This is a genomic window from Paraburkholderia sp. J69-1 (assembly GCF_905220255.1).
In the GTDB taxonomy this organism is placed as follows: domain Bacteria; phylum Pseudomonadota; class Gammaproteobacteria; order Burkholderiales; family Burkholderiaceae; genus Paraburkholderia.
The window spans coordinates 229,281-400,341 of record NZ_CAJMZG010000007.1 but is presented as its reverse complement, the minus strand read 5'-3'; the positions used below and the strand labels follow the sequence as shown (position 1 = coordinate 400,341).

At 64.0% G+C, this 171,061-nt stretch carries 156 protein-coding genes (1 of these 156 running past the window's edge); 78 read left to right on the top strand and 78 right to left on the bottom strand.

The genetic code is table 11. From position 1 onward, the window contains the following. Positions 1-24: 24 nt before the first annotated feature. From U5A67_RS15815 to U5A67_RS15805, 3 genes are all read right to left on the bottom strand, one after another. Positions 25-480 (bottom strand): hypothetical protein, encoded by a 456-nt coding sequence (locus tag U5A67_RS15815; protein WP_321815206.1) that lies wholly within the window; start codon positions 478-480, stop codon positions 25-27. 345 nt (positions 481-825) lie between these two features. Further along, the gene (locus tag U5A67_RS15810) at positions 826-1,317 is read right to left on the bottom strand and encodes a nuclear transport factor 2 family protein (RefSeq protein ID WP_321814980.1); all 492 of its coding nucleotides are present in this window, start codon (positions 1,315-1,317) and stop codon (positions 826-828) included. A gap of 107 nt (positions 1,318-1,424) precedes the next feature. After that, entirely contained in the window at positions 1,425-2,057 is a 633-nt protein-coding gene (locus U5A67_RS15805; protein ID WP_205984463.1) for a TetR/AcrR family transcriptional regulator, read from the bottom strand. 215 nt (positions 2,058-2,272) lie between these two features. Here U5A67_RS15805 and U5A67_RS15800 point away from each other — a divergent pair, with 215 nt between their 5' ends. Next, complete coding sequence (locus U5A67_RS15800) at positions 2,273-2,938, top strand: YceI family protein (RefSeq protein ID WP_321814981.1); 666 nt, start codon at positions 2,273-2,275, stop codon at positions 2,936-2,938. Between the two features lie 13 nt (positions 2,939-2,951). Here the strand turns inward: U5A67_RS15800 and tdh are convergent, their stop codons facing one another. Together tdh and U5A67_RS15790 are read right to left on the bottom strand one after the other, a co-directional pair. Further along, the gene (tdh, locus tag U5A67_RS15795) at positions 2,952-3,983 is read right to left on the bottom strand and encodes an L-threonine 3-dehydrogenase (RefSeq protein ID WP_205984461.1); all 1,032 of its coding nucleotides are present in this window, start codon (positions 3,981-3,983) and stop codon (positions 2,952-2,954) included. 30 nt (positions 3,984-4,013) lie between these two features. Continuing rightward, complete coding sequence (locus tag U5A67_RS15790) at positions 4,014-5,213, bottom strand: glycine C-acetyltransferase (RefSeq protein WP_321814982.1); 1,200 nt, start codon at positions 5,211-5,213, stop codon at positions 4,014-4,016. Positions 5,214-5,337: 124 nt separating this feature from the next. Here U5A67_RS15790 and U5A67_RS15785 point away from each other — a divergent pair, with 124 nt between their 5' ends. The 3 genes from U5A67_RS15785 to U5A67_RS15775 all read left to right on the top strand — a co-directional run bounded on the left by U5A67_RS15785 (position 5,338) and on the right by U5A67_RS15775 (position 7,690). Beyond that, positions 5,338-6,096 (top strand): helix-turn-helix domain-containing protein, encoded by a 759-nt coding sequence (locus U5A67_RS15785; RefSeq protein ID WP_415767842.1) that lies wholly within the window; start codon positions 5,338-5,340, stop codon positions 6,094-6,096. Positions 6,097-6,192: 96 nt separating this feature from the next. Continuing rightward, complete coding sequence (locus U5A67_RS15780) at positions 6,193-6,597, top strand: DUF2471 family protein (RefSeq protein ID WP_205984459.1); 405 nt, start codon at positions 6,193-6,195, stop codon at positions 6,595-6,597. An 82-nt stretch (positions 6,598-6,679) separates the two neighbouring features. Next, positions 6,680-7,690, top strand: a complete 1,011-nt coding sequence (locus U5A67_RS15775; RefSeq protein ID WP_321814983.1) for a tyrosine-type recombinase/integrase — start codon at positions 6,680-6,682, stop codon at positions 7,688-7,690. 88 nt (positions 7,691-7,778) lie between these two features. Here the strand turns inward: U5A67_RS15775 and U5A67_RS15770 are convergent, their stop codons facing one another. After that, entirely contained in the window at positions 7,779-8,984 is a 1,206-nt protein-coding gene (locus U5A67_RS15770) for a DNA-binding protein (RefSeq protein WP_321814984.1), read from the bottom strand. Between the two features lie 1,133 nt (positions 8,985-10,117). Then, positions 10,118-10,522, bottom strand: coding sequence for a hypothetical protein (locus U5A67_RS15765; RefSeq protein WP_321814985.1), 405 nt, complete (start codon positions 10,520-10,522; stop codon positions 10,118-10,120). Between the two features lie 290 nt (positions 10,523-10,812). On the opposite strand from U5A67_RS15765, the gene U5A67_RS15760 reads away from it, so the two are divergent. Then, the gene (locus U5A67_RS15760; protein ID WP_205984455.1) at positions 10,813-12,168 is read left to right on the top strand and encodes a replication initiation protein; all 1,356 of its coding nucleotides are present in this window, start codon (positions 10,813-10,815) and stop codon (positions 12,166-12,168) included. Between the two features lie 110 nt (positions 12,169-12,278). Here U5A67_RS15760 and U5A67_RS15755 read toward each other — a convergent pair whose 3' ends face one another. Further along, complete coding sequence (locus U5A67_RS15755) at positions 12,279-13,340, bottom strand: ParB/RepB/Spo0J family partition protein (protein WP_205984454.1); 1,062 nt, start codon at positions 13,338-13,340, stop codon at positions 12,279-12,281. A gap of 24 nt (positions 13,341-13,364) precedes the next feature. After that, positions 13,365-14,027: a ParA family partition ATPase gene (parA, locus tag U5A67_RS15750; RefSeq protein WP_183728142.1), complete on the bottom strand. Its 663-nt coding sequence runs from the start codon at positions 14,025-14,027 to the stop codon at positions 13,365-13,367. A 732-nt stretch (positions 14,028-14,759) separates the two neighbouring features. Here parA and arsC point away from each other — a divergent pair. From arsC to U5A67_RS15735, 3 genes are all read left to right on the top strand, one after another. After that, entirely contained in the window at positions 14,760-15,116 is a 357-nt protein-coding gene (arsC, locus tag U5A67_RS15745) for an arsenate reductase (glutaredoxin) (protein WP_321814986.1), read from the top strand. Positions 15,117-15,217: 101 nt separating this feature from the next. Beyond that, positions 15,218-16,594: a gluconate:H+ symporter gene (locus U5A67_RS15740; protein ID WP_321814987.1), complete on the top strand. Its 1,377-nt coding sequence runs from the start codon at positions 15,218-15,220 to the stop codon at positions 16,592-16,594. 315 nt (positions 16,595-16,909) lie between these two features. Beyond that, the gene (locus U5A67_RS15735; RefSeq protein ID WP_205984451.1) at positions 16,910-17,464 is read left to right on the top strand and encodes an NADPH-dependent FMN reductase; all 555 of its coding nucleotides are present in this window, start codon (positions 16,910-16,912) and stop codon (positions 17,462-17,464) included. A 68-nt stretch (positions 17,465-17,532) separates the two neighbouring features. Here U5A67_RS15735 and U5A67_RS15730 read toward each other — a convergent pair whose 3' ends face one another. Both U5A67_RS15730 and U5A67_RS15725 read right to left on the bottom strand, forming a co-directional pair. After that, complete coding sequence (locus tag U5A67_RS15730) at positions 17,533-18,333, bottom strand: hypothetical protein (protein ID WP_321814988.1); 801 nt, start codon at positions 18,331-18,333, stop codon at positions 17,533-17,535. Between the two features lie 215 nt (positions 18,334-18,548). After that, positions 18,549-20,900 (bottom strand): hybrid sensor histidine kinase/response regulator, encoded by a 2,352-nt coding sequence (locus U5A67_RS15725; protein ID WP_321814989.1) that lies wholly within the window; start codon positions 20,898-20,900, stop codon positions 18,549-18,551. 768 nt (positions 20,901-21,668) lie between these two features. On the opposite strand from U5A67_RS15725, the gene U5A67_RS15720 reads away from it, so the two are divergent. From U5A67_RS15720 to U5A67_RS15685, 8 genes are all read left to right on the top strand, one after another. Then, positions 21,669-22,037, top strand: coding sequence for a response regulator (locus tag U5A67_RS15720; RefSeq protein WP_205984448.1), 369 nt, complete (start codon positions 21,669-21,671; stop codon positions 22,035-22,037). Then, positions 22,030-22,653 carry a chemotaxis protein CheC gene (locus U5A67_RS15715; protein WP_027820393.1) on the top strand — a complete coding sequence of 208 codons (624 nt, stop codon included), beginning with the start codon at positions 22,030-22,032 and terminating at the stop codon, positions 22,651-22,653. The genes U5A67_RS15720 and U5A67_RS15715 overlap by 8 nt, the downstream gene beginning before the upstream one ends. After that, complete coding sequence (locus U5A67_RS15710) at positions 22,650-23,606, top strand: sensor domain-containing diguanylate cyclase (protein ID WP_205984447.1); 957 nt, start codon at positions 22,650-22,652, stop codon at positions 23,604-23,606. Before U5A67_RS15715 ends, U5A67_RS15710 begins: the two co-directional genes overlap by 4 nt. 368 nt (positions 23,607-23,974) lie before the next feature. Then, positions 23,975-24,826: a presqualene diphosphate synthase HpnD gene (gene hpnD, locus U5A67_RS15705; protein ID WP_205984445.1), complete on the top strand. Its 852-nt coding sequence runs from the start codon at positions 23,975-23,977 to the stop codon at positions 24,824-24,826. After that, a complete protein-coding gene (gene hpnE / locus U5A67_RS15700; RefSeq protein ID WP_321814990.1) occupies positions 24,826-26,076 on the top strand; it encodes a hydroxysqualene dehydroxylase HpnE in 1,251 nt (416 codons plus the stop codon). Before hpnD ends, hpnE begins: the two co-directional genes overlap by 1 nt. 15 nt (positions 26,077-26,091) lie before the next feature. Continuing rightward, complete coding sequence (gene shc / locus U5A67_RS15695) at positions 26,092-28,170, top strand: squalene--hopene cyclase (RefSeq protein WP_321814991.1); 2,079 nt, start codon at positions 26,092-26,094, stop codon at positions 28,168-28,170. Beyond that, positions 28,170-28,895 carry a phosphorylase gene (locus U5A67_RS15690; protein WP_321814992.1) on the top strand — a complete coding sequence of 242 codons (726 nt, stop codon included), beginning with the start codon at positions 28,170-28,172 and terminating at the stop codon, positions 28,893-28,895. The genes shc and U5A67_RS15690 overlap by 1 nt, the downstream gene beginning before the upstream one ends. A 129-nt stretch (positions 28,896-29,024) precedes the next feature. Next, complete coding sequence (locus tag U5A67_RS15685; RefSeq protein WP_321814993.1) at positions 29,025-29,510, top strand: acyl-CoA thioesterase; 486 nt, start codon at positions 29,025-29,027, stop codon at positions 29,508-29,510. 116 nt (positions 29,511-29,626) lie between these two features. On the opposite strand, the gene U5A67_RS15680 is transcribed toward U5A67_RS15685, so the two are convergent. Then, positions 29,627-30,649 carry a VacJ family lipoprotein gene (locus U5A67_RS15680; protein ID WP_321814994.1) on the bottom strand — a complete coding sequence of 341 codons (1,023 nt, stop codon included), beginning with the start codon at positions 30,647-30,649 and terminating at the stop codon, positions 29,627-29,629. After that, positions 30,646-33,276, bottom strand: a complete 2,631-nt coding sequence (locus tag U5A67_RS15675; protein WP_205984440.1) for an MMPL family transporter — start codon at positions 33,274-33,276, stop codon at positions 30,646-30,648. Before U5A67_RS15675 ends, U5A67_RS15680 begins: the two co-directional genes overlap by 4 nt. A gap of 204 nt (positions 33,277-33,480) precedes the next feature. On the opposite strand from U5A67_RS15675, the gene U5A67_RS15670 reads away from it, so the two are divergent. Continuing rightward, entirely contained in the window at positions 33,481-34,089 is a 609-nt protein-coding gene (locus tag U5A67_RS15670) for a phospholipid-binding protein MlaC (protein WP_103707661.1), read from the top strand. A gap of 159 nt (positions 34,090-34,248) precedes the next feature. Here the strand turns inward: U5A67_RS15670 and U5A67_RS15665 are convergent, their stop codons facing one another. Together U5A67_RS15665 and U5A67_RS15660 are read right to left on the bottom strand one after the other, a co-directional pair. After that, complete coding sequence (locus U5A67_RS15665; RefSeq protein WP_205984439.1) at positions 34,249-34,887, bottom strand: response regulator; 639 nt, start codon at positions 34,885-34,887, stop codon at positions 34,249-34,251. Then, positions 34,884-36,392: a cache domain-containing protein gene (locus U5A67_RS15660; protein WP_321814995.1), complete on the bottom strand. Its 1,509-nt coding sequence runs from the start codon at positions 36,390-36,392 to the stop codon at positions 34,884-34,886. The genes U5A67_RS15665 and U5A67_RS15660 overlap by 4 nt, the downstream gene beginning before the upstream one ends. Positions 36,393-36,511: 119 nt before the next feature. Here U5A67_RS15660 and U5A67_RS15655 point away from each other — a divergent pair, with 119 nt between their 5' ends. From U5A67_RS15655 to U5A67_RS15645, 3 genes are all read left to right on the top strand, one after another. Continuing rightward, positions 36,512-37,474 carry a glycerophosphodiester phosphodiesterase family protein gene (locus U5A67_RS15655; protein ID WP_321814996.1) on the top strand — a complete coding sequence of 321 codons (963 nt, stop codon included), beginning with the start codon at positions 36,512-36,514 and terminating at the stop codon, positions 37,472-37,474. A gap of 193 nt (positions 37,475-37,667) precedes the next feature. Beyond that, the gene (locus U5A67_RS15650) at positions 37,668-39,755 is read left to right on the top strand and encodes a carbon starvation CstA family protein (RefSeq protein WP_205984436.1); all 2,088 of its coding nucleotides are present in this window, start codon (positions 37,668-37,670) and stop codon (positions 39,753-39,755) included. Positions 39,756-39,779: 24 nt separating this feature from the next. After that, entirely contained in the window at positions 39,780-39,986 is a 207-nt protein-coding gene (locus tag U5A67_RS15645; protein ID WP_027820406.1) for a YbdD/YjiX family protein, read from the top strand. 237 nt (positions 39,987-40,223) lie between these two features. On the opposite strand, the gene hpnH is transcribed toward U5A67_RS15645, so the two are convergent. Next, positions 40,224-41,375, bottom strand: a complete 1,152-nt coding sequence (gene hpnH, locus U5A67_RS15640; RefSeq protein WP_205984435.1) for an adenosyl-hopene transferase HpnH — start codon at positions 41,373-41,375, stop codon at positions 40,224-40,226. Positions 41,376-41,387: 12 nt separating this feature from the next. Next, positions 41,388-42,332, bottom strand: a complete 945-nt coding sequence (ispH, locus tag U5A67_RS15635) for a 4-hydroxy-3-methylbut-2-enyl diphosphate reductase (protein WP_027820408.1) — start codon at positions 42,330-42,332, stop codon at positions 41,388-41,390. A gap of 504 nt (positions 42,333-42,836) precedes the next feature. Here ispH and hpnC point away from each other — a divergent pair. Both hpnC and U5A67_RS15625 read left to right on the top strand, forming a co-directional pair. Then, entirely contained in the window at positions 42,837-43,706 is an 870-nt protein-coding gene (gene hpnC, locus U5A67_RS15630; RefSeq protein ID WP_205984434.1) for a squalene synthase HpnC, read from the top strand. Further along, the gene (locus tag U5A67_RS15625) at positions 43,703-44,881 is read left to right on the top strand and encodes a glycosyltransferase (RefSeq protein ID WP_321814997.1); all 1,179 of its coding nucleotides are present in this window, start codon (positions 43,703-43,705) and stop codon (positions 44,879-44,881) included. Before hpnC ends, U5A67_RS15625 begins: the two co-directional genes overlap by 4 nt. A 103-nt stretch (positions 44,882-44,984) precedes the next feature. Here the strand turns inward: U5A67_RS15625 and U5A67_RS15620 are convergent, their stop codons facing one another. Further along, positions 44,985-45,590, bottom strand: a complete 606-nt coding sequence (locus tag U5A67_RS15620) for a hypothetical protein (RefSeq protein ID WP_321814998.1) — start codon at positions 45,588-45,590, stop codon at positions 44,985-44,987. Between the two features lie 130 nt (positions 45,591-45,720). Further along, on the bottom strand, positions 45,721-46,743 hold the full coding sequence (gene hpnA, locus U5A67_RS15615; protein WP_205984429.1) for a hopanoid-associated sugar epimerase: 1,023 nt from the start codon (positions 46,741-46,743) through the stop codon (positions 45,721-45,723). Positions 46,744-46,942: 199 nt separating this feature from the next. On the opposite strand from hpnA, the gene U5A67_RS15610 reads away from it, so the two are divergent. Then, the gene (locus U5A67_RS15610; RefSeq protein WP_205984428.1) at positions 46,943-47,239 is read left to right on the top strand and encodes an acylphosphatase; all 297 of its coding nucleotides are present in this window, start codon (positions 46,943-46,945) and stop codon (positions 47,237-47,239) included. A gap of 90 nt (positions 47,240-47,329) precedes the next feature. Here U5A67_RS15610 and egtD read toward each other — a convergent pair whose 3' ends face one another. Continuing rightward, positions 47,330-48,310, bottom strand: a complete 981-nt coding sequence (gene egtD, locus U5A67_RS15605; RefSeq protein ID WP_205984427.1) for an L-histidine N(alpha)-methyltransferase — start codon at positions 48,308-48,310, stop codon at positions 47,330-47,332. Positions 48,311-48,644: 334 nt separating this feature from the next. Here egtD and rarD point away from each other — a divergent pair, with 334 nt between their 5' ends. Continuing rightward, a complete protein-coding gene (rarD, locus tag U5A67_RS15600) occupies positions 48,645-49,538 on the top strand; it encodes an EamA family transporter RarD (RefSeq protein WP_321814999.1) in 894 nt (297 codons plus the stop codon). A gap of 15 nt (positions 49,539-49,553) precedes the next feature. On the opposite strand, the gene U5A67_RS15595 is transcribed toward rarD, so the two are convergent. After that, positions 49,554-50,102: a DUF962 domain-containing protein gene (locus U5A67_RS15595; RefSeq protein ID WP_321815000.1), complete on the bottom strand. Its 549-nt coding sequence runs from the start codon at positions 50,100-50,102 to the stop codon at positions 49,554-49,556. A gap of 81 nt (positions 50,103-50,183) precedes the next feature. Between U5A67_RS15595 and U5A67_RS15590 the strand changes: the two genes are divergently transcribed. The 3 genes from U5A67_RS15590 (at position 50,184) to U5A67_RS15580 (ending at position 53,048) form a co-directional block, all read left to right on the top strand. Then, entirely contained in the window at positions 50,184-50,963 is a 780-nt protein-coding gene (locus tag U5A67_RS15590; RefSeq protein ID WP_321815001.1) for a Crp/Fnr family transcriptional regulator, read from the top strand. 129 nt (positions 50,964-51,092) lie between these two features. After that, positions 51,093-51,737, top strand: coding sequence for an HAD family hydrolase (locus U5A67_RS15585; RefSeq protein ID WP_321815002.1), 645 nt, complete (start codon positions 51,093-51,095; stop codon positions 51,735-51,737). A 72-nt stretch (positions 51,738-51,809) separates the two neighbouring features. After that, entirely contained in the window at positions 51,810-53,048 is a 1,239-nt protein-coding gene (locus U5A67_RS15580) for a dienelactone hydrolase family protein (RefSeq protein WP_321815003.1), read from the top strand. Positions 53,049-53,078: 30 nt separating this feature from the next. On the opposite strand, the gene U5A67_RS15575 is transcribed toward U5A67_RS15580, so the two are convergent. Then, a complete protein-coding gene (locus U5A67_RS15575; protein WP_205984421.1) occupies positions 53,079-53,339 on the bottom strand; it encodes a hypothetical protein in 261 nt (86 codons plus the stop codon). A gap of 426 nt (positions 53,340-53,765) precedes the next feature. On the opposite strand from U5A67_RS15575, the gene U5A67_RS15570 reads away from it, so the two are divergent. Beyond that, positions 53,766-54,500, top strand: a complete 735-nt coding sequence (locus tag U5A67_RS15570) for a peptidoglycan DD-metalloendopeptidase family protein (protein WP_321815004.1) — start codon at positions 53,766-53,768, stop codon at positions 54,498-54,500. A 148-nt stretch (positions 54,501-54,648) separates the two neighbouring features. Next, positions 54,649-55,242, top strand: a complete 594-nt coding sequence (locus U5A67_RS15565; RefSeq protein ID WP_321815207.1) for a YSC84-related protein — start codon at positions 54,649-54,651, stop codon at positions 55,240-55,242. A 71-nt stretch (positions 55,243-55,313) separates the two neighbouring features. On the opposite strand, the gene U5A67_RS15560 is transcribed toward U5A67_RS15565, so the two are convergent. Further along, positions 55,314-56,090 carry a DNA/RNA non-specific endonuclease gene (locus U5A67_RS15560; RefSeq protein WP_321815005.1) on the bottom strand — a complete coding sequence of 259 codons (777 nt, stop codon included), beginning with the start codon at positions 56,088-56,090 and terminating at the stop codon, positions 55,314-55,316. A 314-nt stretch (positions 56,091-56,404) separates the two neighbouring features. Beyond that, on the bottom strand, positions 56,405-56,764 hold the full coding sequence (locus U5A67_RS15555; RefSeq protein ID WP_205984419.1) for a DUF3564 domain-containing protein: 360 nt from the start codon (positions 56,762-56,764) through the stop codon (positions 56,405-56,407). A 350-nt stretch (positions 56,765-57,114) separates the two neighbouring features. Between U5A67_RS15555 and U5A67_RS15550 the strand changes: the two genes are divergently transcribed. The 3 genes from U5A67_RS15550 to U5A67_RS15540 all read left to right on the top strand — a co-directional run bounded on the left by U5A67_RS15550 (position 57,115) and on the right by U5A67_RS15540 (position 59,631). After that, entirely contained in the window at positions 57,115-57,537 is a 423-nt protein-coding gene (locus U5A67_RS15550) for a rubrerythrin family protein (RefSeq protein ID WP_205984418.1), read from the top strand. Between the two features lie 119 nt (positions 57,538-57,656). Continuing rightward, positions 57,657-59,009, top strand: a complete 1,353-nt coding sequence (locus U5A67_RS15545; protein WP_321815006.1) for a heterodisulfide reductase-related iron-sulfur binding cluster — start codon at positions 57,657-57,659, stop codon at positions 59,007-59,009. 40 nt (positions 59,010-59,049) lie between these two features. After that, positions 59,050-59,631, top strand: a complete 582-nt coding sequence (locus U5A67_RS15540; RefSeq protein WP_205984416.1) for a DUF3501 family protein — start codon at positions 59,050-59,052, stop codon at positions 59,629-59,631. A 7-nt stretch (positions 59,632-59,638) separates the two neighbouring features. On the opposite strand, the gene U5A67_RS15535 is transcribed toward U5A67_RS15540, so the two are convergent. Beyond that, positions 59,639-60,100: a GNAT family N-acetyltransferase gene (locus U5A67_RS15535; protein ID WP_321815208.1), complete on the bottom strand. Its 462-nt coding sequence runs from the start codon at positions 60,098-60,100 to the stop codon at positions 59,639-59,641. A gap of 125 nt (positions 60,101-60,225) precedes the next feature. Between U5A67_RS15535 and U5A67_RS15530 the strand changes: the two genes are divergently transcribed. Both U5A67_RS15530 and U5A67_RS15525 read left to right on the top strand, forming a co-directional pair. After that, a complete protein-coding gene (locus U5A67_RS15530) occupies positions 60,226-61,743 on the top strand; it encodes a PLP-dependent aminotransferase family protein (RefSeq protein WP_321815007.1) in 1,518 nt (505 codons plus the stop codon). Positions 61,744-61,986: 243 nt separating this feature from the next. Continuing rightward, a complete protein-coding gene (locus U5A67_RS15525; protein WP_321815008.1) occupies positions 61,987-62,565 on the top strand; it encodes a GNAT family N-acetyltransferase in 579 nt (192 codons plus the stop codon). On the opposite strand, the gene U5A67_RS15520 is transcribed toward U5A67_RS15525, so the two are convergent. From U5A67_RS15520 to U5A67_RS15470, 11 genes are all read right to left on the bottom strand, one after another. Then, a complete protein-coding gene (locus U5A67_RS15520; RefSeq protein WP_321815009.1) occupies positions 62,541-63,845 on the bottom strand; it encodes an FAD-dependent oxidoreductase in 1,305 nt (434 codons plus the stop codon). The genes U5A67_RS15525 and U5A67_RS15520 overlap by 25 nt on opposite strands. A gap of 27 nt (positions 63,846-63,872) precedes the next feature. Next, positions 63,873-65,165 (bottom strand): FAD-binding oxidoreductase, encoded by a 1,293-nt coding sequence (locus tag U5A67_RS15515; protein WP_321815010.1) that lies wholly within the window; start codon positions 65,163-65,165, stop codon positions 63,873-63,875. 71 nt (positions 65,166-65,236) lie between these two features. After that, positions 65,237-66,844, bottom strand: coding sequence for a DUF3138 family protein (locus tag U5A67_RS15510; protein ID WP_205984410.1), 1,608 nt, complete (start codon positions 66,842-66,844; stop codon positions 65,237-65,239). Positions 66,845-66,997: 153 nt separating this feature from the next. Then, the gene (locus tag U5A67_RS15505) at positions 66,998-67,909 is read right to left on the bottom strand and encodes an ABC transporter permease subunit (RefSeq protein ID WP_321815011.1); all 912 of its coding nucleotides are present in this window, start codon (positions 67,907-67,909) and stop codon (positions 66,998-67,000) included. Beyond that, positions 67,906-68,874 carry an ABC transporter permease subunit gene (locus U5A67_RS15500; protein WP_205984408.1) on the bottom strand — a complete coding sequence of 323 codons (969 nt, stop codon included), beginning with the start codon at positions 68,872-68,874 and terminating at the stop codon, positions 67,906-67,908. Before U5A67_RS15500 ends, U5A67_RS15505 begins: the two co-directional genes overlap by 4 nt. Before the next feature lie 16 nt (positions 68,875-68,890). Further along, on the bottom strand, positions 68,891-70,042 hold the full coding sequence (locus U5A67_RS15495) for an ABC transporter ATP-binding protein (RefSeq protein ID WP_205984407.1): 1,152 nt from the start codon (positions 70,040-70,042) through the stop codon (positions 68,891-68,893). Positions 70,043-70,350: 308 nt separating this feature from the next. Beyond that, positions 70,351-71,466, bottom strand: a complete 1,116-nt coding sequence (locus tag U5A67_RS15490) for a polyamine ABC transporter substrate-binding protein (RefSeq protein WP_205984406.1) — start codon at positions 71,464-71,466, stop codon at positions 70,351-70,353. 79 nt (positions 71,467-71,545) lie between these two features. Next, positions 71,546-72,988, bottom strand: a complete 1,443-nt coding sequence (locus tag U5A67_RS15485) for an aspartate aminotransferase family protein (RefSeq protein ID WP_321815012.1) — start codon at positions 72,986-72,988, stop codon at positions 71,546-71,548. Positions 72,989-73,006: 18 nt separating this feature from the next. Continuing rightward, complete coding sequence (locus U5A67_RS15480) at positions 73,007-74,341, bottom strand: glutamine synthetase family protein (protein WP_205984404.1); 1,335 nt, start codon at positions 74,339-74,341, stop codon at positions 73,007-73,009. 31 nt (positions 74,342-74,372) lie between these two features. Next, a complete protein-coding gene (locus U5A67_RS15475) occupies positions 74,373-75,179 on the bottom strand; it encodes a gamma-glutamyl-gamma-aminobutyrate hydrolase family protein (RefSeq protein ID WP_321815013.1) in 807 nt (268 codons plus the stop codon). Positions 75,180-75,474: 295 nt separating this feature from the next. Further along, positions 75,475-75,699, bottom strand: a complete 225-nt coding sequence (locus U5A67_RS15470; protein ID WP_224013171.1) for a hypothetical protein — start codon at positions 75,697-75,699, stop codon at positions 75,475-75,477. A 427-nt stretch (positions 75,700-76,126) separates the two neighbouring features. Here U5A67_RS15470 and U5A67_RS15465 point away from each other — a divergent pair, with 427 nt between their 5' ends. From U5A67_RS15465 to speB, 3 genes are all read left to right on the top strand, one after another. Next, on the top strand, positions 76,127-76,696 hold the full coding sequence (locus tag U5A67_RS15465) for a cupin domain-containing protein (RefSeq protein ID WP_321815014.1): 570 nt from the start codon (positions 76,127-76,129) through the stop codon (positions 76,694-76,696). A gap of 127 nt (positions 76,697-76,823) precedes the next feature. Then, the gene (locus tag U5A67_RS15460; RefSeq protein WP_321815015.1) at positions 76,824-78,314 is read left to right on the top strand and encodes an aldehyde dehydrogenase; all 1,491 of its coding nucleotides are present in this window, start codon (positions 76,824-76,826) and stop codon (positions 78,312-78,314) included. A gap of 107 nt (positions 78,315-78,421) precedes the next feature. Next, entirely contained in the window at positions 78,422-79,384 is a 963-nt protein-coding gene (speB, locus tag U5A67_RS15455) for an agmatinase (protein WP_321815016.1), read from the top strand. A 39-nt stretch (positions 79,385-79,423) separates the two neighbouring features. Here speB and U5A67_RS15450 read toward each other — a convergent pair whose 3' ends face one another. Further along, a complete protein-coding gene (locus U5A67_RS15450; protein ID WP_205984399.1) occupies positions 79,424-79,867 on the bottom strand; it encodes a MarR family winged helix-turn-helix transcriptional regulator in 444 nt (147 codons plus the stop codon). Positions 79,868-80,046: 179 nt separating this feature from the next. On the opposite strand from U5A67_RS15450, the gene U5A67_RS15445 reads away from it, so the two are divergent. The 3 genes from U5A67_RS15445 (at position 80,047) to U5A67_RS15435 (ending at position 82,892) form a co-directional block, all read left to right on the top strand. Next, the gene (locus U5A67_RS15445; protein WP_241023636.1) at positions 80,047-81,594 is read left to right on the top strand and encodes a DHA2 family efflux MFS transporter permease subunit; all 1,548 of its coding nucleotides are present in this window, start codon (positions 80,047-80,049) and stop codon (positions 81,592-81,594) included. A 71-nt stretch (positions 81,595-81,665) separates the two neighbouring features. After that, positions 81,666-82,607, top strand: a complete 942-nt coding sequence (locus tag U5A67_RS15440; RefSeq protein WP_321815017.1) for an AEC family transporter — start codon at positions 81,666-81,668, stop codon at positions 82,605-82,607. 81 nt (positions 82,608-82,688) lie between these two features. Beyond that, the gene (locus U5A67_RS15435; RefSeq protein ID WP_205984397.1) at positions 82,689-82,892 is read left to right on the top strand and encodes a glycine zipper 2TM domain-containing protein; all 204 of its coding nucleotides are present in this window, start codon (positions 82,689-82,691) and stop codon (positions 82,890-82,892) included. Positions 82,893-82,970: 78 nt separating this feature from the next. On the opposite strand, the gene U5A67_RS15430 is transcribed toward U5A67_RS15435, so the two are convergent. The 3 genes from U5A67_RS15430 to U5A67_RS15420 all read right to left on the bottom strand — a co-directional run bounded on the left by U5A67_RS15430 (position 82,971) and on the right by U5A67_RS15420 (position 86,142). Next, on the bottom strand, positions 82,971-83,816 hold the full coding sequence (locus U5A67_RS15430) for a carbohydrate ABC transporter permease (protein ID WP_205984396.1): 846 nt from the start codon (positions 83,814-83,816) through the stop codon (positions 82,971-82,973). Then, complete coding sequence (locus U5A67_RS15425) at positions 83,813-84,736, bottom strand: sugar ABC transporter permease (RefSeq protein ID WP_321815209.1); 924 nt, start codon at positions 84,734-84,736, stop codon at positions 83,813-83,815. The genes U5A67_RS15430 and U5A67_RS15425 overlap by 4 nt, the downstream gene beginning before the upstream one ends. 173 nt (positions 84,737-84,909) lie before the next feature. Next, positions 84,910-86,142, bottom strand: coding sequence for an ABC transporter substrate-binding protein (locus U5A67_RS15420; protein ID WP_205984395.1), 1,233 nt, complete (start codon positions 86,140-86,142; stop codon positions 84,910-84,912). A gap of 287 nt (positions 86,143-86,429) precedes the next feature. Here U5A67_RS15420 and U5A67_RS15415 point away from each other — a divergent pair, with 287 nt between their 5' ends. The 4 genes from U5A67_RS15415 (at position 86,430) to U5A67_RS15400 (ending at position 91,628) form a co-directional block, all read left to right on the top strand. Next, the gene (locus tag U5A67_RS15415) at positions 86,430-87,203 is read left to right on the top strand and encodes an SDR family oxidoreductase (RefSeq protein WP_321815018.1); all 774 of its coding nucleotides are present in this window, start codon (positions 86,430-86,432) and stop codon (positions 87,201-87,203) included. A 62-nt stretch (positions 87,204-87,265) separates the two neighbouring features. Beyond that, entirely contained in the window at positions 87,266-88,330 is a 1,065-nt protein-coding gene (locus U5A67_RS15410; protein WP_321815019.1) for a sn-glycerol-3-phosphate ABC transporter ATP-binding protein UgpC, read from the top strand. 87 nt (positions 88,331-88,417) lie between these two features. Next, positions 88,418-89,290 carry a MurR/RpiR family transcriptional regulator gene (locus U5A67_RS15405; protein WP_321815210.1) on the top strand — a complete coding sequence of 291 codons (873 nt, stop codon included), beginning with the start codon at positions 88,418-88,420 and terminating at the stop codon, positions 89,288-89,290. A 136-nt stretch (positions 89,291-89,426) separates the two neighbouring features. Next, positions 89,427-91,628, top strand: a complete 2,202-nt coding sequence (locus tag U5A67_RS15400) for a tetratricopeptide repeat protein (protein ID WP_321815020.1) — start codon at positions 89,427-89,429, stop codon at positions 91,626-91,628. A gap of 7 nt (positions 91,629-91,635) precedes the next feature. Here U5A67_RS15400 and U5A67_RS15395 read toward each other — a convergent pair whose 3' ends face one another. The 3 genes from U5A67_RS15395 to U5A67_RS15385 all read right to left on the bottom strand — a co-directional run bounded on the left by U5A67_RS15395 (position 91,636) and on the right by U5A67_RS15385 (position 94,878). Further along, positions 91,636-93,102, bottom strand: coding sequence for a cytochrome P450 (locus U5A67_RS15395; protein ID WP_321815021.1), 1,467 nt, complete (start codon positions 93,100-93,102; stop codon positions 91,636-91,638). 109 nt (positions 93,103-93,211) lie between these two features. Next, on the bottom strand, positions 93,212-94,051 hold the full coding sequence (locus U5A67_RS15390) for an IclR family transcriptional regulator (protein ID WP_321815022.1): 840 nt from the start codon (positions 94,049-94,051) through the stop codon (positions 93,212-93,214). A gap of 2 nt (positions 94,052-94,053) precedes the next feature. Further along, positions 94,054-94,878, bottom strand: coding sequence for an IclR family transcriptional regulator (locus U5A67_RS15385; protein WP_321815211.1), 825 nt, complete (start codon positions 94,876-94,878; stop codon positions 94,054-94,056). A 328-nt stretch (positions 94,879-95,206) separates the two neighbouring features. On the opposite strand from U5A67_RS15385, the gene U5A67_RS15380 reads away from it, so the two are divergent. The 6 genes from U5A67_RS15380 to U5A67_RS15355 all read left to right on the top strand — a co-directional run bounded on the left by U5A67_RS15380 (position 95,207) and on the right by U5A67_RS15355 (position 101,371). Continuing rightward, a complete protein-coding gene (locus tag U5A67_RS15380; protein WP_205984389.1) occupies positions 95,207-96,166 on the top strand; it encodes an MBL fold metallo-hydrolase in 960 nt (319 codons plus the stop codon). 28 nt (positions 96,167-96,194) lie between these two features. After that, complete coding sequence (locus tag U5A67_RS15375; protein ID WP_321815023.1) at positions 96,195-97,907, top strand: FAD-dependent oxidoreductase; 1,713 nt, start codon at positions 96,195-96,197, stop codon at positions 97,905-97,907. 108 nt (positions 97,908-98,015) lie between these two features. Continuing rightward, positions 98,016-98,255 (top strand): DUF2783 domain-containing protein, encoded by a 240-nt coding sequence (locus U5A67_RS15370; protein ID WP_205984387.1) that lies wholly within the window; start codon positions 98,016-98,018, stop codon positions 98,253-98,255. A gap of 298 nt (positions 98,256-98,553) precedes the next feature. Further along, entirely contained in the window at positions 98,554-99,768 is a 1,215-nt protein-coding gene (locus U5A67_RS15365) for a cyclic nucleotide-binding domain-containing protein (RefSeq protein ID WP_321815024.1), read from the top strand. Positions 99,769-99,857: 89 nt separating this feature from the next. Then, positions 99,858-100,658 (top strand): flagellar motor protein, encoded by an 801-nt coding sequence (locus U5A67_RS15360; protein WP_321815025.1) that lies wholly within the window; start codon positions 99,858-99,860, stop codon positions 100,656-100,658. A gap of 20 nt (positions 100,659-100,678) precedes the next feature. Next, on the top strand, positions 100,679-101,371 hold the full coding sequence (locus U5A67_RS15355; RefSeq protein ID WP_321815026.1) for a flagellar motor protein MotB: 693 nt from the start codon (positions 100,679-100,681) through the stop codon (positions 101,369-101,371). A 9-nt stretch (positions 101,372-101,380) separates the two neighbouring features. Here the strand turns inward: U5A67_RS15355 and hydA are convergent, their stop codons facing one another. The 5 genes from hydA to U5A67_RS15330 form a co-directional block, all read right to left on the bottom strand. Further along, positions 101,381-102,838, bottom strand: a complete 1,458-nt coding sequence (hydA, locus tag U5A67_RS15350; RefSeq protein ID WP_321815027.1) for a dihydropyrimidinase — start codon at positions 102,836-102,838, stop codon at positions 101,381-101,383. A 50-nt stretch (positions 102,839-102,888) separates the two neighbouring features. Next, entirely contained in the window at positions 102,889-104,394 is a 1,506-nt protein-coding gene (locus U5A67_RS15345) for an NCS1 family nucleobase:cation symporter-1 (RefSeq protein WP_321815028.1), read from the bottom strand. 54 nt (positions 104,395-104,448) lie between these two features. Continuing rightward, positions 104,449-105,726 (bottom strand): NAD-dependent dihydropyrimidine dehydrogenase subunit PreA, encoded by a 1,278-nt coding sequence (gene preA / locus U5A67_RS15340; RefSeq protein ID WP_205984380.1) that lies wholly within the window; start codon positions 105,724-105,726, stop codon positions 104,449-104,451. Positions 105,727-105,790: 64 nt separating this feature from the next. Then, on the bottom strand, positions 105,791-107,185 hold the full coding sequence (locus U5A67_RS15335) for an NAD(P)-dependent oxidoreductase (RefSeq protein WP_321815029.1): 1,395 nt from the start codon (positions 107,183-107,185) through the stop codon (positions 105,791-105,793). A 109-nt stretch (positions 107,186-107,294) separates the two neighbouring features. After that, positions 107,295-108,560: a Zn-dependent hydrolase gene (locus tag U5A67_RS15330; protein ID WP_321815030.1), complete on the bottom strand. Its 1,266-nt coding sequence runs from the start codon at positions 108,558-108,560 to the stop codon at positions 107,295-107,297. Positions 108,561-109,005: 445 nt separating this feature from the next. Here U5A67_RS15330 and U5A67_RS15325 point away from each other — a divergent pair, with 445 nt between their 5' ends. Next, entirely contained in the window at positions 109,006-109,725 is a 720-nt protein-coding gene (locus tag U5A67_RS15325) for a TetR/AcrR family transcriptional regulator (RefSeq protein WP_321815031.1), read from the top strand. A gap of 18 nt (positions 109,726-109,743) precedes the next feature. Here U5A67_RS15325 and U5A67_RS15320 read toward each other — a convergent pair whose 3' ends face one another. Beyond that, positions 109,744-110,226 carry an Lrp/AsnC family transcriptional regulator gene (locus U5A67_RS15320; RefSeq protein WP_205984376.1) on the bottom strand — a complete coding sequence of 161 codons (483 nt, stop codon included), beginning with the start codon at positions 110,224-110,226 and terminating at the stop codon, positions 109,744-109,746. A 394-nt stretch (positions 110,227-110,620) separates the two neighbouring features. Here U5A67_RS15320 and U5A67_RS15315 point away from each other — a divergent pair, with 394 nt between their 5' ends. Beyond that, positions 110,621-111,253 (top strand): LysE family translocator, encoded by a 633-nt coding sequence (locus tag U5A67_RS15315; protein ID WP_205984375.1) that lies wholly within the window; start codon positions 110,621-110,623, stop codon positions 111,251-111,253. Positions 111,254-111,275: 22 nt separating this feature from the next. Here U5A67_RS15315 and U5A67_RS15310 read toward each other — a convergent pair whose 3' ends face one another. Together U5A67_RS15310 and U5A67_RS15305 are read right to left on the bottom strand one after the other, a co-directional pair. Beyond that, positions 111,276-112,430, bottom strand: coding sequence for a DUF2242 domain-containing protein (locus U5A67_RS15310; RefSeq protein WP_321815032.1), 1,155 nt, complete (start codon positions 112,428-112,430; stop codon positions 111,276-111,278). Between the two features lie 399 nt (positions 112,431-112,829). Next, a complete protein-coding gene (locus tag U5A67_RS15305) occupies positions 112,830-113,984 on the bottom strand; it encodes a branched-chain amino acid ABC transporter substrate-binding protein (RefSeq protein ID WP_205984468.1) in 1,155 nt (384 codons plus the stop codon). Positions 113,985-114,400: 416 nt separating this feature from the next. Here U5A67_RS15305 and U5A67_RS15300 point away from each other — a divergent pair, with 416 nt between their 5' ends. Further along, complete coding sequence (locus U5A67_RS15300) at positions 114,401-115,072, top strand: GntR family transcriptional regulator (protein ID WP_205984373.1); 672 nt, start codon at positions 114,401-114,403, stop codon at positions 115,070-115,072. A 116-nt stretch (positions 115,073-115,188) separates the two neighbouring features. On the opposite strand, the gene U5A67_RS15295 is transcribed toward U5A67_RS15300, so the two are convergent. After that, positions 115,189-116,544 carry an APC family permease gene (locus tag U5A67_RS15295; protein WP_205984372.1) on the bottom strand — a complete coding sequence of 452 codons (1,356 nt, stop codon included), beginning with the start codon at positions 116,542-116,544 and terminating at the stop codon, positions 115,189-115,191. 310 nt (positions 116,545-116,854) lie between these two features. Further along, positions 116,855-117,685 (bottom strand): carbon-nitrogen hydrolase family protein, encoded by an 831-nt coding sequence (locus tag U5A67_RS15290; RefSeq protein ID WP_205984371.1) that lies wholly within the window; start codon positions 117,683-117,685, stop codon positions 116,855-116,857. 208 nt (positions 117,686-117,893) lie between these two features. Between U5A67_RS15290 and U5A67_RS15285 the strand changes: the two genes are divergently transcribed. Continuing rightward, the gene (locus tag U5A67_RS15285) at positions 117,894-118,745 is read left to right on the top strand and encodes a helix-turn-helix transcriptional regulator (protein ID WP_321815033.1); all 852 of its coding nucleotides are present in this window, start codon (positions 117,894-117,896) and stop codon (positions 118,743-118,745) included. 34 nt (positions 118,746-118,779) lie between these two features. Here U5A67_RS15285 and U5A67_RS15280 read toward each other — a convergent pair whose 3' ends face one another. The 6 genes from U5A67_RS15280 to U5A67_RS15255 form a co-directional block, all read right to left on the bottom strand. Then, positions 118,780-119,202: a rubredoxin gene (locus tag U5A67_RS15280; protein ID WP_321815034.1), complete on the bottom strand. Its 423-nt coding sequence runs from the start codon at positions 119,200-119,202 to the stop codon at positions 118,780-118,782. A 57-nt stretch (positions 119,203-119,259) separates the two neighbouring features. After that, a complete protein-coding gene (locus U5A67_RS15275) occupies positions 119,260-119,391 on the bottom strand; it encodes a hypothetical protein (RefSeq protein ID WP_277397925.1) in 132 nt (43 codons plus the stop codon). Between the two features lie 277 nt (positions 119,392-119,668). Then, on the bottom strand, positions 119,669-120,226 hold the full coding sequence (locus U5A67_RS15270; protein WP_321815035.1) for an FUSC family protein: 558 nt from the start codon (positions 120,224-120,226) through the stop codon (positions 119,669-119,671). 102 nt (positions 120,227-120,328) lie between these two features. Next, on the bottom strand, positions 120,329-121,690 hold the full coding sequence (locus U5A67_RS15265) for an aspartate aminotransferase family protein (protein ID WP_321815036.1): 1,362 nt from the start codon (positions 121,688-121,690) through the stop codon (positions 120,329-120,331). A gap of 201 nt (positions 121,691-121,891) precedes the next feature. Continuing rightward, positions 121,892-122,305 carry a DoxX family protein gene (locus U5A67_RS15260; protein ID WP_205984362.1) on the bottom strand — a complete coding sequence of 138 codons (414 nt, stop codon included), beginning with the start codon at positions 122,303-122,305 and terminating at the stop codon, positions 121,892-121,894. Between the two features lie 166 nt (positions 122,306-122,471). After that, positions 122,472-123,197: a pirin family protein gene (locus U5A67_RS15255; RefSeq protein WP_205984361.1), complete on the bottom strand. Its 726-nt coding sequence runs from the start codon at positions 123,195-123,197 to the stop codon at positions 122,472-122,474. A 126-nt stretch (positions 123,198-123,323) separates the two neighbouring features. Between U5A67_RS15255 and U5A67_RS15250 the strand changes: the two genes are divergently transcribed. From U5A67_RS15250 to U5A67_RS15235, 4 genes are all read left to right on the top strand, one after another. Beyond that, on the top strand, positions 123,324-124,232 hold the full coding sequence (locus tag U5A67_RS15250; protein ID WP_321815037.1) for a LysR family transcriptional regulator: 909 nt from the start codon (positions 123,324-123,326) through the stop codon (positions 124,230-124,232). 444 nt (positions 124,233-124,676) lie between these two features. Then, positions 124,677-125,240, top strand: coding sequence for an alkyl hydroperoxide reductase subunit C (gene ahpC, locus U5A67_RS15245; RefSeq protein WP_205984359.1), 564 nt, complete (start codon positions 124,677-124,679; stop codon positions 125,238-125,240). Positions 125,241-125,426: 186 nt separating this feature from the next. Beyond that, positions 125,427-127,028, top strand: a complete 1,602-nt coding sequence (gene ahpF / locus U5A67_RS15240) for an alkyl hydroperoxide reductase subunit F (RefSeq protein WP_321815038.1) — start codon at positions 125,427-125,429, stop codon at positions 127,026-127,028. Positions 127,029-127,162: 134 nt separating this feature from the next. After that, complete coding sequence (locus tag U5A67_RS15235) at positions 127,163-127,429, top strand: cupin domain-containing protein (protein WP_205984357.1); 267 nt, start codon at positions 127,163-127,165, stop codon at positions 127,427-127,429. A gap of 13 nt (positions 127,430-127,442) precedes the next feature. Here U5A67_RS15235 and U5A67_RS15230 read toward each other — a convergent pair whose 3' ends face one another. The 4 genes from U5A67_RS15230 to mprF all read right to left on the bottom strand — a co-directional run bounded on the left by U5A67_RS15230 (position 127,443) and on the right by mprF (position 132,105). Beyond that, complete coding sequence (locus tag U5A67_RS15230; RefSeq protein WP_321815039.1) at positions 127,443-127,727, bottom strand: HigA family addiction module antitoxin; 285 nt, start codon at positions 127,725-127,727, stop codon at positions 127,443-127,445. Between the two features lie 10 nt (positions 127,728-127,737). Further along, positions 127,738-128,022 carry a type II toxin-antitoxin system RelE/ParE family toxin gene (locus tag U5A67_RS15225; protein WP_321815040.1) on the bottom strand — a complete coding sequence of 95 codons (285 nt, stop codon included), beginning with the start codon at positions 128,020-128,022 and terminating at the stop codon, positions 127,738-127,740. A gap of 91 nt (positions 128,023-128,113) precedes the next feature. Then, positions 128,114-129,496: a virulence factor family protein gene (locus U5A67_RS15220; RefSeq protein WP_321815041.1), complete on the bottom strand. Its 1,383-nt coding sequence runs from the start codon at positions 129,494-129,496 to the stop codon at positions 128,114-128,116. Next, a complete protein-coding gene (gene mprF / locus U5A67_RS15215) occupies positions 129,493-132,105 on the bottom strand; it encodes a bifunctional lysylphosphatidylglycerol flippase/synthetase MprF (RefSeq protein ID WP_321815042.1) in 2,613 nt (870 codons plus the stop codon). Before mprF ends, U5A67_RS15220 begins: the two co-directional genes overlap by 4 nt. A 646-nt stretch (positions 132,106-132,751) precedes the next feature. Between mprF and U5A67_RS15210 the strand changes: the two genes are divergently transcribed. Then, on the top strand, positions 132,752-133,915 hold the full coding sequence (locus U5A67_RS15210; protein ID WP_321815043.1) for a porin: 1,164 nt from the start codon (positions 132,752-132,754) through the stop codon (positions 133,913-133,915). Between the two features lie 81 nt (positions 133,916-133,996). Here the strand turns inward: U5A67_RS15210 and U5A67_RS15205 are convergent, their stop codons facing one another. Further along, positions 133,997-134,416, bottom strand: a complete 420-nt coding sequence (locus tag U5A67_RS15205) for a DUF2917 domain-containing protein (RefSeq protein WP_321815044.1) — start codon at positions 134,414-134,416, stop codon at positions 133,997-133,999. 542 nt (positions 134,417-134,958) lie between these two features. On the opposite strand from U5A67_RS15205, the gene U5A67_RS15200 reads away from it, so the two are divergent. The 5 genes from U5A67_RS15200 to U5A67_RS15180 all read left to right on the top strand — a co-directional run bounded on the left by U5A67_RS15200 (position 134,959) and on the right by U5A67_RS15180 (position 139,511). Next, positions 134,959-135,189: a hypothetical protein gene (locus U5A67_RS15200; RefSeq protein WP_321815045.1), complete on the top strand. Its 231-nt coding sequence runs from the start codon at positions 134,959-134,961 to the stop codon at positions 135,187-135,189. Further along, complete coding sequence (locus U5A67_RS15195; RefSeq protein WP_205984351.1) at positions 135,190-135,918, top strand: GntR family transcriptional regulator; 729 nt, start codon at positions 135,190-135,192, stop codon at positions 135,916-135,918. 442 nt (positions 135,919-136,360) lie between these two features. After that, entirely contained in the window at positions 136,361-137,608 is a 1,248-nt protein-coding gene (frc, locus tag U5A67_RS15190) for a formyl-CoA transferase (RefSeq protein WP_321815046.1), read from the top strand. A 48-nt stretch (positions 137,609-137,656) separates the two neighbouring features. Then, positions 137,657-138,469 carry a fumarylacetoacetate hydrolase family protein gene (locus U5A67_RS15185; protein WP_321815047.1) on the top strand — a complete coding sequence of 271 codons (813 nt, stop codon included), beginning with the start codon at positions 137,657-137,659 and terminating at the stop codon, positions 138,467-138,469. 46 nt (positions 138,470-138,515) lie between these two features. Then, a complete protein-coding gene (locus U5A67_RS15180; protein WP_321815048.1) occupies positions 138,516-139,511 on the top strand; it encodes a hypothetical protein in 996 nt (331 codons plus the stop codon). Between the two features lie 25 nt (positions 139,512-139,536). On the opposite strand, the gene U5A67_RS15175 is transcribed toward U5A67_RS15180, so the two are convergent. Further along, positions 139,537-140,481, bottom strand: a complete 945-nt coding sequence (locus tag U5A67_RS15175) for a LysR family transcriptional regulator (protein ID WP_205984347.1) — start codon at positions 140,479-140,481, stop codon at positions 139,537-139,539. Positions 140,482-140,864: 383 nt separating this feature from the next. Here U5A67_RS15175 and oxlT point away from each other — a divergent pair, with 383 nt between their 5' ends. Together oxlT and U5A67_RS15165 are read left to right on the top strand one after the other, a co-directional pair. Next, positions 140,865-142,190 carry an oxalate/formate MFS antiporter gene (gene oxlT / locus U5A67_RS15170; protein WP_321815049.1) on the top strand — a complete coding sequence of 442 codons (1,326 nt, stop codon included), beginning with the start codon at positions 140,865-140,867 and terminating at the stop codon, positions 142,188-142,190. Positions 142,191-142,199: 9 nt separating this feature from the next. Then, entirely contained in the window at positions 142,200-143,186 is a 987-nt protein-coding gene (locus U5A67_RS15165) for a LysR family transcriptional regulator (protein ID WP_321815050.1), read from the top strand. 65 nt (positions 143,187-143,251) lie between these two features. Here U5A67_RS15165 and U5A67_RS15160 read toward each other — a convergent pair whose 3' ends face one another. Both U5A67_RS15160 and gltS read right to left on the bottom strand, forming a co-directional pair. After that, a complete protein-coding gene (locus U5A67_RS15160) occupies positions 143,252-144,229 on the bottom strand; it encodes a 2-dehydropantoate 2-reductase (protein WP_321815051.1) in 978 nt (325 codons plus the stop codon). 158 nt (positions 144,230-144,387) lie between these two features. Beyond that, positions 144,388-145,590, bottom strand: coding sequence for a sodium/glutamate symporter (gltS, locus tag U5A67_RS15155; RefSeq protein ID WP_321815052.1), 1,203 nt, complete (start codon positions 145,588-145,590; stop codon positions 144,388-144,390). Between the two features lie 276 nt (positions 145,591-145,866). Between gltS and U5A67_RS15150 the strand changes: the two genes are divergently transcribed. From U5A67_RS15150 to U5A67_RS15110, 9 genes are all read left to right on the top strand, one after another. Beyond that, positions 145,867-147,276, top strand: a complete 1,410-nt coding sequence (locus U5A67_RS15150; protein WP_205984342.1) for a DUF2252 domain-containing protein — start codon at positions 145,867-145,869, stop codon at positions 147,274-147,276. 115 nt (positions 147,277-147,391) lie between these two features. Beyond that, on the top strand, positions 147,392-148,273 hold the full coding sequence (locus U5A67_RS15145; protein ID WP_321815053.1) for a LysR family transcriptional regulator: 882 nt from the start codon (positions 147,392-147,394) through the stop codon (positions 148,271-148,273). A gap of 19 nt (positions 148,274-148,292) precedes the next feature. Next, positions 148,293-149,084, top strand: a complete 792-nt coding sequence (locus U5A67_RS15140; protein WP_321815054.1) for an SDR family oxidoreductase — start codon at positions 148,293-148,295, stop codon at positions 149,082-149,084. Between the two features lie 87 nt (positions 149,085-149,171). Beyond that, positions 149,172-149,378 (top strand): oxidoreductase-like domain-containing protein, encoded by a 207-nt coding sequence (locus U5A67_RS15135; RefSeq protein WP_205984339.1) that lies wholly within the window; start codon positions 149,172-149,174, stop codon positions 149,376-149,378. A gap of 64 nt (positions 149,379-149,442) precedes the next feature. Next, on the top strand, positions 149,443-150,303 hold the full coding sequence (locus U5A67_RS15130; RefSeq protein WP_321815212.1) for an NAD-dependent protein deacetylase: 861 nt from the start codon (positions 149,443-149,445) through the stop codon (positions 150,301-150,303). Positions 150,304-150,376: 73 nt separating this feature from the next. Next, positions 150,377-150,994, top strand: coding sequence for a pyridoxamine 5'-phosphate oxidase family protein (locus U5A67_RS15125; RefSeq protein WP_205984337.1), 618 nt, complete (start codon positions 150,377-150,379; stop codon positions 150,992-150,994). A 13-nt stretch (positions 150,995-151,007) separates the two neighbouring features. Beyond that, positions 151,008-151,628 (top strand): DUF938 domain-containing protein, encoded by a 621-nt coding sequence (locus tag U5A67_RS15120; protein WP_205984336.1) that lies wholly within the window; start codon positions 151,008-151,010, stop codon positions 151,626-151,628. Positions 151,629-151,920: 292 nt separating this feature from the next. Then, positions 151,921-153,333: an NADP-dependent phosphogluconate dehydrogenase gene (gene gndA, locus U5A67_RS15115; RefSeq protein WP_205984335.1), complete on the top strand. Its 1,413-nt coding sequence runs from the start codon at positions 151,921-151,923 to the stop codon at positions 153,331-153,333. 256 nt (positions 153,334-153,589) lie between these two features. After that, a complete protein-coding gene (locus U5A67_RS15110) occupies positions 153,590-153,919 on the top strand; it encodes a DUF4148 domain-containing protein (protein WP_205984334.1) in 330 nt (109 codons plus the stop codon). A gap of 685 nt (positions 153,920-154,604) precedes the next feature. Here U5A67_RS15110 and U5A67_RS15105 read toward each other — a convergent pair. Both U5A67_RS15105 and U5A67_RS15100 read right to left on the bottom strand, forming a co-directional pair. Further along, positions 154,605-155,423 (bottom strand): DUF2968 domain-containing protein, encoded by an 819-nt coding sequence (locus U5A67_RS15105; RefSeq protein ID WP_321815055.1) that lies wholly within the window; start codon positions 155,421-155,423, stop codon positions 154,605-154,607. A gap of 156 nt (positions 155,424-155,579) precedes the next feature. Continuing rightward, entirely contained in the window at positions 155,580-155,900 is a 321-nt protein-coding gene (locus U5A67_RS15100; RefSeq protein WP_205984330.1) for a hypothetical protein, read from the bottom strand. 339 nt (positions 155,901-156,239) lie between these two features. Here U5A67_RS15100 and U5A67_RS15095 point away from each other — a divergent pair, with 339 nt between their 5' ends. Both U5A67_RS15095 and ltaE read left to right on the top strand, forming a co-directional pair. Next, positions 156,240-156,983: a peptidoglycan DD-metalloendopeptidase family protein gene (locus U5A67_RS15095; RefSeq protein ID WP_205984329.1), complete on the top strand. Its 744-nt coding sequence runs from the start codon at positions 156,240-156,242 to the stop codon at positions 156,981-156,983. A gap of 181 nt (positions 156,984-157,164) precedes the next feature. After that, positions 157,165-158,169 (top strand): low-specificity L-threonine aldolase, encoded by a 1,005-nt coding sequence (gene ltaE / locus U5A67_RS15090; RefSeq protein WP_205984328.1) that lies wholly within the window; start codon positions 157,165-157,167, stop codon positions 158,167-158,169. A 45-nt stretch (positions 158,170-158,214) separates the two neighbouring features. Here ltaE and U5A67_RS15085 read toward each other — a convergent pair whose 3' ends face one another. Further along, the gene (locus U5A67_RS15085) at positions 158,215-159,564 is read right to left on the bottom strand and encodes an MFS transporter (RefSeq protein WP_205984467.1); all 1,350 of its coding nucleotides are present in this window, start codon (positions 159,562-159,564) and stop codon (positions 158,215-158,217) included. Between the two features lie 578 nt (positions 159,565-160,142). On the opposite strand from U5A67_RS15085, the gene U5A67_RS15080 reads away from it, so the two are divergent. After that, on the top strand, positions 160,143-162,599 hold the full coding sequence (locus U5A67_RS15080) for a glycogen/starch/alpha-glucan phosphorylase (RefSeq protein WP_205984326.1): 2,457 nt from the start codon (positions 160,143-160,145) through the stop codon (positions 162,597-162,599). A gap of 10 nt (positions 162,600-162,609) precedes the next feature. Here U5A67_RS15080 and U5A67_RS15075 read toward each other — a convergent pair whose 3' ends face one another. From U5A67_RS15075 to U5A67_RS15040, 8 genes are all read right to left on the bottom strand, one after another. Beyond that, positions 162,610-163,017, bottom strand: a complete 408-nt coding sequence (locus U5A67_RS15075) for a DUF6232 family protein (protein ID WP_205984325.1) — start codon at positions 163,015-163,017, stop codon at positions 162,610-162,612. Between the two features lie 224 nt (positions 163,018-163,241). Further along, positions 163,242-164,405 (bottom strand): porin, encoded by a 1,164-nt coding sequence (locus tag U5A67_RS15070; RefSeq protein ID WP_205984324.1) that lies wholly within the window; start codon positions 164,403-164,405, stop codon positions 163,242-163,244. 485 nt (positions 164,406-164,890) lie between these two features. Next, entirely contained in the window at positions 164,891-166,006 is a 1,116-nt protein-coding gene (locus U5A67_RS15065; RefSeq protein WP_321815056.1) for a succinylglutamate desuccinylase/aspartoacylase family protein, read from the bottom strand. A gap of 213 nt (positions 166,007-166,219) precedes the next feature. Beyond that, a complete protein-coding gene (locus U5A67_RS15060) occupies positions 166,220-166,987 on the bottom strand; it encodes an ABC transporter substrate-binding protein (RefSeq protein WP_321815057.1) in 768 nt (255 codons plus the stop codon). Between the two features lie 463 nt (positions 166,988-167,450). Next, positions 167,451-168,584, bottom strand: coding sequence for an alpha-D-ribose 1-methylphosphonate 5-triphosphate diphosphatase (locus U5A67_RS15055; protein ID WP_205984321.1), 1,134 nt, complete (start codon positions 168,582-168,584; stop codon positions 167,451-167,453). Between the two features lie 73 nt (positions 168,585-168,657). After that, positions 168,658-169,431, bottom strand: a complete 774-nt coding sequence (phnL, locus tag U5A67_RS15050) for a phosphonate C-P lyase system protein PhnL (protein WP_321815058.1) — start codon at positions 169,429-169,431, stop codon at positions 168,658-168,660. 10 nt (positions 169,432-169,441) lie between these two features. Further along, positions 169,442-170,212: a phosphonate C-P lyase system protein PhnK gene (phnK, locus tag U5A67_RS15045; RefSeq protein ID WP_205984466.1), complete on the bottom strand. Its 771-nt coding sequence runs from the start codon at positions 170,210-170,212 to the stop codon at positions 169,442-169,444. An 8-nt stretch (positions 170,213-170,220) separates the two neighbouring features. Continuing rightward, positions 170,221-171,061: the 3' portion of an alpha-D-ribose 1-methylphosphonate 5-phosphate C-P-lyase PhnJ gene (locus U5A67_RS15040; protein WP_321815059.1), read on the bottom strand. 71 nt of this gene lie beyond the right edge of the window; the window shows 841 of its 912 coding nt (coding positions 72-912); its start codon lies off the right edge, out of view — the gene reads right to left on this strand; it ends in the stop codon at positions 170,221-170,223.

Sequence of the window (171,061 nt, the reverse complement as noted above, 5' to 3'; positions counted from 1 at the left end):
CGCCCCGTTTTTTTCTAAAAACGCTCAAAACTTCACGCGCAATTGAAAGCCAACCGTGAATGGCAAATCGTCAGAAGGAATCGGCGGGATGACGATGAAGTTCACGCCCACGCGCTTATACGCGACCATCACAATCGGCGCGGCCACCGGTCCTATCGTGTGATTGCGACCAAGGCCCCAGTTGCCGTAGTTGTAGCCGGAGATGATGCCGCCCATGGCGGCGAGGCGCACGTAGCCCCAATGGAGGAATTCCGGCGCCCACACGCCGCCGCCGTAATAGGAGGGCCGGCGCAGCGAGTTGCGGAAGCCGCCTACCGTGACGCCCCATTGGTCGCTTGGCCAGCATTCGATGCCGAGGCCGGGATTGAATTGCTCGAAGTCCTTGTCGGGATGAATGTGATACGAGCCGACCATCGCGTCGACCCACAGGCCCGCGCCGCACCAGTTGGCCGCACGCGCGCCGCTTGCCGCGCCGAGCATCAGCAGCAGGAGCGCTGCCCTCGTGATCGTCTTTCTCCCTGTCCTGCCACCGCGCACTTGCCAAAACCGCATGGGCTCTCCGTCCTCGCGCTCGCCGAATCGTTTCGGGGCGTCTGCTGGGTCTGATTATGGTTTGCTGTTGTTCGGCCTTCCGGTGACTGCAGACTGTACAGCAAGCGCGAGCGCGCGCGTACCGAGGCTTTGCTCGGATATCGGCGGGCGCGCCTGCTGTCGTCGATTAAATAGCCACCGTCACTTCAGGCGCGAACCATCATGCCAGCACAGTGCGTCGCGGCGATGAATGCCGCGGCGATAGGGAGATGCAGGGGACGATGAACGCGACGATTACAGCCCGAGCGCACTCAGGCCCGGATGATCGTCGGGACGGCGGCCGAGCGGCCAGTGATAAAGACGATCGGCCTCGCGGATCGGCAGATCGTTGATGCAGGCGTGGCGATGCGCCATCAGTCCGTTCTCGTCGAACTCCCAGTTCTCGTTACCGTACGAGCGGAACCAGTTGCCTGAATCGTCGTGCCACTCATAGGCGAAGCGCACCGCGATGCGATTGTCCGTATAGGCCCACAGCTCCTTGATGAGCCGGTAATCGAGTTCGCGCGCCCACTTGCGCGTGAGAAAGCCGACGATGGCTTCGCGGCCCGTCACGAACTCCGCGCGGTTGCGCCAGACGCTTTGCGGCGTGTAGGCGAGCGATACGCGCTGCGGATCACGGGAATTCCAGCCATCCTCGGCGCCGCGCACTTTCTGGATCGCGGTTTCGCGCGTAAACGGCGGTAGCGGCGGACGGACTTCGGCGGTAGTCGGATTCGAATCGGTCATGGTCGGGCTCCTTTCTCTAGCGGCAGCCAGGCCCGCCAGCACGGCGCGCCTGAGTTGGACAAAGCAAAACGGGACGATGCAGATAGCAACGGTTTGCGCGCGATGCGTCAGCGCGCGTCAGGCTTCAGCGCATCGAGCAACAATTGAGCGGCCGCGCGCGCGTCCAGCGCCGCGTCGGCGTCGCCGCTCACGAGCGCCACGCCGATAGCGCCATCGATCAGAATCAGCCATTGGCGCGCGAGCCGTGTCGCCACCCGACGCTCCACGCCGCTGACGTTGGCCCACGCATCGCATTGCTCCGTGACGAAGGCCAACAGACGCGCCTTATGCATGCGCGCGACTTCGCGCACCGGGTCATCCGGCGAAGCGGTTTCACCCGCAGCGTTGAGAAACGCGCAGCCGTGAAAGCGCTCCGAGGCGAACCATTCGCGCAACACATCGAACATCGCCAGCAGCCGCGTGCGCGGCGTGCGCCCGCGTTTGAGCGTGCCGTCGATAAACCAGCGCATCCAGCGCTCGTCGCGCCGCGTGAGCGCCGCGGCCACCAGCGCATCCTTCGATTCGAAATACGTATAGAAGCTTTTGCGCGCCGCCCCTGCCGCGCGGACGATGGCATCGACGCCCGTCGCATGAATGCCGCCCGCGTAGATCAACGCCTCGGCGGCTTCGAGCAGGCGCTCGCGCGCGTCGGGCACAGCGGTTTCATCGGACAGGTCTGCGGAATGGGGGGGCTTGCTCATGACTTCATCGACTCTAAAGGTGGAACGATCGTTCTCCATGAGTCGCAATGTAGAACGATCATTCTCCCGCGTCAAGTCGGAATTTCCGCACGCGTTCCTCAAACGCGGCGCACGTTTTTTGCTGCAATGATGCGGATACAGCAGAAAATGGAAGAAAGGCGCAGCCTGGATCGTTCTGGATTTGTGCAGACTTGCGCCTTCACCAGGGAGACACCATGAATCGACGCCGCGCCTTCATTGCCTTGCTTTGCGCAGGCTTCACGGGACTATCCGGTTGCACTCCGCTGCGCGTGGTGACGCACAGCGTCAACCCCACCGAAGCGGCCGTGCCCGCCGGCCACTACACGCTCGATCCCCATCACTGGAGCGTCGTGTTCGATGTCGATCATCTGCATTACATGCGTTTCGTGATGCGCTTCGACCGCGCGACTGCGCAACTCGACTGGCGCACGCACGCGCTCGAAGACGCAACCGTGCAGGTCGATATCGATGCCGCCAGCCTCAACACCAACGTGAGCGCGCTGGACAGCATGGTAAAAGGCCCGAAGATGCTCGATACGGAGCGTAACGCGCAGATTCGCTTCGTCAGCACGCGCTTCGAACGCACGGGCGAAGTGAACGGCAAGCTGACGGGGAAATTGACGGGCAATCTGACGATACGCGGCGCGACGCAGCCGGTCACGCTGGACGTGACCTTCAACGGCTATGCGCCGAATCCGCTCACGAAGCAGCCGACGCTGGGCTTTTCGGCGCATGGCACGTTCAACCGTTCGGCGTTCGGCTTGACGACGTGGTATCCGGCCGTGGGCGATGCGATCGATGTGCGCATCGAGGCGGAATTCGAGCAGCAGCCGCCAGCAGGTGCGGCGGCGGCCGAATAAAACGCAGCCGGCCTCAGGCGCCGGTCCAGTCGAGAATCACCTTGCCGCTCTCGCCCGAAAGCATCGCAGCGAAGCCTTTTTCGTAATCGTCGACGCTAAAACGGTGAGTGATGATCGGCGAGAGATCGAGCCCGCTTTGCAGCATCGCGACCATCTTGTACCAGGTCTCGAACATCTCGCGGCCGTAAATGCCCTTGATTTCAAGGCCTTTGAAGATCACCTGATTCCAGTCGATGGCGGTCTGCGCCGGCGGAATGCCCAGCAGCGCGACCTTGCCGCCATGATTCATCGCTTCGAGCATGGCCGTGAACGCACTCGGCACGCCCGACATTTCAAGGCCCACGTCGAAGCCTTCGGTCATGTGCAACTCGCTCATGACGTCACGCAGCGACTCGCGGGCGACATTCACGGCACGCGTCGCGCCCATCTTGCGCGCGAGTTCGAGCCGGTAATCGTTGACGTCGGTGATGACCACGTTGCGCGCGCCCACATGCTTCGCGATCGCCACGGCCATGATGCCGATCGGCCCCGCGCCCGTAATCAGCACGTCTTCGCCAACGAGGTTGAACGACAGCGCCGTATGCGTGGCGTTGCCGAACGGATCGAAGATCGCCGCGAGATCGTCGGAGATTTCAGGCGGAATCTTGAACGCGTTAAAGGCCGGAATCACGAGGTATTCGGCAAACGCGCCTTCGCGGTTCACGCCCACACCCGTGGTGTTGCGGCACAGATGACGGCGCCCCGCACGACAATTACGACAGAAGCCGCAGGTGATATGGCCTTCGCCCGACACCCGGTCGCCAATCGCAAAGCCACGGACTTCCTGGCCCATTTCGACGATTTCGCCCACGTATTCATGGCCCACGTGCATCGGCACGGGAATGGTCTTCTGGGCCCAGTCGTCCCATTTCCAGATGTGGATGTCCGTGCCGCAGATGGCCGTGCGGTGGATCTTGATCATCACATCGTTATGACCGACTTCGGGCTTCGGCACGTCGGTCAATGTGAGGCCGGGACCGCGTTCGAGTTTGGCGAGTGCTTTCATATTAGTTCGCTATCCTGTCTAAATCGCCACTCAGATCACGCCGAGCTGCTTGCCGACGCGTGCGAATGCCGCCACCGCGCGATCGATCTGCGCGGGCGTGTGCGCCGCGCTCATCTGCGTGCGGATACGCGCGCGGCCCTTCGGCACCACGGGATACGAGAAGCCGATCACATAGACGCCTTCGTGCAGCAGCGCATCGGCCATCTTCGAGGCGACCTGCGCGTCGCCGAGCATCACCGGAATGATCGGGTGTTCGCCCGGCACGAGCGTAAAGCCGAGCGCACTCATTTCGCGGCGGAAATGCGCGCCGTTGGCCTGCACGCGTTCGCGCAGGCTCGCACCTTCGCTGCTTGCGATCAGTTCCAGCACCGCCAGCGACGCGGCCGCGATGCTGGGCGCGAGCGTGTTCGAGAACAGGTACGGGCGCGAGCGCTGGCGCAGCAATTCGATCACTTCCTTCTTCGCCGCGACATAGCCGCCCGACGCGCCGCCCAGCGCCTTGCCGAGCGTGCCGGTGATGATGTCCACGCGCTGCGCGACGCCGCAATGCTCGGGCGTGCCGCGCCCATTCGCGCCGATAAAGCCCACCGCGTGCGAGTCGTCCACCATCACGAGCGCGTTGTAGCGATCGGCCAGATCGCAGATGCCCTTGAGGTCCGCGATGATGCCGTCCATCGAGAACACGCCGTCGGTGGCGATCAGCTTGAAGCGCGCACCGCCCGCATCGGCCTCGCTCAGTTTCGCCTCGAGATCGGCGAGATCGTTGTTCTTGTAGCGATAGCGCCGCGCCTTCGAAAGACGCACGCCGTCGATGATGCTCGCGTGATTGAGTTCGTCGCTGATGATCGCGTCTTCGTCGCCGAGCAGCGTTTCGAACAGGCCGCCGTTGGCGTCGAAGCAGCTCGAATAGAGGATGCTGTCTTCGGTGCCGAGGAACGCGGCGAGCGCGCTTTCGAGTTGCTTGTGCACCGTCTGCGTGCCGCAGATGAAGCGCACCGACGCCATGCCGAAGCCATCGCGCTCGAGCCCGTCCTTCGCGGCGGCCACGAGGCGCGCGTCGTTCGCGAGACCCAGATAGTTGTTGGCGCAGAAGTTCAGCACGTCGCTGCCGTCGGCAAGACCGATGGCCGAGGACTGCGGCGTGGCGATCACGCGCTCGCTTTTATAGAAGCCATCGGCGCGAATCTGGTCGAGCGTGGCGCGCAGGTGGTCGAGGTAGGAAAGGCTCATGACGTCGTGCTCCTGACAGGGCAAGCCGCGGCTGTTATAGTCGCCGTCAGCTTTGAGCGAATTTATTCGTTTTTTCGAACTCAAGTTCGGTATATCGAACAAACTCTAATCGATGAGGCACGCAATGGCAAGCACCGGCTCAGGCACGCGCGCGCCTGCACAGGCAAAAAAGACGGCGGACGATCAGGCTGACGCCCCGGCCACGCCCATCACGTCCATCACGCCTGCCGCGGCGAAGCCTGCTGCCGCGCGCAAATCCCGCGCCGCCGCAGCCAGACCTGCGACCAGTCCGAAGGCCGATCCGCCCGATCTCCCGGCCAAGCCTACACCTGCTGCGCCGCCGCGCGTAGGCGAGCAGATCCAGCGCCTGCGCAGCGAACGCAGGATGACGCTCGACGAGCTGTCGCGTGCGGCCGGCGTATCGAAATCGATGCTCTCGGAAATCGAGCGCGACAAGGCCAATCCGACCATCGCCGTGGCCTGGCGGCTCACCAACGCGCTGGGCGTGAAGCTCGATTCACTGTTCGCCGCGCCCAAGGCGCCCGATGCGATCGCCGTGGCCGGACCGCACGACATTCCCACCTTGCTCGGCCATGACGCTGGTTATCAGTTGCGCGTGTGGGGGCCGATCGAGCTGGCCGGCCATTTCGAGTGGTACGAACTGACGCTCAAGCCCGGCGGCGCGCTGGTGTCGAATGCACACGAACCCGGCACGCGCGAGCACCTCACCGTGCTGCAAGGCGCCATCGAAGTGGAAGCCGCCGGTAGTGTCGAACGCCTGAAAGCCGCCGACACCGCGCGTTATATCGCCGACCAGCCGCACGCCATCCGCAATCTGGGCAAAGGCGAAGCGCGCGCCCTGCTGGTGGTGATCCACGGCTGATTTCGCCTGGCCGAAAGGCCAGCTTCCGCATCGAGGCTGCACAATCGCTCTGACTACTGTATATTCATACAGTAAAAAGAACGAACGGAGCCGCCCATGCACACTTCGCGCATCCCGAACGAGCAGGATCTGGCCGCCTTGCGCTTCCAGGCGGCCGCGCGCGATCTCGAGCAGATCGTGCGCAACATCGCACATCGCTATATCGCCCAGCAGGTTCCGCTGACCTGGCGTCTGCTGCACGCAATCGAGGCGGAAGCGCTCGCCGACCTCGGTTTCGCCAGCCGGCACGACGCGCTCATGCTCGGCCTGTTCCAGCGTCCGGGCGATCTCGCCTATCCTGAAACCGACGAAACCGTCGATTTCGGCCAGTCCAATGCACTGCCCGCCGTCTTCGCCTTCGCCGTGAGCGCATACGAACTCGCCGCGCGCAGCGCCGAAGAGGCGCAACGTCAGGCCCGTAGACTTGCGGCCGCCAAACGCTCGCGCGCGTGGGGCGGTTGATGTTCGCGGCCATTCTGATTCACGATGCCCAGTGCCCTTCGCTAAAATCCCTGTCTGCAACGCAACTAACGGAAGGACAGTGATGACCGCCTCCGATTTGTCCCACTCGTCCCAAGCTTCCCGCGATCTCTTTGACCAGCAACGCAAGGACTGGCAACAAGATCCATCCGCTGCCTTTGACGCCTGGCTGGCCGCGCAGGATCTGCGCCGTTCGTCGGCGGATATCTATCGCGTGCAGTGGGGGCGCTTTCTCGAATGGCTCGCGCTCAAGCGCAAGACCATTGTTTCCGTGGATACGGGCACGATCTCCGAATTCGTCGCCGGGCTCGATGTGAAAAAGCCGCAGCGGCTGCGTTATCTGCGCCTGATCGAACGTGTGCTCGATCACGTGCGGCAGATCGAGCTTGCGTCCACGAATCCTGCGCGCTTTATCGCCCAGGACGGCGAGGCCGCGTGGCGCAATGCGCGTGAAAACGAACCCACCGGCTTTCTTACGGCCACGGAACGCGCGGCCGTCATCGCGCAACTGTTTGCGCCGCTCACCGAGCAATCGGCGGCCAAACGCTGGCGCGAGCGGCGCGATCGCGCGCTCGTCGCGGTATTCCTGGGCGGCGGGCTAAAAACGGGGGATGCCATCGCGTTGCAGCTCGACGCCACCGCGATCGCTTCGGAATGGATCACGATCGAAGCCGATAACCCGGCCTTCACGCACAGCACGAAGCTCGCGCCGTTCGCCGTCGACGTCATGGGCGCCTGGCTCGAAGCGCGGCGTCTGGCGGGCCTGCCCGGGCAACTCGTGTTTCCGGGCTCGCCCAACGGCCGGCCGATGCACAAGGCCACCGTGCTGCGTGCAATCGATGGATTGATGGAAGCCGCTGGCGTTGCGCAGACACGCGCAGAGCGCGCGAGTCCGCAAACGCTGCGCAACAGTTTCGCGGCAGATCTGTTCGAGCGGGGCGTGGACGCCGATCAGGTCGGCCAATGGCTCGGCTTTCTGCAGCCGATTTCGGCAGGCCGGCTGCACCGCTCCTGGCGCGTGTGGGCTGATCGCGAAGCCTTGCTTCGTGTCGCCGATACCGAAGACACGCCGTAAGCGTCGAAGCCCAGTGGGCATCCGACACCTATCCGCTCCCGCAAAGCCTCACGTCGATGAGGCTTTTTTATTCCCGTAAACACTCACCTCAACGCACGGCGGACGTCTTTCTGCCTGCGGCAAATCGCGCGACGGCCTCCAATCGCGACGTCCCCGTTCCCGACGTGTACTCGCACTCGGGACACGACAGCTCGAAGCGTCCATCGACCTGCGACAGTTCCGGCTCGCCTTCCTCGCAATTCGGGCATTGCTGAGGCAAGCCCACATGACCATCGACCAGCGTGCCCAGTTGCGCCAGTTCCGGCTCCGTGAGCCGGCCTGATTGCGCGAGCGTACACAGCACGCCGGCCACCGAACCGTCGATTCCCTGCTGCGAACGCAGCGCCGTTACCTGACTCGTCAGGCTGTCCACTTCGTCGGAACGCTCGCGCAACACCGCGTCGAGCCGATCGGCACGCGCCTTGGCGCTCGCCAGTTGCTGGATGAAATCGAATTCCTTCCGGCTCGCGTCGCGCTGCGCGGCCTGCCACGTCGACGACATCGTGCGCAGCGAATCGAGCTCCACCAGCATCGGCTTCACGCGCCGCTCGGCTTCGGCCAGCGCATCCTTGATCTGCTGGGCGTAGTGCTCGGTGCTGCGGCGCATGTCTTCATGCAGACCATCGATACGATCGCGCAAGCCCGCGTTGGTGGTCTGTTCGGTGTCGATGCGTTTTTGCAGCGCTTCGTTTTCGGCTTCCAGTCGCCGCACGGTGGCCAGAAGACTGTCCTGATGCGATGCGCCACGCGCCGACGACGCGGCCAGCTGATTCTCGAGTTCACGCACGCGCGCCCAGGCGGTTTCCGTGCGGGTCTCGCTGCGCTGGAGCATTTCATCGGCGGCGAGCCGTCGTGCTTCAGCGTCGCGCATCGCCTGTTCGGCACCCTGGCGGTCGGTTTCGATGGCTTCCCGCTCGGATTCGAGCGTTTGCCGCGCCAGCACGCGGGCTTCCTCGAACAGTGCGCCCAGCAGTTCGCCGGCGCGTTCTTCCAGCGCAGGCGGAATTGCGCCACTACCGACGCGCACTTTCGAGGCGGCGCGAATGCGCTGCCAGAACAGGTCGATGTCTTTAGGAATGTCGCTGGCGCTGCCGGTCTGGGTCAGATCCCGGACCGTCGCCATTGAGGGTCGAATGCCGAAGTCGAAGAACAACCGTTTGCAGGCATGAAGCGATAGCTCCTGCCGTCGTGCGCCGTCTTTGCGCAAGGTTTCGAGTTCTTCGCGAAGGGCCAGACGTTCTTCGTCTCGGATCATGGTCATCTCGGCAAGAGGGTGTGGATCGAATAATAACAAATTACGTATTGTTCGATACGATTTCCCGAGCGAGTGTCGTGACGTCTTCGATTCCAGTGTGTTTACCGCTGTGAATCACGTCTTTTGTCACGTCTGATGCCGATTTTTCGTGAAACAAAGTGAGGTTTGTTTCATAAGCCATTGTAAACGTATGGCTTTCTACTGGCGATCACTTTATAGACAATGTTCCACGGAAGTATTGGCGTTGTCACGAGCGGTTCCAAGGGGAGAGGATGTGGATATCTCAGGAGGCTCGCGGGGTAGAAAGGCTAGAGAGTAATAAAAGTAAACACCATTGATACCCGTTAAAAACGTTAACGCCACGGCAAAGCCTTACCTGGTGGCGTTTACAGCGGGATTGGGTGAAGCTTTACGGGATACTTGGTGAGGCGATGCAGGATGCTCGGGTGATTGGCTTCGGGGAAGCCGGTGAGAGCCTGCGGGAAGGAAAGTGAGCGGGTTCGGGGACAGCCCTATTCTTGACTGTAATGCAAGGGTGAGCGATTACGGGAGGCCGAACGGCTTGAACCCCGTATACGCCGATAGCCAGTGCGCTGTTACGCGAAATGCAACGGTGAGCGGATTCAGGGCCCCTGATCCGCACGCTTTTTGACGCCAATCGGGACGCTAAAAACGCTTCGGTGAGAGAGATCGGGAAAAAACGCCGTTCGAAGGTGATGCTTTTCGGGAGCCAGGGGTCGATTTTGACCGAATTCAGCGGTTTGGGGGCGTCAAGTGAGCTTTTACGGGAGCGCAAGAGTGGCAGCTCAAGCTGGTGTGCGATGACTTTGCCGACGCCCGGTTTTGCGATTCGGGCCTTGAGGTGAGGCATTACGGGAGATCGGGCCAGCAGGACTGAATTGATCGTTTACGGGTGAAGAAAAGCGCAAAGTGAGGCTTTTCGGGAGCCGATCACCGCCGTTTTTTGCCCAAAGGTGAGGCTTTTCAGGGGCTAGTTGGTGTTCACTAACGGCAAAAGCTTGAAAAATAACGGCTGTCGTTTTTTCTCTCCTGCCGACCAGATCGCAAATGGTGAGTATTTTCGGGACCCAATTCGGTGGCTTTTTTGGGCGCGTTTACGCGGATAGGAGGCTTCAAGGTGAGCTTTCACGGGAGATCGTGAGCTGCAGATGCGCTGACTGGGCTTGTGGATAACCCTCAGAATTCATTAGCTTTTTCCTGGCTGCGTCCAAAAGGTGAGCATTTTCAGGAGCAGAAGCAGGACTTTCGAATACGTGCCGCAAATGCTGAAAGGTGAGCTTTTCCGGGGACCATTTTCTCTCCATTAATCCACCTGACGGGACCTGGAAGCCCGTGCCGATGAGATCGGGAGAACCTAAAAGGTGAGCATTTTCGGGAGTGCTGGGAGGCGAAACGCGGCTCAACGTGCTCCCATTGCGCCCCAGGCGGGCCGATCGAGCCAATTCGCGCGCTTCTCGACGCGCCAGGACGCCCAGGATGAGGTTAATTCCGCCATCAGGCGCCTCGTCGTTGACCATGCGCACCATGCTCGACCGTTGCATCGACGCCAGGAAAATTTAAGGTGAGCTTTATCGGGAGGCGAAGGACACCATCTGGAATCAAGCCACTTCAACGTCATGTGCCGCAACCCAATACTGGCCGGAAGGCCCGCTGCCAGGCGGATTTCGCAAAGGTGAGCCTTTCCGGGATGGCTTCGTGGTGAGTCGTCGTGCGCGGAGCCGCATCACCGGCAATGGTGAGACTCACCCTATAGACGCGTTTCACCACAGACGGTATCCTTTCGCGAAATCTCACCTTGACCCGACGCATGGCCACGAAGCGCGTAAAAAAAACCGATGTGGTGAGCCCCAGCTCGGCTGAACTGCGTAAGGCCGTTGAGGCGATCGCCATTCAGCCGAAAAGCGGCAAGATCACGCTGCTCACCCGCAAGCTCTTCAACGTCCTGCTCGCCGTCGCGCAGCAGGCCGACGAGGCTGGCGACACCTATCGTGCGCTGCTCTCCGACATCGTGGCGAACTCCGCCTTCGATTCGAACGACACCGCGCTCGTGAAGGAGCATCTGCGCCGCATGGTGTCGGTGCAGGTCGAGTGGAGCCAGGGCACCTCGAGCCAGAAGCCGGGCCGCAAGTGGGGTATCTCCACGCTGATCGCGGATGCCGAAATTCTCGAAGACCCCACCACGCGCCGCGTCTGGGTCGAATTTTCGTTTGCGCCCAAGATCAAAAAGAAGCTGCTGGACCCGGTCCAGTATGCCCGTCTGAGCCTGCAGTTCCAGAGCCAGCTGCGCAGCAGCGCTGGCCTCGCGCTCTACGAAATCTGTGTCCGCTATCTCACGAACCCGAGTCATCTGACGATGCGCGAGACGTGGGAATGGTGGCGGCCGATTCTCTCCGGCACGCCGGACACCGAAGCCGGCGACGAAGCCAAGCGCGAATACAAGTATTTCAAGCGCGACTATCTGCGCCCGGCCATCGCTGAAGTGAACGCGGTCACCAACATTTTCGTCGAGCTCATCGAGCATCGCGAAGGTCGCCGCGTGGCCGAGATCCAGTTTCGCGTCACCGAGCGCAAACAGCCGATGCTGGCGCTCGACGAACACCCGAACGTGTTCGACAGCACGCTGGTCGACCGGATGGTGAAGATCGGCATTCCGCTCAAGGAAGCGCAGTCGCTCTACGCCGATAGCGAGGAGAATCGCATCCGCGCTGCGCTGCAGCTCACCGAGCAGCGTATGCGCAGCACCAGCCTGCCACCGGTGCGCAGCGCCGCGGCGCTGTTCAAGGACGCCTTGAAGAAGGGCTACGCGCCGCCGGTCGAAGATGCGGCGGGTGTGGCCGCGGCGGGCCGTGCGATCGCCGGCGCCGTGACCGCGGACGATCCCAAGGCGCGTCTGATGGACGAGTACGCCGCGTACCGTCGCAAGGAAGCGCGTTCGCTCTACGACGAACAGGGCGATCTCGAGCGCGAGATCGCGCGCACGTCGTTCGAGAACGACGAACTGCCGGGCCTCGGTTCGCATCTGCGTGACGACTGGCGCCGTCGCGGTCTCGACTCGAAACTCGGCGAGACGGCTTTCTTCGACTGGCTGGCCCGCAAAACCTGGGGCGAACCGACCGACGGCGATCTGCTCGCTTTCACGCTGAGCCAGTCGCGCGCAGCCTGACGGTGTGGCCGTCGCGGCCTGCCCAGCCGCCGCGCATTCGCTCTTCGACTCAATAAAAAAGCGGTCTTCACGCATCCACGTGAAGACCGCTTTTTCTTTGCCGACCCGGTTTACTTCGTCTTGAGCATCTCTTCGATCTGGTGAAGGATGGCATCGCGCCGGTCCTTCGTCAGACCCTTCAGACGCAGTTCCAGCCGGTCATCGCCATACGACTTCAGATCGCCCACGGCCACGCCGTCGAGCTTGATCTCCATACGCTGCGCGTAACGCTGGCGACCGGCAGGCTTGGGGCTCTCCTGAGGCGTCGCACGACCCTTGACGATATCGGCGACCTGACGCGTGCTGAGGTCGTCGGCGAGAATCCGGTTGATCAGCCGCAGCGTGGCGTCCGTGCCGCGCGCGCCGTGATAGCGGCCAACCTGGTACGCCATGTTCGAACCGAAGCGGTCTGGGCGCGCGACCATTTCGTGCATCACCGCTTCAGGCAGTTTGCCGATCGACAGCGCAACCGCCACGGTCGATTCGTCGAGGCCGAGATGATCAGCCAGTTCGCGCTGGCTCTGGAAATGCTTGTCGTCGATAAAACGCTTCCAGACGACGGCGTTGTCGAACACCGTCTGCGAATCGCGCTGCACGTTGAGGTCGTAGCCGAGCTTGTAGCTCTCCAGCCCGATCGGCAGATCGACGACGATCGCCTTGACGACTTCCTTGTTGGCTTCCTTGAGCGCACGCACGCGTCGCCCGCCGTCGCTCACGAAGTAGCTGCCCGGAGCGGCGTAATCGGGGATCACGTGGATCGCCTGCTGCTGCCCCTGCTTCGCAAGATTGACCGCCAGTTCGGCAATCGACGTCTTCAGATAGAAGTGGCGCGGATTGAACGGGCTCGGCTTGATTGCCTTCAGCGGCAGTTCGATGATCTGGCCGGGGCGGTAACCCTGGTCGACGCGCCACGCACGGTATTCGGCCGACTCGTGCTCGCCGGTGGCGAGCACTTCTTCCTGGGCTTCCACGGCCGGTTCCGGCTGGCTGGCACGACCGACGACTTCGCGCGTCTTGGGCTTGTCCTGGACGAGGCCATCGATGGCGTTGAGCCGGTCAAGCGCGGTGCGCTTCTCGCTGCTCGTCGTATCAGGCCGGGCCTGGAAACCCTTGGCAAATTGTGAGGACTTCATTCAGGTTCCTTTATGCGCATAAAGTCAGGAGAGCATCTCCGCGATCTCGTCCGCGCAGGCGCGAACTTCGACCGCGGCGAGCCGCGCACCGCGATCGTTCATCTGCAGGACCGTCTGGCCGAGGGCCATGGCCTGCTTGTACGCTTCGCGGGTGGGGATCTGCGTCTTGAGCAAAGGAAAACCGAGTTCTTCCAGCGCACGCTTGAGTTCACGCGTGAGCATGCGTTTCTCTTCGGTCTTGTTCAGCAGGAACACGGCCTTGAGATCTTCGTTCATGACCTGCGCTTGCTGCACCAGCTTCACGAGGCCGACGCTCGACCAGTAATCAGCTGGCGATGACGATGTGGGGATGACGGCAATCGATGCCGCGAGCAGCACCACGCCCGACACTTTCTCGGTGATCGACGGCGGGCAATCGACAACGATGATGTCGTAGTCGCCAATGAACTTCTTGATCTCGCGGTGGATCTGGCCACCGGCTTCGGAGAGATTGACCACCGGGAAAGGAATGCCGACGTCGCCGTCAGCGGAAGCGCTTGCCCAGTGAACCAACGTGTTCTGGCCGTCGGCATCGACCACGAGTACACGCTTTCCCCGTTCATGAAATGCTGCGCCGAGATGCATCGCGATCGTGCTCTTGCCGACCCCGCCCTTCTGCTGCGTGACTGCGATTATCTCTGCTGCCAATTGATTTTCTCCTTTTGCTAATTGTTTTGGATTTTACCTGGATTAAGTTGTGATTCAACGGCAGGAACTTGTTTTTCGTCGTATGAAGCTGCAACGTTGGCCGTTCGGCTGAGGTTTATGCGCATAAAGGTCGAAGGCCGCGGCGAGTGCGCGTCGATGTGCGGTGCGAGCGTCGTCGTACGTCGCGAATGGAGCGACTGCGCCTCACGGCGGATTGCGTCACGCAGTCAGGCTTTATGCGCATAAAGCCGATGGCGGTGGCGATGCTCTTGGAGGCTGTCGAGCGTAGTCACGTTTTTCATGACCGATGTCGACCGCCGCCGATGCTTTCCGCTCGCGTGGTTCCGAAGGTTTATGCGCATAAAGTCCGCGCGCTATTTGCCCGGATTCCGGCGTGCCTTTGATGGCATCAACCGCGCATGCACTCTGAGGCGATAGACCAGCACGGCTTTATGCGCATAAAGCCGTGCGGCGATGTGATGCGTTCGACGAATCGCCCGCACTTCCACTCCCCTCTTGCCGATGTCGCCAGTGCGATTCTTTATGCGCATAAAGCGCCCTACCCGTATGGTCTTCGCGGCATGGCGTGCTCTCATCTCGACCCGCCGGTAAAATCAGTGCCGACTCAAACGACCACACATGGAGACAGGCCGTGAGCCAAAGTCAAACGCGGGCCAGTCCGCAATACGTGTCGCCCCACCTCACCCTCCTGCGCTTTCCTGCTACCCAACCATGATCACGATCTACCACAACCCCCGTTGCTCGAAATCGCGTGCGACCTGCGAACTGGTCGCCGGCACCCACGCCGCTGGCGAGCCCGTCGAAATCATCGAGTACCTGAAGACGCCGCTCACGGTCGATCAACTGAAGGCGCTCCACGCGCTCCTCGGTGGCGATCTGCGCGACATGATGCGCACGAACGAAACGGCATATGAAGAACTCGGCCTGGGCGCGGACAGCGTCACCGACGACCAGCGCTACGCAGCCATCGCCCAGCACCCGATCCTGCTGCAACGTCCGATCGTCGTGCGTAATGGCCGTGCCGCGATTGGCCGTCCGCCGGAAAACGTCGCCGCCTTGTTTGCCTGACCTGGGCGCGCAGTCGCCAAGCCTCACGAACACCCCGAAGGCCGCTTCACACCCGACACGGCCTCTTCCCAACCGCAGTGACACCGATCATCGAGAATCCCGTGGAGTCCCTTGCTAACTTACCCGCGTGGTCGTTCCACGACACACGCCTGATCCTCTCCTGTGCGCTCGGCCTTGTGCTGATCGTCATCCTGATTAGCGCGCTCAAGCTCGCGCCGTTCCTCTCGATCCTCGTCGGCACGTTCGCGGCGGGCTTCGCCGCTGGCGTGCCGCTCGAAGGCGTCGCGAGTGCATTCAGCAAAGGCGCGGGTGCGCTGCTCGGCGATGTCGGCATCATCATCGCGCTCGGCGCCATGCTGGGTGCGCTGATGGCGGAATCGGGCGCGGCCGACCGCCTCGTGTCCACCTTGCTCGATCATTCGACGCCTCGCACGCTGCCGTGGATGATGTCGCTCGTCGCGGTCATCATCGGCTTGCCGCTCTTTTTCGAAGTCGGCCTCGTGATGATGGTGCCGATCATTTTCGTCATGGCGCGCCGTTCCCAGCAGCCGATCCTGCGCATCGCCATTCCGGCGCTCGCGGGCATGACCACGCTGCATGCGCTGCTGCCGCCGCACCCGGGCCCGCTGATTGCCGTCAGCGCCTTGCATGCGGATCTGGGCATTACGCTTGGCTTCGGCATCATCGTGGCGATTCCAGCGGTGATCCTCGCGGGCCCGCTCTATGGATCGTGGCTTTCGCGTCGCATGCAGGTGGCGGAACCCGAAGATCTCGGCAAATTGTTTACGAGTCATGATCCGCAACTGGCGGCGCCGAGCTTCGGCGTTGCGCTGCTGACCATTCTTCTGCCCGCCGTACTGATGCTTTGCCGCACGGTCGCGAAACTCGCGCTGCAGCCCGATACGCTCAGCTTCACCGTGCTCAACTTCTTAGGTGAGCCTTTGATCGCGCTCGGGCTCACCGTTCTGTTTGCGATCGTTGCGCTTGGCTGGTCGCGCGGCATGGCGCGTGAACGTGTCGGCAATATCCTGCGCAAGAGCCTGCCGCCGATCGCGGGTCTGCTGCTGACCATCGGCGCGGGCGGCGGTCTCAAGCAGACGCTGGTGCTCGCCGGCATCAGCACGACGATCAGCAAGATCGCCGTCGGTGCGCATCTGCCGCTGCTGCTGCTTGCGTGGCTGATTGCCGTCGCGCTGCGTCAGGCGACGGGTTCCGCCACGGTCGCCACCACCGCCACCGCTGGCATCGTCGCGCCGGTCGTCACCGGCCTGAGCGCCACGCACAATTCGCTGATGGCGCTCGCCATCGGCGCGGGCTCGGTGTTCTTCTGCCACGTCAACGATGCGGGCTTCTGGATGGTGCGCGAGTACTTTGGCCTGAAGCTGAAACAGACGGTCTTCGTCTGGTCGATTTTGCAGACCATCGTTTCGGTCGTCGGTCTGGTGCTCACGCTGCTGCTCTGGAGCCTGCTCAGCTAGCGCCCCGCCCTACCGCGTCTGTCGCAGCGCATTCCGGCGCGCTGCGACAGATGTGCTCAAAACTCAGGCGCCCTACTCCGCCGACCGGAACCCGACACATTGCCGATGGCACCGGCCTTTGCGCAAAGTTGTGCACAAGGTTATCGACAAAATCTGTGGATAAATCCGCCGCCTTCGCACTTGTCCACATCCCCTCTTCTCCGCATTCCAGCGCCGGACACCCTGACATACCCGCCACGCCGCACGCGCCTATGATGTGGGTTCTCTGCAATGCGCTTCGCGCGCGCTCTCGAGAACTCCGAGGAGGACACTGAGATGGCCTATCAAATCGCGGTCGTGGTCGGCAGTCTGCGCAAGGAATCATTCAACCGTCAGCTCGCGCATGCCGTGACGACGCTGGCACCCGCCGACTTTTCATTCGAGTTTCTCGACATCGGTGGATTGCCGCTTTACAGCCAGGATTACGACGCCGATTTCCCCGAAGTCGCGCGTCAGTTCAAGCAGAAAATCGAAGCCGCCGATGCGCTGCTCTTCGTGACGCCCGAATACAACCGCTCGATTCCGGGCGTGTTGAAGAACGCGATCGACTGGGGATCGCGGCCGTGGGGCAAAAATTCGTGGAGCGGCAAACCGGGTGCGGTGCTCGGCACCTCGCCGGGCGCGATCGGCACTGCCCTCTCGCAGGCGCACCTGCGCAACGTGCTGGCGTATCTCGATGTCGCGACGCTCGGTCAGCCCGAGATGTTCGTCAAGCACGACGTCAGCCGCATCAACGAGAAAGGCGAGATCGTGAACGACGATACGCGCAAGTTTCTGCAGACCTTCGTCGATCGCTACGTGGAGTGGGTGAAGCGTCAGCTTGGACGCTGAGCGTTTTTTCCAGAGTCGAAGAACGCGATGGCGCACGAGCCTGCGCCATCGCCGTCTCAATCCCCTGCTTAATGCAGCGTAGGACCGATACCCTTCACCGGCTGATCGGGCGCATCTGACGCGCGGTGATCGTGCGAATCCTCTTCGTATTCGATGAATTCGTCGGGGATACGCGGCGCGGCGGCGGCCGATGTCTGGGTGGCCTGCGGCGCGCCAGGCACATCGACGCGCGCGCGCGTTTCATGCGGATTGTGCGCGGCCGCCGACGTGCCCATCACCGCGCCCGCACCGGGTGCGCTTGCTGCGGTGAGAACCGTGGCTTCGGCATCGTTCACCGTGCGCGCGTCTGCGGCCATGTGCTCGGGGCTCGCTGCGGTGGGCGGAATCGGCTCGGTGGCTTCAGCGGGCGTTGCGCGTCGACGCATGGCGTCGGCGATACCGGCGAGCCCGAGTTCATCGAGCGCCGAATGCTCGCGCATGACCGGATCGGCATCCGCCGATGCCCACGTCCAGTTTCCGCCGCGAATCGCCACTTCGAGCGCCTGTTCGTCGCGCAGCGTTTCGCGTGCGAGATCGGCGTGCGCTTCGTCGCTCACGCGCACGCCGAGCAGCACGTTGCCGTCCGGCGTGGCCGTTGCCGCCGGCGCTGGCGCGTGCGGCGCGGGTTCGGGCACGGCGCCGGCGTTGGCGCGCACGTCGCCGGTTGTGGAGAAGAAGCTCGACACCAGCCGCTCGATGCCAGCCAGCACGCCGGCCTCGTGCACGGGCAACTCGATATCGCTTGCCGGAAATCCGCGCTGGAGCAGCGCTTCCTGCGCATGCTGCGCGGCATCGTAGGTCTTGAACAGACCGGTCACGGTTTGTCTCATGGCTCACTCCTCGTCGTCACTGGGCGATGGTGGCAAGTCCGGCTCGCGCACGCGTTGCGTGCAGCACGTGCAGGCAGGCGCGCCGGCGGGATCGTTTGCACATCCGGGCGATGTCGCAAGCCGCATGCCACGGATGATCCGCAATTCAGACTATAGAAGCCAGCCGCACGATCCGCGCGCTATTTCGATTCAGAGCGTCGATTCAGCGTGTCGATTCAGAGCGTCGCATCCCGCTCCCGCCGCGCGCGCGTCTGGCGCTCGCGCTGGATCGCTTCGAGCATCTTCTCGAGCAATGCGATATCGAATGGCTTGGACAGCACGCGCACATCCACATGACGCGCGCGTTCGAGTTCTTCCGCGTAGCCGGTCACGAGAATCACGGGCAGCGTCGGCTCGCGCGACTGCAAGGCTTCGGCGAGATCGATGCCGTTCATTTCGCCCGGCATGTGAATATCCGATAACACCAGATCGAAACGCGGCGCGTCGTTTTCTTCGAGATTGTCCGCATGGGACGCGCGGGCAGCGCGCGCCGCATCGACGAGCGTGAGCGCGCTGGCCGCGTCGACCGCGCAGGTGACGTGATGGCCCATCATCTGCAAAAGCGCCTCGGTGCCTGCTGCGACTTCGTCGTTGTCTTCGACGAGCAGCACGCGCAGGCCTTGTGGCGGATTCGCGCTGTCCTCGCGCACTTCGGGCTCGCGCTTGACCGCGGGCGCGGCTGCGGCGCGCGGCAGATACAAGTGAACCGAAGTGCCCGCGCCAATCGCGCTGTCGATGGCGGCAAGGCCGCCCGAACGCTCGCAGAACGCGAACACCTGCGGCAGACCGAGACCCGTGCCCATGCCCTTTGGCTTGGTCGTATAGAGCGGTTCGAAGGCGCGCGCAAGCACATCGTGCGACATGCCCACGCCGGTATCTTCGAGCGACACATGCACGAAGTCGCCGTCGAGCGGAAAGCCCTCGCCCGGCCGGAACGCCATATTGCGCGCGTGCACGGTGAAGCGCCCGCCGTTGGGCATCGCGTCGCGCGCGTTGACGGCGAGATTGATCAGCGCGAGTTCGAATTCGGCGACGTCGACCAGCACCGGCCACACGTCCTCATCGACATCGACGACGAGCGAAACCTTCGCGCCCAGCGACGCGCGCAGCAATTCGCGGCTGGCGGGCAGCCAGCGGCCCACGTGAATCGTCTCGTTGCGCAGCGGCTGCTTGCGCGCGACGCCCAGCAACTGGCGCGTCAGTGATTGCCCACTTTTGAGCGCGCGCTCGACCGCCGACAATTCGCGCTCCAGACCCGCCGCGCCGCGCCGGCGCGCGATCTGCACATTGGCCGACACGATCATCAGCAGATTGTTGAAATCGTGCGCGACGCTGCCGACCAGGTTGCCGAGCGCTTCCATCTTGCGCGACTGCCGGTAAGCCGATTCGATCGAGCGACGCATCGACGCTTCGGCCTGCCAGCGCTCCCAGGCTTCCTCTTCGGCGGCGAGGCGGCGCAGCGACAGCCAGATCACGCACCACAGCGCAATCGACGGCGTGAACATCGAAATCAGCAACACGCTCAGATGCCGATACCACCCGGCCCAGACCGCCGCCGAGCGATACGCGCAGGTCACATAAACGGGATACGCGCCCACGCGCCGGAACGCCACGATGGCATTGCCGCCGAGCAGTTGCGAATGCATGCGCACGACGCCCGAGTCCTTGCCGAGCGCGAGCGCGGCGGCGAACGGCGTGCCGGGCGTGACCGTATCGGGAATCGTCGGGCGCGCGCCGGATGCTGCTACAGGCGCGGAAGCCGCTGTCGGCGAGTTCAGCGTCGCGCGCGGCGGCGGCTCGAACGCGAGGATCGCGCCATCGCTGCGCACGAGCCCGAGCGCCATCGGCGAATCGTCGCCGAGCAGTTCGCTGTAGAACTTGTTGAAGTAGCGCGGACGCAGCGCCACCGACACGAGGCCGGCGAATTGCCCCGCCGCGTCGCGTCGCGCGATGCCGGTGTTGAATACGGTCTCGCCGCTCACCTGCCCCACCATCACGCGCGAAACGTGATCGACCACGCGTCCGGCGCGAATGCCGACGAAATCGTCGCGCGTGGCGATCGAGACGGGCGGCGGCGGCGAGTAACGGCTGCTCGCGAGCAGATTGCCGTTGCGCCCAAAGATCGACACGGCGGCCACTTGCGGATAACCGCCGCCGATCGCGTCGAGTTTTTCGTGGATCTGCGCTTCGTTCGCGCGAATGCCCTCGTCGTCCAGTTCCTCCACGCCATCGACGATGCGCGCGTCGAGCGCGTCGTTCATGTCGAAGACTTTCAGCGCGTGCTCCTCGGCCACGCGCACGGTGCGCAGCGTGGTGTCGGTGGCGTCGGCTTCGCGGGTGCGCAGGTCGCTGTAGGCCATCGCGGCCACGTAGACGCAGGGCAGCACGATCGCGGCGAGCAGGAGCGCGATCAAGGTGCGGCGGCGGACCGTGAAGTCGTGGCTGGGCGCCGCCGGAAACGGCGCTTCGTCGGTGCGCGACGGCAGCAGCGAACGGTCGTCTGGCCCGGGTGGCCGGTCGGAAATCATCGTACGGAAAGGGCTGGAAGCGGCGGCGGAGCTTTTTGAGATCGCAGATGACATGATAAACGACCCGGCTCGCGCCGCCGCGTTCGGGGCCTCATCGATAAATGCCCGCTGGAAGAAAAATTCACCCGATTCATGCGTAATTTGAGCAATGAGCGATGCGAATCGAATCGCGTTGCGCCCAGGTTGCACCTTGCTCGCAAAGTAAGGCGATTTTTCTGTCAGAACAGGCGATTGCGCGAAAATCCATCGAGCGCAAACGTACACAAAAGGATAATCATCGGACTTTATTTAAGGGATCGATCAATTATTTTCCCTAAATCGCGAAAAATAAGTCATTTTCATTCGTCGATCATTTATCGGCGAGTTGCATTTGTTTCCGTTTGCTTCGAGAATCGCGGACACGATGAATAAGACACCCGAAAATGGGTGAATTGTTTACCGCGCCGTTTTGGTGTTTTCGATGCGTAAGCCGAAAGGACGCGGTGAGAAACGGGGTTGCTACTGTCAGGCTGGCGAGGTTCGCCGCTGCTGCCATCCGTGCCGCGTTACACCGATACGCGCACGCAGGCCTCTGCTGCTTCTTCGACTTGTCCCGACGCCCGGCCGAATCGCCCAGAACGCTGCCGCATGGCGGCTGAAAGTAAGTTGGCGTAAGCCGGCAATTCCATGCTTTACGCATAAAATGCGCGCACCGCTAAAGTTTTTGCGCGCGCCGCCGTCAATACGTCTTAACGCATTCCGTCCAACGCACTCTCAGCCTGCCTATCCATGTCCTTGCCCATCGTGATCGCCGACGATTCGCTGCTAGCCCGCAAGGTGCTCACGAAGGCGCTTCCCGAGGACTGGGACGTCGAGATTTCCTACGCGTCGAACGGACGAGAAGCGCTGGCGCATTATCGCGCCGGGCGTGCACCGGTCATGTTTCTCGACCTCACGATGCCCGATATGACGGGCTTCCAGGTTCTCGAAGCGCTCCAGCATGAGGACCTGAATACCTTCGTGATCGTCGTTTCCGCCGATGTCCAGCCGCGCGCCCAGGAGCGCGCACTGGCGCTCGGTGCGATGGCGTTCGTGCCGAAGCCGGTCACCCAGGAAGCGCTGCTACCCATCCTGAAGGAGTACGGGTTGTATGCCTGATCGAGTGTTCACGGAACTGCAGCGCGACGCCCTGCAGGAAATCGCCAATCTCGGCATGGGTCAGGCGGCTACGCGCCTGTCGGGCCTGCTCAATGCGTTCATCGAACTGTCGGTGCCGCGCGTGCGCGTGGTGGCGGTGCGCGAGGCGGCGCAGGCGCTGCGCGAAATGACCGGCATCGATGGCCCGGTCACCGCGGTGCGACAGGGCTTTCGCTCCGAGATCAAGGGCGAGGCGCTGGTGATCTGCCGCAGCGGCGAGATCGGCGAACTGGGTGCGCTGGTCGGCGGCCCGTTCGCGGAATCGGCGTGGGATGCGCTCACTGAACAGGAACTGATTTTCGACGTGGCGAACGTGCTGACCGGCGCGTGCGTATCGTCGATGCTCGACCAGCTCGGGCGCTTGCCGGTGTTCTCGCAGCCTGGCCTGCTGGGCGAGGCCGTCACGCTCGACGAGGTGTTCCAGCCCGGCCTGCTGGCCTGGGATCTGGCGCTGCTCGTCGAAGTCAATTTCGCGCTGGAAGACCAGCGCTTCCGCGCGCATCTCGTCATGCTGATGGCCGAGGAGTCGATTTATCATGTGAGCCGCGCCATCGACGCCATGCTCCATAGCCTATGACTACCCCTGTTTCATCGCCCTCGCTCTCCGACCTCGTCGCGGAGCGTGTTGGTTTCGGCATCTTCGTCCTCGACCGCGAGATGAACGTGCTGATGTGGAATCGCTTCATGCAGGACCACAGCGGCGTGGCCGCCGAAGACGTGATCGGCCGTCCGGTCTTCGAACGTTTTCCCGAACTGCCGCGCGCCTGGCTCGCGCGCAAGGTCGAAAGCGTGTTCCAGCTGGGCAGCTTCGCGTTCAGCTCGTGGGAACAACGCCCTTACCTGTTCCGCTTCGATCACGACCGGCCCATCACGGGCGGCGTCGACTACATGCAGCAGGACTGCACCTTCATGCCGCTGATGCGCGATCGCGAAGTGATCGCCGTATGCGTGACGATCACCGATGTCACGCACGTGAGTGTGATGCAGCGCGAGCGTGAGGAAGCGGTCACCAAACTGCGCGAATACGCCGATCGCGACGGCCTCACGGGCATCGGCAACCGGCGCTATTTCGAAACGCGTCTGGCCGAGGAGTTCTCGCGCTGGCAGCGTTATGGCGGCGAGATGTCCGTGCTGCTGTTCGATCTGGACCACTTCAAGAAGATCAACGACGAATTCGGCCACGTCGCCGGCGACACGGTGCTGCGCACGATGGCGCAGCGCGTGGCCGGCGTGGTGCGCAAGGAAGACATTTTCGGGCGCTTCGGCGGCGAGGAATTCGCGCTGCTGCTGCCGTGCACGCCGCTCGACGACGCAATGCACGTGGCCGAAAAGATCCGTCATACGATCGGCGATACGCCTGTGGATGTGCAGGGCGACGTCGTGGCCGTGACGGCCAGCGTGGGCGCGGCGTCGGCGCGACCGGGCTCGAACGACTACGAGGTCATGATCAACGAGGCGGACGCCGCGCTTTACAGCGCCAAGCGCCAGGGCCGCAACCGCTCGGTGGTGCTGCTGCACGAGCTCAATTAGCTCCTCGAGCAGGACGAAGAGTTCCGGCGCGCGTTCCCCGAGTATCAGCGGCGTCGGCGAAATTATCGGGGAAATTGAGCGAAGTTCGGTTAAAAATCGCGTGCAATGCGCGATTAAGCCGCTGGGCAAATCCTCCGAAGGCGGCGCGAATCCACCGCGCCCCGATTCCCTTTGCTTGCCCCAACCGCCCCCTGACTGCGGCAGCAGGCAAAGGTTGATATACTTTTGGCCGTTTCCGGCCTCGCACCCTGAACGGTGTTCCGACAAGGCCGGTGCCTCGCGCGTGTCCGCGCGCGCGGGCGACCCGCGACTCGCGGGCCCGAATATCTGAAACGCCCCGTCGAGGGCGCCCCCCAGCGGAGTTCGTCTTGGCCGTTTCCAACCTCGTCGTGGACGATACACAGCAGACCGATGCTGCCGCCGCTTCGTCGGGCAGTTCGTTTTATCTCGCGATGCGCATTTTGCCGCCGGCGCAGCGCGACGCCATGTATCAGGTCTACGCTTTTTGCCGCGCTGTCGACGACATCGCGGATAGCGACCTGCCGCGCGCCGAGCGTGCGGCGGGGCTCGACCAATGGCGCGCCGATATCGACGCGTGCTATGCCGGCACGCCGCGCGCGTCGCTGGCGGCGCTCACGCGCCACATCCATACCTTCGGTCTGCAGCGCGAGGATTTCCACGCGATGATCGACGGCATGGCCATGGACGCCGCCGAAGACATCTGCGCACCCGATGAAGACACGCTCGACCTCTACTGCGACCGCGTCGCGAGTGCGGCGGGCCGTTTGTCGGTGAGAATTTTCGGGATGGCAGACGAACCTGGCCGCCTGCTCTCGCATCACCTCGGGCGCGCGCTGCAGCTCACCAACATCCTGCGCGATATCGACGAAGACGCCGATATCCGCCGCTGCTATCTGCCGCGCGAACTGCTCGCGCGCGAAGGCATCGCGGCCACGAGCCCGCACCAGATTGCCGCCGATCCGTCGCTGCCGCGCGTGTGCGCGACGCTGGTGGAGCGCGCGCTCAAGCATTTCGCCGAAGCCGACGCGATCATGGACCGCACGCCGCGCGTGCAGGTCAAGGCGCCGCGCATCATGTCGGGCGTCTATCGCGTGTTGCTCGAACGCACCGTCGATCGCGGCTTCGACCTGCCGCGTCCGAAGCTCGCCAAGCCGCGCGCACGGCTGATGTGGATCGTGGCGCGCTACGCGCTCTTCTGATGCCCCGGCTCGTCCACGTGATCGGCGCGGGGCTGGCAGGCCTCGCGGCGGCGGTCCGGTTGCAGCGGCGTGGTGTGCAGATCGCGCTGCACGAAGCGGCGGGCCAGGCAGGTGGACGATGCCGTTCGTACTATGACCGCGCGCTCGCGGCCACGCTCGACAGCGGCAATCACGTGGTGCTGGCGGGTCACGCCGAAACGCTCGACTACGTGCGCGAAATCGGCGCAGTCGATGCGCTGGCGGGCCCGGACGAACCCGGTTTCGCCTTCATGGATCTGGCGGCGCGCTCGCGCTGGAACGTGCGTTTCTCGCGTTCGCGCCTGCCGCTGTGGATCGCCGACGCCAACGCGCGCGTGCCCGACACGCGCACAATCGATTACCTCGCGGTGCTGCCGCTGCTGTTCGCCAAACCCGGACGCAGTGTCGCGCAGACCATGCAGTGCGCCGGACCGTTGTGGGAGCGGCTGCTGCGCCCGCTCTATCTCGCCGTGCTCAATATCGAGCCGCGCGAAGCCAGCGCGGAACTGGCGGGCGCGATGCTGAGCGAGGCGCTGTCGATCGGCGGCGAGGCGTTCCGGCCGCTGACCGCGCGCCACGGCCTGTCGAGCGCTTTCATCGATCCGGCGTTGCGCATGTTGCAGCACGGCGGCGCGGCCATCCGGCTCGATTCGCCGCTTCAGGAGATCGTGTACGACGACGCGTCGCAGCGCGTCGCCGCACTCGATTTCGACAGTGGCCGCGTGCTGCTGGGCGCCGATGAAGCCGTGCTGCTGGCGGTGCCGTCCGCCGCGGCCGCCGCGCTCGTGCCGGGCTTGCCGACGCCGCAACGCCATACCGCCATCGTCACGCTGCATTTCGCGATCGAGCCGCCAACTGGCCTTGCCACGCCGATGGTGCTGGTCAACGGCACGGCGGGCTGGCTCAACGCCTCGACGGGGCGCCTTGCCGCCACGATCCACGACGCGGGCGAACTGCTGCTGCTCGCGCCCGAAGAACTCGCGCGGCGCGTCTGGACCGACGTGGCGGCTGCCGCCTCGCTGCCTGCCGATCCCGTGCCCGCGTGGCAGATCGCCAGCGATGCCCAGGCCGTGTTCGCCGCCACGCCGCAGGAAGAATTGCGCCGCCCGTCGGCGCGCACCCGCTGGAACAATTTGACGCTCGCAGGCGACTGGACCGCAACCGGTCTGCCCGCGACGATCGAAGGCGCAATCCGCTCGGGCCGCAAGGCTGCGGATCTGCTCCTGTCTTGACACCAGGATGTACCGATGAACGATCTCTCCCAGGCCCCGGCCGACGACTTCGCACCCGCGCCCGACGCCACCGGCGCCCCGATTGGCGCCAGTGCTGGCGCCGGTGTTGGCACCACCGCCGGCTCGCCCGTGCCCGCCGCCGTGCTGGCTCACGACGAAGGCCTCGCGGCCGGCCTCGACGCCGCCGTGGCGCGCGCGACCGACGCGATCCTCGCCGACCAGCGCGCCGACGGCCACTGGGTCTACGAACTCGAAGCCGACGCCACGATTCCCGCCGAATACGTGCTGCTGGTCCACTACCTCGGCGAAGAAGCGAACCTCGAGCTCGAAGGCAAGATCGCGCGCTACCTGCGCCGCATCCAGCTGCCGGGCGGCGGCTGGCCGCTCTTCACCGACGGCGACATGGACGTGAGCGCCAGCATCAAGGCGTACTTCGCGCTGAAGATGATCGGCGACGCCGAAGACGCGGAGCACATGGTGCGCGCGCGCGAAGCGATCCTGGCGGCGGGCGGCGCGGAGAAGGCCAACGTCTTCACGCGCATCCTGCTGGCGCTGTTCGGCGTGGTTACCTGGTACGCAGTGCCGATGATGCCGGTCGAGATCATGCTGCTGCCGAAGTGGTTCCCGTTCCATCTGTCGAAGGTCTCGTACTGGGCGCGCACGGTGATCGTGCCGCTGCTGGTGCTGGGCGCGAAGCGTCCGGTCGCGAAGAACCCGCGCGGCGTGCGGATCGACGAACTGTTCCACAGCGCGCCTGTCAGCACCGGTCTGAACGAGCGCGCGCCGCATCAAAGCCCGGGCTGGTTCGGCTTTTTCCGCGCCGTGGACGGCGTGCTGCGCGTGACCGATCCGCTGTTCCCCAACTACCTGCGCCAGCGCGCCATCGACGCCGCCGTGTCCTTCGTCGACGAACGCCTGAACGGCGAAGACGGCCTGGGCGCGATTTTCCCGGCCATGGCGAACGCCGTGATGATGTACGACGTGCTTGGCTATCCGGCCGATCATCCGCATCGCGCGATCGCGCGCCAGTCGGTCGAAAAGCTCGTCACGATTCACGCCGACGAAGCCTACGTGCAACCGTGTCTCTCGCCGATCTGGGACACCTCGCTGGCCGCCCATGCGCTGATCGAAACCGGCGACGCGCGTGCGCACGAAGCCGCGCGGCGCGGCCTCGAATGGCTGCTGCCGCTGCAGATTCTCGACGTGCGCGGCGACTGGATCTCGCGCCGCCCGGATGTGCGTCCCGGCGGCTGGGCGTTCCAGTACGCCAACCCACACTACCCCGACGTCGACGATACGGCCGTGGTGGTGGCCGCGATGGAGCGCGTCGACAAACTCGACAAGACCCGCAATTTCGACGAACCGATCGCGCGGGCGCGCGAATGGGTGGTCGGCATGCAGAGCAGCAACGGCGGCTGGGGCGCGTTCGAGCCGGAAAACACCCACGAATACCTGAACAACATCCCGTTCTCGGATCACGGCGCCCTGCTCGATCCGCCGACCGCCGATGTCTCGGGCCGTTGCTTGTCGATGCTCGCGCAGCTCGGCGAAACGCTGACCACCAGTGATCCAGCGCGGCGCGCGTTCAACTACATCCTCGCCGAGCAGGAGTCCGACGGCAGCTGGTACGGCCGCTGGGGCATGAACTACATCTACGGCACGTGGACGGCGCTGTGCGCGCTGAACGCGGCGGGCCTCGAGCATCACGACGCGCGCATGAAACGCGCGGCGCAGTGGCTGATCGCGATCCAGAACGACGACGGCGGCTGGGGCGAAGACGGCACCAGCTACAAGCTCGAATATCGCGGCTACGAGCGCGCGGACAGCACGGCGTCGCAGACGGCGTGGGCGCTGCTCGGCCTGATGGCGGCGGGCGAAGTGAATCACCCGGCGGTGGCGCGCGGCATCGAATGGCTGCAGGCGACGCAGCGCGAGCACGGCCTGTGGGACGAAACGCGCTTCACGGCGACGGGCTTCCCGCGCGTGTTCTATCTGCGTTATCACGGTTATCGCAAATTCTTCCCGCTGTGGGCGCTCGCGCGATATCGCAACCTCAAGCGCGAAGGCGCGACGCTCGTGAAGGTCGGTCTGTGATGGCGGCGGTGGCAAGTTTGAAGACGGGCGGCGCGCTGCCCGTGATCGCCGTGACTGGCATGGCTTTCGAAGCGGGTATCGCGGCGGGCAAAGGCCAGGACGGCATCGAGGCGGTCTATGCCGCGCGCGCCGATCTGCTCGAACGCGCGCTGACGGCGGCGCTCGATCGCGGCGCGGCGGGCGTGATCAGCTTCGGCACGGCGGGCGGCCTCGGGCCGGATCTGGAGCCGGGCACGCTGGTGATCGCGGATGCGATCGAAGGCCCGTTTGGCCGCGTCGATTGCGACAAGGCGTGGAGCGAGCGCATGGCGGCGGCCTTGCTGGCCTCGCCGCTGGCGGCGCAGACGCGTCGCGGCGTGGAAGCGTCCGTGGCCGCCGCGCTTACGGGCGCGGCCGACAAGGCTGCGCTGCATCAGGCGAACGGCGCGCTGGCCGTCGATATGGAATCGCATCTGGCGGCGGCTGCGGCGGCCGCTCGCGGTCTGCCGTTCGTGGTGTGCCGTGCCGTGGTGGACCCGGCCTGGCGCAGCCTGCCGAAGGCCGCGATGGCGGGCCTGCGCGACGACGGCACGACCGCCGTGCTGCCGGTTCTGCGCGAACTGGCGCGTGATCCGCTGCAATTGGGCGGCTTGCTGCGCATTGCCGCCGATGCCGGCGCGGCGCGCAAGGCGCTGACGGCTGCCCGGCGTGTGTTGATTGAATCTGGCGCGTTTTTTCCGCGCTGATCGGCGAAACCATGCAGCGGGAATATTGAAATCCTAGGGAAAACCCCTATCTCTGGTAATATCTTAGTGTTAACCCTAGGTCCGAACCTTCGAGGTCTGGGGACGGATCAAGCATGGGAGTACCAGAGAATGAATTTTCATACCCGCAAGTGGGTCAAGCCTGAAGACCTGAATCCTAACGGCACCTTGTTCGGCGGCAGCCTGCTGCGCTGGATCGACGAAGAAGCGGCCATTTACGCGATCTGCCAGCTGGACAACCAGCGCGTGGTGACCAAGCTCATCTCCGAAGTCAATTTCGTGAGTTCGGCGCGTCAGGGCGACATCATCGAACTGGGCATCACTGCGACCGACTTTGGCCGCACCTCGATCACGATGCGTTGCGAAGTGCGCAACAAGGTCACGCGCAAGAGCATTCTGACGATCGAAAAGATGGTGTTCGTGAACATGGGCGCTGACGGCAAGCCCGCGCCGCACGGCCGCGATCGCATTCGTTACGCCGAAGAGGCGTACGAGCGTTATCGCCAGACCGTGCATACGTCGGCGGACGCCACGATGCTGGCAGCAGCTAAAGAGGCTGAGAGCATGGAGCAGCACGAAGACGAAGCGGTGCATTGAGCGGCTTCGTTTTACTGGCTTCGCGTTGAATAAAAAAACCCGGCAAGGTCGATGACCTTGCCGGGTTTTTCACATCTGCACGACCCGCCATTCAGGCGGGCCGCATCACATCAAATTCAAGGCGCCGATGCCGGTTGCGCGGGCGTTGCCGCGGCAGGCGCCGAAGCCGCCTTGGCCGGCACTGCGCCGGACGCCGCCTTGGGCGCGGAAGCCGCAAGCGGAGCCGACGCGGCAGCATTCGCACCCGCAGCCGGTGCAGCCGCACTGCCCTCGCCCGGATCATCGTAGTTCGGCAGGCCGTTCTTGTTCGACGCTCCCGAGCCTGCAGCATCGCCCTTCGATTCGCCCGGATCGTCGTAATTCGGCAGACCGTTATTCGACTTGCCCGCGCCGCCGCCGTTATCGTCGGTGGCGCCCGGATCGCCGTAATCCGGCAACGGCGCGTTGGCGCTTTGCGAACCGTTGATCATCGACTGGCGTTGCTGGCGGTACGCGTCGCGCACGAACGAATACTTGTCGAGCGCCGCCTGCTGCAGCAGGTCGGTTGCGCCCAGCAGGTCCGCGCGCGTGCTGACGAATTGCGCGATATACATCGGGTTGCGCACGGCAGGCTCGATGTAGTTGAGCAGGTTGAACTTCACGTCCACACCCATGCCGATGCCGTCGCGAATCGAGCTCGGCCCGAACACCGGCAGCACCAGATACGGACCGGCCGGCACGCCGTAGTGGCCCATCGTCAGACCGAAGTCCTGATGGTGCTTCGGCAGGCCCGCAGGCGTGGCGAAGTCGATCAGGCCGCCCAGACCGAAGGTCGAGTTCATCGCGAGACGCATGAGGTCTTCGGTGGCGTCGGTGATCTTCAGTTGCAGCAGGTCGTTGGCGAAGTTGCTGATATCCCCGAGATTCGAGAAGAAGTTCGAGATCGCCTGGCGCATCGGTTGCGGCGTGACTTTCTGGTAACCCTTCGCGATCGGCTGCGCGATATGGGTGTCGAGCGCGTCGTTAAACGTAAAGATCGCCCGGTTCGCGGGTTCGAACGGGTCACCCGGCTTGCGCTCAGGACCGGTTGCGCAGCCCGACGTCACGAGGAGCGTCAGGCTCGCTGCCGCCATGGTGAGCGCGGCTTTTTTCTTCATCATTGATCGATCCCCTGCATTTGCGATCGTGCGCGCTTGACGCGCGGCTTGCCCATCAGCACCGGTTGGAACACCACGGCGCCGATCAGCGTACATAACAAGGACAGCGCGAGCAGTTTGCCCATGCTCGACGTGCCCGGATGGTGCGAAAGCCACAGGCTGCCGAACGCCGTGGCCGTGGTTGCGGCCGAGAACAGCACCGCATGTGTGAGGCTCGAGTGCAGGAGGCCGGTTTGCCCCGCGCGCCATGCCATCACGAAATAGATTTTGAACGCGACGCCGACACCCAGCATCAGGGGAAGCGCGATGATGTTGGCGAAATTGAGTTGGATACCGAACACAACGCACAACTCGAGTGTCACCAGCGCCGATACCAGCAGAGGAATCAGCGTGCGCAGCACGTCGCCGAAATGGCGCAGCGTGATCCACAGCAGCGCCGTGATCAGCAGTACCGACCAGCCGGCCGCCTGCAGGAACGCAAGAATGATGACGTTGGCCGAATGCAGGATCGAGATCGGCCCGCCGATGGCGTTCGGCTCGGCGGCCTTCACGGCGTGCGAGAAGCGCGCGAGCATGACGTCGTCGTTCGGATCGACGCCTGCGGGCACGCGCGGCGCGACATCGACGATCGCCTGGCCCGTCACCGACGATACCCAGTCGTGAACCATCTCGGGCGGCAGGTTTTCGCGCGTGATTTCGGACGGCTGCAGCAGGCGTTCGAGCTGCGCGAAGGCGAGCTTGAGCGGCTGGCTGAAGGCGGTTTCGGCCTTGTCGCGCACGGCGGGGCTGGCGGCCGCGAGTTTCATCAGACCATCCGACAGATGTTGGGCTTGCGCCGCGCCCGGACCCGGATGATCGCCGGCCGCAAGCGCAAGCTGATTCGCCGCGCGCTTGAGCGTATCGACGCGCACGGCGTCGGTCACCGGCGACGACGGCTGCTGCGTGAGCGCCGGCATCAGCTGCTGCGAGGCGCTGGCGATCAGCATGAGCTTTTGCTGCTGATCGGCGGGGATCAGCGAGCTGAGCGTGGTCGCGCGGCCGACTTCCGGCAGCTTGCCGAGCTTCGCGGCGATCTTGTCGGCATCGGCCAGCGTAGGCGCGAGCACGCTGACATCGTTGATCGAAATCACCGGCGAATTCTTCAGTGCGATGAGCGTCGCCATCGACTCCGTGTGCGGGTCCTTCAGATGCAGCGGATTGAAGTCGAAGCGCAGGAAATACAGCAGCGGCGACGCGCCCAGCACGACGATCAGCGTGCCGATCAGCACCGGCTTGCGATGCTCGGCGAGCCATTTATCCACGGGCGCGAGAAACGCGAAGCCCGGCGAAGCCCGCTCGCCCTTCGGCTTGAACACGCTGATGAGCGCAGGCAGCAGCGTCATGTTGGCGATATACGCGACGAACATGCCCACACCGGCGATCTGGCCGAGTTCCGACAGACCCTTGTACGCGGTCGGCAGGAACGAAAAGAAACTTTCCGCCACGGCGATCGCCGCGAGCGTGAGCGGCACGCCGATCAGGCGCGCGGTCTTGAGCAGCGCAACATCGAGGCGATCGTCCTGATAACGCTCCTCGCGATACTTCACGCCGAACTGCACGCCGAAGTCCACGCCCAGCCCCACGAACAGCACCATGAAGGCGACCGACAGCATGTTGAGCGAGCCGATCATCAGCAGACCCAGCGCCGCCGTGACGGCGAGGCCCACGACCAGCGTGATCAGCACCGCGCCGATCAGACGGCCCGAGCGCAGCGCGAGCCAAAGAATCAGCAGCACGACGATGGCGGTGATTGCGCCGTTGAGCGCGGCGCCGTCCTGCACCGAGGCGAATTCGTCGTCGGCGAGCGGCTGTTCGCCGGTCAGGCGCACGCGTGCGCCGTATTCGGTGTCCAGATGCAGCGAGGCGGCAGTGTCGCGAATCGCCTGCGTTGCGTTCGCGCCCGCCTTGAGCGCGCCGAAGTTCAGCACTGGCTGCACGGTGACGAAGGAGAACGCGGGCTTCGTCGCCGCGTCCTTGTCCACCAGCGCGCGCCACGAGAACGCGGCGGGTTTGCCCGCGAGCACCTGATCGACGGTATCGGCGGCGCTGCCGAGCAAGGCGGCCATCTGCGGCAGCTTCACCTGGCCGATGGTCAGCGGCAGTTGCAGCGTGGTCGTGAGCGTGCCGGCGAGGCCTGCGAGACTCGGGTCTTTCGCCAGTTGATTGATCAGCGGGCGCGCCTGCACGAGCTGACCCGTGGTGGACAGCACGGTGGGCGTCGACGGGAACAGCAGGCCGTTGTGTTCGAAGAACGGGCCGCCCGCAGGCTGCGAAACGGCGCTGAATTCGCGCGTGTCCTGTCCCAGGGCGCCGGCGAGCTTGTCGGCGGCGGCATCCGCGAGTTCGGGCGCCTGCGCCTCGACCACCACGAGCAGCGAGCCGCTGCGCTGCGGGAACGCGCGATCCTTGGCGTCGCCGAGCGCGGCCCATTCGGCGTTGTTTTCGACGAGGCCGCTGATGTCCGTGTTGATCTTGAAATGCTTCGCGACGTACGCGCCGCTGAGCACGGCAAGTACGAGCGCGAGTGTGATGACCCACGCCGCGCGGCGCACAGACCAGGCGACGAGGTGGATGATGAATGGCTTCAGCATAAAGGCGAGGGGGCCTTGTCGTTTAACTGTTCTTGAATGAAGCGCTCAAGTATACCGGCCCCGCCCAGTGAGGCGCGCCTCGCGCACACGAGCGCAACCGGCAAAGCCGTTATACTGGTTCGGCCGGGGCGGGATCGTCTCGCTCGTTGCGCCGCAACCTGCCCTTCCCGCCGGCACCCGATATTCACTGTTCCAAAAACGCGTATGAAACGTTATCTGACCGCATTTCTCGCCGCCGCCTTCCTGTCGGGCGTTTCGGGCGCCGCCTTCGCCCAGTCGTCGCCGGACGCTGTCGTGAAGGCCGCCGTCGAAGGCACCGTCAAGGCGATGCAGGCCGACCCGCAAGCCCGCGGCGGCGACATGGCCCAGATCACGAAAGTGGTCGAGACCCATTTCGTGCCCGCCACCGATTTCCAGCGCACCACGCGTATCGCGATCGGCAAGGCCTGGACCACGGCTACGCCCGAGCAACAGCAAAAGTTGTATGAGCAATTTCAACTCCTGCTTGTGAAGACCTACGCATCGTCGCTCGCGCAACTGCGTGACACCCAGGTCAACTTCAAGTTCGCACCGTCGAACACGGGGGCTGCCGCGAAGGACACCGTCGTGCAGTCGCACGTGCTCAGCAACGGCGGCGACGACGCAATCGACTACCGTCTCGAGCGTTCGGGCAACGGCTGGAAGATCTATGACATCAACATGATGGGCGCGTGGCTGATCCAGGTGTATCAGACCCAGTTCGCCGACCAGATCGCCAAGGGCGGCATCGACGGTCTCATCAAGTTCCTCGTCGATCACAACGCGCGCAGTTAATTCAGCGTAGCTAAACCAGCTTAGACGTTCAGGAAGTTTTCGCACGGCGCGTGCTCGAAAGAGACGCGCCGTGTGTGTTTTGGCGCGCGTTACTGCGCCTCCTGTTGTTTCGTTTTCTCGTTGCCTTTGCCGTTGCTCCAGCAACTTTTTTTGAGGCGCTTACTTCCTGCGATTCTCCACCGCGAACTTGATCAGTTCCGCCTGCCCGTCGATATCGAGTTTGCGCTTGAGATTGAGCCGGTGCGTTTCCACCGTGCGCACCGAGAGCCCCGCGCGCTGCGCAATCTGCTTGCTCGACAGCCCTTCGGCGAGCGCATCGAGAATGTCGCGCTCGCGCGGCGTGAGGCGCTCGATGGGCGTTTCCTTGAGCGACGCCTGAATCATGCGCGCGCCCAGTCCCGCGCTGAAAAACGTCTGCCCCGCCAGCACGGCCCCGATCGCGCGCACGATCTCCGCGCCCGGCGAATCCTTCAGCACATAGCCGCTCGCGCCCGCGCGCAGCGCCTGCGTCACGTACTCGACGTTATCGTGCATCGACAACATCAGCACGCGGATCGCCGGAAAGCGTTCGTGAAAAATGCCGGCGAGCGCGATGCCGTTCATGCCGGCCATGCCCACGTCCATCAGCGCGAGATCGGGCTCGAGCGCGGCGGCGAGTGTGATGGCTTCGTCGGCGTTACCGGCTTCGCCCGCGACTTCGAGGCCCGGCACGGCTTCGAGCCGCGCGCGCAGACCGTCGCGCACGAGCGGGTGATCGTCGACGAGAATAAGGCGCGCGGCCTTCGCTGCTTCGTTCATGGTGTCTCTGTGTGTTTCGGTGCTGCGCTGATGTGTTTCGCCGGAATCGGCACCCACGCGGTCAGGATCGTGTGTCCCGGTTTCGAGCTGATGTCGAGTTCGCCGCCCAGCGGTTCCAGCCGTTCGCGCATGTTACGCAATCCCATGCCGGCGCGCGGGTCGGCTTGCGCGAGCGCTACGTCGAACCCGCGGCCGTTATCGGCGATGGCGAGCGTGACGCCGTCCTGCGCGATATCGAGCGTGAGCATCGCGCGGCGCGCGTGAGCGTGTTTGACGATGTTGGTGAGCGCTTCCTGGGCGATGCGGAACAGCGCGGTGTTGACGGCATCGGGCAACGGCGCGCTGCGCGGGTTGCCGTACGCGCCGCCCTCGCCCGTCTGCGTAAAGCCGATTTCGATGCTGGCTTCGCTGGTTGGATCGGCTTCGTCGGCTTCGTGCGCTTCATCGGCCAGTTCGCGCGTCAGTTGTTCGAGCGCGGCGGCCAGGCCCAGATCGTCGAGCATTGCCGGGCGCAGCGCGTGCGAAATGCGGCGCACTTCGCGCAGCGTGTCGGACAGCCGCGTGAGTCCGGTCGAAAGCGAGGTTTCCGCGGCGACCACCCGCGTTTCGCCGCGCTCGAAACGCGCGAGCGCCGATTCGAGCAGCAGTTTCGCCGATACGAGCATCTGGCTGATGCCGTCGTGCAATTCCCGCGAGAGCCGCGCGCGTTCCTGTTCCTGCGATTCCACGACCTGCTGCGCGAGCCGCTTGAGCTTGGCGTCGGTGCTGCGATATTCGCTCACGTTGAGCACCAGCGCGCCGAGCGCGAACACGCCCACGCCCGCGAGCGCAATCACGCCGAGCCATTGCAGCGTGCGTTCGATATTGGCCGATGCCCGTTCGTCGATATGCGCGAGCGCGGTATCGACATCGTCGAGATAAATGCCGGTGCCGACCATCCAGCCCCAGCGCGGCAACGCGACCACATAGCCGAGCTTGGGCGCGAGCTTGCCCGTCGACGGCCGATGCCACATGTAGCGCACGTAACCGCCGCCGTGCTGCGCTGCGGCCACGAGTTGCTGGATCGTCAGCGAGCCTTGCGGATCGCGCAGATTCCACAGATCCTGGCCGACCAGTCCCGGCTCGCGCGGATGCATCAGCGAGCGGCCGTGCATGTCGTAGACGAAGAAGTAGCCGTCGGGGCCGAAGTCCATCTTTTGCAGCACGGCGAGCGCGGCGCGCTGGCGCGCGGTATCGTCGGCGGGTGTGGCGGTATTGGCCGCGCTGGCGTCGGGCGCGTAGAGCGGCTCGATCGCACTGGTGGCGAGCTCGACGTAATGACGCAGCTCGATTTCCTTGCTCGACAGATACGCGGCCTGCATGGTGGCGTGTTGCGTGCGCGCAAGCGACGTCGCCTGCTGCCTCACGCCGATGCCGATGCTGGCGATCGCCGCGAGAAACGGCACGACTGCGAGCAGGAAGATCTTGGTCTTCAGGCGGTCGTTGAAGAAAAATGGGGCGGGCATGGCGGCGTTCGGGAGCAGAGTGTGCAAGCATACCCGGGCGCGCGTTCGCGGGTTGGCGAATGCCGCGCGCGCCGCACGATGATTGCGCGCGCAACTTTTTTCTTTCGAGAGCCGATCCGATGATTCAAGCGATGACTGTGCGCGCGTTGGCGGTCATATCGACTGCGCTGTTGCTTGGCGCGTGCGCTGGCGGACCGGCATCGCCTGGCACGGTGCAGATGGTGCAGATGGCGCAGAACGTGCCGCTCGTCATCGCGCATCGCGGCGGCACGGCCGACGCGCCCGAGAACACGCTCGCGGCGATCCGCACGGCGCTCGCCAATCACGCCGACGCGATCTGGCTCACGGTGCAACTGAGCCGCGACGGCGTGCCGGTGCTCTATCGCCCCGCCGATCTCGCCGCGCTCACCGACGCGCGCGGCCCTATCGCTTCGAAAACGGCAGCAGAACTCGCGAAGGTCAACGCGGGCTGGCAGTTCAAGGCGCAGGATGCCTGGCCTTATCGGCGATCGCCTGTCGGCATTCCTACGCTGGCGCAGGCGCTGTCCGTCATTCCCGTCGATACCCTCGTCGTTCTCGACATGAAAGCGCTGCCCGCTGCGCCGCAGGCCGCCGCCGTGGCGCAGGTCCTGGACGACGCCGATGCGTGGCATCGCGTGCTGCTCTATTCCACCGAAGCCGCGTATCAGCAGGCCTTTGCGGCGTGGCCGCGCGCACGCGTATTCGAATCGCGCGATGCCACGCGCGGGCGTCTGGCGACGGTTGCGCTTGCACATGCGTGTGAAGCGCCGCCTGCCGCCGGCGCGTGGACGGCATTCGAATGGCGTCGCAAGGTCGATCTGACGGAGCGCTTCACGCTCGGCGAAGCGCATTCGACGGTCAACGACGCGCAATTGTGGACGCGGCAAGCGGTGCAATGTTTTCGAACGCAGCCGCGCGTGCATATCGTTGCGATTGCCGTGAACAGTGCGGCGGACTACAAGGCGGCCGCCTGTGCAGGCGTGGATGCCGTGCTGGCGGATTCTCCACGGGAGATGACCGCGGTGCGCGACGCCTTGAAGAAGGGCTATCGCTGCCCGTGATCCGCTGACACCCTACGTGATACTACGTAGCAACCTTACGTAGTTGTCCGGTTGTGGGCCGCGCATTGAAAGCGAATACTAGGCGCCCATAGCGTGCGCCACGGTGCGCCACGCTCCATGCGTTCTTTGTCTAGTATGAAGAACGCGTGCAAAAGACCACCCATCAGACTAAAAACATAAAACAGGAGACGTCATGAGTCGGACATCCAGTTTTGTCGTCTGGACGCTTGTCGCGCTGCTTGGCGCGTTCGCGTTCGGCACCATCGCGCTCGCGCACGGCGAACGCATTTCCGCACTGTGGATCGTGATTTGCGCGGTCTGCGTTTATCTCATCGCTTACCGCTTCTACTCGCGCTTCATTGCGTCGACGGTGCTGCAACTCGACGGTCTGCGCATGACGCCGGCCGTGCGTCACAACGACGGGCTCGACTACGTGCCCACCAACAAGTACGTGCTGTTCGGCCATCACTTCGCGGCGATTGCGGGCGCGGGTCCGCTGGTCGGCCCGGTGCTGGCCGCGCAGATGGGCTATATGCCCGGCATGCTGTGGATTCTCGCGGGCGTGGTGTTCGCGGGCGCGGTGCAGGACTTCGTGGTTCTGTTCCTCTCCACGCGTCGTGACGGCCGCTCGCTGGGCGACCTCGTGAAGATGGAACTCGGGCCGATCCCGGGCGTGATCGCCCTGTTCGGCACCTTCCTCATCATGATCATCATTCTCGCGGTGCTCGCGCTGATCGTGGTGAAGGCGCTGACGAACTCGCCGTGGGGCACGTTCACCGTGGCCGCGACGATTCCTATCGCGATCTTCATGGGCCTTTACGTGCGCTACATCCGCCCGGGCAAGATCGGCGAGATTTCGATCATCGGCTTCATCCTGCTGATGGCGTCGATTGCGTTCGGCCAGCACGTGCACGATTCGCCCACGCTCGCCGCCTGGTTCACGTTCACGGGCACGCAGCTCACGTGGATTCTGATCGGCTATGGCTTCGTGGCATCGGTGCTGCCGGTGTGGCTGCTGCTCGCGCCGCGCGATTACCTCTCGACCTTCCTGAAGATCGGCACGATTCTCGCGCTCGCGATCGGCATTCTGATCGTCGCGCCGGAACTGAAAATGCCCGCGTTTACGAAATTCATCGACGGCACCGGTCCGGTGTGGTCGGGCAACCTGTTCCCGTTCCTCTTCATCACGATCGCGTGCGGTTCGGTGTCGGGCTTCCACGCGCTGATCTCGTCGGGTACGACGCCCAAGCTGCTCGATAACGAAACCAACGCGCGCTTCATCGGTTACGGCGCGATGCTGATGGAATCGTTCGTGGCGATCATGGCGCTGGTGGCCGCATCGGTGATCGAGCCGGGCGTGTACTTCGCGATGAATGCGCCGCTCGCGGTGCTCGGCACCTCGCCGGATGCGGTCGCGCAGACCGTTGGCCATTGGGGCTTCGTGCTCACGCCGGACATGCTCACGCAAACCGCGCATGCCGTGGGCGAAACCACCATCGTCGCGCGCGCTGGCGGCGCACCGACGCTCGCCGTGGGCATGGCGCAGATCCTGCATCAGGTAATCGGCGGCGAAGCGATGATGGCCTTCTGGTATCACTTCGCGATCCTGTTCGAAGCGCTGTTCATCCTGACGGCTGTGGATGCGGGCACGCGTGCTGGCCGCTTCATGCTGCAAGACCTGCTCGGCACCTTCCACCCGGCGCTCAAGCGCACGGAATCGCTGCCGGCGAACCTGATCGCCACGGCGCTGTGCGTGGCCGCTTGGGGCTACTTCCTGTATCAGGGCGTGGTCGATCCGCTCGGCGGCATCAACACGCTTTGGCCGCTGTTCGGCATCTCGAACCAGATGCTCGCCGGTATCGCGCTGATGCTCGCCACCGTCGTGCTCTTCAAGATGAAGCGCGAGAAGTTCGCCTGGGTTACGGCGCTGCCGACGCTCTGGCTGCTGATCTGCACGCTCACGGCTGGCCTGCAGAAGATCTTCGATAGCAACCCGAAGGTGAGCTTCGTGGCGCACGCGCAGAAGCTGTCGGCGGCGCTCGATGCGGGCAAGATTCTCGCGCCGGCGAAGTCGGCCGAGCAGATGCAGCGCATGATCTTCAACGACTACGTGGATGCGGCGCTCTCGGGCCTGTTCATCTTCGTGGTGGTGAGCATCGTGGTGTACGGCCTGATCGCGATTGCGCGCGCGCGTCGCGTGGATCGTCCGACCGTGCAGGAAACGCCGTACGAAGCGCTGCCTGCGGGCGCGACGGTTGCGGCACGCCACGGCGCGCATTGAACGCACGCTTTAACGGAGCGCACCATGTTCTCGGAACTACGCGACAACGTGCAGACGGCCGGGCGCTATCTCGGCCAGGCCATGCGGCTGATGGTTGGTCTGCCCGACTATGACGGCTACGTTGCGCACATGCGCGCGACGCACCCGGATCGTCCGGTGATGACTTACGAAGAGTTCTTCCGCGAGCGGCAGAACGCGCGGTATGGATCGGGCGCGGGGAAGTGTTGCTGAGTCCGAACTAATTTCGGCGCGTGTTTCTGGCGCTCCAAAACAAAAAAGCGCGATGGCGAAAGCCCTCGCGCTTTTTTTCGATGTGCGGATGAGCGGATGAGCGCGAGCGGAGAAAAGCTCCCGCAAACCCTCACCTTCGGCATCGACGGATATCGCCTTGATACAAACAAAAAGGGCGCAACGGCTCACACCGTTGCGCCCTTTTCCGTTCCTCGCGCTACCTGAGCGCGAAAAACCTTAGCTTGCTGCGACCGTCACCGGCTTCTTCGTCTTGGCCGAGTTCTTGATCTCGTCGAGCTTGATCTCAACGTGACGCGAGAACACGTATTCAGCCGGACGTTGCGTATCCAGCGGGATGTCCTTGACGAATGCGCCTTCGGTCTTCGGGCCGCTCAACGCAACCTTCAGTGCCTTCAGCGGATGCGCGACCGTGTCCATCACGGCGGTCGCCTCGAAGCCGCAGTGGACCATGCAGTCCGCGCACTTCTCATACTTGCCCGTACCGTACTTGTCCCACTCGGTCGTTTCCATCAGTTCCTTGAAGGTCTTCACATAACCTTCGCCGACCAGATAGCACGGCTTTTGCCAGCCGAACACCGTGCGCGCCGGGTTGCCCCAGGGCGTGCATTCGTAGGTCTGGTTGCCGGCCAGGAAGTCGAGGAACAGGCTCGACTGGCTGAACGACCACTTCTTGCCGTTGTTGCCGCGCTTGAAGATCTCGCGGAACAGGTTCTTGGTCTTGTCGCGGTTCAGGAAGTGCTGCTGGTCCGGAGCGCGTTCATACGCATAGCCCGGCGACACCGTGATGCCGTCCACGCCGATGGCGTGCGCCGTGTCGAAGAACTTCGCCACGCGTTCCGGCTGCGCGTCGTTGAACAGCGTGCAGTTGATGTTCACGCGGAAGCCGCGGCGCTTGGCTTCCTTGATGGCCGAGACGCACTTGTCGTACACGCCTTCCTGCGACACCGAGTGATCGTGCGCTTCGCGGTCGCCGTCCAGGTGGACCGACCAGACGAAGTACGGGCTCGGCTCGTAGTCGTCCATCTTCTTTTCCATGAGCAGCGCGTTCGTGCAGAGATACACGAACTTCTTGCGCGCCATGATGCCCTTGACGATCTGGGGCATTTCCTTGTGCAGCAGCGGCTCGCCACCGGCGATCGAGACGACCGGCGCACCGCATTCGTCCACCGCACCGAGACATTCCTCGAGCGACAGACGCTGGTTCAGGATGGGATCCGGATAGTCGATCTTGCCGCAACCGTTACATGCGAGGTTGCAACGGAACAACGGCTCGAGCATGAGCGCGAGCGGATAACGCTTATTGCCGCTGAAATGCTGGCGGAAGATGTACGTGCCAACGCGGACTTTCTGGAGCAGCGGAATAGACAAGAGGTGTCCTCCTTAAACTTCGCGCGCGACGAGCGGTTGCAACAGCTTCGACGGCAGCTTGAATTCGACTTTTTCTTCACGGCCCGCCATCGTCGACACCTCGACAGGCCCCAACGCGCGCAGCGCGTCGATCACGTTTTCTACCATTTCCTCGGGAGCCGAGGCGCCGGCCGTAATACCGACCGTCTGTGCGCCTGCGAACCACTCGGCCTTGACTTCCGAGCCGTCGGCGACGAGGTAGCTCGGCAGGCCCGATTCGCTGCCGATTTCCCGCAGACGATTCGAGTTCGAGCTATTCGTTGCACCGACCACCAGCAGCACATCCACTTGCGACGACAGATCGCGCACGGCGGCCTGACGGTTTTGCGTGGCGTAGCAGATGTCGCGCGTATCCGGGCCGACGATGTCGGAGAAACGCTTGACGAGCGCGTCGATGATGCCGCGCGTATCGTCGACCGACAACGTGGTCTGCGTCACGTACGCGAGCGGCGCGTCGAGCGGCAGGTCCAGCTTTTGCACATCGGCTTCGCTTTGCACCAGCAGCACGGTGCCGGGAATCTGGCCGATCGTGCCTTCGACTTCGGGGTGACCGGCGTGGCCGATCAGGATCAGCGTACGGCCAGCCGCCACGTATTGACGGCCTTGAACGTGAACCTTGGTGACGAGCGGGCAGGTGGCGTCCAGCACGTCGAGCTCACGCTCTTCGGCTGCGCGCTCGACCGTCTTCGCCACGCCATGCGCGCTGAAAATCGCGACGGCGCCTTCGGGCACTTCGTCGAGCTCTTCAACGAAACGGGCGCCCTTGTTACGCAGGTTCTCGACCACGTGACGGTTGTGGACGATTTCATGGCGCACGTAGACCGGCGCGCCGTGCTTCTGCAATGCGCGATCGACGATTTCGATAGCGCGGACAACCCCCGCACAAAAGCCGCGGGGTTGGGCAAGGATCACTCGCATAGGGTGGCGAACTCCGACTGCCGCGGTTACGAGGAAGCCGTGTCAGACTCGCTCGCCGCGGCGATCATATTAATAAGGTGCTAATAAATGCATGCATCCGCCTGGGGGGGGCGGAAAAACCAGACGCGCATTTTAACCCCATCGCCGCACCTTTGCTGCGTAGCGCGCGAGAAGGTGCGGCGCGCACGCGACGATAATCGGCATCGACGGGATTTTGACCCCGATTTTCACGCGTTCCAGCGGTCATGCCGACGTTGTATCGGCCCCACGCTCAGGCCCGTGTGGCGGGACGGCGGCGTGAAAACCGCGCCATTATGCGTTCTGCATCGAAAGATTGCTGAAAGTAATGGGCGGGCAACATCGGGCAATATTCCGAAACCCTGCCCGGCCATCCGGGACGCAGGGCCTGGCGCGGTGCAACATGACGCGGGAACCCTTAAACTAGCGTCCCCGCTGTCGGCGCGCCTGGCGCGAGGCGGGCCCGACCCCAATCCGGATACCTCGATGGAACCCGACCACTACGACGAATTTCCGGTAGCGAGCATTCTGCTGCCGAAGGCGCTGCGAGCGCCTGTCGGCGTGATCTACCACGTCGCGCGCACGCTCGACGACATCGCCGACGAAGGAGACTGGAGCCGCGAGGAGCGCCACACGCGCCTGGCGGATTTCCGCGACGGGCTCGACGCCGTGGCCGAAGGGCGCCCGGCGCCCGTGCATCCCACGCTGTTCGCCAGGCTCGCGGACGTGGTGCGCCGCTGCCGCCTGCCGCTGCAGCCGTTCTACGACCTGGTGTCGGCGTTCGATCAGGACATCGACACCACGCGCTACGCCGACCGTCACGATCTGCTGGACTTCTGCCGCCGCTCGGCGAACCCGGTCGGGCACCTGATGCTGCATCTCATCGATGAAGCCACGCCCGACAATCTGGCCGATTCCGACGCCATCTGCACCGCCTTGCAACTGATTACGTTTCTCCAGGACGTGCCGGCCGACTGGCGGCGGGGGCGCGTCTATCTGCCGCAGGCCGACCGCACGCGTCTGAACGTGACCGAAGCGCAGATCGCGGCGGGCGTGGTGGACGATGCCTGGCGCGCGCTGATGCGGCACGAAATTGCCCAGGTGCGCGCGCTGATGCTCAGCGGCGCGCCGCTGGCGCTGCGCGTGCCGGGACGCTTCGGGCTTGAACTGTGCAGCGTCGTGCACGGCGGGCTGCGCATGCTCGACGTCATCGAGCGTGCCGACTACGACGTATTTCGCGCGCGGCCCGCGCTGCGCGCATCCGACTGGGCCGTGGTGCTGATGCGCACGGCGGCCATGTGGCTGTCGCGCCGTGTCGGCGTGCGCGCGCCTTCGATCAAGAGTAATAACGCATGATGACCACGATTCTCTTTGCCGTGTCCTGTCTTTCGCTGCTGATCTGGCTGGTGCTGCTGCTCGGCCGCGGTGGCTTCTGGCGCTCGCGTCCCGCCGATCCGCTGTCGGTGATCGAGCCCGCGGCGGGCTGGCCGTCGGCCTGCGCCGTGGTGCCGGCGCGCAACGAAGCCGATGCGATCGGCGAAGCCGTCACCTCGCTGCTGCGTCAGGAATACGGCGGCGATTTCCACGTGATCGTGATCGACGACCACAGCACCGACGGCACCGCCGAAGTCGCACGCGCCGCCGCGCTCGCGCTGCAGTGCCCGGAAAAGCTCACCGTCATCACCGCGAAGCCGCTGCCGGCGGGCTGGTCGGGCAAGGTCTGGGCGCAGTCGCAGGGCATCGAAGCCGTGCGCACGCTGGGTCTGGACGCCGATTACCTGTTGCTCACCGACGCCGACATCGGCCATCCCGCCGATGCGCTCGCGCAACTCGTGGTGCGCGCGCAAGCCGAAAAGCGCGACCTGGTTTCGCTGATGGTGCGTCTGCGCTGCGACTCGGTCTGGGAAAAGGCGCTGATCCCGGCCTTCGTGTTCTTCTTCGCCAAGCTGTACCCGTTCGCGTGGGTCAACGACGCGCGCAACAAGACGGCGGCAGCGGCGGGCGGCTGCATGCTGGTGCGCCGCAAGGCGCTGGAGGAAGCGGGCGGTATCGAGTCGATCCGCGCGGAACTCATCGACGATTGCAGCCTGGCCGCGCGTATCAAGCATCGCGGCGAAGGCCATCATCCGATCCGCCTCGATGTCGCGGCGAAGAGCGTGTCGCTGCGCCCGTACGATTCGTGGAAGGACATCTGGAACATGATCGCGCGCACCGCGTTCACGCAGTTGCATTACTCGGCGTGGCAGCTGGCGGGCACGATTCTCGGCATGACGGTGATCTATCTGGCGCCGCCCGTCGTGGCGCTGGTGCTGGGCGCGAAGGGCTGGCCCGCATGGCTCGCGTGGGCAATCATGTGCTGCTCGTATTCGCCGATGCTCGCTTACTATCGCCGCTCGCCGCTGTGGGCGCCGTTCCTGCCGCTCGTCGCGCTGTTCTACGTGGGCGCGACGTTCGCCTCGGCCTGGCGTTTCTGGCGCGGCAAGGGCGGCCAGTGGAAGTCGCGCGTGCAAGCGCCTGCGCAGGGGAGTTGATTGGTGTGCGCTGTCGTTTCTACGGCAGCGCCTGTCAGAGTGAAAAAAGCCGCGTGCAACACGCGGCTTTTTTTTGGGGGGAGAAATGATATCGACGGCGCGCTCAGCGCTGCGTCAACATCATGTACATCTGCACGACCATGTCGGGCGAGAACGTGAACGGCACCCAGCCGTGGCCGGTGTGGCGCATGACCAGCAGACGGTCGCCGTTCGATTGCTTCTGCACGGCCATCATCGGGTTCTTCGTCGACGCGAAGCGCCAGCCCGGCGGAATCTCGGGCGGCGGTTCGGGCTGCATCGAAGCGCGCACGTTCGCGAGTTCCTCGATCAGCTGGCTCACCTGCATCGGATGCAGCGACACCGTCTGCCCGCCGATCGTCATCGTGATCTCGTTCTGCGCGGGACGGCCGACTTCCAGCGTGGGGCGCGTCGCGCTCGACGCGGGCAGCGCCGGCGCTTCGGGCAATTCGGGCAGCTCGAACAATTCCGGCAATTCCGGCGGCGGCACGAGCTCCGCAGCGACGGGCGCTTCGGCAGGCACCTCGGCGCGCGCCTCGGGTTCGGCCGGCGCGATAGCGGCGGCAGCGGTCGATGCGGTCGTTTCCGGGGTCGCTGCAACGGCCGCGGCGGGCGCGTGGGCCGCGCTGGCGGCCTGAATGAGTTGATCGACGCCTGCGTCGATCGCGCCGATCTGGTCTTGAAGATTCATGCGAGCTTCTCTGGTAAGACCCGCGATTTTACCCACAGAGCGCGCGAACGGGTCGGCGGTCGTTGTAAGCAGGACGCAACAACGTTGTAACAATTGGTCGTGCGGCCTGCTTCAAGGCACCCAAAACGCCTTATTTCCCGCTCAGATAGCCGGCCTCGCGGAACCACGCGAGCGCGTCCTTGAGCCCTTCGCGGTAAGGCCGCGCGCGATATCCGAGCTCGCGTTCCGCCTTCGCCGAGGTGAAGTACATCTTGTTCTTCGACATCTTGAGCGCATCGACGGTCACGAACGGCTCGCGCTTCGTGATGCGCGCCACGGCTTCCGCGCCCATCGCCAGCGGATACAGCGGCCAGCGCGGCAGCGCGATGGTCGGCGGCTTGCGCCCGACCATGCCGGCGATATCGGCGAGCATCTGTTGCAGCGGCAGATTCTCGCCGCCCAGGATGTAACGCTCGCCGATGCGCCCGTGCTCCAGCGCGAGGAAATGGCCATTGGCCACGTCGTCCACGTGCACGAGGTTCAGGCCCGTATCGACGAAAGCGGGCATCTTGCCGGTCGCGGCTTCGACGATGATGCGGCCCGTGGGCGTGGGCTTGACGTCGCGCGGGCCGATCGGCGTGGACGGATTGACGATCACGGCGGGCAGGCCGTCCTGCTCGATCATGCGCTCGACAGCGCGCTCGGCGATCACCTTGCTGCGCTTGTAGACGCCAATCGCCTGATCGGCCTTGAGCGGCGAGGTTTCGTCGGCGGAATTGCCGGAGTTCGTGACCTTCAGCGTCGCCACGCTGCTGGTGTAGACGATGCGCTCCACGCCCGCCGCGAGCGCGGCGCGCATGGTGGCTTCCGCGCCTTCGAGGTTGGCGCGCTCGATTTCGAGCGGATCGGGCGCCCACAGGCGATAGTCGGCGGCCACGTGGAACAGGTAGCGCACGCCGTCGAGCGCCTTGCGCATCGAGGCTTCGTCACGCATATCGCCGGTGACGATCTCGACGTCGAGCGATTCGAGGTTCTTGCGCGGGCTCGTCGCGCGCACCAGCAGGCGCACGGCAAAGCCTTTTTCCAGCGCGATGCGGGCGACGGCCGAGCCGACGAAGCCGGACGCGCCGGTGATCAGCACGAGGTCCTTGTTAGCGCGGGAAGTGTCGGTCATTCTGGTTTCGCATTCGGGTTCGATGATGGGCGCCGGGCTGCGGAAAGTCGCGGCCGGCAGCCGCAGTGGCACGGATTGTACGTGGCGCGCGCGTGCTGCGCTGCGGCGACCGGCAGGCGCAAAGGCCTGGAAATCGCGTCTACAATGCCGACCGTGTGTTGCACGCAGGTCGCATGCAAGGGAAACAGGAGATCGAACGATGAGCGAACCGGATCTGGACGCACGCCTGGAAACGTACTACGTGCGCGTGCACGGAACGGTGCAGGGCGTGGGTTTTCGTCACGCGACGGTGCGCCAGGCGCACGCGCTGCGCATCCGCGGCTATGTCGCCAATATGGAAGACGGCACGGTCGAAGCCGTGATCCAGGGCACGGCGAACCAGGTGGATCGCATGCTTTCGTGGCTGCGCCACGGCCCGCCCGCCGCGCGCGTGAGTTCGGTGGAGAGCGAGGAGCGCTCCTCTGAAAAGCGTTACGAGCGTTTCGAGCAGCACTGAAACGCTACTAAACGGCTAAAAAAGCGGTGCGCCTTCATCGGCGCACCGCTTTTGCGTTTTTTGCAGCGCCTTTACGGCATTTTCATCGCATCAGGCGACGGCCAGCAGGCTTTCCGCGAAGCCCCAATCCTTCTCGATCCACTGCCGCGCGCAGCTGAAGCCCGCATCGGCGGCAATCGCGGGGATTTCATCGGCGTGATACTTGTGGCTGCTTTCGGTCCAGATGGTCTCGCCGGCTTCCATATCGATGTCGATCCGCGCCGCGCCTACATGCGCGTGCACGTGACGCTTCGCGCGCAGATGCATCTCGACGCTGCGCGCGTCGGGATTGAAGCGCGCGACGTGCTCGAAGTCGTGCAGGTCGAAATCGGCGTCCAGCTCGCGGTTGATGCGCGAGAGCAGATTGAGGTTGAACGCGGCGGTCGCGCCGATGCTGTCGTCGTAAGCGGCGATCAGCGTATCGACGGGCTTTACGAGATCGGTGCCCAGCAGCAGCGTGTCGCCGGGGCGCAGCATCGCGCGGATCTCGCGCAGAAAACGCGTGGCCGCAAGCCGCGCGAAGTTGCCGATCGTGCTGCCGAGAAACAGCACCAGCAGGCGCTCGCCGTTCTTGCGCTGGCGGCTGACTTCGGCGAGACCGGCCAGATAGTCGCGCTCGTAACCGACGATGGAAATGCGCTCGATATCGGCCAGTTCGCGGCGGCACAACTGCAAGGCGGTGCGCGAAATCTCGATCGGACAATACGACGTCGGGCGTTTGCGGCACAGCGCTTCCAGAATGCGGCGCGTCTTGCGCCCGCTGCCGCTGCCGAGTTCGGCGACCGTCACATCGGCGGGCAGGGCTTCGACGATTTCATTGGCGTAGCGCGTGAGCAGGCGTTCTTCCGAGCGCGTGACGCCGTATTCGGGCAACACCGTGATGACTTCGAACAGCGCCGAGCCGACTTCGTCATACAGATACATCGACGGCAATTCCTTCTGCGGCGCGTGCATGAGGCCGCTGCGGACATCGGCGGCGAAGCTGGCAAGCGCGGGAGATTGGGGATCGGGGCGGGAGGCGGGCAGGGTCATGCGGGCTCCTGGATCGTGGGACAGCAGGCGTGCGGTGCGCGCAACCGTCGTCCGCACGATGGGAGCGACGACGGTTCGCGCCCCGAACGAAGGGCGGTTCTCCAGCGAAGACTTCCGTTCTAGTCCATCGCGCCGGGCAATACACGGACTAAATTGCGATTTTCGCTGCGGCAGCGGAGGGCGCATCGGCCGTGCCCGCGTTCCGGCGCGGCCTGCAGCGCATTAGAATGCCGGCTGGCGCGCAGTGACAGACAGCGCTCCCAATTCAATAACCGATTCAAATGACAACGTCTTTTCCGGCGCCGCCTGTTTTTTGCATGGCCGCAATCCGCCGATGAACACCAATGACACCGGGCGCGGCATCGCGCTTTCCGTGACCGCATCGGCGCTGTTTGCGCTGATGTCGGCGTACACCTTGTTGCTCGCGCCGCTTGGCGGCCTCGACATCTTCGCCTGGCGCGTGATCTGGACCGTGCCCGGCGCGCTCGCACTGCTGGTGGTGCGCAAGCGCCTGCCGCAGTTGCTCGAACTGGTCATGCGCGCGATACGCCAGCCGCGCATCGCGCTGATGCTGGCCACCAGCGCCGCGCTGCTCGGCCTGCAGATCTGGGTGTTCCTGTGGGCGCCGCTGCACGGGCGCATGCTCGAAGTGTCGCTCGGCTATTTCATGCTGCCGCTGGTGATGGTGCTGGTCGGGCGCTATTACTATCACGAGCGCCTGGAGCCGCTGCAATGGATCGCGGTGGCCTGCGCGGCCGTGGGCGTCGCGCACGAACTGTGGGCCACGCACGCGTTTTCATGGCCGACGCTGCTGACGGCGCTCGGCTATCCGCCGTACTTCGTGCTGCGCCGCAAGATTCACGCGGATTCGCTCGTGACCTTCGCCATCGAAATGATCCTGCTGCTGCCCGTGGCCTTCATCGAAGTCCATACGGGCGGCTCGCTGGCGCTGGTGAGCAGCCACGCGTGGCTGGCCTGGGTGCTGCTGCCGGGGCTCGGTCTGATCAGCACGATCGCGCTCGCGACCTATCTGAAGTCCAGCCGGCTGCTGCCGATGGCGCTGTTCGGCATCCTCGGTTATGTCGAGCCGGTGCTGCTCGTGGTCATCTCCGTCACGCTGCTGGGCGAGCATCTCGGGCTGCGCCAGCTCGCGACCTATGTGCCGATCTGGATCGCCGTGGCCTTGACGGCGCTGCACGGCGCGCGCCTCGTGCGCCATTCGCGCTGAGCGCGTAGACGGCTTTTATCGCGCCGCGTGCCCGCGCGGCGGATTGATGCGCGTAGGGCCGGCCTTGGCTTCGATGGCCTCGCGCAGCGCGGGGCGCCAGCCCAGACCGAACAGCGCCTCGGCGAGCACGAAAAGCGGCCCGATGATCAGGCCCGCCAGATCGTCGACGAAAGCCGGCTTGCGATGTTCGTAGGCCACGTGGCCGATGAACTGGAACGCCCAGCCCACCACGAAAAGCCCGATGCCGCCCGCGAGCCACATCGCCGTGCCCTGCTGCGCGAACCACGCGCCGATGCTCAGGCACACCGCCGCGACCACGGCCATCATCAGGCCGAGCGGTACGTCGAGCACGAGGTAATAGAGCATCGTCGCGCCGAACAGCAGCCACGCGGGCGAGAGCGGCACGGCCGCGAGCGGCCACGCAACGCCTGCGAACACCGGCCGCGAAAGCAGCACCGCGAGCGCCAGCACGATCATCGGAATGCCGACGAAATGCGTGGCGATATTGCGCGAGTCGCGATGATATTCGGCGTATTGCGTGAGCTGATCGGTCAGGTTTCTCATGGATGTCCCCTTGTCTCTAAAGTCATTATGATCGTCGGGCGCACCGCCGCAGACCTTCGGCTAGCCGACAATCTCGACTCGATGACTTCACGCTCCGACGATTCCGCCATCACGAACGCCGCTCCACCTGGACTGCCGCTCGACTCTGTCTCGCCGTGCCTCGCGGCGGCGCTGGCGCGCAGCACGTGGTTCGCCGGTCTGCCCGAGCCGTTGCGCGCCGGTTTGATCGCCGGTGGCCGCGTGCGCACGTTGCGCGCGGGCGAGCGGCTGTTTCTGCGAGGCGACGCCGCCGACGGCGTCTATTGCGTGCTCGACGGCGCGGTGCGCATCGGCGCGGCGAGCGCGTGCGGACGCGAGGCGCTGCTCGCGTTGATGGGCCCGGTGAGCTGGCTTGGCGAGATCGCGCTATTCGATTCCGGCGTGCGCACGCACGATGCCTATGCCGAGCGCGACACCACGCTCTTTCACGTGCCGCGCGCGGCGCTGGCGGCGCTGCTCGACGAAACGCCCGCGTATTGGCATGAATTCGGCTTGCTGCTGGCGCAGAAGCTGCGCCTCGCCTTCGAGGCCATCGAGGAAAGCGCGCTCCTGCCCGCCGCGCCGCGTGTGGCGCGCCGTCTGCTGCTGCTGGCGGCCGGTTACGGCGAAGCGGGTCTCGACGCGGCCAGCGACGCGCCCGACACCGATGCGGCCCGCCACGTGATCCACGTCCCGCAGGAAGACCTCGCGCTGATGCTCGCGCTGTCGCGCCAGACCGTGAACCAGATCCTGCGCCAGTTCGAGCGCGACGGCCTGCTGGTGCTGCGCTACGGCGAAATCGAGATCGTCGATGCCGCGCGTCTGGAGCAGCAGGCGCGCTGACGCGGCGATCGGCATTGCAGCCGCGCGCCTTTTGCCCCGACAATGACGCGGCTTACAGCGCGCCTGCCCGCGCTGCCGAACCCGTCTTTCAACCGGCCGCCTGCGCGCGGCGCTTTCCGATACCGCTTCATGACCGACCGCGTCATTGCCGCCTTCGATTTCGACGGCACCATCACCACGTCCGACAGTTTCCGCGCCTTCATGCTCGATACGGCAGGCAGCACGCGTTTCGTGCTCGCCGCGCTGCGCTGCCTGCCGTGGCTCGCGGGCATCGCGCCCGGCTGGTCGGATCGCGGCCGCACCAAGGCGCGCTTCCTGAAAGCCGCGCTCGGCCCGGTGCGCCGCGAGGCGCTGGACGCCGCCGCACAGCGTTTTGCCGCTAACGGCCTGCGCGAGCTGCTGCGCCCCGAGATGCTCGAGCGCATTCGCGAACATCAGGCGCTGGGCCACGAAGTGGTGCTGGTGAGCGCGTCGCCGTCGATCTATCTGCGCAAATGGGCGCCGACGGTGGGCATCGACACCGTGCTGGCGAGCGAGCTGGAATGGCGCGATGGCGTCTACACTGGGCGGCTCGCGGGCCGCAACTGCTGGGGGCCGGAGAAGGTTGCGCGGCTGCGCGCCTGGTGGGGCGATAACGCGCCCGCCACGCTCTACGCCTATGGCGACAGTCGCGGCGACCTGGAAATGTCGCAACTCGCCAACCACGCATGGATACGCGGCGAAGCGCCGTTCCCGTCGCTCGCGCCGGCTGGCGACTTCGGCGCGCCGGCGTGAGCCGGTAACCCTGTGAGCGACTGACAGGCGAGCGGACACGAGACATCGAAAACAACTGAAGGAGACGACCCCATGAACGGACAATGGACCACGGTGAAGTCGCGCGACGGCGGCGAATTCCGCGCCTACACGGCGCTGCCGCCCGAAGGTAGCGGCCCCGGTCTCGTGCTGCTGCAGGAGATCTTCGGCGTGAACGCGAACATGCGTGCGACCGCCGAGCGCTACGCCGAAGAAGGTTACGTGGTCATGGTGCCCGACCTGTTCTGGCGTCTGGAGCCGGATGTCGATCTGGGCTACGAAGGCGCGGACATGGCGCGCGCGCTCGCGCTGCACGATCGTTTCGATGTCGATCTCGCGCTCGACGATATCGCGCAGACGCTCGGCGCGTTGCGCGCGCATCCTTCGCAGCGCGGCAAGGTGGGCGCGCTGGGCTTTTGCCTGGGCGGCAAGCTCGCGTATCTGGCAGCGGCGCGCACCGACATCGACTGCGCGATCGGCTATTACGCCGTGGGTCTCGAGGCGTATCTGAACGAAGCCGAAACGATCCGCTGCCCGCTGATGCTGCACTTCGGCGGCGAGGACAAATGGTGCGACGCGGCTTCGCGCGCGCGCATCGAAGCCGCGCTGGCGGACACGGCGGGCGTCGAGCTCTACACGTATCCGGGCTGCGATCACGCCTTCGCCTCGCCCGCGCGCCCGCAATTCGACAAGGCCGCGGCGATGATGGCGTACTCGCGCTCGCTCGCAATGTTGCGCCGCGTGATGGGCCCGATCTACGACTTCAACGCGCTGTGGGAAGAGCACTGCTACCACGAATTCGTCGCGCGCAACCCCAACGACGTGATGCCGACGATGGTCGCGCAGCCCTACGTCAACCACATCCCGACGATGACGGGCGGCGTCGGCCACGACGAACTCAAGCGCTTCTACACGCACCATTTCGTGCACTCGAATCCCGAGGACACGCGCCTGATTCCGATCTCGCGCACCATCGGCTCCGATCGCGTGGTCGACGAATTCATTTTCTGCTGCACGCATGACCGCGAGATCGACTGGCTGCTGCCGGGACTCGCGCCCACCGGCAAGTATTTCGAAGTGCCGATGCTGGCCGTGATCTGCTTTCGCGGCAGCAAGCTCTACAACGAGCACATCTATTGGGATCAGGCTTCGGTGCTGGCGCAGATCGGCGCGATCGATCCCACCGGCCTGCCGATTGCCGGCATCGAAAGCGCGAAGAAACTGCTCGACGAAACCCTGCCGTCGAACACGCTCATGCCGGCGTGGAAAAGCAGCGAAGGCAAGCCGTTCTAAGCCGGCCTTCCACGCGATGGATCGCGCTGCTTACTGAAACGGATTGTCGATCACGCCGGGCTTCGCGTCCGGCTCCTCCTTCACCTGCGCGGGCAGATGCGGGTCGGCCTGCAGCTTCGCCACCACGTTATCGAGCGCCGCCTTCAGCGCGAGCGCGGCGGCCAGCCCGCGCCGGTCGCGCGTGATGTCGAGCGTGCCGGCCAGCGTCACGCGCGTGCTGCCGTTGGTGAGCGTGAGCGCGTCGCCCTGCACGTTCAGGACATCGTCGTCGTTTGCGTATGCGTCGAACACCTTGTATTCCTCCTTGAGCGCGATGCACGTTGGGCTCGCATTATAAAAAACGCAGCGCACGGCCAGCAAACTGTCTGCCGATGCCCGCCGCCCAGTCTGTATCTTCGAATCTGACAGCCAAAACGGTAGAGCGCTGTGCGTGAATGTGAAGCCATTGTCAGGCTGGCAACGCCGCGCTGACGCAGATCAACACCGAATCGCGAATCCGCTGCACTTCACGGCAAACCGATGATGATGACGCACCTGTTGCCTGAACAAGGAGTGCGTCATGGGAATTCTAGACAAGGTGGCCGAAATCGCCGTCGTGGCGGTGAAACTGGCTGAAGCGAGCGCGTGCGGCGACGCATCGGCAATCATCGATACACGGGCCTGACGATGCGGGTTTCGCGTATTGCGCAAAGGCGGGGCGCGTGCCTCGCAGTGGTGATGAGTGCGTGCGTGTCGCTGCTCGCGGCTTGCACGTTGACGCCGTGGCAGCCGCTCAGCCGTTCCAGCGACGATAGCAACGCCGACGACGCTTCTGCCGCCACCGAGGCCAGCGCGCCCGGGCCGGCTTCGGCCACGCCGGTGGTCGTGCCCACGTCCAGAGTGGTGGCCGAGGTGCCTGCCACCGCGAGCAAAGCCGCCGCCGCGAAGGACTTCTATCGCGTGAAGACCGGCGACACGCTTTATCACATCGCCGCCGCGCACGGCCAGCGTTCTGCCGATATCGTCGCGTGGAACAAGCTGCCGGCTTCGGGACAGGTGAAAGTGGGGCAACTGCTGCGGGTTGCGCCGCCGGTGAAGAGCGCGGCGGCGCCCGCTCCGGCGCCTGTGCCGGTCAAGCAAGCGTCCGCGACGCCTGCCGCGCCTGCAGTGCCCGAGCCTGCGGCCAAACCTCGCGCGCCCGCCGCGCCCGCCCCGGCCTCCCGCTTCGTCTGGCCGATGAACGGCAGCGTGGCCACGTCGTTCGCGCCGGGCAAGTCGCGCGGCATCTTGATCGCGGGCGCGCCCGGCGAGCCGGTCAAAGCGGCCGCTGCGGGACGCGTCGTCTACGCGGGCACGGGCATCCAGGGCTACGGCAAGCTCATCATCGTCAAACACGACGCACGTCTCGTGACCGCCTATGGCCGCAATGGCCGCTTGCTCGTCAAACAGGGCGAATCCGTCAAGCAGGGCTAGACGATTGCCACCAGCGGCGCCGATGCCGCGGGCGTCGGCACGCTGCTCTTCGAAGTGCGCGAGAAAGGCAGGCCCGTCGATCCGCTGGGCAAACTGCCGCGCGCGCAATCGTGAAGATCGTTGTGGAGTCCGTATCGAAATGAAAGCCATCAACCGACGACAATTCCTCGCAACCGCCTGCACGGGCTTCGCAGGCCTCGCAAGCCTGACCGGCCTGAGCGCCTGCACCGCCACGCCCGCCAGTTCCGCTTCGGCCGATGCGAACCTGCACGCGCGTCGCGAAATCGATGCGAACGTGGAAGCGGCGCTTGCGCGTCTCTACAGCACGGTGAAGGGCTCGCGCGAACTGTTTTCGAAGGCGCGCGCGGTGCTGGTGTTTCCTGAAGTGATCGGCGCGGGTTTTGGCGTGGGCGGCCAGTACGGCAAAGGCGCGCTGCGCGCGAGCGGCCGCACGGTGGGCTATTTCAGCACGACCTCGGGTTCGCTGGGCTTCCAGGTGGGGGCGCAATCGCGCGCGATCTTCTACGCCTTCATGACGCAGGGCGCTTACGATCGCTTTCGCCGCAGCAGCGGTTGGGCGGCGGGCGCGGACGGCACCGTCGCGCTCGTGAAGATGGGCGCGAACGGCACGATCGACACGTCAACGGCCGTCAATCCGATCGAGGCCATCGTGCTCACCAACGCGGGCCTGATGGCGGGCGTTTCGCTCGAAGGCTCGAAGGTTTCGCGGCTCGACCTTTAGGCGCGTAGCCGCGGTAACGACTCAACCGGCGCGGTGCAGCAGGCTGTCACCGCGCTTTTTATTTCACGCGCTCACCAGCCCCATTTGCGCACGGTAAAGGCGTGGCCGTTGAAGGCCACGTTCGTCCTGGCGGCGACATCGGCGGGAATGCCGGGGAATGCGATGCCTGCCTGCGCGCCCAGATCGCGCACCGGGCGGATGTCGTAACGGTCGGCGCTGGCGTTATCGGCGACGATCGCGAACGCGAGTTTCTGCGACGGCACGTACACCACCTTGAAGATCTGCGTGGGCACCAGCACGCGCGTCGCGCCGATCGTCTGCAATTGCGCGCCGGTGAACAGCGGGCCGGTCACGACATAGGCTTCGCCGTATTTATCGGCGAGCTTGCGCACGGCCGCTTCGATATGCGCCCACAGACGCTGGTTGTTGTCGCGGTTCTGGGGAACGATGTTGGCCAGAGAAAACGACTCGGCCATCGCCTGCGGATTCCAGCGATTGCCCGCCGGGCTCATGTGACCGCGATCGAAACCGCTGCGCTTGTAATCGGCGAGCGTCGCGCCTTCGCCGGCCGGCAGGCGGTCGTCTTCGAAGAAGCGGTTGGTGCGGGTCATGTCCTTCGCGGCGTCGAGGTGATCGCGCGTCAGGTGTTCCGCCGACCAGAGTGGCCCGTGCGTGATGCCCGAGTGCAGCACGACGAAATCCGAATAGCAGAGCATGTGCGTCTTCGGCGCCATGCGCGCGTTCGTGAGCGTGGGGAACTGGCCGTCGGGGACAAATGCGGAACAGGCGGGTGCGGCGAACGCATGGCCTGCGAAAGCCATGGCGAGACAGGCAAACAGCTTCTTCATCGGCGAATCGGAAAGGCAGAAAGCGCGCGGGCGTGGCGCAGGCTTGCGCGCGGCGTCGCGTCAGGTCAGTAAAGGGCCTGAAAGTATAGCGGGCAGGCTCGTGCGCGGCCATATCGCGTCATGTGCAGGTCATGCGATGCGGATCGGCGCAAAGAGGGACGGCACCGCCGCGAGGCGGCGGTGCGGACGTGAACAGGCGATAGGGTGTTGCATAGGTGTTGCGAAGCGCGGCGTGCCGGAACGTCACGCGATCAAGCAGGAAAGCGGCTGGAACCTGGCTGGGAGTGAACCCTCGGAGCCCGAGGAGCCCGAACTCAGCCAGCAAAGAGCGCGTTTTCAGCGTGGACCTTCTGCCGATCCACGGCTTGCAGGCGCCACTGGCCTTCCATTGGCGAATGCGAGGTTTCGCACGACCACGTGGCGTCGCCGTGCGCGGAACTGATTTCCTGGCGGCGGTTCACGTGCAGGCCGCGCAGGGTGCAAAGCGGTTGGTCGGCGAGCGGCGCGCACAGCGCCGTCACACCGTTGGCATCGTGCATCTCGCCCCATTCGGGAAGATCGATGCCCGCGTGCGACTCGCGCGACCAGCGTTGCTGGTCGGTATCGAGCCAGAGCACGGCGTAATCATGATTCACGGTCGGATCGGGACCGTTGATCAAAATCGTCAGTCGCATGTGAACTCCGAAAAGAGCGCGTGGGCGGACGCGCGACAGTCTGGGCCAAGGGAAATTCTCAGTCTAGGACGTATGTTTCCATCCGCAAGTCGTTTATTCACATATTGGGACAACTCAATCTTCAGATTAGGCGATGAAGGCGGGCGGACGTCTGTGACACGCCGTCGCTCAAGGCTTCGAGGCCGTTTGCGGGCATTTCGTTCAACGCACTATCGGCGAGATTGAAAATGGCAATTGGGAACGCAAACGGCATTTCCTAGATTGATAGAGCGGCGGAGTCCGCATAGCGTCTTGCTGCACCGCACGAAGATGCGTCGCGCCGCGTCCCCAAATACAGGATGGAGGCATAGATGACACAGCTCAAAGGCTCGAAGACCGAGCAAAATCTCAAGGACGCCTTCGCGGGCGAATCCCAGGCGAATCGCCGCTATCTCTACTTTGCTGCCAAGGCCGATGTCGAAGGGCAGAACGATGTCGCCGCGCTGTTCCGTTCGACTGCCGAAGGCGAAACCGGCCACGCGCATGGCCACCTCGAATATCTGGAGACGGTCGGCGATCCGGCGACGGGCTTGCCGTTCGGCACGTCGCGCCTGAATCTGCAGGCGGCCATCGCGGGCGAAACGCACGAATACACCGACATGTATCCCGGCATGGCCAAGGCCGCGCGCGACGAAGGTTTCGACGAAATCGCCAACTGGTTCGAAACGCTCGCCAAAGCGGAACGCAGCCACGCCAACCGCTATTCGAAAGCGCTGGACGCTTTGGTCGAATAAGTTCGCGCACGGCACGTCATTACTGGCGCACGCGACGCACTGGCGGCGCGCGGTCCAACCGCGCGCGCGTGCATGCGTGCGCATGGCGTGCCTTACATCAAATAGAAAAAGGAGACGTCATGCCCCACAAGGAAGGCAGTCTCGAAGCGCCTACGCGGCATCCGCTCGACTGGCAAAGCGACGCGTTCTACGATCAGGCGAAGCTCGACGACGAACTCGCGCGCGTGTTCGATATCTGCGCGGGCTGCCGGCGTTGCGTGTCGCTATGCGGCGCGTTTCCGGCGCTGTTCGATCTCGTCGATGAAACCGATACGGGCGAAGCGCATGAGGTCGATAAGGCATCCTATGCAAAGATCGTCGATCAATGCTATCTCTGCGACCTCTGCTATATGACGAAGTGCCCGTATGTGCCGCCGCATCCGTGGAATGTGGATTTTCCGCATCTAATGCTGCGCGCGAAGGCAATTCATTATCGCAACGGCGAGGTGCAACTACGCGATCGCGTGCTGTCGAATACGGATGCGTTAGGGCATCTCGCAGGCATTCCCGTTGTGACGCAGACCGTCAACGCGGTGAACGCCACGAAGCCGATGCGCGCCGTCATGGAAGATGCGCTGGGCGTGGATCGCCACGCATGGCTGCCTTCGTTTGCCACGCGTAAATTTCGCAGCGCGGCGCGCAAGACCACGTCGAGCGAGGTGCGCGACGGCGAGCGCACGCCCGGCAAGGTGGCGATCTACGCAACCTGCTACGTGAATTTCAACGAACCGGGCATTGGCCACGACTTGCTGGCGGTGCTCGATCACAACGCCATTCCCTATGTGCTGGTGAAAAGCGAAGCGTGTTGCGGCATGCCGCTGCTCGAGCAAGGCAATCTGGAAGGCGTGGCAAAGAAACAGGCCGCGAATATGCCGGTGCTTGCGCAATACGCGCGCGAAGGCTATGCGCTGTTAGGCGCGGTGCCTAGCTGCGTGCTGATGTACAAACACGAACTCCCGCTGATGTTCCCCGACGATGCCGATACGCGCGCCGTAAGCGACGCGTTCTGGGACCCGTTCGAATACTTCGTGGCGCGCAATCGCGATGGTCTGCTGAAGACCGATTTCACCACGCCGCTAGGCAAGGTGTCGTATCACGTACCGTGTCACGCGCGCGTACAGAATATCGGCCGAAAAACTTCGGACCTGCTTTCGCTCGTGCCGGAAACGAAGGTGACGGTGGTCGAGCGTTGTTCGGGGCACGCCGGCACATTCGGCGTGAAAAAGGAATTTCACGCGATGTCGATGAAGATCGGCACGCCCGTTTTCAAGCAGATGGCGCTAAGCGATCCCGATTTCATTTCATCGGACTGCCAGCTTGCGGGACATCATATTGCGCAAGGCATCGAAGAGAACCAGCTCGCGAATGCGGAGAGCGGCGCACCGCCGCTTGCGCACCCGCTTACGCTGTTGCGAAAAGCCTATGGCATTTGATACGTACTGCGATGCAAATATCAAGCGAGAGGAACATCCCATGACGATCGCCAGAGATTCGCTGCTGTCGCTGGAATCCTATGCGAAACAGCGCACCGCAATGCGCAGCCAGATTATCGAGCACAAGAAGCGCCGCGCCGTGGCGCTGGGCAATCACCTGACCTTTCTGTTCGAGGACGAAGCGACCATCCGCTATCAGATTCAGGAGATGCTGCACATCGAGCGGATCTTCGAGGAGGATGGCATCCAGGGCGAACTCGACGCCTATCTGCCGCTCGTGCCCGATGGCAGCAATCTGAAAGCGACGCTGCAGATCGAGTACGACAACGAGATCGAGCGGCGAGCCGCGCTTGCGCGTTTGATCGGCATCGAAGACCGCGTGTTCATGCAGGTGGCAGGTGAGCCGCCCGTGCACGCCATCGCCGATGAAGACCTCGAACGCGATAACGCCGAAAAGACCTCGGCCGTGCATTTCGTGCGCTTCGAATTCACGCCTGCGATGATCGATAAACTGCGCGCGGGCGCGGCGTTGTCGATCGGTTGCGATCATCCGCATTACCGTTTGCCCGCGCAGTCGATCGAGGGCGCCGTGCGCGCGTCGCTGGTGAGCGATCTCGCGTGAGCGTGCGTTAAACGTCCTTGCGATACATGACGAAGCCGGGTTTATCGGCGACATCGTCGTAGAGGCGCATGGCCGTGTGATTCGTCTCGTGCGTGTGCCAGTAGACGCGCTTCGAATTCGAGGCCTTTGCGTGCGCATAAACCGCTTCGATCAGCGCGCGTCCCACGCCTTTGCCGCGCAGATCTTCGGCCGTGAAAAGATCCTGCAGATAGCAGATCGGGCCGTCGAGCGTGGTGTTGCGGTGATAGATGAAGTGCACGAGACCCACTACGCGTTCGCCGTGCAGCGCGATCAGCGCATGCATGGGTTCGTAGCCGTCGAAGAAGCGCGTCCACGTGGTTGCGGTAATCGGCTCGGGCAGCGCGGTGGGGCCAAAGCGGCCATAGAAACGGTTGTAGCCGTCCCAGAGCGGACGCCATACGTCGTAATCGGCAGGCGTGACGGCGCGCACCTCGATCGCTTCAGTCATCATGGTTCTCCTTGTCTTCAAGCCGACTCGCGGCAATGTTCGGCAATCGATAACAGACGCCAGCGTAGGCGATTTGTGGCACCATTGTTAGTCCCACCCACGCGACAAAAAATGGAGCCACGAGATTGGACTACGCGCTGATGATGTCGGCCTACGAGCGCCGTGCGCGCGCGAGCGCGGCGCGCCGCCTCACGCAACAGGACCTGCTTTACGAAAGCCTGCGCCGCGCGATTCTCGACGGCGATATTGGCCGTGGTACGCGTCTCGCTTCCAGCCGCACACTCGCGGAAGAACTCGATATCGCGCGTAATTCGGTGCTCTATGCGTATGAGCGGCTGGTGGATGAGGGTTTCGTCACGGCCACGCGGCATGGTTCGGTGGTCAACGATGTGAAGGCCACGGCGGCGCAACCGTCGGCGCAGATCGAGCCGTCCGCAAGCGCCGCGCGCACGCTCTCGCGGCGCGTGCGCGAGCTGCCGCCACGTCGTGCGGCCAGCGGCGCTGCCGCGGCGTTGCGGCCCGGCGTGCCCGCGCTCGACGCGTTTCCGCTCGTGCAGTGGCGCGCGGCGGTGGAGCGTGCGATGCGCGAAGTGGACGCGAGCGAGCTTGGCTATGGCGATAGCGTCGGCCAGCCGGCCTTGCGTCAGGCGATTGCGCAATATGTGCGCGTGTCGCGCGGCGTGCGCTGCCAGCCCGATCAGGTTTTCATCACCGATGGCACGCAGACGAGTCTCGACATCAGCGCACGTTTTTTCGCCGATGTAGGCGAGCGCGTGTGGATCGAGAATCCAGGCTATCTGGGCGCGCGTGTGGCGATGCTCGCGGCGGGATTGTCGCTTGTGCCCATTCCGGTGGACGCTGCGGGTATGGCCGCGCGCGAAGAGGACTGGCGCGATGCGCCGCCGCGCCTCGTTTATCTCACGCCTTCGCATCAATATCCGCTGGGCTGTGTGCTGAGTCTCGAACGGCGTCTGGCGCTGATCGAACATGCGCGGGCGTGCGGCGCGTGGATCATCGAAGACGACTACGACAGCGAACTGCGCCACGACGGGCCGCCTTTGCCCTCGATTCAAGGTCTCGCCGACGATACCCCCGTGATCTACCTCGGCACTTTCAGCAAGACGCTGTTTCCCGCGCTACGCATCGGCTTCATGATCGTGCCGCGCCAGATCGTCCCGCAGATGGAAATGGCGCATCGCACGCTGGTACGGCAGGGACGCGTGGCGGAGCAGCTCGCGTTGGCGGATTTCATCGAGAGCGGGCGCTACGCCAGGCATTTGAGGCGCATGCGCAAGCTCTATCTGGCGCGTCGCGACGGACTCGTGGCGGCCATCGAAAAGCATCTGGGCGGGCTGATGACGGTGTCGGCGGACGCGGGCGGCATGCATTTGAGCGTGCGCCTGGATGCGCCTTTCGCCGATGTGGCCGTGAGCGAAGCGGCGAGGGAACATGGTCTGGCGCTTTCGCCTTTGAGCGCTTACTGGCTGGGCGCAAAGGCCGCAACAGGTGCGAATAGTGCGGATCACGTACCGTATAACGGCTTCCTGCTAGGCTATGCAGAGGCCACGCCTGAGGCATCGGATCGCCTGATGGAGACGCTGGCGAAGGTGATGCGGGAGATGTCCGCCAACCAGGCGCTCTGACCGGATGGCGCGAATGATGCCGATGTTGTCATTTCCGCTTCTATACCGCCTTCGTGCGCAGCCATAGAATCTCTACCTACTCAATCGACCCACCGCGAGACAACGATGAGCCGTCACGACCGAAGCTTGCTCGACAATCCCACATGGTTTGCATTGACCACCACGCAGGCGAAACTCGCTCGCGGCACGGGAGCGGCGCGCCGCTACGATGTTGCGGTGGCGCCGTTCGCGGGTCTGGAAGCCATGACGGAAGAGGCGCTTGGCGCACTCGGCGAACTGCTTGCGCGCGATGAATTCGCCGTGCTGCCATCGACGACGGATCTTCCGGAGGTCGCTGGCATCCACACCGAGCGGATGTTTTCGCTGGTGCAAATGGCAGACGAAGAAAGCGTTGCAATGCCCGAGCACAGCGACGTCATACGGCTCGAAACGAAAGACGTCACCGCGATGCTCAATCTGGTTGAGCGCGCGAAGCCTGGACCATTCGGTATCCGAACGATCGAAACCGGAAACTACATCGGTATTCGTGACGGCGAAAAACTCATCGCCATGGCGGGAGAGCGCATGCGTCTCGACGGCTTTGTCGAAATCAGCGCAGTCTGCGTGGACGACGATTATCGCGGCAGGGGCATCGCCGCGCGTTTGATGAACCTGCTTCGCAACGAGATTCGACAGCGCGGCGACACCCCATTTCTTCACGTGCGCGATGACAATACATCGGCCATCGCGCTATACGAACGGCTGGGCTTCAAGGCGAGAAAGACCTTCGCGCTCTACAAAGTGCAGCACGCGCTCGATCAGAACATCTCCAGTACGCGGTGATACATCATGCCGATTTCCAGAGCGGGCCGACGCCACGCCGGTCCGCCTGGAAAACGCGCGTGACGTACCTGTGAAAACAGCTCGAACGACGCGCGCTCGCCCGCGATGGCCTGCGCGACCACGCGCCCCGCGATGCCGGTGAGCGCGACGCCGTGCCCGGAAAAGCCTTGCACGTAGTAGTAATTCGGGTCCACTGCGCCAAAATCCGGCGCGCGATTACGTGTGACGTCGACGAATCCGCCCCACGCATATTCCACGTTCACGCCTTCGAGTTGCGGGAATACGCCGGTCATGCGCGTCTTCATCGCTTCGGTCAGTCGCGCTGGGGCCGCGCCCGTGGAATCTGCCCGGCCGCCGAACAACAGGCGATTGTCTGCCGACAAACGGAAATAATCGAGGAAGAAGTTGTTGTCGCAAATCGCGGCGCGGCCCGGCATGAGCGCATCGGCGCGCTCGCGGCCCAGCGGTTCGGTCGCGATGATGTACGAGGCGATGGGCGCGATGCGCGCTTCCACGGGCGCGGGCAGCACGCCGCCGGGCGCGGCGTTGCAGCACGAAACGACGAAGCGGCAGCGTACTTCGCCGCGCGCGGTTTTTACCACCGGTTTCGCGCCGCGCACTACATCGAGCACGCGCGAATGCGCGAACAGTTGCGCGCCTTCCTTGCGCGCGGCAGCGGCAAGCCCGAGGCAATACTTGAGCGGATGCAGATGACCCGACACCGGGTCGAACACGCCCGCCAGATAGCTTTGCGAATTCACGCGCGCACGCGTGGCATCGGTATCGAGCCATTCGAGCTTGTCGTAACCCCAACGCGTGCGCGCCGCCTCCATCCACGAACGCAGACTGGGCACGCGCTTGGGCTTCGTGGCGACCGTTGCAAAGCCCGAGGTGAAATCGCACTCGATCCCGTAACGGGCGATGCGCTCCTTCACGAGTGCGACGCCTTCGATCGACAGCGCCCACGCCGCACGAATACCTTGCGGACCAAACTGCTTTTCCAGCACTTCGTCTTTCGCGAAGCCCACCAGCGTTTGCCCGCCATTGCGGCCCGACGCGCCCCAACCCGGCCGATGCGCGTCGAGCACCACCACCGACAAGCCGCGCGCACGGCATTCGAGCGCCACCGACAAGCCCGAGAAACCCGCACCGATCACGCAGACATCCGCGTCGACAACGCCTTCGAAAACCGGGTCGTCGTCGGCGGGGCGCGTGGCAGTGGCTTCGTAATAGGAGTGGCGGGCGAGCACGTCCGCCTGGGCGTCGAGGTCTAGTTTCATCGAGGGTTATCCGTTAAAGCAGGTCCATCAAAGCAGGTCTTTCATGCGATACCACGCCATCGCCAGCACGAGGGCAGGGGTGCGCAGTGTCGCGCCGCCGGGGAAGTCGCGATGGCGGATCTTGCCGAACAGGTCGAAGCGCGCGGCCTGGCCGTGGATCGCTTCGGCAATCAGTGTCCCTGCGAGCCCGGTCGTATTGACGCCGTGGCCTGAAAAGCCTTGCGCAAAATATACCGTAGGCGAGAGGCGGCCAAAATGCGGCGCGCGATTCATGGTGATATCGACAAAGCCGCCCCACGCGTAATCGACCTTCACATCGGCGAGTTGCGGGAAGGTCTTGAGCATGTCGCTGCGCATCGCTTCGCCCAGATTTCGCGGCTCGAAAGTCGAATAGCTGACCTTGCCGCCCCAGAGCATGCGCGTGTCGGGCGCGGGGCGGAAGTAATCGAGCACGAAGCGGCTATCGCAGACAGCCGCCTGCGCGGGCATCAGCGCGGCCATGCGATCCTTGCCGAGCGGTTCGGTGGCGATCACATAGGTGCCCACCGGCATGATCTTGCGAGCGAGTTCCGGCGCGAGTTCGCCCAGATAGGTATTGCATGCGAGCACAACGAATTTCGCGCGCACCTTGCCTTGCGCGGTTTCGATCGTGTGGCCGTCGTGTTCGTTGCGAACGCGCGTAACGGCGCTGTCTTCGAAAATCTGCACGCCGGCTTCGCGTGCCGCGCGTGCGAGACCCAGCGTGTAATTGAGCGGATGCAGATGGCCGCTATCGGGATCGTAAAGACCGCCGGGATAGCGCGCCGATTGCACGTACTGGCCCACGCCATCGCCATCGACATAACGAAAGCGGTCATAGCCAAAGCGCTGCGCGGCTTCGTCGCGCCAACGCTTGAGATCGTCCACGTCGCGCGCTTTGTTGGCGGCGGTGAAATAGCCTTCGGTGAGCGCGCAGTCGATATTGTGCTTCGCCACGCGCGACTTCACGATGTCGAGCGTTTCGAGCCCCATCGCCCACATCTGCTGCACTTCGCTTTCGTTCATGAACTGCCTGAACGTGTCGATACCGCAGGCGAAGCCGCCAATCAGCTGTCCGCCGTTGCGCCCGCTTGCCGCCCATCCGACCTTCGACGCTTCGAGCAGCGCCACGCGATAGCCGCGTTCGGCAAGATTGAGGGCGGTCGAGACGCCGGTGAGGCCCGCGCCGATCACGCAGACATCGGCGTCGAGCGTGCCTTGCAGTGCGGGATGGCGGGTGGCGTCGTTGGCCGTGGCTGCGTACCAGGACGGCGCGTGAGACTGATTGGCGAATTTGAGCATAGAAAAGACGTATGAAATAAAGCGGGCGGCGATGCGGACGTTCCGCAGGCGCGCCGCCCGCTCTCCACTCCTTAGAACGAGTAGATGAACTGCGCTCCCAGCAAGTCATTGCTCTTGCTGTACGAACCGTCGTTACGCAGGAACACGTTCTGCGAAGCCCAGTCGTGGCGATATTCGACCTTCACCGTGATCTGCTGGGTCGGGTAGAACAGCAGGTCGAGCGCTACGTCCTGACGCACGGCGCCCTTGCACTGGAAGCCCAGGCCGCCATTGGCTTCCGAATTTGCCAGGCAGTCCGCACCAATGCCGAAGCCGTTGTACGGGTCCATACCGTTGCCGTTGAGCGCCACGCCGCCGCCGCCGCCGCCGTTCTTGCTATCCACGAGCAGGTCGTAACGGGCGGTCACGCCCATGCGGCCCACCACCGGCGCATTGAACTTGCGGTGCGCGAGCAGCGAGAAGCCGTACCACTGCGCGTTGCCGCCGTTGTACGCCGCGCGCTGCTGCTGGCCGTAATCGACTTCGGCGTTGTACTGGATGTCGGCAGCGGTGTAGCTTGCGTCGACTTCGCCAAAGAAGAAGTAGCCGCCCGAACTCGTGGCCTGACCGCCCGGCCCGTAGACCACCTGGCCTGTCGTCGAATCGGTGGCGCTCGACAGCGTCTGACGACCGATATTGATCGAGCCGCCGATATCGAGTGCGCTCGACATCGTGTAATCCGCGCGCGCCGTGAAGGTCGGGATCTTGTTGCTGGTGGTGATCGGGTCGCCCAGCGCGTTCGTGCCGGTCTGCGTGACCGAGCCGTAGGTGCGGTATTGCTCGTTACCCAGCATGAACTTGAAGGCCCACTGGCTGCCGTCCGGCGTGTAATTCCAGCCCACGCCCACGTAGCTGCCCGGGTCCGAGAAGTCGTACAGCAGGTTGTGCGTGAGGGTCAGCATCTGGTTCGACTGCTGCACCTCGTAACCGCCGAAGCTCGGCATCAAACCGGCCACGAAGGTCTGCGTCGCGGTGATCGGCACCGTGACGACCGCCGTATTCAGGATGTTGTTGCCGATGTCGCCATGCTCGTTGGCCAGCAGCGTGATGCCGTTGCCGCGGTTGGGCATGAGCGTGATTTCCGCCGACGGCGCCATCGGGCCGACACCGAACGTCTTCTTGATGTCGAGGTAAAGATCGCCGAACGTGCTGTTGAAGTAGTTGTACGAGCTTTCGTGGTTTGCGAACAGGAACGACGAAGAGCCTGCCGCGCGGTTATAGATATACGACGGGTCGATATAACCGGTGATCGACAGACCTGCGATCGGGCCGGTCGAGGCGGCATCCGAAAGCGAATCGACCTTCAATTGCTGGCTCGCGATCTGCTGCTTCATCGAGTCGACATCGTCGTTGGTCAGGTGCGCAGGCGCCTTGCCGTAATCGGGCGAGGAGATGTCGACTTCAGGCGCGGCCGCCGTGGTCGTGGCTCCCGACGCGGCTGCCGCGGGCGCAATAGCCAGCTTCGACGAACCCTTTGCCGTGGTCTTCGATCCGGCGAGTTCGCTCTTGAGCGATTTCACCTCTTTTTGCAGGGCATTCAACTGCTGCTGCAGGGCCTTGATCTGATCGCTGGTCGAGTCCGCGAATGCGAGCCCCGGCAGTGCCCCGGCCACCAGCAGACAGATTAACTTCTTCTTCATCGACATTCTCCTTATGGGTCGGTATTGCAGGCGTTTCGACACGTAGTTCTTCTATTTCAATGGTGCTGTTCTGTACTGCTGGCCGTTTTATTGCGGCACGCGTCATCGCGACGCGTGCCGTATTTCTAGCTAGTCAGACTCGCGATTCAGCAATCACGCGGCGCGGCGGCCGATTGGCGCGCCCACTGCACCGGCCGGCGTGCCAGCCGTTGCGGTTTCAGCCGGATCGGGCAGCGCAAACGCCATCTGCATATCGCGCATGCGCTTCTTTTCCCGCGCGCTCATCAACTGATTCACGGCGATCACGCCAATCGTCACGGCCGAGATAAAGAGCGTGGCGAGCGCATTCATTTCCGGGTTCAGACCGAGACGCACACGCGAGAACACCACGAGCGGCAGCGTCGTCGAGCCCGGGCCCGAAAGAAACGCGGAGAGCACCAGATCGTCGATGGAGAGCGTGAACGAGAGCAGCCAGCCCGACAGCAGCGCCTGCGAGATCAGCGGCAATGTGATGACGAAGAACACCTTCAGCGGCGTGGCGCCCAGATCGAGTGCGGCCTCTTCGAGCGACTTATTCATCTCCTTCACCCGCGACTGCACGATGATCGCCACATACGACACGCACAGCATCACGTGACCGATCCAGATCGTGAGAATGCCGCGCCCTGCGGGCCAGCCGATCATCTGCTGAAGGGCCACGAAAAGCAGCAGCAGCGAGATGCCCTGGATCACTTCAGGAATCACCAGCGGTGCATTGATCATGCCGGTGTAGAGCGTGAAGCCGCGGAATCGACCCATGCGGGCGAGCACAAAACCCGCCCACGTACCGATCACAACCGAAGCAAACGCCGTCATCAGACCGATCTTCAGCGAGAGCCACGCCGCCGAAAGCAGCTCGTCATCCTGCAGCAACGCCGCATACCACTTGAGCGAAAAGCCCGACCACACCGTGACCAGTTTCGATTCGTTGAATGAATAAACAATGAGACTGATGATCGGGATATACAGAAACAGAAAGCCGAGTGTGAGAACACTGGTGGAAATCGCGCGATTGGGCTTGATCATTTGCTTTCCTCCAGTTCCTTGACCTGGTAGTACTGAAAGACGGCCATCGGCACGAGCAGCAGCAGCACCATGGCGACGGTGACGGCGGAGGCCATCGGCCAGTCCATGTTGTTGAAGAACTCGTCCCACATGACGCGGCCGATCATGAGCGTGTCCGCGCCGCCGAGCAGTTCGGGAATCACGTATTCGCCCACCGCCGGAATGAACACGAGCAGGCTGCCCGCGATAATCCCGTTCTTGGACAGCGGCAGCGTGATCTGCGTGAACGCCACCCACGGCTTCGCGCCCAGGTCATACGCGGCTTCGAGCAGCGTGAGATCCATCTTGCAGAGGTGCGCGTAAAGCGGCATCACCATGAACGGCAGATACGAATAGACCATGCCGATATAGACACCCGCATCGCTGTGATAAAGGCGCAGCGGCGAGTGAATCAGGCCGATGGCAATCAGCGCGTGATTGAGCAGGCCGTCGTCCTTGAGAATGCCGATCCACGCATAGACGCGAATCAGGAACGAGGTCCAGAAAGGCAGCATCACGCCCATCATCAGCAGATTGCGCGTCGCGGGATTCGAGCGCGCAATGTAGTAGGCGATGGGATAACCAATCAGCAGACAGAAGAACGTCGATACCGCCGCCATCTTCAGCGAGCTGATATAGGTGGCGATATAGAGGCTGTCCTGCAGCAGGAACGCATAGTGCGAGAGCTGCAGGGCGAGATGCACCATGCCGTCCTTCATCTCGACCAGGTTTGAATAGGGCGGAATGCCCATGACCTGATCGGCGAAGCTGATCTTGAGCACCAGCACGAAAGGCAGCGCGAAGAACAGCGCGAGCCAGATGAACGGCACGCCGATCACAGTGCTGCGGCCCGACGGCACGAAGCGCGAGAGGATGCGCGCGAGCGCGCCGCGCCGGGCTACGCCTTGCGGCGCGCCGGAAGAGGAAGTCGAGGGAACGGAACTCATTTAGTCATCCTCCTCATCATGCCGTGAGCACGACGCCGCTGGCCGGCGACCACGAGACAAAGACATCGTCGTTCCAGGCCGGTGCGCCATCGTTCATCAGTTGCGAGCTGGAGAGATTCGACACCACCACCTTGCCACCCGGCAGACGCACGTGATAGAGCGAATAGCTGCCCATATAGGCCACGTCCGAGACCACGCCACGCGCCCAGTTGTGCGGCGTACCCGGCTTCTCGCGCGTCACGCGCACGCGCTCGGGGCGCACCGAAATGCCCACCGGCATGCCCAGCGGCCCGGTCACGCCATGGCTCACATACATGCGCGTTTCGAGGTCTTCGCTTTCGACGAAAATATGATCCGGCTCGTCCTCGACGACCTTGCCTTCGAACAGATTGGTCGAGCCGATAAATTCGGCGGAGAAGCGGCTATTCGGAAACTCATAGACTTCGCTGGGCGAACCGATCTGCACGATGCGGCCTTCGCTCATGACCGCGAGGCGGTTGGCCATCGTCATCGCTTCTTCCTGATCGTGCGTGACCATCACGCAGGTGACATCGACCTTCTCGATGATGTTCACCAGTTCGAGCTGGGTCTTCTGGCGGATCTTTTTATCGAGCGCCGACATCGGCTCGTCGAGCAGCAGCAGTTTGGGGCGCTTGACCAGCGAACGCGCCAGTGCAACACGCTGCTGCTGGCCGCCGGAAAGCTGATGCGGCTTGCGCTTCGCGTAGCGGCTCATCTGCACGAGATTGAGCGCATCGGCCACGCGTTCCTTGATTTCGTTCTTGGGCACGCCTTCCTGTTTGAGGCCGAAGGCGACGTTCGATTCCACGCTCATATGCGGGAAAAGCGCGTACGACTGGAACATCATGTTGACGGGGCGGCGATACGGCGGCAGCGTCGCGAGGTCTTCGCCATCGACAAAGATCTTGCCGGAGGTGGCGGTTTCGAGACCCGCGAGCATGCGCAGCAGCGTGGACTTGCCGCAACCCGAGCTGCCGAGCAGCGCAAAGAGCTCGTTCTTCGCGATGTTCAGGCTCACGTTATTGACGGCGACGCTGTCGCCGAACTTCTTGACGACGTTTTCGATGCGTACGAAAGCGTCGCGGGAGTTGGCCGTCGCGGCAGCGCGCGCGGCTTCGGAGGCATTGACTTGGGACGTCGAATTCATGATGTAACTGGTTCCTTTCTGATCGCGGTACTGCCCGTTCTTGCGTGCCGCGTATAAACGCAGGCATGAGCCGTCCCGCACGGGGCGCTAAAGCGACTCGCGGACGTCAGTACTGCGAACGGAGCTCGTTGGAGACTGGCGCGTCGTCGTTAATCGGGGGCGGCGCGCTCAGCCGGACTTCGAACAGCGGACTTCTGGCGGAGAGGGGTCGAGCGATCCCTCATCCGCGCTTTGTCTCCTTCCATCTCCTGCGGGATTCAGCCGTTCGTCGACGGTTGTCTATCTGATATCCCGACGGGGTTAGGCGCTCAGTGGCCCGTCTTCAACTGCGACCAGAGACGGTTTTCGAGGCGCAGGATTTCGGCCGGCATCGGCTTCATCAGCGTCATCTTCTTGAGGACTTCGTCGCCCGGATAAACGGTCGGGTCCTGTGCCACGCCCGGCGTCACGAACTGGCGCGCCGCCTTGTTGGCGGTCGGGTAGAAGACTTCGTTGGTGATCGCGGCGTTGACCTTCGGGTCCGAGATGTAGTTGATCCACTTCATCGCGGCTTCGGGGTGCGGAGCGTCCTTCGGCACGACCATCACGTCGAACCACAGCAGGCCGCCTTCCTTCGGATTGGTGAACTTGATGTGATACGAACGCTTCGCTTCTTCGGCACGGCGGTGAGCGATGCCCACGTCGCCCGACCAGGCGAACGCGACGCAGATGTCGTTGTTCACGAGGTCGTTGATGTAGCCCGACGAATTGAACTGCGTGATGTACGGACGGACTTTCTTCAGCGTTTCATACGCGGCCTGATAGTCGGCCGGATTCGTGCTGTTGGGGTTCTTGCCCATGTATTGCAGCGTGGCGGCAAAAGCGTCGGCGGCCTGATCGAGGAACGAGACGCCGCAACCCTTGAGCTTCGAGAGATTGGCCGGATCGAAAATCAGCGACCAGCTATCGAGCGGAGCACTGGCGCCAAGGGCTTTTTCGACGGCTTCCTGGTTGTAGCCGATACCGTCGGTGCCGTACGCCCAGGGCACGCCGTACTGGTTGCCCGGATCGGCGTCCGCAATCATGTGCATCAACACAGGGTCGAGATTCGACAGATTGGGGATCTTGGACTTGTCCAGCTTCTGGTACACGCCGGCCTGAATCTGCTTGGCCATGTAGTTCGAGGTCGGCACCACGATGTCGTAACCCGAGCTGCCGGCCAGCAGCTTGGCCTGCAGCGTGTCGTCGCTATCGTAGTTGTCGTACTTGACGTGAATACCCGTCTGCTTTTCGAAGTTCGGGATCGTGTCTTTCGCGATGTAGTCGGACCAGTTGTAGACGTTCAATGAGTCGTCTGCGGCGCGAGCCGGCTGGCTCGCCGTGAGACCCGCGCAGACTGCGAGCGCGGCCAGTGCGACGGCATGACGAAGATGTCTGACACTCATGTTGATTTCCCCAGATGATGAAAGTCGGCGGGCGGCGCCCGCACCCCGTTGTGCGCCGCCGGCCCTTACAGAAGCAGCGTTACGAAAGTCCCAGTTGCTGCGCGGTTGCGTCGATGGCCTTTTTCGCCTTCGACACGATTTCGTCGATCTCGCCGCGCGTAACCACCAGCGGCGGCGAGAGCAGCATGCGGTCGCCCGTGGCGCGCATGATGAGGTTGCCGTTGAAGCAGAAGTCGCGGCAGATCGTGCCCACGTCGCCGCCATTCGCGAAGCGCTTGCGCGCCTTCGGATCTTCGGCGAGCTGCAGACCGGCCACGAGGCCCGCACCAGAAATGTCGCCGATGATCGGATGATTCGCGAAGGTCTCGCGCAACTGCTGCTGGAAATACGGGCCCGTGTCCGTCTTCACGCGCTCGACGATCTTCTCGTCGCGCAGCAGCTTGAGGTTCGCCACGGCCACGGCGGCCGCCACCGGATGGCCCGAGTACGTGAGGCCATGATTGAAGTCGCCGTTCTCGATCAGCACCTTCGCCACGCGATCGTGCAGGCCGACTGCGCCCATCGGCACATAACCGCTCGTCAGGCCCTTGGCCATCGTGATGAGATCGGGCTCGAAACCGAAATGCTGATGCGCGAACCATTCGCCGGTGCGCCCGAAACCGCCGATCACCTCGTCGGCGCACAGCAGAATGTCGTACTTGCGGCAGATACGCTGGATTTCCGGCCAGTACGTCGATGCCGGGAAAATCACGCCGCCCGCGCCCTGGAACGGCTCGCCGATAAACGCGGCGACGTTCTCTGCGCCCACTTCGAGAATCTTCGCTTCGAGCTGCTGTGCACGTGCGAGGCCGAATTCCTCCGGCGTCATGTTGCCTTCGGCTTCGCCGTAGAAATACGGCTGGTCGATGTGCACGATGTTCTCGACCTTCGAGGGCATCTGCTCGTGCATATAGCCCATGCCGCCGAGCGTGCCGCCCGCAATGGTCGAACCGTGATAGCCGTTCTTGCGCGAGATGACGACCTTCTTCGAAGGCTTGCCTTGCGCGAGCCAGAATTGATGCACGATGCGCAGCACCGTGTCATTGCCTTCCGAGCCGCTGTTGCAATAGAAGAAGTGATTGAAGGGCTCCGGCGAAAGCTCCGCGAGCAGCGCGGAAAGCTCGATCACCGGCGGGTGCGTGGTCTTGAAGAAGGTGTTGTAGTACGGCAGTTCCTGCATCTGCGTGTACGCGGCATCGGCCAGTTCCTTGCGGCCATAACCCACGTTCACGCACCACAGACCCGCCATGCCGTCGATGATCTGATTGCCTTCCGAGTCCCACAGATACACGCCCTTGGCCTTCACGATCACACGGCTGCCGCTCTTGTTGAGCGAGCCCATGTCCGAGAACGGATGGATGTGGTGCGCCGCGTCGAGCGCGCGATATTCGGCCGTGCTGCGGGCGCCTTGCGTTGCTTGCGCGCGCAACGTCGTCGGCACTTCCTGGAGTGCGCTGGCGGGGGCGTCGATCCGATAGTTCATTTCTCTGTCTCCTTTCTATTACACGTGCAGCAGCAGGTGCTTGCGTTCCCACGAGCTGATCACGCGGAAATACGCTTCGTATTCGGTTTCCTTGAGCGCGAGGTAGGCGCGCACGAACTTCTCGCCGAGGATGTCGTTCAGCGGTTCGCAACCGCTCATCAGCGTGAGACCTTCTTCAAGGTTGCGCGGCAGTTGGTACGGCAGCGCATAGCCGTCGCTCACGAGCGGTTCGGTGGGCTTGAGATGTTGCGTCATGCCCAGATAACCGGCGGCCAGCGTGGCGGCAATCGCGAGGTACGGGTTCGTGTCCACGCCCGGAATACGGTTTTCCACGCGGCGTGCAGCCGGCGACGAATACGGCACGCGGAAGCCCACGGTGCGGTTGTCGTAACCCCAGGCCACGTTGATCGGCGCGGCCATGAAGCGCGACAGACGGCGATACGAATTGATGTACGGCGCGAAGATCGGCATCAGTGCCGGGGTGTACTTCTGCAGACCGGCGATATACGCATGGAACATGTCCGTAGGCTTGCCGTCCGCGCCCGTGAAGAGGTTCTGGCCGCTTTCCGCCGAAACGAGACTCTGGTGAATGTGCATCGCCGAGCCCGGCTCGTTCTCCATTGGCTTCGCCATGAAGGTGGCGTACATATGGTGACGCAGCGCCGCTTCGCGCACCGTGCGCTTGAACAGGAACACGCGGTCGGCCAGACCCAGCGGCTCGCCGTGCATGAAGTTGATCTCCATCTGGGCCGCGCCCACTTCGTGAATCAGCGTATCGACTTCGAGGTCCTGAATATCGCAGTACTCGTAGATGTCTTCGAACAGCGGATCGAACTCGTTGACCGCTTCGATCGAATACGCCTGGCGGCCCGTTTCCGGGCGGCCCGTGCGGCCGATCGGCGGCGCGAGAGGAATATCCGGGTCCTTGTTCATATCGACGAGATAGAACTCCAGTTCCGGCGCGATGATGGGCTTCCAGCCCTTCGCTTCATAGAGTTCCAGCACGCGGCGCAGCACACGGCGCGGCGAGATTTCAACCGGCGAGCCGTCGAAGTGCACGCAGTCGTGGATCACCTGCGCGGTGGGATCGGTGGCCCACGGAATGATGCGGATGGTCGAAGCATCCGGCACGCAGACCATGTCCGGGTCGGTGACGCCGGTGAGGCTGCCGTCTTCCGGGTAGTCGCCGGTCACGGTCTGGATCATCACGGCCTGTGGCAGGCGCATGGATTCACCCGATTCGAACTTGCTGCGCGGAATGATCTTGCCGCGCGCGATGCCGGCCATGTCCGGGATAATGGCTTCGATTTCGGTGATGTGATGTTTCTTCAGGAATTCGTCGATGTCGTGCATGTTCGTTCTCTCTATTCTGTGTGGGCCGGCGTCAGACCTGCGCGGCGTGCGCGCGAGCGGGTTGGCGTGCGGCCCCGCCCGGCGCTCGGGCCAGCATGCGGGCGCGGCAGGCTTCGCCAAAGGCGCGGAAGATAGCGGTGGAAAGGGCGTTTTGCGCGTGCAGCCATTCCGGATGCCACTGAACGCCCAGCGCGAAAGTGCTTGCGCCCGCAACGGTAATGGCTTCGACCAGTCCGTCGGCGGCCGTTGCGTCCGCAACGAGTCCGTGACCGAGTGTGTCGATACCCTGACTGTGCAGCGAATTCACCTGCGCTTCGCGTGCGCCGCCTGCGAGCTTGTGCAGCAGACCGCCTTCCAGCAGCGCGATGGTGTGCGCGGGACCGTATTGCGTCTCGAGCGGATCGGCCTTGTTTTCACGGTGATCGTGCAGGCCTTCCACCGCGTGCACTTCCTGGTGCAGCGTGCCGCCGAAGACCACGTTCATTTCCTGAAAGCCGCGGCAGATGGCGAGCACCGGCACGCCGGCGTCGATGGCTGCGCGCAGCAGCGGCAGCGTGGTGGCGTCGCGTGCGGGATCGTGCAGCGTGCCCGCAGCGCTTGCCGGGCCGCCGTAACGATGCGGCTCGACGTTCGAGTAGCTGCCGGTGAAGAGCAGGCCGTCCACGGCGTCCAGAATGTCCGCCGTAGCCTGCCGCTCGCCCAGCGCGGGCAGCACGAACGCGAGCCCGTCCGAACCGTCCACGGCGGCGGCGATGTACTTCTCGCCCGCCACGTGCGACGCGTGCGGCCCCATCATGGTGCGATCGGCAGTAACTCCAATCAATGGTTTGGTTCGCATGACTAACGTCTTATTTCTTCTTCCTGTCGCAACGCATTTGAATCGGTTTTCAGCGATGCTTCAGGCGTGACATGACCTTGCAACCGTGCAGGACACACGGCCGCAAACCTTGAGATGCGGAGCGCAGCGGCGCTAACGGATCGCGCTGCGCGTGGAGATCATGTACGCGGTTCGTTTCCTGCCGGTGTGGGGCGCGACGGTGTTCAGGCGTGCGCATCCACATCGTTCGCGCGCAGCAAGACAACTCGCAGGCGATCGACGGCGAATGAAACGAACGGCGCAGGAAGGAGAGGCGCTAGGGCAGCAGCGACGCGACTTCGTCGGTATGCACCGCAATGAAGGCGCGTGCAGAGACGGCGTTATGGCGACGGACGGACCGACGGGAAAGGATTGTGAAGACGGACAGAAGCGGACGAGAGGCAAGCCTGCCGCTACTGCCATCGGCGATGGCGGCGCAGTCACTGCGAAGACACCTCGCATGACTTCGATCCCATCTCACCAGAGGGCCACGGACTCTCACAATTACACTCGACTGGGTGTGTTGATCACGGTTGATTTGGATGCACGGCATGAAAACTGCGCTTGCCGGCATCACACATAGGTGTCGTTCGATGTATTGAGCATTGATTGCTTGCTGCTACGCAATGTATTGCGTTTTTCATCGTTCGATCGACCTGTGTTTCAGCATATACGAGCCAAAAAGGCCGTCAATTATTTTTTTACGTTTTTTATGTCAGCACTTTCCCCAAGACTCCTGCAAACGTCGCGCAGTACGAAATATGCAGCACTGTATTTATATTTCGAATAACTTACAGGGGTTAGTACTGACGCAAAAAAAAGCAAACTGATTAGAATATTCAACACGTCACCGCACCGCCGTGTTGTTGTCCGTCGTCTTTTCAGCGTGCGCTTTCACTGAATTTCCTGACCCAACCGGTTCATCAAACGTGTCCGAGTCCGTTTCTGTTTCCTCTGAAGTTGCCACGCGTCTGCGCTACGTGCGCAAGCGTTATGGCTTGTCGCAACGCGAGCTGGCCAAGCGCGCGGGCGTCACGAATGGTGCGATTTCGCTTATCGAGCAAAGTCGCGTCAGTCCCTCGGTAGGATCACTCAAGAAGTTGCTTGAATGCATCCCGATGAGTCTCGCGGAATTCTTCACATTTGATCTCAACGAGGGCGCGAGCGTGGTCTCGCGCCGCGGCGAGATGCCGAACCTCGGCAACGACGCCATCGAGTTCTATCTGGCGGGCGCGAACGTGAAGGACCGCAACATGGGCATCCTGCGCGAGGTGTATCAACCGCTCGCCGATACCGGCCCCGAAATGCTATCGCACGCGGGGCACGAAGGCGGCGTGGTGGTGGCGGGCCAGATCGAACTGACCGTGGACGGCACCACCTGGCTGCTCGACCCCGGCGACAGCTATTACTTCGAAAGTCGCTTCCCGCACCGGTTTCGCAATCCCAGCGCAAACGAGGTCTGCGAAGTGGTGTCGGCGAATTCGCCGCCTACTTTCTGACGCTTCGCATCCCGCGTTTCTGCGCATATCCGGTTCGTCGTGCCGCCGCAGCCTATCGTGTGCCGCTTCTCCAAAGCGGCGCGAAGCGCGGCGCGCAGGATGGATCGTCAATCATTGAGGCATCCTGATGGAAAAGAAAACTCTCGCTTATTGGCAGGACAAGGCCGCGACGCTGTCGATCGAAGGTCGCGCATTCATCGACGGCGCGTATCGCGACGCCTACTCGGGCCGCACCTTCGACTGCGTGAGCCCGATCGACGGCCGCGTGCTCGCCAACGTGGCCGATTGCGGTGCAGCAGATGTCGATGCAGCCGTTGCAGCGGCGCGCCGTGCCTTCGACGCAGGCGTGTGGGCGGGCCTGAATCCGCGCGCGCGTAAAGCGATTCTGCAGCGCTGGGCCACCCTCATGCGCGAGCACCTCGACGAACTTTCGCTGCTCGAAACGCTCGACGCCGGCAAGCCTATCGGCGATACCACTTCGGTGGACGTGCCGGGCGCGGCCTATTGCGTGGAATGGTTCGCGGAAGCCATCGACAAGGTGGGCGGCGAAGTCGCGCCGGCCGATCATCATCTGGTGGGTCTCGTCACGCGCGAGCCGATCGGCGTGGTGGCGGCCGTGGTGCCGTGGAATTTCCCGATCCTGATGGCGTCGTGGAAGTTCGGCCCCGCGCTCGCGGCAGGCAATAGCGTCGTGCTCAAGCCTTCGGAAAAGTCGCCGCTCACGGCCATTCGCGTGGCGCAACTCGCTCACGAAGCGGGCATTCCCGCGGGTGTATTCAACGTGCTGCCTGGCGGCGGCGAGCCGGGCAAGCTGCTGGGCCTGCATCGCGACGTGGACTGCATCGCCTTCACCGGTTCGACCAACGTCGGCAAGCAGATCATGCAGTACGCGGGTCAGTCGAACCTCAAGCGCGTGTGGCTCGAACTGGGCGGCAAGTCGCCGAACATCGTGCTGCCGGACTGCCCGGATCTCGACCGCGCGGCCAGCGCGGCAGCGGGCGCGATTTTCTACAACATGGGCGAAATGTGTACGGCCGGTTCGCGCCTGCTCGTTCATCGCGACATCAAGGACGTGTTCCTCGCAAAGCTGGTGGAAGCCGCGAAGGCGTATAAGCCTGGCAATCCTCTCGATCCGAACGTGTCGATGGGCGCAATCGTCGACAAGATCCAGATGGAGCGCGTGCTCGGTTATATCGAGGCGGGCCGCAAGGAATCGAAGCTGCTGATGGGCGGCGAGCGTGTGAACGAGTCGACGGGCGGCTTCTATGTCGAGCCCACCGTGTTCGAAACGCATCACGACGATCGCATTGCCCGCGAGGAAATTTTCGGGCCGGTGCTCTCGGTCATTACGTTCAGCACCATCGACGAAGCCGTGCGTATCGCCAACGACAGCGATTACGGCCTGGCCGCAGCCGTGTGGACCTCGAACCTCACGAGCGCGCATGAGATTTCGCGCCGTCTGCGTGCGGGTACGGTCTGGGTCAACTGCTACGACGAAGGCGGCGACATGAACTTCCCGTTCGGCGGTTTCAAGGAATCGGGCAACGGTCGCGACAAGTCGCTGCATGCACTTGAAAAGTACACCGAACTAAAATCGACGCTCGTGCGTCTGCGCTAAGTTTGCATTAAGTCTGCGCCAAGGCAGTCTGCGTGGCGGCGCGTCAAGGCGCGTCGCCACGTTCGCCCTTCAATACACGGGACCGGCCCGATAACAAGTTCCCGCACATGAACGACACGATCCACGGCGACGGCGCGATCCGTCGCGGCGCGCTTTACGGCTCTTCCATCGAGAACACCTACGCAGGCGTGCTGTCGTTCATGCGCCGCAATTACACGCGCGATCTGAGCGGCGTGGACGTGGCCATTTCCGGCGTGCCGCTCGATCTCGCCACCACGTTCCGCTCGGGCGCACGACTTGGGCCGTCGGCGATCCGCGCGGCCAGTGTGCAGTTAGCGGAACTGCATCCTTATCCGTGGGGCTTCAACCCGTTCGATACGCTGGCCGTGACCGATTACGGCGACTGCTGGTTCGATGCCCACAATCCGCTCTCGATCAAACCCGCGATCATCGAGCATGCGCGCACGATCCTGCGCTCGAACGCGAAGATGCTCACCTTCGGCGGCGATCATTTCATCACCTATCCGCTGTTGATTGCTCACGCGGAAAAGTACGGCAAGCCGCTTTCGCTGATCCACTTCGACGCGCATTGCGATACCTGGCCCGACGATCATGCGGACAGTCTCAATCACGGCACGATGTTCTACAAGGCCGTCAAAGAAGGGCTGATCGATCCGAAGACGTCGGTGCAGGTGGGCATCCGCACGTGGAACGACGACTTTCTCGGCATCAATATTCTCGACGCGGCGTGGGTGCACGAAAACGGCCCGCGTGCCGCGCGCGAGCGCATTCTGGAGATCGTGGGCGAGCGCCCAACGTACCTTACCTTCGATATCGACTGTCTCGATCCGGCTTTCGCGCCGGGCACCGGCACGCCCGTGGCGGGTGGTCTGTCGTCGGCGCAGGCGCTGGCGATCGTGCGCGGTCTGGAGGCGGTGAACCTGATCGGCGCCGATGTGGTGGAAGTCGCGCCCGCCTACGATCAGAGCGAGATCACGGCGCTGGCCGCCGCGCATCTCGCGAGCGACCTGCTGTGCCTGTGGCGCCAGCGCAAGGTTGCGGGCAAATAAAAAACGCGCCGCCGCTCACAGCGCGGCGCGCCTTGCGATTCAGCGCTCGACCAGCAGCCCGAGATTGGCACGCACGCGCTGAAGCATCTCGCCGAACTGCTCGGCCTCTTCCGCTGTGAAGCCCGCCAGGGCTTCGTCCTGCACTTCGTCACCCACCCGCCGCGCGGACGTGAGCACGCCCGCCGCCTTGGGCGTGAGGCTCACCCGCAACTCGCGGCGGTCGTCCGGGTTCGCTTCGCGCACCACCCAGCCGCTTTCTTCCATGCGTTCCAGCAGCCGTCCCGCCGAAATCGGCGCGACTTCGAGCCGTTCGGCGAGGCTCGCCTGATTGATGGGGCCATAGTGGGCGAGGTAGGCAATCATGCGGCACTGCGCGCGCGTGAGTTCCAGCGATGACTTCGCCAGCTCGTCGTAGCGCTTGCCGTACAGGCGGCCCACGTCGACGATCAAGAAGCCGAAGCGTTGTTCGAGGTCGGTAGTCATGCCGCGATTATAAGTGGCGGGCTGGGTGGGCGTTTCACCGGTGGGCGCACTGCAGCGCACGCGAATCCGCCACGCAAAGGCCGGATTCTTTCCGATTGCGCAACAGGGGCCGATTCGTATAATAAGCATGCTTATCATTTTTCAGAATCCCGCTTTCGAACCCCTCATTCGAATCCACGATGACCGCAGTCCCGCATGGCACGGCCGCGCAACGTGAGGCCGCGCCCCTGAACCGCGGCATGATTACGCTGTCGATCATGCTCGCCACGCTGATGCAGACGCTCGACAGCACGATTGCCAATGTGGCCCTGCCGCATATGCAGGGCACGCTATCGGCGTCGCAGGACGAAATCACGTGGGTGCTGACCTCGTATATCGTCGCGGCGGCCATTGCCACGCCGCTCACGGGCTGGCTCGCGGACCGCTTCGGCGTCAAGCAGTTGCTGGGCGCGGCAATCGCGGGCTTCACGGTGGCTTCGGCCTTGTGCGGTTTGTCGGAGACATTGGGGGAGATCGTTGCGTCGCGGCTGCTGCAGGGCGTGTTCGGTGCGTCGCTGGTGCCGCTCTCGCAGTCGATCCTGCTGGACATCAACCCGCGCGAGCGTCAGGGACAGGCCATGGCGGTCTGGGGCATGGGCGTGATGGTCGGGCCGGTGCTGGGGCCCACGCTGGGCGGCTGGCTCACCGACAGCTACAACTGGCGCTGGGTGTTCTTTATCAACGTGCCGGTGGGCGTGTTCGCGTTCTTCGGCGTCTCGACCTTCCTGCCCGCGCGCGAACGCGCCGGCCAGACGCGTTTCGATGTATTCGGCTTCGCCACGCTGGCGCTGGCGATCGGCGCCTTGCAGGCCTTGCTCGATCGCGGCGAACAACTCGACTGGTTCGGCTCGCTGGAAATCCGCATCGAGGCGCTGGTTTCCGTGCTGGCGTTCGCGTTCTTCGTGGTGCATACGGCCAGTTCCGGGCCGACCACCTTCTTCCGCTACCAGCTCCTCAAAGACCGCAACTTCGCCACCGGCACGTTCTTCATCTTCGTGATCGGCGCCGTGCTGTACGCCACGCGCGCGCTGCTGCCGCCGATGCTGCAGAACCTGATGGGTTATCCGGTCGCCACCACGGGCCTCGTGACGGCGCCGTCGGGCGCGGGCACGATGATCGCCATGCTGATTGCGGGCCGCCTGCTCAAGCATGTCGATGCGCGCGCCATGCTGCTGTTCGGCTTTGTGGTTTCCGCGTACGCGCTCTGGCAGATGATGCAGTACACGATCGTGCTGTCGGAGTCGGATATCGTGTGGCCGGGCGTGGTGCAGGGCTTTGGTCTGGGCTTCGTGTTCGTGCCGCTTTCGGCGCTGACGTTCTCCACGCTCACGCCGCAATTGCGCGCCGACGGCACCGCCACCTACAGCCTGATGCGCAATATCGGCAGCAGTATCGGCATTTCGATCGTGCAGACCTTTGTGACGCGCGGCACGCAGATCGCGCATTCGGATCTCGCCGCCAACGTCACGCCGTTCAACCCGATGATGCAGCCGATGCTCGCCGCCGGTTCGCGCTACGATCTCGCCGTGCTCAACCAGTCGATCACGCAGCAGGCGACGATGATCGCCTACCTCAACGACTTCAAGATGATGTTTGTCGCGACGCTGCTCGTGATTCCGCTGCTCGTGCTGATCCGGCCTTCGGGCGGCGGTGCGGCCGTCGATACGAGCCACGCGGCGATGGACTGACCGCCACGCTTTCTTCACCGCTGCCGCGCCTTTCCGCAAGGAAGCGCGGCGCCGCTTTTACCGCTACGCCGATGCTCTCCGCTGTCTCTATCCTGCTTCCCGTTTTTGGCCTGATCCTGGCCGGTTTCGCCTGCCGCCGCTTTGGCGTGCTGGGCCCCGCGGCCGCCTCCGAACTCAATCGCTTCGTGGTCTGGCTGGCGCTGCCCGCGCTGCTGTTCGATATCCTTGCGCACGCAACGTGGCACGAGCTGTATCAACCCGCATTTCTGGCGGCGTTCGGCATCGCGGGCCTGGTGGTGTTCGCGGTCGTGGTGGCCGTGCGCCTGTTCCTGCGCCGCCCGCTTGCCGATGCGAGTATCGACGGCCTCGCCGCCGCGTATCCGAACACGGGTTATGTGGGCTTTCCGCTGTGCATGATCGCGTTCGGACCGTCGAGCCTCACGCCCGTGACGATCGCCACGATCCTCGTGGTGTGCGTGCTGTTCGCCATCGCCATTGTGCTGATCGAAACCGGCCTGCAAAGCGAGCGCCGTCCGCACCGGTTGCTGATCAAGGTGGCGCGTTCGCTGATGCGCAATCCGCTGCTGGTGGCGCCCGCCCTGGGCGCGATTGCCTCGGGCGCGCATCTGACGATGCCCGCAAGCGCCGAGACCTTCCTGAAGCTGCTGGGCGGCGCGGCCAGCCCTTGCGCGCTGGTGAGCCTGGGTCTATTCCTCGCCGAGCGCCGCGCGAAAAGCGATGCGCCGCCGGAATCGTCGTGGTGGATCACGCTGTCGAAGCTGGTGGCGCAGCCCGCGCTGACGTGGTGGCTTGCGGACCGCGTGTTCGGCCTCTCGCCGCAACTGGTGGAAACGGCCGTGCTGCTCGCCGCGTTGCCCACCGGCACCGGGCCGTACATGCTCGCGGAGTACTATCGCCGCGAAGCACACGTAACGGGCCGCACGATCCTGCATTCGACGCTAGGCTCGCTCGTCACGCTCACGCTGATTTTGCTGCATCTGCACCACGGCTAGACGCGCGGTGTAAAACCGCCACGAGTGCGCGCGGCACGATGTTTGCGGTACGTGAGCCATGCATCGATCAGGAGAAAGGCGATGAGATGGCTTAAAAACAGCAGCGCCGCGCGCGCAATAGGAGTTGGCCTGCTCGCCGCGCTGACTTTGGGCGCGAGCGCTTGCACGTTAGGCGGCGCGGCGGCGGGCGGCTACGTGGGCAACAAGGCCACCAACGGCAGCGCAGTGGGAACGGTGGGCGGCGCGGTGGCCGGTGGCGTGATCGGCCACGAACTCAGCAAGTAATCTACGGATCAATGCGGCGTCAGCGGGCTTTTTCGTGGCGAGGTTTTGCGTGACGCATTGACGCCGCATTGTTCAGATTTATTTCACCGCGCCCAGCGCAAGCCCCTTCACCATATATCGCTGCAACCACGCGAACACCACCGAAACCGGCAGCGTAGCCGCGAGCGTCGCCGCCATCACCAGTTCCCATTCCACGGTGTATTTGCCGGCCACCATATCGGTGACCTGCACGGTGAGCGTTTTGTTCTCCGGCGAGCGGATCAGCGTGTACACCACGGCGAATTCATTCCACGCGCTGATGAACGTGAAGATGGCCGTCACCACCACGGCCGGAATCGCCAGCGGCAGGAACACGCGAAACACCGCGCCCGAGCGGCTGCATCCTTCGAGCCACGCCGATTCCTCCAGATCGCGCGGCACCGTCTGGAAATACGACGACAGCATCCACACGGCGAAGGCGATATTGAAAGCCGCATACGAAACGATCACGCCAATCTTCGAATCGACGAGATTGCCGTCGCCATAAGGAATCATGGCGGCGAGGCGGAACAGGCCCACCACCAGCAGGATCGGCGAGAGCATCTGCGTGACGAGCAGGAATTGCCGGTACACGCCGCGTCCGCGAAACGGAAAACGCGCGAGCGCATACGCGGCGGGCAGGCTGACGGCCAGTGCGAGCGCCGTCGACAGGAACGAAATCACGATGCTGTTGCGCAGCGCCACGCCGAAATTCGCGGCCTGCCACATATCGACGTAATTTTCCCAGCGCCAATGCACGGGCAGCCAGCGCGCCGGATAGACGAACACTTCGTTGGCCGGTTTGAACGACGTGAAGAACATCACCGCGAACGGGAACAGCACGGCCACCACCAGCGGCGACAGCGCGAGCCAGCACCAGAGCGAGCGTTTGAGCTTGCGGTTCATGCGAGGTCTCCTTCAGCGCCGCCGCGTTTGGCCTGCACGCGCAGATACGCCACCGAAAACGCGAACAGGATCAGCAGCATGATCAGCGAGACGGCGGCTGCTTCGCCGGGACGTCCGAGCCGGAAGCCGAGTTCGTAGAGATACGTCACGAGGATGTGCGTGCTGTCGTCCGGGCCGCCTTGCGTCATCACCCAGATGATCGGGAACGAGTTGAACACGTAGATCACGTTGAGCAGGATCGCCATGTTGATGAAGGGTTTGAGCAGCGGCAGCGTGAGTTGCCGGAACTGTTGCCACGCGCTGGCGCCGTCGATGCGCGCGGCTTCGTAGATGTCGCCGGGCACGGAAGAAAGGCCGCCCAGGAAGATCGTCGTGGTGAAGGGAATCGACACCAGAATGCCCACGGCGATTTCAACGGGAAACGCGTACTCGGGCGTGGCGAGCCAGTGAATCGGCCCGGCGATCAGGCCGAGCTTCTGCAGCGTGACGTTGACCATGCCGTAATCGTCGTTGAAGGCCCAGCGCCAGACCACGGCAGTCATGGTTAGCGAAACGGACCATGGCAGCATGACGATCGTGCGTGCGATGCCGCGTCCATAGAAGTCCTGATTAAGTACCAGCGCGACGGGCACGGAAATGCCGACCGTACCCACCACCACGCAAAACGTCCAGATGACGGTGTTTTTTAGCGCGCTCAGAAACACCGGGTCGCCGAACACGTTATAGAAGTTCTGCAAGCCGCTGAAATCGCGGATCTGCCCGAAGCGCGAGACATCGTGCAGCGATTGCCAGACGATGTTGAAGATCGGATAGCTGATGATGAACAGCGCGAGCACGAGGCTCGGCACGATCAGCAGCCAGGGAGCGCGGGGCACGGCGATATTGCGTTCGGCGCGGGTGGGGCGGCTTGGACGGCTCATGCGGGTGCTTGCGCGTGTGGGGTCGGTCGCGGCGCCTGGCGCCGGAGTGGCGGGCGGCGTCTGCTTCAGGGGACCGGTAGTCATGTCGTGATGCGTCCGGTGTGGCGTGAGGTAATCCGGAAAACCGGTGCGTGGCATGGCTTCGCGCCATGCCACGCACCGGTTCGGCTACGTCATTTGCCGAGCGACTTGTTCGCTTCCGTCGCGGCCTGGTTCAGCGCATCGGCAGGCTTGGCCTTGCCGAGGTAGATCGACTGCATGGCGTTGCTCACGGCCTTCGCGGTGTCTTCCCAGCCAGTGACCGTGGGCGCGAACTTCGCGTGCGGCAGCAGCGCGACGAAAGCCTTGGTGTCCGGGTCCTGGAAGGCCGGGTCGGTTGCTTCAGCCTTGGTGGTGGGCAGGAAGCCTTCCGTGCTGGTGAATTCCACGCGCGGCTGCTTCGTGAACAGGAAGTCGAGGAACTTCCAGGCGCTCTTCTTCACCTTCGAGTTCTTGAACATCATGATCGAATCCGTGACCGCGTAGGTGGCGGGCGTTGTCGCAACCGGAATCGGATCGATGCCGTACTTGATGTTCGGTGCTTCCTTCTTCAACTGCTTGGCGAGGAACGGCGCGGAGATCATCATCGCCACGCGGCCCTGCTTGAAGAGGTTCTGCACGTCTTCGCGGCTGTAGCCGGTCACGCCCGGTTCCGTGAGACCTTCGTCGATCATGGTCTTGTAGAGCGTGGCGGCCTTCACGCCGGCGGCCGAATTGAAGGCGGCTTTGTTGTCCTTGCCGACCACGTCGCCGCCGTTCGTCCACAGCGCGTAATAGAAGTACACGTCGGTTTCGATTTCCTTGCCTTGCAGGCCGAAACCGGCGATGCCCTTGGCCTTGAGTTTCTTCGACGCGTCGATCACGTCGCTCCAGGTCTTCGGGCCATTCGGATAGCCCACCGAAGCGAGCATGTCCTTGTTGTAGTACAGCGCGCGCGCCGAAGCGGCGATCGGCAGGCCATAGATCTTGCCGTTGATTTCACCGGGCGCCAGGAACGGGCCGATGAAACGGCCCTTGAAATTGGCGTCCATATAGGGATCGAGCGGCTCGGCAATGTCATCCTTCACGAAGTCCAGCAGCCAGCGCGTACCGATGATGGCGAGGTCGGCATTCGCGCCGCCCGAGATATCCGTCTGCAGTTTCTGTTGCAGCGAATCCCAGTTCACGTCTTCGATCTTGATGGTGGTGCCGGGATTGGCGGCCTCGAACTGCTTGGCCATTTTCTCGAAGTACGGGGCGGTGGCGTCGCTGTAGTGGGCGACGGTCACGCGAACGGTATCGGCATGCGCCGCGACGGTAATACCCGCGAACGCGAGTGCGACGGCGAGCTTGCCGAGCGTGGTGGATGCACGTGCCTTAAACGCCATTCTGTCTCTCCTAACGTGGTTATCTGGCTGGCCTTGCGTTGTTTGAAAAAATCCTACAGGATGAAAAAAGCGTTGTCACCTGGGAATCGCGATATTGTTTTCGGCTCCTGAATTTGCATAAGATGCCGTAAAACATGGGGAAATTCGCGTATTCCAATATTTGGGATGCCTGTGTGTCAATTCATTTGCCGCGCTAGTCAAACGATTGAAAACGTAACGCTGTTGGAAATTTACAGGCCCGGCTTGCATCTGCGCCGCGCCGGAAATCATCAAGCGGAGAGTCGGCCATGAGTCGGGTGGTGCTGGTGACGGGCGCGTGCGGTGGGATTGGCCGCGCGCTGTGCAAACGATTCGTCGATGCGGGCGACACGGTGCTCGCGCTCGATCGCGAAGCCGCGGCGGTGCAGCAACTGGCCGATGAATTCGGTGCCGATCGCATGGAGGCGCTGGCCGCCGACGTGAGCGACGCGAGCGCGCTGGCGCACGCCGTGGCGCGTGCCGTGGCCGCGCGCGGGCCGGTCGATGTAGCCGTGGCGAATGCGGGCGGCGCGCTCGGCACTACGCTCGCGCGCACGGACGCGGCGAGCTGGCGGCGCGACGTCGACCTGAACCTCAACGGCACCTTCTACACCGTGGAAGCGGTGCGCGCATCGATGATCGAGCGCCGGCGCGGCGTGCTCGTGCTGATCGGCTCCGTGAACGGTTTGAGCGCGCTCGGCCATCCCGCGTATAGCGCGGCGAAAGCCGGTCTCGTGAGCTACACGAAAGCGCTCGCGATGGAACTCGGCCCGCACGGCATACGCGCGAACATCGTTTGTCCCGGCACGGTCAAGACGCCCGCGTGGCATTCGCGTGTGGCGCAGCATCCGCAAATCTTCGAAGAACTAAAGAAGTGGTATCCGCTAGGCGATGTCGCCACGCCCGACGATATCGCCGATGCCGTGCAGTTTCTCGCCTCGCCGCAAGCGCGCGTGATTACGGGTGTCGTGCTGCCGGTGGATGCGGGGCTGATGGCGGGCAATCGCCTGATGGCGAACGAACTCACGCTCGACGAAATCTGACGAAAGAACGTACACGCGAAAGCACACACGCACGCATACGCACGCACACGCACGAGGACAGCATGGCAGCGGTACAACTGAACGGCATCTACAAGCGCTACGGCGATACCCAGGTCGTGCATGGCGTCGATCTCGACATCGAGGACGGCGAATTCGTCGTGCTGGTCGGGCCTTCGGGTTGCGGCAAGACCACGCTGATGCGCATGATCGCGGGTCTCGAAGATATCAGCGGCGGCGATCTCACCATCGGCGGCACGCGCGCGAATGCCTTGCCGCCGCAGCAGCGCAATATTTCGATGGTGTTTCAGAGCTACGCGCTGTATCCGCATCTTTCGGTGTACGACAACATTGCGTTCGGGCCGCGCATCCGCAAGGAACGCGAGGACGGCTTCAAGCCGCGCATCGAAGCCGCCGCGAAGATGCTCAATCTCTCGAACTATCTCGAACGTCTGCCGCGCGCGCTATCGGGCGGCCAGCGCCAGCGCGTGGCGATGGGCCGCGCCGTGGTGCGCGAGCCGTCACTGTTCCTGTTCGACGAACCGCTTTCGAATCTCGACGCCAAGCTGCGAGTGCAGATGCGCACGGAAATCAAGGCGCTGCATCAGCGTTTGCGCAATACGGTGGTGTACGTCACGCACGATCAGATCGAAGCGATGACGATGGCCGATCGCATCGTCGTGATGAATTCCGGGCGTATCGAACAGATCGGCCGGCCGCTTGATCTCTACGACAAGCCCGGCAATCTGTTCGTGGCGAGTTTTCTGGGCTCGCCTTCGATGAACTTCGTCGCGGGCAGCGTGATGAGCGACGCGCGCGGCACAGCGCTGATACTCGACGGCGGTGTGCGTATCGCGCTGCCCGAAGGACGCGCGCAGTCCGGCGCGCACGTGACGCTGGGCATTCGCCCGGAGCACATCGAAACGGGCAGCGGGGACGTGCCGTTCGCCGTCGACGTGATCGAGCCGACCGGCGCGGAAACGCACTTGTACGGGGAAATCGGCGGCAATTCATGGTGTGTGACGACGCGCGCGCGGCCCGGTATCGAACCGGGCCAGCGCATGACGCTGGGCTTGCCGCTCGCGCACCTGCATCTGTTCGACACCGAAAGCGGCAAGCGGCTCGATTGATGTGGTGAGCGCCGGGCCTGTGCCCGGCATGCAGCGGCGTTCGCATTTTCCATGGCTTATCCCTCGGCCTACTCCACGGAATACAGCTTGCCGGTCTCCAACCTGATCCATCACATCCGCAATGTCGCGGAGTCGCTGCGGCCCGCCGAACGCAAGGTCGCGGAGATGGTGCTCGCCGATATCGACTTTGCGATGCGCGCGAGCATCACCGAACTCGCGCTGCGCGCCGATGTGTCCGAGCCCTCGGTCACGCGCTTTTGCCGCGCGGTGGGCGCGCACGGCCTGCGCGACTTCAAGATGCGCCTCGCGCAGAGCGCGGCGGGCGGCGTGCCGTTCCTGGCCGCTCAGGAGATCGTCAGCGGCGACGTCACGCAGGTGGGCACGCTGCTCGACAGCGTGGCGGAAGCGGTGGCGCAAGGCGTCAAGCATGCGCGCGCCTCGCTCGATCCGGCGGTATTCGAAGCGGCGGCGACCGCGTTGGGCAGCGCGCGGCGCGTCTATTTTTTCGGCGTGGGCGCGGGGTCGGGACTGGTGGCGCAGGACGCGGCGCTGCGTCTGCTGCGCCTGGATATTGCGGCGAGCGCGTTTGCGGACGCGCATCTGCAACGCCTTTACGCCGGTCTGCTCGAACCCGGCGACGTGGCATTCGCGATCTCGCAGTCGGGCCGCAGCGTCGAAGTCAACGAGAGCATCCAGATCGCCAAGGAGCGCGGCGCGACCACCATCGCGCTGACCAATGCGGGTTCGCGGCTCGCGTGGGTTGTCGATATTCCGCTGCTGCTGCGCGTGCCGGTCGCGGATGAGCCGCATGCGCCGGGCGTGGCGCGCATCGCGCATCTCGCGATCATCGACGCACTGGCGATGGCCGTGGCGCTCGGTCTCACGCCGCGCACGCTCGAAAAAGTGCGCGATGCGCAGGTGCGCAGCGGCTCGGATAGCGTGGGCGAACTGAAGGAATAAGGGCGCGTGCGCCGCCGTCAGAAAAGCAGCCGGACATATTGAGACGTCCATAGACTTGCGCGTTATTCGCTTTGCGGTCTATGCCGTCACGTCGCGCTTCAATGAACGGAGCGCGGTGCGTGACAGGTTTTCAATCATGTCCACTCTCCAAGCTCCCGAAGTGCGCGGCGCAACCTTCGCCGATGCCGAATCCGTCTGGCAACGCGGCGACGCCGCTACGGCGCGCGCGCTCTGCGCGCAGCGAATCGATGCCAATCCGCACGATGCGCAGGCGCTGCATCTCGCCGGCGTGATCGAACTCGGCCGCGACCGGCTCGCGGCGCGCGCGCTGATCGAACGCGCACTGGCGGTGGACGAAGCGCCCGGCTTTCTCGTGAGTTACGCGATGACGCTCGGCCCGGGCGAGCGGCCCATCGCCATTCGCGCCTTGCAGCGCGCGCTCGAATTGCAGCCGGATTCGCCGATCGCGCTCAACAATCTCGGCCATTTGCACGGCGAGTCGGGCGACCGCGCCGCAGCAACGCTGTGCTTCGAACGCGCGATTGCGCTCGCGCCCACGTTCGCGGCCATCCACTTCAATTACGGCACGATGCTGTCGCAAGCGGGCGAACTGGCCCGTGCGAAGACGGTATTGCAACGCACGCTGGAACTCGCGCCGGAGCACGTGAACGCCTGGAACAATCTGGGGCAGGTGCTGCTGAATCTGCGCCAGCACGCCGAAGCGCTCAAGGTTTTCGAACATGCGCGCACGCTCGCGCCGGATTCCGTCGATGTGCTGACGAACCTCGGCTCGATCCTCACGGGCGCGGGGCGTATCGACGAATCACGCGCCACGCTCGAACGTGCGCTTGCGCTGGAGCCGGGCCGCGTTTCCGCGTGGAATAACCTCGGCAATCTGCAGCTGAACGAGGGCAACGTGGACGCCGCGCACGCCGCCTTCACGCGCGCCATCGAATTGAAGCCCGACTTTGCCGCCGCGCATATCAACCTCGGCAACGCGGCCAGCAAGATGGGCGATATCGACGCGGCGATTCACTGCTATCGGCGCGCGCTGGCCTGCAACCCTGTGCATAGCGGCGCGCATAGCAACCTGCTGTTTTCGCTGATGTTCGCTAACGACGACGGCCATGCAGTGCGCGCGGAAGCCGAGCGTTTTGCCGCGCAGCACGAAGCGCCGTTGCTGGCCGAGAGCGCGGGCGCGCGTTACGCCAATGCGCCCGATCCGGCGCGACGCCTGCGCATCGGCTATGTATCGCCGGATTTTCGCAACCATTGCCAGTCGCTGTTCACGACGCCGCTGCTGCGCCACCACGATCATGCGGCGTTCGAGATCGTCTGCTACGCGTTGGGCAGCCAGCGCGACGACATCACCGCGCGCCTCAAGCAGCACGCCGATCTGTGGCGCGACGCAGGCGAACTGGACGACGCGCGTCTCGCACAGCAGATTCGCGACGACGGCATCGACATCCTCGTCGACCTGACGATGCATATGGATGGCGCGCGCCGCTTGCTATTCGCGCGCCGGCCCGCGCCGGTTCAGGTGGCGTGGCTTGCCTATCCGGGCACGACGGGCAGTCCGTCGATTGGCTGGCGGCTGACCGATCCGTGGATCGACCCGCCCGATACACCGCATATCGACGATCAATACACCGAGCGTTCGCTGCGCCTGCCCGATACCTTCTGGTGCTACGACGCGCTAACACCGGGCGCCGAAATCACGCTGCTGCCCGCGCTGACGAATGGTTATATAACATTCGGATGCCTGAATAATCCCTGCAAGCTGACCGATGCAACCCTCGCGCTCTGGGCGGGCGTGTTCGCGGCGTTGCCCGCTGCGCGTCTCGTGCTGATGGCGCCGCCGGGCAAGGCGCGAGAGCGTCTTGGCGCGCGTCTGCGTGCGCAGGGTATCGACGCGGCGCGTGTGCGTTACGTGGGTTTCCAGCAGCGCGAGGCCTATCTGGGCACGTATGCGCAGATCGATATTGCGCTCGACACCTTTCCGGCGAATGGCCACACCACGAGTCTGGACGCCTTCTGGATGGGCGTGCCCGTGCCCACGCGCTATGGGCGCACGGCGGTGAGCCGCGCCGGGCTTTGCCTGCTGTCGAATCTGGGGCTGCCCGATCTGGCGGCGGACAACGACGCCGATTACGCCGCCGCAGTGGTCGCGCTCGCACGCGATCTGCCGCGCCTTGCAGCGTTGCGCGCAGGATTGCGCGCGCGCATGCAGGCATCGCCGTTGATGGATGGGGCGCGCTTCGCCCGCAACATGGAAGCGGCGTACCGCCAGATGTGGAGCGAATGGTGCGCAGCGGCCCGCGAAGGATGCGGGCCTTAAAGCCGGGCTAAACTGCCGCCCGCACGCGCTTTTTAAGCTTCACCGGCATGGTGTCCGGCACCATCGTGAACGCCGACACCTCGTTGATCTTCGCCGGATCGATGGCCATTTCGATCGTGAATTCGTTCATCAGCATCGACAGCGCGAGACGCATTTCCACGGTCGCGAGATGGCGGCCCGGACACACACGCGGCCCCGCGCCAAACTGCAGATAAGCGCGCACGTCATGCGCGCCCGCGTGTTCAGCATGTTCGGCGTGCTCGCCTTTGCGCATCCAGCGCCACGGATCGTAGCGCTGCGGATCGACGAAATTCTTCGCATCGACCATCGCTGGGCGCGCGACGAAGAACATGCGCGTGCCCTTGGGCAGCGCCACATCGTCGAGCACCACGTCTTCCAGCGGCTCGAACGAATGCACGGCCGCCACCGGGCGCAGACGCGTCGCCTCGATGCAGATCGCCTCGAAAATATCGAGTTCCTTGAGCGTCGCGTAGTCGGGGCAAACCGGCGCATTGCCGATCACGCGCTGCGCTTCTTCGCCCAGATGCGCCTGCAAGGCCGGATCGGCGGCCAGATACGGCAGCGTCCAGGCGATCGAATCGGCGGTGGTGTCTTCGCCGGCGAGCAGGATCGTCAGCACGTTGGCGCGGATCTGCGCGTCGGTGATGGGCGCGCCGCCGTGCTCGCCGGGTTGCTGTTGCTGCACCAGCATCGCTTCCATCAGATTGCGCGGCATCTCCGAGGGATCGTCGCGCATGCGTTCGCGGGCGCGCGCCATCATCGCATCGACGTAACGGTGCACGGCCTCCAGCGATTCATCGAGCTTGCGGTCCGCAGGCAGCTTGACGTAGCGCCAGTACGGAAACAGCGCGTTGATGCGGCCCATCACGCTCGGCAGGATGCGCTCCAGATGCTCCTGGATCACGCCATGATCGCGCTCCAGCGTGCGCGGATCTTCGCCGAAGGCCAGCGCGCACGTCACGTCGACGGTGTAGCGCTTGAGATCGTCGGTCATCTCGACGGTTTCGCCGCGCTCGGCCGCGCGCAGCCAGCGCGTGCGCAGACGCTGCGTGATGTCCGAGAGCGTTGCGTAGAACGCCTTGATGTTGGGAATCGACAGCGCTTGCATGACGAGACGCCGATGCGTTTCCCACGCCGCGCCTTCGGCGGAAAAAAGGCCGTTGCAGCCCATTTCCTCGAGCACGGCTTCGATCGGCTGATAGCGGCGGTAGCGGTGAGGACGCTCGCGCATGATCTGCTGGATCAGCTCGGTATCGGTCCAGATCGTGATGGGAATGCTGCCGACCTGGAAGCGATACGGCGTGCCGAGTTCTTCGGCCCAGCGTTCGAGGATCAGGTGCAGGCGGGTGGGCGAAAGCTGCAGCAGATTGCCGAGGAGCGGCAGGCCGCGGGGACAGGGCAGATCCGCGACCTGGCGCAGGGCAATGCGGGAACCGGTGGAGGCCGTGCTCATGAGCGCTTCCTTGTGGTCAGGGTGACGCGGCGGCGCGCTGGTTCGACAATCCATGCGCCGCGCTGGAAGGCGATTATAGCGGCGGATAAAGCTGAAGATATCGCGCCGCTTACAGGGGCGGCATCGCCGCGCCCGGCACGTAGCCGAAGCGGCGCGACAGGCGCTCGGCGGCGGCCATCAGACGCTGCGCGCTGCTGCCTTCGCGCGTGACGTCGAGGTGGCCCGACGGGCCCATCAGCGCCAGCACGAGGCAGACGCTGGCGGTGTGGTCGAACACGGGCGCGGCCACCGTGCTGATGCCGGGAATCGGCTTGTCGAGCGCGGTGTCGAGACCGTGCGCGCGGATGGTGGCGAGGCGTTCGGCGTGCCGTGCATCGTCGCTCGGCGATGTTTCGACGCCCGCGAGGCGCAGCGCGTCCTGCGCCATCAGCGCCGCGCGGACGTCGTCGTCGAGCCACGCGGCGAACACGCGGCCGATCGCCGTGTTCACCAGCGACATCACCGTGCCGGGCCGCAGGCTCACATGCAGCGGCCGCGGCGATTCTTCGAGGCGCACGACGGTCGGCCCGAGCGGCCCCGGCACCGCGAGCGCGACGCTCATGCCGGTGGTGGTGGCGAGATCGACGAGTTCGGCATCGGCTTCGCGCACTGGCGACAGACGCGCGAGACCGAGCAGGCCGAGTTCGAGGCTCAAGGGGCCGGCTTCGTAGCGGCCCGCTTCGTCGCGCGTCAGCAGGCCGGTTTTCAGCAGGCTCACCAGATGGGGAAAGGCTTTCGCGCTGGGCATGCCGGCCGCCGCCGCGAGGTCGCGCAGCGAAAGCGGCGTGCCCGCGGCGACCAGCGCGGCCAGCAGATCGCCCGTGGCGTCGAGCGCCTGGATGCCGCGCTGCGGTTTGCCGGCGGCTTCGGGCGCTTCGTTGAGGTCGGCAGGCGTGGAGGCTCGGGGCATGGTCAGGTCGATGGGAAAGCGGTTTGCGCGATCTGGTGGGCGGCGTCGCGCATCGCGCGCACGAGCGTGCCTGCGGGGCGCACGTCGAGTGCACCGCTCGCGCCGATGGCGGTCAGCGTCACGCGCAAGATGTTCTGCGCGTCGAGCACCGGCATGCACACGCTGCTGACGCCTGGGCTCGGCACATCGACGCCGGTTTCGAATCCACGCGTGCGGATCGCGTCGAGCGTGGCGGTGAAGGCGGCGTCGTGCTGCGCATGGCTGGCGGGCGCATCCGCTGCGGCTGTGCCGCGCCACACGGGCTGCGCGCTCTGGTTGGCCCACATCGCGCGCAGCGTGGCGTCGTCGAGGAACGCGCAGAACACGCGGCCCGTGGACGTGGCCGGCAGCGACATCACCGTGCCGACGTGCAGGTTCACATGCAGCGGCAGGCTGGCGTGCTCGTAACGGACGATGGTCGGCCCCTGCGGCCCGGCAATGCAGAGCGCGACGCTACAGTTGTAGGCCTGTGCCAGCGCCGCCGCGTGCGGTACGGCGGCGCGCAGCGCGGGTTGCTGCGCGAGGTGCAGCAAGCCCAGACGCAGCGCGAGCGGACCGGCTTCGTAGCGCCCGGAAAGCGCGTCGCGCTTGATCAGGCCGAGGCGCGTGAGGCTCACCAGATACGCGTGCGCCTGGCTCGATGCGATTTCGCCGGCGGCGGCGAGGTCGCTGGGCGCGAGCGGCACGCGGGCATCGGCCAGCGCGCGCAGCAGGCGCGCGCCCACTTCGACGCTCTGGACGCCGCGCTGCGACTTGCCGGCGGCGGCGTTATCGACATCGACATCGATAGCGGCACCGGCTGGGTCCTTGAGGCCGGACGGCGGCGCGTTGCGAGGGGTCTTCACTCGTTGTTCCGGGCTGAAAAAGGGTCCATGTTAACCGAATGGCAGGCGAATCCTGTGCGATCGAATATTTGCATATGGAGAGTGTATTCGCCATTGACAAATAAATCTGCCGGGGCGATCATGGCCTCACCCCGGCAGAACAGCGGCTCAACCAGAACCAGACGGGGCGAGACAAAACCGGCTGGCGCGTGCGCGCCGGTCTCATCACGTGCGCCCGCGGCGCATGCGTGCTGCCTCGCCTCGTCGCCCTCCCCAATACACGGAGACTCAGATGGCAAAGGCGTTCGCATCGCAGGCCGACCTCGAAGAAAAACAGGTCACCTTCACCCAGCTCTCGGAAAACGCTTACGCGTACACGACGGAAGGCGATCCGAATTCGGGCGTCATCATCGGCGACGACGGCGTGCTGATCGTCGATACCACGGCCACGCCCGCCATGGCGCAGGATCTCATCGCGAAGATCCGCAGCGTCACGGACAAGCCCATCAAGTACGTCGTGCTCTCGCACTATCACGCGGTGCGCGTGCTGGGCGCATCGGCGTATTTCGAGGAAGGCGCGCAGCAGATCATCGCGAGCCGCGGCACGTATGAAATGATCGTCGAGCGCGGCGAGCAGGACATGAAGTCGGAAATCGAGCGCTTTCCGCGCCTGTTTGCCGGCGTCGAAACGGTGCCGGGCCTCACGTGGCCGACGCTGGTGTTCGAGAAGGAAATCACGCTGTATCTCGGCAAGCTCGAAGTGAAGATTGCGCATCTGGGCTCGGGCCATACGAAGGGCGATACGGTGGTGTGGCTGCCGCAGCAAAAGGTGCTGTTCTCGGGCGATCTGGTGGAATACGACGCGGCCTGTTATTGCGGCGATGCGCAACTCGCCGAATGGCCCGCCACGCTCGAAGCGCTGCGCGCGCTGGGCGCGGAAAAGCTGGTGCCGGGCCGCGGCCCCGCGCTGCTCAATCCCGCCGACGTCAACAAGGGCCTCGATTACACGAAGGATTTCGTTTCCACGCTGCTGGCGCAAGGGCGCAAGGCGGTCGAGCAGAAGCTCGATCTGAAGCAGTCGATGGCGCTCACGCGTGAAGCGATGGACCCGAAGTTCGGCCATGTCTTCATCTACGAACATTGCCTGCCGTTCGATGTGTCGCGCGCTTATGACGAGGCGAGCGGCATCACGCATCCGCGCATCTGGACGGCGCAGCGCGACAAGGACATGTGGGACGCGTTGCAGGATTGAGCGGTCGTAGACGAGACGGAGAGAGACAATGATCGACTACCAATCGCTGAGCTTCGACTACGCACGTTGCCATGAACAAGGCGACGGCGTCGAGAAAAGCGTGCGTCCCGTCGTGGTGGTCGGCGCAGGCCCGGTGGGCCTCGCCACCGCCATCGACCTCGCGCAGCAAGGCATCAACGTCGTGCTCGTGGATGACGACTGCACGCTGTCCACCGGCTCGCGCGCGATCTGCTTTTCGAAGCGTTCGCTCGACATCTTCGACCGCCTCGGCTGCGGCGAGCGCATGGTCGAAAAAGGCGTGAGCTGGAACGTGGGCAAGGTGTTCCGCAAGGACGAACTGGTCTACATCTTCAATCTGCTGCCGGAAAGCGGGCATCATCGTCCGGCTTTCGTGAATCTTCAGCAGTACTACGTGGAGGGCTTCCTGCTCGAACGCGCGCAGGAATTGCCGAACCTCGAAATCCGCTGGAAAAACAAAGTGGCCGGTCTTGCGCAACGCGGCACGCCCGGTTCGGACGATGCGCATGTGGCGCTGGAAATCGACACGCCCGACGGTCCTTATGAACTGCTCGCGCGTTACGTGGTGGCGTCGGACGGTTCGCGCAGTCCCGTGCGCAAGCTCATGGGCCTCGACAGCCACGGGCGCACGTTCAAGGATCGCTTCCTGATCGCCGATGTGAAGATGGAAGCGGATTTCCCCACCGAACGCTGGTTCTGGTTCGATCCGCCGTTTCATCCGAACCAGTCGGTGCTGCTGCATCGGCAACCGGACAACGTCTGGCGTATCGACTTCCAGCTTGGCTGGGACGCCGATCCGGTGCTGGAAAAAACGCCCGAACGTGTGATTCCGCGCGTGCGCGCGCTGCTCGGCCCCGACGTCAAATTCGAGCTGGAATGGGTGAGCATCTACACGTTTTCGTGCCTGCGCATGGATAGCTTCCGGCACGGCAACGTGCTGTTTGCGGGCGATTCGGCGCATCTGGTTTCGCCGTTCGGCGCGCGTGGCGCGAATAGCGGCTTCCAGGACAGCGAGAACATCGCGTGGAAACTCGCGATGGTGCTGGAGAACCGTGCGCCCGACGCGCTGCTCGACACCTACGCGAGCGAGCGCGAATACGCCGCCGATGAAAACATCCGCAATTCCACGCGATCGACCGATTTCATCACGCCGAAAAGCGCGGTGAGCCGCGTGTTCCGCGATGCGGTGCTCACGCTGGCGCGCGAGCATGCGTTTGCGCGTCAACTGGTGAATAGCGGCCGTCTTTCGGTGCCGGCGGTGCTGCATGAATCGACGCTCAATACCGCCGATGAAGACCGCTTCTCCGGGCAGATGGTGCCCGGTGCTTCGTGCGCCGATGCACCGCTCGCCGATGCGCAAGGCAACGCGCAATGGCTGCTCAAGCAGTTAGGCGGACGCTTCACAGGGCTGCTGTTTTGCCGCGCGGGTTCGGTGCTCGATGGCGAAACGCGCGGCGCGCTTGACGCGCTGGCGAACGGCGCCGTGCCGCTGAATGTCGTGGCGGTGCTCGAAGGCGAGGGCGCAGCGCCCGAAGGCTTGCCGGCAGGCACGAAGGTGCTGCGCGATGTGCAAGGTCTCGCGACGCAGCGTTATGGCGCGCAGGACGGCGCGTTCTATCTGGTCCGGCCGGACCAGCATGTGAGCGCGCGCTGGCATCGCGTCAGTGCGCCGCGCGTGGAGCACGCCTTGAAGCGCGCGTTGTGCGTGGCAGGTACGGCTTGAAGCGATGAGTCGAAAGACGCGCAGGCGTCTTTCGATTCAATTAAGCAGACTATTACGAATCGAATCACGAATCGAATCAAGACAATGAAGATGGGACAGGAGACGACGATGCTGAACACCCAACCCAATCTCGCGCGCCCCGACGACTTCTACGAAGCGCTGATCGACATGCATCGCGATCTCGACGACGCGCAGAGTCAGTCGGCCAACGCGCAACTGATCCTGCTGCTGGCGAATCACGTGGGCGAGCACGAGGCGCTGATGGATGCGATCCGCTTCGCGCGCGCCGGTGTGGTGGTGCCGCCCGCGAATGGAACGGTCGGTTCAGTCGGCAAGCTGGCGGCGTGAGCGATATGACGAAGGCCACACACGCAATGGCGTGTGTGTCTGCACAATCGCCGCAATCGTTTGCTTGATGTTATTCGAGCCAATTGGAGCGCTAAAAAACTCATATCACCTGTCGCGCATCCTGGCGCGCGCGCAATGCGCATTTGCACACACGCAAATGCCATGCAAATTGATTCAAGAACCCCCTGAGCGAAGCCGTAAACGGCAGTAATACGAGAATCAGATCGATCGTCCCGGAGCCCGGCTTGAACCGTGCGCCGGAGACGGCCGGCAAAGACACCGCACACGGGGAATCACCTTGAATCGCAGTCAAACATGGTCGCGCACAGCAGCGCCGGGCGAAGTCATCTATTCGGAAGGCTTCGCGGGCGAACGCCTGCTCTTCGTCATCGCCGACGGCAAAGTCGAAATCTCCACCCGCTGTGAAGAAAAACGCGTCGTGACGGCCACGCTGGGCCGAGGCGAGTTCTTCGGCGAAAGCGCGCTGCTGGGCACCGAGCCGCGCCCGAGCACGGCCAAGGCGCTGTCGTTCTGCCAGTTGACCGTCGTGCCCGCGAACATCATCGAAGACGAACTCGAACGCGTGTCGCCGCTGCTGCGCCATGTCGTGCGCACCATGATCCGCCGCGCGAAAGCGAAGGACGATCAACTCGCCACTTACACGCACGCCGATTTCATGCCGGGCGTGCTGTCCTACGCGCACGTGCTGTCGCTGCTCGCGGGTGCCGAACGCGCCGAGCCGAAGAGCGGCTGGCTGCGTCAAGGCGCAGGATCGGGATCGGGCGCGGGCGAAGTGAGCGTCGCGCTCGCGGATGTCGTGCACAAATGCCGCGCGGTGGCGGGCCATTCGCGTCCGCACGTGATGGCCATGCTGCGTCGCATGGAAAAGCTCAACCTCATTACGATGGAATCGGGCCAGACGCCCACGCATCTGGCCGGTGCCGCAAGCGAAGGCGCGCTGGGCCGTCAGTTCGTCACCTTCGATCCGGTGCGGATCATCGACCGCGCGGGCCAGGTGGCCGATCACGATCTGGATGTGTCGATCAACAGCGAACTCGAACTGATCGAACTGAGCGATCTGGAAGCGCTGATCGGCGTGGAGCGCAAGCTGCTGCTCAACAAGCTCTCGCATGGCGAAATCGCCGACGAATTGTTCGCGTTCAGAAAGTCGAAGGTGCTGAACTTTGTCGAGCAGAAGGGCGTGGCGTACTTCAGCAAGCGCGCGAATCGCGGTTCGGGCGATGTGAAGTCGCTCGACGATCTGCTGTTCGTCGATCAACGCACGCTCTTCGACGCGGTCAACGCACTCGATACTTACGATCTCGCGAAGCTGCTGGCGTCGCTCGAAGATCCGGCGGTGTCGGAGCGTTTGCAGTCGGTGCTGTCCGAGGCGCGCAAGAACGAGATTTCGTGGCTGATGCGCCGCGAGATCAAGTCCGATCCGATGGAGCTGGAAGGCATCGAGCAGCGTCTGATTACCGCTGTGCGCGAACTCAAGGCGCACGCCGCGTAATTCATCCACAAGCCGAACCGTTGGCGCGCCCGCGATAGTCGGGCGCGCCGGTTCCGCCTGCGTCACACATATTGAATATCGGAACACGCATGGATCTGCTTACTTTGTTCGGAGTCCTTCTGGGTGGTGCGGCCGTGGTGATCGGCTTCATGCTCGAAGGCGGTCACTTCGGTTCGCTGCTTCAGCCCGAAGCGTTGCTGGTCGTGCTGGGCGGCACGCTCGGCGCGGTCATGATCCAGAATACCTGGGCGCGATTCTTCGACGCGATCCGCCGCCTGCGCACCGTATTTATCCGCGCGCAACAGGTCGATGAAGCCAGCCTCGCGGCGGTGCTCGAATGGGGCGATCAGGCCAAGCTCAACGGCCTGCTTGCTTTCGAGTCGATGGACTGGAACGGTATTCATCCGTTCGCGCGGCGCGGCCTGGAATTGCTGGCGGGCGGCGTGTCGACCGCGGTGCTCGAAGACGCGCTGCATCGCGAACTCGAAGCGTATGGCCGCGCGAATATGGCCGCCGCGCGCGTCTGGCAGCAGGCGGGCGGTTATGCGCCGACCTTTGGCATTCTGGGTTCGGTGCTTGGTCTGATTCAGGTGACCGCGCATCTGGTGGAACCTTCGCAGCTGGGCACGGGGATCGCAGTGGCGTTTGTCGCCACGCTTTATGGGCTCGCGCTGGCCAATCTCGTGTTCCTGCCGCTTTACGGCAAGATGCGCGCGCATATCGAAAGCGAACTGCGTCTGCGCAAGCTTTACCTCGATGGTCTGCTCGCGATTTCGCGCAAGGAAACGCCGCATATGATCGCGACGCGTCTTGCCGGCGAAGTGGGCGCGCGCGGCGATGCGAACGCCTGGGCGCGTCAGAACGCGCAGGCCGGCGCGACGGTCAATTGAGCGCGAGCGGACTCACAAGCATGCAAACGTCACCCGACAAGCACGCGGCGCGCGACTTCACGCTGGACATTCTCGATCACGACGAAGAAGAAAACGGCGAACAATCCGGCCGCTGGCTGCTTTCTTACGCCGACCTCATCACGACGATGATGGTGCTGTTCCTCGCGCTCTACGCGATGCAACTGGCGAAGCGTCATGAACAGGATTTGCGCGTTCAGACGCAGACGCAAACGCATACTCAGCCCCAGGTGGTTCCCGCGAGCGCCGCCCAGCCTCAAGGCGTCGAACGCACGCTAATGGCCTCGCTCGATCCGCTGCGCGCACGCGGCGAGATCACCATCGCGCCGGTCGCGCATGGCGTGGAGATCGGCATCAATGCCAAGGTGCTGTTCAATGCAGGCGATGCCGCGTTGCTGCCCGATTCCTTCGACGTATTGAGCCGTGTGGCGGGCGTGCTGGCGCAAGTGCCCAACGGCAATATTCTCGTGGAAGGACATACGGACAGCACGCCGATTGCGAACGCGCGTTATGCGTCGAACTGGGAGCTTTCTTCGGCGCGCGCGGGCGCGGTGGTGCGCTATCTGGTGGAGCGCGGCGTCGAGCCGCATCGCCTCGCGGCGATCGGCCGGGCCGACAACTTCCCGCTCGTTGCCGGCACCGACCCCGCTAGCCGCGCCTTGAACCGGCGCGTGGCTATCGTCGTGCAGTACTGAATCCGGCTATCAGGCGACCTTGTCGCCTTCGCGATGCACCGGCTCGGTTTCCTTCAACTGCTTTGCGAGCCGTGAAGCCTGCAGATAGCCAGGATTGGCGGGCCGCTTGAGATAGCGCCCCGCGCCGCGCCGCGCGCGCAGATCGCCGTCGGCCCAGACCAGTTCGCCCTGCGAGACCGTATGCGTGGGCACGCCGCGCACCGTCATGCCTTCGAAGACGTTGAAGTCCACGTTCTGATGATGCGTCTTCACCGAGATCGTGCGCGTGGCTTCCGGGTCCCAGACGACGAGATCGGCATCCGCGCCTATTGCCACTGCGCCCTTGCGCGGATAGAGATTGAAGATCTGCGCCGCGTTGGTGGACGTCACGCGCACGAATTCGTTCGGCGTGAGGCGGCCCGTGTTCACGCCTTGATCCCAGAGGATCGCCATGCGGTCTTCCACGCCGCCACATCCGTTAGGAATCCGAGTGAAATCGTCACGTCCCATGGCTTTCTGCGAGGCGCAGAACACGCAATGATCGGTGGCCGTGGTTTGCAGCAAACCGCCTTGCAGACCGCGCCAGAGTGCATCGCGATGCTCTTTGGTGCGGAACGGCGGGCTCATGACGTGCGCGGCGGCGCGCGTCCAGTCCGGGTCGCGATACACCGCTTCGTCGATCACCAGATGCCCGGCGAGCACTTCGCCGAATACGCGCTGGCCTTCCGCACGTGCGCGCGTGATCGCCTCCAAAGCCTCTTTCGCCGATACGTGCACGATATACACCGGCACGCCCAGCACCTGCGCAATACGAATCGCGCGATTGGCCGCTTCGCCTTCGACTTCGGGCGGACGCGAAAGCGGATGCGCCTCCGGTCCCGTAAAACCGCGCGCCAGCAATTGCCGCTGCAACTGGAACACCAGTTCGCCGTTTTCCGCGTGAACGGTCGGCAGCGCGCCCAGTTCGAGTGCGCGCGCGAAGCTGTTCACGAGGATTTCGTCGTCGGCCATGATGGCGTTCTTGTACGCCATGAAGTGCTTGAAACTGGATACGCCGTGATCGTTCACGAGCAAGCCCATGTCGCGATGCACGCTTTCGTCCCACCACGTCACCGCCACGTGAAAGGCGTAATCGGCAGCGGCTTTTTCGGCCCAGCCGCGCCACTCGCGAAAGGCTTCCATGAGCGGCTGCTTCGGGTTCGGAATCACGAAGTCGATGATCGACGTGGTGCCGCCCGCGAGACCCGCCGCGGTGCCCGTATAGAAGTCGTCGTGCGCCTTCGTGCCCATGAAGGGCAGCTCCATATGCGTGTGCGGGTCGATGCCGCCCGGCATCACATACTGGCCACCCGCATCGACCACGGTGGCGCTCGCGGGCGCGTCGAGGTTTTCGCCGATCGCCGTGATCGTGCCGTTGTCGCAGAGCACGTCGGCGCGATAAGTCTTGTCCGCGTCGACGATGGTGCCGCCTCGAATCAGGATCGCCATGATGCTATGTCTCCTTCGGTTGAGCCTGCATTTCCAGTGTTGTTATGCGTTCATGCGTTCGCGATGCTCGGCCTGCGGCTCTTGCCGAGTTTCATCAGCACGCCATAGACGATGGCGGCAATCGCGAGGCCCACGAACCACGCATAGGTATAGAGTCCCTTGAACGCGTCGGGTACGGAAGGGAACGCGTTCGGAAAGGCCACGTTGAGAAAGCCCGGCAGATTCGGCAGCACGCCCGCAAGCAGCGCGATCACGGCGGCGGGGTTCCAGCCGTTCGAATAGGCATATTCGCCGCTTTCTTCGAAGAGCTGGTCGGTGTTCAGACGCGTGCCGCGAATCAGGAAATAATCGACCATCAGAATGCCCGCGACCGGCCCGAGCAGCGCCGAATAACCCACGAGCCACGTGAAGATATAGCCCTGCGTGGTGGCGAGAATCTTCCACGGCATCATGACGATGGCGATGCCCGCCGTAATGAGGCCGCCCATCTTGTACGAAATGCCCTTGGGCCAGAGGCTCGAAAAGTCGTAGGCCGGGCCGACCAGATTCGCCGCCAGATTGCAGCACATCGTATCGAGCGTGAGGATCACCAGCGCGATGCCCACGCCGATGCCTTCCATGCGGCTCGTCAGATCGATCGGGTCCCAGATCGCCTTGCCGTAGATCACGACTGTCGCCGACGTCACCACCACCGATACGATCGACAGCAGCGCCATCGGAATCGGCAGGCCGATGGCCTGACCCACCAGCTGATCTTTCTGCGTTTTCGCGAAGCGCGTGAAGTCCGGGATATTCAGCGCGAGCGTGGCCCAGAAGCCCACCATCGCCGTGAGGCTCGGCCAGAACGTGACCCAGAAGAGGCCGGCTTTCTTGCCGCCCGCCGCGAACTGCGAAGGCTGCGAGAGCATGCTGCCCACGCCGCCCGCCTTCGAGCACGCCCACCAGACCAGCGCCACGCACATCACCACCTTGATCGGCGCGGACCAGCTTTCGAGCCAGCGGATCGAATCCGTGCCGTGCAGGATGAAGTAAAGCTGCAGCACCCAGAACAGCAGGAAGCACGCGCCCTGGCCGATGGAGATGCCGAGAAACGGCAGCGCATCGCCTACGAGCGCGTTGTGAAAGAGGATATTCGCGAGCGTGTAGATTGCGCTGCCGCCCAGCCACGATTGAATGCCGTACCAGCCGCACGCCACGATGGCGCGCAGCATGGCCGGCAGTTTCGCGCCCTGCGTGCCGAACGACGAACGCACCAGCACCGCGTACGGAATGCCGTATTTCGTGCCCGCATGGCCGATGGCGAGCATCGGCACGAGCACGATCACGTTGCCGAGCAAGACGGTGATCACCGCCTGCCACGGCGACATGCCCTGTTCGGTCAGGCCCGCCGCGAGCATATAGGAGGCGATATTCATCACCATCCCCACCCACAGCGCCGCGAAGTGATACCAGCGCCACGTGCGCTGCGCGACGCCCGTGGGCGCGAGGTCGTCGTTGTACAACTCGCTGGCACTGTGGCGCGCGCTCGCGTCACCGCTCATTGCTGGCTGGCTCATGATGCGGATTCTCCGGGTCTTGTCGTTTGGTTTATGTTGAATGACTGGCTGGGATCAGGCCGCTTTGGGATCGGCCACGCGCGCCGGGTTGTTCGGATGCGTGGTCCAGTTCGAATAGCGGCCGTTGTCGACGCGCTCCATCGTGATGCATGCATCGACCGGGCAGACATGCATGCATAAATTGCACCCGACGCAATTGGCATCGACCACTTCGAAATGACGCTCGCCGTCCTTCGTCGCGGTGATGGCCTGATGCGAGGTGTCTTCGCAGGCGATATGGCAGAGGCCGCACTGGATGCAGCGGTCCTGATCGATACGCGCCTTGATGTCGTAGTTCAGATTCAGGTACTGCCAGTCGGTGACGTTCTGCACGGCGCGGCCGCGAATCGCGTCGAGGTTCGCGTAGCCCTTGTCGTCCATCCAGTTCGACAGACCGTCGATCATGTCGTCGACGATGCGAAAGCCGTAGTGCATCGCGGCGGTGCAGACCTGCACGCTGCCCGCGCCCAGCACCATGAATTCGGCGGCGTCGCGCCAGTCGGAAATCCCGCCGATGCCGGAGATCGGCAGGCCTTGTGTTTGCGGGTCGCGCGCGATTTCAGCGACCATGTGCAGCGCGATGGGCTTGGCGGCCGGGCCGCAGTAGCCGCCATGCGTGCCCTTGCCGTCGACGGTGGGCAGCGGCGCCATGACGTCCAGATCGACGCCCACGATCGAGTTGATGGTGTTGATGAGCGAAACGCCGTCCGCGCCGCCCTTGAGCGCCGCGCGCGCGCCGTGGCGAATATCCGTGACGTTGGGCGTGAGCTTGACGAGGCAGGGCAGGCGCGTGCCTTCCTTGACCCAGCGCGTGACCATTTCGATGTACTCGGGCACCTGGCCGACGGCCGCGCCCATGCCGCGCTCGCTCATGCCGTGCGGGCAGCCGAAGTTCAGTTCCACGGCATCGGCGCCAGTGTCTTCCACCAGCGGCAGAATCCATTTCCAGTCGCTTTCGGTGCACGGCACCATCAGCGAGACGATCAGCGCGCGGTCGGGCCAGTCGCGTTTGACCTGGGCGATTTCCTTGAGATTGACGTCGAGCGGGCGGTCGGTAATCAGCTCGATATTGTTCAGGCCCGCGATGCGCTGACCGCGCCACGTGGTCGCGCCGTAGCGCGAACTCACGTTGACCACGTGCGGATCGAGGCCGAGCGTTTTCCAGACCACGCCGCCCCAGCCCGCCTCGAAGGCGCGGTTGACGTTGTAGGCCTTGTCGGTGGGCGGCGCGGAGGCGAGCCAGAACGGATTGGGCGATTCAATACCGGCAATCGAGCAGCGCAGATCGGCCATGATGCGACTCCTTGTTTTATCGATGTGGGGCGTTTGCTTTTGCGTTGGCTTTAGTGCTTCTGCCTTAAGCGGCCTTGCCGGTTTGCGCGGCGAGATAGCGGTCGATCGCGCGGGCCGCGAGCTTGCCGTCCTGCACCGCCTGCACGGTGAGATCGGTGGCGCCATGGCCCGCACAATCGCCGCCGGCCCAGACGCCCGCGAGCGAGGTCGCGCCATCGGCATCGACGGCAATGCGCACGCCGCCTTCGCTCAACTGCAAGGCTTCGAGCCCGGCGGGCAGCAACTTCTGGCCGATGGCCTTGAGCACCATGTCCGCCTCGATACGCTCGATCTCGCCGCTGCCTTGCAGCACGCCGTTCGCATCGAGCGTGGCGCGCTCGAACTCCACCGCCTGCACCGCGCCATCGCCCACGATCCGCACGGGCTTCATCCACTCCACAATCGTCACGCCTTGCTGGCGCGCGAATTCCTGTTCGGCCCACGTCGCGCTCATCTGCGCGCTGCCCCGGCGATACGCGAGCGTGACGTGTTCCGCGCCCAGCTTGCGGCTTTGCACGGCGGCGTCGATAGCGGTATTGCCGCCGCCGATCACCACCACGCGGCGGCCCACGGGCAGCGTTGCAAGGTCGTCCGCTTCGCGTAGACCGGCGATAAAGTCCACCGCATCGCGCACGCCTTCGAGCGCTTCGCCGTCGATCTTCAGCGCATGCGTGCCGCCCAGCCCGATGCCGATAAACACCGCATCGAATTTTTCACGCAGCGCGTCGAGCGTGATATCGCGGCCCAGTTGCTGCCCTTGCGCGAGTTCGATGCCGCCAATCGAGAGCAGCCACGCAACTTCGCGCTGCGCGAAATCGTCCACCGTCTTATAAGCGGCGATGCCGTATTCATTGAGGCCGCCGGGCTTCTCGCGCGCATCGAACACGGTCACGTCATGTCCGGCGAGCGCGAGCGTATGCGCGCACGCGAGCCCCGCCGGCCCCGCGCCGATCACCGCCACGCTGCGGCCCGTTTCGCTCGTGCGGCGAAACAGCGGCGCGGCGCCTTCGCTCTCGCGCGTCATCTGGAAGTCGGTGGCATGACGTTGCAGCGCCCCGATCTGAACTGGTTCGCCATCCTGATGATTGCGCACGCAGGCGCCTTCGCAGAGGATTTCGGTCGGGCACACGCGCGAACACATGCCGCCGAGCGGATTAGCGCTGAGGATATCGCGCGCGGCGCCCTTGAGATTGCCGTTGCCGATCTTGCGGATAAAGCTGGGAATGTCGATGCCGGTCGGGCAGGCCGCGACGCAAGGCGCGTCGTAGCAATAGTGACAGCGATCGGAAGCGATGACGGCCGCGCCCGCGGAAAGCGGCGGCGCGACATCGGCGAACTGGCAGCCCAGCTCTTCTGCGCTAAGCCGTGCTGCTGCGATGCCTTGCGTGGCACGCGTATTTTTGATGGCGGAGTGGGACATCCGGATGCTCCTTGCGAGGCAAAACACGGGTCCGCCGGCTGCGCGTTGCGCGGCAGCCGGTACGTGGGAAACAGCTTTGTTATGGTGTTATTCGACTAAACGCGCATGCTCAACCCGGCTCGCTGGCGCGTTCGAGCATGGCATGCAGCAGCACGTTCGCGCCCGCTTCGATCCATTCCTCGGTCGCGTCTTCGATTTCGTTGTGGCTGATACCGTCGATGCACGGCACGAACACCATCGAGGTTGGCGCAACCGTCGCCAGATAGCAGGCGTCGTGGCCCGCGCCGGACACGATGTCGCGATTCGAATAGCCAAAGCGCTCGGCGGCGGCGCGCACCGATTTCACGCAAGCCTTGTCGAACGGCACCGGCGCGTAATAGAAAATCTGTTCGAGCTCGGTTTCGAGCTTGCCTTGTTCGGCGATCTTCGCGATGCCTTCGCGCAGTTCCGCGTCCATCTTCGCCAGCACTTCGTCCAGCGGATGGCGGAAGTCGATCGTGAAAAACACGCGGCCCGGAATCACGTTGCGCGAGTTCGGATGCACCTGCATCATGCCGACCGTCGCGCAGGCGAGCGGCGCGTGGCGCAGGCCGATTTCATTGACAAGCTGCACGACGCGCGAAGCGCCCAGCAGCGCATCGCGGCGGCGCGGCATCGGCGTGGGACCGGCGTGCGCCTCTTGGCCCGTGAGCACGACTTCGTACCAGCGCTGGCCTTGCGCATCGGTTACGACACCAATCGTCCTGTTCTCCGCTTCGAGAATCGGCCCCTGTTCGATATGCAGTTCGAACGCCGCGTGAATCTTGCGGCCGCCGCAGGGCAGATCGCCCGCGTAGCCAATGCGTTTGAGTTCCTCGCCGATGGTCTTGCCGTCCACGTCCTTGCGCGACAGACCATAATCGAGCGTGAACACGCCCGCGAATACGCCCGAGGCCACCATGGCGGGCGCAAAGCGCGAGCCTTCCTCGTTGGTCCAGATCACCGTTTCGACAGGATGCTCGGTTTCGATGCCGTGATCGTTGAGCGAGCGGATCACTTCGAGACCGCCCAGCACGCCATAGATGCCGTCGAAGCGGCCGCCCGTGGGCTGAGAATCCGCGTGCGAACCCGTCATCACGGGCGGCAGATCGTTGTTGCGGCCGGCGCGGCGCATGAACACATTGCCCATCTGATCGACGCTCACCGTGCAGCCCGCTTCCTTCGCCCATTTGACGATGAGATCGCGGCCCTGCTTGTCGAGATCCGTGAGCGCGAGGCGGCACACGCCGCCCTTGGGTGTCGCGCCGATCTTCGCCATTTCCATCAGGCTGTCCCAGAGACGCTGGCCATTCACGTGAATCGCGGTGGTCAGCGCGGCTTCGCTTACTACGTTCATGCGTGCTCTCCTGTCAATGTTCGACTGGCGGTGCAGTGCGGCGCGGCGAGTTTTTTAAATGACCGCTGTGGGGACCGCGACTGCCTTGTCTGAATGAAGCGTGTTCATGAAGCGTGCATCGGTGCCATCGTCTGGGGCGTGTTGTGCATAAGTTGCGCGATTCCAGTGCATGCACGCGACGCTCGTTCGGGGCAGTGATTTCCCGCTCGCCGAATCCTGTCCGATTGGACAGGTTGTAGGCCATAAACTTTGGGAATTCAATGCGGTATTACGAGCGAAAAGCGTGCCATCGATGTTGCAGTGCGTGAAAAACACCGCGCGGCACGCAGGTTTACCCGTGGATTCGCAACGTGTGCGATCACCTTGTACGCGTCGCGTGTCTACAATGATTCCGGCGTCGCCTCGCGATGCCTTCCTTTTCGAACGCTTCGAACGGACCGATGCCATGCGCGACGACGACACCCACACGCCAGCCGCGAACCTTGCTGTGCGCCAAAGCGCAGGCCAGGCGGCCACCAAAGCCGACAAAGCCGATAAGCCGCGCCGCAAGGCTTCGATTCGCGCGTCGAACGAATCGCATCTGCTCGCCTGTGCCGAAGCCGTATTCGCCGAACGCGGTTTCGAAGGCGCGAGCACCGCGCTGATCGCCGAACGCGCGGGCCTGCCCAAAGCGAATCTGCATTACTACTTCCCGACGAAACTCGCGCTCTACTGGCGCGTGCTCGACGATCTGTTCGAGGAATGGAATGCGGCCGCCGATACCTTCGATGCGAGCAGCGACCCCGTCGCGGCGATTGGCGGTTATGTGCGCGCGAAGATGGAACTGTCGCGGCGCAGGCCGCTAGGCTCGAAGGTCTGGGCCAATGAAATCATCAGCGGCGCGACGCATATGCAGGACATTCTGTTGAAACGCGTGAAACCGTGGATGGAGTCGCGCGTGACGCTGATCGAGCGCTGGATCGCCGAAGGTCTGCTCGCGCCGGTGGAGCCCAAAACGCTGCTCTTCATGATCTGGGCGACCACGCAGCATTACGCCGACTTCGAAGCGCAGATACGCGCGCTCGCGGGCAAGCGCGCCTTGTCGGCGGCCAGCTTCGAGGCGACCACCGAGGAAGTCGTGAAGATGATTCTGCGGGCGAGCGGGGCGCGCTCGCCCAATGCCTGATTTATTTCGTATGCCGAATCAAACCTGCATCGACGCGACATCCTTCATGCAGCGCAACGCAAACATCGACCGGCTATGGCGGATGCTGGAGATGCGATAAAGCTTTTCGCGCAGGAAACGCTCGTAGCCGGCCGTGCCATCGACCGCCACCTTGATCCAGTAGTCGTATTCCCCCGACACCAGATACGCCTCCAGCACTTCGGGCAGCGCCGCGAGTTCGGAGCCGAAGCGCGCGAGCGCGTCGTCCTCATGGCGATCGAGCGTGACTTCCAGAATCACGATATCGGCGAAACCCAGCTTGCGCTGGTTCACCAGCGCCACATAACCGTCGATATAGCCATCGGCTTCGAGCTGGCGGGTGCGGTTCCAGCACGCCGTCGTGGACATGCCGACCTGCTCGGCCAGCTCCGCGTTGGACAGCCGTGCGTTCTGCTGCAAGGCGCGCAGGATCTTGCGGTCCTGGTTGTCGAGGGTTTTGGGCTGCCGTTCGCGCGTGGTCATGGTGAAAAGAATCTTGTACAGGAAAACTGGATTCTATCGGAACAAGCTTCTGGTTTAGGGCAGTTTGCGCTGGAAAACAGGAAGCCTATCCCGCCCCAATCCCGGTATATTTTTCACATGCCTTCTCGCCTGGCACGACCCACGCGGCCACCTCCCCGCGTCGGGGCGCGCCGCCGCAGCCACAAGCCGCGGTGGACCGTCTGAGCCGATCCTCGCTGCACCCTGCGGCGGCTATCGGGCGCGGCACGCGACTATCTCGCGTCCAGCAGCGTCCGATCGGGCGGATGGCATTTGAAAACCGCGCTGTTGCGCGGTTTTTTATTGCCGAATTTCCGTTGCGCGCCTGTTGCCGGGCCGCATTTCCTCGATACGCCCTTAGCCAGAATTCCCGGACATGTCGCTCCAGTTGTATTTGTCGTTTCTCGCCGCCGCGCTGATCCTCGTCTACACGCCCGGCCCCGTCAACGTGCTCACCATGAGCCAGGCGCTGCAGGCCGGCTGGCGCCGTGCGCTGCCCTGCGTCTGGGGCGGCACGCTCGCGGTGCTGTTGCAACTGGGCCTGACGGCGCTTTGCCTGAATTCGCTGCTGTTGATCAGTGAGCACTCGCTCACGGTGCTGCGCTGGGTGGGGGCGGCTTATCTGGTGTGGCTGGGCTGCAAGCAGTGGCGCAGCCGCACGCTCGGCGGCGCGCAGGAGAGCGGCGCTGCGGAGCCCGCGCTCACTTCGCATCGCGATCTGTTCTGGCGCGGGTTCGCGACCTCGGGGCTCAATCCCAAGACGCTGCTGTTCTTTCCGTCGTTTTTCCCGCAATTCATGAGCGCCGATGCGGCGTGGAGCGCGAATCGCCAGTATCTGGTGCTGGCGGCGACCTTTGCGGTGCTGTTTGCGGGTGGCGTGGCGTCGATGGCGCTGTTTTCGCACCGGCTGCGCCATGTGCTGCAACGGCCGCGCCGCCTGCGCGCGGTGAACCGGCTGATGGGCAGCCTGCTGGTGGGAATGGGCGCGATGATGGCGGGGCTGCGCTAGGCGCGTCCCCGCTGGAACGGCCTCAGGGCGAGGTCGTGGCGGTGGTCGTGACGCTCGAAGCCGCCGCCGCAGTCGTGGCGCTGGCGGTTGCGGTTGCGGGCGTTGAAGCGGCCGCGAGGGTTTCTGCGGCGCTGGCGGGCGCTGCTGCAGCCGCCTTCATGGGCGACGATGCCGCCGAAGCCGGCGCGGCTGCCGTAGCCGCTGCCGTAGTCGAGACACTCTGGCTCGCGCCTTGAACGGCAGCGGTAGCCGGCGCGCTGGCCGGGTTGGCGGCGCTGGCCACACCCACCGCGCTCGCACCGCTTGCACCATTCGCCGTCGCTGCCACCGCAGCAGGCACGACCGGCGCGAGCAGCGTCGCCGTGGCGGCGGGCGCCACTGGCATCACCGCATGCACGTTGCTGGTCGGTTGTGTCGGTTGCGTCGGCTGCATCGCGCTCAACACTGGCGTGGCCGCGAGCGAGTCCGGGTGAAGCGCCGCTGCGCCCGTTGCCGCCGCCGCCACGGCCGCGGCAGGGACGGCCGAGGTGCCCGGCGCCGCCACGCCCGGCGCACCGGAGTTAGCCAAAGCCGTGACCGGCTCCAGACCCGACGGCAGCGGCGTGATCTTGATCGATCCGCTACCCGGCACCGGTTCGCTCTTCGCGACCGTGTTCAGATACTTCGCGACCAGTTCGAAGAAACGCGTGTAGAACGCGCCCGACTGGATCGTCTCGCTCGACACCTTCACCATTTCGTCGCTATTCGAGCGGATCGGCAGCGACACCGACCCCAGAATCGACAAACCGACGCTCGCCGACGTATCGCTCTTCTTCAGCGCATAGCCGTTCTGCACGGCGTTCACGTAGACGATGCTGGTGTTGGTCGCGTCCGCCACGGTACAGACCACGTGCACTTCCACGACGATGTGCTGATCGCTGGTCGGCTGGAAGTTCTTGGTGGCGTCGACGGTGTCGTTGTGCGTCATCGTCGTCATGTAGCCCTGGCTCAGCAGTGCGCGGCGCGAGGCCTCGCAGGCATCGGCGCTGGCGTAGCTGAAGCTGCGCGAGAACGGGCTGGGCGCGCTGCTCAGCAACTGGTCATCCTGAAACTTGTTGGGTTTGGCGGATGAGCACGCGCCAAGAGCAGCAACGAGCGGAATCAGCAGGAACGGGGTAAGTCTGGAAAAACGGGGCATGTTCGGTGCAAACAGGACGGCGTTCGGGACACAAATACATATAACGAACGACCGGCAAACCAGTGGACGGCATGCATTGTAGTGCGGTTCGGGCTTGCACAACCGAACGCTCGTTTAACCCCGACCCTAAAAGGGCTCAAAGCCCCGTCTGACGGAGCATCGCGCATGACGGCGAATTGCCGTCGCCGGAAGCGAACCCGCGCAAAAAATTTTGATCGATCAAAAAAAACGGACTCCCGCGTCGCGCGAGAGCCCGTGTCAACCCGGCGCGCGTGCCGACGAGCGGAGAAGTGTTACCCGCCGGTTTGCGCGCCGCAGCCGAGTACCGCCGGCTGTCCCGTGCGCGACGCGCGGCCCCGAAGGCGCGCGGCGTGAGCGTTCACTGACTTCGCGACGGCTTTACTTCGTGCCGACCGTCGTGAGCGGCTGCCACTGGCCGTTGACGACCTTGTAGACCGTCACGCCGCCGTATTTCAGATCGCCGTACTGGTCGTAGCCGAGTTCGTTGGTGGTCACGCCCTTCATCGCCGTGCCCTTGAGCGAGGCCAGATAGATGTGCGGATCGGTCGAATTGGCCTTCTTCATGGCCGCGAACACCGCGCGCGTGCCGTCGTAGGCGTACGGCGAATACAGCTCGACCGGCTTGTTGAAGCGCTTCGAATAGCGCTCGACATAGCTCTTGCCGCCCGGCATCTGGTCGAGCGGGCTGCCGCCCGACGAAGCCAGCGCGCCTTCGGCGGCCGGGCCGGCGATCTTGATCAGTTCGGCGGAATGCATCATGTCCGGGCCGATCAGCGTCGATTTGATCGCCAGCGACTTCATCTGCTTGAGCATCGGCGCGGCCTGCGTGTCGGCGCCGCCGTAGAAGATCGCGTCGGCGTCGGCCGACTTGATGTGCGTGAGGATCGAGCGGAAGTCGACGGCCTTGTCGTTGGTGAACTCCTGCGCGACTACCGTGCCGCCCGCCGCCTTGACGGCCTTGGCGAATTCTTCGGCGACGCCCTGGCCGTAAGCCGTGCGATCGTCGATCACGGCGAAGCGCTTGAGCTTCAGATCCTTCACGACGTAGGCGCCGAGCACGCTGCCCTGTTGCGCGTCGGAGGTCACGAGGCGGAAGGTCGTCGGCAGGCCCTGGCGCGTGTAGGCAGGCGCCGTGGCCGTGGCGATTTCGGGGATGCCGGCCTTGGCGTAGATCGGCGCGGCCGGGATGCTGGTGCCCGAGTTGAAGTGGCCGATCACGGCGGCGACGTTGTCATCGACGAGCTTTTGCGCGACGGTCGTGCCGGTGCGCGGGTCGGCCTGATCGTCGTAGGCGTCCAGCACGAAGTGCACGGGCTTGCCGCCGATGGTCGGGTTGGTGGCGTTTTCGTCCTCGATCGCCATTTCCACGCCGCTGCGGAAGTCCGCGCCGTAGTGGGCCTGGCCGCCCGTCAGCGGGGCCGCGAAGCCGATCTTCACATCGGTGGCCTGGGCGAACGCGCCGGCGCTCCAGAGGCCGGCCAGCGCGGCCAGCAGGGCGGGCGCGCGCAGGCTCGGGTTGCGGGTGGTGTTCATCGTGTTGCTGCGGGTGTTGCGTGCCATCTTGGTTCTCTCCTCACGTTCTACGTTTTTCATGGCGCGAGCGGGCCCGCACCGCGTGCCGACACGCGGTGGACCTTCAAGCGCAGGGGTGAATCGACTGGAGCCGGGCAGCGTGCTCGACGCTGCGACCCTAAAACCGTTGCGCACGCAACGGCCTCGGGATGGCCGGGCGGATACGCTAAACTTGTTTGTTTTTCAGACGCTTACAACATCCCATAGGGTCTCCGGACAAGGATGCAGCAACAGTGAACGGACAGATTGACGGATACAATCGATCAAGCTGAATATCCATAACTGAGTGGATTGTATCCAATTCTGGCAGACGAAAAAAACGACGACAACAATTTTTCGTCGGCCCACGCTCGGCCGGCCAAAACGCTCACGAACACATGACGACAGTGCAGGGCAAGGAAGACCAACGATCGCTGCCTCAAACCATCCGCGATCAGTTGCGCGATGAGATCCTGCGCGGCGTGCTGCCGCCGGGCGCGCAGTTGCGCCAGGAGGGGCTGGCGGAGCGCTTCGGCGCGAGCCGCATTCCCGTGCGCGAGGCGCTGCGCCAGCTCGAAGCCGAAGGGCTCGTGAGCTATCAGCTCAACCGCGGTGCCGTGGTGATGGCGATGTCCACGCGCGAGATCTGCGAGTTGCTCGACATCCGCGCTGCGCTGGAAACTTACGCGGCGAAGCTGGCGGTGCCGAATATGGTGGCCGCCGATATCGACGTGATGAAGCGCATCCTCGCCGCGTATGACGCCGCGACGTCGCCCGCCGACTGGGCCGAATACAACCGCCAGTTCCACCTCGCGCTGTGCGCGCCCGCGAATAATTCGCGGCTGCGCAAGATGATCGAGGAATACTGTTTGAGCACGACGAATCGCTATCCGCATCTGCGCATGTCGCTCGATACGGAAAAGGGCGACGTGCAGCGCGATCACTACGAGATCGTCGATGCCTGCAAGCGGCGCGCGGTGGATGACGTGGTCGCGTTGATCGAGCAGCATATTCTCGATACGAAACGCGAAGTGATGGCGGCGGCGCGGCTGGCGGGTTTATCGGATTGAGGTAGCGCGGCACGCGGCTTCGTTGCGCGTGCAACGAAAAACGACGAACGCCTCTTGCGGGACGTTCGCCGTTTTTGTGTGTGTTGCGCGAGCCTGGCGCGCGGAAAACCTGCGGCTTAGACAGCCATTTCCGGCGGTGCGCGGCGGAAGCAGCGCGTGATCCAGCCGAGGTAGGCCAGACCCAGCACGAACCAGATCACGCCCAGCACGATCGCCGTCTTTTCGAGGCTGCACAGCAGCCAGATGTCGGTGACGGCGCCGATCAGCGGGAACACCACGCCGCCCATGAAGCCGAAGCCGCGCGAACCAGCCGCGCCGTTGAAGTACTGGCGGATCACGCACAGGTTCACCGAGGTGAACGCGAGGAACGCGCCGAAGTTGATGAACGACGTGGACGTGGCGACATCGAGCTTCAGTGCGATCAGGCCGACGATACCAGCGATCACAATGTTGATTGCCGGCGTGCGAAAGCGCGGGTGAATGTAGCCGAAGATCGATTTGGGCAGCACTTCGTCGCGGCCCATCGCGTAGAGCAGTCGGCCAACGCTAGCCTGCGCCGAGATGCCCGAAGCGAATTGCGCGAGGATCAGGCCTGCGAGGAAGATCGTCACGAAGATATCGCCGCCCACCTTGCGGGCGATTTCGAACGCGGCCGAATCCGGGTCCTTGAACACGGCGCCCGGATGCGCGAGTTGCAGCGTGTACGCAGCGATCACGAAGATCGCGCCGCCCACCAGCGCGATCAGCACGATGGCGCGCGGGATGGTCTTTTCGGGCTCGATGGTTTCTTCGGTCAGCGTCGAAACCGCGTCGAAGCCGAGATACGAATACGCAGCGATCGCGGCGCCCGCCATCGTCGCCGACAGCGGCACGTGCGGCTGGAAGAACGGCTGCGCGGTGAAGAGACCGCCAGGACCCGCAGCGGCCGAAGCGTAGTGGCAGCACAGCACGACGAACATCGCGGCGATACCGAGTTGCACGACCATCAGCACGATGTTGAAGCGCGCGGCCAGTTCGATGCCGAGCACGTTCAGGCCGCTCGTCAGCACGATGAACGCAACGATCCAGACCCACGCGGGCACGCTCGGGAACGCGGCGCCCAGATAGGCCGCGCCGATCAGCCAGATCACCATCGGCAGGAAGAAATAGTCGAGCAGCGTGGCCCAACCGATCATGAAGCCCATGTGCGAGTTGAAGCTCTTGCGCGTGTAGGTGTAGGCGGAACCGGCCACCGGGAACAGACGCGCGAGCTTGCCGTAGCTCAGTGCCGTGAAGACGATGGCGACGAGCGCGATCAGGTAAGCGAGCGCGGCCGTGTCCTGGCTTGCACCGGCGAGCACGCCGTAGGTGCCGTAGACGATCAGCGGCGCCATGTAGGCGAGGCCGAACAGCAGCACGGAAGGCAGGCCGAGCGTGCGCTTGAGATGCGGTTCTCGTGCGCCGCTGGCGGCGGGCGGTGAAGATGGCTTCATGATGCAGGTGTCTCCAAAGTGCAGCGGGTGTGGGTTGCGCGAACCCGCGCGGCCTGTTTCGAGGCACGGCCGGGCGAATCCGTGTGCAAACGTGTGGCGCGCATTCTCCCTGCGTGGCGCGCCGGTCCTTCAATTCGACTTCGCGATTCGTTTCGGGGTCCGAATCACTGAGATTTGCTTGCTCTGCCATCGCGAGCCCTGTCTTTCGACAAAGCCGGCGATGCGGCAATCAGCGGTTCAATACTGCGGGGGACCGGATCGGCCGGCACACATAGCGTGCTGTCGACCCGGGATAAAGCGATTAAGGCGATTAACGCGCGCGTGCACGGATATTGAGCGAGCGGCGGCCTTGCGCGTCGTTTTCATCGGCGAGATTCAGCGCGATGCGCGCGTCATGCAGATAGCTGTAGTGCTCGCGGCTTTGCGCCAGCAGCGCGCGATCCACGGTCACGGGCAGCACGGCGTCTTCGCCCTTGAGTTCGGCCAGCACGTCGCCGAACGGGCTCACGAGCGCCGATTCGCCGGGGAACGTGAGGTTGTCGTCGCCATCGCCGATACGGTTCACGAGCGCCGCGAACATCTGGTTTTCCTGCGCGCGCGCGACGATCGCGCGGCGATGCACCGGACCGAACGGGTCCATATTGCCGTTGGTGACGATCAGCATTTCGGCGCCGAGCGAGCCGACCGCACGCGCGGTCTCGGGGAACTCGATGTCGTAGCAGATCAGCAGACCGACGGTCATGCCCTTGAATTCGCAGACTTCGTAGCGATCGCCGGGCGTGAAAACGCCCACGTCCGTGGCCCACAGATGCGTCTTGCGATAGCGCAGGGCGATGTCGCCGCGCTCGTCGATCAGCACCGTGGTGTTGTAGAAATGATCGCCGTCGCGCTCGGCGAGGCCCACGGCGACAGCCATGCTGGCGGCGCGCGCGGCGTCGCGCACGGCGGTGAGCGACGGGCCGGACAGCGTTTCGGCGATATCGCGCACGTTCTCGCGCGTGGGAAAGCCGGTGAGGGTGGCTTCGGGGAAGACCATCAGGTCGGTGCCCGCGCGGCGCTGGCCGATCGCGTCGATCGTGCGCGTCAGGTTCGGGGCGACGGCGCCGTCCACGAGGGGAATCTGCGCGAGTTCGAGTTGCATGTCTGTCTCCTGTCGACCGCCGCCGGCGCGTTCTTGCGCGCCAGATGCGGTCCCATACATCGTAAAAAGCGACTCAATCTATCAGGCTGGCGGCGGTGTTGCCTGGCTATTGCTTATTTGTGGCCGCGCCAGCGTCTGGAGCGGCTATTATCACCACGTTATTTTTGTCCAGGAATTACCCAGCAGGGGTACCCTGATCGGAGGAACCATGGAACACGACTGGCAGGACCGCGCGTTCCATCATCACATCGCGACGCTGATCGACGCCCTCGACGGCCCTGATTTCTGGACCCGCACGACGCGCGTCATTGAACGTTTCGCCGCCTTCGACAACTGGGTCGCGCTGGTCTTCGTGCGCGACCGCGCACCGCTCGTCTGCGCCGAGTCGCCGATGCCCGACGGCACCGTGGATCGCTTGTTCCGCGCGTATCTGGAGGGGATGTACCAGCTCGATCCGTTCTATATCAACGCGTGCGAAAGACCGCGCGCGGGGCTGGTGACGCTGGCCGAAGTCGCGCCCGATAACTTCCGCATGACGGACTACTATCAGCGCTATTTCAAGAGCAACATCATCGGCGATGAAGTGCAGTTCAACGTGCCGTTCGACGCGCAGCGCACGCTGATTTTTTCGCTGGGTGCAAAGCACCATTACACGGAGCGCGATATTGCGCAGTTCGCGTTGTTCGCGCCGTGGGTGATCGCGCTGATGCGCCAGCGGCTCGCGTACGAGCCGTTGATCGCGAGCGATACGATGACGGAAGTGCCGCAGTCCGAGGCGGTGGAAGCGAGCGCGGCCGGGGCGCTGCAGGAGATCGACAGTGCGAGCCGTTTCGAGGCGGTCACGCAGCAAAGCGGACGCACGCCGCTGACGGCGCGCGAAATCGAGGTGGTGCGGCAGAGTTTGTCGGGCTTTTCGACGCGCGCGATCGCCGAACGGCTCGAAATCTCGTTCGAAACCGTGCGGGCGCACAAAAAGCACATTTACGCGAAGCTAGGCGTGAGTTCGCAGTCGGAACTGTTCGCGTTGTTTTACGAGCCGCGTGGGCGCGAGGGCGGCTGAGCGCCCTGCGGTTTTGCTGCGACGGTGCCCTGAATCAGAACTCGACGAGCGCGAAGTCTTCCTTGCCCACGTCGCACAGCGGGCAGCGCCAGTCTTCGGGCACGTCGGCCCAGCGCGTGCCGGGCGCGAGGCCGTCATCGGGCGCGCCGGTCGCTTCGTCGTAGACCCAGCCGCAGATCACGCAGACCCATTGCTTGAAGGCTGCATCGTCGGCTGCGGTTTTTGCGGCTTCGGCTTCGGTCGCTGGTGCAGTCGTGGCCGGCGTTTCGCGCGGCGTGTCGAGCGCGACGACCAGCGGCGCCGACGTGCTTTCGCGCGCGGCGAGCTTCGTCTGCAAGGTGTCGAGCAGCGCAGCGGCTTCTTCGGCAGTGAGGTCGATCCAGTAGGGATCGCCTGCGCCGTCATTCAGACGCTCGGGGGAGAACTGGATTTCGAGGGCGACGCCTTTCTTGTACATAAACGGAAAAACAGGTGGCCAGGCGTCCCGCGCGGCGTGGTGTCGTCGTCTGGTCGCTTAGACGAAGAGACGGAGCACCAGCGAAGCCGCGATGCCACCGAAGGCGATCAGCGCGAGCATTTGCAGCAGCGTAATGGTCTTGCGCGGCGCGGCGTTCGTGGCGGGGACAGATTGGGGAGTCGTATTCATGGCGTGCGGCGTCGCGAAAAGCGTGTCGTTGGATCTCGTGCGCCAGGATTGGCGCGGCCGAGGAGTGTCGCACGATTTCGCGTTGGCGGGGGGCGTTTCGACGCTGCCCGCGCGCACCAGCCGCACCCGGCGATACCATTGCGCACGCCCGGATCGGGCGCTGTCGCATGGCGTGCGTCATTATCGCTGCTATTGCGCAGATCATTGCGCAGCAGCGGGAGATGGATTATTTCGCGAGGGTTGAGAGCGATAAAAAGCGCCGGATGAAAACGGCATCCTACCCATGCAACCACCGCCGCTCCGCTAACGAAAACACCCAGCAGACCGGCAGCGCGCAGGCCATGCCGATGGCCACCTCCGCCACGCGGAACAGCGCGACGTCCCATACCGGACCTTGTGTGGGCACGAGCAGCACGATGGTGGTCGTGATCGCGCCCAGCCGCGCGGCCGTGCTCACGCGCAGACACCAGCACGCGACGATCACCACAGCCACGGCCGCCAGATACGCCGGGATATTTTCCGCGCCCAGTGTTGCCGCCGCGAAGCCGACAATCCCGCCCGCAATCGCGCCGATGAACTGGTCGCGCGACTGCGAGAGCGTGTCGGCGTAATCGTGCTGTGTGACGGCGATGGCCGTGATCGCGGCCCAGAACGCCTGCTCGGTATGCAGGGCGCGGCCGATGCTGTAAGCGAGGCCCGCGCCGCACACGGCGCGCAGCGCCATCAAGGCGCCCTGCGCGGCGCGGCTTTTGAGCGGCAGGCGCTTGAGCGCACCCAGCGCCGCCTGCTGTAGCGAAGTGAGGTAAGCGTAAAGGTTGTCTTGCGGATCGTGCATCGGTTCTATGCGGCCTGGAAAACGTATTCAAAAGCACGGCGCGCGCGCCTGCAGGCCGTCAAGCATATCAAGCGCGCCTTACCATTCGATGCCTGGCGCGCACTAGCCACAAAGCTCCGCAAGACAGGCATCGAACGCGCCGAGCAGACGATCGACATCGGCTTCGCTTGTGTCCGGGCACACCAGCATCATGTTGTGGAACGGCGTGATCAGCACGCCGCGATTAAGCAGATACAGGTGGATGACGTGTTCGAGTTCGTCGTTCATCGCGGCGCGTGCTTCGGTGCCGTTACGCGGCGGTGTGGCGCAAAACTGGAATTCGCTGCGCGCGCCCACGCGTGTGACGCACCACGGCAGATCGTGGCGCGCGATCGTGGATGTGAGGCCGCTCGCGAGCCGTTCGGAGAGCGCGAACATGTGCGCGTAGGCCGCTTCGGTCATGACTTCGTCGAGCGTCGCGCGCATTGCGCTCATCGACAGCGCGTTGGCCGTGAGCGTGGTGCCGATGCCCGAATGGCCCGGCGGCGCGTCGAGCTTCGCTTTCTGCGCGCGTGCAGCCAGTTCCGCCGAGAAACCATAAACGGCGCAAGGCACACCGCCGCCCACCGGCTTGCCGAGCACGAAGAGATCGGCTTCGATACCGTGCGCACGTGCATAACCGCGCGGGCCGCTGCTGATGGTGTGGGTTTCGTCGATCAGCAGCAGCGTACCGTGGCGTTTGATGAGCGCCTGGGCCTCGCGCCAGAAGCTCGCTTCCGGCAACACCATGCCGACGTTGGTCATGGCCGGTTCGGCCAGCACGCAGGCGACTTCGCCATCGGCAAGCGCTTGTTCCAGCGCGGCGAGATCGTTGAATTCCACCACGCGCGTGTGCGGCAGCAGGTCGTGCACCTGGCCGAGCAGGCTCGCGCGCTGCGTGGGCACGCCATCGACGAGATCGACGAATACATCGTCCACCGTGCCGTGATAGCAGCCGTTGAACACGACGATCTTCTGCCGCCCAGTGGCCGCGCGCGCCCAGCGCAGCGCGAAGCGATTGGCGTCGCTCGCAGTCATGGCGAACTGCCAGTAGGGCAGGCCGAAGCGTTCCGCGAGCGCGGCACCCACGGCCACGGCGTCTTCGCCGGGCAGCATGGTGGTGAAGCCGCGTTGCGCCTGCTGCGCGAGTGCCTGCGCGACGGCCTGCGGTGCGTGGCCGAACATCGCGCCCGTGTCGCCCAGGCAGAAGTCGGTGTAGCGATGACCGTCCACGTCGCTGAAGGCCGCGCCGCGCGCACTATCAACGTAGAGCGAAAAAGGCGTGGACCAGTCGTTCATCCAGTGCAGCGGCACGCCGAACAGCAGATGCTGCGCAGCCCGCGCGGAGAGCGCCTGCGATTTCGGGCGCGCGGCAATAAAGGCGTTGCGCTCGCGTGCGAGGACGCGTTGCGCGCGTTCCCGGTTCACGCCTTGACGGTCTGGCATGGACGATTCCTCCTGGTGCCTGGTTTTGTCTGCACCGATCGTCGCATGCACATCTATCGAAGTAAATTCGGACAAATAGCCTATGCCATTCGGCCGAGGTCACAAAAAGCGAAAGGCGCGATACCGTTACGGTCATCGCGCCTCTTCACATCTTCAGCGTTCACGCCCACAAGGAGCGTTCAATGTCACTCACGTGCGTCTTTACTTCCGGTCGATCGAGAACTTGCCAGGACCCGTCACTGCAAGCGCCAGCAGGCCGCCTGCGATGCTCACGTTCTTGTAGAAGTTGATCATGTTCGCCATTTGATCGGCGCCGGTCATATTCCAGAAGTGATGGCCGATGATCGCGGTGGCAATCGTGTAGAGCGCCAGCAGCACGGCGAGCGGACGCGTATAGAAGCCCACGGCGATCAGGATGCCGACCACGAATTCCATGACTACCGCAATGACTGCCGAGATCATCGGCGCGGGTGCGCCCACGTGCGCCATGTAGTCGACCGTACCCGAAAAGCCTGTGATCTTGGACCAGCCGAACAGGATGAACAGGGCGGCCAGCAGGACACGCGAGATCAGCAGAACGACGTCGTTGTTTTGACCAAAGAGGTTATAGCGCATGGTGTTTCTCCGAAATATTGTGTTGGCAGAAGGTCTGCCTGTGCTTTAAGCGATGACAGCGGCAAGAGGGTGTAGCAAGTGGGTGTAGCAAGCGGTGTGGCTGGCGGTGTTGCTTGCCGGGCGGCGAGCGCCCGGCAATCCGGCTCAATCAGAGCTCAAGCTGGCTTTACGACCAGAGTTCCGACACTTCGATATTACGCAGATCGAACACCAGGACTTCGGCATCGTGTCCGTCCGTAAAGCTTAGTTCGCGTTCCGAACGGATGCGTGCGCCGTCGCCTTCGCCCAGTTCCACGCCGTTAAGCTTCACGCTGCCGCGCGCCACATGCACATAGGCGAAGCGGTCTGCGCCAATCTCGACCTGCGCGCTTTCCGCGCCGTCGAAGCGGCCGGCATAGACGCGTGCGTCCTGACGCAGCAGCAGCGAATCGTCGGCGCCATCCGGCGAGAGGATCAGGCGCAGCTTGCCGCGCTTTTCCGTATCGGCGATGTTCTTCTGCTGATAGCGCGGTTGCGCGCCCTTCACATTCGGTGCAATCCAGATCTGCAGGAAGTGCACGCCTTCGTCGGCCGAATGGTTGAACTCGCTGTGCGCCACGCCCGTACCGGCGCTCATCAGTTGCACGTCGCCCGGCACGATCACCGAACCGGTGCCCATCGAATCCTTGTGCTCGAGCGCGCCTTCCAGCACGTACGAGAAGATTTCCATGTCGCGGTGCGGGTGCTTGCCGAAGCCGCGCGCCGGGGCAACACGGTCGTCGTTGATCACGAGCAGATCGGAAAAGCCCACTTGCTTCGGGTCGTAGTAGTTCGCGAAAGAGAACGTGTGACGCGAGCTGAGCCAGCCATGTTCACCGCGGCCGCGTTGGTCTGCCTTGCGAAGTTCGATCATTTTTTCTCTCCGGTTGAATCGGTTGCGATTCGTTGTTCGTTGCGGTGGAGTGAATCTTAGGTCAACCGAAGCGATGTGGATCGCCGTAAAATACGACTCACTGTCACATTTGAGTGGACAATAGATATGCAACTCGACGACATGCGCATCTTCATCAACACGGTGGACGCCGGCAATTTCACCGCGGCGGCCAACCGGCTGCGTCTGTCCAAACAGTTCGTGAGCCGCCGCGTGGCGGCGCTGGAAGCCGATCTGGGCGCGCGCCTGCTGATCCGCAACACGCGCAATCTGGCCGTGACGGACCTCGGACAGGACTTTTACGATCGCGCCAAACGCATCCTCGCCGATGTCGCCGAGGCCGAACGCGCCATGTCCGACCGCCGCTCGGAGCCGCATGGTCTGCTGAAAGTGAGCGCGCCGATGTCGTTCGGCATGGCGCATCTGTCGCCGCTCGTCGCCGAATTTCTGCGCGAGCACCCGGATGTGCGCTTCGACATGGATTTGAGCGACCGTACCGTCGATGTGATCGGCGAAGGTTTCGACATGGCGCTGCGCATCGGGCGGCTGGCGGATTCCACGCTGGTGGCGCAAAAGCTCATCGACGTGCGCATGATCGCGTGCTGCAGCCCCGGCTACCGGCGTCGGCGGCGCGCGCCCGAAACGCCCGCCGATCTCGCCGGTCACGCCTGTCTGCCTTACGGGCAGCAGGGGCGGGCGCCGTGGGAATTCATGATCGACGGCCTGAGAACGCCGTTCGAGGTGCATGGGCCGCTGCGCGCGAACAACGGCGAGGTGATCCGCGATTCCGCCATTGCGGGGCTGGGCATCTGCTATCTGCCGGACTTTATCGTCGCGGGATCGGTCGATGCGGGACTGCTCGTCGAGGTGCTGCAGGACTACATGCCGCCGTCCAACGCGCTGCATGCGGTCTATCCGCAGCATCGTGAAGCTTCCGTGACGATTCGCGCGCTGACGCAATTCCTGCGCGAGCGCCTGGCCGCCCGTGCGGCAACGGCGCGTGGCGGGGCGCTTTGATGCGGTCTGGCCGCATGCTATTGAGGAATGGCGGTTGCGCCTGCATCTAGAGAAGATGCAGGCGCGATGAATGTGGCGTCAGTCGCGCGGAACCTCACGCGGTGGCCCACGATCACAGCCCTTGCATGCGCGGCCCGGCTGGACGCACGGCCTGCATGCACCCGAATGGTGCATGAAAGAGGCCTATGAAGGCTGGGGGCGTGAGGCTCAGTGTCGCAGTTTCGTTGTATGCTCACCGCCCCGAGGGTTGCTCGGGCCGCTTCACGCGGGATGAGCGCAGGCGCAAACCCTTGTGCCGATGGGCTTGGGAAGCCATGTAATGGTTTTCATGAGGCCCGATAGGCATGGTTTATTCCTGCGATCAAAGCAACCAATTTTTCAAATGGGCGTGGTTCCCGTAATCTTCGTCCATACCTTTTCCAACCCAGAGCGAGGAAGCAACGAATGTCTCTCATCAACACGCAAGTCAAGCCGTTCCAGGCAACCGCATACCACAACGGTAAGTTCGTTCCGGTCTCTGAAGAAAACCTGAAGGGCAAGTGGTCGGTCGTCGTGTTCTACCCGGCTGACTTCACGTTCGTGTGCCCGACGGAACTCGGCGATCTGGCCGACCAGTACGCAGAATTCCAGAAGCTGGGCGTAGAAGTCTACGGTGTGTCGACCGACACGCACTTCACGCACAAGGCATGGCACGACACGTCGGAAACGATCGCCAAGATCCAGTACCCGCTGGTTGGCGACCCGACGGGCGCAATCACGCGCAACTTCGACGTCATGATCGAAGAAGAAGGTCTGGCACTGCGCGGCACGTTCGTGATCAACCCGGAAGGCGAGATCAAGCTGTGCGAAATCCACGACAACGGCATCGGCCGTGACGCAAAGGAACTGCTGCGCAAGGTTCAGGCAGCTCAGTACGTTGCTGCTCACCCGGGCGAAGTCTGCCCCGCCAAGTGGACGCCGGGCGCAGAAACGCTCAAGCCGTCGCTCGACCTCGTCGGCAAGATCTAAGCGTTGTTTGATCGATGCAGTCGGTTTGACTGCATGACGCTGAAGTCTCACTAGCTGTATCTCCGGGCCGCGCCCACGCGGCAGCGGCCCGGATGCCTGAATCGCCTGCTACAAGACGGCGAAATTGCCAGGCAATACTGAGTTATTCCAAGAATTCCCCCGCTTCTTCTTTAGCCGGAACACGCCATGCTCGACGCCAATCTCAAGACCCAACTGAAAAGCTACCTCGAAAAAGTCACGCAGTCGATTGAGATCGTTGCGTACCTGAACGACGGCGAGAAGTCGCAGGAACTGCAGCAATTGCTGCAGGACATCGCATCGCTGTCGGATCGCATCAGCTACGAAGAACGCCGCGGCGCCGCTGCTGGCGACGCGCGTACCCCTTCGTTCGAGATCAAGCGTGCAAATTCGGACGTGAAGGTCACGTTCGCCGGTATCCCGATGGGCCACGAATTCACGTCGCTCGTGCTGGCGCTGCTCCAGGTGGGCGGCCATCCGGTCAAGCTCGAAAACGAAACGATCGACCAGGTGAAGTCGCTCGACGGCGTGTTCTCGTTCGAAGTCTATATGTCGCTGTCGTGCCAGAACTGCCCGGAAGTCGTGCAGTCGATCAACGCGATGGCAGCGCTGAACCCGAACGTGCAGATCGTCACGATCGATGGCGCGCTGTTCCAGGACGAAGTCGAGAAGCGCCAGATCATGGCTGTGCCGACCATCTACCTGAACGGCGAAGTGTTCGGCCAGGGCCGCATGGGCGTGGAAGAAATTCTCGCCAAGCTCGACACGGGCGCATCGGCGCGCGCTGCCGAGAAGCTGAACCAGAAGGACGTGTTCGATATGCTGATCGTCGGCGGCGGCCCCGCAGGCGCGGCGGCTGCGATCTATGCGGCGCGCAAGGGCATAAAGACGGGCGTGCTCGCCGAGCGTTTCGGCGGCCAGGTGCTCGACACGATGGCGATCGAGAACTTCATCTCGGTCAAGGAAACCGAAGGGCCGAAGTTCGCGACGGCGCTCGAACAGCACGTTCGCGCCTATGAAGTGGACATCATGAACCTGCAGCGCGCCGATGCCGTGGTGCCGACGGGCAAGGGTTTCGAAGTGCGCACGCAAAGCGGCGCAACGCTGCGCGCGAAGAGCGTGGTGCTGGCAACGGGCGCGCGCTGGCGCAATGTCGATGTGCCGGGCGAGCAGGAGTACAAGAACAAGGGCGTGGCGTACTGCCCGCACTGCGACGGCCCGCTCTTCAAGGGCAAGCGCGTGGCGGTGATCGGCGGCGGCAACTCGGGCGTGGAAGCGGCGATCGATCTCGCCGGTATCGTGAGCCACGTCACGCTGCTCGAATTCGGCGCGCAACTGCGTGCGGACGAAGTGCTGCAACGCAAGCTGCGCAGCCTGCCGAACGTCACGGTGCACGTGAACGCGCAGACCACCGAAATCGTCGGCGATAGCCAGAAGGTCACGGGTCTCGCGTTCCTGGAACGCACCTCGGGCGAGAAGCGTCATGTCGAACTCGAAGGCGTGTTCGTGCAGATCGGTCTCGTGCCGAACACCGAGTTCCTGAAGGGCACGGTCGCGCTGTCGAAGCACGGCGAGATCGAAGTCGATGCGAAGGGCCAGACGTCGGTGCCGGGTCTGTTCGCCGCGGGTGACGTGACGACCGTGCCGTTCAAGCAGATCGTGATCGCAGTGGGCGAAGGCGCGAAGGCCTCGCTGGCGGCGTTCGATTACCTGATCCGCTCGTTGGTGGAACTGGAAGAGGACGCAACGGCGGCTGCCGCTATCGCATAAGTTTTTTGCCGCGGGATGCCCCATGCGGACGCCGGCCCTGAGTGGCCGGCGTTTTTTTTCGCCTGGCGGATGCGGGCGTGCCAGACTGGAGCGTGCGGCGTCAGGCCGCGTCGTGTTTCAGGAAGGAGACAGCCGTGGATCGTGACACTTTTATCCGCACGCTTGCGAGCGAAGGCTTTCCAGAGCCGGTACTCGTGACGCGCGAGCCGGGCCATATGGACGAGCATTCGCATCCGTTCGAAGCGAAGGCGTTGATCGTCGCTGGAGAGATCACGATCAGGTCGGGCGGCGCGGCGCGGGTGTATCGGGCGGGCGAGGTGTTTCACCTGCCCGCCCATGTGCCGCATGTCGAGGACTATGGGCCGCAGGGCGTGCAGTATCTGGCGGGGAGGAAGGGGTGAGGGAGAGGTCGGGTCAGGCCGCGAGGCGGCGCAGATCCGAAAGCTTCACGTGGCGCGCGGCTTCTTCGAGGTCGTAGTCGGCCTGTAGCGTCATCCAGAACTGCGGCGTGGTGCCGAAAACGAAGGCGAGGCGCAGCGCGGTGTCTGCCGTCACGCTGCGCTCGCCGTGCACGATTTCGTTGATACGGCGAGGCGGAACGCTCATGGCGCGCGCCAGTGCGTTCTGGCTCATCTCCATCGGGGTGAGGAATTCGTCCTGGAGTACCACTCCGGGGTGGACGTTCGCGAGTTTTTTCATAGTCAGCGCCTCAGTGGTAGTCGACGATCTCGACGTCGTGGGCGTTTGTGTCGTGCCACCGGAAGCAAACGCGCCATCGTTCATTGATGCGAATGCTGTACTGACCGGCGCGATCGCCCTTCAGTTGTTCGAGCCGGTTGGCTGGAGGAATTCGCAAATCCGATAGCGCGTGCGCCGCATTGAGCATTCGTAGCTTGCGGCGCGCGATCTGTTGTATCTCTACAGGCAGAAATCGCGAGCGTTCACCTGCCCAGATGAGCGCAGTTTCCCGGTCTTCGAAGTTTTGGATCGCCATGCCAAAGCATAACGCCACGCGTCATATGACGCGTGGCGTTATAGTCGGCCAAAGTCTGCCCTGAGTCAAGCAAAGCCCAGAAAGCGGCACTTCACCCCCGCGCCGCAATCTCCTTCTTCCAGCCTTCGATGATCTTCGCGGCGAGCGCGCTGTAGTCGCCGTCGAAGTGGTGGCTACCGTGCGTCTTCACGAGATCGATGCCGGTGTTCGCCAGCGCCGGGCACAGCGTATCTTTCTCGTCCGCGCCATACACGCATTGCACGATCGACGGCGGCACCTTCGCCAGTTCCGGCTGCACCTTGAGCGCCTTGTCGCTCGCCGGCATGCCGAGCCAGCCCACCACGCGAATCTGGAAGTCCGCGTCGGGCGCGAAGCCGAGCAGCGACATATACGAGACCTTCGCGCGCAGTGCATCCGGCAGGCGGTTATAGGCGAACGGCATCACATCGGCGCCGAACGAATAGCCCACCAGCGCGATGTGCTTCGCATGCCAGCGCGACGCGTACGTGTTGATCACGCGCGCAAGATCGTGGCTCGTCTGCGCGGGCGACTTCTCGCTCCAGAAGTAGCGCAGCGCATCCCAGCCGACCACCGAAACACCCTGCTTTTGCAGTTGTTCCGCGATCGTCTTGTCGAGATCGCGCCAGCCGCCGTCGCCGGAAATCACCACGGCGAGCATGTCGGTCGGATGCGCGGCGGGCAGTTCGACGAGCGGAAGATCTGAAACGTCTTCCTCGCTTTCCGTCGCCACGTGCAGATGCGGCGCGGCGAGCGTGACGAGTTTATCGGCGTCGCTCAGGTTCGCTGCGAACACGTGCGGCGCGGCGCCGGCCGTTGAAGCCGCCGGCGTTTTCGTTGCGCCCGCAACCGTCGAGGTCACGCCTTGTTCGAAGAAACCGGGCAGGCCTTTGCCGCGCGAGAGCGTCGGATCGGCCGGGCAGGGCGCAAAGCGCGCGTCGAGCTTCGTGGCCGGATCGAGCGATACCGCGCCCGCCATCGTGTTGGCCGGCGCCTGCGAGAGCATGCGCTGCGCGATCAACGCGCCTTCGCCCGTGCCGATGGCGATCGGCGCGAAATACTGGCTCGATTCTTCCTGACGTTCGAGCTGATGGCTGAGCGCTTCGGCGTCGCTATAGAGCTTGTGGCAGGTCTCGTTCTTGACCGCCGCGAGGTTCGTCATATAGCGCGTCTTGTCCACGCCCACGACGAGCGCGCCGTGATGCGCGAGCGCATCGGCGCGGGTCTGGTCGTCGGCGTTCCAGTGATCGCCTGCGGAGAACAGCACGGTGAAACCGCGCATCCCGCCGATGGGGCGCGTCATGGCGACATCGCCATAACGGCCGCCGGAGACATGCGTCACGGCGCTATGCGCCTGTGCCTCGGTTGCGTGGGCCTGAACGGCGCCGAGCGCGAGCAATACTGCGCCCGCTGCCGCGCGGGTCGTGCGCGGCAGCGAGAAAATACGATGAATCATGAACGCCAGCCTCCTGCCAGCAGCGATAGATCCGCAAGGGTGATGAACACGCTGATCGAGCCCGAGGCGGCCAGATAGCGCGGTTCCCAGCGCGGCGCGAACTTGTTCTTGAAGCCGCGCAACCCACGGAAGTTGTAGAACTTGCCGCCGAAGCGCCAGATCAGTCCGGCCAGGCGGTGCCACGACGACGCGAGCGGCGTCGGCCCCATGCCGGAAAGCGGCGCCATGCCGAGCGAGAGCGACTGATACCCGGCGGCTTTCAGATGCAGCGCAAGCTGCGTGAACAGATACTCCATCGCGTAGGGCGAAGCGCCCGGCAGATGGCGCATGACGCCGACCGTCGCGTCGGTGTTCAGGTCGGTCGTCATGAAGGTGACGAAGGCGAGCGGCGCGCCGTTCTGGCGCACCATCAGCACATGCTGGGCGGCGAGGTAATCGTCCTCGAACGCGGCCACCGAGAAGCTCTTTTCGCGCGCTTCGCGGTCTTCGAGCCAGGCGTCGGAGATCGCGCGCAGCACCGGCAGGCTTTCGGCCATCTGCGCGGGTTCGATGTTTTCGAACGAGAAGCCGTCGCGCTCGCCGCGTTTGAGCGCATAGCGCAGATGCGCGCGCTGCGGGCCCTTGAGATCGAATTCCTGCAGCATCACGCGCGCTTCTTCGCCGAGTTTCATCAGCGTGAGACCGGCGTCCAGATACAGCGGCAGTGCGTCGGCGCGCACCTGGTAGAACGCGGCGCGCCCGCCGTGCGTGTGCGCGAGCGAGACGAATTCGCGGATCAGCGCGGGCCATTCTTCGCGCGGGCCGACCGGGTCGTGCAGCGCGGCCCACGTGCGGCCGCGTTTGGCGTACATCAGGAAGGCGTTGCGCGACTGCGAGAACAGGAAGCTTTTGTCGCCCATCAGCGCGAGGCCCGCGTCGCTGCGTTCCTGCGCGCGCACGATGCGCGCGGCTTCGACGAGATCTTCGCTCGCGGGCATCACGAAGCGGCCGGCCGCCGGGCGCAGCAACTGCCACGAGGCCAGCGCCGCAGCGAACACGCCCGCGCCGAGCGTGGCGCGCAGTGCACGCGGCGCGCGTTCGTCGAAGGCGAATTGCCACCAGAGATGCTGCGAATAATCGACGTCGCGGAAGGCGAACAGCAGCACCCAGACGGCCAGCGCGATCACGCAGCCGACCGAAGCCAGCCACGCGGGCGTGAAGCGCTCCGCGAACAGCGACGAATGGCGATTGAAACGGCCGCGTGTGGCGATCAGCAGCGCGATCAGCACGCACAGCACGCCCGCTTCGACAAAGGCGAGACCCTTGGTGAGCGAGAGCGCGAGGTTGGCGACGGCGAGCATCAGCGCGAGCCACCAGGCAGCGTCGAGCCGGCGCAGCAGACCGCGCGCGACGAACAGCAAGAGCACGCCGAACAGGCTGCCGAGCATCTGCGAGCTTTCGAGCACCCAGAGCGGCAGGAAGGTTTGCAGCAGGGCGATGCGCTTGGTGAAGGCGGGCGTCGCGCCCGAGATCACCAGCATGCTGCCCGTCACGAAGGTGACGATGGCGAGGAACAGCGGTGCGAGTTGCGAGACGCCGTCGGCGCCGCGCCTGGCGAAATTCGTGTTGAGCGGGTTCTTGAGCGCGCGGCCTTCGAATGCGGCGAGCAGCGCGGCCGACAGCGCGAGCGGCGCGCCGAAGTAGATCGCGCGATAGGCCAGCAGCGCGGCGAATACCTTCGAGCCCGGCACGCTGGAGCCGAGCGCGAACACCATCGCCGCTTCGAATACGCCGATGCCGCCGGGCGTATGGCCGATCAGGCCGAGCAGCATGGCGGCGGTGTAGACGGTCAGGAAATCGGCGAAATCGAGCTGCGCGTGCGGCATCACCGACCAGAGCGCGAGGCCGGCGCCCACCACGTCGAGTGCGGCGAGCAGCAGTTGCGCGACGAGGTCGCGGCGCGCGGGCACCGTGAAGCGCAGCCAGGCGCGCTTAAAGGGCTCGATCTCGCGTGCGCGGGCCGGGCAGGCGGCGATCATCGCGGCGCCGAGCGCCAGCACGATGCCGCCGATCCAGCGCAGCGCGGCGGGCGTGAGGTGCAAAAGTCCCGCGAGCGTGTCGGCGGAAGCGACCATGCCGAGCGCGGCCATCAGCGCAAGGGCGATGGCGAGCGTCGCGCTCGTGAACACCGTCATGCGGCCGATCTGCGCGGGCGTGACGCCGGCGGGGCCATAGACGCGGCAGCGCACCGCGCCGCCCGTGAGCGCGCCGAAGCCCGTCACGTTGCCGAGCGCCGAGCCGGCGATCGCGCCGACCCACAGCGCGCCGCGCGAAACGCGCGCGCCGAGATAGCGCAGGCCGACGGCGTCGCGACCGACGAGAGCGACGAAGCTGAGCGCGGTGGCGCCGAGCGCGCCGGTCCACTGTGTCGGGGTCAGATGCCAAAGCTGGCGGATCACCGAACGGTAATCCACCGATTGCGACAGATGCTGGAACACGATCAGCAGCAGCGCGCAGATGCCGAGCGCCAGCGCCGGCGCGGCGAAGCGCTGCAGGCGCAGAACCCGGGCGCGGCGACGCAGCGCCACGAAGGCGGCGCGCGCGAGGCGCGAAGGAGGCGTTTGAGACATGGATTGGTCCGGCGGATTCCCGGATGCCGCCTTGGCGCCGTGCTGGCGTCCCCGGGGGCGGCATCGCATGTTGGACGTCACGTTCCGGCGGCGGCGGCCCGGCAGGTGGGCGGCTTCGCGGTGGAAAACGTAAACGTTTGGTAAATGACTGGTAAAGCTGCAAACGCGCGGGGCGTCTGGACGGTTGACTAAGTACCTAAAGAAACATCAAACAGGATCGGATGAAAATTCGTCAGATTGATGCGTTGGGGCTGCATTTTACGCACGGCGCTTCGCTTAATCGGCGATTTTTGCGCGACTTATCCGAATCTTCATATTTGCAGACGCACGACATAAACGCCGCAAAACCGCTGCGCAGTCAGCCAGGCAAAAGTCGGCCGCCATAGTACAGACGTCTCAATTAACGAGGTGTTTCGGACAGATTGACGCGGCCCGACGCGAGCATTGCTTCATCGCGCGACTCAATGGTTGACGGCAGAAACGAACCCTTTCTGAATCCGCTGTTACCAAATCGAGACACGCTTTTTAATTCTTTTACTTCGCGCCGCCGTGGAGTTAGATTGATCCACGCAAGAGAGGATGTGAACCGCACAAGATGGTCTTGCATGGGATCGGGGCGCTGGCTCCGCTCGACAAGGAGAATGACGTGAAGAGACTCGCGTTGACTTCGCTTTCGCTCGCCGCGCTCGGGGTTGCCGGCGCGGTGCATGCCCAGAACAGTGTCACGCTCTACGGCACCATCGACACTTCGATCACCTACGTCAATCACGCCAACGGCAGCAAGAATCTCTGGAGCCTCGGCAACGCCAGCAACGGCAACCTGTCCGGCTCGCGCTGGGGCATGAAGGGCGCCGAGGATCTGGGCGGCGGCCTCAAGGCGATCTTCCAGCTGGAAAGCGGTTTTAATCCTTCGACGGGATCGTCCGCGCAGGGCGGGCGGCTGTTCGGCCGCCAGGCGTACGTCGGGCTGACCGCCGAACAATACGGCTCGCTCACGCTGGGCCGCCAGTACGATCCGCTGATCGATCTCGTGCAGGGCATTACCGCGGATAACTACTTCGGCTCGGCATTCGCCACGGCGGGCGACGTCGACAATTACGACAACAGCTTCCGCGTGAACAACGCGGTCAAGTACACCACGCCGGTCTGGAACGGACTGCAGGCGGCCGCCATGTATTCGTTCGGCGGCATTGCGGGCTCGACGGGATCGGAGCAATCGTATTCGGCGGCCGTCGCCTATAACAATGGGCCGATTGCGGTCGCGGGCGGTTACTTCTACGCGGCCAACAGCCAGGCAGGCCTGGGCATTCGCACCGACGGCTGGAGCAGCACCTCGGACGGCACCTTCGACGGCCCGATCAACAGCGGTTATGCGAGCGCTCACTCACTTTCGATCGCGCGCGCGGCGGCGCAGTATTCGGCCGGACTGTTTACGTTCGGGCTGGGATATAGCAACGCGCAGTACGCGGCGGATGCGAGTTCCGCATTCCGCGATACCGAGAAGTACAACACCGGCCAGGGCTTCGTGAATTACCAGTTGAACCCGGCGCTGCTGCTGGGACTCGGCTACAGCTACACGCACGCGAATGGCGATACCAACGCGAATTACCATCAGGTGTCGATCGGCGCGGATTACAGCCTCTCCAAGCGCACCGATCTCTATATGACGGCGGCCTGGCAGCACGCGAGCGGCGATCAGGGCGACGGCTCGGGCGGTTCGATGCCGGCCGAAGCGTCGATTGGTTCGTATGGCTACAACGGAACCGCGTCGCAGACCATGATCAATCTGGGCCTGCGGCACAAGTTCTGATGTCGATGTAAGCGAGTGCTCACTGGGCACAGACGCCGGGCGCGCCAATCTGCGGCGCGCCCGGCGTTTTTTATGCATCGCCTAACGCGGTGCGCGGCGCATCGTCAGCAGCGAGAGCAACGCGACGACGCGCTCCGCGATCTGCCGCGCGCTGGCCAACGGCGGCCGCCAGGCGCTGGTGATCGTGACGCGCGCCGGGTTGGGGGCGAGATCGGCGGGATCGTCGCAGCTGATCCAGAGCCGTTCGCCGCGCAGGACGCGCAGCGTATCGCCGGGGTTCAGCCAATGGTCGTAGGGCGAACGGGCGCGGGTGATCCACACGCGCGAGCCGTGGACGCGCAGAGTGCTGTCGGCGGCGACGCGCCAGGTGAGCGTCTTGCCGATGGGGACAGCGAAATGGATCGACTGCGCGGGAAGCGGCACCTCCTGCTCCTGCAAGAGGCGATCGAAACTGAAGACCTGACAGGCGCCGGCGGCGTCCTGCTGTGATGCCTGATCCATCGTGTTCTCCATTTCTAGAGCCGACGGACGGAGCGTTACTTCTGCCACCCACAAACAAAAAGCCCCGTCGATTCGGCGGGGCTTGTGATTTGCGCAACGACAGACTGAACAGACTGCCTTTTGCCTATACGCACACATTCCCCCGTGCCATGCCATGTTTCGGCATATGCCACGGGCGAGTTGTCGCGGTCGTGTGGGGAAGGGTGGCAAAGGTGTGCATGAATCGAGTGTGCGGGGCCGCCGCATGCGCTGTCAACCAAATTCGTGTCGGATTCCGCTGGTTCTGTTCCGCTGGTTCCGTGCCGATGCTTCGGATGACGGTTTCGCGGTGTCCGGCTTCGTCTGGAATATCCCTTCCTGGGATCGACTTGTCGCCCGCGTCCATTTCGTTCAGCATGGTTTCCTGCACGGCGCGCTGGCCTGTATCGAAGACACAACAATTAGAAGAATTCTTAGTGATATATCACATACAGAATATTGATTTTTGTCGCGACGCAGCATATGATTCAGTCATTCAATGACTCAATCTTGCGGAGCTTCAAATGGATTTCGTCTCTCTCGCACTCTTTGGCGCAGCGGTGGTGGGTTTAGGCGCGGCTGCAACGGTTATGATCGCAAAGTGGCTGCCGCAGTCGGCCATCGAGCAGGCTGGCCAGCATGGCCGTTTCGTCGGTTTGGGCGAAGCGCCGCGCGTGGGGTCCGTCAACACGTCCGTTCGCATGTCGGTCCCAAGGTCGGGCCGCAGGTGGGTCGTATCGGTTAAAGGGCAATGAATGTCGTCAGAACACACTGAAGTTGTCGCCACCCGGGAAGCCGCGCCGCTCACGCTGGCGCTGCAACCCATCAATGCCACGCTGAGCCTGCGCGATCAGGCTTATGCCATGCTGCGTCAGGCCATTGCCGACGCCGACATCTATCAGTCGCGCGAAGAAATCCGTCTGGACGAGCGCGTGCTGAGCGAAACGCTCGGCGTGAGCCGCACGCCGGTGCGCGAGGCCATGACTTTGCTCGAGCAGGAAGGCTTTCTGCGCATGGTGCCGCGTCGCGGCATCTATATCGTGCGCAAGAACAAGCGTGAAATCGTCGAAATGATCCAGATGTGGGCCGCGCTGGAAAGCATGGCCGCGCGTCTCGCGACGCTGCACGCCACAGACGAGGAAATTGCCCGTCTGCGTCACATGTTCGACGCGTTCCGCGACAGCACGCCGGCCGAGCATATCGCCGAGTACTCGGATGCCAACATCGCCTTCCACCAGGCGATCGTCGAACTCTCGAAGTCGCAGATCATTCTCGACACCATCAAGAACATCTTCGTGCACGTGCGCGCGATTCGTCGCATGACGATTTCGCAGAGCGACCGCGCATCGCGTTCGATCGTCGATCATCTGCGTATCATCGAGGCGCTGGAAAAGCGCGACACCGAGCTTGCCGAGCGCCTCGCGCGCCAGCATTCGCTCGATCTCGCCGCCTATGTCGAGAAGCATTGCGATTTTCTCGATTGAGCCTGTAGCAGTTCGCCGTAGAAGCTGTTGCCAGCGGGAGACCTTCGGGTCTCCCGTTTTCGTTTGGGCGCCGGATTCGCGGCGGCGAAAAGGTCAGAACTTTATGCGCATCAAGGCGGCCGACGCGGCTGGATCTTGAGCATCCCGCACGCCCAATCTGAAATATCTCCGCACTGAAAGGCCGCTCAGGCCTCGGGGTTTTCCCGTTCATGCAGTGCAGCAATCATCCTTCAAGGGCAACAAACCCATATCCGACAAGGCTCACAGCCCGATCGGCATGCATTTTGGGCGGATAAACCCGCTCTTGCTTCGTTGTGATATATCACATACCGTATTGAAAACGGACGCAGCGACGCGGCGCTCCCGCAGAACCGATTCCTGATTCCACGATTTCGTTTTTTCGTTATCTCGCCCGGCCACGACTAAATCAAGGAGACCTGACATGGGCAAGGCACTGGATGGTGTGCGTATTCTCGACTTCACGCATGTGCAGTCGGGCCCGACCTGCACGCAGCTTCTCGCCTGGTTTGGCGCTGACGTCATCAAGGTAGAACGTGCGGGCGCGGGCGATATCACGCGTGAGCAACTGCGCGATCTGCCCGATGCGGACAGCCTGTACTTCACGATGCTCAACGGCAACAAGCGCTCGCTGACGCTCGATACGAAGAATCCGCAGGGCAAGCGTGTGCTCGAACGGCTGATTCGCGATTGCGATGTGCTGGTCGAAAACTTTGCGCCCGGCGCGCTCGAACGCATGGGCTTTAGCTGGGAGCATATCCAGTCGCTCAATCCGCGCATGATCGTGGCTTCGGTGAAGGGCTTCGGCCCAGGGCCGTACGAGGACTGCAAGGTCTATGAGAACGTCGCGCAATGCGTGGGCGGCGCGGCCTCCACCACGGGTTTCGACGATGGTCCGCCGGTGGTCTCGGGCGCACAGATCGGCGATAGCGGTACGGGTCTGCATCTGGCGCTGGGCATCGTCACCGCGCTCTATCAGCGTACGCATACGGGACGCGGCCAGAAGGTGCTGGCGGCCATGCAGGACGGCGTGCTCAATCTTTGCCGCGTAAAGCTGCGCGACCAGCAGCGGCTGGAGCGCACCGGCGTCATGAAGGAGTATCCGCAATTCCCGAATGCGGCTTTCGGCGAGGCCGTGCCGCGTGCAGGCAATGCCTCGGGCGGCGGTCAGCCGGGCTGGATTCTCAAGTGCAAAGGTTGGGAGAGCGACCCGAACGCCTATATCTATTTCATCGCGCAGGCGCCTGTGTGGGACCGCATCTGCAAGCTGATCGGCCGCGAGGAATGGATCGGCGATCCGCGTTACGCGACGCCCAGCGCGCGTCTGCCGCACTTGAAGGATATTTTCGCCGAGATCGAGCACTGGACCATGCATCGCACCAAGTTCGAAGCGATGGCCGTGCTCAATCGGCACGACATTCCGTGCGGCCCGATTCTTTCGATGAAGGAAATCGCCAATGACGAATCGCTGCGCGCGAGCGGCACGATCGTCGAAGTCGATCATCCGGTGCGCGGCAAATATCTCACCGTCGGCAATCCCATCAAGCTCTCGGACAGTCCCACCGAAGTCACGCGTTCGCCGATGCTCGGCGAGCATACCGACGAGGTGCTGACGCAGTTCGGCTATAGCGAAACGGAGATCCGCTCGCTGCGTGCCGCGGGCGCCATCTGATTGCGCGCGCAACCAATTCATAACATCGATGAACCGACGGAGCAGAGCATGGACACATGGATGCGCTTGATGGCGAACGACGGCAGTATCGTGTTCGGTCGCGTCGAAAACGGTTATCTGCATGAATACGAAGGCATCGATCAGCCGGTGCCCACGGGCGCCGTGCTGTCGATGCGTGCGCTCACGCCGCTTGCGCCTTGCGCGCCGGGCAAGGTCGTCGCGCTCTGGAATAACTTTCACGCGCTTGCGCTCAAGCTCGAAAAGCCGGTGCCCGAGCATCCGCTTTTTCTGATCAAGCCCGCGGAATCGGTGATTGGTTCGGGCGCGGCGATTCGCAGGCCTGCCCACTATGCGGGAAAAATCGTTTTCGAAGGCGAGCTGGGCATAGTGATCGGCAAGCGTTGCCGCAATGCAAGTCTCGAAGAAGCGCAGGCCGCGATCTTCGGCTACACGGTCGTGAACGATGTGACGGCGGCGGGCTTGCTAGCGGAGAATCCGCACTTCCCGCAATGGTGCCGCGCGAAGGGATTCGATACGTTCTGCTGTCTGGGACCGGCGATCGTTTCGGGCTTCGACTGGCGCAGTGCGCGTGTTGTGACCTTGCTCGATGGTGTGGAGCGGCAGAATTATCCGCTCGACGATATGGTGTTTACGCCCGCGCAACAGGTCAGCCTGATTTCGCAGGATCTCACGCTGGAGCCCGGCGATGTGATCGCGTGCGGGACCTCGCTTGGCGTGGGTTCGATCGGCGAAGGCGCAACGGTGGAAGTCACGATCGAGGGCATCGGCACGCTGGCGAACGCACTCAATGCACCGGTCGCGGAGCGGCAAACGCAGAGCGAAGACGAGCGAGTGGTTTAAGCGCTGTTCACCGGGCAGCCTGACGCGCGATACCTGAGGAGAAGAGATGCCGCAGCAACTGGCTGGCGACGCGTTGTGCCTGGGCGGCGCCATGCTATTCGCCTGGTTCGTCTGTGCATTTGCACAATTCGCACCGCTCGCGTCGGGCTGGATTCGACGCGAGCCGGTTCGCGCACGGCCATGTTGCACGCGCACGAGCGAATCCGAGCGCTCGCGCCATCTGTGGCTGGCGATTTCCTTTGCACTGCTATTGACGATCACGCCAGGCGTGCTGGCGGCCTTGTTCACCCAGAGCGCGCTGGCGGTAGCGGCGGCGGAATTGGGCGCGTTGTCTGGCCTATGGCTGGGCACGCGTCTCGATCTTACGCCGCGTGTGCGCGTGGTGGCGGCGATGGGGTGTGTATTCGGCGTCACGGCCACTGTATCGAGTGTGATCTGCATGGTTTTCATACAGCAGCACACGGTCAGCATGCGCATCGCGCTCTATATGACGGCGATATGGGGCGCAGTGGCCTTGGGCGCAGCCACATTCATGCTCGCGCGCGAGCCACGAACCATCGCGCGCAAGCACAAGCCCTTGAGCCGTGGCGAATCCGCGCTGCATCTCACGGCGCTCGCGCTGATTGCCGCGTTGGGCGATGGCTTCGCAACGGTTCATATCGGAACGTCGCGATCGTCGATGGAATTTGCGCTCTCGGCACTCGGCGCGGCCTGCGTGCTGGCCGCCGCGTTAGGCGTGCGTCTGATGGGCGGCGCGCGGCGCATGCCGCGAACGCGTCCTGCGCGCAGCACGCAGGACGTATCGAAACGACCCGCTCCAGTGAGCCTCGTCACCGTGCCCGATAGCTGGCTGGTCACGGCATGCGGCACGGCCGCCTACGAACCCGCAGCGTTCGATACCTGGCTTTCCCTCTATGAGCCGCCTGGCGAAGCGCCGCGCGACACGCATCACGCCTCGCGCGATTCGCCTCGTCGAAGGCGTAATCGCAGTCGCCAGACCTCCAAATCGCGGCGCGTCACGAAAATCATTCATCAGGCGTAACTGTTACGCCCGTAACCATAGGTCCTTACTTATGAAGTGAGGCCTGTGAGACTCGTGTAATGTTTTCGATCAGTTGCGCGCCTTCCTCCATGAGGAAGCGTTTGAACGCGAGCGCAACCGGCGGCAGACGCTTGTTTTTCCGGTGCACGACGTACCAGTTGAGCATGACGGGAAAGCCCTCGACGTCGAGCACGGCGAGGTGCCCGACCTGGAGTTCGAGGCTGATCGTATGCGCCGATAAAAACGCGATCCCCATGCCCGCGATCACGGCCTGCTTGATCGTTTCGGTGCTGTGAATCTCCATCGCGATCTTCAGGTTCGTGAGCTTGCCCGCGAAGCCTTCCTCCATCGAATTCCACGTGTCCGAGCCGCGCTCGCGCACGATGAACGCCTCGTTGGCGAGCGTGCTGATCTTGATGTTGCGCTTGTTGGCAAGCGGATGCGTGGGCGCGGCGACGATCACATAAGGATGCGGCGCAAACGTTTCGTTGATGGCGTCCGTGGCGTGCGGAGGCCGCACCATGATCGCCAGATCGGTCTGGTTCGTGGAGAGTTGATGCAGCAACTGCTCGCGGTTATGCACCGAGAGATTGAGCTCCACGCCCTTGTAGCGCCGCGTGAATTCGGCCAGCAGGCGCGGAAAGAAGTAGTCGCCTGCACTGATCACCGCCACGTTGAGCTTGCCGCCAGAGACGCCTTTCAGCTGGCTCATGGCTTCGTCGACTTCGTGGAACTGCTGCATGATCGCGCGGCTGTAATGAAGCATTTCCGTGCCGGCGGGCGTGAGATAGATCTTCTTGCCCAGTTGCTCGAAGAGCGGCAGGCCGGCGTGCTCTTCGAGCTGCCTGACCTGCGTGGAAACGGCTGGCTGGGTGAGGTGCAACTCTTCCGCGGCACGCGAAAAACTGAGGTGGCGCGCCACGGTCTCGAAGACCTTCAACTGGCGCAGCGTGGCGTTCCGCATGGTCATAGCCGATCCATAAAGGATGGTGAATCCTCATAATAACAAACTTTAATTGTGACTAATTGAGTAATCACCCTAGCATGAGTTGAAAGGAGTCCGAATGCATCGTCTTTTGCGTGCGGGTTAACGCCTAAATCAGCGAAAAACACTGTGTTTAAGGCGGGAAAACCCGAATCGAACGACACGAAAAGGCAGGCCGGAGCCGCATTCAGGTAGTCAAACGAAAGCGTCGAATTAAAGCAGCTTCAGGATTTTTAATTCGATTTTTCGTGTGACTAATCGAATGGAAACAGAAAGTCGAAGGTAGAGAAATAGAGAACCATAAGTAGATGACTATGCAGGCCGGCAAAAGCACCGGCCCCCATGAATGGATAGCGGAGACAAGCGAGATGAATGCAATCGGTCAGAGGAGCGAAGGCGGTCCGTTCTGGACGAACCGCTGGTGTCAACTGGTAGTCGGCATGCTATGCATGGCACTCGTTGCCAATCTGCAGTACGCGTGGACCTTGTTCGTTGCGCCGATGAATGCGCGCCATCATTGGGGCGAAGCATCGATTCAAATGGCGTTCTCCATTTTCATCCTGACCGAGACCTGGCTCGTGCCGGTCGAAGGCTGGCTCGTCGACAAGTTCGGTCCGCGCCCGGTCGTGGCGGTTGGCGCGCTGTGCGCGGGTCTCGCCTGGGTGCTCAATTCCTATGCGACCACGTTGCCGATGCTTTACGCCGCGTCCGTGATTGCGGGCATTGGCGCGGGCGGCGTGTACGGCACCTGCGTGGGCAACGCGCTCAAGCTGTTCCCCGACCGCCGCGGTCTCGCAGCGGGTCTCACGGCGGCGGGCTTCGGTGCGGGCGCAGCGGTCACGGTGATTCCCATCGCCAACATGATCACGCGCTCAGGCTATGAGCACACGTTTCTTTTCTTCGGCATCCTGCAGGGCGCGGCGATTCTCGTGCTGGCCTTCCTGCTCGTGAAGCCGGTGCCACGTGCCGCCGCTGCGGCTCGCCGTATGGTCTCGCGGGTCGATTACACGCCCGGACAGATGGTGCGCCAGCCCGTGTTCTGGATCATCTACGTCTCGTTCGTAGCGGTCGCGGCGGGCGGCCTGATGGCCACGGCGCAGATCGGGCCGATCGCGAAAGACTGGGGCCTCGCCCGCATTCCGATGACGGTGTTCGGCGCCACGTTGCCGCTGCTCACGCTCACGCTGTCGATCGACAACATCTGCAATGGCTTCACGCGTCCGTTGTGCGGCTTCATCTCCGACAAGATCGGCCGTGAAAACACCATGTTCATCATCTTCGTGGGCGAAGGGCTGGCGCTGCTCGGCATGATGCAATACGGCACGAATCCCTATGCGTTCATGACGTTCGCGGCGCTGATCTTCCTGTTCTGGGGCGAGATCTTCTCGATCTTCCCGGCAATCTGCGCCGATACCTTCGGCAGCAAGTTCGCCGCCGCCAACGCAGGCACGCTTTACACCGCGAAGGGCACGGCTGCGCTGCTGGTGCCGGTGGCTTCGGTGTTGTCGGCGACGGGCGGCTGGAGCGCGGTGTTCATCGTCGCGGCGATCATCACGATTGCGGCCGGCGTGAGCGCCAAGTTCATCCTCGCACCGATGCGCCAGCGCCTGATCGAGCAGAACGGCGAACCGGCCGCGACGCTGTCCACGCACACCGGCACGCTTCAGCACTGGCCGAACCAAAGTGGCGAATGACGTTTGGCGATGAACGTCTCGCTCCAGCAACTCAAGGTGTTCGTCGCCGTCGCGCGCTCGCGCAGCTTCACGCGCGCGGCGCGCGAATTCGGTCTTACGCAGTCTGCGGTCAGCCGCTGCGTGCGCGAACTCGAAGAAGCCGTCGATCTGAAACTCTTCGATCGCACCACGCGTCAGGTCGAACTGACGCTTGCGGGCAGCGGCTTCGAGCGGCGCATTGCGCATCTGCTCGACGAAATCGACATGGCGTTGAACGAGGGCCGCGATGCGCATCAGGCGCATCGCGGCATTGTCACAGTGGCGAGCAATCCGGCGCTTTCGTCGGGCTGGGTGCCGGGTGCGCTTGCGCATTGCGCCCGCGCGTTGCCTGCCGTCACCTTGCACTTGCAGGACTTGCCGCAAGACGCGGTCTTGCAGGCCGTCGAGCAGGGCGAAGTGGATTTCGGCGTGATTTCGCAAGCGGTGCCGTCGCTGCGCCTGTCGAGCGGTCAATTCGATGTGCAGCCGCTCGCGGCGACGCCCTTGTGCGCATTGTTGCCCGCGCAACATTCTCTCGCGCAGCATGCTGCGCTACCTTGGGCTGCAGTCGCGCGTGAAGCGCTCGTTACGCTCAATCGCGATTCGGGCTGCCACAGCGCGGTGATGCGTGCGCTCGAAGGTTTGCGCGCGCCCGATCGTGCCGTGCAGGAACTCGCACATTCAAGCGGTATCGCGCGCATGGCGCAGCTCGGCATGGGTATCGGCATTCTGCCGGTTTGTACCGACGCCGATGCCCGCCATTGGCCCGCGCCTGCCGCTTCGCTCGTGACACGCGTGCTGCATCCCGTTGTGCAGATCAGCACGATGCTCGTGCGGCGGCGTCATCGCTCGTTGCGTCCGTGCGCGCAGGCGGCGTGGACCGAGTTTGTCGCGGCGGGGCGCGTTCAGGAAGTCGAGGCAGCGGCATGCGCGATTGACACGCAGGAACCCCAGACCGCCGATTCCATCGCGCCATAAAGCAATCGCGCAATAAAGAAGGCCGCGCTTTCGCGCGGCCTTTCTCACATTCCCGACTCCCGCATTCAAGCCGCGAGCTTCGCCATCTGCTCGCGCTGCTTGACCAGCGCAAGCACCGTATCGATGGCAGGCGTAGCTTCGCCCACCAGCATGCCCATTTCCTGCACTACCGTCAGCAGCGGATCGATTTCCATTGGCCGGCGCTGTTCCAGGTCGACCAGCATCGACGTCTTGTGCGCGCCCACCGCGCCCGCACCGTCGATACGCCGTTCGATATCCACGCGAAAATGCACGCCAAAGCGCTCGGCAATACGTTGCGCTTCCAGCATCATCGTGCGTGCCACGGCGCGCGTGGCGGGGTCCTGCGTAATCACGTCGAGCGTTGCGTGCGTGAGCGCGCTGATCGGGTTGAAGCAGAGATTGCCCCACAATTTCAGCCAGATTTCATCGCGGATATTGTCGCGGATCGGCGCTTCGAAACCGGCCGCCGTCATCGCTTCATGAAGCTGGACGATGCGCGGCGTGCGTTCGCCCGACGGTTCGCCGATCGGAAACTTCTTGCCGTACACATGACGGATCACGCCCGGCGCGTCGATTTCCGCAGCGGGATAGAGCACGCAGCCAATCGCGCGGTCGGGCCCGAGACGCGTCCACTGCGAACCGTCGGGATCGATGCTTTCGAGCCGCGTGCCTTCGAACTTGCCGCCATGCCGGTGAAAGTACCAATAAGGAATGCCGTTGGTGCCGGTGACGATGGCCGTATGTTTGCCGAGCAGCGGCTGCATCGAATCGATCACGCCCGCCACCGAATGCGCCTTGAGCGTGACGATCACGATATCCTGCACGCCCAGTTCGCGCGGATCATTCGTGCAACGAACCTTTGCGACGTACTCATCGCCGTCCATCAAGAGACGCGCGCCGTGCTCGCGCATGGCGGCCAGATGCGGGCCGCGTGCCACAAAGCTCACGTCCGCGCCTGCGCGTGCGAGCTGCACGCCCATCATCCCGCCTATCGCGCCCGCTCCGAAGATGCAGATCTTCATGTGATTCCCCAATGACGTTGAAAACCGCGTGTCCATCGATTGAGCGCGCACGTGCAGCGCCGACGGACGATGATTCGAGCATAGGGGGCGCGGTCGATTAACGACAGTTAAAGTTTCTCCTCTGCATCATCCAGAAAGACTTATGGTTAATGAGGCGCTTAGTGGAAGAAAGGCAGCGCCAGAAACAGCTTGATGACGATGGCGTTGGCGATATCGATGAAGAACGCCGCCACCATCGGCACGACCAGAAACGCCAGATGCGAATGGCCGAAGCGCGCCGTCACGGCCTGCATATTGGCGATGGCGGTGGGCGTCGCGCCCAGGCCGAAACCGCAATGGCCGGCCGCGAGCACCACGGCGTCGTAATTCGCGCCCATCACGCGGAAGGTCACGAACATCGCGTAGAGCACCATCAGCACGGTCTGCGCGACGAGGATGGAGAACACCGGCAGCGCGAGCGCGGCGAGATCCCACAGGCGCAGCGTCATGAGCGCCATCGCCAGAAAGAGCGCGAGGCTGACATTGCCGATCAGCGCCACGGCATGTCCGGCAACGGGACGCCCGAGCAGCGCTAGACCGTTGGCGAGCAGCACGGCCACGAACAGCACGCAGACGAACGCGGGCAATTCCGCGGGCGTGCCCGTGAGCCACTGCGCGATGAGGTTGCCCAGCGCGAGACTGATGGCGATCAGCGTGAGCGTTTCGATGAAAGCGGCGGCGGTGGTCGGTTGTTCGGCTTGGGGTTTTTCGAAGGCCTGGGCGTCGTGTGCAGGGTTGTCGGTCGAGATGCCTTCATCGCGCCCGAGCCGCTTGAGCAGACGCTGCGCCACCGGGCCGCCAAGAATCCCGCCCATCACCAGGCCGAAGGTTGCGCACGCAATCGCGGCTTCCGTCGCGGATTGCAGGCCGTGATGTTCGGTGAAGACCTTGCCCCACGCCGCGCCCGTGCCATGTCCGCCCGACAGCGAAACCGATCCGCCCAGCAGTCCGAACAGCGGATCGACGCCCAGTGCGTAGGCGAGCGTAATGCCTAGCGTGTTCTGCAACAGCAGCAGTCCCACTACGATGACCAGGAAGCGCGCGAGCATCGGGCCACCCGCCTTGAGGCTCGCGAGATTCGCGTTCAGGCCGATGGTCGCGAAGAACGCCAGCATCAGCGGCGTTTGCAGCGAAGCGTCGAAACTCACGTCGAGATGCGCGAACGAATGCAAACCGAACAGCACGAGTGCGGCGACAAGGCCGCCCGCCACCGGTTCGGGAATTGTCCATTTGCGCAGCAAGGGCAAGGCGGCCACGAGCCGGTTGCCGAGCAGCAGGACGAGCGACGCGGCCACCAGCGTTCCGTAGACATCGACATTCATCAAGGCCTCGCAATGCGGCGAAGGTCGAGCCTGAGCCGCGCCAGGGGCTACATCTGGGCGTGCGCCGTGTGCAGACCGTGACGCCGTCCCCGCGAGCGGCGTCCACAGCGCACGGTACACGAGCGGGGCGTGCGGTGCGCGGGCGGTGTCCGGCTTGCGTAAAAGAGGGCCACGGGCTTAAATACGGCAGGCGCGCGTGTCGGCATCGAACGATGCAGGCGCCGATGCGGGACGAATCACGGCATCCACGAACACCCTCAAGAACGGGAGCAGTTCATGAATGGAAAGACCGTTGCGGAACGCGAAGCGGCCGGGCGTGCCGCACGCGAAAAGGCGAAGCGCTCGGGCCACCGGCTGGTGGGCGACCTCAAGCGCGATCCGCTCGAAATACTCCAGCAAAGCAGCGAGGGCCGCGTGCCCAACCTCGTGCCGCTACGCTACGGGCGCATGATTGTTTCGCCGTTCACGTTCTTTCGCGGCAGCGCCGTGTTGCAGGCGCACGATCTTGCGCAGGTGCCGAACACCGGCATGTCGATGCAGATTTGCGGCGATGGCCATCTGCTGAACTTCGGCGGCTTCGCCACGCCCGAGCGCCAGCTTGTCTTCGATCTCAACGATTTCGACGAAGTCGCGCCCGCTCCCTGGGAATGGGATCTGAAGCGGCTGGTGGCGAGCTTCGTGGTGGCGGCGCGGCATATGCGCTATTCACGCGGCGTGGCCGAAGATCTGGTGATGACGGTGGTGAACACCTATCGCGACCGCATGCGTCAGTACTCGGAATATGGCGCGCTCGAACTCTGGTACGACAAGATCACCTTCGACCGTATGGCCGAAAGCGCGCTCACGCCGGACGGCCGCCGCCTGATTCGACGCGGCATGGAAAAGGCCGCGGGCCGCACGCACGAAAGCATGCTGGAAAAGCTGGCGTATCACGACGGCGCGCACTGGACGATACGCGATGCACCGCCCGCGCTCTTTCACGTACACGGCCCGAACTCGCTCTACGAATCCGAGGACAACTGGCTCACGCTCGGCGACTGGCGTCAGCTCATCACGCCGATGTACGAGGCGTATCTGAAGACACTCGCGCCCGATCGCCGCGAACTGGTCGAGCATTTCGATCTTCAGGATCTCGTATTCAAGGTGGTGGGCGTGGGCAGTGTGGGCACGCGTTGTCTGGTGTTGCTGCTCGTCGATCATCACAACAAGCCGCTGTTTCTCCAGGTGAAGGAAGCGCGCCGCTCGGTGATTTCGCAGTACTTCAAGTCGCCCGCGTTCAAGCACGAAGGCGCGCGCGTCGTGCAAGGCCAGCGGCTGTTGCAGGCCGCGAGCGATCTGTTTCTCGGCTGGTCGACAGGACCTTCGGGGCGGCATTTCTATTTCCGCCAGTTGCGCGACATGAAGCTGTCCGTCGAACTCGATCTGCTCGATAGCACCCTGCTCGCGGGCTACGCACGTTTATGCGGCTGGGCGATGGCGCGCGCGCATGCGAAGTCGAGTAACGCGGCGATCGAAATCGCTGCCTATATCGGGCGCAGCGATCAGTTCGCCGAAGCGCTCGCGGGCTATGGCGCTGCCTACGCCGATCAGGTGGAGCGCGATTACGACGCGTTCGTGAAGGCCGCGCGCTCGGGCGCGATCTCCGCGCGCAGCGACGAGGATATGGCGGCGGATTTCCGGGTCTGATTTCGAGGTCTGAATACCGGCATCGCGCAGCGCGGACGCGTTATCCTTGCGCTTTTGTTTCGCCGCATGCGTGGCGCGTTCCGTTGTTGACGCGCTCGCGTGCGGCCCGCGCCTCATGCGTCTACGACACATCGAAGTCTTTCACGCGATCATGCGCACGGGCTCGCTTTCGAAGGCCGCCGAGCTGCTGTGCGTTTCGCAACCCGCCGTGAGCAAGGTGCTCGCGCATGCCGAGCGCAGCGCGGGCCTCAAGCTGTTCGCGCGCACCCACGGCCGTCTGCAAGCCACGCGCGAAGCCGAATTGCTGTTCGCCGAAACCCAGAAGCTGCAGTCGAATCTCGACAGCATCCGCGATCTTGCACGCAATCTGGCGTTGCGCCCGCAGGGGCTGCTGCGCATCGGCTGCCTGCCCAGTCTGGGGATGAGCCTGATTCCGCAGGCCGTCGAGGCGTTCCGCGCGAGTTATCCCGATGTCTCGCTCAAGGTCCAGACGCGTCACACGACGGAGCTGCTCAACGCGCTGCTGACGCGCGAACTCGATGTGGGCGTGGCGCTCAATCCGCCCGCGCGGCCCGGCATCGAGGCGCTCGAACTCGGGCGCACCGCCGTGGTGTGCGTCGCGCCGCCCGACGATCCTTCGCCTGCGGGCGAAGCGCTCGCGCTGGAGGATTGCGTCGAGGGCGCGTGGATCGGCATCGGCAATGTCGATCCACTGGGCGAGGCGATCGGGCATCTGCTGGAAACGCAGGGCGTGGACGGGCAACTCGCGGCCGTCGAGGCGCAGACCTGGTATGTGGCGCGTGCGCTCGCGGCGCGCGGCGTCGGGCGTGTGCTGCTCGACGAAATCACGGCGCGCAGCGCGGGCGAGCCGGTGGCGATCCGGCGCGTGGAGCCGGAACTGACGATCGGCGTATTCGCGGTGTGGCGCGACGGCGGCATGGATTCGCAGGCGGGCAGGGCGTTTGTCGATGTGCTGCGCGCGCGGCTCGCAACCTAACTGAACGGAGGCAAGGACGATGATTGATGCGACACAGCAAGCTGGGCAAGCCACGCAAGCGGCACAGAAAATCGCGCTCGTGACTGGCGCGGGCAGCGGCATCGGGCGCGCCTGCGCACGCAAGCTGCTGGCCAACGGATATGCCGTGGTGCTGGTGGGACGGCGCGCCGAACCGCTCGAAGCGCTCGCCGCCGAAGCGCACGCGGCTGGGCAGACGGCGCTGGCCGCGCCCTGCGATGTGACGGACGCGGCCGCCGTCGAAGCGCTGTTCGAAGCCGTGCACGCGCGATTCGGCCGCCTCGATCTGCTGTTCAACAATGCGGGGCGCAACGCGAAAGCCGTGGATATCGACGAGATTTCGGTCGAAGACTGGCGCGCCGTGGTCGATACCAATCTCACGGGCGTGTTTCTCTGCACGCGCGCGGCGTTTGCGCTGATGAAGCGGCAAAGCCCGCGCGGCGGCCGCATCATCAACAACGGCTCGATTTCGGCTCATGCGCCGCGGCCGTTCAGCATCGCGTACACGGCGACCAAGCACGCGATCACCGGCCTCACGAAATCGGTTTCGCTCGACGGGCGGCGTTACGACATCGCCTGCGGCCAGATCGACATCGGCAATGCGGCGACGGACATGGCCGGGCGCATGGCGCATGGCGTGCCGCAGGCGAACGGCGAGATCGCGGTCGAACCCTTGATGGACGTCGAACTGGTTGCCGATGCGGTGCTGCATATGGCGCAACTGCCGCTCGCGGCCAACGTGCAGTTCATGACGATCATGGCGACCAAGATGCCCTTCGTGGGTCGCGGATAAAGACGTAGCCAAGGCGCGAGGCGCACCGGGCGTGCATGCCAGCGCTCCCGTATACTGGCAGTCGATCCGCCTTAAAGCCTGCCTGCAATGTCCCTGCCAGTGAATTCCGAGGACGATCCGCGTCCCCTCCCGCCCGAGCGCCCCGACGACAACGCCTGTTGCCAAAGCGGCTGCGACCCCTGCGTCTTCGATCTCTACAACGACGAAGTGAGCCGTTACCGCGCCGCGCTGGCGGAATGGGAAAAGCGCGCAGCCGCGCGGCAGGCGGAGCAGTCCGCGAAAGCGCACGGCTGACGACCCACGTTTCCCGAGCCGAGTCATGCCCGATATCGCCCCGCCTGTCGAAACCCTGACCACGATGGCCGCATTGGCCACCGCCGCCGATCCCGCCGCCCTCGACGCGCTGCACGCCTTCGTCGAGCGCCATCCGCGCCTGTTCGTGCTGACCGGCGCGGGCATCAGCACGGATTCGGGCATTCCCGGTTATCGCGACGACAACGGCGCCTGGAAGCGTTCGCCGCCCATCACCTTGCAGGAATTTCTCGGCTCGGAAAGCTGGCGCCGGCGCTACTGGGCGCGCAGCATGATCGGCTGGCCGACCGTCGGGCTCGCGCAGCCCAACGGCGCGCATCGTGCGCTTGCGCAGCTTCAGGCCGCCGGGCGCGTGGGGGCGCTCGTGACCCAGAACGTCGATGGTCTGCATCAGCGTGCGGGTAGTCACGATGTTATCGAACTGCACGGCAGCATCGGCCATGTGCATTGTCTCGATTGCGGCGCGCAATACTCGCGCGCCTCCGTGCAGCCGGAGCTGGTGGCGCGCAATCCGGCTGTCGCGGGCGCCTTCGCCGAACCGGCCGCCGATGGCGACGCCCATCTCGACTTCGACGGCGCCAATGCGTTCCACATTCCCGCCTGCGCGGCCTGTGGCGGCATGCTCAAGCCGTCGGTGGTGTTTTTCGGCGAGAACGTGCCGCGCGAGCGCGTAGCGGCCGCCTCGGACGCGCTCGACGAGGCGGACGCGGTGCTGGTGGTCGGCTCGTCGCTGATGGTGTATTCGGGCTACCGTTTCTGCGCGTGGGCGCAGCAGCGCGGCAAGCCGGTCGCGGCCATCAACCTCGGCAAGACGCGCGCCGATCCGTTGCTCGCGCTCAAGGTCGCCGCGCCATGCGCGGCCTCGCTCGAAGCGCTGGTGGCGCGCCTCGCTGCATCGCCTTCGTAAAATCGCATCACGCCGCAACGCCGGCCCGCCGGACCCCGGCCAACCGATCCGCCCATCGACGAGGAAGCGCACCATGCTCAACACCATCGCCGAACTCGAAGCCCATTACGGCGAGCCGAACGAACGCTCGCTGCGTAAGGAAATCGACTACATCAACGCGGATTACCGCCGCTTTATCGAGTTGTCGCCGTTCGTGGTGATGGCGTCGGGCGGCCCGGAAGGGATGGATTGTTCGCCGCGCGGCGACGCGCCCGGCTTCGTGCGTGTCGTCGATGCGCGCACGCTCGCGCTGCCCGACCGGCCCGGCAACAATCGCGTCGACAGTCTGCGCAATGTCGTGGCCGCACCGCAGATCGGCCTGTTGTTCATGGTGCCGGGTGTGGGCGAGACCTTGCGGGTGAACGGCCGCGCGCGCGTGAGTCTGGACGCCGCGCTGCTGCAAAGTTTCGCCGTGGACGGCAAGCCGCCGCGCTCGGTGCTGCTGATCGACGTCGAAAGCGTCTACTTTCACTGCGCCAAAGCGATCGCGCGCTCGAATCTGTGGGACCCGGCGCGTTATGTGGAGCGCTCACAACTGCCGAGCGCGGGCGAAATGTTGCGCCGAGTGAGCGACGAACAATATGGCGAGGGCTTCGACGTCGAACGTTACGAAGCCGATCTCGCCGAACGCATGAAGAAAAGCCTGTACTGAACCATTGATACCGATGAACGACCCGCAAGCCAGCCTGCGCCTCAGCGCGCCCGCCGCCGCGCGCAATGCCGCGCCCATTCTCGACGTCCTGCGCACGGCGCTGCCCGCGCACGGCACCGTGCTGGAAATCGCCAGCGGCACCGGCCAGCATGCCGTGCACTTCGCCACCGCGCTGCCCGGCATCGACTGGCAACCGAGCGACGCCGATGCGCGCGCCCGCGCCTCCATCGCGGCGTGGCGCGAGCACGCGGGCCTCGTCAATCTGCGCGCGCCGCTCGATCTGGACGTGCGCCGCGAGCCCTGGCCCGTCGATGCGGTGGACGCCATCGTCTGCATCAACATGATTCATATCTCGCCGTGGGAAGCCACCATTGCGCTGATGAAAGGCGCGGGCGCGCGCATCGCCCAGGGCGGCGCGCTGGTGCTGTACGGTCCGTACCGGCGCGACGGCGCACACACGGCGCCGTCCAACGAAGCGTTCGATGCCGATCTGCGCGCACGCGACCCGGCATGGGGCGTGCGGGACCTTGAAGCCGTCGACGCGCTCGCGCGTGCCGAAGGTTTCGTCTGCGAGGCCGTCGTGCCGATGCCGGCGAACAATTTCACGGTGGTTTTTCGCAAGCGTAATGCGTAAAAAGCGTCAGGAAGCGCAGCAGCAGACCCGCGACACGCGCTCATCGAGCGTCAAGTGAGCGATAATCGCGGCCCTCGATAAGCAGTGCGCGCTCACGAAGCGCGCGCTGGACGTGACGACGAAGGCCTGCGGACAGGCGCGCCGCGCAACGGTCTGAACCGATCGCAGCAAGGCTGCAGGCCCGTGCGCGCAAGCGGGCATCGTTGGAGCGTTTCCCTTATCCTTGCACGATCGACGCCTCTCGCAAGACCTGCGCGGGCGTCACCCCAATCGATTGAAGTGGAGAGTCAACATGAGCAAACAGGCAATCGGCGTGGTGGGTCTGGCCGTGATGGGGCGCAATCTTGCGCTCAACATCGAAAGCCGCGGCCATGCGGTGTCGGTGTTCAACCGCAGCCGCGAGAAAACCGATGAGCTGATCGCTGAGTTCCCCGAGCGCAAGCTCGTGCCGACGTACACGCTCGAAGAGTTCGTCGAGTCGCTCGAAAAGCCGCGTCGCATTCTGCTGATGGTCAAGGCCGGCGAAGCCACCGACGCCACCATCGCAGCGCTCAAGCCGCTGCTGGACAAGGGCGACATCCTGATCGACGGCGGCAACACGCACTTCACCGACACGATCCGCCGTAATCAGGAACTCGCGAAGGCGGGCCTGCATTTCATCGGCACGGGCGTGTCGGGCGGCGAAGAAGGCGCGCTCAAGGGCCCGTCGATCATGCCGGGCGGTCAGCGCGATGCTTACGATCTGGTTGCACCGATCCTCACCGAAATCGCCGCGAAGGCGCCGGCGGACGGCGAGCCGTGCGTGGCCTACATGGGCCCGGACGGCGCAGGCCACTACGTCAAGATGGTGCACAACGGCATCGAGTACGGCGACATGCAGCTGATCGCCGAAAGCTATGCGGTGCTCAAGCAGGTGGTCGGCCTGACGAACGAAGAACTCGGCAAGGTCTACACGGAGTGGAACCAGGGCGAGCTCGACAGCTACCTGATCGAAATCACCTCGAAGATCTTCGACAAGAAGGACGAAGAGACGGGCCAATATCTCGTCGACGTGATTCTCGACCGCGCGGCGCAAAAGGGCACGGGCAAGTGGACGAGCCAGAACGCGCTGGATCTGGGCGCGCCGCTGCCGCTGATCACCGAGGCCGTGTTTGCGCGCGTGCTGTCGTCGCTCAAGACGCAGCGCGTGGCTGCGAGCAAGGTGCTGGCGGGCCCGCAGACCAAGCCGTTCTCGGGCGACCGTACCGCCTTCATCGAAGCCGTGCGCCGCGCACTGTACTTCTCGAAGGTGATTTCGTACGCACAGGGCTTCGCGCAACTGCGCGCCGCTTCGGACGAGTACAAGTGGGATCTGCAGTACGGCACGATCGCCAAGATCTTCCGCGCGGGCTGCATCATCCGCGCGCGCTTCCTGCAGAAGATCACCGACGCCTACGCGAAGGACGCGCAACTGGCCAACCTGCTGCTCGATCCTTATTTCGCCGATATCGCCGCCAACTATCAGGCTGCGCTGCGCGACGTGGTGATCCACGCCGTGACGGCGGGCGTGCCGGTGCCGGCGTTTTCGTCGGCGGTTGCGTACTTCGACGCGTATCGCTCGGAGCGCGTGCCCGCGAATCTGGTGCAGGCGCAGCGCGACTTCTTCGGCGCGCACACGTTCGAGCGTACCGACAAGCCGGGCAGCTTCCACGCTGACTGGTCGTAACCGGCTAGTTTCGACGCGTGGCAGTGACCGGCTAAGTTAGCGCTCACTGCGGCGATTGCCCGCATAGTCGTTGCGGGTATTTGTCGAATGAATAGGGGAACCCCACGGGGTTCCCCTTTTTTATTACCGTTTTCGCAACGGTGTATTTAGTAATTAGGGTTTTCCCTAGAGCGAATAAGAGCCTAGACTTCAGTCAATCGCAGACGGACATGAACACCAGCCCGAAAGCGCCAATAAAACAGATGGAGGTCGAATCATGAAGAAGCTTATCCCCGCAGTCGTCGTGGCAGCCGCTCTTGTCGTTCCGGCGCTTTCGTTTGCCCAGTCGAGCCAGCAAGGCCTGACCCGCGCCCAGGTGCGCGCCGAACTGGTCCAGCTCGAACAGGCGGGTTACAACCCGTCGGCTGATCGTGTGAATTACCCCGAAAATCTGCAGGCTGCTCAGGCTCGCGTGACCCAGGAAAAGCTGGCAAGCAACGATACGAGCGGTTACGGCGCGCCGGCAGTCGGTACGTCGCAAGCGGGCGGTCCGGCAGTGCAGCCGGCACACGTCACGCCGTCGCAGGCAGTGTATTTCGGCCATTAAGCAGGGCGTGGTCGTGAGTTGAAGCGAAGTTGCTGCGTGTGTTTCCAGTGGCTTCGCAAAGCAGGCGGTTGGAAATGTAGTGCGAGTTGTTGAAGTTGTAGTTGTAGTGAGAAGTTGCAGGGCGCTGTAAGCACAGAGGTGTGGTTAGCAGTTGCAGTTGCAGTATGTAGTGGAAGTTGCAGTGTGTAGTAGCAGGTCGCAGTAAGCAAAGAGGTGCAGTAGGCAGTTGCAGTTTGATGTTGTTGTGGTTGTAGCTTGAGTGTTTGTCTGGAAGTTGCAGTACGTAGTAGCAGTCGCAGTAAGCAAAGAGGTGTTGCAGGCAGTTGCAGTACGTAGCACGCAGTTGTTGTTGTTGTTGTTGTTGTTGTTGTTGCTTGAGTAGTTGGTAGTAGAGGTTGCAGTAGGTAGTAAGCAAAGAGGTGCAGTTCGCAGTAGATGTACTAGCAGTAGTAGTTGTTGCGTGAGAGCAAGTAGTCGCTGTAAGCAGTACGAAGTAGAGGTGGTAGTAGAAGTAGAAGTAGAAGCACGCAAAGAGGTTGCATTAGTTGTTGCAGCAGGCAGTACCCGCAGGTGTAGTTAGCTGTAGAGGTAGAAAATGCAGTACGAAGTAGCAGCATGCAGTCCAGCGCGGCCCGGTCCTTACCGGCCCGCGCTTTTCTTTTTTGGGCGGTAGCTTTCCACCGCCTCACCGCCCCGTCAAATGCGGCACGCCCTCATTGCTCGTCACGCTTAGCTGATGAATCGTGCGGTGCGCCTTGTTCAGTTGAGCCTGCGCCGCGATCCGCTGCGCCTCCAGTTGAGCCACATCCTTGCGCACCTGATGCTGGCGCGCGCTCACCCGATGTTCCTGCTCCGCATGGCGCTGCAGATCGACGCGCAGCCTCTCCGCATGCGCCTCCGATTCCTCGATCTGCTTCGTGAGCACCGCATTCTGCGCGGCCAGTTGCGCGAGGCGGGTTTCACCATCGGCGAGCCGCGTCGCCTGCTCTTCCAGGTGATGAAACACAGCGCCCGCAGAATCCAGATCGGCGGCACGGAAGGCATGCCAGAGCGCGTTGTCCTGATGCATCGCCACGAAGTACGACAGCGTGCGCGCGTGGAACAGCAGGGTCACCGAATAATCGAAGCAGCGAAATACGCGGAAGGTGCTCAACTCGTCGGTGGCGGCGAGGGCGGTGAACGAAGCGCCGTCCGCGAGCTGGACCGGACGGTTGGCCAGATGCGCCGGCACGGCGGGCACGGCATGAAGCGTGGAAACCGGCCGTGGCGAAGCGCCGGCGTCAGGTATATCGGTAACTTCGTCGGTAACGTCGTCTGCGGACAGTTCGGCCTGCGCTTGCGCGTCGATACGCTCGGGCCCGGGATTTGCTGATGGCGCTGTGCCATGCTCGAGCTCGATTTCCTCGGCACTGACGCCACTCGCCTCGGACTCGACGCTCACGGCAACGAGATGCGATGCGCCGCCCGACAGCACGGCGTTACGGCGATGCAGAAAGGACTTCACGGCGTTTCCCCAGAAATATCCGGCCGCACGGCGCTTCCAACCGCTTCAAACCCGTTGCGAGAAGAGCGGGCGCGGCGTTCGGCAGGCGGTCAGAAGGAGCGGGCGACGTTGCGATCGATGCGCTGCGCTCCGGCGTGGCCAGTCATGGGCCTGTGCTCAGTGCAGCAGGCGAGGGCGGCGTGCGATATCGTCGAAGAGTGCACGGCCGGGTTCGAGTGCGAAGAGCCAGGTTTCGTCGTAGCCGCTCAGGGTGTCGAGCGCATCGCGCAGACGCTCGATAACGATGGCCGGAATCTCTACCGTCGCCTCAAGACCGCCGGAGAGACGGGCGACGCTGGCGTGCTGGACCAGCTCGTCGGCGGCTTCGGCGACATCGGCGGCGAAGACCAGATGGTTGTTCAACAACTCGACGAGGCCCGGCGACGCCGTGACATCTTCGACGTTGAGTTGCACGGCAACAAAAGTGGCTTTGTTCATCCTGGGTCCCTCAGGAACGTTGCACCACAACGAGAGGCGTGTCGTCGAATTATTGTCTGATTATCAGAATTGATAGCAGGGAGTATAGGCGAGGGTGCGATCAACGATACGGAGTATGTCCGGTCGCTGTAAGAAATAGTTGCTGGCTGTGAAGATTTAACAAACATTCGTGCGTGCGCGCTAAAAAGGCCCGCGCGCCCGGGACGATATAATGGGGGCCGTTCGCCAATTCCGGCTTAATCAACGGAGAGGGTTTCGCGGGCGAACGCCGGCGGCCCCACGCGCATCCAAATACGTATCCCCGTCGTACGTAGCGAGGAACCAGCGAGGAACAGCAACATGAATCGACAATGGCGAAACCCGGGCGCGTACGCGGCTCTGGCTGCACTCACGCTTGCCTGCAGCGCCTGTACGCTCACGCCCTGGGAAAGCAGCCCGTCTGCGCCGCCCACTCCCACGTCCAACGGCGTGCCCGCCGGTTACTACCGCGTCAATCCTGGCGACACGCTTTCGCGTATCGCGTCGGCTTACGGCCAGCGCCCGCAGGATCTCGCGAGCTGGAACCAGTTGCCGCCGAACGCGCAGGTGCTGCCCGGTCAGGTGCTGCGCGTCGCGCCGCCGGCCGGCTATAGCAGCGGCAGCGCCGTGCCGCCGCCGCCCGCGTTCACGAGCAGCGCGCCCGCCGCGAACGGCGTGGCCGTGCCCAATCCGGTCGGCTCGGCGCTCACGCTCATGTGGCCCGCGCGCGGTCCGATCCTGCAGCGTTTCGTGCCGGGCAAGTCCACTGGCATCGTGATCGGCGGTGCGCCGGGCGAGCCGGTCAAGGCCGCCGCCGCGGGCCGCGTGGTCTACGCGGGCTCGGGTATCGAAGCTTACGGTCCGCTCGTGATCATCAAGCACAACGACCAGACCGTGACGGCCTACGGCCACAACGGCCGCCTGCTCGTGAAGGAAGACGACGCCGTTTCGCAAGGCCAGCCGATCGCCGAAATGGGCGTCGACAACAACGGCGTCGCGGGCGTGCAGTTCGAAGTGCGCAGTGACGGCAAGCCGGTCGATCCGCTGCCGCTGCTCACGCGCTAACGGTTTGCGCCGATCCTGCGCGCATCCCGCGCGTCGGGGCGATTGCGGTTTTTTCAGCGATTTGCCTCGACGCGCCGTTTGAAAATACACTCGATGGTTTCCATCGCCGCGCACGCCAACGTGCGTGGCGCCCCGTGCCGCGCATCCGCAGCCCGCGCGGCCACTACGAGGATTCCATTGCATGATCGATCTGCGCAGCGACACCGTCACCCGTCCGACCGAGGCCATGCTGGCCGCCATGACCCGCGCCGAAACCGGCGACGATGTCTGGGGCGACGATCCCACCGTGCTGCGTCTGCAGGCCCGCGTGGCCGAACAGGCCGGCAAGGAAGCGGGCCTGTTTTTCCCGAGCGGCACCCAAAGCAACCTCGCCGCGCTGATGGCGCATTGCGGGCGCGGCGACGAATACATCGTCGGCCAGCTTGCGCACACCTATAAGTACGAAGGGGGCGGCGCGGCGGTGCTCGGCAGCATCCAGCCGCAGCCGCTCGACAATGCCGAAGACGGTTCGATCCCGCTCGAGCGCGTGGCCGCCGCGATCAAGCCGATCGACGATCACTTCGCGCGCACGCGCCTGTTCGCGCTTGAGAACACCATCGGCGGCAAGGTGTTGCCGGCGGCGTATGTCGCCGAAGCCACGCAGTTCGCGCATGGCCGTGGCCTCGCGACGCATCTGGACGGCGCGCGCGTATTCAATGCGGCGGTGGCGTCGAACCAGTCGCTCAAGGCCATGGCCGAGGGTTTCGATTCGATGTCGATCTGCTTTTCGAAGGGGCTGGGCGCGCCGGTCGGGTCCGTGCTGGTGGGCAGCCAGGCGCTGATCGACGTGGCGCATCGCTGGCGCAAGGTGCTGGGCGGCGGTATGCGTCAGTCGGGCGTGCTGGCGGCGGCCTGCCTTTACGCGCTCGATCACAACGTCGCGCGTCTGGCCGACGATCACGCCAACGCCGCGCGCCTCGCGCAAGGGCTGGCGCAGATCGACGAGGTCAAGCTGATGTCGCACGCCACGAACATGGTGTTCGCGCAGTTTCCGCAGGCCGATTGCGCGCCGCTGGAGGCGTGGCTCAAGGAGCGCGGGATTCTGACGCAGATGCTCTACGCGTCGCGCTTCGTCACGCATCTGGATGTGAGCGCCGCCGATATCGACACGGTTGTCGCGGCGGTGAAGGCTTACTTCAAGCGCTGATCTCCGGCAGGCGGCGCATCGGACCGATCGCGCCGCCTACGGAATTCATCCACGCACCGCCCGATGCGACGGTGCGAACAGCCGCAAGCCGCTCGCCACGCTCGCCGCTGCCGAAAACGCCGCGCCCAGGCTGAGCGCCAGCGTCGGGCCGTGCTTGCCGGCGATCCCGAAACACAACGCCACCAGCGCCGCGCCCGTGGTCTGCCCAAGCAGACGCGACACGGCGACGGTCCCGCTCGCGCCGCCGCTGCGCTCGGGCGGCGCGGCCGCCATGATCGCGCGCAGATTGGGCGACTGGAAGAAGCCGAAGCCCGCGCCGCAGATCGCCATGCGGATCACGATGTCGATCACGCTCGGGTGCACCGGCAGCATCGCCAGCGACGCCATGCCCACGGCAAGAATCGCGAGACCGATCGCCCCCAGCAGGCCGGGCGGATAGCGGTCCGACAAGCGCCCGGCGATGGGCGCGGCGGCGGCCACGACCACGGGCCACGGCGTCATCAGAAAGCCGGTTTCCACCTGGCTGCGCATCAGCACGGTTTCGAAATAGAACGGCAGCGACACGAACGCGAGACCTTGCGCCGCGAACGAGCAGATGGCCGTGATCGAAGACAGCGCGAACACCGGGCGCTTGAACAGGTCAAGCGGCAGCATCGGCGCGGGATGGCCGATCTCGCGGCGGATCAGCAGCGCGCCGAACACGATGGCGACGGCGGCCGCCGCCAGCACTTCCCTCGCCGGCGCCTGCTGCGCCGCCTCGCCGAGCGCGAAGATCAGCGCAGCAAACGTCACGAGATTGAGCAGCGCGGCGACGGGATCGAACGCGTGCTTGCCGCGCGCCGTTTGCGGCAGCGCGGGCATTGCGAACACGAGCGCGATCACGCCGAGCGGCACGTTGATCGCGAACAGCCACGGCCAGGTGCCCGCCGAAAGGATCAGCGACGCCATGGTCGGCCCGACGGCGAACGAGACGCCGACGATCAGCGCGTTCATGCCCAGGCCGCGCCCGAGCCGGTGCGGCGGATAGAGGAAGCGGATCAGCGCCGTGTTGACGCTCATGATCGCGCTCGCGCCCAGGCCCTGAAGCACGCGCGCGCCGGCCAGCGCGGTGAGCGACGGCGCGAGCGCGCAGGCCAGCGAGGCCACGGTGAAAATCGCCAGGCCGCTGATATAGATGCGCCGATGCCCGAGGATGTCGCCGAGCGCCGCCAGCGGCAGCAAGGTGGCGACCATCGCGAGCTGGTAGGCGTTGATGATCCAGACCGAGGCGGCGGGCGCCGCGTGCAGATCGGCGGCAATGGCGGGCAGGGCTGTGTTGGCGATGGCGGTGTCGAGCGTCGCCAGCGCGACGGCGAGCATCACGGCGGCCATGGCGCGGCGGTTCTTCGCCGTCATGGGGGCGTCGGTGCGGCCGGTGTCTTTCGGCGCGGATACGGTTTCGGACAAGGCGATTCTCGGGCGTGAGCGGGGATGCGGGTGATACGGAGCGTCCTGGCAGGCGTGCCCGCCGGACGATCCCGCAATTGTTACAGAGGCCGGGCGATTCTGCAGCGCTTGCTTCAGAGCGTGGGCTGGCTGTAAGGCGCGACGCGCCATCGCATCAATCGCAACTAACAGCCAGTCAACGCCGATTCCACCTGCACGCCACCCGCACGCCATGCGAAGGCCCGCAGCGCGTCGCTGTGCTGCGATCGGCCTCGATTGGGAGACGCGATCCGGGCGCCGCAAGCGGCTCGCAGCGATGCCGCGCCGCCGCACGCCATGAAAATGTCCTACTCTGCAAACTGATCTGCGCTTGCCAGACCGCATTTTTCAGGCGGACGACATGCACCGCCACGGTGCCCGCGCGCATCGCCGCGCGAATGATCGCCGCCGTGCGCGGCACGCGATGTGCAAGCGCAGCCCGAACGCCCGCGCGCCGCGTCCGCCATCCTGGCATCCCGCCGCGCGCCGCTTTTTCCGGGAGGCATTCGATGACAGCCGTCGGTCTTGAATTCGACCAGTTGAAGAGCAGCGCCGATGCGCTGCGCCGTTCCATCTCGAACCGCCTGATGTACGGCGTCGGCAAGGACGCGGTGACCGCGCGCCCGCAGGACTGGCTGCACGCCGCTGCGCTCGCCGTGCGCGACCGCCTCGTCGAGCGCTGGATGGTGACCACGCGCCGCCAGTATGACCAGGACGTCAAACGCGTCTATTACCTGTCGATGGAATTCCTCATCGGCCGCACCTTTTCGAACGCGCTGCTCGCGCTCGGCATTTATGAGCAGATGAAAGAGGCGCTGTCGGGCGTGGGCGTCGATATGGAAGCGCTGATCGATCTCGAACCCGATGCCGCGCTCGGCAACGGCGGCCTCGGCCGGCTGGCGGCCTGTTTTCTCGATTCGATGGCGACGCTCGGCATTCCGGGCTTTGGCTACGGCATCCGCTACGACTACGGCATGTTTCGCCAGCAGATCATCAACGGCGAGCAGGTCGAAGCGCCCGATTACTGGCTGCGCTCGGGCAATCCGTGGGAGTTTCCGCGGCCCGAAGTGCAATATCCCGTGCACTTCGGCGGGCGCACGGTGCAGCGCGACGGCCGCGTGGAATGGATCGAAACCACGCACGTGAACGCGATGGCCTACGACACGGTGATTCCCGGCTACGCCACCAGCGCGACCAACACGCTGCGCCTTTGGTCCGCGCGCGCCGACGAAGAACTCGATCTTTCCGCCTTCAATCAGGGCGATTATCAGCGCGCTGTCGAAGCGCGGAATATTTCGGAGAACGTATCGCGTCTGCTGTATCCGGACGATTCGACCATGGCGGGCCGCGAATTGCGTCTGCGCCAGGAATACTTCTTCGTTTCGGCGACGATGCAGGATCTGATCCGCCGCTATCTGCGCACGCACAGCACGTTCGGGCGTTTCTCGGACAAAGTGGCGGTCCATCTGAACGACACGCACCCGGTGCTGGCGATTCCCGAGCTGATCCGTCTGCTCGTGGATGTCCACGGTATGCCGTGGGACGAAGCGATGGGCCACATCAAGCGTGTGTTTTCGTACACGAATCACACGCTGATGCCCGAAGCGCTGGAAACCTGGGACGTCGAACTATTGGCGCGCCTGCTGCCGCGTCACCTCGAAATCATCTTCGATATCAACGCGGCGTTTCTACGCGAAGCCAGCGATAAAGGCGCGCACGATCTCGACTTTATCCGCCGGATTTCGCTGGTCGACGAATACGGGCAGCGGCGCGTGCGCATGGCGTATCTGGCGATTGTCGCGAGCCACAAGGTCAATGGCGTTTCGAAGCTGCACTCGCAATTGATGACGCGCGATATCTTCGCCGATTTCGCGCGGCTCTTTCCCGATCGCTTCGCCAATGTCACCAACGGCATCACGCCGCGCCGCTGGCTGGCGCAGGCGAGTCCTTCGCTCGCGCATCTCGTCGATGAAAGCATCGGCCCGAACTGGCGCAGCGATCTGTTCGCGCTCGACGGCCTGCGCAAACTAAGTGGCGACGCGGCATTCGTGGCCGCGTTCCGCGCGGCCAAGCGCGAAAACAAGGTGCGGCTGATCCAGCGCATGGCCGCGCGCACCGGCCTGAGCTTCAATCCCGACGCGCTGTTCGACATGCAGGTCAAACGCATCCACGAATACAAGCGCCAGTTGCTCAACGTGCTGCATGTGATCACGCGCTACAACCGTATCGTGCAGGAGCCCGAACGGGATTGGGTGCCGCGCGTGGTGGTGTTCGCGGGCAAGGCGGCGTCGGCGTACCGGATGGCGAAGACCATCATCCGGCTCATCAACGATGTGGCCGAAAAGATCAATCACGATCCCGTGGTGGGCGACCGCCTGAAGGTGGTGTTCGTGCCGAACTACGGCGTGAGCGTGGCCGAAGTGATCATTCCGGCCGCCGATCTGTCCGAGCAGATTTCGACGGCGGGCACCGAGGCGTCGGGCACCGGCAACATGAAGCTCGCACTCAACGGCGCGCTGACGATGGGCACGCTGGACGGCGCAAACATCGAAATCTGCGACGCGGTGGGCAACGACAATATCTTCATCTTCGGCCACACGTCCGATCAGGTCGATGCGCTGCGCTGCGCGGGCTATCGGCCGCGCCAGGTCTACGAGGAGAATGCGGAGTTGCGCACCGTGCTCGACCAGATCCGCACGGGCTTTTTCTCGCCCGGCGACCCGGCGCGCTATTCGGATATCTTCCACACGCTGGTGGATTGGGGCGATCACTACCTGGTGCTGGCCGACTACGCCGCGTTCATCGAGGCGCAGGAGGCCGCGGACGAGCGTTACGTCGATACGCCGCGCTGGAGTGCGAGCGCGATCCTGAACGTGGCGGGGATGGGCACGTTCTCGTCGGATCGCGCGATTGCCGAGTACGCGCGCGACATCTGGCATACGAAGCCGGTCGAGCAGGTAGGCTGACCGGCGGGGTTTATTGCGCGGCGGGGCGCGGCGCCGGCGTGTCGGCGCTGGCTGCCTTGGCTGCGCGCACGGCCTGTTCGACGCGCTCGACAAACGTGCGGTCGCTGCTCACGACGGCTTCGCGCGTTTCGCCCTTCGTCACTACCATCAGACGATGCGTGACTTCCTGCCAGATCCACGCGAGCCAGCCCACCACGATCATCATCACGCCGCAGCCAAGACCGGCGCCCGAACTGTACACGCCGCCAAAAGCCGCGAGCGCCACGCCGATCAGCGAAAGCAGCACCGGCACGAGGCGGTTGCGCCCGATCGTGACGACGCGAAGATCGTCGATATCGCGTAGTGCGAAGATTTGTCCCGCGGCAGACAGTGTGCTGCGCGTGACCGATACGCCGGCTTCGTTGAAAGGAAGGTCCATCGGTGGGAAAGCTGCGAAGGGAAAGGGCGCAGCGTACCAGAATGGCGCCCGATGCGGCAGGTTGCACGGCGCCGCAGGCGCGAGTGCGCGTGCCCGCGCGTGTGCGAAGTAAGGCCATGAAATGAAAAGGGGCATCCCGAAGGATGCCCCGAAGCCGCCGTGCGAGGCACGGCAGGCTGGCATGGCATGCAGCACCGGCTGTGCCGGCGCTGCGTGCGCGATGCTTAGAACTTGTGGCGGATACCGACGCGCACGGCGAGCTGTTCTTGCGAACCCGAACCCGACGTGTTGAAGATGCCCGACGACGAATCGCCGATCTGCGCCTGAACCGGCGTGCCCTTGTACGAGCCCGAAGCTTCTTCGAAAGCGACCAGGCCGTAGACGTCCGTGCGCTTGCTCAGAGCGTAGTCGACCGAACCGTTGACCTGGTTCCAGTGTGCGTTGAACAGGCCCGAAGCGCGCGAGTACGTGTAGCCCACGCCACCCGTCAGAGCCGGCGTGAAGGCGTACTTGACGCCTGCTTCGTACGCGTTGTACAGCGTCGACGAACCGGTGATCGGCTCGAAGCGCGTGTTCGTCCACAGCAGCCATGCCGTAGCCGGGCCGTAGACGTAGCGGCCGCCGAAGCCGAACGAACGCAGATCGCGGATCGTGCCCGAACCTGCCGTGTTGACGTTCGCGAGCGTCGTCGAGAAGGTCGTGGTCGAAGCCGAAGCCGGGTACGTGATGTCCGTGTACGCGCCGCCGATGCTGAACGGACCGTATGCGTAGTTAGCGCCGAAGCTGTAAGCGCGCGACGACGAGGTCGAGCTCGAGGTCGGAGCGCCGGCGAACGACGTCGTGTTCGAGAAGCCGTACAGGCCGCCGAACGTGAAGCCCGACAGGTTCACGCTCTGGAACTTGACGGCGTTGTTGATACGGCTCGACGTGAGCTGGTCGACGTCATTGACGTGGTATGCCCAGTTGCCCGAAACCGTGTTGCCACCGGTCGAGTACAGCGAACCGAGGATGTCCGTGCTCAGCGAGTACTGACGGCCGAACGTCAGCGAGCCGATGTTGCTTTGCGTCAGGCCGACATAGGCTTGACGGCCGAACATCGACGAGCCTTGACCTGCTGCGCCCGTGCCGCTGTTAAAACCGTTTTCGAGCACGAAGATCGCCTTCAGGCCGCCGCCCAGATCTTCCGAGCCACGCAGACCCCAACGGCTGCCTTGCGCCACGCCATCACCGTACTGGAATGCCTTCGAGCTGCCGCCCGATGCGTCCTTGACGTGGTTGATGTAGCTGACACCAGCGTCGATCAGGCCGTACAGCGTCACGCTGCTTTGTGCGTGAGCGGAGCCGGCGATCAGGCCGAGGATAGCGGTGGTCAAAATCTTCTTTTTCAACTGTTTCTCCGGATGAAAGAAAGTAGGTCTCCGGTCTCGTGTGGACCAGTTCATGTATCGCGCTGCAATTTAAGGGTCGATAGCGAAAGAAATGTGACAGTAAGGATATGTCTCTGAAATGTCTCGGTTATGTGGCGTGAATGCGACAGTGGGCTTGTGCGCCGGCGAAATCGGCACAAAGCCTTGATGGGATTGGGTTTTCGGGAATTTGAAGCGGCTTCTGCTGCAGCGGAGAGCGGCAAAATAACCGTTATAAGATTTTCTGCTTTGTAACAACGCTCAGCCGATTTGCATGAACGTTTGTTTATTTTTATGACGCAAATGTCGCAACGAAAAATGGGAATCGAGCCACGTTATCCGGTCTGATTTCGTCGTTTTTTGCAATAGTCGTGCGGCGAGGGAAAGGCAGAAATGCCCGATCGGGCGGCGCCCCGGCGCTGAATGGGCCGGGGCGTAATACAGCGTGAAGCAGGTTTGGAGCGGCTTTACAGCGACAGCAGCGAACCGGAGCGGATCGGCGTATTGCCGGCGATGCGGGCGATCTCCATCCCGGCCGTGGCGAAGCGCGCGCTGTGACGCGCGTACATCACGCCGCTGACGCTGGCGTTCAGCGTGGTCACGGTATCGGTGAGCGGATCGACGATATCGGCGACGGGCGTGCCTGCGTCGATCCACGCGCCGCAATCCGCGCGGAACACGATCACGCCGCTGGCGGGCGCGACGATCGGCTCGGTGCCCGCGAGCGGCGTGGCCGGATGCGCGAGCGGCGGCAGCGCAGCGGCGGTGCCGTCGATCACGCCGCGCGTAATCAGGTAATCGACGATGGCCTGCGCGTCGTGCTCGGCGAATTCGTGCGACACGTCGCGTTGGCTGCGCAACTCGATCGTCACCGAAATCGAGCCGTGCGGAATCGGGAAACGCTCGCCGAAGCGCTCGCGCAGCTCGCTCCAGCAGAAGCTGTGAATCTCGTCGAACGGATTGCCGATCGAGTTGAGCGCGAGCAGCGACGCCCTGGCGTCCAGATAACGCGCGAGCGGCTCGACCTCGGGCCAGAGTTCGGGGTTCGTGTAGATGTGCATCGCGGCTTCCCAGTCGCAGTGCAGGTCCAGCACGATATCGGCGTCATAGGACAGGCGCTGCAGCGCGAGACGCTGCGAATCGAGCTCGGTCTTCGGCTGCACGGCGGCGAGGCCTTCGCCCATCAGGGCGCGGATCGCCTTGAGGTTGGCGTGGGCGTCGGCGCCCAGGCGCGACTCGACCTGCGGCAGCACCATCGCCGTCAGATCGTGGAAGTTGCGGTTGTAGTTCTGCGCGGTGTTCGATTCGAAGCGGCCCACGAGATGGCCGAGCCAGTGCTGGTTCAGGCCGATCGGGTTCGCCACCGGCACGATCACGACTTCGCCGCGCATGCGCCCTGCGGCTTCGAGTGCGGCCAGCTTGCGGCGCAGCGCCCAGGACACGAGCATGCCGGGCAATTCGTCCGCATGCAGCGACGACTGCACGTAGACCTTGGTGCCGCCGGGTTTGCCGTAGTGGAAACTCGTGATCTCTCGCGCGGTGCCCAGTGCGGGCGCAATCAACGGATGGTGGTGGGTTTGCATGATGGAGGCGCGCGTGGCGTTTGAGGCGCGTGGCGCGTTGTTCGGCTTGACCGGGTGGATGGCCCGCGGGCGGGCCGGTGTTCATGATCTTAGCCGATCCGCGTAATTGACAGAACTGCGTGGGCTTTGCGCCTGAATCCGGGCCCGAAAAGCAAAAAGCCCGAACCGCAAGGGTCCGGGCTTTCAGCGAAGCGAAACAGCGTGAAAAACCGCTTAGCCGCCGTACACGTCGAAGTCGAAGTACTTGGCTTCGATCTTCTTGTACGTGCCGTCCTTGATCATGTCGGCGATGGCCTTGTCGATCTTGCTCTTCAGGTCGGCGTCTTCCTTGCGCAGGCCGATAGCGGCTGCGCCCGTCGGGATTTCCTTGCCGGCGAACTGGAAGCCAGCGCCGCGCGGTGTCTTCAGGAAGCCGAGGTCGGCTTGCACTTCGTCCTGCAGCGCTGCGTCCAGACGGCCCGAGATCAGGTCGGCATAGACCTGGTCCTGGTTCTGGTAGGGAACCACGTTGACGCCCTTGGGCGCCCAGTTGTCCTTCGCGTAGGTTTCCTGGATCGTGCCTTGTTCGACGCCCACCGACTTGCCCTTGAGCGAGTCAGCCGACGGCTGGTAGCTCGTGCCCTTCTTGGCGACGAGGCGCGTCGGCGTGTTGAACAGCTTGGCCGAGAACGCGATCTGTTCCTGGCGCTGCGGGGTGATCGTCATCGAGGAGAGCACGCCGTCGAACTTCTTCGCCTTCAGGCCCGGGATCATGCCGTCGAAATCCTGCTCGACCCACACGCACTTGGCGTTCATGCGCTTGCAGATCTCGTTGCCGAGGTCGATGTCGAAGCCGACCAGCTTGCCATCGGGAGCTTTCGATTCGAACGGAGCGTAGCTCGCGTCGACGCCGAAGCGCACGGTGGTCCAATCCTTCGCGTGGGCGACAGTGGCCGAAACGGCCAGCAGGGCAACCGACAGGGTGGCAAGCAGTTTCTTCACTCTTTGTACTCCTCTTATGGTTCATGGCGCGCCATGTGCGGTCGTGCCGCCACGGCGCATTTTCCCGGCGCAGCTCGCACCGGAGATTCGGTTGACCTCGCAAGCGTAGCTGCGAGCGGCGGCGCAAAGCTTACCCGGTCAAAAATGCGGCGTCGCTAGTGAAATACCGTATGGCAGGCGAACAAGCGCTCTAACGAACCTCCGCCGGTTTGTGCCGGCGCTTCGAAAGTCTTGCGGATCAAGCCTTTAGGCGATGTTTCGAGGCCTGTGGACAGGTGCGCAAAAAGGGAATTGCGATGCTCTGCCGCAACAGTCGGAAGAATGCGCCAGCGAGTGTGCAAAGCCCTGCGCCGGCACATGAAGGGAAGTTGAAATCGAAACGATGGCGTGCCGTTGGTTTCGCAACCGGTGACGGCACGCCTTTGATGCGATGCAGCAGGCGCGTGAGCCGTTGTAGACGCCCTTAAATCACGCGTTGGCCCGCGCGATACGTCGCGCGCGGCACCGGCAAGGTATCGAGCATGGTCACGCGGATAAAGTCGGCGCGCAGGCCCGGCTCGATCGCGCCACGGTCGTGAAGGCCGGCCTTGTGCGCCGGCTCCCACGAAACCGTGGCGAGCGCGCGCGGCAGCGTCCAGTCGGCCTTGGTGACGAGATCGAAGGCGGCGGTCAGCAGGCTCGACGGCACGTAATCGGACGAGAGGATGTCGAGCAGATCCGCCTGCGCCAGCTCCAGCGCCGACACATTGCCCGAGTGCGAGCCGCCGCGCACGACATTGGGCGCGCCCATGATCGTGGCGATGCCGCGCTGCTTGGCTGCTGCTGCGGCGGCGTGCGTGGTCGGGAATTCGGCCAGCACGATGCCTTCGGCGGCCGCCTGCTCGACGTGCTCGACGAGCGTGTCGTCGTGGCTTGCCAGCGGGATGTTGCGCGCGCGGCAACGCTCGACGATGGCGCGGCGGTGTGCATCCGCGTAACGCTCCTGCTCGGTTTCCATTTCGGTCAGCAGGTTTTCGGCGTGCTCGTCGGTCCACTTGCCGTGGCGTTCCTGATAGCGGCGCCATTGCGTGCGGTCGTGCCACTGGCGCTGGCCCGGCGTGTGGTCCATCACCGAGGCCAGACGCAGCAGCGGATGCGCGCTCAGCGTATCGAACAGTTCGATGACGTCTTCGGTGGCGATCTCGCAGCGCAGGTGCAGGAAGTGATCGGCGCGCAGCAGCTTGCGTTCCGAAAAGCGCGAGAGCGCGGCGGCGCTGGCCAGTTGCACGTCGCGACCGCGCACGCCCACGGCCAGACGCGTGCCGATGGCGAGCGCGTCGAACACCGTGGTGATGCCGGCGGCGGCGATCTGCGCGTCGTGGATCACGAAGGCGGCGTCGGTGTTCCAGTGCACGCCGGGGCGCGGCGCGAGGTGTTTTTCGAGGTTGTCGGTGTGCAGCTCGACGAGGCCCGGCAGCAGGAAGTCGCCTTCCCAGTCCTCGGCTTCGGGCGCAGCGGTCGAACCGCGCGAAATGTCGCGAATCGTCTCGCCTTCGACATGCAGCGTGCCGGTGAAAACGTCGTCTCGCGTCACGATGCGAGCGTTCTTGATCAACATCGTCAGGCTCCAGAAATCAGTCTTGAGTCAGGCTATGAAGGTACGTGAAATACATAAAACGCGTATGAAACGCTCAGGCCACGGCGGCGGTCTCAGTCACGCGCGGCGCTTGCAGCGCGAGCACGCGGGTGGCGACGCGCTCGCGCGTGTCTTCGTCATGAAACACGCCGACGATGGCCGCGCCGCGCTCGCGCGCTTCGACGATCAGACCCGCGACGACTTCGCGGTTTTCCGCGTCGAGCGAAGCCGTGGGCTCGTCCAGCAGCAGCACGCGATGTTGCGCGATCAGGCCGCGCGCGATATTCACGCGTTGCTGCTCGCCGCCCGAAAAGGTCGCGGGCGCGAGCGCCCACAAACGTTGCGGCACGTTCAGGCGTTCGAGCAAGGCGGCCGCGCGTGCGCGCGCCTCTTCTTCGTCGATACCGCGCGACACCAGCGGCGCCGCCACGATATCGAGTGCGCAAACCCGCGGAATCACGCGCAGAAACTGGCTCACGTAGCCCACGACATGACGGCGCAGGCGCAGTACGTCGTGCGGTTCGGCGCCGGTGATGTCGAGGTGCTGCGCGGGCGCGGCATCGTCGCGGATCGCAATCGAGCCGCCGCTCGCCAGATAATTGCCGTACAGACAGCGCAAAAACGTGCTTTTGCCCGCGCCCGAGGGCCCGACCAGCACGACGCATTCGCCGCGCTCCACGTCGAGCGACACGCCCGCAAGCGCGTCGATGCCGATACCGCCCTGGCCGTGCAGCGTGAAGGTCTTGCAGACGTCTTCGGCGCGCAGCATGAGCGCGGGGCGCTCGGCGAACGCGCGCGCCGCGCGGGAGGTCTGGGAATTCAGAGTCATGGCGTTCATCCTAGACCGGCAGCACGGAAGCTACCAGCGTCTGCGTATAAGGGTGTTGAGGATCGTCCAGCACCTGATCGGTCAGACCCGATTCGACCACCGCGCCGCCTTGCATCACCATCAGCCGGTGCGCCAGCAGGCGCGCCACGCCGATATCGTGCGTGACGATCAGCACCGAAAGATGCAGCGTGGTCGTGAGCGTGCGCAGCAAATCGAGCAGACGCGCCTGCACGGAAACATCGAGGCTGGCGGTGGGTTCGTCCATGAACACGAGGCGCGGGCCGGTGACCAGATTGCGCGCGATCTGCAGGCGCTGCTGCATGCCGCCCGAGAACGCCGAAGGCAGTTCGTCGATACGCGTTTCGTCCAGTTCCACGCGGCGCATCCATTGCTGCGCGCTCTGGCGGATGCGGCCGTAGTGGCGCGCGCCCACCGCCATCAGCGGTTCGCCGATATTGGCGCCCGCGGATACGCCCGCGCGCAGCCCGTCACGCGGGTTCTGCTGCACGAAGCCCCATTCGGTGCGCGCGAGCAGACGACGGCGCGGCTCGGAGAGCGTGCGCAGATCGAGCGTTTCGCCGTTCGCGCTGGTGTAATCGAGCGTGCCGGCATCGGCTTCGGTGCGCAGCGCGAGCGTGTTGAGCAGCGTGGTCTTGCCCGAACCCGATTCGCCGACGATACACAGCACCTCGCCCGGATACAGATCGAAACTCACATCGCGGCAACCGTTGCGCCCGCCATATTGTTTCGTGAGGCCGCGCGCGCTCAGGAGCGGCGTCATTGCGGAATTCATTGCTGCGCTCCTGTTGATTCGTAATCCTGATCTTCCCGGCGATCGTGGCAATAATCGCTATCGGAACAGACGAACATACGCTTGCCCGCATCGTCGACGATCATTTCGTCGAGGAAGCTTTCGCGCGAACCGCACAGCGCGCACGCATGTTCCCAACGCTGCACTTCGAACGGGTGATCGTCGAAATCGAGCGATTTCACCGGCGTATAAGGCGGAATCGCGTAGATGCGCCGCTCGCGGCCCGCGCCGAATAATTGCAGCGCGGCGTTCATATGCAGCTTCGGATTGTCGAATTTAGGAATCGGCGAAGGCGACGTGAGGTAGCGCCCGTTCACCGTCACCGGGTAATCGTAAGTCGTGGCGATGCTGCCGTGCTGCACGATGTCCTCGTAAAGCTTCACGCTGATCAGACCGTAATCGGCCAGCGCGTGCAACTTCTTGCATTCGGCAACGCGCGGTTCGAGCCGGAACAGCGGTTCGGGCATCGGCACCTGATAGACGAGGATCTGCTTTTCCGTGAGCGGCGTTTCGGGGATGCGGTGGCGCGTCTGCACGATGGTCGCTTCGCTCGTGCGGCGCGTGGTGGCCACGCCCGTCGTGCGCGCGAAAAAGCGGCGGATGTTCACCGCGTTGGTCGTATCGTCGGAGCCTTGATCGATGACCTTGAGCGTATCTTTCGCGCCGATGATCGCAGCCGTTACCTGAATGCCGCCCGTGCCCCAGCCATACGGCAGCGGCATTTCGCGCGAGGCGAACGGCACCTGATAACCCGGCACCGCTACCGCCTTGAGCAGCGCGCGGCGGATCATGCGCTTGGTCTGCTCGTCGAGGTAAGCG

Coding starts and splice junctions, on each gene's coding strand:
- U5A67_RS15355 (WP_321815026.1), top strand. CDS start 100,679: ATGCAAACGTCACCCGACAAGCACGCGGCGCGCGACTTCACGCTGGAC.
- U5A67_RS15055 (WP_205984321.1), bottom strand. CDS start 168,584: ATGTTGATCAAGAACGCTCGCATCGTGACGCGAGACGACGTTTTCACC.
- U5A67_RS15710 (WP_205984447.1), top strand. CDS start 22,650: ATGACTACCCCTGTTTCATCGCCCTCGCTCTCCGACCTCGTCGCGGAG.
- U5A67_RS15250 (WP_321815037.1), top strand. CDS start 123,324: ATGCAACTCGACGACATGCGCATCTTCATCAACACGGTGGACGCCGGC.
- U5A67_RS15095 (WP_205984329.1), top strand. CDS start 156,240: ATGAATCGACAATGGCGAAACCCGGGCGCGTACGCGGCTCTGGCTGCA.
- U5A67_RS15690 (WP_321814992.1), top strand. CDS start 28,170: ATGGCGGCGGTGGCAAGTTTGAAGACGGGCGGCGCGCTGCCCGTGATC.
- mprF (WP_321815042.1), bottom strand. CDS start 132,105: ATGTCTCAAACGCCTCCTTCGCGCCTCGCGCGCGCCGCCTTCGTGGCG.
- U5A67_RS15335 (WP_321815029.1), bottom strand. CDS start 107,185: ATGTCCCACTCCGCCATCAAAAATACGCGTGCCACGCAAGGCATCGCA.
- U5A67_RS15545 (WP_321815006.1), top strand. CDS start 57,657: ATGCCCCACAAGGAAGGCAGTCTCGAAGCGCCTACGCGGCATCCGCTC.
- U5A67_RS15810 (WP_321814980.1), bottom strand. CDS start 1,317: ATGACCGATTCGAATCCGACTACCGCCGAAGTCCGTCCGCCGCTACCG.
- U5A67_RS15185 (WP_321815047.1), top strand. CDS start 137,657: ATGGACACATGGATGCGCTTGATGGCGAACGACGGCAGTATCGTGTTC.
- U5A67_RS15805 (WP_205984463.1), bottom strand. CDS start 2,057: ATGAGCAAGCCCCCCCATTCCGCAGACCTGTCCGATGAAACCGCTGTG.
- U5A67_RS15460 (WP_321815015.1), top strand. CDS start 76,824: ATGGAAAAGAAAACTCTCGCTTATTGGCAGGACAAGGCCGCGACGCTG.
- U5A67_RS15300 (WP_205984373.1), top strand. CDS start 114,401: ATGACGACAGTGCAGGGCAAGGAAGACCAACGATCGCTGCCTCAAACC.
- hpnE (WP_321814990.1), top strand. CDS start 24,826: ATGCCCCGGCTCGTCCACGTGATCGGCGCGGGGCTGGCAGGCCTCGCG.
- U5A67_RS15440 (WP_321815017.1), top strand. CDS start 81,666: ATGCTCTCCGCTGTCTCTATCCTGCTTCCCGTTTTTGGCCTGATCCTG.
- U5A67_RS15395 (WP_321815021.1), bottom strand. CDS start 93,102: ATGAGCACGGCCTCCACCGGTTCCCGCATTGCCCTGCGCCAGGTCGCG.
- U5A67_RS15665 (WP_205984439.1), bottom strand. CDS start 34,887: ATGAACGAAGCAGCGAAGGCCGCGCGCCTTATTCTCGTCGACGATCAC.
- U5A67_RS15585 (WP_321815002.1), top strand. CDS start 51,093: ATGACCGACCGCGTCATTGCCGCCTTCGATTTCGACGGCACCATCACC.
- U5A67_RS15200 (WP_321815045.1), top strand. CDS start 134,959: ATGGATTTCGTCTCTCTCGCACTCTTTGGCGCAGCGGTGGTGGGTTTA.
- U5A67_RS15145 (WP_321815053.1), top strand. CDS start 147,392: ATGCGTCTACGACACATCGAAGTCTTTCACGCGATCATGCGCACGGGC.
- U5A67_RS15415 (WP_321815018.1), top strand. CDS start 86,430: ATGAGTCGGGTGGTGCTGGTGACGGGCGCGTGCGGTGGGATTGGCCGC.
- U5A67_RS15500 (WP_205984408.1), bottom strand. CDS start 68,874: ATGAGTTCCGTTCCCTCGACTTCCTCTTCCGGCGCGCCGCAAGGCGTA.
- U5A67_RS15360 (WP_321815025.1), top strand. CDS start 99,858: ATGGATCTGCTTACTTTGTTCGGAGTCCTTCTGGGTGGTGCGGCCGTG.
- U5A67_RS15400 (WP_321815020.1), top strand. CDS start 89,427: ATGTCCACTCTCCAAGCTCCCGAAGTGCGCGGCGCAACCTTCGCCGAT.
- U5A67_RS15220 (WP_321815041.1), bottom strand. CDS start 129,496: ATGATTCATCGTATTTTCTCGCTGCCGCGCACGACCCGCGCGGCAGCG.
- U5A67_RS15370 (WP_205984387.1), top strand. CDS start 98,016: ATGCTGAACACCCAACCCAATCTCGCGCGCCCCGACGACTTCTACGAA.
- frc (WP_321815046.1), top strand. CDS start 136,361: ATGGGCAAGGCACTGGATGGTGTGCGTATTCTCGACTTCACGCATGTG.
- U5A67_RS15255 (WP_205984361.1), bottom strand. CDS start 123,197: ATGATCGAACTTCGCAAGGCAGACCAACGCGGCCGCGGTGAACATGGC.
- arsC (WP_321814986.1), top strand. CDS start 14,760: ATGATCACGATCTACCACAACCCCCGTTGCTCGAAATCGCGTGCGACC.
- U5A67_RS15435 (WP_205984397.1), top strand. CDS start 82,689: ATGAGATGGCTTAAAAACAGCAGCGCCGCGCGCGCAATAGGAGTTGGC.
- U5A67_RS15510 (WP_205984410.1), bottom strand. CDS start 66,844: ATGAAGAAGAAGTTAATCTGTCTGCTGGTGGCCGGGGCACTGCCGGGG.
- U5A67_RS15520 (WP_321815009.1), bottom strand. CDS start 63,845: ATGAAACTAGACCTCGACGCCCAGGCGGACGTGCTCGCCCGCCACTCC.
- egtD (WP_205984427.1), bottom strand. CDS start 48,310: ATGACCCTGCCCGCCTCCCGCCCCGATCCCCAATCTCCCGCGCTTGCC.
- U5A67_RS15445 (WP_241023636.1), top strand. CDS start 80,047: ATGACCGCAGTCCCGCATGGCACGGCCGCGCAACGTGAGGCCGCGCCC.
- U5A67_RS15610 (WP_205984428.1), top strand. CDS start 46,943: ATGAGCGAACCGGATCTGGACGCACGCCTGGAAACGTACTACGTGCGC.
- U5A67_RS15390 (WP_321815022.1), bottom strand. CDS start 94,051: ATGCCCCGAGCCTCCACGCCTGCCGACCTCAACGAAGCGCCCGAAGCC.
- U5A67_RS15560 (WP_321815005.1), bottom strand. CDS start 56,090: ATGAAGAAGCTGTTTGCCTGTCTCGCCATGGCTTTCGCAGGCCATGCG.
- ltaE (WP_205984328.1), top strand. CDS start 157,165: ATGATCGATCTGCGCAGCGACACCGTCACCCGTCCGACCGAGGCCATG.
- U5A67_RS15485 (WP_321815012.1), bottom strand. CDS start 72,988: ATGAACTATCGGATCGACGCCCCCGCCAGCGCACTCCAGGAAGTGCCG.
- U5A67_RS15110 (WP_205984334.1), top strand. CDS start 153,590: ATGAAGAAGCTTATCCCCGCAGTCGTCGTGGCAGCCGCTCTTGTCGTT.
- U5A67_RS15345 (WP_321815028.1), bottom strand. CDS start 104,394: ATGAGCCAGCCAGCAATGAGCGGTGACGCGAGCGCGCGCCACAGTGCC.
- gndA (WP_205984335.1), top strand. CDS start 151,921: ATGAGCAAACAGGCAATCGGCGTGGTGGGTCTGGCCGTGATGGGGCGC.
- hpnA (WP_205984429.1), bottom strand. CDS start 46,743: ATGACCGACACTTCCCGCGCTAACAAGGACCTCGTGCTGATCACCGGC.
- U5A67_RS15535 (WP_321815208.1), bottom strand. CDS start 60,100: ATGACTGAAGCGATCGAGGTGCGCGCCGTCACGCCTGCCGATTACGAC.
- oxlT (WP_321815049.1), top strand. CDS start 140,865: ATGAATGCAATCGGTCAGAGGAGCGAAGGCGGTCCGTTCTGGACGAAC.
- U5A67_RS15425 (WP_321815209.1), bottom strand. CDS start 84,736: ATGAGCCGTCCAAGCCGCCCCACCCGCGCCGAACGCAATATCGCCGTG.
- U5A67_RS15195 (WP_205984351.1), top strand. CDS start 135,190: ATGTCGTCAGAACACACTGAAGTTGTCGCCACCCGGGAAGCCGCGCCG.
- U5A67_RS15625 (WP_321814997.1), top strand. CDS start 43,703: ATGATGACCACGATTCTCTTTGCCGTGTCCTGTCTTTCGCTGCTGATC.
- U5A67_RS15780 (WP_205984459.1), top strand. CDS start 6,193: ATGCACACTTCGCGCATCCCGAACGAGCAGGATCTGGCCGCCTTGCGC.
- U5A67_RS15620 (WP_321814998.1), bottom strand. CDS start 45,590: ATGAATCTTCAAGACCAGATCGGCGCGATCGACGCAGGCGTCGATCAA.
- U5A67_RS15735 (WP_205984451.1), top strand. CDS start 16,910: ATGGCCTATCAAATCGCGGTCGTGGTCGGCAGTCTGCGCAAGGAATCA.
- U5A67_RS15305 (WP_205984468.1), bottom strand. CDS start 113,984: ATGAACACCACCCGCAACCCGAGCCTGCGCGCGCCCGCCCTGCTGGCC.
- U5A67_RS15715 (WP_027820393.1), top strand. CDS start 22,030: ATGCCTGATCGAGTGTTCACGGAACTGCAGCGCGACGCCCTGCAGGAA.
- U5A67_RS15760 (WP_205984455.1), top strand. CDS start 10,813: ATGGCCACGAAGCGCGTAAAAAAAACCGATGTGGTGAGCCCCAGCTCG.
- U5A67_RS15540 (WP_205984416.1), top strand. CDS start 59,050: ATGACGATCGCCAGAGATTCGCTGCTGTCGCTGGAATCCTATGCGAAA.
- U5A67_RS15410 (WP_321815019.1), top strand. CDS start 87,266: ATGGCAGCGGTACAACTGAACGGCATCTACAAGCGCTACGGCGATACC.
- ispH (WP_027820408.1), bottom strand. CDS start 42,332: ATGCGAGTGATCCTTGCCCAACCCCGCGGCTTTTGTGCGGGGGTTGTC.
- U5A67_RS15790 (WP_321814982.1), bottom strand. CDS start 5,213: ATGAGCCTTTCCTACCTCGACCACCTGCGCGCCACGCTCGACCAGATT.
- U5A67_RS15505 (WP_321815011.1), bottom strand. CDS start 67,909: ATGATCAAGCCCAATCGCGCGATTTCCACCAGTGTTCTCACACTCGGC.
- phnL (WP_321815058.1), bottom strand. CDS start 169,431: ATGACTCTGAATTCCCAGACCTCCCGCGCGGCGCGCGCGTTCGCCGAG.
- U5A67_RS15800 (WP_321814981.1), top strand. CDS start 2,273: ATGAATCGACGCCGCGCCTTCATTGCCTTGCTTTGCGCAGGCTTCACG.
- U5A67_RS15380 (WP_205984389.1), top strand. CDS start 95,207: ATGGCAAAGGCGTTCGCATCGCAGGCCGACCTCGAAGAAAAACAGGTC.
- shc (WP_321814991.1), top strand. CDS start 26,092: ATGAACGATCTCTCCCAGGCCCCGGCCGACGACTTCGCACCCGCGCCC.
- U5A67_RS15475 (WP_321815013.1), bottom strand. CDS start 75,179: ATGCGAACCAAACCATTGATTGGAGTTACTGCCGATCGCACCATGATG.
- U5A67_RS15645 (WP_027820406.1), top strand. CDS start 39,780: ATGTTCTCGGAACTACGCGACAACGTGCAGACGGCCGGGCGCTATCTC.
- U5A67_RS15270 (WP_321815035.1), bottom strand. CDS start 120,226: ATGCACGATCCGCAAGACAACCTTTACGCTTACCTCACTTCGCTACAG.
- U5A67_RS15065 (WP_321815056.1), bottom strand. CDS start 166,006: ATGCAAACCCACCACCATCCGTTGATTGCGCCCGCACTGGGCACCGCG.
- preA (WP_205984380.1), bottom strand. CDS start 105,726: ATGGCCGATCTGCGCTGCTCGATTGCCGGTATTGAATCGCCCAATCCG.
- U5A67_RS15295 (WP_205984372.1), bottom strand. CDS start 116,544: ATGAAGCCATCTTCACCGCCCGCCGCCAGCGGCGCACGAGAACCGCAT.
- U5A67_RS15685 (WP_321814993.1), top strand. CDS start 29,025: ATGAATTTTCATACCCGCAAGTGGGTCAAGCCTGAAGACCTGAATCCT.
- U5A67_RS15135 (WP_205984339.1), top strand. CDS start 149,172: ATGTCCCTGCCAGTGAATTCCGAGGACGATCCGCGTCCCCTCCCGCCC.
- ahpF (WP_321815038.1), top strand. CDS start 125,427: ATGCTCGACGCCAATCTCAAGACCCAACTGAAAAGCTACCTCGAAAAA.
- U5A67_RS15490 (WP_205984406.1), bottom strand. CDS start 71,466: ATGAGTGTCAGACATCTTCGTCATGCCGTCGCACTGGCCGCGCTCGCA.
- U5A67_RS15515 (WP_321815010.1), bottom strand. CDS start 65,165: ATGCTCAAATTCGCCAATCAGTCTCACGCGCCGTCCTGGTACGCAGCC.
- U5A67_RS15680 (WP_321814994.1), bottom strand. CDS start 30,649: ATGATGAAGAAAAAAGCCGCGCTCACCATGGCGGCAGCGAGCCTGACG.
- U5A67_RS15080 (WP_205984326.1), top strand. CDS start 160,143: ATGACAGCCGTCGGTCTTGAATTCGACCAGTTGAAGAGCAGCGCCGAT.
- hydA (WP_321815027.1), bottom strand. CDS start 102,838: ATGGCGATCCTGATTCGAGGCGGCACCATCGTCGACGCGGACAAGACT.
- U5A67_RS15085 (WP_205984467.1), bottom strand. CDS start 159,564: ATGACGGCGAAGAACCGCCGCGCCATGGCCGCCGTGATGCTCGCCGTC.
- U5A67_RS15150 (WP_205984342.1), top strand. CDS start 145,867: ATGAATGGAAAGACCGTTGCGGAACGCGAAGCGGCCGGGCGTGCCGCA.
- U5A67_RS15160 (WP_321815051.1), bottom strand. CDS start 144,229: ATGAAGATCTGCATCTTCGGAGCGGGCGCGATAGGCGGGATGATGGGC.
- U5A67_RS15130 (WP_321815212.1), top strand. CDS start 149,443: ATGGCCGCATTGGCCACCGCCGCCGATCCCGCCGCCCTCGACGCGCTG.
- U5A67_RS15725 (WP_321814989.1), bottom strand. CDS start 20,900: ATGATTTCCGACCGGCCACCCGGGCCAGACGACCGTTCGCTGCTGCCG.
- U5A67_RS15125 (WP_205984337.1), top strand. CDS start 150,377: ATGCTCAACACCATCGCCGAACTCGAAGCCCATTACGGCGAGCCGAAC.
- U5A67_RS15775 (WP_321814983.1), top strand. CDS start 6,680: ATGACCGCCTCCGATTTGTCCCACTCGTCCCAAGCTTCCCGCGATCTC.
- U5A67_RS15230 (WP_321815039.1), bottom strand. CDS start 127,727: ATGAAAAAACTCGCGAACGTCCACCCCGGAGTGGTACTCCAGGACGAA.
- rarD (WP_321814999.1), top strand. CDS start 48,645: ATGAACACCAATGACACCGGGCGCGGCATCGCGCTTTCCGTGACCGCA.
- U5A67_RS15815 (WP_321815206.1), bottom strand. CDS start 480: ATGCTCGGCGCGGCAAGCGGCGCGCGTGCGGCCAACTGGTGCGGCGCG.
- U5A67_RS15525 (WP_321815008.1), top strand. CDS start 61,987: ATGACGGAAGAGGCGCTTGGCGCACTCGGCGAACTGCTTGCGCGCGAT.
- U5A67_RS15285 (WP_321815033.1), top strand. CDS start 117,894: ATGGAACACGACTGGCAGGACCGCGCGTTCCATCATCACATCGCGACG.
- hpnC (WP_205984434.1), top strand. CDS start 42,837: ATGGAACCCGACCACTACGACGAATTTCCGGTAGCGAGCATTCTGCTG.
- U5A67_RS15165 (WP_321815050.1), top strand. CDS start 142,200: ATGAACGTCTCGCTCCAGCAACTCAAGGTGTTCGTCGCCGTCGCGCGC.
- U5A67_RS15310 (WP_321815032.1), bottom strand. CDS start 112,430: ATGCCCCGTTTTTCCAGACTTACCCCGTTCCTGCTGATTCCGCTCGTT.
- U5A67_RS15225 (WP_321815040.1), bottom strand. CDS start 128,022: ATGGCGATCCAAAACTTCGAAGACCGGGAAACTGCGCTCATCTGGGCA.
- U5A67_RS15675 (WP_205984440.1), bottom strand. CDS start 33,276: ATGCTGAAGCCATTCATCATCCACCTCGTCGCCTGGTCTGTGCGCCGC.
- U5A67_RS15480 (WP_205984404.1), bottom strand. CDS start 74,341: ATGCACGACATCGACGAATTCCTGAAGAAACATCACATCACCGAAATC.
- U5A67_RS15100 (WP_205984330.1), bottom strand. CDS start 155,900: ATGAACAAAGCCACTTTTGTTGCCGTGCAACTCAACGTCGAAGATGTC.
- U5A67_RS15590 (WP_321815001.1), top strand. CDS start 50,184: ATGACTTCACGCTCCGACGATTCCGCCATCACGAACGCCGCTCCACCT.
- U5A67_RS15730 (WP_321814988.1), bottom strand. CDS start 18,333: ATGAGACAAACCGTGACCGGTCTGTTCAAGACCTACGATGCCGCGCAG.
- gltS (WP_321815052.1), bottom strand. CDS start 145,590: ATGAATGTCGATGTCTACGGAACGCTGGTGGCCGCGTCGCTCGTCCTG.
- U5A67_RS15420 (WP_205984395.1), bottom strand. CDS start 86,142: ATGGCGTTTAAGGCACGTGCATCCACCACGCTCGGCAAGCTCGCCGTC.
- U5A67_RS15375 (WP_321815023.1), top strand. CDS start 96,195: ATGATCGACTACCAATCGCTGAGCTTCGACTACGCACGTTGCCATGAA.
- U5A67_RS15265 (WP_321815036.1), bottom strand. CDS start 121,690: ATGCCAGACCGTCAAGGCGTGAACCGGGAACGCGCGCAACGCGTCCTC.
- U5A67_RS15785 (WP_415767842.1), top strand. CDS start 5,338: ATGGCAAGCACCGGCTCAGGCACGCGCGCGCCTGCACAGGCAAAAAAG.
- U5A67_RS15325 (WP_321815031.1), top strand. CDS start 109,006: ATGCGCGACGACGACACCCACACGCCAGCCGCGAACCTTGCTGTGCGC.
- U5A67_RS15275 (WP_277397925.1), bottom strand. CDS start 119,391: ATGAATACGACTCCCCAATCTGTCCCCGCCACGAACGCCGCGCCGCGC.
- U5A67_RS15555 (WP_205984419.1), bottom strand. CDS start 56,764: ATGCGACTGACGATTTTGATCAACGGTCCCGATCCGACCGTGAATCAT.
- U5A67_RS15140 (WP_321815054.1), top strand. CDS start 148,293: ATGATTGATGCGACACAGCAAGCTGGGCAAGCCACGCAAGCGGCACAG.
- U5A67_RS15595 (WP_321815000.1), bottom strand. CDS start 50,102: ATGAGAAACCTGACCGATCAGCTCACGCAATACGCCGAATATCATCGC.
- tdh (WP_205984461.1), bottom strand. CDS start 3,983: ATGAAAGCACTCGCCAAACTCGAACGCGGTCCCGGCCTCACATTGACC.
- U5A67_RS15770 (WP_321814984.1), bottom strand. CDS start 8,984: ATGATCCGAGACGAAGAACGTCTGGCCCTTCGCGAAGAACTCGAAACC.
- U5A67_RS15320 (WP_205984376.1), bottom strand. CDS start 110,226: ATGACCACGCGCGAACGGCAGCCCAAAACCCTCGACAACCAGGACCGC.
- U5A67_RS15290 (WP_205984371.1), bottom strand. CDS start 117,685: ATGCAACTCGAACTCGCGCAGATTCCCCTCGTGGACGGCGCCGTCGCC.
- U5A67_RS15450 (WP_205984399.1), bottom strand. CDS start 79,867: ATGACTACCGACCTCGAACAACGCTTCGGCTTCTTGATCGTCGACGTG.
- U5A67_RS15205 (WP_321815044.1), bottom strand. CDS start 134,416: ATGGATCAGGCATCACAGCAGGACGCCGCCGGCGCCTGTCAGGTCTTC.
- U5A67_RS15175 (WP_205984347.1), bottom strand. CDS start 140,481: ATGACCATGCGGAACGCCACGCTGCGCCAGTTGAAGGTCTTCGAGACC.
- U5A67_RS15260 (WP_205984362.1), bottom strand. CDS start 122,305: ATGCGCTATAACCTCTTTGGTCAAAACAACGACGTCGTTCTGCTGATC.
- U5A67_RS15765 (WP_321814985.1), bottom strand. CDS start 10,522: ATGGTCAACGACGAGGCGCCTGATGGCGGAATTAACCTCATCCTGGGC.
- U5A67_RS15570 (WP_321815004.1), top strand. CDS start 53,766: ATGAGTGCGTGCGTGTCGCTGCTCGCGGCTTGCACGTTGACGCCGTGG.
- U5A67_RS15660 (WP_321814995.1), bottom strand. CDS start 36,392: ATGCCCGCCCCATTTTTCTTCAACGACCGCCTGAAGACCAAGATCTTC.
- U5A67_RS15280 (WP_321815034.1), bottom strand. CDS start 119,202: ATGTACAAGAAAGGCGTCGCCCTCGAAATCCAGTTCTCCCCCGAGCGT.
- U5A67_RS15180 (WP_321815048.1), top strand. CDS start 138,516: ATGCCGCAGCAACTGGCTGGCGACGCGTTGTGCCTGGGCGGCGCCATG.
- U5A67_RS15655 (WP_321814996.1), top strand. CDS start 36,512: ATGATTCAAGCGATGACTGTGCGCGCGTTGGCGGTCATATCGACTGCG.
- U5A67_RS15315 (WP_205984375.1), top strand. CDS start 110,621: ATGTCGCTCCAGTTGTATTTGTCGTTTCTCGCCGCCGCGCTGATCCTC.
- U5A67_RS15670 (WP_103707661.1), top strand. CDS start 33,481: ATGAAACGTTATCTGACCGCATTTCTCGCCGCCGCCTTCCTGTCGGGC.
- U5A67_RS15720 (WP_205984448.1), top strand. CDS start 21,669: ATGTCCTTGCCCATCGTGATCGCCGACGATTCGCTGCTAGCCCGCAAG.
- U5A67_RS15430 (WP_205984396.1), bottom strand. CDS start 83,816: ATGAACCGCAAGCTCAAACGCTCGCTCTGGTGCTGGCTCGCGCTGTCG.
- speB (WP_321815016.1), top strand. CDS start 78,422: ATGAACGACACGATCCACGGCGACGGCGCGATCCGTCGCGGCGCGCTT.
- U5A67_RS15580 (WP_321815003.1), top strand. CDS start 51,810: ATGAACGGACAATGGACCACGGTGAAGTCGCGCGACGGCGGCGAATTC.
- U5A67_RS15120 (WP_205984336.1), top strand. CDS start 151,008: ATGAACGACCCGCAAGCCAGCCTGCGCCTCAGCGCGCCCGCCGCCGCG.
- U5A67_RS15650 (WP_205984436.1), top strand. CDS start 37,668: ATGAGTCGGACATCCAGTTTTGTCGTCTGGACGCTTGTCGCGCTGCTT.
- U5A67_RS15550 (WP_205984418.1), top strand. CDS start 57,115: ATGACACAGCTCAAAGGCTCGAAGACCGAGCAAAATCTCAAGGACGCC.
- ahpC (WP_205984359.1), top strand. CDS start 124,677: ATGTCTCTCATCAACACGCAAGTCAAGCCGTTCCAGGCAACCGCATAC.
- U5A67_RS15075 (WP_205984325.1), bottom strand. CDS start 163,017: ATGGACCTTCCTTTCAACGAAGCCGGCGTATCGGTCACGCGCAGCACA.
- U5A67_RS15330 (WP_321815030.1), bottom strand. CDS start 108,560: ATGAACGTAGTAAGCGAAGCCGCGCTGACCACCGCGATTCACGTGAAT.
- phnK (WP_205984466.1), bottom strand. CDS start 170,212: ATGACGCCGCTCCTGAGCGCGCGCGGCCTCACGAAACAATATGGCGGG.
- U5A67_RS15495 (WP_205984407.1), bottom strand. CDS start 70,042: ATGAATTCGACGTCCCAAGTCAATGCCTCCGAAGCCGCGCGCGCTGCC.
- U5A67_RS15755 (WP_205984454.1), bottom strand. CDS start 13,340: ATGAAGTCCTCACAATTTGCCAAGGGTTTCCAGGCCCGGCCTGATACG.